The 230686-nt window shown below is 33.6% G+C and carries 210 protein-coding genes, 4 tRNA genes and 3 rRNA genes (2 of these 217 only partly in view); 83 read left to right on the plus strand and 134 right to left on the minus strand.

Features of this window, described 5'->3' with window-relative positions:
* The 17 genes from PQ462_RS21365 to PQ462_RS21445 all read right to left on the minus strand — a co-directional run.
* Positions 1 to 401, minus strand: the 5' portion of a protein-coding gene (locus PQ462_RS21365; protein WP_012022567.1) for a Crp/Fnr family transcriptional regulator. The gene continues 169 nt to the left of window position 1, outside the view; only the first 401 of its 570 coding nucleotides appear in the window; its start codon is at positions 399 to 401; its stop codon lies beyond the left edge, outside the window.
* Between the two features lie 69 nt (positions 402 to 470).
* A complete protein-coding gene (locus tag PQ462_RS21370) occupies positions 471 to 794 on the minus strand; it encodes a MazG-like protein (protein WP_274251500.1) in 324 nt (107 codons plus the stop codon).
* 3 nt (positions 795 to 797) lie between these two features.
* A complete protein-coding gene (locus PQ462_RS21375; RefSeq protein ID WP_012022569.1) occupies positions 798 to 1712 on the minus strand; it encodes a helix-turn-helix domain-containing protein in 915 nt (304 codons plus the stop codon).
* A 1-nt stretch (position 1713) separates the two neighbouring features.
* Positions 1714 to 2019: a hypothetical protein gene (locus PQ462_RS21380; RefSeq protein WP_274251501.1), complete on the minus strand. Its 306-nt coding sequence runs from the start codon at positions 2017 to 2019 to the stop codon at positions 1714 to 1716.
* A gap of 11 nt (positions 2020 to 2030) precedes the next feature.
* A complete protein-coding gene (locus tag PQ462_RS21385) occupies positions 2031 to 2837 on the minus strand; it encodes an SDR family oxidoreductase (protein ID WP_274251502.1) in 807 nt (268 codons plus the stop codon).
* 104 nt (positions 2838 to 2941) lie between these two features.
* Complete coding sequence (locus tag PQ462_RS21390; protein ID WP_274251503.1) at positions 2942 to 3442, minus strand: endonuclease V; 501 nt, start codon at positions 3440 to 3442, stop codon at positions 2942 to 2944.
* Positions 3443 to 3456: 14 nt separating this feature from the next.
* Positions 3457 to 4020 carry a DUF4256 domain-containing protein gene (locus PQ462_RS21395; protein WP_012022573.1) on the minus strand — a complete coding sequence of 188 codons (564 nt, stop codon included), beginning with the start codon at positions 4018 to 4020 and terminating at the stop codon, positions 3457 to 3459.
* Positions 4021 to 4075: 55 nt separating this feature from the next.
* Complete coding sequence (locus PQ462_RS21400; protein ID WP_274251504.1) at positions 4076 to 4669, minus strand: YdeI/OmpD-associated family protein; 594 nt, start codon at positions 4667 to 4669, stop codon at positions 4076 to 4078.
* A 134-nt stretch (positions 4670 to 4803) separates the two neighbouring features.
* A complete protein-coding gene (gene lpxA, locus PQ462_RS21405; RefSeq protein WP_274251505.1) occupies positions 4804 to 5586 on the minus strand; it encodes an acyl-ACP--UDP-N-acetylglucosamine O-acyltransferase in 783 nt (260 codons plus the stop codon).
* Between the two features lie 133 nt (positions 5587 to 5719).
* Positions 5720 to 6214, minus strand: coding sequence for a Crp/Fnr family transcriptional regulator (locus PQ462_RS21410; protein ID WP_274251506.1), 495 nt, complete (start codon positions 6212 to 6214; stop codon positions 5720 to 5722).
* Between the two features lie 301 nt (positions 6215 to 6515).
* Positions 6516 to 6625 (minus strand): 5S ribosomal RNA (rrf, locus tag PQ462_RS21415).
* Between the two features lie 175 nt (positions 6626 to 6800).
* Positions 6801 to 9684: ribosomal RNA gene (locus PQ462_RS21420) — 23S ribosomal RNA — on the minus strand.
* 152 nt (positions 9685 to 9836) lie between these two features.
* Positions 9837 to 9910: transfer RNA gene (locus PQ462_RS21425), tRNA-Ala, on the minus strand.
* A 140-nt stretch (positions 9911 to 10050) separates the two neighbouring features.
* Positions 10051 to 10124: transfer RNA gene (locus PQ462_RS21430), tRNA-Ile, on the minus strand.
* Positions 10125 to 10249: 125 nt separating this feature from the next.
* Positions 10250 to 11763: ribosomal RNA gene (locus tag PQ462_RS21435) — 16S ribosomal RNA — on the minus strand.
* The 16S, 23S and 5S rRNA genes sit together here with 2 tRNA genes alongside, the layout of an rRNA operon.
* 940 nt (positions 11764 to 12703) lie before the next feature.
* A complete protein-coding gene (locus PQ462_RS21440) occupies positions 12704 to 13939 on the minus strand; it encodes an ABC transporter permease (RefSeq protein ID WP_274251507.1) in 1236 nt (411 codons plus the stop codon).
* A gap of 108 nt (positions 13940 to 14047) precedes the next feature.
* Positions 14048 to 14542: a YkgJ family cysteine cluster protein gene (locus PQ462_RS21445; protein WP_012022575.1), complete on the minus strand. Its 495-nt coding sequence runs from the start codon at positions 14540 to 14542 to the stop codon at positions 14048 to 14050.
* A gap of 74 nt (positions 14543 to 14616) precedes the next feature.
* On the opposite strand from PQ462_RS21445, the gene PQ462_RS21450 reads away from it, so the two are divergent.
* Positions 14617 to 15324 (plus strand): class I SAM-dependent methyltransferase, encoded by a 708-nt coding sequence (locus tag PQ462_RS21450; protein WP_274251509.1) that lies wholly within the window; start codon positions 14617 to 14619, stop codon positions 15322 to 15324.
* A gap of 14 nt (positions 15325 to 15338) precedes the next feature.
* Positions 15339 to 15884, plus strand: a complete 546-nt coding sequence (locus PQ462_RS21455; RefSeq protein ID WP_274251510.1) for a YfiT family bacillithiol transferase — start codon at positions 15339 to 15341, stop codon at positions 15882 to 15884.
* Positions 15885 to 15965: 81 nt separating this feature from the next.
* Here the strand turns inward: PQ462_RS21455 and PQ462_RS21460 are convergent, their stop codons facing one another.
* From PQ462_RS21460 to PQ462_RS21495, 8 genes are all read right to left on the minus strand, one after another.
* Positions 15966 to 16598 carry a 7-carboxy-7-deazaguanine synthase QueE gene (locus PQ462_RS21460; protein WP_073410564.1) on the minus strand — a complete coding sequence of 211 codons (633 nt, stop codon included), beginning with the start codon at positions 16596 to 16598 and terminating at the stop codon, positions 15966 to 15968.
* Between the two features lie 102 nt (positions 16599 to 16700).
* Positions 16701 to 18371: a tetratricopeptide repeat protein gene (locus PQ462_RS21465; RefSeq protein WP_274251511.1), complete on the minus strand. Its 1671-nt coding sequence runs from the start codon at positions 18369 to 18371 to the stop codon at positions 16701 to 16703.
* A 16-nt stretch (positions 18372 to 18387) separates the two neighbouring features.
* The gene (locus PQ462_RS21470) at positions 18388 to 19311 is read right to left on the minus strand and encodes a PstS family phosphate ABC transporter substrate-binding protein (RefSeq protein ID WP_274251512.1); all 924 of its coding nucleotides are present in this window, start codon (positions 19309 to 19311) and stop codon (positions 18388 to 18390) included.
* 2 nt (positions 19312 to 19313) lie between these two features.
* A complete protein-coding gene (locus PQ462_RS21475; protein WP_044047430.1) occupies positions 19314 to 19541 on the minus strand; it encodes a hypothetical protein in 228 nt (75 codons plus the stop codon).
* Positions 19541 to 20344, minus strand: coding sequence for an energy transducer TonB (locus PQ462_RS21480; protein WP_073410566.1), 804 nt, complete (start codon positions 20342 to 20344; stop codon positions 19541 to 19543). The genes PQ462_RS21475 and PQ462_RS21480 overlap by 1 nt, the downstream gene beginning before the upstream one ends.
* Positions 20345 to 20381: 37 nt before the next feature.
* Positions 20382 to 20939 carry an ExbD/TolR family protein gene (locus PQ462_RS21485; RefSeq protein ID WP_073410567.1) on the minus strand — a complete coding sequence of 186 codons (558 nt, stop codon included), beginning with the start codon at positions 20937 to 20939 and terminating at the stop codon, positions 20382 to 20384.
* A gap of 19 nt (positions 20940 to 20958) precedes the next feature.
* Positions 20959 to 21585 carry an ExbD/TolR family protein gene (locus PQ462_RS21490; protein ID WP_073410568.1) on the minus strand — a complete coding sequence of 209 codons (627 nt, stop codon included), beginning with the start codon at positions 21583 to 21585 and terminating at the stop codon, positions 20959 to 20961.
* A 55-nt stretch (positions 21586 to 21640) separates the two neighbouring features.
* On the minus strand, positions 21641 to 22465 hold the full coding sequence (locus tag PQ462_RS21495; RefSeq protein ID WP_012022584.1) for a MotA/TolQ/ExbB proton channel family protein: 825 nt from the start codon (positions 22463 to 22465) through the stop codon (positions 21641 to 21643).
* Positions 22466 to 22844: 379 nt separating this feature from the next.
* Here PQ462_RS21495 and PQ462_RS21500 point away from each other — a divergent pair, with 379 nt between their 5' ends.
* On the plus strand, positions 22845 to 24362 hold the full coding sequence (locus tag PQ462_RS21500) for a helicase HerA-like domain-containing protein (RefSeq protein WP_012022585.1): 1518 nt from the start codon (positions 22845 to 22847) through the stop codon (positions 24360 to 24362).
* Positions 24363 to 24433: 71 nt separating this feature from the next.
* Here PQ462_RS21500 and PQ462_RS21505 read toward each other — a convergent pair whose 3' ends face one another.
* Positions 24434 to 25774: an FAD-dependent oxidoreductase gene (locus PQ462_RS21505; RefSeq protein ID WP_012022586.1), complete on the minus strand. Its 1341-nt coding sequence runs from the start codon at positions 25772 to 25774 to the stop codon at positions 24434 to 24436.
* Positions 25775 to 25998: 224 nt separating this feature from the next.
* Between PQ462_RS21505 and PQ462_RS21510 the strand changes: the two genes are divergently transcribed.
* From PQ462_RS21510 to PQ462_RS21535, 6 genes are all read left to right on the plus strand, one after another.
* Positions 25999 to 26583 (plus strand): GNAT family N-acetyltransferase, encoded by a 585-nt coding sequence (locus tag PQ462_RS21510; RefSeq protein WP_274251514.1) that lies wholly within the window; start codon positions 25999 to 26001, stop codon positions 26581 to 26583.
* 84 nt (positions 26584 to 26667) lie between these two features.
* Positions 26668 to 27459 (plus strand): helix-turn-helix transcriptional regulator, encoded by a 792-nt coding sequence (locus tag PQ462_RS21515; protein WP_274251515.1) that lies wholly within the window; start codon positions 26668 to 26670, stop codon positions 27457 to 27459.
* A 76-nt stretch (positions 27460 to 27535) separates the two neighbouring features.
* Positions 27536 to 29044, plus strand: coding sequence for a class A beta-lactamase-related serine hydrolase (locus PQ462_RS21520; RefSeq protein ID WP_274251517.1), 1509 nt, complete (start codon positions 27536 to 27538; stop codon positions 29042 to 29044).
* Between the two features lie 28 nt (positions 29045 to 29072).
* The gene (locus tag PQ462_RS21525; protein WP_274251518.1) at positions 29073 to 29549 is read left to right on the plus strand and encodes a nuclear transport factor 2 family protein; all 477 of its coding nucleotides are present in this window, start codon (positions 29073 to 29075) and stop codon (positions 29547 to 29549) included.
* A 226-nt stretch (positions 29550 to 29775) separates the two neighbouring features.
* Complete coding sequence (locus tag PQ462_RS21530; RefSeq protein WP_274251519.1) at positions 29776 to 31239, plus strand: serine hydrolase; 1464 nt, start codon at positions 29776 to 29778, stop codon at positions 31237 to 31239.
* Positions 31240 to 31387: 148 nt separating this feature from the next.
* On the plus strand, positions 31388 to 31837 hold the full coding sequence (locus tag PQ462_RS21535) for a hypothetical protein (RefSeq protein WP_274251520.1): 450 nt from the start codon (positions 31388 to 31390) through the stop codon (positions 31835 to 31837).
* Between the two features lie 153 nt (positions 31838 to 31990).
* On the opposite strand, the gene PQ462_RS21540 is transcribed toward PQ462_RS21535, so the two are convergent.
* A complete protein-coding gene (locus PQ462_RS21540) occupies positions 31991 to 34378 on the minus strand; it encodes a penicillin acylase family protein (protein WP_274251521.1) in 2388 nt (795 codons plus the stop codon).
* A gap of 115 nt (positions 34379 to 34493) precedes the next feature.
* Between PQ462_RS21540 and PQ462_RS21545 the strand changes: the two genes are divergently transcribed.
* On the plus strand, positions 34494 to 36050 hold the full coding sequence (locus PQ462_RS21545) for a hypothetical protein (RefSeq protein WP_274251522.1): 1557 nt from the start codon (positions 34494 to 34496) through the stop codon (positions 36048 to 36050).
* A gap of 149 nt (positions 36051 to 36199) precedes the next feature.
* Positions 36200 to 38008, plus strand: a complete 1809-nt coding sequence (locus tag PQ462_RS21550; RefSeq protein ID WP_274251523.1) for a hypothetical protein — start codon at positions 36200 to 36202, stop codon at positions 38006 to 38008.
* 59 nt (positions 38009 to 38067) lie between these two features.
* Here the strand turns inward: PQ462_RS21550 and PQ462_RS21555 are convergent, their stop codons facing one another.
* From PQ462_RS21555 to PQ462_RS21655, 21 genes are all read right to left on the minus strand, one after another.
* Positions 38068 to 38511 carry a YMGG-like glycine zipper-containing protein gene (locus PQ462_RS21555; protein ID WP_012022596.1) on the minus strand — a complete coding sequence of 148 codons (444 nt, stop codon included), beginning with the start codon at positions 38509 to 38511 and terminating at the stop codon, positions 38068 to 38070.
* Positions 38512 to 38730: 219 nt separating this feature from the next.
* Positions 38731 to 40008, minus strand: coding sequence for a kynureninase (kynU, locus tag PQ462_RS21560; protein WP_274251524.1), 1278 nt, complete (start codon positions 40006 to 40008; stop codon positions 38731 to 38733).
* A gap of 317 nt (positions 40009 to 40325) precedes the next feature.
* Entirely contained in the window at positions 40326 to 41375 is a 1050-nt protein-coding gene (queA, locus tag PQ462_RS21565) for a tRNA preQ1(34) S-adenosylmethionine ribosyltransferase-isomerase QueA (RefSeq protein ID WP_012022598.1), read from the minus strand.
* Between the two features lie 359 nt (positions 41376 to 41734).
* Positions 41735 to 42964: a 3-phosphoshikimate 1-carboxyvinyltransferase gene (gene aroA, locus PQ462_RS21570; RefSeq protein ID WP_274251525.1), complete on the minus strand. Its 1230-nt coding sequence runs from the start codon at positions 42962 to 42964 to the stop codon at positions 41735 to 41737.
* A 134-nt stretch (positions 42965 to 43098) separates the two neighbouring features.
* Complete coding sequence (locus PQ462_RS21575) at positions 43099 to 43425, minus strand: nucleotide pyrophosphohydrolase (RefSeq protein WP_012022600.1); 327 nt, start codon at positions 43423 to 43425, stop codon at positions 43099 to 43101.
* Positions 43426 to 43465: 40 nt separating this feature from the next.
* The gene (locus PQ462_RS21580) at positions 43466 to 45487 is read right to left on the minus strand and encodes a DUF3857 domain-containing protein (protein WP_274251526.1); all 2022 of its coding nucleotides are present in this window, start codon (positions 45485 to 45487) and stop codon (positions 43466 to 43468) included.
* A 21-nt stretch (positions 45488 to 45508) separates the two neighbouring features.
* A complete protein-coding gene (locus PQ462_RS21585) occupies positions 45509 to 47416 on the minus strand; it encodes a DUF3857 domain-containing protein (RefSeq protein WP_274251527.1) in 1908 nt (635 codons plus the stop codon).
* Positions 47417 to 47470: 54 nt separating this feature from the next.
* Positions 47471 to 47923, minus strand: a complete 453-nt coding sequence (dtd, locus tag PQ462_RS21590; RefSeq protein WP_149206157.1) for a D-aminoacyl-tRNA deacylase — start codon at positions 47921 to 47923, stop codon at positions 47471 to 47473.
* A 93-nt stretch (positions 47924 to 48016) separates the two neighbouring features.
* Positions 48017 to 48994: a ribosome small subunit-dependent GTPase A gene (gene rsgA / locus PQ462_RS21595; protein WP_149206156.1), complete on the minus strand. Its 978-nt coding sequence runs from the start codon at positions 48992 to 48994 to the stop codon at positions 48017 to 48019.
* Positions 48995 to 49254: 260 nt separating this feature from the next.
* Positions 49255 to 50337 (minus strand): bifunctional 3-deoxy-7-phosphoheptulonate synthase/chorismate mutase type II, encoded by a 1083-nt coding sequence (locus PQ462_RS21600; RefSeq protein ID WP_073410583.1) that lies wholly within the window; start codon positions 50335 to 50337, stop codon positions 49255 to 49257.
* 13 nt (positions 50338 to 50350) lie between these two features.
* The gene (locus tag PQ462_RS21605) at positions 50351 to 51205 is read right to left on the minus strand and encodes a prephenate dehydrogenase (RefSeq protein ID WP_274251528.1); all 855 of its coding nucleotides are present in this window, start codon (positions 51203 to 51205) and stop codon (positions 50351 to 50353) included.
* 112 nt (positions 51206 to 51317) lie between these two features.
* Positions 51318 to 52463, minus strand: a complete 1146-nt coding sequence (locus PQ462_RS21610) for a pyridoxal phosphate-dependent aminotransferase (RefSeq protein ID WP_274251529.1) — start codon at positions 52461 to 52463, stop codon at positions 51318 to 51320.
* Between the two features lie 186 nt (positions 52464 to 52649).
* Positions 52650 to 53477, minus strand: coding sequence for a prephenate dehydratase (locus tag PQ462_RS21615; protein ID WP_012022608.1), 828 nt, complete (start codon positions 53475 to 53477; stop codon positions 52650 to 52652).
* 350 nt (positions 53478 to 53827) lie between these two features.
* Positions 53828 to 54130, minus strand: a complete 303-nt coding sequence (locus PQ462_RS21620; protein WP_274251530.1) for a hypothetical protein — start codon at positions 54128 to 54130, stop codon at positions 53828 to 53830.
* 1 nt (position 54131) lies between these two features.
* Complete coding sequence (locus PQ462_RS21625) at positions 54132 to 54338, minus strand: addiction module protein (protein ID WP_274251531.1); 207 nt, start codon at positions 54336 to 54338, stop codon at positions 54132 to 54134.
* Positions 54339 to 54396: 58 nt separating this feature from the next.
* Complete coding sequence (locus PQ462_RS21630) at positions 54397 to 55560, minus strand: DUF1501 domain-containing protein (RefSeq protein ID WP_274251532.1); 1164 nt, start codon at positions 55558 to 55560, stop codon at positions 54397 to 54399.
* A 13-nt stretch (positions 55561 to 55573) separates the two neighbouring features.
* Positions 55574 to 56971: a DUF1800 domain-containing protein gene (locus PQ462_RS21635; protein WP_274251534.1), complete on the minus strand. Its 1398-nt coding sequence runs from the start codon at positions 56969 to 56971 to the stop codon at positions 55574 to 55576.
* Between the two features lie 268 nt (positions 56972 to 57239).
* Positions 57240 to 57716, minus strand: a complete 477-nt coding sequence (locus PQ462_RS21640; protein WP_274251536.1) for a hypothetical protein — start codon at positions 57714 to 57716, stop codon at positions 57240 to 57242.
* A 109-nt stretch (positions 57717 to 57825) separates the two neighbouring features.
* Complete coding sequence (locus tag PQ462_RS21645; RefSeq protein WP_274251537.1) at positions 57826 to 60219, minus strand: ribonucleoside-diphosphate reductase subunit alpha; 2394 nt, start codon at positions 60217 to 60219, stop codon at positions 57826 to 57828.
* Positions 60220 to 60483: 264 nt separating this feature from the next.
* Positions 60484 to 61461, minus strand: a complete 978-nt coding sequence (locus tag PQ462_RS21650; RefSeq protein WP_012022613.1) for a ribonucleotide-diphosphate reductase subunit beta — start codon at positions 61459 to 61461, stop codon at positions 60484 to 60486.
* Between the two features lie 339 nt (positions 61462 to 61800).
* Positions 61801 to 62370, minus strand: coding sequence for a DUF3109 family protein (locus tag PQ462_RS21655; protein WP_149206151.1), 570 nt, complete (start codon positions 62368 to 62370; stop codon positions 61801 to 61803).
* A gap of 320 nt (positions 62371 to 62690) precedes the next feature.
* Between PQ462_RS21655 and PQ462_RS21660 the strand changes: the two genes are divergently transcribed.
* The 3 genes from PQ462_RS21660 to PQ462_RS21670 all read left to right on the plus strand — a co-directional run bounded on the left by PQ462_RS21660 (position 62691) and on the right by PQ462_RS21670 (position 64186).
* Complete coding sequence (locus PQ462_RS21660; protein ID WP_012022615.1) at positions 62691 to 63269, plus strand: MarC family protein; 579 nt, start codon at positions 62691 to 62693, stop codon at positions 63267 to 63269.
* Between the two features lie 106 nt (positions 63270 to 63375).
* Positions 63376 to 63576 (plus strand): hypothetical protein, encoded by a 201-nt coding sequence (locus PQ462_RS21665; protein WP_012022616.1) that lies wholly within the window; start codon positions 63376 to 63378, stop codon positions 63574 to 63576.
* 4 nt (positions 63577 to 63580) lie between these two features.
* Positions 63581 to 64186, plus strand: a complete 606-nt coding sequence (locus PQ462_RS21670; RefSeq protein ID WP_274253736.1) for an FAD-dependent oxidoreductase — start codon at positions 63581 to 63583, stop codon at positions 64184 to 64186.
* 96 nt (positions 64187 to 64282) lie between these two features.
* Here PQ462_RS21670 and PQ462_RS21675 read toward each other — a convergent pair whose 3' ends face one another.
* From PQ462_RS21675 to PQ462_RS21695, 5 genes are all read right to left on the minus strand, one after another.
* Complete coding sequence (locus PQ462_RS21675; RefSeq protein WP_274251542.1) at positions 64283 to 64600, minus strand: hypothetical protein; 318 nt, start codon at positions 64598 to 64600, stop codon at positions 64283 to 64285.
* Positions 64601 to 64691: 91 nt separating this feature from the next.
* Positions 64692 to 65057: a nuclear transport factor 2 family protein gene (locus PQ462_RS21680; protein WP_274251543.1), complete on the minus strand. Its 366-nt coding sequence runs from the start codon at positions 65055 to 65057 to the stop codon at positions 64692 to 64694.
* Between the two features lie 18 nt (positions 65058 to 65075).
* Entirely contained in the window at positions 65076 to 66653 is a 1578-nt protein-coding gene (locus PQ462_RS21685; protein WP_274251544.1) for a S41 family peptidase, read from the minus strand.
* On the minus strand, positions 66653 to 67084 hold the full coding sequence (locus PQ462_RS21690) for a deoxycytidylate deaminase (protein ID WP_073410592.1): 432 nt from the start codon (positions 67082 to 67084) through the stop codon (positions 66653 to 66655). Before PQ462_RS21690 ends, PQ462_RS21685 begins: the two co-directional genes overlap by 1 nt.
* A gap of 5 nt (positions 67085 to 67089) precedes the next feature.
* Positions 67090 to 67683 (minus strand): HupE/UreJ family protein, encoded by a 594-nt coding sequence (locus PQ462_RS21695; protein WP_012022622.1) that lies wholly within the window; start codon positions 67681 to 67683, stop codon positions 67090 to 67092.
* 169 nt (positions 67684 to 67852) lie between these two features.
* On the opposite strand from PQ462_RS21695, the gene PQ462_RS21700 reads away from it, so the two are divergent.
* Positions 67853 to 68284 carry a tellurite resistance TerB family protein gene (locus PQ462_RS21700; protein WP_012022623.1) on the plus strand — a complete coding sequence of 144 codons (432 nt, stop codon included), beginning with the start codon at positions 67853 to 67855 and terminating at the stop codon, positions 68282 to 68284.
* Between the two features lie 170 nt (positions 68285 to 68454).
* Here the strand turns inward: PQ462_RS21700 and fbp are convergent, their stop codons facing one another.
* A complete protein-coding gene (gene fbp, locus PQ462_RS21705) occupies positions 68455 to 69459 on the minus strand; it encodes a class 1 fructose-bisphosphatase (protein WP_274251545.1) in 1005 nt (334 codons plus the stop codon).
* A 171-nt stretch (positions 69460 to 69630) separates the two neighbouring features.
* Between fbp and PQ462_RS21710 the strand changes: the two genes are divergently transcribed.
* The gene (locus PQ462_RS21710) at positions 69631 to 70125 is read left to right on the plus strand and encodes a GNAT family N-acetyltransferase (protein WP_012022625.1); all 495 of its coding nucleotides are present in this window, start codon (positions 69631 to 69633) and stop codon (positions 70123 to 70125) included.
* A 167-nt stretch (positions 70126 to 70292) separates the two neighbouring features.
* A complete protein-coding gene (locus PQ462_RS21715; protein ID WP_012022626.1) occupies positions 70293 to 71552 on the plus strand; it encodes an aspartate kinase in 1260 nt (419 codons plus the stop codon).
* A gap of 74 nt (positions 71553 to 71626) precedes the next feature.
* On the opposite strand, the gene PQ462_RS21720 is transcribed toward PQ462_RS21715, so the two are convergent.
* Positions 71627 to 71968: a helix-turn-helix domain-containing protein gene (locus PQ462_RS21720; RefSeq protein WP_274251546.1), complete on the minus strand. Its 342-nt coding sequence runs from the start codon at positions 71966 to 71968 to the stop codon at positions 71627 to 71629.
* Positions 71969 to 72134: 166 nt separating this feature from the next.
* Here PQ462_RS21720 and PQ462_RS21725 point away from each other — a divergent pair, with 166 nt between their 5' ends.
* Entirely contained in the window at positions 72135 to 72350 is a 216-nt protein-coding gene (locus PQ462_RS21725; protein ID WP_274251547.1) for a hypothetical protein, read from the plus strand.
* 361 nt (positions 72351 to 72711) lie between these two features.
* Here the strand turns inward: PQ462_RS21725 and PQ462_RS21730 are convergent, their stop codons facing one another.
* From PQ462_RS21730 to PQ462_RS21740, 3 genes are all read right to left on the minus strand, one after another.
* Complete coding sequence (locus PQ462_RS21730; RefSeq protein WP_274251548.1) at positions 72712 to 74958, minus strand: TonB-dependent receptor domain-containing protein; 2247 nt, start codon at positions 74956 to 74958, stop codon at positions 72712 to 72714.
* 115 nt (positions 74959 to 75073) lie between these two features.
* Positions 75074 to 76123: a helix-turn-helix domain-containing protein gene (locus PQ462_RS21735; RefSeq protein ID WP_274251549.1), complete on the minus strand. Its 1050-nt coding sequence runs from the start codon at positions 76121 to 76123 to the stop codon at positions 75074 to 75076.
* 2 nt (positions 76124 to 76125) lie between these two features.
* Positions 76126 to 77187, minus strand: coding sequence for a helix-turn-helix domain-containing protein (locus tag PQ462_RS21740; protein WP_274251550.1), 1062 nt, complete (start codon positions 77185 to 77187; stop codon positions 76126 to 76128).
* A gap of 173 nt (positions 77188 to 77360) precedes the next feature.
* On the opposite strand from PQ462_RS21740, the gene PQ462_RS21745 reads away from it, so the two are divergent.
* The 3 genes from PQ462_RS21745 to PQ462_RS21755 all read left to right on the plus strand — a co-directional run bounded on the left by PQ462_RS21745 (position 77361) and on the right by PQ462_RS21755 (position 82964).
* Positions 77361 to 80792 (plus strand): hypothetical protein, encoded by a 3432-nt coding sequence (locus PQ462_RS21745; protein ID WP_274251551.1) that lies wholly within the window; start codon positions 77361 to 77363, stop codon positions 80790 to 80792.
* A gap of 64 nt (positions 80793 to 80856) precedes the next feature.
* A complete protein-coding gene (locus PQ462_RS21750; RefSeq protein WP_274251552.1) occupies positions 80857 to 81390 on the plus strand; it encodes a hypothetical protein in 534 nt (177 codons plus the stop codon).
* A 503-nt stretch (positions 81391 to 81893) separates the two neighbouring features.
* A complete protein-coding gene (locus tag PQ462_RS21755; RefSeq protein ID WP_121359992.1) occupies positions 81894 to 82964 on the plus strand; it encodes a glycosyltransferase in 1071 nt (356 codons plus the stop codon).
* Positions 82965 to 82966: 2 nt separating this feature from the next.
* Here the strand turns inward: PQ462_RS21755 and PQ462_RS21760 are convergent, their stop codons facing one another.
* The 3 genes from PQ462_RS21760 to PQ462_RS21770 all read right to left on the minus strand — a co-directional run bounded on the left by PQ462_RS21760 (position 82967) and on the right by PQ462_RS21770 (position 86399).
* Positions 82967 to 84262, minus strand: coding sequence for a porin (locus tag PQ462_RS21760; protein WP_274251553.1), 1296 nt, complete (start codon positions 84260 to 84262; stop codon positions 82967 to 82969).
* Between the two features lie 163 nt (positions 84263 to 84425).
* The gene (locus tag PQ462_RS21765; protein ID WP_274251554.1) at positions 84426 to 85511 is read right to left on the minus strand and encodes a sensor histidine kinase; all 1086 of its coding nucleotides are present in this window, start codon (positions 85509 to 85511) and stop codon (positions 84426 to 84428) included.
* A 204-nt stretch (positions 85512 to 85715) separates the two neighbouring features.
* Positions 85716 to 86399 carry a response regulator transcription factor gene (locus PQ462_RS21770; protein ID WP_012022635.1) on the minus strand — a complete coding sequence of 228 codons (684 nt, stop codon included), beginning with the start codon at positions 86397 to 86399 and terminating at the stop codon, positions 85716 to 85718.
* Between the two features lie 233 nt (positions 86400 to 86632).
* Between PQ462_RS21770 and PQ462_RS21775 the strand changes: the two genes are divergently transcribed.
* From PQ462_RS21775 to PQ462_RS21795, 5 genes are all read left to right on the plus strand, one after another.
* Complete coding sequence (locus PQ462_RS21775; protein WP_274251555.1) at positions 86633 to 89410, plus strand: TonB-dependent receptor; 2778 nt, start codon at positions 86633 to 86635, stop codon at positions 89408 to 89410.
* A gap of 206 nt (positions 89411 to 89616) precedes the next feature.
* Positions 89617 to 90753 carry a hypothetical protein gene (locus tag PQ462_RS21780; RefSeq protein WP_274251556.1) on the plus strand — a complete coding sequence of 379 codons (1137 nt, stop codon included), beginning with the start codon at positions 89617 to 89619 and terminating at the stop codon, positions 90751 to 90753.
* 162 nt (positions 90754 to 90915) lie between these two features.
* Positions 90916 to 91254 carry a T9SS type A sorting domain-containing protein gene (locus tag PQ462_RS21785; RefSeq protein WP_274251557.1) on the plus strand — a complete coding sequence of 113 codons (339 nt, stop codon included), beginning with the start codon at positions 90916 to 90918 and terminating at the stop codon, positions 91252 to 91254.
* Between the two features lie 138 nt (positions 91255 to 91392).
* Positions 91393 to 92373 carry a LuxE/PaaK family acyltransferase gene (locus PQ462_RS21790; RefSeq protein ID WP_274251558.1) on the plus strand — a complete coding sequence of 327 codons (981 nt, stop codon included), beginning with the start codon at positions 91393 to 91395 and terminating at the stop codon, positions 92371 to 92373.
* Between the two features lie 143 nt (positions 92374 to 92516).
* Complete coding sequence (locus PQ462_RS21795; RefSeq protein WP_274251559.1) at positions 92517 to 94148, plus strand: T9SS type A sorting domain-containing protein; 1632 nt, start codon at positions 92517 to 92519, stop codon at positions 94146 to 94148.
* Positions 94149 to 94217: 69 nt separating this feature from the next.
* Here the strand turns inward: PQ462_RS21795 and tyrS are convergent, their stop codons facing one another.
* On the minus strand, positions 94218 to 95513 hold the full coding sequence (tyrS, locus tag PQ462_RS21800; RefSeq protein ID WP_274251560.1) for a tyrosine--tRNA ligase: 1296 nt from the start codon (positions 95511 to 95513) through the stop codon (positions 94218 to 94220).
* 197 nt (positions 95514 to 95710) lie between these two features.
* Between tyrS and PQ462_RS21805 the strand changes: the two genes are divergently transcribed.
* A complete protein-coding gene (locus tag PQ462_RS21805) occupies positions 95711 to 96712 on the plus strand; it encodes an NAD-dependent epimerase/dehydratase family protein (protein WP_274251561.1) in 1002 nt (333 codons plus the stop codon).
* On the opposite strand, the gene PQ462_RS21810 is transcribed toward PQ462_RS21805, so the two are convergent.
* Genes PQ462_RS21810 through PQ462_RS21820 form a run of 3 tightly spaced genes read right to left on the minus strand, consistent with a single transcriptional unit; the run spans position 96713 to position 99277 of the window.
* Entirely contained in the window at positions 96713 to 97192 is a 480-nt protein-coding gene (locus tag PQ462_RS21810) for a DUF4296 domain-containing protein (protein WP_274251562.1), read from the minus strand. It abuts the gene before it with no gap.
* Between the two features lie 9 nt (positions 97193 to 97201).
* The gene (locus PQ462_RS21815; protein WP_274251563.1) at positions 97202 to 98542 is read right to left on the minus strand and encodes a dihydroorotase; all 1341 of its coding nucleotides are present in this window, start codon (positions 98540 to 98542) and stop codon (positions 97202 to 97204) included.
* 9 nt (positions 98543 to 98551) lie between these two features.
* Positions 98552 to 99277, minus strand: a complete 726-nt coding sequence (locus tag PQ462_RS21820) for a polyprenol monophosphomannose synthase (protein ID WP_012022645.1) — start codon at positions 99275 to 99277, stop codon at positions 98552 to 98554.
* Positions 99278 to 99384: 107 nt separating this feature from the next.
* Here PQ462_RS21820 and PQ462_RS21825 point away from each other — a divergent pair, with 107 nt between their 5' ends.
* From PQ462_RS21825 to PQ462_RS21835, 3 genes are all read left to right on the plus strand, one after another.
* Positions 99385 to 100053 carry a DUF4271 domain-containing protein gene (locus PQ462_RS21825; protein WP_073410614.1) on the plus strand — a complete coding sequence of 223 codons (669 nt, stop codon included), beginning with the start codon at positions 99385 to 99387 and terminating at the stop codon, positions 100051 to 100053.
* 14 nt (positions 100054 to 100067) lie between these two features.
* On the plus strand, positions 100068 to 100817 hold the full coding sequence (locus tag PQ462_RS21830) for a uroporphyrinogen-III synthase (protein WP_012022647.1): 750 nt from the start codon (positions 100068 to 100070) through the stop codon (positions 100815 to 100817).
* A 144-nt stretch (positions 100818 to 100961) separates the two neighbouring features.
* Positions 100962 to 101432: an Lrp/AsnC family transcriptional regulator gene (locus tag PQ462_RS21835; RefSeq protein WP_012022648.1), complete on the plus strand. Its 471-nt coding sequence runs from the start codon at positions 100962 to 100964 to the stop codon at positions 101430 to 101432.
* 166 nt (positions 101433 to 101598) lie between these two features.
* Here the strand turns inward: PQ462_RS21835 and PQ462_RS21840 are convergent, their stop codons facing one another.
* The 3 genes from PQ462_RS21840 to PQ462_RS21850 form a co-directional block, all read right to left on the minus strand.
* Entirely contained in the window at positions 101599 to 102282 is a 684-nt protein-coding gene (locus PQ462_RS21840) for a zinc metallopeptidase (protein WP_012022649.1), read from the minus strand.
* Between the two features lie 98 nt (positions 102283 to 102380).
* A complete protein-coding gene (locus PQ462_RS21845) occupies positions 102381 to 103016 on the minus strand; it encodes a response regulator transcription factor (protein ID WP_121359980.1) in 636 nt (211 codons plus the stop codon).
* Positions 103009 to 105021, minus strand: coding sequence for a tetratricopeptide repeat-containing sensor histidine kinase (locus PQ462_RS21850; protein ID WP_274251564.1), 2013 nt, complete (start codon positions 105019 to 105021; stop codon positions 103009 to 103011). The genes PQ462_RS21845 and PQ462_RS21850 overlap by 8 nt, the downstream gene beginning before the upstream one ends.
* Before the next feature lie 166 nt (positions 105022 to 105187).
* On the opposite strand from PQ462_RS21850, the gene PQ462_RS21855 reads away from it, so the two are divergent.
* Complete coding sequence (locus PQ462_RS21855; RefSeq protein WP_274251565.1) at positions 105188 to 105595, plus strand: hypothetical protein; 408 nt, start codon at positions 105188 to 105190, stop codon at positions 105593 to 105595.
* Positions 105596 to 105670: 75 nt separating this feature from the next.
* On the opposite strand, the gene PQ462_RS21860 is transcribed toward PQ462_RS21855, so the two are convergent.
* From PQ462_RS21860 to leuS, 4 genes are all read right to left on the minus strand, one after another.
* Positions 105671 to 106267, minus strand: coding sequence for a hypothetical protein (locus PQ462_RS21860; RefSeq protein WP_274251566.1), 597 nt, complete (start codon positions 106265 to 106267; stop codon positions 105671 to 105673).
* Positions 106254 to 106727, minus strand: a complete 474-nt coding sequence (locus tag PQ462_RS21865; RefSeq protein WP_274251567.1) for an RNA polymerase sigma factor — start codon at positions 106725 to 106727, stop codon at positions 106254 to 106256. The genes PQ462_RS21860 and PQ462_RS21865 overlap by 14 nt, the downstream gene beginning before the upstream one ends.
* Before the next feature lie 5 nt (positions 106728 to 106732).
* Positions 106733 to 107578, minus strand: a complete 846-nt coding sequence (locus PQ462_RS21870) for an alpha/beta fold hydrolase (protein ID WP_274251568.1) — start codon at positions 107576 to 107578, stop codon at positions 106733 to 106735.
* Between the two features lie 636 nt (positions 107579 to 108214).
* On the minus strand, positions 108215 to 111079 hold the full coding sequence (gene leuS / locus PQ462_RS21875) for a leucine--tRNA ligase (RefSeq protein ID WP_274251569.1): 2865 nt from the start codon (positions 111077 to 111079) through the stop codon (positions 108215 to 108217).
* Positions 111080 to 111268: 189 nt separating this feature from the next.
* Here leuS and PQ462_RS21880 point away from each other — a divergent pair, with 189 nt between their 5' ends.
* From PQ462_RS21880 to truB, 5 genes are all read left to right on the plus strand, one after another.
* Positions 111269 to 111865 carry a molybdopterin-dependent oxidoreductase gene (locus tag PQ462_RS21880; protein ID WP_274251570.1) on the plus strand — a complete coding sequence of 199 codons (597 nt, stop codon included), beginning with the start codon at positions 111269 to 111271 and terminating at the stop codon, positions 111863 to 111865.
* A 241-nt stretch (positions 111866 to 112106) separates the two neighbouring features.
* On the plus strand, positions 112107 to 112982 hold the full coding sequence (locus PQ462_RS21885) for a cell division protein FtsX (protein WP_274251571.1): 876 nt from the start codon (positions 112107 to 112109) through the stop codon (positions 112980 to 112982).
* 84 nt (positions 112983 to 113066) lie between these two features.
* Complete coding sequence (locus PQ462_RS21890) at positions 113067 to 113324, plus strand: DUF3098 domain-containing protein (protein WP_073410674.1); 258 nt, start codon at positions 113067 to 113069, stop codon at positions 113322 to 113324.
* Positions 113325 to 113424: 100 nt separating this feature from the next.
* Complete coding sequence (locus PQ462_RS21895; RefSeq protein ID WP_274251572.1) at positions 113425 to 114222, plus strand: undecaprenyl-diphosphate phosphatase; 798 nt, start codon at positions 113425 to 113427, stop codon at positions 114220 to 114222.
* Positions 114222 to 114911, plus strand: coding sequence for a tRNA pseudouridine(55) synthase TruB (gene truB / locus PQ462_RS21900; RefSeq protein ID WP_274251573.1), 690 nt, complete (start codon positions 114222 to 114224; stop codon positions 114909 to 114911). The genes PQ462_RS21895 and truB overlap by 1 nt, the downstream gene beginning before the upstream one ends.
* A gap of 416 nt (positions 114912 to 115327) precedes the next feature.
* On the opposite strand, the gene PQ462_RS21905 is transcribed toward truB, so the two are convergent.
* The gene (locus PQ462_RS21905) at positions 115328 to 115945 is read right to left on the minus strand and encodes a thioredoxin family protein (RefSeq protein ID WP_073410624.1); all 618 of its coding nucleotides are present in this window, start codon (positions 115943 to 115945) and stop codon (positions 115328 to 115330) included.
* A 350-nt stretch (positions 115946 to 116295) separates the two neighbouring features.
* Positions 116296 to 116610 carry a hypothetical protein gene (locus tag PQ462_RS21910; RefSeq protein ID WP_274251574.1) on the minus strand — a complete coding sequence of 105 codons (315 nt, stop codon included), beginning with the start codon at positions 116608 to 116610 and terminating at the stop codon, positions 116296 to 116298.
* 179 nt (positions 116611 to 116789) lie between these two features.
* Between PQ462_RS21910 and pyrH the strand changes: the two genes are divergently transcribed.
* From pyrH to PQ462_RS21925, 3 genes are all read left to right on the plus strand, one after another.
* Positions 116790 to 117497 (plus strand): UMP kinase, encoded by a 708-nt coding sequence (gene pyrH / locus PQ462_RS21915; protein WP_012022665.1) that lies wholly within the window; start codon positions 116790 to 116792, stop codon positions 117495 to 117497.
* Positions 117498 to 117639: 142 nt separating this feature from the next.
* A complete protein-coding gene (gene frr, locus PQ462_RS21920; protein ID WP_274251575.1) occupies positions 117640 to 118203 on the plus strand; it encodes a ribosome recycling factor in 564 nt (187 codons plus the stop codon).
* Positions 118204 to 118321: 118 nt separating this feature from the next.
* The gene (locus PQ462_RS21925; RefSeq protein ID WP_274251576.1) at positions 118322 to 120817 is read left to right on the plus strand and encodes a DUF5686 family protein; all 2496 of its coding nucleotides are present in this window, start codon (positions 118322 to 118324) and stop codon (positions 120815 to 120817) included.
* Between the two features lie 196 nt (positions 120818 to 121013).
* Here PQ462_RS21925 and PQ462_RS21930 read toward each other — a convergent pair whose 3' ends face one another.
* From PQ462_RS21930 to PQ462_RS21940, 3 genes are all read right to left on the minus strand, one after another.
* On the minus strand, positions 121014 to 123284 hold the full coding sequence (locus PQ462_RS21930; protein ID WP_274251577.1) for a cation:proton antiporter: 2271 nt from the start codon (positions 123282 to 123284) through the stop codon (positions 121014 to 121016).
* A 113-nt stretch (positions 123285 to 123397) separates the two neighbouring features.
* Positions 123398 to 124117 carry a LytR/AlgR family response regulator transcription factor gene (locus tag PQ462_RS21935; RefSeq protein WP_274251578.1) on the minus strand — a complete coding sequence of 240 codons (720 nt, stop codon included), beginning with the start codon at positions 124115 to 124117 and terminating at the stop codon, positions 123398 to 123400.
* Positions 124080 to 124841: a sensor histidine kinase gene (locus PQ462_RS21940; protein ID WP_012022671.1), complete on the minus strand. Its 762-nt coding sequence runs from the start codon at positions 124839 to 124841 to the stop codon at positions 124080 to 124082. Before PQ462_RS21940 ends, PQ462_RS21935 begins: the two co-directional genes overlap by 38 nt.
* A gap of 220 nt (positions 124842 to 125061) precedes the next feature.
* Between PQ462_RS21940 and PQ462_RS21945 the strand changes: the two genes are divergently transcribed.
* From PQ462_RS21945 to rpoN, 4 genes are all read left to right on the plus strand, one after another.
* Positions 125062 to 127428, plus strand: a complete 2367-nt coding sequence (locus tag PQ462_RS21945) for an efflux RND transporter permease subunit (protein WP_274251579.1) — start codon at positions 125062 to 125064, stop codon at positions 127426 to 127428.
* A gap of 292 nt (positions 127429 to 127720) precedes the next feature.
* Positions 127721 to 129166, plus strand: coding sequence for an asparagine--tRNA ligase (gene asnS / locus PQ462_RS21950; protein WP_012022674.1), 1446 nt, complete (start codon positions 127721 to 127723; stop codon positions 129164 to 129166).
* Positions 129167 to 129354: 188 nt separating this feature from the next.
* Positions 129355 to 129750 (plus strand): GxxExxY protein, encoded by a 396-nt coding sequence (locus PQ462_RS21955; RefSeq protein ID WP_274251580.1) that lies wholly within the window; start codon positions 129355 to 129357, stop codon positions 129748 to 129750.
* Positions 129751 to 129880: 130 nt separating this feature from the next.
* Positions 129881 to 131341 (plus strand): RNA polymerase factor sigma-54, encoded by a 1461-nt coding sequence (gene rpoN, locus PQ462_RS21960; RefSeq protein WP_274251581.1) that lies wholly within the window; start codon positions 129881 to 129883, stop codon positions 131339 to 131341.
* Positions 131342 to 131710: 369 nt separating this feature from the next.
* Here rpoN and PQ462_RS21965 read toward each other — a convergent pair whose 3' ends face one another.
* Both PQ462_RS21965 and PQ462_RS21970 read right to left on the minus strand, forming a co-directional pair.
* Positions 131711 to 132148 carry a hypothetical protein gene (locus tag PQ462_RS21965; protein WP_274251582.1) on the minus strand — a complete coding sequence of 146 codons (438 nt, stop codon included), beginning with the start codon at positions 132146 to 132148 and terminating at the stop codon, positions 131711 to 131713.
* 37 nt (positions 132149 to 132185) lie between these two features.
* Positions 132186 to 132770 (minus strand): thymidine kinase, encoded by a 585-nt coding sequence (locus tag PQ462_RS21970; protein ID WP_012022677.1) that lies wholly within the window; start codon positions 132768 to 132770, stop codon positions 132186 to 132188.
* Between the two features lie 245 nt (positions 132771 to 133015).
* Here PQ462_RS21970 and PQ462_RS21975 point away from each other — a divergent pair, with 245 nt between their 5' ends.
* The 8 genes from PQ462_RS21975 to PQ462_RS22010 all read left to right on the plus strand — a co-directional run bounded on the left by PQ462_RS21975 (position 133016) and on the right by PQ462_RS22010 (position 141098).
* Positions 133016 to 134035 (plus strand): hypothetical protein, encoded by a 1020-nt coding sequence (locus PQ462_RS21975; RefSeq protein ID WP_274251583.1) that lies wholly within the window; start codon positions 133016 to 133018, stop codon positions 134033 to 134035.
* A gap of 36 nt (positions 134036 to 134071) precedes the next feature.
* Positions 134072 to 134791, plus strand: a complete 720-nt coding sequence (gene rsmI, locus PQ462_RS21980) for a 16S rRNA (cytidine(1402)-2'-O)-methyltransferase (protein WP_111365779.1) — start codon at positions 134072 to 134074, stop codon at positions 134789 to 134791.
* 99 nt (positions 134792 to 134890) lie between these two features.
* The gene (locus PQ462_RS21985) at positions 134891 to 135235 is read left to right on the plus strand and encodes a HopJ type III effector protein (RefSeq protein ID WP_274251584.1); all 345 of its coding nucleotides are present in this window, start codon (positions 134891 to 134893) and stop codon (positions 135233 to 135235) included.
* A gap of 240 nt (positions 135236 to 135475) precedes the next feature.
* A complete protein-coding gene (gene recJ / locus PQ462_RS21990; protein ID WP_274251585.1) occupies positions 135476 to 137182 on the plus strand; it encodes a single-stranded-DNA-specific exonuclease RecJ in 1707 nt (568 codons plus the stop codon).
* Complete coding sequence (locus PQ462_RS21995; RefSeq protein ID WP_012022681.1) at positions 137169 to 138452, plus strand: MFS transporter; 1284 nt, start codon at positions 137169 to 137171, stop codon at positions 138450 to 138452. Before recJ ends, PQ462_RS21995 begins: the two co-directional genes overlap by 14 nt.
* Positions 138453 to 139367 carry an alpha/beta fold hydrolase gene (locus tag PQ462_RS22000; RefSeq protein WP_274251586.1) on the plus strand — a complete coding sequence of 305 codons (915 nt, stop codon included), beginning with the start codon at positions 138453 to 138455 and terminating at the stop codon, positions 139365 to 139367.
* Positions 139368 to 139446: 79 nt separating this feature from the next.
* Complete coding sequence (locus PQ462_RS22005; RefSeq protein ID WP_012022683.1) at positions 139447 to 139803, plus strand: hypothetical protein; 357 nt, start codon at positions 139447 to 139449, stop codon at positions 139801 to 139803.
* Between the two features lie 83 nt (positions 139804 to 139886).
* Positions 139887 to 141098 carry a cytochrome c3 family protein gene (locus PQ462_RS22010; RefSeq protein ID WP_274251587.1) on the plus strand — a complete coding sequence of 404 codons (1212 nt, stop codon included), beginning with the start codon at positions 139887 to 139889 and terminating at the stop codon, positions 141096 to 141098.
* On the opposite strand, the gene PQ462_RS22015 is transcribed toward PQ462_RS22010, so the two are convergent.
* From PQ462_RS22015 to PQ462_RS22030, 4 genes are all read right to left on the minus strand, one after another.
* Positions 141099 to 141842 carry a UDP-2,3-diacylglucosamine diphosphatase gene (locus PQ462_RS22015; protein ID WP_274251588.1) on the minus strand — a complete coding sequence of 248 codons (744 nt, stop codon included), beginning with the start codon at positions 141840 to 141842 and terminating at the stop codon, positions 141099 to 141101.
* A 71-nt stretch (positions 141843 to 141913) separates the two neighbouring features.
* Complete coding sequence (locus PQ462_RS22020) at positions 141914 to 142366, minus strand: 6-pyruvoyl trahydropterin synthase family protein (protein ID WP_149206125.1); 453 nt, start codon at positions 142364 to 142366, stop codon at positions 141914 to 141916.
* A gap of 32 nt (positions 142367 to 142398) precedes the next feature.
* The gene (locus tag PQ462_RS22025) at positions 142399 to 142575 is read right to left on the minus strand and encodes a hypothetical protein (RefSeq protein WP_012022687.1); all 177 of its coding nucleotides are present in this window, start codon (positions 142573 to 142575) and stop codon (positions 142399 to 142401) included.
* Positions 142576 to 142665: 90 nt separating this feature from the next.
* Positions 142666 to 143430 carry an enoyl-CoA hydratase/isomerase family protein gene (locus PQ462_RS22030; RefSeq protein ID WP_274251589.1) on the minus strand — a complete coding sequence of 255 codons (765 nt, stop codon included), beginning with the start codon at positions 143428 to 143430 and terminating at the stop codon, positions 142666 to 142668.
* Positions 143431 to 143533: 103 nt separating this feature from the next.
* On the opposite strand from PQ462_RS22030, the gene PQ462_RS22035 reads away from it, so the two are divergent.
* Positions 143534 to 143607: transfer RNA gene (locus PQ462_RS22035), tRNA-Ala, on the plus strand.
* A gap of 210 nt (positions 143608 to 143817) precedes the next feature.
* Complete coding sequence (locus tag PQ462_RS22040; protein ID WP_274251590.1) at positions 143818 to 144513, plus strand: tetratricopeptide repeat protein; 696 nt, start codon at positions 143818 to 143820, stop codon at positions 144511 to 144513.
* Between the two features lie 21 nt (positions 144514 to 144534).
* Here PQ462_RS22040 and PQ462_RS22045 read toward each other — a convergent pair whose 3' ends face one another.
* Positions 144535 to 144711: a hypothetical protein gene (locus PQ462_RS22045; protein ID WP_274251592.1), complete on the minus strand. Its 177-nt coding sequence runs from the start codon at positions 144709 to 144711 to the stop codon at positions 144535 to 144537.
* 164 nt (positions 144712 to 144875) lie between these two features.
* Between PQ462_RS22045 and PQ462_RS22050 the strand changes: the two genes are divergently transcribed.
* The 8 genes from PQ462_RS22050 (at position 144876) to PQ462_RS22085 (ending at position 151350) form a co-directional block, all read left to right on the plus strand.
* Positions 144876 to 145328: a hypothetical protein gene (locus tag PQ462_RS22050; RefSeq protein WP_274251593.1), complete on the plus strand. Its 453-nt coding sequence runs from the start codon at positions 144876 to 144878 to the stop codon at positions 145326 to 145328.
* Positions 145315 to 146244 carry a hypothetical protein gene (locus PQ462_RS22055; protein WP_274251594.1) on the plus strand — a complete coding sequence of 310 codons (930 nt, stop codon included), beginning with the start codon at positions 145315 to 145317 and terminating at the stop codon, positions 146242 to 146244. Before PQ462_RS22050 ends, PQ462_RS22055 begins: the two co-directional genes overlap by 14 nt.
* Positions 146245 to 146306: 62 nt before the next feature.
* Positions 146307 to 147338 (plus strand): oxidoreductase, encoded by a 1032-nt coding sequence (locus PQ462_RS22060; protein WP_274251595.1) that lies wholly within the window; start codon positions 146307 to 146309, stop codon positions 147336 to 147338.
* Positions 147339 to 147389: 51 nt separating this feature from the next.
* On the plus strand, positions 147390 to 147974 hold the full coding sequence (locus PQ462_RS22065) for an SMI1/KNR4 family protein (RefSeq protein ID WP_274251596.1): 585 nt from the start codon (positions 147390 to 147392) through the stop codon (positions 147972 to 147974).
* A 49-nt stretch (positions 147975 to 148023) separates the two neighbouring features.
* Complete coding sequence (locus tag PQ462_RS22070) at positions 148024 to 148593, plus strand: hypothetical protein (protein ID WP_274251597.1); 570 nt, start codon at positions 148024 to 148026, stop codon at positions 148591 to 148593.
* A 19-nt stretch (positions 148594 to 148612) separates the two neighbouring features.
* Positions 148613 to 149347 carry a hypothetical protein gene (locus PQ462_RS22075; RefSeq protein WP_274251598.1) on the plus strand — a complete coding sequence of 245 codons (735 nt, stop codon included), beginning with the start codon at positions 148613 to 148615 and terminating at the stop codon, positions 149345 to 149347.
* A 612-nt stretch (positions 149348 to 149959) separates the two neighbouring features.
* The gene (locus PQ462_RS22080) at positions 149960 to 150655 is read left to right on the plus strand and encodes a hypothetical protein (protein WP_274251599.1); all 696 of its coding nucleotides are present in this window, start codon (positions 149960 to 149962) and stop codon (positions 150653 to 150655) included.
* Positions 150656 to 150954: 299 nt separating this feature from the next.
* Positions 150955 to 151350 (plus strand): helix-turn-helix domain-containing protein, encoded by a 396-nt coding sequence (locus tag PQ462_RS22085; protein WP_274251600.1) that lies wholly within the window; start codon positions 150955 to 150957, stop codon positions 151348 to 151350.
* A 625-nt stretch (positions 151351 to 151975) separates the two neighbouring features.
* Here the strand turns inward: PQ462_RS22085 and PQ462_RS22090 are convergent.
* From PQ462_RS22090 to PQ462_RS22100, 3 genes are read right to left on the minus strand one after another with little or no spacing between them, the layout of a single operon-like run.
* Positions 151976 to 152935 carry a lipid A deacylase LpxR family protein gene (locus PQ462_RS22090; RefSeq protein ID WP_274251601.1) on the minus strand — a complete coding sequence of 320 codons (960 nt, stop codon included), beginning with the start codon at positions 152933 to 152935 and terminating at the stop codon, positions 151976 to 151978.
* Entirely contained in the window at positions 152922 to 153707 is a 786-nt protein-coding gene (gene mtgA / locus PQ462_RS22095; RefSeq protein WP_012022724.1) for a monofunctional biosynthetic peptidoglycan transglycosylase, read from the minus strand. The genes PQ462_RS22090 and mtgA overlap by 14 nt, the downstream gene beginning before the upstream one ends.
* Positions 153707 to 154819, minus strand: coding sequence for an NAD(P)/FAD-dependent oxidoreductase (locus tag PQ462_RS22100; RefSeq protein ID WP_274251602.1), 1113 nt, complete (start codon positions 154817 to 154819; stop codon positions 153707 to 153709). Before PQ462_RS22100 ends, mtgA begins: the two co-directional genes overlap by 1 nt.
* 240 nt (positions 154820 to 155059) lie before the next feature.
* On the opposite strand from PQ462_RS22100, the gene PQ462_RS22105 reads away from it, so the two are divergent.
* The gene (locus tag PQ462_RS22105; protein WP_274251603.1) at positions 155060 to 156961 is read left to right on the plus strand and encodes a S9 family peptidase; all 1902 of its coding nucleotides are present in this window, start codon (positions 155060 to 155062) and stop codon (positions 156959 to 156961) included.
* Between the two features lie 179 nt (positions 156962 to 157140).
* The gene (locus PQ462_RS22110) at positions 157141 to 159582 is read left to right on the plus strand and encodes an ATP-binding response regulator (protein WP_274251604.1); all 2442 of its coding nucleotides are present in this window, start codon (positions 157141 to 157143) and stop codon (positions 159580 to 159582) included.
* On the opposite strand, the gene PQ462_RS22115 is transcribed toward PQ462_RS22110, so the two are convergent.
* From PQ462_RS22115 to pdxA, 12 genes are all read right to left on the minus strand, one after another.
* Positions 159579 to 160940: a sigma-54-dependent transcriptional regulator gene (locus PQ462_RS22115; RefSeq protein ID WP_274251606.1), complete on the minus strand. Its 1362-nt coding sequence runs from the start codon at positions 160938 to 160940 to the stop codon at positions 159579 to 159581. The two genes, PQ462_RS22110 and PQ462_RS22115, sit on opposite strands and share 4 nt — an antisense overlap.
* A 130-nt stretch (positions 160941 to 161070) precedes the next feature.
* On the minus strand, positions 161071 to 161367 hold the full coding sequence (locus PQ462_RS22120) for a hypothetical protein (protein WP_274251608.1): 297 nt from the start codon (positions 161365 to 161367) through the stop codon (positions 161071 to 161073).
* Positions 161368 to 161383: 16 nt separating this feature from the next.
* On the minus strand, positions 161384 to 161680 hold the full coding sequence (locus PQ462_RS22125; RefSeq protein ID WP_274251609.1) for a PepSY-like domain-containing protein: 297 nt from the start codon (positions 161678 to 161680) through the stop codon (positions 161384 to 161386).
* 18 nt (positions 161681 to 161698) lie between these two features.
* A complete protein-coding gene (locus PQ462_RS22130) occupies positions 161699 to 161989 on the minus strand; it encodes a hypothetical protein (RefSeq protein ID WP_274251610.1) in 291 nt (96 codons plus the stop codon).
* A 26-nt stretch (positions 161990 to 162015) separates the two neighbouring features.
* Positions 162016 to 162312: a hypothetical protein gene (locus PQ462_RS22135; protein ID WP_274251611.1), complete on the minus strand. Its 297-nt coding sequence runs from the start codon at positions 162310 to 162312 to the stop codon at positions 162016 to 162018.
* A 110-nt stretch (positions 162313 to 162422) separates the two neighbouring features.
* Positions 162423 to 162719 carry a hypothetical protein gene (locus tag PQ462_RS22140; protein ID WP_012022733.1) on the minus strand — a complete coding sequence of 99 codons (297 nt, stop codon included), beginning with the start codon at positions 162717 to 162719 and terminating at the stop codon, positions 162423 to 162425.
* Positions 162720 to 163025: 306 nt separating this feature from the next.
* On the minus strand, positions 163026 to 164372 hold the full coding sequence (gene accC, locus PQ462_RS22145) for an acetyl-CoA carboxylase biotin carboxylase subunit (RefSeq protein ID WP_012022734.1): 1347 nt from the start codon (positions 164370 to 164372) through the stop codon (positions 163026 to 163028).
* 110 nt (positions 164373 to 164482) lie between these two features.
* The gene (accB, locus tag PQ462_RS22150) at positions 164483 to 164971 is read right to left on the minus strand and encodes an acetyl-CoA carboxylase biotin carboxyl carrier protein (protein WP_012022735.1); all 489 of its coding nucleotides are present in this window, start codon (positions 164969 to 164971) and stop codon (positions 164483 to 164485) included.
* Positions 164972 to 164994: 23 nt separating this feature from the next.
* Positions 164995 to 165993, minus strand: a complete 999-nt coding sequence (locus PQ462_RS22155) for a beta-ketoacyl-ACP synthase III (protein ID WP_012022736.1) — start codon at positions 165991 to 165993, stop codon at positions 164995 to 164997.
* A 172-nt stretch (positions 165994 to 166165) separates the two neighbouring features.
* Complete coding sequence (gene rpmF / locus PQ462_RS22160) at positions 166166 to 166360, minus strand: 50S ribosomal protein L32 (protein WP_008465217.1); 195 nt, start codon at positions 166358 to 166360, stop codon at positions 166166 to 166168.
* Positions 166361 to 166369: 9 nt separating this feature from the next.
* Entirely contained in the window at positions 166370 to 166912 is a 543-nt protein-coding gene (locus PQ462_RS22165; protein ID WP_012022737.1) for a YceD family protein, read from the minus strand.
* A 105-nt stretch (positions 166913 to 167017) separates the two neighbouring features.
* Positions 167018 to 168067 (minus strand): 4-hydroxythreonine-4-phosphate dehydrogenase PdxA, encoded by a 1050-nt coding sequence (pdxA, locus tag PQ462_RS22170; protein ID WP_012022738.1) that lies wholly within the window; start codon positions 168065 to 168067, stop codon positions 167018 to 167020.
* Between the two features lie 57 nt (positions 168068 to 168124).
* Between pdxA and PQ462_RS22175 the strand changes: the two genes are divergently transcribed.
* Positions 168125 to 168715 (plus strand): riboflavin synthase, encoded by a 591-nt coding sequence (locus PQ462_RS22175; protein WP_012022739.1) that lies wholly within the window; start codon positions 168125 to 168127, stop codon positions 168713 to 168715.
* A 34-nt stretch (positions 168716 to 168749) separates the two neighbouring features.
* On the opposite strand, the gene PQ462_RS22180 is transcribed toward PQ462_RS22175, so the two are convergent.
* Positions 168750 to 168962, minus strand: a complete 213-nt coding sequence (locus PQ462_RS22180) for a hypothetical protein (RefSeq protein WP_274251613.1) — start codon at positions 168960 to 168962, stop codon at positions 168750 to 168752.
* A gap of 524 nt (positions 168963 to 169486) precedes the next feature.
* On the opposite strand from PQ462_RS22180, the gene dcm reads away from it, so the two are divergent.
* Positions 169487 to 170476, plus strand: coding sequence for a DNA (cytosine-5-)-methyltransferase (dcm, locus tag PQ462_RS22185; protein WP_012022741.1), 990 nt, complete (start codon positions 169487 to 169489; stop codon positions 170474 to 170476).
* On the opposite strand, the gene PQ462_RS22190 is transcribed toward dcm, so the two are convergent.
* The 8 genes from PQ462_RS22190 to PQ462_RS22225 all read right to left on the minus strand — a co-directional run bounded on the left by PQ462_RS22190 (position 170460) and on the right by PQ462_RS22225 (position 177557).
* Positions 170460 to 171683, minus strand: a complete 1224-nt coding sequence (locus tag PQ462_RS22190) for a restriction endonuclease (RefSeq protein WP_274251614.1) — start codon at positions 171681 to 171683, stop codon at positions 170460 to 170462. The genes dcm and PQ462_RS22190 overlap by 17 nt on opposite strands.
* Before the next feature lie 3 nt (positions 171684 to 171686).
* Positions 171687 to 172103, minus strand: a complete 417-nt coding sequence (locus tag PQ462_RS22195; protein ID WP_044047453.1) for a very short patch repair endonuclease — start codon at positions 172101 to 172103, stop codon at positions 171687 to 171689.
* A gap of 42 nt (positions 172104 to 172145) precedes the next feature.
* Positions 172146 to 172877: a hypothetical protein gene (locus PQ462_RS22200; RefSeq protein ID WP_274251615.1), complete on the minus strand. Its 732-nt coding sequence runs from the start codon at positions 172875 to 172877 to the stop codon at positions 172146 to 172148.
* A gap of 125 nt (positions 172878 to 173002) precedes the next feature.
* On the minus strand, positions 173003 to 173407 hold the full coding sequence (locus PQ462_RS22205) for a helix-turn-helix domain-containing protein (protein WP_274251616.1): 405 nt from the start codon (positions 173405 to 173407) through the stop codon (positions 173003 to 173005).
* 215 nt (positions 173408 to 173622) lie between these two features.
* Positions 173623 to 173696, minus strand: a tRNA-Ile gene (locus PQ462_RS22210).
* A 146-nt stretch (positions 173697 to 173842) separates the two neighbouring features.
* Positions 173843 to 174247 (minus strand): methylmalonyl-CoA epimerase, encoded by a 405-nt coding sequence (gene mce, locus PQ462_RS22215; RefSeq protein WP_274251617.1) that lies wholly within the window; start codon positions 174245 to 174247, stop codon positions 173843 to 173845.
* A 9-nt stretch (positions 174248 to 174256) separates the two neighbouring features.
* The gene (locus PQ462_RS22220; protein ID WP_274251619.1) at positions 174257 to 176617 is read right to left on the minus strand and encodes a hypothetical protein; all 2361 of its coding nucleotides are present in this window, start codon (positions 176615 to 176617) and stop codon (positions 174257 to 174259) included.
* Positions 176577 to 177557 carry a hypothetical protein gene (locus tag PQ462_RS22225; protein WP_274251620.1) on the minus strand — a complete coding sequence of 327 codons (981 nt, stop codon included), beginning with the start codon at positions 177555 to 177557 and terminating at the stop codon, positions 176577 to 176579. Before PQ462_RS22225 ends, PQ462_RS22220 begins: the two co-directional genes overlap by 41 nt.
* A 194-nt stretch (positions 177558 to 177751) precedes the next feature.
* Between PQ462_RS22225 and PQ462_RS22230 the strand changes: the two genes are divergently transcribed.
* A complete protein-coding gene (locus tag PQ462_RS22230) occupies positions 177752 to 179440 on the plus strand; it encodes an Ig-like domain-containing protein (protein WP_274251621.1) in 1689 nt (562 codons plus the stop codon).
* Here PQ462_RS22230 and PQ462_RS22235 read toward each other — a convergent pair.
* Positions 179437 to 180204: a nitrilase family protein gene (locus PQ462_RS22235; protein ID WP_274251622.1), complete on the minus strand. Its 768-nt coding sequence runs from the start codon at positions 180202 to 180204 to the stop codon at positions 179437 to 179439. The genes PQ462_RS22230 and PQ462_RS22235 overlap by 4 nt on opposite strands.
* 235 nt (positions 180205 to 180439) lie before the next feature.
* On the opposite strand from PQ462_RS22235, the gene PQ462_RS22240 reads away from it, so the two are divergent.
* The 8 genes from PQ462_RS22240 to PQ462_RS22275 all read left to right on the plus strand — a co-directional run bounded on the left by PQ462_RS22240 (position 180440) and on the right by PQ462_RS22275 (position 191419).
* The gene (locus PQ462_RS22240) at positions 180440 to 183595 is read left to right on the plus strand and encodes a SusC/RagA family TonB-linked outer membrane protein (protein WP_274251623.1); all 3156 of its coding nucleotides are present in this window, start codon (positions 180440 to 180442) and stop codon (positions 183593 to 183595) included.
* 34 nt (positions 183596 to 183629) lie between these two features.
* Positions 183630 to 185159, plus strand: coding sequence for a SusD/RagB family nutrient-binding outer membrane lipoprotein (locus PQ462_RS22245; protein WP_274251624.1), 1530 nt, complete (start codon positions 183630 to 183632; stop codon positions 185157 to 185159).
* Positions 185160 to 185365: 206 nt separating this feature from the next.
* Positions 185366 to 186685, plus strand: coding sequence for a GntP family permease (locus PQ462_RS22250; RefSeq protein ID WP_274251625.1), 1320 nt, complete (start codon positions 185366 to 185368; stop codon positions 186683 to 186685).
* 4 nt (positions 186686 to 186689) lie between these two features.
* Positions 186690 to 187157: a RidA family protein gene (locus PQ462_RS22255; RefSeq protein WP_012022757.1), complete on the plus strand. Its 468-nt coding sequence runs from the start codon at positions 186690 to 186692 to the stop codon at positions 187155 to 187157.
* Between the two features lie 366 nt (positions 187158 to 187523).
* Entirely contained in the window at positions 187524 to 188555 is a 1032-nt protein-coding gene (locus PQ462_RS22260; RefSeq protein WP_274251626.1) for a sugar kinase, read from the plus strand.
* Between the two features lie 9 nt (positions 188556 to 188564).
* Positions 188565 to 189212, plus strand: a complete 648-nt coding sequence (locus PQ462_RS22265) for an aldolase (RefSeq protein ID WP_274251627.1) — start codon at positions 188565 to 188567, stop codon at positions 189210 to 189212.
* A 3-nt stretch (positions 189213 to 189215) separates the two neighbouring features.
* On the plus strand, positions 189216 to 190331 hold the full coding sequence (locus PQ462_RS22270; protein WP_274251628.1) for a D-TA family PLP-dependent enzyme: 1116 nt from the start codon (positions 189216 to 189218) through the stop codon (positions 190329 to 190331).
* 17 nt (positions 190332 to 190348) lie between these two features.
* Entirely contained in the window at positions 190349 to 191419 is a 1071-nt protein-coding gene (locus PQ462_RS22275) for a dipeptidase (RefSeq protein WP_274251629.1), read from the plus strand.
* Here PQ462_RS22275 and PQ462_RS22280 read toward each other — a convergent pair.
* Positions 191416 to 192192, minus strand: a complete 777-nt coding sequence (locus PQ462_RS22280) for a DeoR/GlpR family DNA-binding transcription regulator (protein ID WP_274251630.1) — start codon at positions 192190 to 192192, stop codon at positions 191416 to 191418. The genes PQ462_RS22275 and PQ462_RS22280 overlap by 4 nt on opposite strands.
* A 186-nt stretch (positions 192193 to 192378) precedes the next feature.
* Here PQ462_RS22280 and PQ462_RS22285 point away from each other — a divergent pair, with 186 nt between their 5' ends.
* Positions 192379 to 194679: a family 20 glycosylhydrolase gene (locus tag PQ462_RS22285; protein WP_274251631.1), complete on the plus strand. Its 2301-nt coding sequence runs from the start codon at positions 192379 to 192381 to the stop codon at positions 194677 to 194679.
* A 328-nt stretch (positions 194680 to 195007) separates the two neighbouring features.
* On the opposite strand, the gene PQ462_RS22290 is transcribed toward PQ462_RS22285, so the two are convergent.
* The 3 genes from PQ462_RS22290 to PQ462_RS22300 form a co-directional block, all read right to left on the minus strand.
* Entirely contained in the window at positions 195008 to 195754 is a 747-nt protein-coding gene (locus PQ462_RS22290) for a succinate dehydrogenase/fumarate reductase iron-sulfur subunit (RefSeq protein ID WP_012022764.1), read from the minus strand.
* 95 nt (positions 195755 to 195849) lie between these two features.
* Positions 195850 to 197850, minus strand: a complete 2001-nt coding sequence (locus PQ462_RS22295; RefSeq protein WP_274251632.1) for a fumarate reductase/succinate dehydrogenase flavoprotein subunit — start codon at positions 197848 to 197850, stop codon at positions 195850 to 195852.
* Between the two features lie 15 nt (positions 197851 to 197865).
* A complete protein-coding gene (locus PQ462_RS22300; RefSeq protein WP_073410388.1) occupies positions 197866 to 198531 on the minus strand; it encodes a succinate dehydrogenase cytochrome b subunit in 666 nt (221 codons plus the stop codon).
* Positions 198532 to 198887: 356 nt separating this feature from the next.
* Between PQ462_RS22300 and PQ462_RS22305 the strand changes: the two genes are divergently transcribed.
* The gene (locus PQ462_RS22305; RefSeq protein ID WP_274251633.1) at positions 198888 to 200249 is read left to right on the plus strand and encodes a hydroxymethylglutaryl-CoA synthase family protein; all 1362 of its coding nucleotides are present in this window, start codon (positions 198888 to 198890) and stop codon (positions 200247 to 200249) included.
* Between the two features lie 523 nt (positions 200250 to 200772).
* On the opposite strand, the gene PQ462_RS22315 is transcribed toward PQ462_RS22305, so the two are convergent.
* The 6 genes from PQ462_RS22315 to PQ462_RS22340 are packed head-to-tail and all read right to left on the minus strand — an operon-like array spanning position 200773 to position 204644.
* Positions 200773 to 201144 carry a hypothetical protein gene (locus PQ462_RS22315; protein WP_274251635.1) on the minus strand — a complete coding sequence of 124 codons (372 nt, stop codon included), beginning with the start codon at positions 201142 to 201144 and terminating at the stop codon, positions 200773 to 200775.
* 38 nt (positions 201145 to 201182) lie between these two features.
* A complete protein-coding gene (locus tag PQ462_RS22320) occupies positions 201183 to 201743 on the minus strand; it encodes a hypothetical protein (RefSeq protein ID WP_274251636.1) in 561 nt (186 codons plus the stop codon).
* Between the two features lie 21 nt (positions 201744 to 201764).
* The gene (locus PQ462_RS22325) at positions 201765 to 202202 is read right to left on the minus strand and encodes a GNAT family N-acetyltransferase (RefSeq protein ID WP_274251638.1); all 438 of its coding nucleotides are present in this window, start codon (positions 202200 to 202202) and stop codon (positions 201765 to 201767) included.
* A gap of 30 nt (positions 202203 to 202232) precedes the next feature.
* A complete protein-coding gene (locus PQ462_RS22330; RefSeq protein ID WP_274251639.1) occupies positions 202233 to 202637 on the minus strand; it encodes a hypothetical protein in 405 nt (134 codons plus the stop codon).
* Between the two features lie 9 nt (positions 202638 to 202646).
* On the minus strand, positions 202647 to 203255 hold the full coding sequence (locus tag PQ462_RS22335) for a hypothetical protein (RefSeq protein ID WP_274251640.1): 609 nt from the start codon (positions 203253 to 203255) through the stop codon (positions 202647 to 202649).
* Between the two features lie 6 nt (positions 203256 to 203261).
* Complete coding sequence (locus PQ462_RS22340) at positions 203262 to 204644, minus strand: polymer-forming cytoskeletal protein (RefSeq protein WP_274251641.1); 1383 nt, start codon at positions 204642 to 204644, stop codon at positions 203262 to 203264.
* A gap of 144 nt (positions 204645 to 204788) precedes the next feature.
* Here PQ462_RS22340 and PQ462_RS22345 point away from each other — a divergent pair, with 144 nt between their 5' ends.
* On the plus strand, positions 204789 to 205205 hold the full coding sequence (locus PQ462_RS22345; protein WP_274251642.1) for a helix-turn-helix domain-containing protein: 417 nt from the start codon (positions 204789 to 204791) through the stop codon (positions 205203 to 205205).
* Positions 205206 to 205283: 78 nt separating this feature from the next.
* Here PQ462_RS22345 and PQ462_RS22350 read toward each other — a convergent pair whose 3' ends face one another.
* Positions 205284 to 206585, minus strand: coding sequence for a hypothetical protein (locus PQ462_RS22350; RefSeq protein WP_274251643.1), 1302 nt, complete (start codon positions 206583 to 206585; stop codon positions 205284 to 205286).
* A 63-nt stretch (positions 206586 to 206648) separates the two neighbouring features.
* Positions 206649 to 207449 carry a TIGR02391 family protein gene (locus tag PQ462_RS22355; RefSeq protein ID WP_274251644.1) on the minus strand — a complete coding sequence of 267 codons (801 nt, stop codon included), beginning with the start codon at positions 207447 to 207449 and terminating at the stop codon, positions 206649 to 206651.
* Positions 207450 to 208106: 657 nt separating this feature from the next.
* On the opposite strand from PQ462_RS22355, the gene PQ462_RS22360 reads away from it, so the two are divergent.
* On the plus strand, positions 208107 to 209399 hold the full coding sequence (locus PQ462_RS22360) for an aminopeptidase P family protein (RefSeq protein WP_274251645.1): 1293 nt from the start codon (positions 208107 to 208109) through the stop codon (positions 209397 to 209399).
* Between the two features lie 345 nt (positions 209400 to 209744).
* On the opposite strand, the gene PQ462_RS22365 is transcribed toward PQ462_RS22360, so the two are convergent.
* Both PQ462_RS22365 and PQ462_RS22370 read right to left on the minus strand, forming a co-directional pair.
* Complete coding sequence (locus PQ462_RS22365; protein WP_177211794.1) at positions 209745 to 210263, minus strand: ferritin; 519 nt, start codon at positions 210261 to 210263, stop codon at positions 209745 to 209747.
* An 89-nt stretch (positions 210264 to 210352) separates the two neighbouring features.
* The gene (locus PQ462_RS22370; RefSeq protein ID WP_274251647.1) at positions 210353 to 210709 is read right to left on the minus strand and encodes a hypothetical protein; all 357 of its coding nucleotides are present in this window, start codon (positions 210707 to 210709) and stop codon (positions 210353 to 210355) included.
* A gap of 177 nt (positions 210710 to 210886) precedes the next feature.
* On the opposite strand from PQ462_RS22370, the gene PQ462_RS22375 reads away from it, so the two are divergent.
* Together PQ462_RS22375 and PQ462_RS22380 are read left to right on the plus strand one after the other, a co-directional pair.
* Positions 210887 to 211690: a TIGR00266 family protein gene (locus tag PQ462_RS22375; protein ID WP_274251648.1), complete on the plus strand. Its 804-nt coding sequence runs from the start codon at positions 210887 to 210889 to the stop codon at positions 211688 to 211690.
* Positions 211691 to 211855: 165 nt separating this feature from the next.
* The gene (locus PQ462_RS22380; protein ID WP_274251649.1) at positions 211856 to 212632 is read left to right on the plus strand and encodes an alpha/beta fold hydrolase; all 777 of its coding nucleotides are present in this window, start codon (positions 211856 to 211858) and stop codon (positions 212630 to 212632) included.
* 80 nt (positions 212633 to 212712) lie between these two features.
* On the opposite strand, the gene PQ462_RS22385 is transcribed toward PQ462_RS22380, so the two are convergent.
* Positions 212713 to 213087: a hypothetical protein gene (locus PQ462_RS22385; protein ID WP_012022783.1), complete on the minus strand. Its 375-nt coding sequence runs from the start codon at positions 213085 to 213087 to the stop codon at positions 212713 to 212715.
* 26 nt (positions 213088 to 213113) lie between these two features.
* Positions 213114 to 213434 carry a hypothetical protein gene (locus tag PQ462_RS22390; RefSeq protein WP_012022784.1) on the minus strand — a complete coding sequence of 107 codons (321 nt, stop codon included), beginning with the start codon at positions 213432 to 213434 and terminating at the stop codon, positions 213114 to 213116.
* A gap of 282 nt (positions 213435 to 213716) precedes the next feature.
* Here PQ462_RS22390 and PQ462_RS22395 point away from each other — a divergent pair, with 282 nt between their 5' ends.
* A complete protein-coding gene (locus PQ462_RS22395) occupies positions 213717 to 213860 on the plus strand; it encodes a hypothetical protein (protein ID WP_159436622.1) in 144 nt (47 codons plus the stop codon).
* Between the two features lie 429 nt (positions 213861 to 214289).
* Here PQ462_RS22395 and PQ462_RS22400 read toward each other — a convergent pair whose 3' ends face one another.
* From PQ462_RS22400 to PQ462_RS22425, 6 genes are all read right to left on the minus strand, one after another.
* Entirely contained in the window at positions 214290 to 217049 is a 2760-nt protein-coding gene (locus PQ462_RS22400) for a PD-(D/E)XK nuclease family protein (RefSeq protein ID WP_274251650.1), read from the minus strand.
* Between the two features lie 63 nt (positions 217050 to 217112).
* On the minus strand, positions 217113 to 218576 hold the full coding sequence (locus PQ462_RS22405; protein ID WP_274251651.1) for an OmpA family protein: 1464 nt from the start codon (positions 218574 to 218576) through the stop codon (positions 217113 to 217115).
* Positions 218577 to 218689: 113 nt separating this feature from the next.
* Positions 218690 to 219883, minus strand: a complete 1194-nt coding sequence (gene kbl, locus PQ462_RS22410) for a glycine C-acetyltransferase (RefSeq protein WP_274251652.1) — start codon at positions 219881 to 219883, stop codon at positions 218690 to 218692.
* Between the two features lie 84 nt (positions 219884 to 219967).
* Positions 219968 to 223126: a UvrD-helicase domain-containing protein gene (locus PQ462_RS22415; protein ID WP_274251653.1), complete on the minus strand. Its 3159-nt coding sequence runs from the start codon at positions 223124 to 223126 to the stop codon at positions 219968 to 219970.
* Between the two features lie 142 nt (positions 223127 to 223268).
* Entirely contained in the window at positions 223269 to 223868 is a 600-nt protein-coding gene (locus PQ462_RS22420) for a lipoprotein signal peptidase (protein ID WP_274251654.1), read from the minus strand.
* 121 nt (positions 223869 to 223989) lie between these two features.
* Entirely contained in the window at positions 223990 to 224196 is a 207-nt protein-coding gene (locus PQ462_RS22425) for a hypothetical protein (protein ID WP_073410368.1), read from the minus strand.
* Between the two features lie 179 nt (positions 224197 to 224375).
* On the opposite strand from PQ462_RS22425, the gene PQ462_RS22430 reads away from it, so the two are divergent.
* Both PQ462_RS22430 and PQ462_RS22435 read left to right on the plus strand, forming a co-directional pair.
* A complete protein-coding gene (locus tag PQ462_RS22430) occupies positions 224376 to 224732 on the plus strand; it encodes a roadblock/LC7 domain-containing protein (protein WP_012022790.1) in 357 nt (118 codons plus the stop codon).
* Positions 224733 to 224767: 35 nt separating this feature from the next.
* Positions 224768 to 225148: a hypothetical protein gene (locus PQ462_RS22435; protein WP_274251655.1), complete on the plus strand. Its 381-nt coding sequence runs from the start codon at positions 224768 to 224770 to the stop codon at positions 225146 to 225148.
* 246 nt (positions 225149 to 225394) lie between these two features.
* Here PQ462_RS22435 and PQ462_RS22440 read toward each other — a convergent pair whose 3' ends face one another.
* The 3 genes from PQ462_RS22440 to PQ462_RS22450 all read right to left on the minus strand — a co-directional run.
* Positions 225395 to 225775 (minus strand): TraR/DksA family transcriptional regulator, encoded by a 381-nt coding sequence (locus PQ462_RS22440; protein ID WP_012022792.1) that lies wholly within the window; start codon positions 225773 to 225775, stop codon positions 225395 to 225397.
* 7 nt (positions 225776 to 225782) lie between these two features.
* Complete coding sequence (gene ileS / locus PQ462_RS22445) at positions 225783 to 229184, minus strand: isoleucine--tRNA ligase (RefSeq protein WP_274251656.1); 3402 nt, start codon at positions 229182 to 229184, stop codon at positions 225783 to 225785.
* 224 nt (positions 229185 to 229408) lie between these two features.
* On the minus strand, positions 229409 to 230686 hold the 3' portion of the coding sequence (locus PQ462_RS22450) for a hypothetical protein (protein ID WP_274251657.1). 315 nt of this gene lie beyond the right edge of the window; only the last 1278 of its 1593 coding nucleotides appear in the window; the start codon falls outside the window, past its right edge — the gene reads right to left on this strand; the stop codon is at positions 229409 to 229411.

Below are 230686 nucleotides of genomic sequence, written 5' to 3' on the forward strand. Positions count from 1 at the left end.
TGTCTCAATGCTTTCGAAATAATTCTGTGTACAATGGCATCCCAGCCAATTATTGTTTCTAAAAGTTCCTTCCAGTCTTTTTTAGAAAAAACCAGCAATTTACAATCTGTTATTGCCTGCACATAAGCATTGGAACAAATATCATTATCGAAACTTTCCATATCAACAACCAGATTATTTTCGTCGATAAAATATTTGGTAATTTCCTCGCCTTTGTTATTATAGTAACAAACACGGGTAATTCCTTCTAAAACAAAACCAACCTGCTGGGCAATTTTTCCGGCTTCTGAAAAATATTCATCTTTCTGAAGTTCCAATACAGTTGTTTTACTTGCAATTAAATCCAGCTGATGCTGATTTAAAGTCCCAAATTGCAATATATAATCTATAAATTCTTTCATAGAGGCAAGTTAATCAAAGTTATTTGTTCGGAATTTGCCATTTGGCAAAAACGATTCAAAACATAAAAGTTATTTTCCCAGTAAATTTTCGGTACTGGTTAAAAAATCTTCTGTGGCTTTTTCAATATCAATATTCATTCTTTCGGCCAAAACCGCAAGCCACCAAATGGATTCTCCTAATTTATGTTTGAGTTCCTGTTCTGTGTTTCCTTTTGGCCATCTTCCCTGCTGCGACATTACGTTACGGCCGACTAAGCCGGCATCTGTCAAAAATGCCAATGCATCTTCTTCTATTGTCCATTCGCTTCCGTGATGCGATAATTCTAATTCGTGATAACGCTTTCTTATTTCTAAAGAACGTTCTTTGAGCTGTTCAAAATTTATTGATGCCATAATTTAATTTTTATTGAATTGTTCCTGAAATGCGATTGGACTTAAATTTGTTTTTTTCTTGAATAATTTATTGAAGGACTGCGGATGCTCAAAACCTAATTTATAGGCAATCTCAGACATTGAAAAAGTTCCTTTCATGATATAATCTTTTGCTTTTTCTATCAGTTTATCATGAATAAACTGCTGTGTATTTTGTCCCGAAAGATTCCGAAGCAGATCGCTTAAATATCTGGCAGATAAACCTAATTCATCAGCCACAAACTGAACGGTTGGCAAACCATTTTCAAGCGTTTTTTCGTTATTAAAATAATCTTCCAGTAAAATTTCCAGTTTTGAAAGCACATCATTGTTAACTGCTTTTCGGGTAATAAACTGCCTATTATAAAACCGATTGCTGTAGTTAAGTAAAAGTTCGATCTGCGAGATAAGAACGTCCTGGCTAAAAGTATCAATTCGTTCTTTCAGTTCATTTTGAATATTAGCAAAAACTCCTAAAATAGTTTCTTTTTCATTTTCTGATAAATACAAAGCCTCCGATGCTGTATACGAAAAGAATCCGTACTTTTTAATATTAGCATTTAAAGTATAAGGCCGAATAAAATCAGGATGAATATTTAATGACATGCCGCTGTAATCTGCTTCTTCCTCCTGCATTTTTAAAATCTGCCCCGGCGAAACAAATGACATGCCGCCTTCTTCAAAATCATAAAAACCATGTCCATATCGAAGCTTTCCCGAAAAATGAGTTTTAAAAGAGATTTTATAAAAATCTAAAATAATTCCGTTTTCAAAATCTTTTGGGTCAAAAACCGCTTCGCCATAATTCAAGATACTAATAAGCGGATGCATAGGTTTTGGCTGTCCCATCGCTTTATGAAGTTCTGATATCGAATGAAATATTTTAGGTTGATTTTTCATCTCACAAATTTATAAAATGTTCGACTGGCGCAATGTTCCAGCTCACAGTACTTTGATCAATCATGTCATGTACAACAGAATCGCTGAGTTCTGTCATTAATTTATGCATCGCATCTGTGCCTTCTGCAGCACTGTCCCAAACCAGCATATCGTAAACTATTCCTTTTTTCAATTCAAAAATGGTTCTGGAACGAAATCCTTTTTGACGTTTTAAAAATTCGTCGATTTCCTTATTAGCTTCAATAAATTGCTGTGTTGTAAAACCGTTTAATTTAAAAGTCGTTAATTCTATTGCTTGATTTTTCATCTTATTTTAAATTAAAAAGTAAACATTGCTTTAATATTCTGAACTTGGGTTTCAGCACCATTTTTCAATCTTTCATCGTATAAAGCATTAGCATCATTTCCGGCAATATATCGCAATTGATTTTTATTATCTGTTGCTGCTTCATATATAATTTGAGCAACATCTTCTGCTTTTGTATAATTCTCTAATTGTTCGACGCTGTAACCTTTACTAACTTCTGCGGTAAGTTTTTCATACGCTTCGTGCTGTCCAACTTCCATAGAACGAATTGCAAAATCGGTTTTCATGCCGCCGGGAGCGACAACTTTAACCTGAATTCCAAATTGAGTTAATTCTGATGCCAGACTTTCTGAAAAACCATCAACACCAAATTTAGTTGCGCTGTAAATAGAACAAGTTGGAAATCCAATTAAACCAAAAGTAGAAGTAACATTTATAAAAGTACCGCTTTTTTTCTCACGAAAATGCGGTGTAAAAGCTTTTGAAATCCTAATAACACCAAATAAATTGGTAACAATCTGGCGTTCGATTTGAATTTCGCTTAAAGATTCTAAAGCACCTATTAACCCGTAACCGGCATTGTTTAATACAACATCTACAGAATATTTTTCTGTAATACTTTTTATTGTTTCTGTAATTTGTTCTGAATTTGTAACGTCAAGCGGTAATACAATTACGTTTTCTAATGAAGTTAATTCTGTTTCCTTTTGAGGATTTCGCATTGTGGCAATTACCTGCCAGCCTTTGCTTTGAAATAATTTTGCTGCTGATTTTCCTAAACCAGTCGAAGCTCCTGTAATAAAAATTGTCTTTTGCATTTTTAATTGTTTTAAAATTATAATGCAAAGATCTGCCGAAGCCTGAAGCTGTTTTTAGCCAATTTGGACAATTGATTAGTCAAAAAGACGATTAAGAAAATAATTTATTCTTTTGTGAGTCGGTCTAACTCTTTCAATAAAGTCGGCATTCTGAATTCACCCGCCATACTTTCAACTTTTTGAAAAGCTTCTTCCAAATCAATTCCTATAGAAGTTATGAATAATGGTTTTGCACTGTCGCCTCTCAGCAAAGCTTTTTTATCTTTTTCGATACTCGCAAAATTAGTTTTGGCTACACCAATAATAGGAATCTCATTATTTAGTTTTTCATATAAATGGCCGCCTAAACCGTATTTTTTATCATCATCTAAATACACAAATCCATCAACGATAATCGTTTCGATATTTTTTAAATCGATTTGATTTAACAAACTAAGAATACAAGGAAGTTCTCTTTTATAGAATTCTCCCGGAATATATTCTGAAACATTATCTATTATCTCGGCATGAACTTTAAAATTTTTATCTTCATTCCAATTCTCAAATTCAAGGCAGACTGTTTTTGCTTTATTATCAAAATAATACGTATCGAAGGCTAATATCATCTTTTTATTTAATCTTAAACTTTTAATGAACCGCGGAAACCTCTCGCAGCATAATACGAATCAGCACCATTATGATACACAAAAACTGTATCATAACGAAAATCTGAAAAAATTGCACCGCCAAGTTTTCTAATATTTACAGGAGTTAAAATCCAGCTTGAAGTTTTGGTATCAAATTTCCCAAGTTTTTGAAGATTTCGATATTCTTCTTCATTCAAAATTTGAATTCCCATTTCTTGTGCCATATTTATGGCGCTGTCTTTTGGCTTATTTTCTTTTCTTTTTTCTAATGCTTCATGATCGTAACAAATACTTCTGCGTCCTTTTGGGCTTTCTGCAGCACAATCATAAAAGATATATTCATTTGTTTTTTCATCAAAACCTACAACATCCGGCTCTCCTTCAGTTCTTTCCATTTCGTCAAGAGACCAAAGTTTTTCAGGATTAGCTTTTAGTTTTAACAGAACTTTTTCCCACTCTATATTTTGATGGCGATGTTTATTATTTTCAAAACGTTTTTCTAAAACATTCAATAATGATTCCTGTTGTTCTGATGACAATTTATTTGTTTGACTCATCTTTCTTTATTTTATGTTATCACAAATAATTTTAAAAACACGACTGTATCTTTTACTAATTATTAAGTCCTTTGCCGTCTAATATATTTGGAATATTCTTTTCTACTCTTGATTCCCTGGTTTTAGACTGTTTTGGCTGAGAAAAATGAAGTAAATAGGCTCTTTGTCTTCCGGGAGTTAAAGCATAAAAAGCTTTTTGGAGATTTGGCATTTCATTCAGTTTCTTTTGGAATTCCTCAGCAACTTCAAATTCTGATGTTTTTTTCAACTCCACTTTCAAACCTGCTTTTTCAACTTCTACAGCCTGATAAATGTAAGTTTTCAAAACCGCTTTCAAATCAATTATTTCCTGAAGATTTGTAAATCGTATTTGACGTGCTGCCTGGACATTTTCAGATTGTTGAATCAAAATACTGTCGGTATCTTTTAATAAAGATCCTTTAAAAAACAAAAAAGCACAATATTCTTTAAAAGAATGAATTAAAACAATATTAGCATTTTGAAAAGTATAACATGGAACTCCCCATTTTAATTCTTCGGTTAACTGGCATTCAAGAGAAATTGTTCTCATTAAATTTAACTCTTGCTGCCATTTATCAGCCTTATCAAAAAAGAAATCAACTTTTGGGTTTTCTACACTTTTTGACATTTCATTCACTTTAAATTAATATCCAGACAGTTTTTATAATAAATACTTGATAGAATTTATATCCTACTTCAAATGTAGCAAATCTTAAAAAAGTGAAGATTATATTTTGAGGCTTTTTAAATTTTTCAATCAAATTAATGAGATTCTAATCTGCAGACTTTTATTATACCTCTTTTTGAATGGCGTATAAACTGCAGGATTTTATCACGCTCAAATGTTGGATCAAATTCTTTTTCAATTAATTCTAAAGCTGTTTTTGTATTTTTATTTTGCTGAAACAGTATTCGATATATCATTTTCAATTCCTCAATTTTATCAGATTGAAACCCCCTTCTCTTCAATCCAATTGAGTTTATTCCAGCATAGCTTAATGGTTCACGCCCGGCAGTGATATAAGGAGGAATATCTTTAACCACCCGACTTAATCCGCTGATCATAAAATGATCTCCAATTAAAGAAAATTGATGAATAGCTGTTAAACCGCTGATATTAACCCAGTCTCCTATCACAACCTCACCAGCAATCCCAACACTAAAACCAATAATAGAATTATTTCCAATAATGACGTCGTGCCCAATATGAGCATTTGACATAATTAGATTATTATTTCCAATTACAGTTTTTTGTTTTGAGTTAGTTCCTTTGTTTATAGTAACAAATTCTCGAATAATATTATCATTTCCAATTTCGAGGATTGTGTATTCATTGTTGTATTTTAAATCCTGAGGAATCCCGCCTAAAACTGAATTGGAATGGATTTTACAATTTTGTCCAATTCTCGTTCCGTTTAAAATAGTTACATTGTTCCCAATCCAGGAATTGTCTCCAATTATAACATCATTTTCAATTGTAGAAAAATTTCCAATATGAACATTTTTGCCAATAATTGCTTCCTTTTTAATACTATAATTTTTCAATTTTTAATCTTTTAAATTAGACCGCAAAAGTTGAAAAATAATAATTGGTTTTTCTTGATGTAATGTCAAGAAATTGAAGCTCGTATATGGCTTAAAGTTTCCTGACTTACATTGATTAAAGAAGCAATATGTTTTAATTTGCTTTAATAATAATTTGGGGGAAAGAATTAAGAAGAAAAAAATATTTCTGCTGGGCATTCATTGCGCTAAATAAATGATGAAACTCATTAATTTTAGAAAGATAAAGGCGAAGCTGTTTAATATGAAACTTAGAAAAAAGAGGATACTCTAATAAAATTTGTTCATCTGAATAAGATAAGGAATAAAGTACAGTGTCTTCACAAGCCTGAAAATTTTCAAACGAAGGTTTCTGCTCAAAAAAACTACTTAAAGAAGTTATAAACTGATTATCGGTATAAATCCATTTTGTAACTTCTGTTTCATTTTCAAAACAGAATCTTCGAACAGTTCCAGTTTTTATAAAATAAACTTTTTTACAGATTTTACCTTCCTGAATAATAAACTCATCTTTTTTAAATTTTTCAATAACGAAATATTTCATTATAGCTTGTTCTGTTTCATCGTCTAATTTCTGAAAACTATTAATAGCATCAATAAGCTGTTTCATATCATGAATGATTATGAAACAAATTTATCAATAATTAAAATGATTTTAAATGAACTTGAAATAATCAAACTATCGCAAAACGCAAAAACAACAAATAATGGCTTTTCAGATGCTAAATTAAAAAAGGTGATGTTCTTGTTCTAAATTCAAAAACAATAAAACTAAAGGAGAAAAACAATGTAAAACACAAAGAGAGTAATTGATCTTAGGAGAATATTTTCACAACTGCGATCGGCAACAAATCCAAAACATTAATAAAAACAAAAAATCCCCATCAAATAAATGATGAGGATTCTTAAAAGAAAGGCGACGACATACTCTCCCACAAAACTGCAGTACCATCTGCGCAGGCGGGCTTAACTTCTCTGTTCGGGATGGGAAGAGGTGAGCCCCGCCGCAATAACCACCTTAAGGTTTTTAGTAATTAGTTCTTAGTGCATAGTAATTAGTGCTTAGACTCTTTACTATTTACTTTGAACTAGTTACTGCTCTTACGTCGAGCAAATATTTTAACATACTGAGATAAAGAAAAGTAAGTTTTGTTTTAGAAAGTTTCCTCCCGAGCCTTTCGGCCCGGGAAAAGGGTGTACATAAGCTTACGGATTATTAGTACTACTCGACTATGACATTACTGCCTTTACATCTATAGCCTATCAACGTGGTCATCTTCCACGATCCTTAAAAGAAATCTCATCTTGTGGTGGGTTTCGCGCTTATATGCTTTCAGCGCTTATCCCTTCCCAACGTAGCTACTCTGCGGTGCCCCTGGCGGGACAACAGATACACTAGAGGTTAGTCCAATTCGGTCCTCTCGTACTAGAATCAGATCCACTCAAATTTCTAACGCCCGCAGTAGATAGAGACCGAACTGTCTCACGACGTTCTGAACCCAGCTCGCGTGCCACTTTAATGGGCGAACAGCCCAACCCTTGGGACCTTCTCCAGCCCCAGGATGTGACGAGCCGACATCGAGGTGCCAAACCCCCCCGTCGATATGAGCTCTTGGGGGAGATCAGCCTGTTATCCCCGGCGTACCTTTTATCCTTTGAGCGATGGCCCTTCCATGCGGAACCACCGGATCACTATGCTCTACTTTCGTACCTGATCGACCTGTATGTCTCTCAGTCAAGCTCCCTTATGCCATTGCACTCTACGCACGGTTACCAAGCGTACTGAGGGAACCTTTAGAAGCCTCCGTTACTCTTTTGGAGGCGACCACCCCAGTCAAACTACCCACCAAGCACTGTCCCCCGCAGCACGGGGTTAGGCCTCAGATAAACAAAGGGTTGTATTTCAACAATGACTCCACAACGCCTGGCGACGCCGCTTCATAGTCTCCAACCTATCCTACACATCATTTATCCAAGGTCAATACTAAGCTATAGTAAAGGTGCACAGGGTCTTTTCGTCCCACTGCGGGTAAACGGCATCTTCACCGTTACTACAATTTCACCGAGCTCATGGCTGAGACAGTGTCCAGATCGTTACACCATTCGTGCAGGTCGGAACTTACCCGACAAGGAATTTCGCTACCTTAGGACCGTTATAGTTACGGCCGCCGTTTACTGGGGCTTCAATTCAATGCTTCTCCGAAGATAACATCTCCTCTTAACCTTCCAGCACCGGGCAGGTGTCAGGCCCTATACTTCATCTTACGATTTTGCAGAGCCCTGTGTTTTTGATAAACAGTCGCCTGGACCTCTTCACTGCGGCCCTGATTGCTCAGGGCGACCTTTCTCCCGAAGTTACAGGTCTATTTTGCCTAATTCCTTAGCCATGAATCTCTCGAGCACCTTAGGATTCTCTCCTCAACTACCTGTGTCGGTTTACGGTACTGGTACTAATTACCTGAAGTTTAGAGGTTTTTCTTGGAAGCCCTTAGGCGCACTATCTCTTTGTCCGAAGACTCCGAGTACTATCGTATTTCACCAGTTCCTGCGCATTTTACTACAGGACCTATAGCTAGGTACTTCAACGAACTATTCCGTCAGTTCGCGGCGCTTTCATCACTCCGTCACCCCATCACAGTAATTAGTAGTACGGGAATATTAACCCGTTGGCCATCGACTGTCCCTTTCGGGTTCGCCTTAGGACCAGACTAACCCACAGCTGATTAGCATAGCTGTGGAAACCTTAGTTTTTCGGTGTGCGGGTTTCTCGCCCGCATTATCGTTACTTATGCCTACATTTTCTTTTCTAACCAGTCCAGCCCTCCTTACGAAAAACCTTCAACCCTGTTAGAATGCTCCCCTACCACTTGCAATTACTTGCAAATCCATAGCTTCGGTAATATGCTTATGCCCGATTATTATCCATGCTCGTCCGCTCGACTAGTGAGCTGTTACGCACTCTTTAAATGAATGGCTGCTTCCAAGCCAACATCCTAGCTGTCTGGGCAGACAAACCTCGTTCTTTCAACTTAGCATATATTTGGGGACCTTAGCTGATGGTCTGGGTTCTTTCCCTCTCGGACTTGGACCTTAGCACCCAAGCCCTCACTGTTAGTGAACATTATACAGCATTCGGAGTTTGTCAGGAATTGGTAGGCGGTGAAGCCCCCGCATCCAATCAGTAGCTCTACCTCTGTATAACTTTATAACCAACGCTGCACCTAAATGCATTTCGGGGAGTACGAGCTATTTCCGAGTTTGATTGGCCTTTCACCCCTACCCACAGGTCATCCGAAGACTTTTCAACGTCAACCGGTTCGGTCCTCCACTGTGTGTTACCACAGCTTCAACCTGCCCATGGGTAGATCACACGGTTTCGCGTCTAACACTACTGACTAAAGCGCCCTATTCAGACTCGCTTTCGCTGCGGATCCATACCTGAAGTACTTATCCTTGCCAGCAGCGTTAACTCGTAGGCTCATTATGCAAAAGGCACGCCGTCACCCCACGAAAGGGCTCCGACCGCTTGTAAGCGTATGGTTTCAGGATCTATTTCACTCCGTTATTCACGGTTCTTTTCACCTTTCCCTCACGGTACTGGTTCACTATCGGTCTCTCAGGAGTATTTAGCCTTAGCGGATGGTCCCGCCGAATTCAGACAGGGTTTCACGTGCCCCGCCCTACTCAGGATACCACTATCTATTACATTTATTACCCATACGGGGCTATCACCCTCTATGGCGTCACTTTCCAGTAACTTCCGGTTCTGCATGCATAAAATGTCGTGGTCCTACAACCCCAGCACTGCCGTAACAGCACTGGTTTGGGCTAATCCGCGTTCGCTCGCCACTACTTACGGAATCACTTTTGTTTTCTTCTCCTCCGCCTACTTAGATGTTTCAGTTCAGCGGGTTTGCCCACCTATCGGTGTGCTATATCTTCAATATAGCGGGTTGCCCCATTCGGATACCTGCGGATCAATCTGTGTGTGCCAGTCCCCGCAGCTTTTCGCAGCTTATCACGTCCTTCATCGCCTCTGAGAGCCTAGGCATTCCCCATACGCCCTTATTTTGCTTATTGTACCAATCTTGTTACTTAAAACAAGACCGTTTTTTTTTGTTTTTGTTAGTTATAACAAAAACGCTTTCTACTTTCTTATTATTTTCTTATCTCAATATGTCAATGAACTTTAACAATTAATAATTATCAATTGATAATTGCCAATTATTTTGTGGAGAATAACGGAGTCGAACCGTTGACCTCCTGCGTGCAAGGCAGGCGCTCTAGCCAGCTGAGCTAATCCCCCAATCTAATTATGAATTGTGAATTATGAATTAGGAATTATTTGTAATCCGTAATCTTTCAACTCTAGAATTTCCTTCTTTTTAAGCTTTTCAGTCTTTTTAATTAGCAATTAACAATTATTAATTGTCAATTCTTAAAAAGTAGTCCCGGGCAGACTCGAACTGCCGACCCCTACATTATCAGTGTAGTACTCTAACCAGCTGAGCTACGAGACTCTGTTTTACTTAATTTTTATCATTTTTTTTAAATTAACAGCAAGAGTAATACAATCTAAAATTCAAAACCTTTAAATTTCATCTTTTTTCCCAAGCGTGCATTACTGCTAACACCCAGGCTCTAGAAAGGAGGTGTTCCAGCCGCACCTTCCGGTACGGCTACCTTGTTACGACTTAGCCCTAGTTACCAGTTTTACCCTAGGCAGCTCCTTGCGGTCACCGACTTCAGGCACCCCCAGCTTCCATGGCTTGACGGGCGGTGTGTACAAGGCCCGGGAACGTATTCACCGGATCATGGCTGATATCCGATTACTAGCGATTCCAGCTTCACGGAGTCGAGTTGCAGACTCCGATCCGAACTGTGACCGGCTTTATAGATTCGCTCCTGGTCACCCAGTGGCTGCTCTCTGTACCGGCCATTGTAGCACGTGTGTAGCCCAAGGCGTAAGGGCCGTGATGATTTGACGTCATCCCCACCTTCCTCACAGTTTGCACTGGCAGTCTTGTTAGAGTTCCCGACACTACTCGCTGGCAACTAACAACAGGGGTTGCGCTCGTTATAGGACTTAACCTGACACCTCACGGCACGAGCTGACGACAACCATGCAGCACCTTGTAAACTGTCTTGCGAAAGATCTGTTTCCAAATCGGTCAGTCTGCATTTAAGCCTTGGTAAGGTTCCTCGCGTATCATCGAATTAAACCACATGCTCCACCGCTTGTGCGGGCCCCCGTCAATTCCTTTGAGTTTCAAACTTGCGTTCGTACTCCCCAGGTGGGATACTTATCACTTTCGCTTAGCCACTGAACTTGCGCCCAACAGCTAGTATCCATCGTTTACGGCGTGGACTACCAGGGTATCTAATCCTGTTCGCTCCCCACGCTTTCGTCCATCAGCGTCAATAAACTGGTAGTAACCTGCCTTCGCAATTGGTATTCCATGTAATATCTAAGCATTTCACCGCTACACTACATATTCTAGTTACTTCCCAGTAATTCAAGTTCAGCAGTATCAATGGCCGTTCCACCGTTGAGCGATGGGCTTTCACCACTGACTTACTAAACCGCCTACGGACCCTTTAAACCCAATGATTCCGGATAACGCTTGGATCCTCCGTATTACCGCGGCTGCTGGCACGGAGTTAGCCGATCCTTATTCTTACGATACCGTCAAGTCCCGACACGTCGGGATGTTTCTTCTCGTACAAAAGCAGTTTACAATCCATAGGACCGTCATCCTGCACGCGGCATGGCTGGTTCAGACTTGCGTCCATTGACCAATATTCCTCACTGCTGCCTCCCGTAGGAGTCTGGTCCGTGTCTCAGTACCAGTGTGGGGGATCTCCCTCTCAGGACCCCTACCCATCGTAGCCTTGGTAAGCCGTTACCTTACCAACCAGCTAATGGGACGCATGCTCATCTTTCACCGTTGTGACTTTAATTATAAAGTGATGCCACTCCATAATACTATGAGGTATTAATCCAAATTTCTCTGGGCTATCCCTCTGTGAAAGGCAGATTGCATACGCGTTACGCACCCGTGCGCCGGTCTCTAGCACCGAAGTGCTATACCCCTCGACTTGCATGTGTTAAGCCTGCCGCTAGCGTTCATCCTGAGCCAGGATCAAACTCTTCATCGTATATTTTAATATTATATCTCGACGAATATCTATCGGTTCATTTCGAATCTTTCGATTCTATTACTCTTATTTCTTTTGTTCTAACATCTCTGTTAAAACGGCTGTCAATTCAATATGTCTACGAACGTAATTTCTTTGTCTTACCGCTTGTTTCTCAAAGCGGGTGCAAAACTAAAACTTCTTTTTGTTTCTCGCAAGAAAAATTTAAAAAAATTTGAAACTTTTTTTTTCGTCTCTGTTTTTCATCTTTTCCTGCCAGTCTCTCAATGAACTTTCCGTGTTTTGCGGGGTGCAAATGTAAAAAGCATTTTCAAATCCCACAAGCTTTTTCGAATCTTTTTTTTGAAAATTTCTTCTCTTTTAATTCGTATTGCCTGTCAGTATTTCTGTGAACGTTTTTCGCTGTTGCGGGTGCAAAAGTACCACCTTTATTTACATTTACAAGCCTTTTCCTTATATAATTTCAATCTTTTTTAAAACTTTTTCTTAACTAACTCATAACAGCTGATTTACAATCTCAACTTTTTTGAATAACTGTGAGGTTTTTCTTGATTTGCATGTGGATTTCGTACTTTATGCAGGTTTGGGTTTGCCGATTTTACAGAGTTTTCAGCCTTTAGGCCGTCTTTTTGTTGTTATTTTAATTCTCAAATCAAGCAAGAGCATCAGCTTTTTCTTCTCCAATTATCTTGTTGACCCTAAAATTTCCTTTTTCAAAAGATTTTCGCAGCCCCGATAGAAGTGGAAATCCTTTTGTGCCGGGGTTCGGCACAAAAGATTGGAACGGATAGCGGGAAACTGCTCCTTATTGTATATATATAAAAGGGCTTCGACTTCGCTCAGCATGACAATCTAAGTTTTCTACTTAATATATGTACAAAAAGAAACCCGACAGGTTTTAAAAAACTGTCGGGTTGAAAATATTCATATCATTTTAAAATCAATCGAAGCGAATTGCTTTTACAGGAGAGATTTTTGTTATTAAATAAGAAGGAATTAATAATACGAGGAAACATACAGCTATAGTCAGCAAGTTTAACAATACTATATATGTCCAGTTTAAATATACCGGTGCCTGGTTCACATAGTAGTTTTCGGGATTAAGATGAACGATTCCAAATTGCTGCTGGATTAAGAGCAATGAAATTCCAATTAAATTACCCCAAAACAAACCTCGAACAATTAGATAGAATGCATTGTATAAAAAAACTTTTCGAACCGTCCAGTTATCAGCTCCCAGAGCTTTTAAAATTCCTATCATTTGTGTCCGTTCTAAAATAAGAACTAACAAAGCGACAACCATATTAATTGTAGCTACTAAAATCATTATTCCAAGAATAACGACTATATTAAAATCAAAGAGCTGAAGCCAGTCAAAAATATAATTGTACTTTTCTGTTATTGTTTTTGTGTCAAGATTTGAAGGAATTTGTTCGTAAATTTGATTTCCGGTTTCTTTAATTCGAGTAAAGTCTTTTACAAAAACTTCAAAAGCCCCAATTTGATCTGCATTCCACTTATTAATTCTCTGAATGTGTCGAATATCTCCTATTATATAAGATGCATCAAAATCCTGAAATCCTGAACTAAAAATTCCCGTAATTTTAAATCTGCGGATATTCGGCAGTTTCCCTTGTTCTTCTTTTACAAAAAAGGTATTAAAACTGTCTCCTAATTTTAAATTAAGCCGATCTGCAAGAAATCTTGATATAATAACTTCTTCGTTTAGTGATTTAGAAAAATCCGGCAGTCTGCCTTCTACTAAATACTCTTTTATATTGTTCCAATTGTAATCTGCTCCTACACCTTTAAAAACAATTCCTTCAAAAGCATTTTCAGTTCTAATTATTCCTGCTTTGCTAGCGATTGCCTGAATATGGGTTACCTCTGGAACAGATTTAAATTTGGGATAAAAGTCTTGTTTTTTTGAAATGGGAATTAAAGTTATTTCAGAATTGTTATTATCGTAATTCGAAATAATAATCTGACCGTTGAACGCTGAAACTTTTTCGCGTATTTTTTGCTGCAACCCAATTCCGGTTGCTACAGAAACAATCATCATAATTATACCAATTGCAATTGCCGAAATAGCAATTTTAATAATTGGTGCCGATATACTGCTTTTGTAATCTTTGGCAGTAATGAGTCTTTTTGCTATAAAGTATTCTAAATTCAATTTAAGATTCTTATTATGATTTATATTTTCTGTGGTATTTCAGCTTATTCAAAAGTACATTAAAAATGTAATATATATAATTCCAGAACAACATTACACTTTAAACGATTAAAGCGGCAGTTTCTTTTTCATTTCTTCTACTATATTATATGCCGCAGGACAAATGGCAACATTCTTTAAAGTCAAATCAGAAATTTGATGAAATTTTTTGCGGTCTGTGTGCGGAAACTCGCGGCAGGCTTTTGGTCTTACATCATAAATCATACAATAATTCTCGCTGTCTAAAAAAGTACACGGAACACTTTTTAGAACATAGTCTTTATCTTCATCAATACGCAGATATTGTTCAATAAACTGCTGCGGTTTTTGCCTGAAAGATTTTGAAATTCTTTCAATATCTGCCAAAGTAAATAACGGCCCAGTTGTTTTACAGCAATTGGCGCATTGTAAACAATCCGTTTTTTTAAATTCTGCATCATGCAGGTCCTGCATAACATAATCTAAATTCTTTGGCTGTTTCTTTTTCAGCTTATCAAAATACTTTTTGTTTTCGATATGCTTATCTTTGGCTAACTTATTTAAGTTATTTAAAATTTGTTTCAAGTTTACTATTTAAAGTTGAGCTGCAAAATTAAACAACTTTAAACTTGAAACCTTAAACTTTGAACTAAATTACGATGAAAGATCTTTTTGGGAAAGCAATGTATGATTTCCAAACCAATAATTCTCCAGAGGATATTATTACCGAAACTTCAATTTCTGAAGAAGATGAAATGAGTGTCGAATATTTATTCCGCTCATATGATGAAATGCCAAAAATCGAACAAAAAGCTTTACAATTAGCCGCAGGGAAAATTTTAGACGTTGGCTGCGGCGCCGGAAGCCATAGTTTATCATTGCAAAATGACCGTAATTTAGATGTTGTTTCAATTGATATTTCTGAAAAAGCAATTGAAACCTGCAGACTTCGTGGTTTAAAAAATGCTCAGGTTCAAAATGTATTAGATTTTGAAGGCGAAAAATTTGACACGATTCTTTTATTAATGAACGGAACCGGAATTTTTGGAAAATTAGAAAACTGTAACAAGTATTTATCAAAATTGAAATCGCTTCTAAATCCAGGCGGACAGATTTTAATTGACAGCTCTGATATTATCTATATGTTTGATGAAGATGAAGACGGCGGAAAATGGATCCCATCAGAAACAGAATATTATGGAGAACTTACTTTTACCATATCCTATAAAGGTGAAAAAGAAGAAACTTTTGACTGGTTATACCTCGATTATAATACACTTCAAAATGCGGCCATAGCAAATGGATTGAAATGTGAGCTGATTATGGAAGGTGAACATTATGATTATCTGGCTAAACTTTCAATTTAAAACAAATTAAAATCATGGAAAATCTAGATTTAGAAAAATTAAAATATCCAATAGGAAAGTTTAATGCTCCTGATGAATATTCGTCTGAATATATTTCAGATAAAATTAAAGAAATTGCAGTTCTTCCTGAAAAATTAAGAAATGAGACAATTTATCTAAACGACGAACAATTAGATACTCCATATCGTCCTGATGGCTGGACGGTTCGTCAAGTAATTCATCACTGCGCCGAAAGTCATATGAATTGTTACATTAGATTAAAATGGGCTTTAACCGAAAACAATCCGATTATAAAACCTTATGATGAAAAATTGTGGTCTGAAATGCCTGATAGTTTATCGATGCCAATTGCTCCAACATTGAGTTTACTGGAAGGATTACATTTTAGATTATCATATATAATGAAAAATCTATCAGAAAATGATCTTGAAAAATCATTTATTCATCCAGAGAATAATTCTGAATACCGAATCAAACAAATTATCGGTATGTATGCCTGGCACGGAAATCATCATTTAGCACACATCATCAATTTAAAAAAATACAAAAACTGGAAATAACCTAAAATGTTTCTTTTTTACACAATGTATATTTTTTACATAAAAAAACTCTCCATGTCTCGGAGAGTTTTTTGTTATGAATTAAGGAATGTTCAGGTATTTATGAGTTTGAAGAGAAACTCTCCATTTCGGATTATTCATAACATAATCTACAATCAGCGGCGTCATTTCTTCTTTTTTACTCCATTCCGGCTGAAGGAATAAAATAGCATTATCATTTACCAGCTCAGCTTGTTCTTCGGCAAAAATAAAATCATGCTTATTATAGATAATGACTTTTAATTCATGCGCATTAGCATAGACATCAGGTGTAGGAAGTTTATTTTTCTTTGGTGAAAGACAAATCCAGTCCCAGGTTCCAGATAATGGATAAGCCCCGGAGGTTTCAATATGAACTTTTAAGTTTTTATCTTTTAACTGCTGTGTTAACAAAGTCATATCCCATGTAAGCGGTTCTCCGCCGGTAACTACAACTGTATTAGCATAACTTGAAGCATTATTTACAATTACATCGATATTAGTCGGCGGGTGCAGTTCTGCATTCCAGCTTTCTTTCACATCACACCAATGGCATCCCACATCACAACCTCCAATTCTAATGAAGTAAGCAGCAGTTCCGGTATGAAAACCTTCACCCTGAATGGTATAAAATTCCTCCATCAAAGGCAGCATTGCTCCTTTATTCACTTCTAATTGTATTTCTTTTGGTAACATTATTTTAATTTAATGTGCAAAGATAGTCAATTAAATACGTAACAAAAAAACCGATAGTTCAAAGAGAACTATCGGTTTCATATAAATTAGTTTAAAACTATATTATTTTAAAGCTTTCACAGATTGAGAAGCGTAAGCATTTGTTGGATCTAAAACTAAAGTTTTATTAAAATATTCAATTGCTTTTGCTTTATCAGTATTTGCATAACTAGCACCAATACTATTGTATGCTTCAACTATTTTCTTAACTGTAGCTGGTTTTGCTAATTCTTCAGCACCTTTAGCTGTAATGTTAGCAACGTACGTTTCGTAGTTTTTAACAATCTGGTCTTCTTTTTCTAATAAGTTACCTATTCTTCCTTTATAAAGGTAAGCTTCATCATAAGATGGAGAAGCTACTAAAACTCTGTCGAAAGCAGCATCTGCTTTAGCTAAATCAGCAGCTACTTCTGGCGAAGTCGCTTTTTTATCTAGATTAGCATAATAAAGAGAGATACCGTAATAAACATTATCAGTCAAATAATTTTTTGACTCAGAATTAGCTGAACTTAATTCATAAATAGCAGCCGCTTGTGCCCATTGCTTTTTACCGAATAATTCTTTACCATAATCTCCAAGTTCTTCAACTACTAATGGCTCTAATTCAACAGCTTTTTTAATATTAGCAATACCTGCATCAAATGAAGCCTGATCTACAGCTCCCTCAGCATTAGTTCCTTTTTTGATTTTAGCAAGTCCTAAATACATATAATCGCTTCCAATCACTTTGTTAGAAGGATTTTTGATATAATCTTCAAGAGACTTAATAGCTACATCAACATTTCCATTTTCGTAAGCAGCATATCCTAAATATCTGAAAATTCTAGGATTTACTTTATCTTCAGCAATCATTTTGTTTGCTACAGTTTCTAAGCTTTTGTAATCTTTAACCAAGATTAAGAAATCTGCGTGACGCATTTTAGAATCTAAAGAATAATCTGTTAAGCTCAAGTATTTCTCGTAGTTAGTAATTGCATTTTGCAAGTTAACTTTAGCTGTAGAAGGTTTGTTTCTACCCCATTTGTAATATGTTTCAGCTAATTCTCTGTAAACAGGACCGTAATTTGGGTTTATAGCAATTACTTCGTTGAAAGCTTTAATAGCTTCATCATACGATTTTGCTCCTTTTAATAAAACTCCCAATTGCATTTTTGCTCTTAAAAGTGTAGGATCTGCTGTAAAAGCATCACGGTAAGACTTGTAAGCTTCGTTTTGATTGTTAGCTCCGTAATATGCATCTCCAATAGCCAAAAGCGCCGTTGCATTTTGAGGATCAATAGCTAATGCTTTCTTTAAACTTGCGATTGCATTGTTATAATCAGGATGCACTGAGTTCATGTAAGCTTTTCCAATGTAAATGAATTCATCTACATCTTTACGCTTTATGTCTTTTGTTGCCAAAGCAAAGTTAGCCTGAGCTGCAGCAACATTTTTATTATCAAGATCTAACTGACCTAAACCAATATAGTTTAAGTTTTTCTTGTCAGATGCTTCTATTCCATTTAAAAAATAAATCTTAGCAGAATCAACAACGCTTTGATTTAAATATACGTTTCCTAAAACAAAATTAGCTTCTCCATCAGATGGTTTTGCTTTGATGATTGATTTAAGCAACGACTTTGCTTTTTGAAATTGCTCAGCATCAATTGCCTTTTTAGCTTCTTTGATATCCTGCGCTTTTGCAACAGAGGCTGTAGCAACTAAGGCAAGACTAAAAATTTTAAATTTATTCATCTTTATTGTAATTAATTTATTCGTTATCTTTTAAAAGTTTGTTTCTAATTTGAAGTTTTCTTCCAGGCGTTCTTACTGGCAGCAACCCCGATTTCAAAACTATTCTCTGTCCAATGTCTCCGGCAATGAATGAACCAAATCCCATTCCTAAGCCATTATACCCTTGGCAATTTATAATAAACAAATCACGTGCCAAAGGATATTTTACTTCGGCAAGGTCATTTTGTGTAGGACTATAGTATTTATTATCATTTAGTCCTTTAACACTTAAAACATTAATTTTCTTCACAACATCAACCATATTAGGAGACGGCTGTGACAACCAATTAACTCCAACAACACCAATCATTCCGTTATTTTCTGAAACAAATTTAATTACTTCATCATTTGTCTTGAAAGAGAAAACATTTTCTGTTGGAAGATCTTTTATTTTCGCCAGTTCTTTCATATATCGAACTGTACTAGAGTTTGGATTATCAAACACAAGACCTTTAATTCCTGTATCTTTTTTACCCTGTATGAAATCAATTACCGTTTTCAACGCAATTAATGTATCATTATTGCTTTTGTTTGAAATAAAAGCAATCGCATCTTTTGCAAAAGGAGTAACGCGGGGTTTTATTTTACTTTTTTCAAATCTTGCGATTTCTTCAGTAGTCAGATCCCTTGCTGTAACAACCACTTTAGCTTTCTGATTCAATAAATCATTTATTAACTCCGCTTCAGATTTTGGTATAACTGTAATTTTTGCACTATAATAAGTTCCTTCAAAAACAGCAACCTGATCATCAACGATTGGCTTAACAGTTTCGTCAACTGTAACATCTAATGCCCCTTTTAAAATGGTTTCTTTATTAGATTCACTCTTACTTTTTTGGTTGCACATGGCAAACAAAAAAACAAAAATAACCAAACCTAAAAACTTACTATATTTTAGCATAATTATTCTTTTGCATTAATTAATCTTAAAAAACGTATTGCCGAATAAACGATTAGCAATCCGCCAAAGGCATATCTGTATTTAGGTTCCATATCTAAGGGAAGTTTTTCCCAAAACATAATCATTAAACCCAGCACAAGATATATTAAAAAAAACAGTATTCCTAAAACAAGAAGAAATCGCTCTTTGAGCGATTTCTTCTGAATATTATTAAGCATATCTTTTAACATTATTCTGCAGATTGAATAGTAATAGGTAAAGAGTAAAGTACTCTCACTTTTTTACCATTTTGCTCGCCGGGAGTCCATTTTGGACATTTTTTAAGAACACGAATTGCTTCTGCTCCTGTACCGTAACCGATATCCCTTAAAACTTTAATGTCGGTTAATGAACCGTCTTTTTCAACTACAAAAGTAACGTAAACTTTACCTTTAAGACCTTCTTCTTCTGGAGTTTTATAGTTGTTTCCTACGAATTTGTAGAATTTATCCATACCTCCAGGGAAATCAGGTTTTACTTCGATACCAGCTGTGTTATATACACTGTTATCTTCTTCTACTACCTGAGAAACCGGTCCTTTACCTACTGGCTCATCTACAGTTAAAACTGCATCTGGATCTCCTTTGATAGTTTCAGAACCTACTTTCTTATCTTTAAGTTCCTCAATTTTTGGAGGATCTTCGGTAACTTCGTTTGCTTTAGCAACAACCGGTTTTACGAACTTCACCTGATCCACTTTTGGTGGCGGCGGCGGTGGTGGCGGTTGATTAGGTTTAATTTCCTCTTTTGGTTTAGGAGGTAATTTTACCGTTGCAATCTTAATATCTGTATTTGCATCTTCTTCACTAGAATCTGGCAAATAGCTCGCAATAAGAGGCGCAGCAATAGCAAAACTAAAAAAGATAGAACCTAAGACAAGTGCCTTTACTGTGGTTTTACCGTTTGATTTTCTAAGCTCATATGCCCCGTATATCTTATTACGTCCTTCGAATACGATATCAAGCCACTGATTTTTTATAATATCTAATTTCATTTTTCTTGATTATTAGGATGTTAAAACAAGACAGTCATTACTCTTGACCTGCCAATTTTGCCTCCTCAGGACTAAACTCAGGAACAATTGCGTAAGTATCTACCCCAGCAATCGCCATTTCATCCAACATATCAACTAAATTGCGGTAAGTTGATTTTTTTGTTGGTTTAATAATAACAATGATTCCGTTTTTAGGTTTCCCTAAAGATGCAGAGTATTCTAAAACAGATTTTTTTCTTTTCAGAACTTCTCTACGGATACCATCTTTACCATATGCAATATCTTTAGGTCCCGCAATTGGAGACGATAATAATCCCATATAATAAGTTAGTTTATTATTTTCTCCCAATATTACTGTCATAGTACGGTTCTCATCTACCTTGATATCTTTATTCTTAGTAGGATCATCGTCTTTATCTGGCAATGACAAATCCATCGATTGAGGTTTTGACAACGATGTGGTTAACATAAAGAATGTGATCAATAAGAATGCCAAATCCACCATTGCCGTTAAATCGACTTTAGAACTTTGCTTTTTGCTTCTTACTTTGCCACCTTTTCCGCCACCACCGTCGCCGGTATTTAATTCAGCCATTTAGTGTATCTTTTTTTAATTAAAAGTCTTTTCCTCTCATTCCTGTAACTAGGTTAAAGGAATTGATTTTTTGATCTTGCAAAATATCCATAATCTTTTTGATTTGTGGATACTCTTCTTTAGCATCACCTTTTATTGCAATCTGCAATTCTTTATCATCAAGATCGATTGTAGCTCTTCTTGAAACCAAAAGCCACTCTTTCAACTGATTGTCTATAGAATCAAATGGAATTCCAGGTTGTTCTGCTTTAGTTCTATCAGCCGCTTTCATATCGATGATTTGCTTTAAACTTGTAACCGGTACACCGAAATCATCCATTAAAGCAAATTTTTCTTTATCCTCTTCTGAGAAATTCACACCGAATTTTGCCCCCATTCCTTCAAGAGTTTTTTTACGAATCTCTCTTCCTTTGATATCAAAAAAGACTTTAGTTTTTCCATCTTTTCCTTTACCTATTGTAATAATTGCCAAATCAGAATCTGGTAATTTACTTTGAACAGTAGAAGAAGGCATATCTACAGGAAGTGCCTCAGGCACCTTAGCAGTAGCGGTCAAGATAAAGAACGTAAGCAAAAGGAACGCAACATCACACATCGCAGTCATATCTGTCGACGTTGACTTCTTTTTCATTTTTATTTTAGCCATTATCTTTTATTTTTTATTTTGATATAATTATTTCTAATTATTTATCAAAAATTAATTATTGTCTTAAACTTCCTCTGAATCTTCTGTAAGTATTCACGATTGTAGTACCAGCCTCATCGATAGAGTAAGTTAAATCGTCAATTTTAGCAGTAAAGAAGTTGTAAGAGATGATCGCTAATACAGATGTAGAGATACCTGTTGCAGTGTTGATAAGTGCCTCAGAGATACCTGTTGCAAGAGCAGCCTGATCTGGAGTACCAGCAGAAGCTAATGCACCAAACGCTTTAATCATACCAGATACAGTTCCTAATAATCCTCCTAATGTACCTAAAGATACTAAAGTAGAGATGATAGTCATGTTTTTCTCTAACATTGGCATTTCTAATGAAGTTGCCTCTTCAATTTCTTTGTGGATTACTTCTGAAGCTTCTTCGCTGTTGAATCCTTCTTTTTTAACGTCTTGGTATTTAATTAAAGCAGATTTAATTGCGTTTGCAACTGAACCTTGTTGTTTGTCACATGCAGCGATAGCAGCTTCGATGTTTCCTTCTTTAATACTTCCTTGAACGCTTGTCATAAATTTGTCTAGGTTAGCTTTTCCAGCAGCTTTGCTGATAACTGTAAATCTCTCAATAGAAAAAACAACAACCATTAAAAACATACCTAATAATGCAGGTACAATGAATCCTCCTTTGTATACCATTCCTAAAGTGTTGATTGGGTGACCAGTTTCTGGATTTCCTCCCTCGAAGTTAGCAGGAGAACCCATAACGAATTTCCAAATTACAATCCCAACTAAGATACACGCTACAATAATGATCCCTGTAATCATTCCTCCCCCATTTGAAGTGCTCTCTTTTTTAACTTTAACGTTTGCCATTTTTTTAAATTTTAATAGTTTTAAATAATTTTTATTTTTTAGTTATATTTAACTTGTAGGGTAGCAAATTTATACGTTTAGTTTAAATAAAAAAACTTTTTTTAATTTTATTGAAGGAAATTTAACGTCAATTTAAAAAATATCTCATTAATTTGCCGTCATCATTTTTGTGATAAAACAAAAATCAAGGCTAATAATAAAAAATTTACAACGTTTTAGTAAATATTCAAACAATCCTTTGAAATGTTCTTAAAAAGCTGCGAAATTATTTTTTATGTATTTTTCAATCAAAAAAAGCATTTTCCTACTAAAAAAAACACGTCAAATTTGTTAAAAATACAAGCAAAACTCTTATAATCATCTAAATTACAAATAAAACATGAATAAAAAGGACAATTTCATTCAAGACATTAATAATGGATATTCTGCCAAAGGCGACTCTATAACGCTTGGCGGTGCAATTTTAGATGGAGAAGCTGTAGCTGAAGCACATGTAAAAATACCTCTAAAAACATTAAATCGTCATGGTCTTATAGCAGGTGCAACCGGAACTGGAAAAACCAAAACAATTCAGGTTTTTTCTGAACAGTTGTCGAATGCCGGAATTCCTGTTTTAATGATGGATATAAAAGGAGATTTCAGCGGTATTGCAAAAGAAGGAAAAGAAGAAGGTTTTATTACAGAACGCCACGCCAAAATAAACCTACCTTATAGTGTATCTGCATTTCCGGTTGAATTAATGTCATTATCAAAACAAAACGGAGTTCGTTTGAGAGCGACAGTTTCTGAGTTTGGTCCGGTTTTATTTTCAAGAATTTTAGATTTAAACGATACGCAGGCTGGAGTTGTTGCTGTTATTTTTAAATATTGTGATGATAAGCAGATGCCTTTATTAGATTTAAAAGACATCAAAAAAGTCATTAATTATATTACTGAAGAAGGAAAAGAAGAAATTGCGGCAAGTTATGGGAAAATATCAACTGCAACTACGGGAACAATTCTAAGAAAGATTATTGAATTAGAACAACAAGGCGGTGATTTGTTTTTTGGAGAATTGTCTTTTGAAACCGATGATTTAATGAGAATCGATGAGAATGGTAAAGGTTATGTAAATATCATCCGCTTGACGGATATTCAGGACAAACCAAAATTGTTCTCAACTTTTATGCTAAGCCTTTTAGCAGAGATTTATCAAAAAATGCCTGAAAAGGGTGATGCTGAACAGCCGGAATTGGTAATCTTTATAGATGAAGCCCATTTAATATTTAATGAAGCCAGCAAAGTACTATTGGAACAAATTGAAACCATTGTAAAATTAATTCGTTCGAAAGGTGTTGGTATTTATTTTGTAACTCAAAATCCAATGGATGTACCAAGCGGGGTTTTGGCTCAATTAGGATTAAAGATTCAGCATGCGCTTAGAGCTTTTACTGCAAATGACAGACAAGCGATTAAAAAAACAGCTGACAATTACCCAACTTCTCAATATTATAAAACAGATGAACTGCTTACCAGTTTAGGAATTGGAGAAGCATTGGTTACAGCATTAAACGAAAAAGGAATTCCTACCCCGCTTGTTGCTACGATGATGCGTGCACCGCAAAGTCGAATGGATATTTTAACTCCTTCTGAAATCGATGAAATAAACAACAAATCGAAACTCGTAAAAAAATATGTTGAAGAAATTGACCGAGAAAGTGCTTTTGAAATCCTAAATAAAAAAATAGCTGATGCTAATGAAGCAGCCGCGCAAAGAGAAGAACAAGCGCCGGCAAAATCTTCAAAAGCAGGGCCAAGTACTACAGAAGTTGTTACTAAATCTGTTTTAAAAGTCGTAACAAGCGCTACCTTTATAAGAGGCGTTTTTGGGGTTTTAACGAAAATCTTTAAAAAATAAAAACATCAAGAATCAATTACAATATCGATCTCAATTTAAAATTGATTCTTGATATTGTAATTGACATTGATTTATTTTTGAAGTAACTCCAGAATTTTATTTTCAACTTCTGGTGTGTTCCAGATGTTTTCTATGTTATCCAGTTTTAAAACTTCTTCCATAATTCCGTTTTGGAAATCCCCAATCGCCAAAGCTTCGGCATATGGGCGGTCGCTAAAGGTAACACGACTGTAAAGCGGAATCCATTTATCGGGATGTTTATCTGAGAATACTTTTTCTATTTTCTTTTGCAGCAAGAATTTTTCATCTGCCGTTTTGGTACTCATTTCCATGAAATTTCTATATGAAAGTTCGGCAATGGCATCAGCGTTTGGTTTGCGTGAAATTTGATATTCTGTGAAGATTTTTTTCCAGTCGTCTCCAAATTTCTCAATCATTTCGTTTAAAACCGTAATATCTTCAAAACCTGCATTCATTCCCTGGCCGTAAAACGGAACAATAGCATGACAGGCATCTCCAATCAAGGCAATTTTATCTTCATAAGTCCACGGAAAACATTTCATGGTTACCAAAGTACTCGTTGGATTTTTAAAGAAATCATTTGCCAGTTCTGGAATTACTTCAATCGAATCCGGGAAGTTTTTCTCAAAGAAATCCTCTACCATTTTACGATCGGTAAGTGATTCAAAAGAATTTTCACCCTCAAAAGGCATAAATAAAGTACAAGTAAAACTTCCGTCAAGATTAGGAAGTGCAATTAACATGTACTCGCCTCTCGGCCAAATATGAAAAGAGTTTTTATCTAATTTATGTGTTCTATCTGCATTTGCCGGAATATTCAATTCTTTATATCCCATATTTAAAAATTCCTGAGAATAATTAAACATACTTTGGCGCTGCATTCTGTGGCGGATTCTCGAAAAAGCTCCATCGGCTCCAAAAACCATATCGTATTTTCGTTCTTCCCACTCGCCTCTTTCGCTTTCGCCAATGTGCAGAGTTGCATCACTAAGGGTTACATCCCATATTTTTTGCTCAAAATAAAATTCGGCTCCGGCATTTTCGGCTAAATCAATCATTTTGCGATTTAATGTTCCTCTGGAAATAGAATAAATAGACTCGCCTTCCTGTCCGTAATTTTGAAAATTAAGTTTATCGACCAAATGAATGGCGCGTTTATCCATAGGGATTGCAATTTCCCGAACTGCATCTCCAACACCAACGCCATCGAGAGCCTTCCAGCCTCGGTTTGACATTGCCAGATTAATGGAACGGCCTGAAAAATTTATTTTTCGAATATCGGGACTGCGATCATAAACATGAACGGTGTGACCTGCTTTTTTAAGATAAATTGCCAGCAGCGATCCTACAAGGCCAGAACCAACGACAGCAATTTTTAGTGAAGTTTGCATCAAGGAAAATCTAATATATAAGATCGTAAAAATAAGTAATAATTATAGATAAGCTTTAAAATAAGTAAATTATTTACTCCTAGCTGTTCACAACCGTTTTCAAATTTGTTAGGATTCATAGTTATTTTAAAAATACAACAAAATGTTATTTTATTTGATTTATTTAAAATTTTTAAACAATTAATTTCGCTTTCGGTTTTTACCTTAATATATACATCAAAATTATGAACAGCGAAATATTACAATCAGAAATCATTTTAGAAAACGAAAGAGCATTATTAATCCCTTTTGAAAATGAAAGAAACATTGAACTTAAGAATATTATTTTTGATGATGAAATCTGGAAATATATGGGAATGTATGTTCGAAATGATCAGGACTTCAATACTTATATTCAAAATACGCTGCAACAAAAAGCAAACGGAATTTGTTATCCATTCCTTATTATTGATAAAGCTGCAAACCGAGTTGCTGGAAGCACACGTTATGGTTATTTAAATCATGCGAGCCAAAAATGTGAAATTGGCTGGACTTGGTACGGAAAAGATTTTCAGGGAACTGGTTTAAACAAAGCTTGTAAATATGAGTTGTTAAATTTTGGTTTTGAAAACATTCAATTTAAAAGAATACAATTCAGTGCTGATCTTGAAAACTTAAAATCACAACGTGCCATTGAGAACTTGGGCGCTTTAAAAGAAGGTCTATTTAGAAACAATTATGTTGATTCTGAAGGAAACAGCAAAGACGATGTTTATTATAGTATTATTTTGGAAGAATGGCAGAATACAAAACGAGATTATTTTGGGTAATTTATTTAAATATATGGTAATAGAAAAAATCTTATTTTAGTCTAGATTTAAGATTTTAAAATACCATATAGACAAACCATAAAAATGAACCTATACTCAGAACATTACGTAACTCAAAAAACTGAAAGGTTCATTAATAAAATATGGTGCCTGGATAACAGCATCGGCGAAAACCTGATCGAAAATAAACTCGTTTTACCAAACGGCTGTTTTAATCTTGCTATTGTAACTGGAAATGCTATCGAAGTTCATACGAGTAAAAAGAAATACGAAATGAACGTAGGTATTTATTTTTGTTCGCAAATGACCAATAAAGTTTTGGTTAATATTGAACCAAAAACCAAAGTCACTATAATTCAGCTTCATACCTGGACGCTCTCGATGTTTACAAAATACGATTTAAGCAATTTTACAGATTCGATTATCAAAATTAATCCTGAAGAACTGCCTTTTAATCTTCAAATTGATTCAGACATTGAACATTTATTACAAACAATAAATGTTTATTTTGAAGAATTATCAGATTTACATTCAGAGAAAAATACAATCGAAAAAATCTGTGAGATCATTAAAAATCAAGAAGAAATTTCGGTTTCAGACATCAGCAAAAATTTAAAATTATCCCAAAGACTGCTTCAAATTAAATTTAAAACAGCAACCGGATTAACAATTAAAAAATACATTCAGATTTTAAAATTCAGGAAATCGGTCGATCAAATGGTGAATTCTGATTTAGAAAAGCTAAAATTAACCGATGTTGCGCTTTACAATAAATACTTTGATCAGTCGCATTTTATAAAAAAATACAAAGATGTAATGAAAACTACACCGAAAACATTCGATCCTGATTCGTATTTTCTTTCACTTAAAAGATAAGATTTCGCATTTGTACAATTTTGTGAATTTTGATTAGGTTACTTTTGCAGGATCATCAATCATCAATCATTTACAAATGAAAATCAATCCATCTTTTTTTCAATTAAAAGTTTTTTTAGTTGGAATTTTATTTTTTCAAATCCAATCCGGATTTTCTCAGGAAGCCAAAAACTCGTCTTTGTACAAAATCATTATGTCAAAAGACAGTCTTCTTTTTGATATTGGCTTCAATACCTGCGATATAAAGCAATTTGAAAATCTTTACACTGACGATTTCGAATTTTATCACGACAAAGACAGCGTCTCTGACAAAGCAAGATTTCTAAAAACATTGAAAAACGGAATCTGCTCTCCAACAAGAAAGTACAATTATCGCAGAGAATTAATTGACGGAAGCACCGAAATTTATCCGTTGTATAAAAATGGTATTTTATACGGCACGATTCAAACGGGAACACATCGTTTTTATGAAAGTACTGCTGATAAAACGGAACAGCCCGGAAGTTTTGCCAAATTCACACATCTTTGGCTGTTAAAAAATAAAGACTGGAAACTCGCTCGGTCATTAAGCTACAACCACGAAATGACAAGTTCTACGGCAGGAAAATCAAATCTTTTTGATAACGATCAGGAAACTGAGAAATGGCTTAAAGAAAACAATGTTCCGGCTTTAGGAATTGGAATTATTGCAGATGGAAAACTAAAACAGGTAAAAGTTTTTGGTGAACTTCAAAAAGGCGTTTCTGCTCCATACAATACAATTTGGAATGTTGCTTCGCTGACAAAACCTGTAACTGCTATAACGGTTTTAAAACTGGTAAGTGCCGGAAAATGGGATTTAGACGAACCGCTTTATAAATACTGGATCGATCCGGATATTGCAAAAGATCCGTATTTAAAATTACTGACTACGAGAATTGTTTTGAGCCATCAAACGGGTTTCCCAAATTGGAGATCTTTTAACGATTCTAAAAAATTAGATTTCAAATTTAAACCGGGAACGCAATACCAATATTCTGGTGAAGGTTTTGAATATCTGCGAAAAGCATTAGAGAAAAAATTCCATAAAACGTTAGATCAGTTGGCTTCAGAATTAATTTTTGAACCTTTAAAAATGAACGATTCTCAATTGATATGGAATGATAAAATCGATCTTTCGAGATATGCAGATGGTTTCGACAATAAAGGAAATCCTTATGAGCCGACAAAAAACAAAACGGTAAACGCTGCCGATGATTTATTAACGACTATTGAAGATTACAGCAAATTTTTGTGCAGTGTTTTAAACGGTGACAACTTAAGTAAAAAAGTTTTTGACGACATGAAATCTCATCAGGTCTCAACTAAAAAAAATAAATACTTTGGTTTAGGCTTTGAAATTTATGATTTAGGAAATGAGAATTATGCTTTATCGCACGGCGGTGCAGATAAAGGCGTACAGACTATTTTTATTTTACTACCAAAAACCAAACATGGTCTTGTAATATTTACCAATGTGGATGACGGTTATAAAGTTTACGAAAATATCGTTGTGCATTATCTGGGAGAAAATGGACAAAAGATAGTTGATATTGAAACGAAGTAACAAGCAGCAAACCTTAAAAAATAGAGCTATGTCAAATATGCTTAATATACTCGTTCTTTTTATGTTGTTCTTAAAAAGAGAAACAATAGCGCAGACTAATAGTGAAGTGCTAAAACTGAAACTTTTAAAATCTGAAATCATCAAAATGGACAGCCTCCTTTTTGATGTGGCCTTTAATCAATGTGATGCAGGTGCTTTTAAGAAAATAATAGCCGATGATGTTGAGTTTTATGATGATCGTTCGGGATTAAATATTTCGAAGGCAAATGAAATAAAATCACTAGAAGCAAAATGTGCAAGACCAGAAAAACTAACCCGAAAATTAAACTCCTGCGTAATTGATAAGTTAGGTGATTTTGGCGCAGTACAAGTGGGTGAACATACTTTTTATAGTAATGGCATACCAGAAGGAACTGGAAAATTTATTCATATCGGGGAAAGAAAAGAAAATGAATGGAAATTAAAACGAATTGTTAGTTACGAGCATAGACCTTATAAAAAGTAGCTTTGGTTTATGCTCAAATTCGTCTTGATTGAAAATAAAACGAAAAAAAATGAATATTGGTGAAACCAAAAGCCAAAACAATCGTCTAACTTTTTAACGGTATAGATTTAATTCAGAATAAAAAATCGTAATTTCGATTCAACTTACTGAATATATATCAATTACAAAGTTTCAATCATCAATCAAGAAAACGAATCATTCATTAATTTAACCATAATCATTCATCATGAAACAATCAATCAAACCAATTGCACTCTGCTTAATACTTTTTCTTTTTACTGCAGGTATTTTTGCCCAGAACAAAGCGCAGCAAATTGAACAGCTTTTAGCCAAATATAACGAATACGGACAATTTAATGGTTCTGCCTTGGTAGCAGAAAATGGAAAAGTAATCTTAAAAAAGGGTTTTGGCCTGGCAAATATGGAATGGAATATTCCCAACCAGCCCGATACAAAATTTAGATTAGGTTCTATCAGTAAACAATTTACTGCACTTTTAATTGTAAAACTTGCCGAAGAAGGAAAGCTTAAACTTGATGTTCCTATTACAACTTATTTACCGGATTATCCAAAAGAAAACGGCGATAAAATAACGATTCATAATCTGCTGACCCATACTTCAGGAATTCCGAATTATACAAGTGCTCCAAACTTTTTAAGAGACAAAGCAAAAAATCCGTATACGCCTGCTGACTTTGTAAAAACGTTTGACAAACTGCCTCTTGAATTTAAACCTGGCGAAAAATTTAATTACAGCAATTCAGGTTACTTTTTACTTGGGTATATTATCGAAAAAATAACGGGTAAAACGTACGAACAATATCTACAGGAAACTATTCTTACTCCTTTAAAAATGGTTAATTCAGGCTATGATCACAGCGATGTAATTTTAAAAAACAGAGCTGCGGGTTATGAAAAAGAAGGGAAAAATTTTAGTAATGCATCTTACATCGATATGAGTATTCCTTATGCGGCAGGTTCTTTATACTCTACTGTAGAAGATTTATATCTTTGGGATCAGGCGCTTTATACCAATAAACTTCTTTCAGAAAAATCAATGGAATCTTTATTTAAGCCTTATATAAAATCATGGGGAGAAGAATCTTATGGCTATGGATGGTCTGTTAAAGAAATTAATATTGGAGATAAAAGCAAAATTAAAGTTATCGAACATGGCGGCGGTATCAACGGATTTAACACGATCATTTCGCGTATTCCTTCTGATAAAATTTTAGTGGTTTTATTAAACAATACCGGTGGAACAGTTTTAGGCGAGATGAACAACGCAATCCGCAATATTCTATACAGTCAGCCTTTTAATCAGCCTAAAAAATCGTTAGCACTTGATTTATTAGACGTTTTTGATACAAAAGGAACTGCAGCGGGCTTGGATACTTATAAAAAATTGAAAAACGATCCAACGTATGCTATTAAAGAAGGCGATATGAACCGAGTTGGATATCAGTTACTGCAAACAGGAAAAAAGAAAGAAGCTATCGAAGTTTTTAAAATCAACGTAGAAGCTTTTCCAAAATCCGGAAATGTATACGATAGTTTGGGCGAAGCTTATTTAGCCGACGGAGATAAAAAACTAGCTATTGCAAACTACTCAAAATCTGTTGAATTGGATCCTACAAACGAAGGCGGTAAAAAAGTATTAGAAGAACTTTCAAAAAGCAAAACAAAATAAACTAAATAAACTTTATAAAAATGAACTCGGCAGAAACAGTCTTAAAGCTGTTTCTGCCGAGTTTTTTGTTACAATTTCTAACATTCAAATTCGATAATTTATTTTTAAAAATACTATTTTAGCCGTACTCAAAAAAACAATTTAACCTATGAAAAATTCTAAAAAGTACAGTTTCCTGGCTGTATTATTCTGCTTGTTCATTTCTTCTAAAAGCGTATCGCAAACTAATTATACTGATGTTGCAATGCCTTCTCAGCAAAACAAAATTATTATAGACAAAATTGTTGAAGCTGTACATTATAAAACTTATGTAATTGATTTCTGTTTATCTAAAATAAATGAAGTGTCTGCTAAAGAAGGTTGGAATGAACAAAAATCTATGGAAATTACCCAAAGTGTTAATTATAAAAATTTTAAAGATGCTATTTACAATAGCTTTGTGGTATTTGATGAAGTAGAACTAGAAACTTTATTAAGCGCCTACGAAAAAGACCCTGCCTACCAAACCATCAATGTAATGACTAACAACAAAGTACTTATCAATAATCTGAAGATTTTTGCAAGTGATATTGTTAAAGGGAAATATGTTTCTAAATAAAGGTTCTAAGGGGCTAAGCTGCTAAGGTTCTGAGTTAGGTTCAAAGTTACAAAGAGACAAAGGTTTTATTTTTAGTCTCTAATAATCTTTGTCAAAGTTTAAAACTTTGACAAAGATGGGATAAGTAAAGTACTTGAAATTTTAAACCTTAAACTACTTTTTCGGTTTCAAAACAAGTTTAGTTGATGTTTTTATAATTTCTTCTTTATTCAATTTCATTTTTCTGAATTTCCCGGCGTTGTACATTTCTGCCTGATCGCTGTAATGTTTGCTGAACGGATTTCCGGATTGTCCGGTTGGCAGAATACTCCAGCTGTTTTCAATATCAGAGAAATCGACAATTCTTCTGGTTGATGGTCCGCCTTTTACGTAATACTTTCCTTCATTGGTAAAACCAAAAAATAAATTATTGATTACTTCATTTGAACCCGGCGAAGCAAAAGGTCCAACGTTAAACAGGCCGCGAAGTGCAGCGACTTTTCCTAACGGATGTTCGTGTTCTACGGTATGAACTTCTCCCCATTTCCAATCGGCAATTGTGTTTCCTAATTGTTTTTGAAGATCTGAAACTGCTTCATGAAATGATTTTGAAACTATATCTTTTCTGGTTTCTTTTACATTTTTTGTTTTGATATTATCCCACCAAACCGAATTTTCATTTTTAATCTGGTTAGCGACAACTTGTTTTCCAACAGAAACTCCTAAAAACATATTAAAATTATCCTCTCCCATTTCATCTTCAAAAGTATTTTTTAAATACAAATAAACCCATTTATTGTAAATCGTTGGCGCGACATCTTCAAGATTATTTGTTCCTTTCCATGATTTTAAAACATTCACCGCTTCTTTTTCTGATGCAGAAAGAGCATTAAAATCAATGTTTGAAATTAAGTTTTGAACCGTTTCAACTGAAACATCAGATGTATTATCATAAATCATTTTGCTGAATGCTTCTTTATCCCAATCAGATTTTGCATCCATCAAACCAGAAATTCTTTTCGCTCGGTCTTCCGGCAGATAATATCCCGGATATAAAAAACCATCAATTGCCTCTGGCTGATTATTTGCAGAATATACATATCCCCATTCTGGATTTTCAGCCGATGGATTTTTAGAAAAATCCAAATATTCCTTAATATCATCCTTACCGCTCGAACCGTCTAAAATTAAATGAGTATTTACGCCTTTATCGTGTTTGTACAATTTTCCGCTTGCCCACCAGCCTACATTTCCTTTGGCATCACCATACATAACATTCAATCCCGGCGCGGCAATCAAACTAACCGATTTCTTAAACTCATCTCTATTTTTAGCATGCGAAAGACCATAAGCAGCATCCAGAATTTCAATTGGCTGATTTGTGTACGTCCATAACATTGCAATTGGATTTTTACGATCTAATCTATCTAATAAATCATTCATAATTGGTCCATGTCGGCTTGATTTAACCGTTAGAACAACATCAGAAGTATCTTTTATTTTAATCGTTTTTTTTCTGATTTCATATTTTGCAAAACCTTCCGGCGTTTGATATTGATTTGAATCTCCGCTTTTATTTTTTTCCTGATAAAAATCGATATCATCATTTTCAAACATCGTTAACCCATAAGCATAATCACGATTGTGTGCCAATAACGGAAACGGAGTTCCTGCCAGATAACAACCGTATAATTCATGTTTTGGCGTTACAATATGGGCTTCATACCAAGTGGCAGGCTGAGAAAACCCAATGTGAGGATCGTTGGCAAAAATTACTTTTCCACTTTTTGTTTTGTGCGGTCCCGCAACCCAGCTGTTGCTTCCTATAAATGGCGGAATTGGCGATTTGTCTAACAAAGCTGTAATCGATTTTGAAACAGCTGTATAATCTTCAATATTTTCTTTTGAACTTTTAATTTGAGTTGTGTTAAATTCTCCTTCAATCCCCAAATCTTTCAAATATTCAACACCGTATTTATTTTTGATATCGGTTAATAAAGGATCAGTTTTTTGAGCCATTGCAAAACTAAAAGACATATAACCAAAGATATTGTAAACGTCTTTTATAGTGAATTTTTCTTTTTTTACACCAACTAAAGTGAACTCAATTGGCGTTGTTCCTTCTTGTAAATATTGATTAATTCCATCCAGATACGCTTGTGTCAATTTATAACTTTCGCTGTTTTTATCTAATTTGGCAATGGCTTTCGCCGAAGCTTCTTCGATGCCAATTCCCGCAAAAAACTTATCGTTTTTAAGAGCTACAGAACCAAAGATTTCAGACAATTTTCCCGGAGCAATCCTGCGAAGCAGTTCCATCTGCCATAATCTTTCCTGCGCATGAACATATCCAAGCGCAGTCATGGCATCTTTTTCAGAGTCGGCATAAATATGAGGAACTCCATATTCGTCAAAATAAACTGTGGTTTCTTTTTCGAGATTTTTCAGTTGCAATTCGCCTTCATATTTGGGTTTCAAATGAAAAATGCAAGCAAATAAAGCAATTGCAAGAACAACTATAAGTACTAATAAAACCAGCAGAAATTTTTTAAATCTTCTCATATTTTGCAAAATAAAAACAATAAGGTTTATAAAATGATGTAACCAAAAAGAAGAATAATGTAAAAATCATTCTTTTTAAAAAGCTAAATTTATGTATTTAAAATTAATACTATAAATGTCAATATATAAAAAAATAGCAATTGGAATAATTTCTCTTTTTCTCCTTGTAATTTTTGCCAATTTCGGGCTGAATTACTGGATAAAAAAACAACTTCCAATTATTGTTCATGAGAAAAACAAAACAGCTTATAACATCAACTACGAAAAAATTGAAGTTTCGCTTTTCTCCCGCAACATCTACGCGCAGACATTATTAGTAAGTCCGAAGAATCAGCCGAAAGACAGCAAAAACGGGCTCTTTTCTAAAATTCAATCCATAACAATCAAACATTTTAATATTTGGGATTTGGCTTTTCGCGATATTATCCAAGCCGAAAGCATTATCATCAACAAGCCGCGAGTAATTTTATACAAAAAAGGCGAGAAATTAATTAACAACAGCAAAAGCATTAAAGATAAAATCTTCGAGCCATTTCGCAAAATTGTTGCTGTTTCTAATATTTATTTAAACGACGGAACGGTTGATGTTGTTTCTTTAGATACCCAAAAACCCATTTTCAGCATCAAAAAAATCATTCTAAAATTAGAAGGAATTCTACTGACTGATGCTACTTTAAAAGAAAAAATTCCGCTGCAATACAAAAGTTATGCATTGGTAATTGACAGTTTGTTTTACAGACCAAGTGCTTTTTATCATATCAATATTGGTAAAATCAGCACCGAAAAGAACTTTCTAAAAATTAATAATTTCTCTAATCTTCCGCAATTTACCCGTCGAGATTTTGTTAAGCGTTTAGAAAAGGAAAAAGACATTTATACCCTTAAATTCGATTCGGCTCAAATTGCAAAAATGGATTGGGGCTTTAAAAACGATCGTTTTTTCTTTAAAGCAAATTCTCTTGTAATCAATCATTTTGATGCAAATATTTACCGAAGTAAAGTGCCAAAAGACGATTTGAGCAAAAAATATCTTTATAACCATTTGCTGCGAAATATTAAATTCCCGCTTCAAATTGACACTTTGCAGGTTCTGAAATCTAAATTGGTCTATGAAGAAGAAATTGATTTCTCAAAAGGCTCTGGAGTTTTAACTTTTGACAAATTCAATTTACAGGCAACCAATCTGCGAAGCGGTTTTGGTTTGAAAAAAACCAATGATGTAAAAATCAAAGTAAAAACCATTTTCATGAAAACTTCTCCGCTTGATGTCGACTGGAGTTTTAATGTTCTGGACAAAAGCGACGGATTTCACATTCAGGGCGTAATTTCGAATTTTGATGTCAGAGCAATGGGGCAATTCAGCAAACCTTACATGAATGCCTCATTTACAGGCGTTTTTCATAAATACCGTTTTAATTTCTACGGAAATGACAATGTTTCAAAAGGAAATGCTTCATTGGATTATGACGATTTAAAAGTAAAATTATACAAAAAGAAAAACCCTGAAAAAGAAGCCAAACTCAAATCAGCAATTGCTAATTTATTGGTCAAAAACGACTCAAAAGACAAAGCTAAAACCGCAGATGTCGAAATCGAGAGAATTCAGGAAAAATCATTCTACAACTTTTTATGGCGAAGCATTGCCGAGTCTTTGAAGAAGATTTTGATATAGTTTTCTGCATCCAATTCACGGATTTTTATTTAAAATAATTCGTGAATTGGCGGCATAAAAACTTTCCCAACAATTTACAAACCTGACAATTATCAGGTTTTAAAAAAATCCTTTTTTCAATATTTGCCTTTATTTTAATCTGAAAACAAATGGCAAAAATACCTTTACACACTTTTCACATTCCTGTAATGGGTCTTGCATATACAATAGACAGCCCTATTCGTGTGGCACAATACGGGATTTCGTCTGTTATTGCTCTCGCTGATGATGATTTAATTGAGAAGATGCGTAATTTTTACAGCACAAAATTCAATATACCGTATGAAGAAATCACACAGAAATTTCACGATTACCGCGCCGAAAGAATTACTTCTTACTTAAATTTAGTCGACAAAATCGTAAAAGAAAAATTCGAGAATTTCAAAACTGAATTAGCAGAAAGTAAAACGGCATTAGAGAATTTCATGTCAATGCTGCCAAATACTTCTGACATTAAAAAAGGCTTCCAGAATTTATTAGATGACGGAATTGCTTTTAAAGAAAATATTCAGAATTATATTGAAACACATCTTTTTCCAGGCGAAATAGATGTTAACATTATGACGAAGTTGGATAAAGATAATTTCTTAAAAAACGAACAGCTGCCAATTGAGTTTAACGATGCTCATGCCGCATTAAGAGGTTTTGCCAATAGTAATCTTGCATCTTCTGTTGTACTTTCTGCAGGAATGAATCCGAGGCTGTTTGGTTACTTCGAAAACTTCAAAGATTTTTTTCCAAATGAAAATAATGAACTGAAAAAGAAAATCATTCTAAAAGTAAGCGATTTTAGATCAGCTATGATTCAGGGAAATTTCTTAGCCAAAAAAGGACTTTGGGTTTCAGAATACCGAATTGAATCAGGATTAAACTGCGGCGGTCACGCCTTTGCTACTGATGGACTCTTATTGGGTACTATTTTAGAAGAATTCAAGCAGAAAAAAGATCAATTGATACAATCTGCCCACGACTTAATGATTAAAGCTTTACAGGCAAAAAATCAACATTTTCCAGAAAACCCTTTAGAATTAAAAATTACCGTTCAAGGCGGTGTGGGAACAGCAGAGGAACATGAATTTTTATTAGATGAATATCAAGTAGATTCTGTTGGCTGGGGATCACCTTTTTTATTAGTTCCAGAAGCCACTTCTGTGGACAAGGAAACGAGAAACCTGTTGATGAATGCCAAAGAAGATGATTTTTATTTAAGTAATATTTCGCCTTTGGGAGTTCCGTTTAATACTTTAAAAGGTACAACCAATGAGTTTTTTAAACAAAAAAGAATTCATGAGAATAAAGCCGGAAGTTCTTGTCCGAAAAAATTCTTGGCTTTAAGCAAAGAATATGATCCGCATGGGATTTGTACAGCATCCAAAAAATATCAGGATATTAAATTGGAAGAATTAGAAGCCAAAAAAGATACTTTATCTGCCGAAGAATTCGAAAAAAGCAAAATTAAAATTACTGAGAAATCTTGTTTGTGTGTTGGTCTTGCCAATGCTTCTTATCTGGAAAATGATATTAAAATAAAAGGCCAGGCTCAGGGTGTCGTGATTTGCCCTGGACCAAATCTGGCATATTTTGATCAGGAAGTTTCTTTAAAAGAAATGATACAGCACATTTATCAGGGAAAATCGATTTTGAGAACAGATCGTCCAAATTTATTTGTGAAGGAATTAAAAATGTATGTTGATTATTTCAGAAACGAAATTGAAACCATTTCAGGAGAAGTAACTGCTATTCAGATTAAAAAATGGAATTCTTTTAAAACGAATATTTTAGAAGGAATTGAATTTTATCAAAAACTTTTTTCATCTACTTTTTATTTTAAAGCAGACGAAACGAAAATTAAAAACCAATTTGATTTTTATAAAACAGAATTAAATGCCATTCAAATTCCAACACTGGAATTAGTATAAGCCAAACGGCCGATTTAGAAATCTAAATCGGCCGTTTTATTTTCTATAGAATTTTGATTCTATTCTTTTTTCTTATTTTTGCTGTCAATAACAGCACCAGTTCCGGTTCCTAAAGCTGCTCCGGCTAATCCGCCAATTATGGCACCTTCGCCTTTTTTCTTGCTAACGATTGCCCCGGTTGCGGCACCAACACCAGCACCAATTACAGCACCTTTAGCAGTGGCACTCCAGCCTTTCTTTTTGGTAGTTGTAGTTGTTGTGGCAGTATTTCCGTTTGCAGCCTGCTGATGCACAACAACAACTTTTTCTTTTTGAGATTCGACTCTTTGTTCCTCTTTTATCTTCGCCATTTCAGTCTTCATCGAATCGATAACACGCTGTTTGTTAATCTCAACTTTCATTGAATCAATACTGGCTTGTTTGGCTTTATTTAAATCTTCTTTGCTTTGATTTTGACAAGAAGTTATAAGTATTACCGCGAATAAAATATATAAGCCTTTCATGATTGTAGTTTTTAGAATTATACACTACAAAATACGGAATATCTGCTATATTAATTATTACAGAATTTTTCAGAAAGTTTATAAAATTTGAAGATTCTGTGTTGTTTCTTGCAAAAATGCTTTTGATTCATATGAATGATTTAATCTCGCAAAGACGCGAAGACACAAAGTTTATTCTCATTTTGTGTTATTTCGAGTAATTATTCTTTAAATAAAATCTTATTTCCCTAAAATTCCTTTTTTCAAGATCTGCCCAAAATCATACATATCTTCATACGAACAATATAAAGGAACTGGTGCCAGACGAATTACGTTTGGTTCGCGCCAGTCTGTAATGACTCCGTTTTTCATCAAATAATCAAATAAGCTTCTTCCTTCGCCATGCAAAAACACAGATAATTGAGAAGCTCTTTCCTCTGGGTTTGAAGGCGTAATAATTTCGAAAGTGCTTTCTACTTCTTTATCAATTTCATGAAGAATAAATTCTAAGTAAGAAGTAATATGATCACGCTTTGCAATTAAAGCATCCATTCCTACCTCAGCAAACATTTCTACAGATGCTAAATATGGTGCCAGTGAAAGAACCGGAAGATTACTAATCTGCCACCCGCCTGCTCCATGAACGGGATCAAAATTTGGCTCCATTTTAAAACGGCGTTCTTTATTGTGTCCCCACCAGCCTGCAAAACGAGGTAAATCTGGGTTATTATGGTGTTTTTCGTGTACGAAACATCCTGAAGCATTTCCTGGTCCTGAATTCATATATTTATAACTGCACCAAGCTGCAAAATCTACATTCCAATCGTGAAGTTCAAGTTTGATATTTCCGGCAGCGTGTGCTAAATCCCAGCCTACTTTGGCTCCGGCTTTTTGTCCGGCTGCGGTTATCGTTTTAATATCAAAAACCTGTCCTGTATAATAGTTTACGCCGCCAATTAAAACCAAAGCCAATTCGTCGCCAACTTCTTCAATTTTAGCTAAAACATCTTCCAGACGAATATTATGTTCGCCTTCGCGGCGTTTGATTTCTACGATTGCATCTTCTGGTTTGTATCCATGAAAATGAACCTGACTTTGAAACATATATTGATCTGATGGGAATGCTTTTTCCTCGCAGATAATTTTATAGCGTTTTCCTTTTGGCTCATAAAAAGAAACCATCAATAAATGAAGGTTCACCGTCAAAGTATTCATAACCGTAACTTCTGACGGAAGCGTACCTACAATTTTACTCAACGGTTCAGAAAATCTTTCCTGATAATCCCACCAAGGTTTTTGGGCATAAAAATGACCTTCAACAGCCAGTTCTGCCCAGTCATTCATTACTTCATCTATATAAGCTTTGGTGCGTTTTGGCTGTAATCCTAATGAATTTCCTGTAAAGTAAATTACTCGTTTATCGTTAACCTTTGGAAATATAAATTGTTCTTGATAATGATTCAATGCGTCTTGTGCATCAAGTTGTTTCGCAAATTCGCGTGTATTTTGAAAAGTCATTGTGTTTTTGTTTTGTCTGCTAAAATAACAAATTTTGTTTGTTTTGTTTCAGGTTTAAGGTTTCAAGTTGAAATGCTTTGTGTTTTTTAACCGCAAAGTCCGCAAGGATTTTTATAATGGTTAACGTTTACAAACGCTAAGTTTGCAAAGCTTTACGTTCTTTTATATTTAAAAAACACAAACTGAATAAAAAATCCTTGCCGGTGAAACTTAAAACCTGAAACTTGAAACCTGAAACTTGAAACAAAACTATTAAAAACAAAAAACCCGACAGGTTCTAAAACTTGTCGGGTCTTTTTTATAATATAAAACTCTAATTAAAGAATTAACATCGCGTCTCCGTAAGAATAGAATTTGTATCCTTCTTTGATCGCTTCTTCGTATGCTTTTTTCATTAAATCGTGACCACAGAAAGCAGAAATCATCATTAATAATGTTGATTTTGGTGTGTGAAAATTTGTAATCATACAGTTTGCAATACTGAAATCGTGAGGAGGGAAAATAAATTTATTTGTCCAACCTTCGTAAGGATTTAATGTATTGGCAGAAGAAACAGAACTTTCAATTGCACGCATAGAAGTTGTTCCTACTGCACAAATACGTTTTTTCTTTGCTTTTCCTTCGTTTACAATATCACAAGCTTCCTGAGTAATGATTAATTCCTCAGAATCCATTTTGTGTTTAGATAAATCTTCAACCTCAACTGGGTTAAAAGTTCCTAAACCTACGTGTAAAGTTACTTCAGCAAAATTAACTCCTTTGATTTCTAATTTTTTCAAAAGGTGTTTTGAGAAGTGTAAACCAGCAGTTGGCGCAGCTACAGCTCCTTCTTCTTTTGCATAGATAGTCTGGTATCTTTCAGCATCTTCCGGAGTTACATCTCTGTTGATGTATTTAGGAATTGGAGTTTCTCCAAGTTCTGTTAATTTGTTTCTGAATTCTTCATAAGATCCATCGTATAAGAAACGTAAAGTTCTTCCACGAGAAGTTGTATTGTCGATTACCTCAGCAACTAATGAATCGTCGTCACCAAAATAAAGTTTATTACCAATACGGATTTTTCTAGCAGGATCTACTAAAACGTCCCATAAACGCTGCTCAGAATTTAATTCTCTTAATAAGAAAACTTCAATTCTCGCTCCTGTTTTTTCTTTGTTTCCGTACAAACGCGCAGGGAAAACTTTTGTATTGTTAAGAATTAAAACGTCTCCGTCATCAAAATAGTTGATAACGTCTTTAAACATTTTATGTTCGATAGTGTTTTTTTGACGGTCAATTACCATTAAACGAGATTCATCTCTATTTTCTGCCGGAAATTCAGCTAAAAGTTCTTTCGGTAAATTGAAATTGAAGTGTGATAATTTCATATTTGGATTGTTGATTTTAGAATGTAGATTTTAGATTTATTTACCTAAAATTTTAAATCGGTTGCAAATATACGATTGTGAGATAGGCGTTGTCAAGTGTTTTGGCTTTTATTTTCAAAAGTCCTTGATTTTGTGAGGTTTCAGATTGACTTAAAAATGTATTCTTTAAGTCAATTTTAACTTTTTTCAAACCACATAAGTGATATAAGTACATTTTAATAGGATTCGTAAATACGCTCTTAAACCTGTCGGATTTGCTTTTAGATACTCATAAAAAAACCTCTGGTAAAAACCAGAGGCTATGTTTTATTGCGCTTTTATTTTAAAAATGAACTTATATCACTTATATGGTTCAAAAACTACAATTCTGAGATTTGGAAATTTAAAGCTTTCAAATCGTTCCAGAAATCTGGATATGATTTTGAAACTACTCCCGCATCTTCAATAATAATAGGCACTTTAATTGCTAATGGAGCAAATGCCATTGCCATACGGTGATCGTTATACGTCCCGATTTTTACATCGTGATTAATAGTATCTGATTTTACTAAAGTCAAGCTGTCATTCGTTACAGAAATATTTGCTCCTAATTTCGTAAGCTCCGTTTTTAAAGCTTCCAGCCTGTCTGTTTCTTTAATTTTTAAAGTATGAAGACCTGTTAAGCGGCATCCAATTCCTAAACCTAGACAAGTTACTACAATTGTCTGCGCAATATCCGGAGTATTGTTTAATTCAAAATTTACATCCTGATAATTAAATCCAGCCACTTTTTCCAATGTCATTTTATTGCCTTGAAAAGTGGTTTTTACACCCATTTTTTCATACAGAGAAATTAATTCTGAATCTCCCTGAAGACTGTTTTCTTTATAACTGCTCAATGTGATTTTTGCAGCATCGGCTAAAGCCGTTAAACTAAAGAAATAAGAAGCCGAACTCCAGTCAGATTCTACAACCATTTCTTTTGATTCAACAGATTCTTTTGGAAAAACTTTAATTACATTTCCTTCAAAACTTGTTTTTATATCTAAATCTTTTAGCAGAGCCAAAGTCATTTTGATATACGGAATAGATGTAATTTCACCTTCTAAAGTCAGTTCTAAACCATTTTCTAATTTTGAAGCCACTAATAAAAGTGCCGAAATATACTGACTGCTTACATTTGCTGCCAAAGTTACTTTTGAAGCCGTTACTTTTTTCCCTTTGATTCTGATTGGCGGATAACCTTCTTCTTTTTCGTATGAGATTTCAACTCCCAATTGTCTTAAAGTATCAACCAAAATTTTGATTGGACGCTCCTGCATTCTGCTTGATCCTGTCATTACTACTTCTCTGCCTTCGTTTACAGCAAAGTAAGCGGTTAAGAATCGCATTGCAGTTCCGGCGTGGTGAATGTCTACAATTTCATCATTACCAATAAGTGCTTTCTGCATTACTTCGCTGTCATCTGAGTTTGAAGTATTAGCTAAAGTAATATTTGGAAACAAAGCTTTTAAAAGTAATAAACGGTTGGTTTCACTTTTAGAACCCGTAATATTTAGCTGCGAATCATCAATGGTGAATGGTGAGTTCGTCGTTAATTTTAAATTCATTTTTTTTATTGTAAGTTGTGAATTATGAATTATGAATGATTAGAAACCTAATTCAGCTCCGCAATTTACCACTCCCCATTCATAATTCAAAATTCAAAACTCATAATTCAAAACTTATGAGTGATATTTCACAATTATTTCAATTTATCATTGTTTTTGTGACGATCTTTATCTCTAACCGATTTTAGGTCCATTTTTTTATCAAAAGCAGCCTGCAAATCGATTCCCGTTTGATTTGCCAAACAAAGAACTACAAAAACAACATCGGCTAGTTCTTCGCCTAAATCTTTGTTTTTATCACTTTCTTTTTCAGATTGTTCACCGTAACGACGTGCAATAATTCTGGCAACTTCACCTACTTCTTCCGTAAGCTGCGCCATATTTGTTAACTCGTTAAAGTAACGAACTCCGTGTTCTTTTATCCAGGTATCAACGTCTAGTTGTGCATTTTTCAAATCCATAATTCTATTTTTGAACAAAAATAAGGCAAACTTAATCTTGCTATATTTTTTTTAATACAATTTTTTCAGTTTCCTTCGCAATCATGGCTTTGTAATACTCTTTCAGCATATCATATTTCTCTGCCGATACAATTGCCTGATTTATTTGATGCAAAATTGCTAACTGCAGGGTATTGCCATTAGAGGCAATATTGAATTTAAATGTTCCTAAATTATCTTCCATAGTAACGGCTGCAGGAGCTGGCAATGTTTCTACTGTAAAACCATCTGGTATTTGAATTGTAATATTGTATTTATCAGCAAATGGGTAGCTAAAATCTACCGGATATTCTCTAACCTCTTGTGTAAATGGGTTTTTATTTTCTGTAAAAAACAGCATTGGGCTTATATAAATTTTTTCGCCTATTAATTCACATAAGTTATTTCCTGAAAATGAATACGTTTCTATAATTGGCTGTAGAAAATCTTTTTCATTAGCCTTAGAATATTCATTAATTTCTATTTTATTATATTGATTTTCTAACTTTTCCAGATATTCTTCTTCTTTAAAACCTGAAATATTACCTCGGGTTACTAACGCATTATAATCTGTGTACTGTCTTCTGGTTTTTCCTGTCACTTTTCCATCTGCAGCAATAGTATAATTCATAAAAATATTATCTGCAGAAACTTTTTGAGGCATTAAATCGACTTCTTCAGAACTTCCATCTTTACGTATCAATCTTCCGTTCCAATTTAATGTTCGTAACGGTAAAATATTAGGGGTTGAAAATCGATCTGTTCCATCAAGCAAAACATTTCCAGTTGAAGTTTCTACAGCAGCTACAACATAATTAAAAGCTGTTCTGTTAGGAAACAAGGGAATTCCGTTTGAACGTGTACTTAATAAAACAGGATTTGCTGTAAGCCCGGCATAGCGCAGCATGGCAGTCAGCATTAAATTAATTTCTGCTACATTTCCTGTTCCTTCCTGATATGCTTTTCGAACTCCTTTATCACAGCTGTAACCGTAATATTCGTCCCATTTTACTTTTGATTTCACATAACTTAAAATAGCTGGTATTTTTTCTTCGGCAGTGTTTAACCCCGCTAATACGGTTTTTAAATCATTTTCAAAATAACCGGTTTTATTTAATTCAGGGCCAAAATCATCATAATCGTAAATCGTTTTAACTACAGAATTCCAATCTGCAGAATACATCTTTAAAGGCTGATTAAATGGTTTAACTATTGATAATTCGTGTTCTACACTAGCCGTATAGTTATCTATATTGTTAACATACAATTCATCTTTAAGTGCTGGAATATTTTCAGCAAGATAGCTCGTTTGTGTTTCCATGTAATCGACTTTATCTGTAGAAAATGTAGTTTTAGATACATGTCCAGGTCCTAAAGTCCTTTCTCTGTTTTGTGAAGTTATTGATTTAGAATTTTTAACCGTTGCCACTTTCGGAAAAACATATCCTTTCTGCATAGAATTAAAAGTATAATATTCAGGGATATAAGTTGTATATTCTGAATAGTCAACAGGAATACTAGATTGAAATTTCCAATCTCGCATCATTGATATATTAAGCGTTCTTACTGTATATCTAAATTCCAAAACAGAACCTTCTTTTACATTAGGCATTGAGATTTTTTTTCTTGACCTGTACTTATTTACCTCTTCATTAAATTCACCGTCACTTTTTAATTTAGTTTTTTCAATCTTTCCGTTTACTAAATTATAAGTCACAACATCTGAAATGCTAACTGTTTCCCTTGACTCATTTTTTACGCTGTAATAAGTAACACTTTGATTCGCCCAATCATATCCTTCCTTTTTATATATTTTTATACGTGTTTCAACTTCCGTAAGTAAAAAGAATCCGTCGCTGTCATTGTATTCAATTCTCGATTTTCCTCTTTTATACAAAATTGCCGCTGCTGCGGATGAGTCTTTTGGGTGTACTTTTTGTTCCAATTCTGCAATTGAAACTTTTCCTAATTTAAATTCCTGAGCTTCTATTTTTGAAGCTGAAAATAACAGGAATAAAAAAATGAATAATCTGGTAATTTTCATGTTTTTGGATTTTGGTTATGGTTAGTTTTTGGTCAATATGATTTTTGAATTGTCATTTTTTGAAATCTGTTCTATAAAAAGTCGGTATTCATCATATTCTTTATTCGAATATTTCCCTTTGCTTAAAAACATGGAGCGTTTATAAGTAAGTTTGTTATTATCCTTTTTCATAATTTCTGTTTTGTATTCTCCGAATTTGCCTTTCAATTCAACATTTTGCGGCAGAAATTCAATAGAAAAACCCGCAGGAAGATTGATTTCAATTTCGTCTGTATCAAAATAACCGCGCTGAATTTGAAACGGGTTTTTACGGTTACGGATTCGTTTTACATTTTCGGAGTTTTGATTGAAAGCATCTACAGTAAAAATCATTTTGTTTCCTGAAATTAAACCGTAGTTAAGGGCCGTAAGCTGAACATCTTCTTGAAATTTGACATTTTCTTTATCATTCACAAAACTTATTTTTCCCAGTTTAATATTGTTTATATTACTCCAGTAGCTTTTATAATGTGCTTCTTTTTCTGTAGGAAGTATATTTTCAAGATTGGCTTTTGAACTGTATTGCGATCCTTGCGAAGCTATTGAAATTGTTCCAGCAAAATTTCCATTTTCATCAATAGTATAATTTCCTTTACCATTTTGGGTATTTCCTTTATCCTCATAAATTTTGGTTCGCACTATTTCTCCTCCTTCTGGTTTCACTACCAAAACATCTCTGTCATCAGTAAAAGTTCCCTGGTAACCAAACGGATCATCCTGGCTAGTGCATTCCAGCCAGATATAATTATCTCCATTTGGAACTGCAAGAATCATGTGATTACCCTGCATTGAAACAAAATCAGATTGAATATTAGATTTATAACGACCACCGTATAAAATAGTATTATATGAAGGAACATCAACAACTTGCAAAAGTGCTTTTGTATAATTTGTCAATGCTTTACAGTCTCCATAACCTAAACGATCTACATCTGACGCAAGCATTGGTTTCCAGCCTCCAATTCCTATTGCAATATTTACGTATCTGGATTTTTTTTGTACATAGTCGTAAATAATTCTAGCTTTTTTTATTGGGTCTTTTTCATCTCCAACCAGCGTTTTTATTCTTTCTTTGGTTTCTTCGGGCAAAATCGTTGTTCCGCTTAAAATTTTATCCCCGTACCATTTACCAAATGCTTCCCAGGTTGTTGCTGTACCATCCACACCTTCCAGATGAAACTTCTCTAATCCCATCATTACTTTTGGGAAAAGATCTCCGGCTGAAGGACTATAATCTTCTGATTTTCTGGCCTGGATATTACTGGCTGTGTAACTTAATTTTGTATTTGTATCGATAGTTTTTTTTATGTTGAAATCAGAAAACTGAAATTCTTTCTTTTTAAAACCTAAGTTGTTTGGAAAAGATATATTGAGAATACTTTTTTGTATGCTGACATTGTAATCTCCTAAAAAATACCATCGTGGTATAAAAGCTGTATTTGAACTTTCAATTTCACTATTATAAACAATTGTAAAAGGATAAGAAACAGGCGTATAATCGAAGTATAGTATACGGTTATCTGAAAAAAGCGTGCTGCCGCTTACCGCGCTTTCGTCTTTAAAATCTTTTCGTTTTATTTTTTTGATTTCATTGCCAAGCAAATCATAAACAACAGCATCTATATTTTTTAATGTAGTCGATTTATCATAATGCTGATAAGCTTCGATGTGTTCAAGTCCATTTTGATTAAAAACTGTTACAACTCGGTGCGTTTTAATATTCATGCTTCGCTGCGAAGAAATCGAAATATCCATTTGATCTAAACGCACAACAGCATTGGCGTTTTCTTTTAAACTATCAGATATAGAAAGTGCAGAATATTCGCCTTTTTGAGCATTTGAAACATAAGTAATTAAAGAGAAAAATAACGCAAAAAAAGGGCTTTTCATTAGTAAGTAATTTCGTCAAATATATATTATTTTTAGAAATCCTTAACATTTTTTTTATTCCCTATTCTTGCTGTCCATAACAATTGTTACAGGACCGTCGTTAAGAAGATTTACTTTCATATCAGCACCAAAAATTCCCGTTTGTATTTTCTTTCCAAACTCTTTTTCCAGAGATTTTACAAAGTTCTCATACATTGGAATTGCAAAGTCTGGTTTGGCCGCTTTTATATAAGAAGGACGATTCCCTTTTTTTGTAGAAGCATGAAGTGTAAATTGGCTGACTACAATAATATCGCCACCGACATCTTGAACTGAGCAGTTCATAACATCATTTTCGTCTCCAAAGATTCGCATTTTTATGACTTTACCAGTAAGCCAGTCTATATCTTCCTGAGTATCGGCATCTTCAATTCCGACTAAAACTAATAATCCTTTTTGAATATCTGCTGTTTTTTGCCCCTCAACTGTTACTGATGCTTGGGAAACTCTTTGAATAATTACTCTCATTTATTTAAGTCTGAAAGTCGAAAGTCAAAAGTCAAAGGTCTGGCATGTTTCTAAAAAACTTTAAGACTTTCGACTTTTGACTTTTGACGAAATTTATTTTCTTGTTTCATCACTAGCTGCACGATCTTCTCCATAAATATCGGTACGGTAATGTTCTTCATCGCCTTCTAATATTTTAAGATAACTGTTGTAACGTGACCAAGCGATTTCATCTTTTTCTAAAGCTGCTTTTATGGCACAATGAGGTTCTTCTTTATGAAGACAATTATTAAACTTACATTGATCTTTCAATTTGAAGAATTCCGGAAAATAACCGCTGATTTCAGTTGGCTCCATATCTACAATTCCAAAACCTTTAATTCCCGGTGTATCGATAATTCGGGCATCAAAAGACAAATCATACATTTCGGCAAAAGTCGTTGTATGCTGCCCTTGTTTGCTTTGCTCTGAAATGACTGAGGTTTTTAAATGAAGACTTGGTTCCATTGCATTTACCAAAGTTGATTTTCCAACTCCCGAATGTCCAGAGAACATACTTACCTTTCCAATCATCATTTCTTTCAGTTTATCAACTCCTTTATTTTCTGTTGATGAAATTCGGAGACATTTATATCCAATTTCAGTATAAATATGCTGTAAGTAAAGCTGATCGTCTAATGTTTGATCGTTTAAAGTATCGATTTTATTAAAAATAAGAACAGCTTCAATTCCGTAAGCTTCGGCTGTAACCAAAAAACGATCGATAAAACTGGTAGTTGTCGGCGGATTATCAATTGTAACCAGTAAAAAAACCTGATCGATGTTTGAAGCAATAATATGAATCTGTTTAGACAAGTTTACCGATTTACGAACGATATAGTTTTTTCGTTCATGAATAGTATGAATCGTACCAGTAATAGCATCTGACGTTTCATCTAATTCATAATCGACAATATCGCCTACAGCAATAGGATTGGTACTTTTGATACCTTTAATTCTAAATTTCCCTTTCATACGGCATTCCACAAAATCTCCTTTTTCAGATTTTACGGTGTACCAGCTTCCTGTAGATTTGTATACGGTTCCTGTCATTCTTTAATTTTAGATTGCTGATTTCAGATTTTAAATTCAAAACCTAAATCTTCGCAAAGATAAATGAATAATTTTAAACATAGCCCACGATTGAAACCACGGGCTATATTATAAAAAACAAAAATCCCCGCTGCTTCTTTCAAAACAACAGGGATTTTAAAAAAACAATCTATTTTTAAAATCGTGATATAAGAAAACTCAAGGTCAAAATTTAGAATAAACACAAATTAACTTATATCACTTATATAATTTAAAGAAAATTATGCGTTGAAAATTTTCTCTTGGTGACCAATACTTTCCTGGTGAATTGCTTTGAACATTCTTAAAACGAACTCTTCTGTAAGACCTTTTTTCTCACCTTCTAAAATCATTTTTCCTAAGATTTCGTTCCAACGGTTGTTTTGAAGAATCGCAACGTTTGCATCTTTTTTCACTTGTCCAATTTCGTCAGCTACTTTCATACGTTTTCCTAACAATTCTAATAAGTTAGCATCAAGTACGTCGATGTTAGCTCTTAGTTTAGTCATTTTTTGGCTGTACTCATCTGTAGTATCATCCGTTTTTCTGATAGTCAAATCTTTAATGATTTGTTTCAAAGCATCAGGAGTTACTTGCTGTGCAGCATCAGACCAAGCGTTGTCTGGATCGATGTGCGTTTCGATAATCATACCATCGTAATTCAAATCTAAAGCCTCTTGAGTTACTTCGAAAATCATTTTACGATCTCCAGTAATGTGAGATGGATCGATGATTAATGGTAAATCAGGGAATTTATTTTGTAATTCGATAGCAATCTGCCATTCTGGAATGTTTCTGTATTTTGTTTTTTCGTAAGTAGAGAAACCTCTGTGAATAACTCCTAACTTCTCGATACCAGCCATATGTAAACGCTCAACACCACCTAACCATAAAGCTAAATCTGGGTTTACTGGGTTTTTAACCAAAACGATTTTATCAGTTCCTTTTAAAGTATCAGCAATTTCCTGAACTGCGAAAGGGTTTGCAGTTGTACGAGCACCAACCCATAATACGTCGATATCGTGTTCTAAAGCTAGTTTACAGTGTGCTGCAGTTGCAACTTCAGTTCCCATTAATAAACCAGTTTCAGCTTTTGCTTTTTGTAACCATTTTAATCCAATTTCTCCAACACCTTCAAATCCTCCTGGACGAGTTCTTGGTTTCCAGATTCCAGCTCTGAATACACTAACTTTTGAATCTTTTAATTCATGAGCGATTTTTAAAACCTGATCCTCTGTTTCTGCACTACAAGGTCCAGCAATCACAAGTGGGTGATTTAAATTGAAATCTTCTAACCACTTTCTCATTTCTTTCTTATTTTCCATTTTATTATAGTTTTTACTTTTTAATTAATCCGTTTAATATTTCTTTTATTTTATTTGTGCTTTCCATTTCTTCAAAAATGGCGTTATAATCTTCTTCTTTCAACAAATCCCTAAACCGACTGAGATTTGAAATATAAGCTTCTAAAGTTTCTAAAACGTGTTCTTTATTCTGCTTAAAAATCGGCGTCCACATGGCTGGTGAACTTTTTGCTAAACGAACGGTGCTCTCAAATCCACTTCCTGCCATATCAAAAATATCCTGTTCGTCTTTTTCTTTATTCATTACCGTTTTCCCAAGCATAAACGAACTAATGTGCGATAGATGCGAAACGTAAGCAATGTGTTTGTCGTGCGAAACCGGGTCCATATATCGAATCCTCATTCCTATTTCGCTGAAAAGCTTTAATGCCTTTTCCTGCAATTTAAAAGTGGTTTTTTCCACTTCGCAGATAATGTTTGTTTTTCCTTTAAACAAACCTCTTATTGCCGCCGAAGGTCCTGAAAACTCCGTTCCGGCTATCGGGTGTGTGGCGATAAAATTTCTTCTTTTCGGATGGCTTGCTACTGCTTCACAAATTGGTTTTTTAGTCGACCCAACTTCAAAAACAATTGTTTTATCTCCAACCGAATCCAGAACTTTTGGCAAAACCGTTAAGGCAACATCCACAGGAACCGAAACAATTACAAAATCGGCTTCAGCCAAATCTTCAAAATTTCCCGCTTCGTCGATAACTCCTAAATCAATGGCTTCCTGCAAATGTTTTTCGTTGCTGTCGATTCCAAAAATGGTCGAATCAGGATGTTGGTCTTTAATGTCCAGTACCATCGAACCGCCTATTAATCCTATTCCTATTACGTATACTTTCATACTATTTTTTTAATTACCAATTTTAAAATTCCAACCTTATTTAACCGCAAAGTTCGCAAAGAATTTACGCAAGGTTCGCAAAGTCTGAAATCTAAAATCTACATTCTAAAATCTAAAATCGGTCTATCGCTTCTTGTACTTTTTCTTCTTTCACACACAATGAGAATCTGATATAACCTTCACCGTTGCTTCCAAAAATGGTTCCAGGTGTAATGAAAATATGTTTCTCATATAATATTTCGTCAATGAACTTCTCTGCTGATTCGATTCCTTCTGGCAATTTTGCCCAAACGAAAAGCCCGACTCCTTCTTTATATACTTTGCAGTTTAACTTTTCTGCTAGTTTCTCAGTCAATTCTCTGCGGCGTCTGTAAATTTTGTTTTGATCTTTAAACCATGATTTATCACATTTTAAAGCAGCAATTGCACCTTTTTGAATTCCGTAGAACATGCCGCTGTCCATGTTGCTTTTTACTTTTAGAACCGCATCAATAATTTCAGGATTTCCTAAAACCATTCCGACTCTCCAGCCTGCCATGTTGAATGTTTTACTTAATGAATTCAATTCTAAAGCCACCTCTTTTGCTCCTTCAACCTGCAATAAACTCATCGGATTATCATTTAAAACAAAACTATACGGATTATCATTAATCAATAATATGTTGTGTTTTTTAGCAAAAGCAATCAATTTTTCAAATAACGCTAAACTTCCTCTAGCTCCTGTCGGCATGTGCGGATATCCCAGCCACATAATTTTCACTTTCGAAAGATCCAGTTTTTCAAGAGCTTCAAAATCAGGTTCCCAAGCATTTTCTTCTTTTAAATCATAATAAACCGGAACTGCCTGAACCAAATTGGTTACCGAAGTATAAGTTGGATAACCTGGATTTGGAATTAAAACGTGATCGCCTTCATTTAAAAATGCTAACGAAATATGCATAATTCCTTCTTTTGAACCCATCAATGGTAAAATCTCATTATTCGGATTCACTTCAACACCAAACTGATCTTTATAAAAATCTGCCATCGCCTGTCTCATTTCTGGTAATCCCTGATAGCTTTGATAACCATGCCCGTTTTCATCTTGAATTGCTGCAGCGACTGCTTCAATTACTGCTTTTGACGGACTCAAATCAGGGCTTCCAATTCCCATATTGATGATCGATTTTCCTTCAGACATCAGCTGCCTCACTTCTCTCAGTTTTGATGAGAAGTAGTATTCTTCAACTGTGTCTAATCGTTTTGCTGTTGTAATCATTGTTTTTATTGCTTTATATTTTGCTTTAGGCTTTAGGCCGTAAGCTTTATGCTTTTTCTATTTTTGACTTGTCACCCTGAGCGAAGTCGAAGGGCTTTCGAGTTGGAACGTGAGCTTCGACTTCGCTCAGCCTGACAATCTAAAATCTTAATTCGTTAATCTTCAATCTAGAATCAACTTTAAGACTTAAGGTCTGGTATTTTTATATTCTCCCAATACTTTAAAATATTCTGCCATGATGTTTAATAATGCTTTGGCTTTTGCAAAATCTTCATATTTCTCAAATGTTACATCTACGAAGAATGAATATTTCCAAGGTGTTTCAATTTTTGGAAGCGACTGGATTTTTGTCAAATTCAGTTTGCAGTCGCTCATTACATTTAAAACCGCTGCTAAGCTTCCTCTTTTATGATCCAATTCAAATTTGATTGACGCTCTGTTAATTTCGCTTTCCGGCAAAAATGAATTTTGCTTTTTGATAATCACGAAACGTGTCATATTGTTTTTAATCGTTTGAATTGATGACGCAATAATATCAAGATCGTACATTTCAGAAGCTGTTACACTTGCAATTGCTGCAATTCCTGTCAACTGCTTTTCCTGAATTCTTCTTGCCGTTTCGGCTGTATCTTTATCCTCAATCAATTTGATATTTGGATATTGTTTCAGGAAATCCATGCACTGCAAAAGTGCCATTGGGTGCGAATGAACTTCTTTTATATCTTCAATTTTCTGACCTTTTAAAGCCATTAAATTCTGCTGAATGTTTAAATAATGCTCTCCAATTATGTGCAGATTGTTTTTGTCAATCAAAGCATAATTCGGGATAATCGGCCCTGCGATTGAATTTTCGATCGCCATAACGGCCTGATCAGATTTTCCGGCAATAAGGCTGTCGATCAATTCTTCAAAAGACAAACACTCATCAATATCCACATTTTCAGAGAAATACTCTTTCACAACCTGATGATGAAATGATCCTTTAATACCTTGTATTGCAATTTTCGTTGTCATATAGTCAAAAAAAAATCCTGATTTGCATCAGGATTGTATATTAGTTTTATTTGTCTTAAAATTTTTCTCAAATAACCATAGCACAATCCTGACTTCTACTAAAGAAGAAATAAAAATTGTTGCTAAAATAAAAACGGTTAGTTGCCATTTTGTTTGTGTTATTTTTTAAATTCTCTGCGAATGTATAAATTATTTTTAGTGCACCAAAAAAAAGATTGCATTTTATGAAACAAAAAAGGATTTCTTAACAAATTTAGCAGGTTTTGTATGATAATATAAAAATATGGGCTTAAAATGAGATATTTATAATGACGTTCTAAGTTGCCTGAGATGCTAATGTTCTAAGTTCTCTATTTTATACTTAATCTTTTACTCCAATTTTTAGGAGAGCGAGAAGTATAAAAACACCTATTAACAATTATTTCCTCTTTTTCAAATCGATAATGAATTCCGTAAGGAAATCTTGAAATGAATAGAATTTTGACATTTTTATATTTCTTTTGAAAAGCATTTGGATTTCTTGAGACTGTATCTATTCCTGCTTCTAAACAAAGTTCGAAATCATATGAAAGACCAGTTCGTTGTTCTTCATACCACAGAACAATATCTTCAATATCGAATAATGCTTCCTTTACAAAACGAAGTTTATACACTTTATCTTAGAGATTTTAAATGAGCTTTAACTTCTTCCCACGAATATAATTCAGTTTTTCCTTCTTCTAAATTCTGTATGCGAATATCTAATTCTCTTTTTACTTCATCAGAAATTTCCAAATCATTTTTAGAAATACTGTCCCATAGCTGCTCTGCTAAAACAATTTTTTCAGCATTGCTGTATTTAGATAAATTTTTGATTTGCATATTTTTATTATTAATGATGAATACAAATTTAAGCAAATTTAGTCACTAATTATTTAATTCAAAACAATCCCGAAACCGGTGCATTTCTAATCCCTATTTTAGAATAATCGAAATTCATTTTTTCTTTTAATAAAGAGGCATAAACACTTCTAAAATCAATTTCATATTTTAAATCACCATTATCTAAGTCTGCTAAATCTGGATTTTTTCCTAAAATTGCTCCTTTATTATTTCCTCCAATAATAAACATTGGAGCTGCAGTTCCGTGATCTGTTCCGCTGCCGTTGTCTTTTACACGTCTTCCGAATTCGGAAAAAACAACAACTGTTACATTCTGTAATAATTGCGACTGTTTTAAATCAGAATAAAAACTAAATAAAGAATCGTTTAAATCTGACAATTTTCTTTCGTGAATGGAAAGCTGATTATCGTGTGTATCAAATCCGTTGAGTGATGTGTAATACACTTTTGAATTCAGGTTTCCTTTTATCAATCGGGCAATCCATTCCAGGTTTTTGGATAATTCAGTTTTCGGATAACTGATTTCCGTTTTAGATTTTGCTAAAGCTTTCTGAATTTCATCTGAACCTTCGGTAACCGAATTGGCTATTTTTCGAACAAAATCCAAATGCGGATTTTGAGACAAAGTCACATTTTCTTCTTTTGATTTTACTTTAAAGCGATCCGGATCTTTTACGGTTATAAAATTGGGCTCTACTCCTTTTAAAGCTAAATTATCAATCGAATCTAAATTGATTCCTGCCGTCGCCTGGTGTCCATTGCATTGCAAATCCAAAAATCTTCCAAGCCAGCCTTCATTTATATATTTATTAGAATCCGTCGCCGTCTGCCAAATTTCCTGACTTCTAAAATGTGAACGAATTGGTTCTGGATAACCTACATTTTGAATCACGGTTAAATCTCCGTTTTGCTGCATTTGGGCAAAATCTTTTAATGAAGGGTGAAATGCCATTCCTTTATTCTTTCCAATAACCAAATCTTTATTTAAAGCAATTTTAGTTCTCAAATCATAGTACAACGGATCATCGTACGGAATAAAAGTATTTAAACCATCGTTTCCGCCATTCAACTGTACAAAAACGACACATTGTTCTCCCACAACCAAATTATTTTGAGCACCAAAAGCGTGCAAAAAATCAGGAAGCACAAGTAATCCGCCTGTAAAAGTTCCTGTCAGTCTTAGAAAATTTCTTCTGTTCATGATTACTTCTTTTTTAGATTAATTGATATTCTGGAAGTTTAGTGATGTAATTAAAAAGTCTGACTACAGCAAAATCGGCGTGTGGATCTTTGGGATCAAAATCGTATTTCAAAAGATTTTCCATGTCTTTCTGAGCCGAATCACTGACGGCAAATAATAACCGGTCTGATAATTCAGAAATAATCGTTTTGTTATTTCCTTCTGAATCAAAATTGACTTTTACCGCAGTTTTTTCATATTCTGACTTTTCTTTTTCAACTCCGTTCATCATCGTTTTCAGAACTTTTCTATTCAGACTTTTTCCACTGCATAATAAGTCGGAAGTATTATTTCTTTGGAGATAAATCTGCGAAGTGAGCCAAGAATTTCCACCGTCCCAGCCTTTTACATTTACCTGATTGTACAAATCCATTCCTTGCTGTTTTATAAACGCCATAATTGCGGCATCATTCACATTTTCCATTTGCAATTCATCACATAGCTGTAAAATATAAACCAGCGGATTTTTGATTTTATTTCCTGGATTTTCTTTTTTAAATTCTTCGGTAAAGATTTTAGTCAATAAAGGTTCGATTTCAAACTTTTGCTTTCGAAAATAATCTCCGTAATAAGTAATCAAATCTTCTGGCGGATTATCATACACAAACCATTTCAAAATTTTTCGGGTAATGAGATACGGAATGTTTTTTTGTTCGAAAATAATATCGACTAAATCATCAGCTTTCCAGTTTCCGGTTTTCCCGAAATAGATTTTATCGCTGTTGTCTTCAATATTTTTTTTATAAACGGCACCTTCATCACCAACATTTAAACCAGCCAAAGCTTTTGCGCCGTTTTTTATATCATCTTCTGTATAATTTCCAATTCCGATTGTGAATAATTCGAGCAATTCACGACTTAGGTTTTCATTTACTTTCCCTTTTTTATTATCGCCATTATCGAGATAACGAACCATGGCGTTTGATTTTAGAATCTGTTTGGTTAATTCTTTAAAATTTCCAAAGGCATTTTCGCGCAAAATCATATTATGCTGATAAATCCAGTAATTGATTTTTACTTTTTGTGAAGTCGAAACAAAATGATTGTGCCAAAAACAAACCATGTTTTCGCGAAGCGGAAATTCATCCGTGCGCATTTTTGCAATCCACCATTTTTTGAATTCGGCAGTTGCTTGATTTTCTTTTTTCTGAATTTCCTTTTTGGTTTCGGGATCTGAAGTTTTAATTATTTCCCGAATTTGTTTCAACTCTAAAGTGGTTTTAGGCTGATCTTGCAGAAAGTCTGGAAGTGTTCTATCAAATTTCGAATTATAAGATTGCTTTAGAAATTTTTCTAAGCTGAGTTTTTCAATTTTTGAAGTTTGTTTTCCTGAAAAACCTAATCGTAAGGACCAAAGACTGCTTTTTTTCATCGTTCAGAAATTATTACAATAAGACTTGAGTTTCTTTTAAAGGTTTAATTTTAAAAGATTCTGAGATACTTAGTTACTAAGTGATGAGTTTTGAAAAGTCTTTGGTAATAATTAGAACGCAGGTTTTTTGGGGATATTGCTTTTAAAATATTAAACATTCACAATCAAATATAGCCCGTGGTTTCAACCACGGGAAACGGATTGGGGAAATGCATTGTGTTCCCGTGGTTGAAACCACGGGCTATATTAAATCAAATTGGTTTGACAATTACCTTTTAATAAAATCCAATGTTTGTTGACTCATCTGCTTTCTTTTCACCATAAATTTAAACCAGTTTTCTAGCTTCTGTTTGTCCTGTTTTTCCATTTTACTGATATCAATTTGAGGGAAATTAGCATGATCTATTCCATGCTTCTCCAACATAGCAACATAATAATCATAATAAGCTCTTTCATAATTAAAATTCTCCGCCATAATTTTCGCGTACACCATTACACTATCTGTACTTTCACGAAAACAACAATCTTTAAAACTATAAAAAAGTTCATCATAAGCATCAACATCACCATGCTTTTTAACGCTATTAATTAATGTATCATAATTTGTTGTCCTAGAACTTATAGTTCTAACCTCATCTTGATTAATTTCCTCTATATTATTTTCTTTTTGAGTTTGCACCTGCTCCACCTTTTCTTTACATGAAATAAGGCACAATAAAAAAACTAAGCTTAAAATTTTATTCATAAATTGTTTAGTTGTTATTAGCAAAAAAAAGCAGCTATCATTACAATAACTGCTTTTCCATATTTTAAAAATCTAAAATCTTAGATCTAAATTCTAAAATCTTAAATCATTAAGACCCACACATTTCACAATCTTCAGGATCTGCCGCTTGTGCTTTTAAAAGCATCGCTTTGTAATCCTCAACGCTGATTGCTTCAGTTTCCTGAACTAAAGATGGTGCTGTTTCTTCTTTTTTATCGTTGTTTAATGTGAATTTAATCGCATCTACAGCTGCTTTTGTTCTTAGGTAATACATTCCTGTTTTTAAACCTGACTGCCAAGCATAGAAGTGCATTGATGTTAGTTTAGAATAGTTAGCATCCTGCATAAACAAATTCAACGATTGAGACTGGTCAATGAAATATCCTCTTTGACGAGACATATCGATAATATCTTTCATCGACATTTCCCAAACTGTTTTATAAAGATCTTTTAAGTCTTGTGGAATCTTATCAATGTTTTGAACAGATCCGTTGTGACGCATAATTTCTTGTTTCAAATCTTCGTTCCATAAACCAAGTTTTACTAAGTCTTCTAGTAAGTGTTTGTTTACTACGATGAATTCTCCAGACAATACACGACGTGTGTAAATGTTTGATGTATATGGTTCAAAAGCTTCGTTGTTTCCAAGAATCTGAGAAGTCGATGCAGTTGGCATTGGCGCTACTAACAATGAGTTACGAACTCCGTGTTCAACTACTTCTTTTCTTAATGAAGCCCAGTCCCAACGGCCTGATAATTCTTCATCTTTCATTCCCCACATATTGTATTGGAATTCTCCTTTAGACATTGGCGAACCTTCAAAAGTTGAATATGGTCCTTCTTCTTTTGCCATTTCCATAGAAGCGGTTACAGCAGCGAAGTATAAAGTTTCAAAAATCTCCTGGTTTAATTTTTTTGCTTCATCGCTTGTAAACGGCATACGTAACATAATAAAAGCATCAGCCAAACCTTGCACACCTAAACCAACTGGACGGTGACGTAAGTTAGAATTTTCAGCTTCTTTTACTGGATAGTAATTTCTGTCGATTACTTTGTTTAAGTTACGCGTTACACGTTTTGTAACATTGTAAAGTGCTTCGTGATCGAATTTTCCGTTTTCAATAAACATTGGTAACGAAATAGAAGCTAAGTTACAAACTGCAATTTCATCTTTAGAAGTAAACTCCATAATCTCTGTACACAAGTTAGAAGAACGGATTGTTCCTAAATTCTTGTGGTTCGATTTACGGTTTGCCGCATCTTTGTACAACATATATGGCGTTCCAGTCTCGATTTGCGATTCTAAGATTTTCTCCCATAATTCACGAGCACGGATTGTTTTTCTTCCTTTTCCTCTAAATTCATAATCCGTATACAATGCCTCGAATTCATCTCCGTAAACATCATATAATCCTGGACATTCGTTTGGACACATTAAAGTCCACGTTGAATCTTCCTGAACACGTTTCATGAATAAATCTGAAGTCCACATTGCGAAAAATAAATCTCTCGCACGCATTTCTTCTTTTCCTGTATTTTTCTTTAAATCCAAGAAATCAAAGATATCAGCATGCCAGGTTTCGATATAAATCGCAAAACTTCCTTTACGTTTTCCACCACCTTGATCTACATAACGAGCCGTATCGTTGAAAACTCTCAACATCGGAACAATTCCGTTTGAAGTTCCGTTTGTACCGCGAATGTAAGATCCTGTTGCACGAACGTTATGAATAGAAAGTCCAATTCCTCCCGCTGACTGCGAGATTTTTGCTGTTTGTTTTAATGTATCGTAAATCCCATCAATACTATCATCCTGCATTGCCAAAAGGAAACAAGAAGACATCTGCGGTTTTGGAGTTCCTGCATTGAACAACGTTGGCGTTGCATGCGTAAAGAACTTTTTAGACATTAAATCGTACGTTTCAATAACCGATTTTAAATCGTCTAAGTGAATACCAACAGAAACACGCATTAACATGTGCTGCGGACGTTCTACGATTTTTCCATTTATTTTAAGAAGATAAGAACGCTCTAAAGTTTTGAAACCAAAGTAATCGTAATTAAAATCTCTTGTATAAATAATGTGAGAATCTAAAAAGGCAGCATTTTCCTGAATCACTTTGTAAACATCATCAGCAATTAACGGTGCGTCTTGACCGTTTCTTGGGTTTACGTAGTGATACATATCTTTCATGGTTTCTGAGAAAGATTTTTTTGTATTTGAGTGTAAATTTGAAATTGCCACACGCGCCGCTAATTGTGCATAATCCGGATGGGCAATTGTCATAGATGCTGCAGTTTCTGCCGCAAGATTATCCAATTCAGAAGTCGAAACTCCGTCATACAATCCTTCGATAACTCTCATCGCTACCTTTACCGGATCTACAAGCTCATTTAAGCCGTAGCACAATTTTTTGATTCTTTCTGTAATCTTATCAAACATTACGGGCTCTCTGTGGCCATCTCTTTTTACTACATACATAAGCTTACCTTTTATAGTTATTGAAAAAATGAAAGTAACTAGAAAACGAATCCTAGCACCTAAACATTGCGTGTTTTTAAATTAATTTTAGAGAATTACCAAATTCTCAATAGTTACCTGTTTCAAATTCGAAAATCGAATTTAAATACGTCAAAAATTGCTATTGAACCTGCGACTTGGGGAAAGAGATTCAACCTTAAAAAAATAATCTGTAATCTTTTTTAGTATCTCTAGAAGATAGACACTAAAAGTATTTTTTGTTGTCTAAAAATCTGCATCAAATGAAATTTTCTGAGCATCGCTGTCTGTGTTCATCACACCAGATTTTTGATACTCTGCAACACGTTTTTCAAAGAAATTAGTTTTTCCCTGAAGAGAAATCATGTCCATGAAATCAAAGGGATTCGCTGATCCGTAAACACGCTCGCAGCCTAATTCAACCAAAAGTCTATCGGCAACAAACTCTAAATACTGTGTCATTAAACCAGCATTCATACCAATTAAACTTACCGGAAGAGATTCAGTTACAAACTGTCTTTCGATATCCAATGCATCAACAATAATTTCTTTAATTCTTTCTTTTGGTACTTTGTTTACCAAATGGTGATTGTGCAGGTGAACTGCAAAATCACAATGTACGCCTTCATCACGAGAAATCAATTCATTAGAGAATGTTAAACCTGGCATTAGACCGCGTTTTTTCAACCAATAAATTGAACAGAAGGCACCAGAGAAGAAAATACCTTCAACTGCTGCAAAAGCAATAAGTCTTTCAGCAAATGAATCAGACTCGATCCATTTTAAAGCCCATTCTCCTTTTTTAGCAATCGCAGGAAAAACTTCCAAAGCATTAAACAATTCCGTTTTCTCAGCTTCGTCTTTCACATAAGTATCAATCAATAAAGAATAAGTTTCACTGTGAATGTTTTCCATCATAATTTGGAAACCATAGAAAAACTTCGCTTCAGCATATTGAACTTCGTTTACAAAGTTCTCAGCAAGATTTTCATTTACGATTCCGTCAGAAGCTGCAAAGAATGCTAAAATATGTTTAATGAAATATCTTTCGTCATCATTAAGTTTGTTGTTCCAATCTGTTAAATCCTGGTGCAAATCGATTTCTTCAGCTGTCCAGAAACTAGCTTCCATTTTTTTATACCATTCCCAAATATCATGATGTTTGATAGGAAAAATAACGAAACGATTTTTGTTTTCTTGTAAGATTGGTTCTACTTGAGACATGACAATTTTTGTTTAATTTTTATACCGAATTTTTTGCTAATTCAATAGACTACAAAGATTGTTATTTAACGCCAAAAATAAAAGCCAAACTTATTCACAATCTGACGTAGTTTTTAACAACGTTAAATTTTTGAGTCATTTTTCATACAATAATTAATTTACTGTAAATGAAACGCTTAAAACCAACAATCACACCTTTAAGCCCTGTAAAATATAGACTTTTTAATATAAAAAGCAAGAAATTTTAAATACTTTTAAAAAGTTTTTTTTTGAGTCAAAACTTTATTTTTTTGAGTCAAAAAAAGCACAAAAAAAAGCCTAATAATAAGGCTTCTTTTTTTATGAATTTTTAAGTTCTTGAGCTACTTTTTCGAGCTCCAAATACCAGTCTTCTCCAAAACGGCGAATCAGTGCTTCTTTTACAAATTTATAAACCGGAACTTCTAATTCTTTTCCTAAAGAACAGGCATCGTCACAAATATCCCATCGGTCATAATTAACGGCAGCAAATTCTGTGAAGTCTTTTACCCGAATTGGATATAAATGACATGAAACTGGTTTTTTCCAATCTACGATTCCTTCATTATAAGCTTGTTCGATACCACAAAGTGCAGTTTTGCCGTCAAAAATCACATAAGCACAATCCTTATTATCAATAAGCGGCGTTTCAAGATCGCCGTCGGTTCCTGTTACCCAGGTCCCCTGCGCTTCGATTGCTTCGATCCCCTCTTTTCGCAAAAAGGGTTTTACCTTCGGATAGATTTCTTCTAAGATTTTAGTTTCAGCCTCATTTAAAGGCGCACCCGCATCTCCATCAACACAACAAGCTCCTTTACAAGCAGACAAGTTGCACACAAATTCTTTTTCCAGAATGTCTTCTGAAATAATAGTTTTACCTAACTGAAACATGATATAAAATACTCTAATTTATAAAGTGCAAAGATAGTCAAAGAAAAGAGATAAAACACTGTAAATGTTTAACCGCAAAGTACGCAGGGGAATTACGTAATACCAATAGCTATCGGAAGCAAAGCATTATTAATTTTCAGCCTTGCGAACTTTACGTAATTTCTTTGCGAATCTTTGCGGTTAAATTATATATTGTTACAAATATCACTTTTTTAACCAATTAAACATGTTTTTATAACAAAAATACAACCTGTCGAAAAATCACCTAACTTTATTAACTACTTTTGCAGCAGTTTTTAAACCCTTAAAATCAAAGCGATATGTTAGAAATCGATTTTAAAGAAATCATCACAGTGAGTATGGTGCTTTTTGCAGTAATTGATATTGTTGGTTCAATTCCAATTATTGTAAACTTAAGAGCAAAAGTCGGACACATCGAATCTGAAAAAGCTTCTATTGTTGCCGGAGCTATTATGATTGTTTTTCTTTTTGTTGGAGAAGGCTTATTGAACCTGATTGGTATCGACGTGCATTCGTTTGCTGTTGCAGGTTCATTTGTATTGTTCTTTCTGGCATTAGAAATGATTTTAGGAATTAGAATTTATCGCGACGAAGAACCGGGCTCTGCTTCTATTGTACCGCTGGCCTTTCCTTTAATTGCCGGAGCGGGAACTATGACAACTTTACTTTCGCTTCGTTCACAATTTCATACCATTAATATTATTACAGCTATTGTATTGAATATTATATTGGTTTATATCGTTTTGAAGTCTTCTAAAAAAATCGAAAATTTGTTAGGAGAAAACGGACTTGGTGTGGTTCGTAAGACATTTGGCGTTATACTTTTGGCTATTGCTGTTAAATTATTCGCCGCTAATGTTAAAGGTTTGTTTGTCTAACAATTATTTTTATACTTTTACCCCCAATAAATTTATAAAATACAACTTTAAGACATTTTTTCATTAAAGTTTTACTTAATATTTTTAGACAAAATAAACAACCAATATGAAAATCTTCACTTCAATCTTAGTGCTTTTAGCATTAGCTTTAATTGTTTTTAATATTACGTTATTAGACTTTTCAAATCCTTTTCAGGGTGATAGCATGGTAGCTTTTATTGGAATTGCAGCTTCTTTTTGCGCCGTATTGATTCTTTTGATTTTTAGAATTTCTAAAAGAATTGAAGAAAAAACAAACGGCAGATAATATAATGTTTGACGTTTTAATTATCGGCGGAGGCGTATCTGGAATGTCTTGTGCCCTGGTCTTAGGATCTGCAAATAAAAAAGCTTTTGTTACCGACAAGAAAATCGGAATTTTTACACATCAGAAAAACTCTTCTTTACAAGAGGCAATTTTCTACAATGCTTATGGAATAACACCAGGGAAACTGGGTTCTGAACTACTTACAGAAAGTGTGCAGGATTTAGCATCGTCTTATCCGCATATTAAACAAATCGCAAACGAGAAAGTAATTAAAATTGAAGGTTCTTATCCTTCGTTTACTGTGGTTACCAACAAAAACTCGTACCAAACAAAAAATATAGTAGTCGGAATTGGTTCTGCTAACACTTTTGATATTGAAGGTCTAACGCAGTATGTTGAACCTCATAAAAAAGCACTTCCGGAAAAACAGCGTATTCAGCTTAAAAACGAAGATCATAAAGTCGCTGACGGCATTTATGTTATTGGAACTTTAGCCGGCTGGAGAAGTCAATTGGCCATTGCTGCAGGAAGTGGTGCCGCTGTCGCTACAGACATTCTAACTTTATGGAATAACGGTGTACAGACTCATTCACACGACAGCATTCGATAAAATTCAAACATATAAAAACCATTAAGAGATTAGTTTATTAAGCTATACAGCTTTTATTCTTAATCTCTTAATGGTTTAAAATATTTTAAGTTCCTCTTATTTTACCGAAACTATCTGTGTTACCTTAATATGTTTTTCATCATCGGTTTTCCAGATTTCTCCTTTTAAAGAAACTACATCTCCAATTTTTAATTGTTTGTAATTCTGTGGTCCGCCAACATTTACGATACTGATGGTTGCAAAATACACTTCTTTTGTATCTGTATTAATTTTTGCAGTATAACCGTCTTTTCCTGATTCGATTGATTCTACTTTTCCTGAAACTGCACTATTTTCATTATTTTTCATAGTGGTGCAAGAAATTACAAAAGCCATTACAAGTACAAGGAAACTTATTTTTTTTATGTTTTTCATATTTTGAATTTTAACCGCAAAGTTCGTAAAGGCTTACGCTGGGTTCGCTAAGTTTTATTTTAAGTTTATATTATTTATTCTTTCCCAATATTTATGCCAGCTGCACACAGCTTCCGGCAATAACTTTTAAATTGCCATCAAATTGTTTCCAGACTCTGATATATTTAAAAACACCATTTATAGAATTGTTATCGTACGTTCCTTTTAATGAAACCGTAACAGCAACAACAGCCGAATCATCGATTACATTAATGATTTGATCTGATGCTTCGAGTGAATCTACTTTCATTTTTTCTGAACGATATGCATTTAAATCAAACTCTTTTGTAATGGTTTGACCATCTGGCATATTAAAAAGCAAATCATCGTGAAGAAGTTTTTCCAAAACAGCAATATCAGAATTTTTAATTGCTGTTAAAAGTTCTATTTCTGCAGTTACAATTGAGTTTTTTTCCATCAAATGAAAAATTAAAGTTTATTTCTTTGGATTTAGGATCGCTTTTATCATGGCGTCGTCTTTTAAAACAACATCATAATAATATATTTCCCCATATAATTGACGAGCAAATTCTGCTGTAATGTATCGGCTTACTAATGCTTTGGTTTTGTCTAGTTTTAGATCTAAACCGGTCATATAAATGTAGTTTTTAAACTTTTTAAAATAGACATCAGATGATTTTATCTTTTCTAAGAACTCATTAAACTTAAGTCCGGCAAAAGCATCACGATCTTTATCCAATTCTTCAAAAACAAAATGTCCTACGATGCCGGTTTGAAGCAGATAGGCCACATTTTCGTTTCCATGTTCAGCTTCCATCGGAACAAAAACATCCGGAACGATTCCGCCGCCACCGTAAACGATTTTCCCTTTTGGAGTTTTAAATTTTAAAGAATCTGCTACTTTTATACTGTCTTTTGCGTATAATTCGCCTGTTGCGATTCGCGATTCAGATTCTTTAAAATATTCATCGTTTCCTTTTTTATACGGTTTCTGGATTGATCTTCCCGTTGGCGTATAATATCTCGCAACCGTTAAACGAACTGCTGATCCATCGTTGAAATCCATTTCGCGCTGTACCAAACCTTTTCCAAAAGAACGACGGCCTACAATTGTACCACGGTCATTATCCTGAATAGCTCCGGCAAGAATTTCACTGGCAGAAGCACTATTTTCGTTGATTAAAACATATACTTTTCCGGTTTCAAAACTTCCGGCTTTTGTCGCGTATGTTTTTTCGGTTGTTCCGTTTTTATTTTTGGTAAAAACAATAAGCTGTTTGTCTTTTAAGAATTCATCAGCAATAGCAATCGCTTCTTCCATATAACCGCCCCCATTATCGCGAAGGTCAATTACGAGCGACTGAATTCCTTTTTGTTTTAATCGTGCTAAACCTGTTTTGAATTCATTAAAAGTAGTTTCGGCAAAACGATTGATTTTGATATAACCTGTATTATTTCCAATTAATATAGAAGCATCAACGCTTTTTATTGGAATAACATCTCTTTTAATTTTAAACTTCAGTTTCTTTTGTTCTGATTTTCTAAAAACAGTCAGCTCGATTTCAGAACCTTTAATTCCTTTTAATTTTGAGAACAAACTATCCGAAGGCAGTCTTCTTCCATACAATTTTGTTTTTCCTGCATATAAAATTCGGTCTCCGGATTTTAATCCTGCTTTTGCAGAAGGTCCGTTTTCGACTGGTTTTATAATCGCAACAGAATCTTTGTACATATAGAAGTTAATTCCGATTCCCACGAAATCACCTTTCATGCTTTCGGCAACCTCAGCTTGTTCGCTTGGCGGAATGTAAACAGAATGCGGATCTAATTTGGAGAGAATATTATCGACTGTAAGATTTACAATAGAATCGGTATTGACACTGTCAACATACTCAGTATTAATAAAATCAATTAGTTTATTCAGCTTTGTTTTGGAGTAATTTTTAGCCAAAAGCTGATCATCTGCAGGACCGTTTGTTAAACTTCCTATCACAGTTCCCAGAGCAAATGTTGCTCCAATAACAATTGGCAGATATTTGGGATTAAATTTCATTATTCTTCTAAAACAGGAATATGTTCGACTTCGACACCCGCTTTTATTAAAAATTGAATTCCGGCATCATCACGATATCCGTCTTTATACACCACTCTTTTTATTCCTGACTGATGTATTAATTTACTGCATTCTTTGCAAGGCGAAAGCGTGATATAAAGGGTTGCTCCTTCACACGATTGTGTCGATCTGGCAACTTTTAAAATTGCATTTGCCTCGGCGTGCAAAACATCCCAGCGTGTTAAGCCGTCTTCGTCTTCGCAGCAATTTTCAAATCCGGAAGGCGTTCCGTTGTATCCGTCAGAAATAATCATTCTGTCTTTTACGATAATCGCGCCAACCTGCTTACGCTTACAATACGATAAAAGGCTCCATTCTTTAGCAATTCGCAGATAAGCTTTATCGTATTTATTTAATTTTTTTACTTCCATTTATTTTATCTGTTCCAAATCGGACTTTCTATAATCATCGGAATCACAACTCCAATAATAAAAGCCGACATTACAAGTGCCCAGTCGCGTTTTGAAAAACGAAAAACGGTCTGCACTATATATGATATTACCAAGACAACAAAAACTACTACTAACTGAGCTGCTTCGATCCCTAAGGCAAACTCTCCCAAAGGTAATAATTTTGAAGTCGCACTGCCTCCTAATATTGTTTTGAAATAATTAGAGAAACCTAAACCATGTATAATACCAAAGAATAAAGTTATGAAAAATACCAGATTTATACCATCATTTTTTGAAGTCTTTCCTGCTGTAAATAAATGATAAAGAGCGGTTACCAAAATAGTAATTGGAATTAAAAATTCTACAATATTTACTTTTATCGCAATTATCCCGTAAACAGAAAGAATTAAAGCCAGAGTATGACCAATTGTAAATAAAGAAACAAGCAGAAAAATTCTTTTCCAGTCTTTAAATAAATACGGAACAGTTAAGGCAATTAAAAAAAGAACATGATCGTAGGCATTGATATCTAAAACATGCTTTAATCCTATTTGAAAATAAATCCAAAATTGTGACATAGGTAATCTATAATTTAAATAATTAGGGGTTGTAAACTTACGATTAATTTTCAAACTTAAGGATTTACCTATTTAAATCCTGCAATAAAAATAAGTTAAATTTTATGAGAAATTTAAAATCAATAATTTAAAAATAGGTCTATATTTGTTCAATAAAAACTTATTAATTATGCCATTTTCAGAATTATTTGATAACGAATTCAAACAAAGAAACAGAGGTCATTTCTCTGCAATTGTGCGCGTAGCATTTGCTGACGGTAAAATAAGCCCGGAAGAACAGGAATTTTTAGACAAAATTGCTTCGACATTACAAATTTCAGAAGACGAATATAAAGAGATCCTTAAAGATCCATGGAAACATCCAATAAACCCGCCTTATTTATACACACAGCGTTTAGAACGTTTATATGATTTAGCAAGAATGGTTCACGTAGACCACCACTTAGGAGATCAGCAGGAAGTTATGTTAAACCGTATGGGATTAGCTCTAGGATTTACTCCAGGAAACGTAAATTATATTGTTTCAAAAGCATTGTCTCTAATCGATAAAAAAGTAGATTTAGATACTTTCCTTTTTGAAATGGAGAATATGAATAAATAATTTTTAGTTTTCAGTATTCAGTCACGGTTTACAGTACTGTAACGAAGTTGAAACTTTATTGAAATTAAAAAATAAAAATAAACCCGACAGATTTTAAAAACCTGTCGGGTTTGCTATTTACAGTCTAGACTGAAAACTGTGACTAAAGACTGTGACTGAATACTGAAAACTTATTCAGCAGCCATAAACTCCTCAGCTTTTTCTACCATACTTTTGCTTCCGCAGAAAAAAGGAACTCTTTGGTGCAGTTCTGTCGGCTGGATTTCCATAATACGGCCAAAACCGTCTGTTGCTTTTCCTCCGGCTTGTTCTGCTATAAATGCCATTGGATTACATTCGTATAACAAACGTAATTTACCTTTTGGTGCTTTTGAACTTGTTGGATAAATATAAATACCGCCTTTTATCATATTTCGGTGAAAATCGGCTACCAGACTTCCTATGTATCTGGAAGTGTAAGGTCTGTCTTCTTCTTCACGCTGGCAATACTTAATGTAATTTTTTACTCCCTGCGGAAAATGAACATAATTTCCTTCGTTTACTGAATAGATGTTTCCGCTTTCAGGAAACTTCATGTTTGGATGCGAAAGGTAAAATGTACCAATCGCCGGATTTAATGTAAAACCATTTACTCCAAAACCGGTTGTATATACTAACATGGTCGAAGTTCCATAAATTACATAGCCTGCTGCAACTTGATTGATTCCCGGTTGTAAAAAATCCTCGCTGGTTACCGGAGTTCCTATTGGGGTAATTCTTCTAAAAACAGAAAAAATAGTTCCCACAGAAACATTAACATCAATGTTTGAAGATCCGTCAAGCGGATCCATTAAGATCACGTACTTATTATTATGACAGTTGTCGCTCCCCTGAACTGTAATAAAATCGTCGTTTTCTTCAGAAGCAATACCACAGACAATCTCACGGTTTATTAACGTCTGGATAAATACTTCGTTTGCATAGACATCTAATTTTTGCTGGTCTTCTCCCTGAATATTCTGTTCGCCTGCGGCGCCAATAATATCCACTAAACCTGCTTTGTTCACTTTATAGTTTACGACCTTTGCCGCCAAACGTATAGAGTTGATAATTCGGGAAAGTTCTCCCGACGAATACTGAAATGCTTTTTGGTTCTCAATAATAAACTCTCCCAGTGTTTTATTGCGTTCTTCCATTGCTATAACGTTATAGTTTTAATTTTAAGTCACAAATATCGCTTATTTTGTGAGAATGATTTAAAAATTATTTTGTTAGTTTGCTACTATTGTATATTTGCTAATTAATAGCAAAAAGTACCTTAGAAATAAATGCTTTTTTAGCTAATAAACACTTAATTATACGAATAAATGAATATTAGAAAAGGAAATCCCGAAGACATGAAATCGGTTTTGGGATTAATTCAGGAGCTGGCAATATTCGAAAAAGAACCTGATGCTGTAGTTATTACAGAGGAAGATTTAGTTCGTGACGGATTTGGAGAAAAACCTCTTTTTCAGGTTTTTGTAGCAGAGATTGATTCAGATGAAAATGAAGGCGGAAAAGAAATAGTGGGTATTGCTTTATACTACTACCGCTACTCTACCTGGAAAGGAAAAACCATACACCTTGAAGATTTAATTGTAAAAGAAAAAATGCGCGGTACAGGTTTAGGTTCTGCTCTTTATGCTGAAATTATGAAACAGGGAAAAAGAGACAATGTGCGAAGAGTAGAATGGAATGTTCTTGACTGGAATACTCCTGCAGTAAAATTCTACGAGAATTCCGGAGCAAAAATTCTTGACGAATGGAGAGTTGTTCAAATGGATGAAACAGGAATTAATTCGTTCTTAGAAAAATTATAATTTTTGCCGCAAATTAGCACAAATTAATTAGTGAAAATTTGTGCGATTCGCGGCAAACCGACACAGATTATAAAATCATTTTAATCCTAATAATCTGTGGCAGAAAAAACAAAATACTAGATTTCGATTTGAATCTGAAATCTGAAATTAAAAATCTAAAATTAAAAATGAGAGTATTTAAATTTGGTGGTGCATCAGTAAAAGATGCTGAAGGAATTAAAAACGTATACGACGTTTTACAAAAAGTGGGTTATGAAGATGTGATTTTGGTTGTTTCGGCAATGGGGAAAACCACAAATGCTCTTGAGGTTGTAATCAAGAATTATTTTGAAAAATCAGAAGAACTGAATTCATCTGTACAGGAAATAAAAAATTATCACTTTCAAATCGTATTAGATTTATTTAAAGATGAGAAACATGAGGTTTTTGCAGCTGTAAATGCTCAATTTGCAGAATTAGAATACTTCCTGGCTCATAACAAATCTCCAAACTACAACTTCGTTTACGATCAGGTAGTAAGTTTTGGAGAATTAATTTCTACAAATATCTTAAGCCATTTCATGAATTTCATGGGAATTCAGACGCAATGGCTTGACGTTCGTAATTTCATTAAAACCAATGCAAATTACAGAGATGCCGAAGTAGACTGGGAAACTACAGAACAAAACATCAGCAAAAATGTTCCAAGAAAACAATTAAATATTACTCAAGGTTTCCTTGGTGCCGATGAAAACAACTTTACGACAACTCTTGGCCGTGAAGGTTCTGATTATACTGCCGGAATTTTTGCTTACTGCTTAAATGCCGAAAGTGTAACAATCTGGAAAGACGTTCCGGGAGTTATGAATGCTGACCCGCGTTATTTTGAAAATGCAAGTTTATTGAACCAGATTTCATATCGTGAGGCTATCGAATTGGCGTTTTACGGAGCAACGGTTATTCACCCAAAAACATTACAGCCGTTACAGAAAAAAGAAATCCCTTTATACGTAAAATCATTTATCAACCCGCTATTAAAAGGAACTTGTGTTTCTAAAGGTGTTGATTTAGAACCGCAATATCCATGTTTTATCGTAAAAAGAGAGCAGCTTTTAATTTCGCTTTCTTCAATTGATTTCTCTTTCATTATGGAAGAAAACATCAGTGAGATTTTTGGATTATTCCACGAATTCAAAATCAAAGTAAACCTGATTCAAAACTCTGCAATTAGTTTTTCTGTATGCGTTGAAGATAAATTTGGAAACTTTAATGATTTGAATGCGATTCTTTCGAAAAAATTCAAAGTAGAATACAGCGAAAATGTAACTCTTTACACTATTCGCCACTTTACAGAACAAGCTGCAGAAATGGTTGAAAAAAACAAAGAAGTTTTATTGAAACAAGTAAGCCGTGAAACCATGCAGATTGTTACTAAAGAACTAAATTAATCTTGCTTATAAGAGGTAATTATTTCAATTCAAGCATATTTCAAAAAGGCTTCACTAATTAAGTGAAGCCTTTTTTATTCTTTTCTTTTTAAATCTTTAATCGTTTTCTTCAATTCTTTTATGCGTGCTTCATATTGTTCAATTATTTTTTCTGATAATTGATTTACAATTTCTACAGAATCTGATTCTCTCTCGTAGTTTTTTAATTCCTCTTCATTTTTACTTACTAGAATCTCTGGCTTAATTTCAAAAAGAGCGCAGATTTTATTAAAATGAGTTGCCCAAGAAGTACTCTCTCCTCTTTCCATTCTAGCATATGCAGACTGCGAAATATTTAGATAATCTGCTATTTCTTCTTGTGACATATTTTTTGCTTTCCGAAGTTTTTTAAGTTTATTTCCTACAATTACATTCATATTTAACATTTTTACAAATATAAATATAAGAATTATTTTACAATAAATCTAATTTAGATTTTAAAAAACCGATTTTCGACTAAGACTTATTTCTTGCTTATTATAAATTTGAATTTTATTAATCAGTAAAACTTTAATTATCATGAAGAAATTAGAATTAAAAAGAATGGAAAACTTAGTAGGTGGAGCAAATGTTCAATTAAAAGATGCTAATGACTATGATGCAGGCGGTGGGTGTACCGGAGCAAATGTTATAGGTTGTTTTACAGATGTCTATTCAAATCATGGATGGGGGTCTGTAGCTGCAAGCATAACAACTGCATTTATTCCACAAACGGCTGTTGCATTTACTTTAGCTTGTGCAGCAAAAAACCGTTGTTAATCTCTTGTTACAAAACATTAACATAAAAAAAATGAAAAACTTATCAATATATTACTTTCAAATTCTAATCCCAATTCCTTTATTATATTTTGCTGCAAAAGAAAAGGATTCTGTGTTATTCTGTACATTAATGGCCTTTTATTATATCTATCGAATTTTTACGGATTATTATAGGTTATCAAAAAAAGATGTGCTTAAAAAAAATGATTATATATTATTTATAATTCCCCTATGGAATATAAAATATTTCAAGGAATTATATTTTGAAAAATAAAACTATTACTCAATCTGGCAGTCATGATCAATTAATACAAACCGAAAATGTCTATAGTGAATACTGGGCAGAAATTATTTAAATAACCTACCTTGCCCTATTATTCTCCGTCTGCTCAATTTCAGATTTCTTGTAAGTTGTTTTTTTTGAGTTTCCAAAACTGTACGCTGCGATCAGTTTAAAATAATTTGTGGTGTATGTTCTATGATAATAAATTTGAGTTTGTCCCACTTCATAATTACCTGAAACCATAAAATCATGAAAAATATCGTTGGCAGTAAAATTGAGTTTTAAGGCATCTTTAAAAAAGTTTCTTTCAATTCCTAATGTTATTGTCGAACGGCTGTTATCGCTTCCGAGTCCATAACTTCTGTCGCCTAAATACCAAGCCAAAAGCTGAATTTTAAAAAGCTTCGGAATTGTAAAGGTATTATTTGAGTACAAATAAATTTGAGGTTTTACAGGACTCATCTCAAACGAATAAAAATCATCTACTGATTTAGTTAAATTCATACTTATTGTATTCGTAGAATTCCACCATTTGACATTAAATGATCTTGAAAGCGAACTGAAAAAAGTATGCCCTTTTTGAAGATTTAAAGATCTCAAAATATAACTGTTTGGAGTATCTCCCTGCAGCGCCGCTCCAGAAATTGGATCGATTTTATAGGTATAACCAATTTTAAAATCAAACTTTTTATACATCGTTCCTATTTCAAAAGCATGTACCTTTTCTGGAAGTAAATTTGGATTTCCTTCAATTGTGGTAAACGGATCCTGATACACCACAAACGGATTTAATGCCTGATATCTTGGTCTTGTTATTCTTGAAACATATGAAAAATGGGCTTTCCAGTCTTCTGAAAAATTAAAATTTAAAAGCAGGTTTGGAAAAAAATTTGCATAGCTTTTACCAAATTCCTGAACTCCGTTTGCATTCGTATACAAATCATAATTTGTTCTTTCTGTCCTTGCTCCTGCAGAAAAATCGACTTTTTCTCCCAGACTGCCTGCATAATTAAAATAAGCTGCCATAATTTTTTCATTGTATGTAAAATCACTCGAAAGATTATCATCTAACTCAAAATCGACCGCATCAGCATTGGCAATAAAAAAGTCGGTTCCTGATTTTATAGATGCATAACTAAACTTTGCACCTAATTCTAATTTGGTATTGTCGCTTATTTTCTTTGAATAATCAGCTTGTACTGCCGTTATATTAATCGTATTTCCAACATCATTTTTCAGATATCTTCTGCCGTCTGCTTCTTCTACTACACTATTTTCTTCGATAAAATCTCTTACCGTTCCGTTATAATTCGAATACTGAGTTCCAATGAATAACGACGATCCTTTTGAGTCTGTAATCAGATTATAATTCAGATTTATAAACTGATTCAGCAGAACATCATTTTTAGCAATATCCGTGGCATAAAAACTATTTCCGGAATTATTGGTTATGGAGTTCCGGCTTTTTACTGCTCCGCCTAAATCTTCAATATTGCCGCTATAGGCAAGCGAGATGTAACTTTTTTCAGAAAAAGTATATTGAAGTCCAAATCCAAAATTAGAGTAATTATTAAACTGTCGAAGCCAGTCCGTTGTCAAAACAGACTGCATGTAGACATCAGGATTGGGGCGTGTTCTGGTGGTGTACAATAATTCACGGCCTTTTCCTAGTTGAAGTCCGTAATTGGTTATAAACGAAAATTTCCCTTTGGTATAATTAAAATCGACTAGTGTATTTGTACTTGTTCCGGCAAATTTTGAGACGGTAACATGCTGGCTTGCCGATCCCATCATACCGCTTTCTATATTTTGCCTGGTAATGATATTAACCACTGCTTTTCCTTCGGCATCGTATTTTGACGATGGGTTTGAAATGACTTCTATTCTTGCAATTTGTGAAACCGGAATTGCAGCAAACCGTTCGTAATTAATCAAAATTCCGTTTAAGTAAATAATTGCTTCTCCTTTTCCCAAAACGCTTATCTGCCCTTCGGCAACTACAACATTTGGAACCCTTCCTAACAATTCGTTTACAGAACTGCTCGTCGCAAGAACTGTTCCTGTTACGTTAACATTGATTGTTCCGTTTGCGCCATACTTTACTAATGAAGGATTGCTTTTTACCACAACTTCATTTAACTGATTATGATCTTGATCCTTAACTATAGAATCCGGAGCAGGCGATGAGAATACTGTTTTTTCTATTAGTTTATCCTCATCAACATAAGATTTATCCCGATTATTTTTTACAGCTTGTGCTTTTACTTCGATTGATGAAAAAATGAGGCAATAAATAGAAATAACAACAACAATAATTAATTTCATAAACTTTAACGATTAGCGGTTTGACTTTATTTGAAACAAAAGTCATCTGAAAATCTGTCAATAAAGTTTTAGAAAGAGAAATCAGGAGTACGGATTTATAAATCGACACTCTGTTTTAAGGCTGTAAAGCCTGAATTTGGTAATTTAAAGGTGTTGTTCCGGTATGCTTTTTAAACGCAGCAAAAAAGGTAGATTTTGAATTAAACCCAACATCATAACCAACAGATTCTAATGTCAGTTTATCATTTGAAGTAATAATTTCGCAGGCATTATGGATTCTGAATTCATTTACGAAACTTGTAAAGTTCTTGCCGAGATTGTTATTTAAAAACTGAGACAACTGATGGCTCGATATATTAATTTCTGCTGATACATCTTTTAAACTCAAATTCGGATTTTTATACAAGGCTTTTTCGATCATAATTTTTTCCAGCTTTTGAGATAAAATTAAAGCTTCTTCATTATTCAGCTTTTTATCTTTTTCAACGTTGAGCAGAAACAAATCATCTGTTCTTTTTCTGTATAAAAGCACCAGAATTATGAGGTATAAAATAAAAGTAAAAGCGAGTGCTCCGGTAATGCAGGAAACAAAAGGCACTCTGGCAAATCCTAAAAAGTACGAGATAAATATTGAGGCATTTCCCAGGAAAATGATTCCAAACCATTTTTCTGCCGGATTAGAACTGCTGTAATTCCCAATTGTTTTTTGAAGCAATTCCCGGTTTTCAAAACCAGAAAGAAAAAGATAACAAAACCATTGCAAGAAAATTAAAGCCACAAAATAATCATTCCATAAAACGGGATAATTTTGGTAGGGAAACACAAAACCAATTGTCAAAATTATGGCAATCCAAATAGCTAAATGCCATTTCCATTGTGCAGAAATACGATTGCTGATTCCTGATTTTAGAATATAATACAAAAAAGGCCCGATTAACAAACAAGCCGAAAGTCCAATTTGGAGATAGATTTTAGGTAAATCTATATTAAAATAAACAAAAACCGTAACTGCAATTCTGGTACTCAAAACAAACAAAAGTGCCCCTAGGAAAAGATTAGAAAGGTATTTTTTTCTTGTAAAAAACAAAAAATACAGACTCAGAATAAATCCGTTAAAGGCGCCCAAGGCTCCAAAAAAGAATAATATTTCTTTACCGATACTCATTTTTATGTTTGTAAAGCCTGAAGCTGATAATTTAAAGGTGTTGTTCCGGTATGCTTTTTAAAGGCAGCAAAAAATGTCGATTTTGAATTAAACCCCACATCATAACCAACAGATTCTAAAGTAAGTTTATCATTTGAAGTGATAATCCTGCAGGCTTCGTTTATTCTAAATTCGTTTACAAAACTGGTAAAATTCTTTCCCAGATTATTATTTAAAAACTGCGATAATTGATGGCTCGAAATATTAATTTCCCTCGACAAATCCTGTAAATTCAGGTTTGGGTTTTTATACAGGCTTTTTTCATTCATTATATTTTCTAGTTTTTCAGAAATAATCACAGCTTCGGCTGCATCGATTTTTTTGCCTGAAACCTTCTGACTGTTCAGCAGAAACAAATCATCGGTTTTCTTTCGGTATAAAAGAATAGAAATAATCAGATATAAAATAAAAGAGAAAACAACGGCACCGCTTATATAAGTTGCCGCCGAAGCACCCATAATGGCCAAAAAGTAAAAAAGGAATAATAAAAAAGTGCCTAGAAAAAGGGTTCCAAACCAAATTTCTGACGGACTTGCTTTTTCTTTAGTATTGAAGATTTTCTTTAAAACGCCGCGAATTGTAAATCCTGAAAAAAGGATATATACAAACCATTGAAAGTAAATAATTCGAATAAAATAAAAGCTCCAAAGTGTTGGATACGTTTCGTACGGATATAGGAATCCGACACTCACAATCAGGATTCCCCAAAACAGCAGCATCATTTTCCACGATTTTGGCATTACATTGATTTCTTCAACTGCCGATCTTAAAAAATAATACAAACAAGGACCAATAAAAAAACAAGCAGTAAGTCCTAACTGCAAATACATTTTTGGCAGTTCAGGATGAAAATAAATAAAAACAGATTTCCCAATTCGGATGCTTAAAGCGAACAACAGTGCGCCCAGGAAATAATTTGTGAGGAATTTTTTCTTTGTAAAAAAGAAAAAATAAACTCCCAGAATAATTCCGTTGAAAGATCCCAAAGCACTAAAAAAGAATAGAAGTTCTTTGCCGGTATCCATAGTTTAAGTTCGTTATATCCTGAACAAAGCTAAAAAAAAGATTCATTTATGATGAGAATTATATTTAATAATGCCATTTAAAATTTTAAAATCAGTCAATTCACCAACAAATAAAAGCCTCGCAATTTCTTGATTATAAATACTACTTTTGAATTTTTAGAGTTAAAGTGTTTATGTTGAAAAAATTACTGTTTTGTATGATACTGTTTTGGTATTCCGGGCTTATTGCGCAGGAAACAGAAACGCTGTACAAAACCAAAAAAGTAATTGCGACAAAAGACACCATTCATCTTGAAAAAGTGAGTATCAATTCCGGTTTTTTTGAAATTCTAAACACTAAAAATCAGCCAATTGATTCTACTTTTTATAAAATTGATTTTAAAAAAGGAACGCTGCTTTTCAACGAAAAATTCACTTCGGTTTCTGATACTTTAATTGTCAATTATCTCAATTATCCTGATTTCCTGACCAAAGAATATGGACTTTATAAAGACAGTCAGGTTGTAAGCAGTGATGTTGCTTCTGAAAAATTATATAAAATTGATAACGGGAATACTAAAAAAGCAGCTCCTTTTGACGGTTTAAGCACTTCCGGAAGTATTACGCGCGGGGTTACGATTGGGAATAATCAAAGTACGGTTTTGAATTCTAATCTAGATTTGCAGATTACAGGAAAAATATCCGATAAAGTCAGTCTGCGGGCTTCGCTCCAGGATAATAATATTCCGCTTCAGGATGGCGGTTATTCTCAAAAACTAGATCAGTTTGATAATATTTTCATGGAACTTTTTACAGATGACTGGAATATTCGGGCGGGTGATGTTTTTCTGGAAAACAGAAAAACCCAATTTCTGAGTTTTAATAAAAAGGTTCAGGGACTTGCAGCTAGTTTTGATTTTGATACTGAGAAAAGTAAAACTAATGTTTTTGCTTCGGTTTCATTTGTAAAAGGACAATATGCCAAAAGTACTTTTACAGGACAGGAAGGAAACCAGGGTCCTTATAAACTAAAAGGGCAAAACGGCGAATTGTATGTTTTGGTAATTTCAGGTTCTGAGCGTGTGTATGTAAATGGTGTTTTGCTGAAACGCGGCGAAAACAACGATTATGTGATTGATTATAATGCGGGAGAAATTGTTTTTACATCGCTTTTTACGATTACTTCTGAAATGAGAATTAACGTTGAATATCAATATTCTGAAAGAAACTACAATCGTTTGGTTACTTACGCAGGTGCCACAACCGAAAATAAAAGCTGGAGTTTTGGCGGCTATATCTATTCTGAAAATGACATGAAAAACCAGCCTTTACAGCAAAATCTTTCTACAGAACAAGTTCAGATTTTAGCTCAGGCGGGCGATGATATTAATTTGATGAAAGCACCGTCGGCATTTGAAGACACCTATTCTGAGAATAAAATTTTATATAAAAAGATCCTTGTAAACTCGGTTGAAGCCTATGAATATTCTAACAACTCTGCAGATGTTTTATACAATGTAAAGTTTAGTCTTGTTGGAAATAATCTCGGAAATTATATCATTCAGAACACAAATTCAGTAGAAAGAATTTATCAATATGTTTCGCCTATTGGCGGTATTCCGCAGGGAAATTATGAGCCTATTGTACAATTAGTTGCCCCAATGAAAATTCAGGTCGCTACTTTTTTAGGAAAATACAATCCCGACGAAAAAACGCTGGTCGATTTTGAAATCGCAATGAGCAATAATGACAAAAACTTATTTTCGAGCATTGATGATTCTGACAACGAAGGAATTGCTTTTAAAACCAATATTAAAAAACGTCTTTTTACGCGAAACTGGACTTTAGACGGTTTTGCGAATTATCAATTTGTGCAGAAAGATTTCAGATCGGTGGAGCGTTTGTATAATATTGAATTTAACCGCGACTGGAATTTAAATTCTACACTTTTAGGAAATCAGAGTTTATTGGTTACGGGTATTAATTTTGATTTGTTTGCCAAAAAAGAAACGTCAAATATTGGCTTGTTTACCTATCAGTTTGAGAAATTAGATTTTAGTGAAAGCTATTCCGGAGCGCGCCATACCACAACAGCTTTGTTCAAATTAAAAAAATGGACGATTGAAAATCAGGGAAGTTTTTTAAATTCTGATGCCACAGTTTCAACTTCAAAATTCATTAGAAATCAAACGCGAACCAAATATCATTTTGGTAAAAACTGGGTTGGCGGGAGTTTACAAATCGAGGATAATCAGGAAAAAGATAAAGCAACAAATCAGTTTTCGGCTTTAAGCCAAAGATTTTCTGAATACGGTGTTTTTGTTGGACGCGGCGACAGTACAAAAGTTTTTGTTGAATTGGGTTATTTACAGCGCCGAAATGACAGTTTGCAAAACGGACTTTTACAACACGTAAACAATTCGCAGACATACTTTTTAAAATCAAAATTAATTCAGAATAAAACAACTGATTTAGCCGTTTATGCCAGTTACCGAAATCTGGATTTTACAGATTCGAGCAGAAAAAATGAACCTTCGTTAAATTCAAGAGTTTTGTACAATGACCGATTTTTTAATCAGTTCATGCAGATAGGAACGGCTTATGAAACGAGTTCAGGAACCATAGCGCAACAGGAATTTACGTATGTGGAAGTTCCAACCGGACAAGGCGTTTATACCTGGAATGATTATAACGGAAACGGCATTCAGGAACTGGAAGAATTTGAAATTGCAGCATTTCCGGATCAGGCAAAATACATCCGCATCTTTTTACCCAATCAGGTTTATATAAAAACAAATCAGAATAAATTTTCGCAGTCGGTTATTTTAAATCCGTTACAATGGCAGAACGAAAAGGGTTTGAAAAAACTGATTTCGTATTTCTACAATCAGACTTCGTTTATCATGGATCGAAAAGTACGCAGCAACGGCGATCGTTTAGAACTCAATCCGTTTTATTCATCAGATGAAAATGTTCTGGGTTTAAATTCAAGTTTCAGGAACAGTTTGTTTTACAATCGCGGTAAACAAAAACATTCCGTTACTTATACTTACCTTATTAATAATGGTAAAAATTTACTTTCGGTTGGTTCACAAAGCGTCAAAAACAGTTCACATCAATTACAATATACACACTTGTATCAAAAAAGCTGGCTGTTTAATTTCTTTACCAAAACGATAAAGACCGATTTAATTTCGAAGGATTTTGTCGAAAAAAATTATGATTTAAAAGGTTATCAACTGGCACCCAAAATCAGTTATTTATTTTCTAAAAACACCAGTTTGGATTTCTTTTATGAGTTTCAGAATAAGGAAAACCAAATTGGAAATTTTGAGACTTTAGTGCAAAACAGACTTGGAACTGCCTTTTCTTTTGCCGGCGAAAAGAAAGTTACCATCAATGGAGAGTTTTCTTTTTATGAAAATAAATTCAACGGAAATGAATTTTCTTCGGTTGGTTTTCAAATGCTCGAAGGATTGCAGCAAGGTCAAAATTTGGTTTGGAAATTGCTTTTGCAGAAAAATATCACACAGTTTTTAGATGTTAATTTAAACTACCAAGGCCGTAAAAGTGAGACTGGAAATACGATTCATACCGGCAATGTGCAGCTTCGCGCATATTTTTAATGTTTAACAAAAACATAAGAATTAATTGCTTAATTTTATGTGAAAATTATAAACTATAGCCACCATGAAAAAATTAGTATTACTTTGTTTTTTAGTAGTTTTATCTACTAATTTCTATGCGCAGGAAACTACTGCAAAAGCCGCTAAGAGCAAAACCGAAGCATCTGCAAAAAAAGCAAAATCTGACGCTGACAAAGCAAAAGCCGATGCTAAAAAAGAGTCTGCAAAAGCTAAAAAAGAAGCAGCGAAAGCAACAGAAGCATCAGCGGATGCGAAAAAAGAATCTGCAGCCGCAGCTAAAAAATCAGCAGACAAAGAAGCTGCAAAAGCTAAAAAGGAAGCAGCGGGAGCAAAAAGTGATGCTGCAAAAGCAAAAAAAGCTGCCGATAAAGCTGAAAGTGCAAAAACAGATGCCAAGAAAGAAGCTGCAACTGCCAAAAAATCAGCAACAAAAACTTTAAAAGAAACCAATGAAAAAGCTCCAAAAACACCAGACAAGGTAACTGGAGAATACAACGGTAAAAAAGTATATACAGGTCCAAAAGGCGGTAAATACTATATTAACAAAAATGGTAACAAAACGTACATTCAGGATTAATTTCAAAGGCGCTAAGGTTTTGAAGAACTAAGATACTGAGACATATACTTTGAATCTCAATTTAAAAGGGGCTGTTTAAAAGACAGCTCCTTTTTTTTATCCGTTTCGGAGAGGCGAAATATTTACAGCAAGGATAAATATTTACAATATAAAGCTTGAGAGGAGTGACATATATAAAATTTGAAATTCTATAATATTTTACATCATTGAGGTTTTACCTGCACAAAACAGCTTTATATTTTGACATAAAAGGGGTTGTACTTTTCAGGCAGCTCATTTATATTATAACTAAACTTACAAATTTCCTTATTAAGGTCGTTAAAAAAATCCAGAATTACTTAACATAGGGATAATCTTATTTGGCAAAACAAAATTATTTTTGAAACACTCCTAGAAATTTCTAGTGTTTTTAAGAATATAGAGTTAATAATTTAGTAATAAACCCGAAATAGCATCCAAAACATATTTCTTTATCTTCGTTTTTTAAAAAGCGTTAAAAAATTATGAGCATTGACTATTCTGCTAACAAAACTATTTTAGTTGCTCCTTTAAACTGGGGACTAGGGCATGCCACAAGATGTATTCCGATCATTAAAGCGCTTCAAGAAAATAATTATATTCCAATTATTGCTTCTGACGGTGTTGCTCTTGCTTTATTGCGCAAGGAATTTCCCTATGTTCAAACTCTTGAACTGCCTTCGTATCATATTGAATATGCTAAAAATGGCAAGAATTTTAAATGGAAGCTGATCAAGAATCTGCCTAAAATGATTACGGCCATTTTAGACGAGAAAAAAATGGTAAACAGCTGGATCAAAAAACATGGTATTGACGGTATTATTTCGGATAACCGACTGGGTGTTTTCAGCAAAAAAGTGCCTTCTGTTTTCATGACGCATCAATTAAATGTGATGACCGGAAATACGACTTGGTTCACAAGTAAATGCCATCAGCATATTATAAAAAAATATACTGAATGCTGGGTTCCGGATTCTAATGAAAAAGTAAATCTTACAGGTGATTTGGGACATCTTAAAAACGATCATCTTAATTTAAGATATATTGGGCCTTTGAGCAGAATGAAGAAAAAGGAAACGCCAATTGTATATGATTTGATGATTATTTTATCTGGCCCTGAACCACAGCGTACATATCTGGATGAAAAACTTCAAAAAGAAGCTGCCAAGTTTAAAGGTAAAGTGGTTTTTGTACAAGGAATTGTAGAGAAAACGCAAGAGAAATGGCAGGCTGGAAATGTAACTTATTATAATTTCATGAACTCCAAACAATTGGAACAGACTTTTAACGAAAGTGAATTTGTTCTTTGTCGTTCTGGTTACACCACCGTTATGGATTTGGCTAAACTAGGAAAAAAAGCCTTTTTTATTCCAACTCCGGGACAGTACGAACAGGAATATCTGGCGATAAAACTTCAGGAAGAAAATCTTGTGCCTTATGCAATGCAAGACGACTTTACCATTGAAGATTTATCAAAAGTAAAGTCGTTTAAAGGTTTGTCTCAATTTAAAAATGATATAGACTGGGACTCGTTATTTAATGTTTTTGAAGACTGATTTTAGAAATTAAACTGCGCTTGCAATCGCAATACATTTCCTTGTTGTCTGTTTATTGGAAGCGCACTGTCCTCAAAAGTTCTGTCGGCAATTACATATTCTGCTGTTAATTCAAAAGCTTTAATTGGCTGCCACTCGATACCAAATTCGTAATCTCTTACGATATAACTTCTGGCATCTTTTTCATATTTCTTTCCTCCGTCATAATATTGAAATTTAGCGAAAGGATAAATGTGCTGTTTTTTAATATCCCATTTGTAGTTCAATAAAACATATCCTCCATTTAAATCTGTTTCATCTACCGTATTAGTTAAGGTATTATAGCGAGGTCCTGTTCCGATATTGTATTCTGTCTGGATTCCAAAAGGTCTTGGATACAAAACAAATGTTGCTCCTACTCTTTGGTCTTTTACATACTGCGGATCATTTACGGTTACTCCATTAGAAATTTCTCCGGTAAAAGCCCATTTTCCTGTATAAGCCTGGATTCCCGGTTCGATAATCTGGCTTCCAATTACAAATGGATAAGTTACTCTGGCTACAACATTTAAATCTCTGTTTCCGTCTAATTTATTAGCAATCTGACCATTGTAAACTCCAAAAGCAAATACTCCAAAATCGCCAGAACCTTTGTATCCGTCTTTTACCAGCATGCTGAAACGTTCTCTAATTTCGGCTGGAGCCCAGTAGAAAAACATTCCTAAATCACGCTCATTTAATATAGAACTATTGATTGCATCGGCACGATCCATCGTTAAACGCTGTGAACTTGACTGCATGTTTTCGAAGCCATACGGAATTTTACTCTGCCCGATACGAACACGGTATTCCCTTTTCTTATCAAAAGAAAGATCAAAATAAAGATCTCGAATCTGAACAAAATTCTGAATTCCGGTACTAGGTGAACTGGCAAAATCCGGCTGGAAATAGAAAAATACATTTGGGTGAACCTGCCCTGAAAACACTAAACGAGCACGGCGGATAAAAAGCCCGTTGTTTGCTTTTGCATCTGGAGCTGTTGAAGTTGTTCCCCAGGATTTATCGCATTGCTCGCAGGAAACTTTATCGTTTGTAGAAAAAAGTCCGTTGTATCTAATTTGAGCGTAACCTCTTAAAGAGATTCTGTCGTACCAGTGTTCTTCAACTCCTCCTCCAGATTTAGTATCCGGCAATTTTGCTTTGTTGATAGAATCCAGAATACGAAGCACTTCGTTTTTTACTTCTTGTTTGTTTATGTCTTGTGCATTTACAAAACAGCTCATCAACATTAAAACGGCTAATATTTTTCTTTTTATCATTAGTTCTCTAATTCCCTTAATTTCAGGATGCAAAGATGACTCACCTATGTTAAGAAATCATTAACAAGATGTTACTATAATAAAAATTTAATGTTACGGACTAAATCCGTGTGTTGATTTATTGTTAAACACCTTTGTTTTAGGCTGTTTAGCAAAAACTCGATTACAATTTTTTAACGTCAGGTTTTTGGCTTTTGAATGTTTTTTCGAGTGTAAAAGAGAATTCTGAACCAATTCCGAACTCACTTTCTACATAAACTTTCTCTTTATGCGCTTCGATAATATGTTTTACAATTGCCAAACCTAAACCAGAACCTCCTTCAGAACGCGTTCCGCTTTTATCGACACGGTAAAAACGTTCAAAAAGTCTTGGAATATTTTGTTTTTCAACTCCTTCTCCATTATCGCTGATACGAATTAAGACTTTTTTCTTAGTTAAGTTTACAACGCCAACTTCTGTCAACCCGCCTTCTTTTCCATATTTAATTGAGTTTACAATCAGATTTTCTAAAACCTGCTGAATTCTATCCTGATCTCCACGAATAATAACCGATTGTACATTTTTACTTTCAAAGGCCAATTTGATTTTCTTTTTATCGGCTTTCATTTCCAATAAATCAAAAACATTCTGGATTAATTCAACAATATCAAAATCAGTCATATTTAAATCTAAATCTCCTGATTCTAATTTGGTAATCATATCCAAATCTTCAACAATATATATAAGACGCTCTACACCTTTTTCGGCACGTTTTAAATATTTTTTTCGAATGTGTTTATCATCCATTGCACCATCAAGCAAAGTCGAAACATAACCCTGAACGGTAAACAATGGTGTTTTTAATTCGTGGGAAACGTTTCCAAGAAACTCTCTACGGTATTGTTCACGAATTTCGAGCATTTCGATTTCGAGTTTTTTATCGGTTGCAAACTTTTTCACTTCTCGTGAAAGTGTTTCCATATCTGTCGTAATAGGCTGATTGATAAGATTTGTTGATTCTAATAACGAAACCTCATCATAAATTTTCTTTACTCTTCTGTAAATAAAACGTTCTACACGATATTGTAAAACCAAAAATGAGAATATGTAAATGACAATAATGAAAATTATTCCAAATGCTATTTGATGTTTTAACTGATTTTTATAAAATAAAGACATTAAGATCAGCACAAATCCTGTCGAAAAAAGACTGATATACAATGCCGATTTTATAGCAAATTTGTACGTTTTTTTAAAATTGATTTTCATTTATGTTTTTAATCATTAAGTGATTAAGAGAAATTAAGTGTAACTCAAAAACCATATAAAGAACTAAAGTCCAAGTAAACTTCAGTTCCTTATATGGTTTAAATGTATTGAATATTTTTAAAAGAATTTGATTGCTTTTAAATCTTTAGTAAAATTCCAAATATCTAAATAACTTAGAATCTTAGAACCTCAGCATCTTAAAATCTAAACTTCAAATTTATAACCAACACCTTTTATGGTTTTAAAAAGGTCTTCGCCTATTTTTTCACGCAGTTTTCTAATGTGAACATCAATTGTTCTTCCTCCAACTACTACTTCATTTCCCCATACTTTATCAAGGATTTCATCTCTCTTGAATACTTTTCCTGGTTTTGAAGCTAATAAATAAAACAGTTCGAATTCTTTTCTTGGCAGAGCAATTTCTACATTGCCTTTTATGATTTTATATTCTTCACGGTTTATTTCAATTCCGCCAACATTTATGGTATCTGTAACCACTTCTTGTTCTTTTAACCTTCTTAACAGAGCCTTTACTTTAGAGACTAATAATTTTGGTTTAATTGGCTTTGTAATATAGTCATCAGCACCTGCATCAAAACCAGCTACTTGCGAATAATCTTCACTTCTTGCCGTAAGGAATGTTATGATAACATTATTTAACTCAGGAATTTTTCTAATATGTTCGCAAGCTTCCATTCCGTCCATTTCTGCCATCATCACGTCCATGATAATTAATTCCGGCAATTCTTTCTGAGCCTTTGCTATAGCATCTTTTCCATTAGAAGCTGTAACAATCTGGTAGCCTTCCTGAGCAAGGTTATAGCCAACGATTTCTAAGATATCCGGTTCGTCGTCAACTAATAAAATCTTAGTTTGTGTTTTTTTCATAAATAGCAAAAATTGAGATTTTTACATCAAATATTCTTAATTATTTATCCGATGTTTTTTATTTCACGGGGTAAATATACTAACAAATGAACCTTTAAAAATTGGTGTTAACGGTAATTTAATCTGGTAACAATTTGATAATCTTAACAACACAAAAACATAACAAGTCCGTAACATGGACTTTACAGCGCGGTTCTTTCTTTGCACAAAAATAAATTAAACACAACACACTAATGAAATTCAATTTAAGATTTCTATTTATTGCACTATTTATTTGTACGATTTCGATCGCGCAAAACAAAGGTACGATTTCTGGCGTTCTGACTGACAAAGAAATGAACAATGATCCGTTGCCTTTTGCAAATGTTTTAGTTAAAGGTACGAACATTAGCGTAAATACCGACGTAGACGGAAAATATTCGTTGAGCGTAAATCCAGGAAACTATACTTTAATTTTTAGTTTTTTAGGATATGAATCTAAAGAAGCTCCAGTTAACGTAAAGACAAACGAAACTGTAGTTATAAATCAGGCACTTTCTTCTGGAAGTTTTACTTTAAAAGATGTAGTGGTGAAATCTACGGCTGGAAACAAACAAAAAGAATCAGCATTATTATTAGATCAAAAAAATGCGGTTTCATTTAAAGCTGCGATTGGTGCTGAAGAAATTTCCAGAAAAGGAGTTAACGACGTTGCTAATGCCGTGGCAAAAGTGAGCGGGGTATCTAAACAAGACGATTCTGGAAATGTTTTCGTAAGAGGTTTGGGTGACCGTTACAATGTAACTACTTTAAATGGTCTTCCGTTACCATCAAATAATCCTGCAAATAAAAATATACTTTTAGATATTTTCACAACAAATATCGTAGACAACATTGGGATTAGCAAAACATTTGAAGCGCAAAATTATGCTGATTTTGGAGGTGCAAATATCGACATCAGCGCAAAAAAATTCAGCGGTAAACCTTTTATCAGCTTTTCAATTGGTACAGGAGCAAATACAAATGTACTTAGTCAAGATCACTTTTACTTACAAGATGGTCCATCATATACTGGATTTAAAAAAGTAGGGGTTCCAGATTCTCCTTTAAAACCATATAATTATGCTACAAGCTGGGACAGACAAGAAAACAAAAATGTTTTAAACGCTTTCTACACATTATCTGCAGGAAAAAGATTTAACATAAACGACGAAAGTTCAATTGGTACTTTTGTTACAGGATCTTTCAGCGCAAGAAATAGATTTACTGAAGGTTACAATAGAGGATCTATCAACTCAAATGGAAACATAAACAGTAATTTATACAGAACAGCTTACAAACATAACACCACAACAACAGTTATGGCTACGGCTGATTATAAAATCAACAACAATCATTCTGTAATGTTAACTTCATTATTCCTGAACTCAAGTGATCAGGATTATAGTGAATACCAAGGAACAAATCAAGATTTTGATGGAGGCGGTGATACTGAACTTCAACAAACAAGCGGTTTTATCAAACGTGGAACTTTTGAAAGAACTCAATTAATTGTAAATCAATTAACAGGTAAAAATAAATTTAACGATCAATGGAATTTAAATTGGGCTGCAGGATACAGCACTTCAAACAGTGCAATTCCAGATCGTATGCAAAATACATTTGTTCATGCTCCTAATGGAACTGATTATACTTTCTTTATCAACTCTAACATTAATAATCACAGATTCTTTCAGGATTTAAAAGAAAATGAGCTTTCTGCAAATATTGCGCTTTCTTATAATTTCAACAAAAAAGAAGATGACGGTTATAAAGGAAAAGTAACTTTTGGTTATTCTGGAAAAATGAAAAAACTAGACTACACCATGCAGCAATATTCGTTTTTTCCAGACAGAACGAAGATATCATTTCCATTCGAAGATGTTCATCATGTTGACACTTACTTAAACGAAGCTAACTTTGGTTCATCTTCGTCTAACAGAATATTTCAATCTTACAATGGAGATCTAAATATGAATGGTGCATTTGCTACTATCCAATACTCACTTACTGAAAGATTAAGTGTAATTTTAGGAGCAAGATTTGAGCAGTTAACTCAAAATGTATCATACATTACAACTACACTTCCTGACGGTGATGACTCAGATTATTCGAAGTTTAACATTTTACCAAGTTTAATTTCAAAATATACGCTGACAGACAAACAAAATTTAAAATTCTCTGCCAGTAAAACTTACACACTCCCTCAGTTTAAAGAAAAAGTGCCTATTATTTATGAAGATGTAGCACAAGCTTACAGAGGAAATCCAGACTTGTATCCATCAACAAACTATAATGCTGATTTAGGATGGGAATATTTTCCAAAAGCAGGAGAGTTAGTTTCGGTAACAGCATTTGGTAAAATTATTCAAAATCCAATTAATGAAATGTTCGAAAACTCTTCATCAAATGATATTACTTATGCTAATACAGGTGAAAAAGCAACTGTAGCGGGAGTTGAATTAGAAATTAGAAAAGACATTTTTGAAATTGAAAATGCTAATAGCCTAAAAACGAAACTTTCGTTTGACGTAAACGGATCTTATCTTTATACAAATCAGGATTTGGATGGCGAAAAAGTAAATAACGAAAATGGCTTTGGTGCTCTTTTTACTTTTAAAGAAAGTAAATTAACAGGTGCTTCAAATTTCCTAGCTAATGCCAATCTTTCTTTGATGAAGCAATTTACAGAAAACAATGATATAACAGCAACAGTATCTTACTCTTATTTTTCAGATAAATTAGCAGTAATTGGAACTTCACAGATAGGAAACCAAGTTGATAAAGCTGTAAATAAATTAGATTTTATTTTAAACTCAAGTTTAACTAAAAACTTAAAGTTAGGTCTTATTTACAACAACATTCTAAACCCAACTTTTAAACGTGTACAAGAGCAAGGAGAAGTACCAGGAAAAGAAGCTGTTGGTGATATCACAGTAACATCATACAAAGCAGGTTCTGATCTTAGACTTACTTTAAACTATACATTCTAAGAAATAAATATAGAATTTACGAAAAGGTGATTAGAACTGCTAATCACCTTTTTTGCTTTCATACAAACCGAATGTAAATTTTATATTAAGCAAATCCATTTACAACAGAACATACTTAATATATTATTAATACGGACTTAACTCAGCAAAAACATATGTTCATTTACTTTGCCTTGAATAAATTAAAACAATAAAACACAACAACAATGAAAAAATCATTTTTTGCAATGGCTGCAATATTAGGACTTGCTTTAACAAGCTGTAGTTCTGACGACAACAACAAAAGCGATGAGAACAAAAGTACTTTCGTTTTAAAAGTTGACGATTTAAAAGGTAACATCAATGACGGTACTGTAACATTAGACCCTACTCAAACTTACACTTTAACTGGAGGTTTAGTAGTTAAAGGAGGAGCAACTTTAATTATTCCTGCTGGAACAACTATCAAAGCTTCTGCAACAGCAGATCCAACATCTTTATTTATTGCTGTAGAAAGAAATGCTAAAATAAACGTAAATGGTACAGCTGCAAAACCTGTAATCATGACATCTGCAAAAGCAGTTCCAACTGAAGGAAGCTGGGGTGGATTAATTATCGCTGGTAATGCTAAAGTAAATACTGGAGATAACGGTACATCTGAAGTTGGTTCTTTAAGCTACGGTGGTACAAATAACACTGATTCTTCTGGAAACATCAACTTCTTAAAAATTTCTTACACTGGTTCTAAATTCTCTACAACTAAAGAATACAATGGTGTATCTTTCTTTGGAGTAGGTTCTGGAACTGTAGTATCTGATATCTACACTTACGAAAGTGGTGATGACGGAATTGAATTTTTTGGAGGAACAGTAAACGCTACTAACTTAGTAATCGTTAACTCTTATGATGATTCATTCGATTTTGCTGATGGATGGCAAGGTTCTGCAACTAATGTTTACATCAAAGGTGTATCAAAAGCTGCTATTGAAGGATCAAACAACGAAAAAAGCCCAGGTGAAGCTACTCCTGTAACTACTGGAAAATTAGTTAACTTTTCTATCATCAAAGGTGGTGCTACTTTCTTAGCTGACGAAAAAACTATCAACTTTAAAGATGGTGGTGGAAAACAAGCTTACACAAATTTCTATGTTGATAATGATATGCCATCTGCACTTATCAAAATATCATCTACTGATGCTGCTGCTGCTAAAAACATTGCTGACGGTTTCTTTACAATCGAAAACTACAGTTTTGGTGCTGCAATGACAAATACAACTGGTCCTAAATTATCTGGAACTGTTGGTGCTGCAACTGGTGCTGGTGCTGGTGCTGAATTACCATCTTGGGCTAACTGGACTAAGTAATAAAATGAGTTTTTAGTTTCCACATAAGACTTCTATTTGGTCAGTTGGTTTCTAATAACTTCGAATACAAAATGTTAAAAACATCCTAAATATTTAGGATGTTTTTTTTTGGTGTGATTTTTGTAATTTTTTTTGTATATTTACAATATCCAAATAAACGCGATGGCAAAAAACTACTTTTATATTACATTCTTATTGGCTTTTTTCTTTACTGTAAGTGTTTCGGCACAAGACAGTAAGCAATTACCAAAAACTCAGGATCCGGCAGGTATTGAGGGTCTCAGCTTGTACCCTAACCCTGTGGTAAACGGAAAAGTATATATATCATCAAAAAATGATTTGGAAAAAGAAATCATCGTATTTGATATCTTAGGAAAGAAAGTACTGCAAGCACATTTAACCACAAAAGAATTAAACGTCTCTGATTTAGTCCCTGGCGTTTACATCATAAGAATAAGTGAGCAGAATTCCACAGCAACGCGAAAACTCATTATTCGATAAATTTTAAAAAAGCTCCTTTCGGAGCTTTTTTAGTTTACAGTCTCAGTCACAGTTTATAGTTTTTATGAGACTCCTGAAAACTGCGACTGAAAACTGCGACTGAAAACCGAAAAACAATATCTTTGCACAAAAAAAGTTTTGATTACAGCCAGCGATATATTTACGATTTCAAGCCATAAACAATTTGAAAAAACAGCATTAAAAGTGTTTCGCTTTCAGTATGCGAATAATACAGTATATCGTGATTTCTGTGATTACTTAAAAACAGATGTTCAGCAGGTTAAATCATTACAGCAGATTCCTTTTTTACCTATTCAATTTTTCAAAAGCCACAATGTCGTTTCGAATGAAAATCCTGCCGAAGTAACTTTTACCAGCAGCGGTACAACCGGAATGATAACGAGCAGACACTTAGTGACCGATATCTCCCTATATGAGGAAAGTTACCGCAAAGGTTTTTCACAATTCTATGGCAACATAGAAGATTACGTTGTTTTAGCCCTTTTGCCGTCATATTTAGAACGTGAAGGGTCTTCGCTTATTTATATGGTCGAAGACTTAATAAAACTATCCAATCAGCCTGACAGTGGGTTTTATCTGCACAATCACGACGACTTAATTAAAAAACTGACCGAATTAGATGAATCAGGTCAAAACGTGATTTTAATTGGCGTTACTTATGCTTTATTAGATCTAATCGAAAAACATCAATTCAATCTTCAAAACACGATTATTATGGAAACTGGAGGAATGAAAGGAAAACGCAAAGAAATGATTCGCGAAGAATTACATGAAATTCTGTGCAAAGGTTTTGGTGTTTCATCTATTCATTCTGAATATGGGATGACCGAACTTTTAGCGCAGGCTTATTCTTTAGGTGAAGGTGTTTTTGAATGCCCGTCATGGATGCACATTCTCGTTCGCGATCCCGAAGATGCTTTAACCTATATTCAGGACGGAAAAACCGGCGGTATTAATGTAATAGATTTAGCCAATATTAACTCTTGCTCTTTTATTGCAACGCAGGATTTAGGCAAAAAAAATCCCAACAACTCTTTTGAGGTATTGGGACGCTTTGATAATTCTGATATTCGTGGCTGCAACCTGATGGTGCTTTAAGCTTGATAATCATTCAAAGTTCTTTTTCGGCTTTAACTTATTCGTAGGAATATACATAATTTCTTAATGCACAGTTAATGTAAAAAAAATACTATATTTATCTTTTAAATATACTTTTAAAGTAATCTTTAAACATATAAATTATGAAAAAAATTACTTTATTAGTGCTTGTTTTTATAAGCAGTGTTACAACTTGGTCACAGACTTACAAATTTCATACACTTCAGGATTTAGGTCCAAATATTGAAATAGCGATTTCGGCCGGATGTGCTCAAACCGTTGTTGTAGGACCAAATAGAGATGTAAATCTAAATCAAAGTTTTAAGTTAGAAGTTGGTAAAGTTTACAAATCTGATCTTATTTTAGGTTCAACATCGGGATCTAGATATTACAAAGTTCTTTATGCTGTTGATTATTATTTAGACAAAGGTTCTGATATTGATGAACCAGCACCTTTTGAACTAATCCCAGATTTATGCAATTCTTTGTCATGGAAATACATAAGACCAATTTTATTAGGCGCAACCTTAGAAGAAGCTCAAGCTAACTATTGTTCAAATTTGACTGCTAATACTATTCGAGAAAAAGTAAATGTCAAAACACAAAAACCTTTAAGCATAGGTGATGTTTATTTTATGAATTTCGGGAAAGGTGCTAATTATTACTTGATCACAGGATCAAGCATCGAAGCTGGAGACAGTGAATACCAATTAGACCCTACAAATGGTAGTTCTACTTTTTCTCGCACTACATTAAATTGTCCAAAACCAGATTTACAAGCTATAGCAACAGACTTTGGAGGCACAACAAAAACTACCGGAGCTAATGCTAGTGTAATATATTCTATAAAAAATATAGGAGGCAGAGCTTTTGCACCCTCTCATTGCTTAATTTACTTTTCTAAAGGCAATTCTGTTCTAAGCTCTGATGATATATTAATCAAAGATGTTACCATAGACCCACTAAACCCTAATGAAAGCAAATATGGTGTTCCATCGATAATTATTCCTGCAAATATTAGCAGCGGCACTTATTATGTAATTATCCAATTAACAAATAGCGAAGACATAAACAACAGTAATAATATAATTTCGTCTTTATCGTCATTTACTATCAACCAGACAACAACGCCAACTGGAAAACCAGACTTAGTTATTGATCCAGCTAATACGATTATTTTTAGTAACTGTTTTGATTGCAGCGCAGCATTAAGTGATTTAGGAAATAAAAGACACACAATAAATAATCAATCTGGAATTATTAACTTACAGGCAATAACTATTAAAAATATAGGAAGCACAGCATCAACTCCTGCAACGCTTCAGTTTTATTTATCAACTGATGGTATTCTTGATGCAGCAGATATAAAATCTACAGCGAGCAGTGTTTCAATAGCCGCAATAAACCCGGGAAGTTCAATTACTGTATCTAAATCAATTTTCTCTTCAGATTTTGGAGGCTTAACAGTTACTGGAAATCGAAACATTCTTATGTCGGTTGATGATTCTAAAACAAATACAGAATCAAACGAAAATAACAACATAACAGTTATACCAGTTACTTTTGTTAACCCTTTCGCAAAAACTGTTCAGTCTAATGTAGATGTTCAAGACAGCATACAGCCTTATTCAATAAACGTTTACAATTTTGAAGGACAAAAAGTTTTAACAAAAGAAGTTAAATCTATAGAAGAAGAAAACCAATCATTAGATTCATTAAAAAGCGGCATCTACATTATTAAATCTAAAAATGAGACCCGAAAAGTTCTTAAATAAGAACAACTATTAAATAGAAAAGCATCCTGAATAGGATGCTTTTATTATTTTATAAAATCATGAAACGAATTAAACCACTCGAATCACAAAATAATTCTTTTTACCACTTTGTAATAACACAAACTGATTATTAATTAAATCATTTGCACTTAAAACAAAATCTTCTTTTATTTTTTCTCTGTTTACAGAAATAGAATTTGCAGTTAAGGCGCGTCTTGCTTCTCCGTTAGATTTAAAGAAACCTGTTTTTTCGTTTAAAACAGTAACAATATCCAATCCGTTTTCTAGATCTGCTTTTGCGATTTCAGCCTGCGGAACGCCGTCAAAAACTTCTAAAAAAGTCTTTTCATCTAGTTTTTTCAAATCATCAGCAGTTGAATTTCCAAATAAAATATTTGAAGCCTGAATTGCTTTTTCTAATTCTTCCTTACTGTGAACAAAAATCGTGATTTCTTCGGCTAATTTCTTTTGCAGAATTCTTAAATGAGGAGCCGTTTGGTGCTCAGCAATTAAAGCATCAATTGTTTCTTTATCTAAGAAAGTAAATATCTTGATATATTTTTCAGCATCAGCATCTGTAGCATTTACCCAAAACTGGTAAAATTTGTAAACTGAAGTTTTATCAGCATCCAGCCAAACATTTCCTCCTTCCGATTTTCCAAATTTAGATCCGTCAGCTTTTGTAATTAAAGGCGTTGTTAAAGCAAAAGCTTTTGCACTTTCTCCTCCCATTCTGCGTACTAATTCTGTTCCCGTGGTAATATTCCCCCATTGGTCAGAACCTCCCATTTGCAAAAGGCAGTTATTATTTTTATATAAATGATAAAAATCGTAACCCTGAATTAATTGATAAGTAAACTCTGTAAAAGACATTCCCTCACCTTCTCCGTTGATTCTCTTTTTAACAGAATCTTTCGCCATCATATAATTTACCGTAATACGTTTTCCAACCTCACGAGCAAAATCAATAAACGAGAATTCTTTCATCCAATCATAGTTATTTACCATAATTGGGGCATTTTTTTCTTTTGAATTAAAGTCTAAGAAACGAGACAAAACACTTTTAATGCCGGCAACATTTTTAGCCAGGGTTTCTTCGTTAAGCAGATTTCTTTCGTCAGATTTCCCAGATGGGTCACCAATCATTCCGGTCGCACCGCCCACAAGAGCAATTGGCTGATGACCAAAATTCTTTAAATGAACCAATAAAATAATCTGAACCATACTGCCTATATGCAGTGAATCTGCCGTTGGATCAAAACCAATATAGGCCGATGTTACCTCTTTTAGCAATTGTTCTTCCGTTCCTGGCATGCTATCATGGTACAAACCGCGCCATTTTAATTCTTCAACTAGATTCTTCATTTTTTAAAATATTTTGCGCAAATATAATCAATGGCATCGGCAATATCAAAAAGCAAATACAATATCAATGACAATTGCAATTCTAATAAAAAACTTTTAACCTCTGCACCTTTAAATCTTTACATCTCAAGAAAAACCTTTGCAACTTTGAGCCTTTGTCGCTTTGTCTCTTTAAGGCAAAAACTTATCTTTACAAAATGGTATTAGTAACAGGAGGAACAGGTTTAGTTGGTTCGCATTTATTACTTCATTTAATTGAAAATGGAGAAAATGTAAGGGCAATTTATCGCAGTCAAAATAATATTGAAAAAACAAAATCGGTTTTTGAATTATACAAAAAAACAGAATTGTTTGAAAAAATAGAATGGCTTGAAGCCGATATTCTGGACATACCTTCTCTCGAAATTGCTTTTAACAGCATTGAGTATGTTTACCATTGTGCTGCTTTAATTTCTTTTGATCCTAAAGATGAAGAAGCACTTCGAAAAACCAATATCGAAGGAACAGCCAATATCGTCAACTTTTCTATTGCCAGAGAAATTAAAAAATTCTGTTTTGTGAGTTCCATTGCTGCGCTGGGAGATTTAGCAGCTCATGAAACTTATATTACCGAAGAAACAGATTGGAATCCTGAAAAACCACATAGTGATTATGCTATTTCAAAATATGGTGCCGAAATGGAAGTATGGCGTGGACATCAGGAAGGTTTAGATGTTATTATTATTAATCCGGGTGTTATTTTAGGTCCAATTCCGAAAGAGCAAAGCAAACAACAAGGAAGTTCTGAATTGTATGCAAAAGTTGCAAACGGACTTTCCTTTTACACACTTGGAAATACTGGTTTTATTTCTGTGGATGATGTTGTAAAAACTGCCCTTCAGCTAATGAAAAGCGATATTAAAAACGAACGATTTACTTTAATTGCCGATAATATTGTTTTTAAAGATATTCTAAACACCATTGCAGATGCATTAAACGTTAAAAGACCGCATCGTCATGCAAAACCCGCTTTAATGAATTTCCTTTGGATTGCCGACGGAATATTTTCGACTTTATTTTTTCAAAAAAGAAGACTGACTAAAGCAACTGCAAAAGCTTCTTATTCTAAAAATCTGTATTCTAATGAAAAAATAAAAACCGCTCTGGGAACGGTTTTTCTAGATGTACATGAATATGTAAAAAATATTTCGAAGCTGTAATTACTTTCTTAATTGTTTTCTTTTTGCTTTTTTCAGCGAATCGATGCTTTTTATTATAGGTTCTGCTTTTTTGATCGAATCTTTTAGAACTTCTTTCTTTTTCTTTTTTGCTTCTTTAGCCGCTTTTTTATCTTCGATTTTGACTATCGAATCAGTGGCTCTTTGAACTTTGGCCAATCGCTTTCCTACCTCATCAAACATATCTTTATAGTTCTCATAATCTGCAGCATAATACATATTGTTTTGTGCAAATTGTAAACTATCAACTTTATATTTTTTCAATATAAATTTTGTTGGGTTTGTTTCAGTAGAATCTATTAATTCCTGATGCTGATATTTCATTGCTTCTAAAAGAGACAAATCATACATAATATCAATCATTTTTTCTTTCTCGATAAGTTTTGCAGGCTGTTTTACAACCTCTTTTTTACAACTTACAGAAAGAAACAAAACTAATAGTATTATTAAACAATTCTTCATTTCAGCTTTTTATCTATCAAACAATAAACGTTTTCCGGCGCGGATATCTTTTACTTTAAAATTATTGTAAACCATTTCACCGTTTACAAAAGTATGCGTAATTCTCGATTTAAAAGTTGTTCCTTCAAAAGGAGACCAGCCGCATTTGTATAAAATATTATCTGTATTTACGCTCCAAGGCTTACTTGGGTTTACAATTACCAAATCGGCAAAATAACCTTCTCTGATAAATCCTCTTTTTTCAATTTTGAAAATTTTAGCCGGATTGTGGCACATTTTTTCTACAATTTTCTCTACACTGATTTTTCCTTGGTGATGCGCTTCAAACATTGCCACAACAGCATGCTGTACAAGCGGACCTCCAGATGGAGCTTTTAAATACGATTGTGCTTTTTCTTCTTTAGTATGAGGCGCGTGATCTGTTGCAATAACATCAATTCGGCCGTCATTTAAAGCTTCCCAAAGAACTTTTCTGTCACTTTCGGTTTTTACAGCCGGATTCCATTTAATGAAATTTCCTTTTGTTTTGTAATCTTCATCAGTAAACCAAAGATGATGTACACAAACTTCGGCTGTGATTTTTTTATCTTCTAATGGAATTTTATTTGTAAACAATTCCATTTCTTTTGCAGTCGAAAGATGAAAAATATGAAGTCTCGCTCCTGTCTTTTTTGCCAGAGCCACTGCTTTTGAAGAAGAAAGATAACAAGCCTCAGCACTTCTAATTAAGTTGTGAGCCGTTACAGGAATATCATCTCCGTATTTTTCTTTAAACTCTGCCAGATTATTTTGAATCGTAGTTTCATCTTCACAATGAACTGCAATTAACATTGGTGTGCTTGAGAAAATTTTTTCTAAAGTTTCTTCTCTGTCAACTAACATGTTTCCTGTTGAAGAACCTAAGAAAATCTTGATTCCGGCTACATTTTTTGGATTTGTTTTTAAAACTTCTTCCAAATTATCATTGGTTGCCCCCATCATAAACGAATAATTCGCAAATGATTTTTGAGCTGCAATTTGATATTTATCTTCTAATATTTCCTGAGTAACGGCATTAGGCACTGTATTTGGCTGCTCTATAAAAGAAGTGATTCCACCAGCAACAGCTGCACGAGATTCAGATTCAATATCTCCTTTATGCGTTAAGCCCGGTTCTCTAAAATGCACCTGATCATCAATTGCTCCCGGCATTAAATAACTTCCTTCGGCATCAATAACAATACAATCTGATGTTTTTAGACTGATGCTGTCTGCAACTTCAACAATAAGATCATTTTCGATCAAAACATCTCCGTCAAAAATAGATCCTTCGTTTACAATTTTGGCATTTTTTATTAAAATCCTGTTCATGTCCTATCTTTATAATGTATTGACTAATTTTTTTAATCGAAGAGAAATCACCCCAAGAATTGCTTCTTTAATAATGGCATTGCTCATTTTCGAAACACCTTTTGTTCTGTCTGTAAAAATAATTGGGACTTCTTTTATTTCAAATTTAGCACAATAAGTTCTGTACTTCATTTCGATTTGAAACGCATATCCAACAAATTTTATTTTGTTCAGATTAATTTTCTCTAAAACTTCTCTTTTATAACAAACAAAACCTGCGGTTGCATCGTGAATTTTCATTCCGGTAATAAACTTTACATAAACCGATGCAAAATATGACATTAACACACGGCTTAAAGGCCAGTTTACCACATTAACACCTTTTACATAACGTGATCCTATTGCTAAATCAGCACCTCCAAAATGGCAGGCATCATACAATTTTTCAAGATCATTTGGGTTATGCGAAAAATCGGCATCCATCTCAAAAATAAAATCATAATTATGTGCTAAAGCCCATTTAAAACCATGAACATAAGCAGTTCCTAGTCCTGCTTTTTTGGCTCTTTTTTCAAGAAATAATCTTTCTGGATATTCTTCCTGTAAAGCAATAACTTTATCAGCCGTATGATCTGGAGAATTATCATCAATAATTAAAAGATGAAAAGATTTATGCTGCGAAAGAACGGCTCTTATTATACTTTCTACGTTCTCTATTTCGTTATAAGTGGGAATTATGACAATACTATCATTCATTTTTTTCACGGTAATTTCACCGCAAAAGTAAACTTTTTATAGCATTTGGTTCATAATAAATACATAATAAAAGTATTGATACAAAAAATTACTAATTTTGTGACGCTATGATTGAACATCTTCATCCTCGAATAATTGAAAACAAAGACTGGGCAACGGCTTTATTTGTCCTGACCTTTGCTGTTGTTGCAATGACAAAATCTGCATACGAAACTCGTTTTACAGAATTCAGCAAACTTATTTTTTCTGATAAATATGCCAAAATTTATCGGGATAACAGCCACATGAAAAGCAGCTTTACAGTTGGTTTATTTTTCGTTCAGGTTATTTCGTTTGCATTTTTTATTCAGCTTACCATGAATATTTTTGGACAGGCATCTAAAACCGACTGGATTTTGTTTATTCAAATAGCCACTTTCTTACTTTATTTTATTCTGGCGAAGTATTTAATTGAGAAAATTGTCGCAGCTTCATTCAACATCGACGATTTTGTAGAGCTTTTTAATTTGCAAAAAGTTACTTACAGAACTTATATAGGCGTTTTAATCCTTCCAATCAATGCAATTTTGTTTTATTATGACAATATTCCAACGATTGTACCGCTTGCAATCATAGGTATTTCACTCTGTATCAGCCTTTATTCGTATTTTATTTCAATTAAAACGTATCAAAACGTAATTATCGGCAAGTTATTTTATTTTATTTTATATCTTTGCGCTCTTGAAATAGCGCCTTATTATTTTCTCTATTATTGGATAACAAAAGGGAGTGCTTAGAAAATGTTTATAATATGAAAGTGAAAACAATTTTGGTGTCACAGCCTGAACCTAAAGTGGAGAATTCTCCTTACTTTGAGCTCCAACAAAAACACAAAATAAAAATTGATTTCAGACCATTTATTCATGTGGAAGGGGTTAGCGCAAAAGAGATTCGATTACAAAAAATCGATCTTAATCATTACACTGCGATCATTTTAACAAGTCGAAATGCTGTAGATCATTTTTTTAGAGTGGCTGATGAAATGCGTTACAAAGTTCCAGAAGGATTGAAATATTTTTGTCAATCTGAAGCAGTAGCATTTTATCTTCAAAAGTACGTTGTGTACAGAAAACGTAAAATTTACGTTGGAGCAAAAGATTTTGCAGATTTATCTCCTTTAATCAAAAAATACAAAGACGAGAAATTCCTGCTTCCTGCATCTGACCAATTAAATGCAGATGCTCCTATTACATTAAACAGCCTTAAAGTAGATTGGGCACAAGCTATTTTTTACAGAACTGTAATGAGCGACCTATCTGATCTTGCTGACGTTTATTATGATGTTTTAGCGTTTTTCAGCCCAACTGGAATTAAATCTTTGTTTAAAAACTTCCCTGATTTCAAACAAAACGATACCAGAATTGCCGTGTTTGGAAGTACAACTCAAAAAGAAGCTTTAGATCATGGTTTAAGAATTGATATTCTTGCTCCAACTCCTGAAACTCCTTCTATGACAATGGCTTTAGAAAAATACGTTGCCGAGGCAAACAAAGGAAAATAATCCTTTTTTAAAATATAGAATTTTTAAAATTCCAAATTCCAATTTTATGTTGGGATTTGGAATTTTTGTTTTCACCCACCTTTTAACTACATTTGATTTCTATTCTAAACCCAAATCACAATAAATAGTTTCAAATTATAAGTTATGAAAATCAACTCCCTCTTAATTGAAATTGACGGTATCGACAAAGAAATCCTTCGATATCTTATGGACGATGCCCGAAAGCCTATTTTACAAATTGCTAATAAAATTGGTATTTCGGGAGCTGCAATTCATCAGCGATTAAAAAAACTGGAACAATCCGGCGTAATTTCCGGATCTAAATTTACAGTTAACCCAAAAGTTTTAGGCTATAACACAATGGCTTTTATTGGTGTTTATCTTGATAAAGCTTCCCGAAACTCTGAAGCCGTAAAAGAATTAAGAAAAATTCCAGAAGTTCTGGAATGCCATTATACAACCGGAAACTGGTCGGTTTTGATAAAAATTATTTGTCGTGACAACGAGCATTTAATGCAGCTTTTAAACACTAAAATCCAGGCTATTGAAGGTGTTTCAAGAACAGAGACTTTTATTTCGCTCGATCAGCAGATTGACAGACAGATTCAATTGTAAATTAGATAATAATTCGATAAATACTTAAATCATTCCCTTGAAAGGTTTCGACTTCGCTCAATATGGCAGCAAAACACCAAAGTGATAAAAAAAACAAAACCCGGCAGGTTTTAAACTGTCGGGTTTTATGATAAATTATCTAATTACTAATTATCTAATTCTCAAATTAATTCCTTCTGTTCGAATAAATCGAAATATAGTACAACAACGTTGCTATCGATCCTAAAGCAGCAACTACATACGTTCTTGCAGCCCATTTTAAGGCATCTTTTGCTCCAGCCTGCTCCTCTTGTGTCAACATGTGCTTATTTTCAAGCCAGGCTAAGGCTCTGTTACTTGCATCGTATTCTACAGGTAATGTTATAATAGAAAACAATGTTGTTACCGCAAAAATTATAATTCCTACTAACAATAACTGCGGAAAAGTTCTAATCATTAAAATTCCTGCTAACAAAATCCACTGCATAAAGTTTGAAGCCACGCTGACAACAGGAACCAGCTTAGATCGCATCGTTAACCATTCGTAACCAATTGCGTGCTGCACTGCATGTCCGCATTCGTGTGCTGCAACCGCTGCTGCCGCGGCATTACGATGACTGTAAACAGCTTCACTCAAATTCACGGTTTTATCTGAAGGATTATAATGATCTGTTAACTGACCCGGAGTCGAAATAACACGAACATCTGTAATTCCATTATCAGCAAGCATTTTTTCGGCGATTTCTGCACCGCTCATTCCGTTTCGTAATTGCAGTTTAGAATATAATTCGAATTTACTTTTAAGTTTTGCACTCACCATCCAGCTAAATAGCATTATAGCTCCGGCGAGAATTAAATATCCACTTCCCATATTTTTACTTTTTTTGATTGATTTTAAATTTACAAAACAAACAGCAAATTGTAAACCATTTTAACAAAATGTCATTTTGGCATTTTTTCGGACATTTTTTAGTCTAAAAGATTGTTTTTTAAAAGCAGGGTAATTAATTCTGCGACATTTTTGGTTTTGTATTTTTGAAGAATATTACGTCTGTGTGTCTGTACAGTTAAAAAACTCAGAAAAAGTTCATCAGCAATTTCCTGGGTCTGTTTTCCTTTTGAAAGCAAAAGCGCAATATCTTTTTCTCTTCTGCTTAGACTCGGAATATTATCTAAATCTTCAGATAATGGCTGGCTTACAATCGTTTTTACCTCATCACTGAAAACAATTTCTCCTTCAATTGCTTTGTTAATACAGTTTTTAAACTCTTCAAAAGAAGCGCTTTTTAAAATATAACCATTCCCGCCATTTTGAATAAACTGCATCACAAGGCTTCTTTCGGACTGACTGCTCATTCCAATAACGATAACCTGAGAATATTTCTGTTTAATAGCTTTACACAAATCTATTCCGGTTACAACCGGCAGAAAAATATCTATTAAAACCAGATCGACTTCGTTGTTTTCGATATAATCGAGAAGCAAAGCTCCGGATTGCATTTTCTCTACAATTTCAATATTATCTAAATCAGACAGCAAACCTGAAATTCCAGAAATTACAATTGGATGATCGTCAACCACAACCATTTTATATCTTTTACTCATTTTTTTGATTTTCGTTTATGACATTCAGTTCTATATAAACGGAAGTTCCCTGATTTATTTTACTGTCGATTTCTAATTTTCCGCTTAAAAACTCTACACGGTTGTGAATATTCTTCAATCCCATTCCGTTTTTACTCTTTGCTTCCGAGAGATTAAAGCCAACTCCGTCGTCTTCAACCGTAATAAAAAACACATCTTTATTTTGAGAACACGAAACCAAAACCTGAGATGCTTTTGCATATTTCAAAGCATTATTCAATAGTTCCTGAATAATTCTGTAAATCATGATTTCGTAGTTTTTCGGCAGTTTTGATTTCTTAATCAAATATTGAAACTCAATTTTAGTAACAGCATTTGAATTTGCTGCGCATAAATCTCTTAAAGCGTGTTCTAAACTAAGTTCAAGCAGACTTTCGGGCATTAAATTCTGCGATATATTTCGAAGTTCTTTTATTGAATTATCCAGCAGCGTATCAACATTATTAACCGCTTCTCCGTTATCTTTTTTAGCCAGGTTTAAATGAATTTTCACTCCCGAAAGCATACTCCCAAGTCCATCATGCAGATCTCTGGCAATTCTTTTTCTTTCCATTTCTTCACCTTGAATCAAAGCTTTGGAAACAGAAAGTTTATGCCGGTCTTCAAAAGATGATAATTCCTGTTTAAGGTTGATTTCCTTTTGAATGCTTAATTTCTTTTGATTTTTATTGAAAATCCACAAAAACAAAACAATTAAAAACAAAAGAAAAGACAGACCTGCAAAAAGCACAGAATTAAGACGGTTATTATTTACCTGCAAAGCCGCCTTATCATTTTGCGACTGCAGTAAAGTTATTTTTTTCTCGCTTTCGGCTTTTTTATACTTTGCTTCTAGTTCTACAATCTCGCTTTGAAATTTGGTATTATTTAAACTATCATTTAAAGCATTGTATTTATGAGAATAAAAATAGGCTTTATCATAATCTTTTGTAGCATTGTAAACTTTTGCCAATTCATTATAATAATTCTTTTTATCTACAACAAAAGGAGTATTTTCTAAAAGGTAATCTAAGTTGCTCTTTGCCTTATCATAATTTTTCAATTTAAAAAGCACCTCATATTCTGCAAATTTCAATCGGTTTAAGGCAATCTCATTTTGATGCTTTTCGGCAGATTTTATTCCCTTTCCGTAACTTTCTAATGCATTTGAGTTTTTATTCTGCTTTGCATAATACAATCCTTCAGAATAATAATAAGAATCGTTTAAATTAGATTCCGGAAAATCTTTTAATGTTGAAAATGCTTTATCGAGTATTTTTTTAGCATCATAAAAATGCTGTAATTCGATTAAATTTTCGGCATTAATTATATAAGTTTCCATTTTCGACTCGGCGGCAGTTGGCGATTTTTTAATAGCTCTTTCAATATATTTTTGAGCTTCACTTAAATATTCACTCGCTTTTCCTCGTTCGTTATTATTCATAAAAATAATAGCAACCGCTTTATACAATCCGCTTATAAGTTCATAATCACGACTTTTTTTGGCTGCAGGAATGGCTTCATTAATAAGCAGTTTCATATAAACTTTTTCGTTGTTTTTACGTTGCTGCATAATTCCATAATTCTGCAGAATAATAGCGCGGATTCGAAATGCTTCGGTATTAAAATATTTCTTTAATTTTTCGTTACCGTCAAGCAGTGTTTTTTCAAATCCCTCAACATCTCCTTTCTCTAAAAAGGTAGATGAATTATAAAAAATTCCGGCATCTCTCAAAAACGGATATTTGTTTTTAAGACTGTTTGCCTGTGCTAAATATTCTTTTGATTTTTTGGCGTCCTGAATCATCAAATACAATTTTGATAATTTAAAACTGTAAAGACATTTTATACTGTCGGATTTTGTGTTTTTAGTGATGTTGGCAATACTGTCAATATACACAGAATCATCATCTAGAGAAAGAATAACCTGTGAATTCGAAACGGCAGATAAAAATAAAAAAAGTGCAAGTAAGTAGATTTTCTTCATAAAGCAGGATTTATTCAAATTTATCAAATTAAAAAACGTTTCAAAAAGAAATCTCTCACTTTTACCTGATATCAGGTAGTTAAAAATGCATTTTATCAGGTATTGCTCCCTCTGATATTAGATTCTAATTTTGTTAAAAGAATTTAATTAATTAAAAAAAACAACCATGAAATCAATTTTGAAAACAGCGGCGCTTGTATTGACTATTGCTTTTACAGCAGTTTCTTGCAGCAGTGATAATGACAACGACAGTGGTAACTCAGGAACAGGATCAAGAGATGTAAAATATGAAATAACAGGAAACTACACAGGGAAAATGGATGTTACTTATATGGAAAAAAGTGGCGCTCCACTTATTGAAGATGTAACTACACTGCCTTGGACTAAAGAGTTTACTGCTGATGCAGATTCTGATGGAGCACTAGTGCACACAGGCGGTTATGGTGGAGTTGCAGGACAAACTTTGACAGCTAAAGTTTATATAGGAGGAAAGGTAGTATCTGAGTTAACAGGAAAAGCAGACAGTGATGGAATCATTGTTGTGCATCCTAAAACCTACATCTTTCCTAGATAGTATTTAAGATTAGAATTTAATATTTTTTTTGTTTTTGGAAAAAAGAAAGCTTCGCAATTTGCGAAGCTTCTTTTTTTATATCCCTAACTGATTGTTTATTTCCTCAAACTTCTCAATCAGACTATTTATTTTTTCCTGTTGTTTTTTGATCTGTTTCGGACGAAGATAAAACCAATTGAACAACATCCAGAATAAAGTAATTCCATACGTTAAACCTGCTCCTAACGCTGTCATTCTGCTTGCGTATTCATACATATACAAACAAATTCCAATTGTAAGAGCTATAAAGTAAAAACTCATCATTTTAGTTTGAAGAAACTGCTGTTTCTTTTTTATTTCAATTAATTTCTGCAAATAATTGTGATTGGTTTGATTTGCTTCAATGTTTTTATAATTCCCTAATAATTTATTGTAGGTCATTAAATAAATCAACATTGCCAAAATCACCATAACAATTCCAATTTTAGTCGAAATAAACTGCGGTTGATAATAAAACCAAACAAAGGCAATAAAGATGCTGGTTGCAAGAAGCAAAATATTTGTAATCCACAAACAACGCAGTCCGGTTTTTTTAAATTTATTTACTCTTGCCAGCAAATCGGTCATATCTGGCTGACTTATGGCTTGTTTTTTCCATAAATCTTTAAAATCTATATTGTTATCGTTGTCCATTTTCTTTAAATTTTTGAGTCAGTTTTTCTTTTATTCTATGAATTTTCACTCTGACATTGGCTTCAGAAAGTCCGACGATTTTAGCAATTTCATTTTGTTTGATATCTTCTAATTCTAACGAAATAATGATACGATCGGTTTCTGGAAGTTCAGCAATGCATTTGTACAAGAATTGAATCTGAGGTTCTAATGAAGTTTGTTTTTCTTCTGAAAGATGAATCGGCAGTTCTGATTTTGGAAAACGCTTTTGTTTTTCTATCTGCCTCAGACAATTATTAGAAGCTATTCTAAAAATCCAGGTTCCAATAGAAGACTCATTTCTAAAAGTTCCTAATTTCTGCCAGACAATTATAAAAGTTTCCTGAGCTAAATCCTGAGCGGCATCATAATCGTTTACAAAACCCATACAAAGCCTGAAAATTCTATCCCAATATATCTTGTAGATTTGTTCGAATTCCATTTTTATTATTTTAAAAAAGTGCTCAACTGCTCTAAATACCAAGCTGTATCATCGTACATAATAAAATGCAGTCCATTTGTGGCGTATTGAAAATTAGCAGTTTTTAAATTTTTATACTGATCTTCAATAGCCGGTTTTAAATTTATAAAATAAGATTCTAATAAAATTAAAGCCGGACATTTAATCTGAGAGATTCTATCCCTTAAATCAACATTAAAAAAGTCACAATACATTTGCCCAAAAGTTGTTCTGTCTGATTTTACACTCCAGTCTACAACCATATCCATTTTAGAAGTATTCGCTAAAAGCCGCGGCATAGTTTTTTTCTGCATATCATAAAACTGATCATTGGTCAACCCTGTCATTTGATTTACAGTTGAAGAGCAGTCGTTATTTATTTTTGATTTAAAAGCAGGATCATTTAAAGCAGCTAAACAAGGAAGCGCATCTACAACCACAATTTTGCTGATCAAATCCGGATAATCAGACGCTATTGCAAGAGCGAGCCCTCCGCCCATACTATGACCAATTAGAATTGGTTTTTCAATAGTATTATCTTTGATATAATTTACAATTCCGTTTTTCCAATTTTCAAACGAAGCATTAGATTGTGGTTTTATCCCGGCAAAACCTGCCATTGTAAGTGTATAACAAGTAAAATCATTTTCGAATGCGGCTTTGGTTTCATTCCAAACGTCGCCTGAAGACGCAAAGCCGGGAATAAATATTATGGATTGGTCTCCGTTTCCGGTTTTTAAAATTTCAAATGGGAATTGTCTTGTCTGTCCGAAAACATTTAAACATAAAGCTGAGAATAAGAATGCAATAATTAAGATGATATACTTTTTCATTTTTAATAGTTTTAAGTTGTTAATTAATCGGATCCGTTCTTTGGATACGACAACTATTAAAATGTTACAACTCAGATTATTTTTTTTATGAAAAAATTACTAATTCTAAAGTTTGCGGGGTTTTTAACCGCAAAGGGCGCAAAGGTTTACGCGAAGAACGCAAGGTTTTTTTTGCGCGCAAAGACGCTAAGTCGCAAAGTTTTTTCTACAACAGACTTTACGCATTGTCAGTCTGAGCGAAGTCGAAGACCACGCAAGAAGCTTCGTAAAGAAAATCGCCAATCTTTGTAGAGTTACTTATGTGGTCTTCGACTTCGCTCAGACTGACAAACTGTACGCATGTGCGGGTTTTTAAACGCAAGGGCGCAAAGGTTTACGCGAAGAACGCAAGGTTTTTTTTTGCTCGCAAAGACACTAAGTCGCAAAGTTTTTTTTACAACAGACTTTACGCATTGTCAGTCTGAGCGAAGTCGAAGACCACGCAAGAAGTTTCGTAAAGAAAATCGCCAATCTTTGTAGAGTTACTTATGTGGTCTTCGACTTCGCTCAGACTGACAAAACAAGACGCATAAAAAAAATCCCAAACCCCAATCGTAAAATTGGAATTTGGAATTTTTATATTGGGAAATTATAAAATTAACCTACAAGGTTGATGATTTTTCCTGGAACGATAATCACTTTGTTTGGCGTTCTTCCGTCTAAGTGTTTTTGAGTTCTTTCGTCTTTCATTACGATTTCCTCGATTTGTGCTGCGGTTAAATCCAAAGGCAATTCGATTGTGAAACGCATTTTCCCGTTGAAAGAAACTGGATATTCTTTATTAGTCTCCACTAAATGTTTTGCATCAAAAGCTGGGAAAACCACTTCTGAAATTGAAGTTGTATGTCCTAACTGTGCCCATAATTCTTCTGCAATGTGAGGCGCATAAGGCGAAACCAAAATCGCTAATGGTTCTAAAATCGCTCTTGAATGACAGTTTTGAGAAGACAATTCGTTTACACAAATCATAAACTGAGAAACTGAGGTATTGAAAGAGAAATTCTCAATATCTTCTGCTACTTTTTTGATTGTTTTATGCAATGATTTTAAGTTGTCTTTTGTTGGTTCGTCGTTATTTACGATTAAACCGTTATCATCAAAATACAATCTCCATAATTTTTTCAAGAAACCAAATACACCTGAAATTCCGGCAGTATTCCAAGGTTTTGCCTGCTCTAATGGACCTAAAAACATTTCGTATAAACGTAATGTATCAGCGCCGTATTCTGCACAAATATCATCTGGAGTTACCACATTATAGTATGACTTAGACATTTTTTCTACTTCACGGCCTACAATGTATTTTCCGTTTTCATCAAAAATAAATTCTGCTGTATTGAAATCTTCTCTCCAAGCTTTGAACTTTTCAATATTTAATTCATCTGAAGAATTTACAAAATGAACATCAACGCGAATTGGCTGTACATTTTGACCTTCAATTTTATTTTTAGATACAAAAGTATTTGTTCCTTCCAATCTATAAACATAAGCTGTCGTACCCAAAATCATTCCCTGATTGATCAGTTTTTTGAATGGCTCTTCAGTTGGAGCGAAACCTTTGTCTTTTAAAAATTTGTTCCAGAAACGAGAATACAATAAGTGTCCTGTTGCGTGTTCGCTTCCACCAATGTATAAATCTACATTTTCCCAGTAAGCTAATGCTTCTTTACTTGCAAATTCATTTTCGTTGTGCGCATCCATATAACGCATCCAGTACCATGAACTTCCCGCCCATCCTGGCATAGTGTTCAATTCTAAAGGAAAAATTGAAACATTATCAACTAAATCAGTTGCAACAACTTTATTTTTTTTTGTATCCCAAGCCCAAACTGCCGCGTTTCCTAAAGGAGGCAATCCATCTTCTGTTGGTAAATATTTTTCTACTTCTGGTAAAATAATCGGCAAATGCTTTGTGTCAATCATTTTTGGTAATCCATTCACATAATAAACCGGGAACGGTTCACCCCAATAGCGCTGACGAGAGAAAACAGCATCACGCAAACGGTAATTTGTTTTTCCTTTTCCTTGTCCGATTTCTTCTAACTTATAAATCGCTTTTGCTGTCGCGTCTTTGTAGTTTAATCCATTTAAGAAATCAGAAGCTGTGATTTCAACGTTGTCTTTTGATCCGTAAGCAGCTTCAGAAATATCAACATTAGCGAAGATATTTTTGATTTCCTGCATTCCGTTCTGACCTTTAAAGAAATTAGCGAAAGCATAATCTCTTTCGTCTCCGCAAGGAACCGCCATTACAGCACCAGTTCCGTAACCAGCCAAAACATAATCACCAATCCAAACCGGAATAGCTTCTTTTGTAAATGGATGTTCTGCATAAGCTCCTGTAAATACTCCTGAAATCGTTTTTACATCGGCCATACGCTCACGCTCCGAACGTTTTGCAGTTTTTTCGATATACGCTTCAACAGCTTCTTTTTGTTCAGGAGTTGTAATTTTAGCAACCAAATCATGTTCTGGTGCTAAAGTCATAAAAGTAACTCCGAAAATAGTATCAGGTCTTGTTGTAAATACTTCGATTACTTCATCGTGATTTTTTACATTAAAAGTTACCAAAGCCCCAACCGATTTCCCGATCCAGTTTCTTTGAGATTCTTTTATAGATTCACTCCAATCAATATCATTTAAACCTTGAAGTAAGCGTTCGGCATAAGCAGAAATTCGCATACTCCATTGTGTCATTTTTTTTCTTATAACAGGAAAACCTCCACGTTCTGAAACTCCGTTTACAATTTCGTCATTTGCCAAAACAGTTCCTAAGCCTGGACACCAGTTTACTTCAGTTTCTGCCAAATACGTCATTCTGTATTGCAACAAAATTTTCTCTTTTTGGTCATCAGAATAAGATTTCCATTCATCAGCCGTAAAAATCGTAACATTATCGTCGCAAACTGCTTCAACCAATGCATTTCCGCTTTCTTCAAAAACAGTTACAAGCTCTGAAATATCAAAAGCCTGTCCTTGTTTTCTGCAATACCAAGAGTTGAACAATTGGATAAAAATCCATTGTGTATGTTTGTAATAATCAGAATTTGATGTACGCACTTCACGCGCCCAGTCAAATGAAAATCCGATCTTATCTAATTGTTTTCTATAACCCGCAATTTGTTTTCCTTCTTTGTCTACTCCACCGTCAATATTGACACGCGTTGTATCTTCTGGACGCTGTCCTGTCTGAATCGCATATTGTTCTGCCGGCAATCCGAAACTATCGTATCCCATTGGGTGCAAAACATTGAAACCTTGATGTCTTTTGAAACGAGAATATACATCTGAAGCTATATAACCAAGCGGGTGCCCAACGTGCAGTCCTGCTCCAGACGGATAAGGGAACATATCGAGAACGTAATGTTTCGGTTTTTCAGAGTTATTTTTTGCTGCAAAAGTTTGATTTTCTGCCCAATATTTTTGCCATTTGGCTTCAATTTCGTTTGGATTGTACTTCATTTCTAAGTGACTAAGATTCTAAGTTACTAAGGTTCTAAGCTTTTCACTAAATTAATTAAGCCGCAAATTTACATTTATTGCGGATTGTAGCAAAGCTATTTCATTGACAAACAAATAAAATATCGGATTACTTATTAAAATTAAGTAAAAATACTTAATATTGAAATAAATATAAACTGCTAAGTAACTATGAAAACCATAAATTATTTTCTAATTATTCTAATTGCATTTTCATGTACGATGTGTAACTCATCTAAAAAAGATCAAGAAGAAATTGTTTCTACTGAATCTGTTTCAAAAAAAGAGAAACACGAACATAAAACTCTTACTGCCGAAGACAGTTTAAAATTAGCCAATCATCAAATTGAAGTAAAAGGTGAAATCGAATTTCCACTTCAACTAACGATTGACTCCTTAAAGAAAATGAAAGTGATTACCATTGAGAATCTAAAAATAACAGGGAAAGGCGGCGCAATTAAAAGAGAAGTCAAAGCCTGCAAAGGTGTTCTTTTGAAAGATATTTTAGACAAAGCTAAAATCAAACAAGAAAATCATAAAGATCGCAATTTTTATATTGTAGCCAGAGCTTCAGACGATTATAAAGCGACTTTTTCATGGGCTGAAATTTTTAATAACCCAACAGGCGAAAATACTTATGTATTGTTTGAAGAAAACGGAAAACCAGTTAAAAACGGTGAAATGATTTTGATTTGTAAAAACGACATCAAAACTGGACCAAGACATGTTTACTGGCTTAAGAGCATTGAAGTTTACAAAGTGAAATAGTTTTTTGAGAGTTTAACCGCAAAGTACGCAAGGTTTACGCAGAGTTCGCAAAGCTTTATCAACACAAAGCTTTGCGAACTTTGCGCTTATATAAGGTTAGAGAATTAAAAAACCTTGCGCACTTTGCGGTTAAATCAACATTTTATTCAATATCAAATCGTATATTTATAATACAAAAGTTTGTTATTAACTTTAAATAAAGAAATTCTTTATTATTTTTACCCCATAATTTAAGCATACTATGAGTTCTAACTTTGATAAATTTCAAAAACGCAGGTTAATTTCCTCTTATTTTTCGGTAGTATTAAGTGTATTCTTGGTTTTATTCCTTTTGGGAGTACTAGGATTATTTATCATTAATTCTAAAAAACTGGCTGACGATTTTAAAGAAAAAATAGCTATGACAGTTTTCTTTAAAAATGAGGCAAATGACAGTATTATCAAAGCTTTCGACTCTGAATTAAAAAGAGCTCCTTTTGCTCTTTCGTATGTTTATGTAACAAAAGAAAAAGCTGCTAAAGAACATACTGATATTATTGGAGAAGATTTCCTGACCTTTTTAGGAGAAAATCCTTTATTGAACTCATACGACATTCATTTAAAAGCAGATTACGTTGAACGTGACAGCATTCTAAAAATAGAAAGTGCTTTGCGTAAAAATACTATGATCGAAGATATTGTGTATGACAAACAATTGGTAAATCTGGTAAATGACAATATCAAAAAAGTTAGTATGTGGATTTTAATCATAAGCGGTTTTCTTACTGTAATAGCCGTTTTATTAATTAACAGTTCACTTCGTTTGTCTATACATTCTAATCGTTTTATTATTAAAACCATGCAGATGGTAGGCGCAACAAAATCGTTTATTCGCAAGCCTTTTGTAATGCGAAGCGTAAAACTGGGAATGCTTGGTGCTTTATTGGCAATCATAGCCTTAATTGGACTTTTATTTTATGTAGAAACGAATTTCCCTGGTTTAGGAATTTTAGAAGACAAAGCTTTAATTGGATTGGTATTATTGGCCGTTTTTGGATTAGGCGTTTTAATTACATGGGTAAGTACGCATTTTGCAACACAGCGATTCCTGAATTTAAGAACTGACGATCTTTATTAATTTTAGATTGCAGATTTTAGATTGCAGATTTTAGATTTAAAAAAAAATGCCTTCGACTTCGCTAAGGCTGACAAACACATAAAAATGAAAAACAACAATAATAAAGAAGAACAACAAGTTCAAAAACAGGAATTCCTTTTTGACGGTATCAATTATAAAATTTTATTAATTGGTATTGCTGTAATTGCATTAGGATTTATTTTAATGTCTGGCGGAGGAAGTGATAATCCAAATGTTTTTAATGAGGATGTTTTTAGTTTTAGACGTATTCGTTTAGCTCCAACCACTGTTTTAATTGGTTTTGGAATCACGATTTATTCTATTTTCAAAAAATCTAAATAGACTTTCTTAGACAACTTGGATCTTTAGATTATTAGAGAAATTAATTTCTTTAAAAAAATCTGACATTCTAAGAAGTCTAAAATCTAAAAATCTAAATTAAATGAATACATTACAAGCTATCGTTCTTGCCATTATTGAAGGAATTACAGAATTTTTACCTGTTTCTTCAACCGGGCACATGATTATTGCCTCTTCTTTTTTTGGAATCGCGCATGAAGATTTCACTAAACTTTTTACGATTGTTATTCAGCTTGGCGCTATACTTTCGGTTGTCGTTTTATACTTCAAACGTTTTTTTCAAACTCTTGATTTTTACTTTAAACTTTTAGTCGCTTTTATTCCGGCTGTAGTTTTAGGATTATTATTGAGTGACTTTATCGACGGATTATTAGAAAACCCGGTTACAGTTGCGGTTTCACTTTTAATAGGCGGATTGATTTTATTAAAAGTTGATGAATGGTTTAACAATCCAAACGCGGCCGAAACTTCACAGGAAATCACCTATTTGCAAGCTCTTAAAATTGGATTATTTCAATGTATCGCGATGATTCCTGGAGTTTCACGAAGCGGTGCCAGTATTGTTGGCGGAATGTCTCAAAAATTATCCCGAACAACTGCTGCTGAATTTTCATTTTTCCTAGCCGTTCCAACTATGTTAGGAGCAACAGTAAAAAAATGCTACGATTATTATAAAGCAGGATTTGAATTATCTCACGATCAGGTAAATATTTTAATCATTGGAAATATTGCGGCATTTATTGTAGCACTTCTTGCTATTAAAACTTTTATTAGCTTTTTGACTAAAAACGGTTTTAAAGTATTTGGCTATTACAGAATAATTGCCGGAATCATTTTATTACTGATTCACTTTTTCATTCACCCGCTTACCATTATATAATGACACCTGAAGAATATTTAGACGGACAAGTTTTACTGATAGACAAACCTTTAAAATGGAGTTCGTTTCAGGCAGTTAACAAATTAAAATACCTTTTAATTAATAAAGTAGGACTTCCAAAAAAGTTCAAAATTGGTCATGCCGGAACTTTAGATCCTTTGGCAACCGGATTATTATTAATCTGCACTGGAAAATTCACAAAAAGAATTTCTGAACTTCAAGGACAGGCAAAAGAATATACAGGAACATTTTATATTGGAGCCACTACTCCATCGTATGATTTAGAAACCGAAATCGATCAGACTTTCCCAACAGAACATATTGACGAAGCTCTAATTCACGAAACGGTAAAACAATTTTTAGGTGAAATCGATCAAAAACCGCCTATTTTTTCAGCTATTAAAAAAGACGGTGTTCGATTATATGAACATGCACGCGCCGGCGAATCAATCGAAATTCAAAGCAGAAAAACAACAATTCACGAATTTGAAATCACTCGCATTGCATTGCCTGAAATTGACTTTAGAGTAGTTTGCAGTAAAGGAACTTATATTCGTTCGCTTGCTTACGATTTTGGAAAAGCAATGAATTCAGGTTCGCATTTAACCGTTTTACGCCGAACCAAAATTGGCGATTATGATGTAAAAAATGCAATTGACATTACTTTATTCGAAGAAAGTCTTCAATAGAAACAACAGATTTTGTTTATCCGTTTCATGGATACACTTACTGGTTTTTTAAAACTTTAAATAAATAAAAAAGCACATTACTAAATGAAAGTAATGTGCCAGGCTTTAAAAAATAAGTAATACTATTTCATACTTATTTTAAATTTAATAGTGAGGCACATTTTTTCCTCCAAATAAAAATGTAGAGAAGAAATCATAAAACCTTTCGAATAACTTTTTCATAATAGTGTATTTTAATTGTTAGACATTAAACAAACACCAATAAAAAGAGTAAATCAGAAAGTTATAATAGAAGTGGGATGGTTTTACTAAATTACAAATTTTCTTAATAAGAAAAAAATTTAAACCCATTTTTTAACTTCTTATTTCTTTTATTATCAACGCCTTACTAACAAAAACACACTTTTAAATAGTTATTACAGCCTATTATATTTAATATTTTCCATAATTTCGACCAATTCACTTTGAACAGATATTCCTTTATCTGCCAAATACCATAACTGCAGATCTGTTTTGATTTTTTCATCAATTGGACCGACTTCTCTTTTATGGGTTTCCATTAATTCTGTGGCGCCTTTTGGTCTTGGTCCCCAATCGGCACGTACAATTCCGGCTTCTTTACAAATTACAATAACTTTAGGAATTGCTCTGCCGTTATTTGTCAAGTATTGATTCATTAATTCATCATTTTCATCACGAAGAACAATTCGAAGATCAATTTTTTTATCAGATTCGTGAGCCATTTTATTCAAAATTGGAAGAATCTGCGCTGCATCGCCGCACCAGCCTTCAGAAATTACAAGCCAGATGTAGTGATTATCTAAATGCCTTAATTTTGAAATGACATCTTCAGAAATTGTAATTGTTTTTTCTAAACGATTCATTCTGGCTTCGTTTAGTTTTGAATAATTCGTGAGACTTTCAGACTGCTGGCTTCCGGTTGATTTTCCTTCAGATAATAAATCAGTAACTAATTTTCGATATTCAGCATACGAATAGCTGTTGAATAATGCTTTTGCTACAGTACTTTTCATAGAGGTTTATTTTGCTTACTATAAAATTACGGATTTTAAGAAGATGAAAGAATGACTTTTGTCATTTTGAAGGAAGATTATATCTTATATTTCAGAATTTAAAATTTCATCATATATATTTCCTGTTTTAATAGAATTCAATCTTATCCATACTGTTCAGAAATATCAATTAATGCTAAAAGTGACAAAAGGAGTAAAAGCAGAAACACAGATATTACTCTTTTTTGCTATCAAAAAAGAATTTCGTATTCTGCATCATTCATTTGTAATGAAATTTCAAACCCTTTATTTTTAATTACATATAATGCGATATTTATATGTATTCATTGCCTCTGTTATTTTCATAACTTTTAAAAATTAAGCTTAACCATTCTTTCGTAAACTTTCTTTGAAACAATACTATCAACTGCAACTAAGATCTCATCAATAGTAATTTCTTTTATTATCACAGCATTCTCTAAATAAAAAAAATCATAACAATCTATTTCATCTTCCATTTCTTGTTTAAATCTTGTCGGATCATAAAAATTAATTTCAATTTTTATTTCGTTTTTTATAGTCAAGATAGCACCTAAAACACAACCTTTAGACTTAATTTCCATTAGAAACAAATCATCCATATTACAATTAAATGTTATTACAAAACTATTTCCTTGAATTTCCATACCTGATTTATTCTTATTAAAGACCGTAATAAAATTGAAACATTCCAACAAGACAAAAATAAAGTAAATTCATACAAAATAAAAATTTTAGTAACAAAAGAGAACTTGAAAATTATTTTAAAACATTATTTTTAAAAATCAGAATATGTCTATATTTGCACAAATTAACGCAACACAACATGAAATATAAAAGAATTCTTCTTAAACTTAGCGGCGAGGCCTTAATGGGTGATTTACAATACGGAATTGACCCTAAAAGATTAGGGGAATATGCAGACGAAATTAAGCAGATTCACGACAAAGGAGTAGAAATTGCTATCGTTATTGGAGGAGGAAATATTTTTAGAGGCGTTGCCGGTGCAAGCGCAGGAATGGACAGAGTGCAAGGTGACTATATGGGAATGCTTGCTACTGTTATTAACGGAATGGCTTTGCAGGGCGCACTTGAAGATAAAGGAATGAAAACGCGTTTGCAGACTGCTTTAAAAATGGAATCTATCGCAGAACCATACATTAAAAGAAGAGCTGACCGCCACCTTGAGAAAGGAAGAATTGTAATTTTTGGTGCCGGAACCGGAAACCCATATTTTACAACTGATACTGCAGCTGTTTTAAGAGGAATCGAAATTAATGCTGATGTAATCTTAAAAGGAACCCGCGTTGACGGTGTTTACGATTCTGATCCTGAAAAAAATGCTTCGGCTGTAAAATTTGATTTCATCTCGTTTGATGATGTCCTTAAAAAAGGATTAAACGTAATGGATACAACCGCATTTACTTTAAGCCAGGAAAACAAACTGCCAATTGTTGTTTTTGACATGAACAAAATTGGAAACCTGTTAAAAATCTGCGAAGGCGAAAACATCGGAACTGTAGTAAATATTTAGGCTGCTTAGATTATTAGAAGATTAATAATCTTTATAATTTTCAAAAGCAGTTTCAATAAATAAAACAACATCGTTAGCAAATTAGAAGAATCCATTTTTGAGTCTAAAAATCTAATCTTCTAAAAATTAAAAATTAAAAAAAATGACTGAAGAAATCGATTTTATATTAGAAAGTACTGAAGAATCTATGAACGGTTCTATTGCACACTTAGAAAAAGAATTTCTAAACATTCGTGCGGGAAAAGCTTCTCCAGCAATGCTGGGAGGTGTTTTTGTTGATTATTACGGATCAGCAACACCACTTTCTCAAGTGTCAAAAATCAGTGTTCCGGATGCAAGAACTATTACTTTGCAGCCTTTCGAAAAAAACATGCTGCAAACCATTGAAAAAGCAATTTTGATTGCCAATATTGGTTTTAACCCAATGAACAACGGAGACGTTATCATTATCAGCGTACCGCCTTTAACAGAAGAGCGTCGTCGTGATTTAGCAAAACAAGCAAAATCTGAAGCTGAAGATGCAAAAATTGGTATACGTAACGTTCGTAAAGACGCTAACACTGATATCAAAAAATTAGAAAAAGAAGGAACTTCAGAAGACATCTGTAAATCTGCAGAAGAAGAAGTTCAAAACTTAACAAATACTTACATTAAAAAAATTGATGAGTTATTGGCTGCAAAAGAAGCCGAAATCATGAAAGTTTAAGTATTTGATACTGAATTTTTAGAAATCCGTCTGGTAAAATTATCAGACGGATTTTTTTATTCTTATTTTTGCATACCAAAATCAAATCCTTTTCGTTTTTGAATCTATATAATTCTCTATGAGGCTATTTTGTTTACTGACATTATTTTTTACGCTTAGTATTCAGGCGCAATTTCAAATAAACGGAATTGTAACTGATTCAAACAACAAACCTCTTCCATTTGCTACAATTACAACTTCGGATAACAGCAATACGATAACAGATGTTGATGGAAAATTTATTTTTAAAACGCTTACTAAATCCGGAAACTTTACGGTTTCCTATATTGGTTTTCAATCTAAAATTGTGGCTTTGGCCGAAAACAAAAAATTTTACTCTATTTCATTAGTTCAAAAAACAGATGATTTAAAAGAAGTTATTGTTTCTAATGAAAATCCGGCGTTAACCATTATCAAAAAAGTTATTGCAAATAAAAACAATAACAATCCGCAGAAAAGGCTGAAAAGTTTTGATTACAAAACCTATAATAAACTTATCGTAACGGCTAATCCGGATTCAATTGATGGAAGAATAGATTCTTCGGCAGTGTATAAGGATTTAAATAAAAAGAAAATCAACATAGATTCTTCTGATTATAAATTCAAAGAAATCATAACCAAACAGCATTTGTTTCAAACCGAAAAAGTATCCCAATACCAATTCGGGAATAATAAATTAAAAGAAACTGTTCTCGGGACAAAAATAGCGGGTTTTAAAAATCCTATTTACGAGGTTATCGCTTTCAATTTACAGTCAATTTCTATTTATGACAATAAATACGAGTTGTTTGAAACGAAATATGAAAACCCAATTTCGAATACTGCACCAGCATCTTATAATTACAAATTATTAGATACTGTAAACATAAAAGGACGCGGAACTTTTATGATTTACTTTAAAAACAAGCACAAAAGAAGAACTTCTGGTTTAGAAGGAGTATTATATATTGACTCACAAAATTTTGCCATTGCAAAAGCAGTTATGCGGATAAAGGGAGTTTTGGATATCAGCGGTATTCATGAGTTTAATTATGTACCAAATGAAAAAATATGGTTCCAGAGCAATACTACTTTCAAAATCGTAAAAGGAAAAAATGACGACGATATTAAAATTTTAGGCGGAACAATTCAGTTTGATGGAGACGTTGCCGAAGATTTTGAACCAAGAAAAAAAGCCGCTTCTGATTTTACCTATTTGCTTTCTGAGAGTAATAATTTCGACATTCATTATAATCTCGAAACTCCTATAAAAAATCCGTCTCTTTATATCGAAATTAAAGACGATGCAGGTAAAAAACCCGAAGAATTCTGGAACCAGTACAGAAAAGAAGCTTTAGACCAAAAAAGCCAGAAAACCTATCAATTATTAGACAGTTTATCTGTAAGCCGAAGAATTGAAAAACGTTTGGGATTTGGGCGAAAAATCATCAACGGTTACATTCCTATTGGTCCGGTTGATTTAGATTTAAAGAAAATTATTAGTTACAACAATTATGAAGGTTTTCGTTTAGGTTTAGGCGGTATTACAAATGACAAGTTTTCTAAAAATTTTAGAATTGAAGGCTATACAGCTTATGGCACAAAAGACGGTGTTGTTAAATACAATTTAGGCGCCGGCGTTTTATTAGATAAAAACACCAACACCTGGCTTAATGGATCTTACACAGATGATGTTCGTGAGATTGCGAGTACCCTTTTTGCAGTTGACAAACGTGTTTTTAAAATTTACGATCCACGCCCGATTAACATTAGCACATTTTATCATTATACAAGCTGGAAAGCCAATGTACAAACCAAAATTATCCCAAAAACAGAAGCTGTTCTTGAATTAGCCAGAACAGAGATTGAACCAAAGTTCGATTATCTTTTTAATTACAATGGTCAATTGTATTCTAGTTATATTATGACAACTGCCATGCTTTCGATAGTTTGGGCGCCTTTTAGTGATTTTATGCAAACGCCGACAGGAAGAACGGAATCTGACAAGAGATTTCCGAGATTTACTTTACAGTACACGCAATCACTGCCAAATGTTTTAGACAACGATTTTAATTTTGGAAAAATAGATTTCAAAACTGAATATGAAAAGAAATATCTAAACGGACAAAAAACAAGTTTGCTTTTACAAGGCGGTTATGCCTTAGGTGATGTGCCGCTTACGCACTTATACAATACAATGCCCAACAACCTTACAAAAGAAACCGTTATCCAGCGTATTACTTTTGCCGGAAGAAACAGCTTTGAAACCATGTTTTTTAATGAGTTTTTCTCAAGTCAGTACATCTTTTTCCAGGTCAAACATGGCTTTAACCGAATCAGAATTCTGAAAAAAGTTCGCCCAACAGTAGTTTTGGTCAGCAGAATGGCATGGGGAAATATGGAAAAACCAGAACAGCATGTTGGTCCTGAATATAAAACGCTTGACAAAGGTTTTTTTGAATCGGGTATTGAATTAAATAAAATCTACAAAGGTTTCGGTCTTGGCGGATTCTATCGTTACGGACCAAACCAGTTAATGAAGTTTGAGGACAATATTGCAGTTAAAATTTCTTATGTCCTTGATCTTGGGCTTTAAAAAGTAAATTTCAATTAGGAGCGAGTTTAACCGAAAACCTTGCAAAAGCTTACCTAATCTTTGTCGAGTTTATTGTGAAGATTTCTCTTTACGTCGAAATGACAAAAATGCGAACGAATTTCACATAAAAAAAAATCCCAAACCCCAATCATAAAAATTGGAATTTGGGATTTAGATATTGAAATTTTCTAAAATCTTATGGCTTCAAAATCAAAACGGAAGGCGTATTATTCAGCCATGTGCTTTGAGATTCGATAAGTTTTTTCCAGCTGTCTAAACTTATAATCATCAAATTCTGGCCGTCTAAGAATTCTTTTTTAATTGTTCTGTCATGCATAATCATAATATGATTTGGAGCAATCTGTTCAATAGATCTTATTGTTTCCTGAATTTCGCGGGTATTTTTTACATCGCCGCTGGCATCAAGAACCGTAATCTGTGAACCGTTATTATTGATTAATTTTTTAGCGTAATCAATTAAAAAAGCATCTTCTTTATTAAAAATTGGCATAAAAACCTGATTTACTTCTTCTAAATCTTTATCGATAAGAATACCAACCGGCATTTTAGTTTTGGTAATAATATGACGTGTTCTTTCGTCAAAAGGATTATTTTCAAACAAACCTTCTTTTCCGGTAAACTTATCAATTAAACGATCAGGGTTTACAATTCTGGTTGTGAATCCAAGAATTTTTCCAAGCAGAGTCCCGTCAAAAATAGATTGTCCTAAACCAACCAGCAATAAATCATATTCTCCCTGATTTGCCGCATCAATAATATCAGTATCAATATCATTAGACACTTTAAACATGCTCACCATATTTTGATTTAAGCGGTGCGATTCTTCAACTACAGGAACCAGCATTTTACGTTCATGGTCTTTTATGTCAAACGAATGCACCTCTGTACTCAATGACAAATGCATTGCTGTTACGATCGAGTTATCACCTTGTTTTTTAACTAAACTGTTCGCAATTTTAAGAAGCTTTTTTCCTCTTTCAGGAGTCGCAAACGAAAGCAGAATTTTGTATTTGCTTTTATTTCCAATTTCCTGAGGAATAGCCGTTATTTTATCTTTAAAAATAAACCCGATAAGATCTAAAGCAGGACCTGTCATGAAAGTTGTCACTAACGCCATAATTACCATCATGGTAAAAATTTCTGTTGATAAAACTCCAAGGTCATAACCAATATTTAAAACCACAAGTTCCATTAAACCTCTTGTGTTCATTAAAGCACCAATAGCTAAACTGTCTTTCCAGTTCTGTCCCACAAATTTTGCTGCCAAAGCACTTCCAAAGAATTTACCTGCAACGGCAACCGCGATAATTAATCCTGTTACTTTCCATAATTCAGGATCATTCAATAATCCAATTTGTGTACGTAAACCTGTAAATACGAAAAACAAAGGCAGTAAAACGATAATCGCAACATCTTCTACTTTTTCGATAAATATGTTTCTGAATTTATTGTTTTCAGGCATAATTGCTCCCGCTAAAAATGCTCCGAATAAGGCGTGAATTCCAATTAATTCCGCAGCATAAGCAGAAATCAAAAGTGTGATAAAGAAAATCGCAACAACCGGTTTATTTAAACTTTCGCGGGTTGAATTTAAATCTCCGACACGTTTCAGGAACGGACGAACGATTTTTAACATAATAATTACATACAAAATCGCTAGACCAATTACGTATAGTGAACTTGTAAACGAACCTGCTTTTACAATAGCAATTACAACAGCAAGAATACACCATGCTGTAATATCATCGGCAGCGGCACAAGTAATGGCAATAGTTCCCAGTTTTGTTTTCTGCATTCCTCTTTCCTGCACAATTCTGGCCAAAACCGGAAAAGCAGTTATACTCATAGCAATTCCCATAAATAATCCGAAAGAAGAAAACTCAACACCAATTGGGGCAAAAGTGTGGTATATAAAATACGCAAGAGTTAATCCTAACGCAAACGGAATTACAATACTGGCATGGCTGATAACTACAGCATCATGTGCTTTATTTTTCAGCACTTTTAAGTCCAGCTCCATCCCGATTACGAACATGAAAAGAATTAAACCAATCTGACTTAAAAACTGTAAGTTTCCTAATGATTCTTTTGGAAATAAAGCTGCTGAAAATTCAGGAAAATACATCCCGACCAAAGACGGCCCAAGAACAATACCCGCAATCATTTCTCCAATTACAGAAGGCTGGCCAATTTTTCTAAAAAACCATCCAAATAAACGCGCTACTAAAATAATAGTCACGATCTGCGCCAATAATATAGCTAAAGGGTGCTGTAAATTGTGAACCATAGAATCTAGAAAATCATTCCAATGGTTGCTCTCGATTTGTTTCTTTACAATATGACGCCCGGCTTCAATTGCTGCGCCTTTTGAAATTATCCAATAAATGAGGGCGGTAAATCCTCCAATGATGGTTATGTAGAATAAAGAGTTTTTAATGTTATTCATAACTCGTTCTTTTAATTTATTGCCGCAAATATCAGAACTGAGTTTTAAGTGAAAAAGCAAATTACAAGCTAATTTTCAATGTATGTAACAAGTCGGAAAAACTTTGTAATAAGTTATAATTTTACCTTTTTCAAAAAATCAGAACGATACGTTTCGCTCAGAATTAGAGAAGTATTTTTATTATTTTCTTCTAAATGATGAAGTACAATTTCGTTATGGTTAAAGAATTTTATCGCCTTTACCGCAACAATTTCTTTTTTATTGATTCTGCAGAAATCAGCATCCGGTAATTCTTGCAAAAGTGTATCAAATTTTACGTTTTTCAAATTCAGTAAACTTCCATCTGCAAGCAAAACCGTTTTATCCCGACTGTCACTTGATGCTGTTGTGATATATTGGATTTTATTAAAATACAGCAGCGTTTTTCCTTTGTCTGTATTGAGCTGAATAAACTTTTTTGAATTATCAGCTTTATCAAAACGCTCAAAAGCTTTGGAAACTGCTTTTTGAAGACGTTCTAATTTTACAGGTTTTGTGATATAATCTACAGCATCAATATTAAAAGCATCGGCGGCATAATCTTTATAAGCCGTACAAAAAATCACTAATTTATTCTCGAGTATTTCGGCTAGATGCAGGCCGTCCATTCCCGGCATTTCGATATCAGAAATTAAGAGATCAAAATCCAGATCTGGAATATCAGATAAAAGTTTCTCAGGATTATTAAATGTTTTTACAATTTCCAGTTCAGGAATTTGTTCGCAAAGCATTTTTAAATAAGTCAATCCCGGAAGTTCATCGTCCAGAAGCAAGCATTTCAGTTTTGTATTCAAGTAAATCTATTTTAAGATGAGCAATATAAACGTCGTTTTCAATAAACTTATCGAGTTTAAAATTATTCTTGTAAATAATTCGCAGACGATGTTCTAAAGTAGCATGGCCAAAACCACTTCTCTCTTTTTTGAGAACTTTTTTATCGGATATTTTATTAGAAACCGTCATAAAAAAAGCATTGTCTTTAAACTCAAAAACCACCGAAATAAAAGCATCGGCACTTTGAAGATCTGCGTGTTTAAAAGCATTTTCAATTAAATCAATAGAAATGAGAGGTGCTAACAAAGGCTGATCGTATAATTTATCATCTTCATTAATATTTGTTTTAATCTTCAATTCAAAAAGCGGACTAATTTTAATTTTATTGATTTCGATTAAATTGAGTGCAAAATTAATTTCTTCTTTTGCAGTCACGAATTTCTTTTTGCTTTCGTATAAAATATAATCCAAAACATTTGCGAGTTTGTCTAAAGCAAAATAAGTCTGGTACGCATGTGACTGAATCGAATTTAAAATATTCTTAAACAAATGCGGATTGAGTTTTGATTCTAAATTTTCCAGCTGAAGATCGTTAACTTTTACCTCAAGCGCATAAAAACTCTTTTCAGCATCTTCTTTTGCTTTTTTGGACTGCATTAATTGATACATCATAAAACAAATGATGACGATTAACAGTAAAAGAATTGCTAAAAAAATAAAAGTCGTAGTGTTGTTTTCCTGCATGTTTTTCTATTTTTCTACAGATTAAATTTGAATTCTTTTTGCCGTTCAAAACCAAAATTCACTACAAATATGAGAAAAGCTAGCGGTTCTATAACAAAAACCAAGAAAATTATCATTAATAACAAACTTTGATTTTAGTGTTAACATAAAGTAAAATACAATTGATTATAGATGATTTCGAGCACTTTTCACTACATTTGCATCCATTTTTAAAGATTTTATGAAAAACGCTGTCCAAGTTGGATTTTGGGAAAAATTAGCCCGAATCATACTTAAAAACCGAATTACGATTCTGGTTATACTTTCTGCTTTAACTATTTTCTTTGGTTATCAGTGGAAGAATCTTTCTATGACTTATACTGAAGCCAACCTGCTTCCGAAAGATCATGTTGCAAATAAAGATTATCAAAAATTCTTAGACAAATTTGGCGAAGAAGGAAACTTAATTGTTATTGGTTTTAAAGATCCTAAATTCTTTACACCAAAAAATTATGCGGCCTGGACCGAATTGATGAATGGTTTGAAAAAAGCCAAAGAAGTTGATTTGGTAATTTCTTTGAATGATTTAAAGAAACTTGAAAAAGATACAGTAAACCAAAAGTTTGTTCTAGCACCTTTTATTGATGAAAGCAAAGTACTTGACGCCAATTATTTAAAAAGCGTCCAATACGATTTGTTTCACAATCTGCCTTTTTACGAAGGATTGCTGTTTAACAAAGAAAGCGGAAGCGTTCGATCTGCAATTTACATGAACAAAGCGCTGGTAAATACGGCTGAAAGAAAGACTTTTATCTTAAATGATTTGGTTCCTAAAATCGATAAATTCGAAAAAACAACCGGAATCGATCTTAAAGTTTCTGGAATGCCATACATCAGAACGATTAACGCAGACAACATGAAAGGCGAAATCGGATTATTTATTGGAGCGTCTTTATTGACCGTTTCTTTGATTTTCTTTTTCTTCTTCCGTTCGTTCAGAGCAACGTTTATTTCAATCTGTATTTTAATTGTCGGAGTAACCTGGTCGTTTGGAACACTTGGTTTATTTGGTTATAAAATCACGATTTTAACAGCAATTATTCCGCCGCTAATTATCGTAATCGGAATTACAAACTGTATTTTCCTGATCAACAAATATCAGCAGGAAATCAAAATACACAACAATCAGGCAAAAGCTTTACAGCGTGTTATTTCAAAAATTGGGCATTCAACTTTTATGACCAATTTAACGGCTGCAATTGGTTTTGCAACTTTGATGATTACAGGAAACGAACTGCTTTTTGAGTTTGGATTGGTAACTTCTATCAACGTGATTTCTGTTTATACTTTGACACTTTTTATCGTGCCAATTATTTACAGTTTTATGCCATTGCCAAAAGAGAAACATTTATATCACTTAGACAAAACTTACATTTCGACACTTTTAAATACAGTTACAACTATCGTTAAAGGCAAAAAGACAATTGTTTATTGCATTTACGCTGTTCTGTTTCTTGTGAGTTTAAATGGAGTTAGACAAATGAAAGTTTCAGGAAGTTTGATTGGCGAAATGCCGAAAAGCGCTTCTTTCTTTAAGGATATTTTATTTTACGAAAAAGAGTTCAACGGTGTAATGCCACTTGAAATCATGATTGACACTAAAAATAAAAAAGGTGTTATGAAGCCATCGACAATTCGTAAAATGGACGAATTGCAAAATACCATTTCTGAAATTCCAGAATTGGCAAAACCTGTTTCGGTTGTAAACTTGGTTAAATATGCAAAACAGGCTTTCTACAACGGAAACCCTGAATATTACCAATTGCCAACTTCTCAGGAACAGACTTTTATTTTGGGTTATGCTAAAAATGCAACCAAAAACAGTAAAGAAAACTTAATGAAAGCGTATGTTGATTCGACTGGACAATATGCCAGAATCACTACTTTTATGAAAGATATTGGAACAGATGAAATGGCAAAAGTAGAAGGAAAACTTCGCAAGAAAATTGACGAAATTTTCCCGAAAGACCGTTATGAAGTTACGATTACAGGAAAAGCATTAGTTTTCCAGAAAGGAACAACTTATTTGGCACATAACTTAATTGAATCATTATTGTTTGCGATTCTAACTATTGCAATCTTAATGCTGTACTTATTCCGTTCGTTCAAAATGGTAGCAGCTTCTTTGATTACAAATATTCTACCGCTTTGCATCACTTCGGGATTAATGGGTTATTTCGGAATTCCGTTAAAACCTTCGACGATTTTAGTATTCAGTATCGCTTTCGGAATCTCGGTTGATAATGCAATTCAGTTTATGGCTAAATACAAAGATGAATTGACTCAAAATAAAGGAAAAGTAAAAAAATCTGTTTTCAGCGCTTTAAGAGAAACTGGAGTAAGCACATTCTACACTTCAATCGTGTTGATCTTAGGTTTTGCCACTTTTACTTTATCAAGCTTCAGCGGAACAATTGCTTTAGGAGGATTAATTTCTTGTACTTTGGTTTTTGCGATGTTTGCTAACTTGGTCGTTTTACCATCTTTGGTTTTGACTTTTGAGAAGAAGAAAACGAAGAAAGAAGAATTGGAGAGTTTGGAGAAATAATTTTTTACTGCAAATTCACAAGTTAAAATAAAAAGCTTTGCCAAAGTTCAAAACTTTGACAAAGCTCAACACAAAGTCTGTCATTTCGACGAAGGAGAAATCTCCGCAAGCAGCTCCGCATAGTAATTCCTAACTTTGTCGAGTTTCTTACGGAGATTTCTCCTTCGTCGAAATGACAAAAAATGGAAATATTACAAAGTCTATAAAAAATTCAGCTTCTCAAATTAATTATTATCGATTATATTTGCAGTTGTTCAAAACGAATATTATTTAATATCAATTATATATAAAAATGAAACACACAAAAGTTAGAGACTTATTAAACAGTACGACGACGTTACAGGAAGTGAATGCAAAAGGATGGGTGAGAACTTTTAGAAATAATCAGTTCATCGCTTTAAATGACGGTTCTACAATTAATAATATACAATGTGTTGTTGACTTTGAAAATACTCCAGAAGAAACTTTAAAAAGAATCACGACTGGAGCTGCAGTTTCTGTAATTGGAACTTTGGTTGAAAGTAAAGGTGCAGGTCAGAAATATGAAATTCAAGTAAACAAACTTGAAATTCTTGGAGATTCTGATGCAGAGAAATTCCCAATGCAGCCTAAAAAACACTCTTTAGAATTTTTACGTGAAAACGCTCACTTGCGTGTACGTACAAATGCTTTTGGTGCGATTATGCGTGTACGTTCGGTATTGTCTTATGCGGTTCACAGCTATTTTCAGCAAAAAGGTTTCGTTTATGTAAACACGCCAATCATTACTGGAGCAGATGCAGAAGGTGCTGGAGAAATGTTCCAAGTAACTTCTTTGCCATTGGATAATCTTCCAAAAAATGAAGAAGGAAACATTGATTTCAAAAAAGATTTCTTTGGAAAACATACCAACTTAACGGTTTCTGGACAATTAGAAGGTGAAACTTTTGCAATGGCTTTGGGGCAGATTTATACTTTTGGACCAACGTTTAGAGCAGAAAATTCAAATACTTCTCGCCACTTGGCAGAATTCTGGATGATCGAGCCGGAAGTTGCTTTCAACGATCTTGACGACAACATGGATTTGGCTGAAGATTTTATTCAGTATGTAATTAAATATGCTTTAGACAACTGTAAAGACGATTTGAAATTCTTAGAAGGAAGACTTCTTGAAGAAGAAAAATCAAAACCACAGGCTGAAAGAAGCGAAATGGCATTGTTAGAGAAATTGAACTTCGTATTGGAAAACAACTTCAAACGTGTTTCTTATACTGAAGCAATTGACATTTTAAGAGATTCAACTCCAAATAAAAAGAAGAAATTCCAATACTTAATTAACGAATGGGGAGCAGATTTACAGTCAGAACACGAGCGTTTCTTGGTTGAAAAACACTTTAAATGTCCAGTAATTTTATACGATTACCCAGCAAACATTAAAGCGTTTTACATGCGTTTGAACGACAACACAGAACCAGGAAGAGAAACAGTACGTGCAATGGATATCCTTTTCCCTGGAATTGGAGAAATCGTTGGTGGTTCTGAAAGAGAAGAGCGTTACGACGTTCTGGTTGAGAAAATGGAAAAACTAGGAATTGATAAAGAAGAATTATACTGGTACTTAGACACTAGAAGATTTGGATCGGCAACTCACGCAGGTTTCGGTTTAGGATTTGAGCGTTTAGTATTGTTTGTGACTGGAATGACAAACATTAGAGACGTAATTCCTTTCCCAAGAACTCCTGGAAGTGCTGAGTTCTAAGAAATAAAGTTTTTGCCACAAAGGCGCTAAGACGCTAAGTTTATTTTTAAACTAACTGAATTAAAGACTCAAAAAAATTAAAATAATACCACGAAGACACAAATTCACAAGTATTATTTTATTTTTTTAGTAAAGATTTAAAAACTTAAAAAAACTTTGTGCCTTCGTGGCAAAACCCTTAAAAAAATATGCTCTCTGAAAGAACGGAAGAAATTGGAAAAATAATTGTAAACGCAGCATTTAAAGTTCACAAACAACTTGGACCTGGATTATTAGAAAGAGTTTATGAAGTTTGTCTTGCTCACGAAATTAGCAAAGCAGGTCTTGATGTAAAACGCCAAGTTGATATTCCAATCGTGTATGATGGAATTGAATTTAGCGAAGGCTTAAGATTAGATTTACTGGTTGAAGATTCTATAATTATAGAAATAAAAGCAGTTGAACAAATAAATCCCGTTTGGGAAGCACAAATCATAAGTCAATTAAAACTACTGAATAAAGATTTAGGCTTTTTAATTAATTTCAATGTTCCGTTAATAAAGAGCGGAATCAGAAGATTTATAAATACAAAAAGAGTATTTTAAATTTTCGTAAAAATAGAAGAAAGCAAACAAAATACTTTGTGTCTTAGTCCTGTTTACGGCAAGAAACAAAAAACAAATAAAAAAAACTTTGTGCCTTCGCGCCTTAGTGGCAAAAAATAGCGCCTTAACTATGCTCAAGCAATTTTTAAATTTAAAATTATCCCAAAAATTATCTCCACAGCAAATTCAGCTGATGAAGTTAATTCAATTGCCTACGCAAGCTTTTGAACAGCGTTTATTAGAAGAAATGAACGAAAATCCAGCTTTGGAAGCTGGTAAAGAAGACGATTACGAAGCTGATGAATACGCTAATGAAGACTATGACGATTATGATGATGCAGAATCAGACAGAATCGAAGCAGACGACATTAACATTGACGAATATCTAAGCGACGACGATACGCCTGATTACAAAACTCAGGTAAACAACTACAGCGACGACGAAGAGCGCGAAACACCTTTTGCGGCTCCAATCAGTTTTCATCAGGATTTAATCAATCAGCTGAATACTTTTATTTTAAACGATGAAGAACGCGAAATTGCTGAATTCCTTGTGGGAAGTATTGATGATATGGGTTATATCCGAAGAAGCATTCCGGACATCGTAGACGATATGGCTTTCACTCAGGGAATTTACACTGATGAAGCAATGGTTGAAAAAATGTTGACGGTAATTCATGAATTGGAACCTTCGGGAGTCGGCGCACGTGATTTACAAGAATGTTTACTGCTTCAACTAAAACATAAAACACCAACTGAATATGTTGATTTAGCCATTGACATTATCGAAAATCAGTTTGATGCTTTTACAAAGAAACATTACGATAAGCTTTTACAGAAATACAGCGTTTCTAACGAACAGCTTAAAAAAGCAATTCATGAAATTGAAAGATTAAACCCAAAACCGGGTGGTTCTTTTGCAGGAAACAATAAAGTTACAGAAAACATTGTTCCCGATTTTGCCATCAGAATTGTTGACGGTGAACTGGAACTAACTTTAAACGGAAGAAATGCTCCTTCCCTGCACGTCTCTAAAGATTATCAGGAAATGATGCAGACGTATAAAGAATCGAAAGATAAATCGACTGCACAGAAAGATGCAGTTCAGTTTATCAAACAAAAACTAGATTCTGCAAAATGGTTTATCGACGCGATCAGACAGCGTCAGGAAACTCTTTTTGTAACGATGAATGCAATTATGCATTATCAGGAAGAATATTTCTTAGACGGTGACGAAACCAAACTAAAACCAATGATCTTAAAAGATATTGCTGATATGGTTGGTTTGGATATTTCGACAATTTCGCGTGTAGCGAACAGCAAATATGTTGAAACGCCATACGGAACTAAACTTATTAAAGAGTTTTTCTCTGAGGCTATGAAAAACGATCAGGGTGAAGATGTTTCAACTCTTGAAATTAAAAAGATTCTTCAAAACACAATTGAGGAAGAAGACAAGAGAAAACCGCTTCCAGATGATCAATTGGCCGAAATCTTAAAAGAAAAAGGGTATCCAATTGCGAGAAGAACAATCGCTAAATACCGAGAACAATTAGATATTCCGGTTGCGAGAATGAGAAAGAAGATTTAAGATTTTTATAGACTATATAGAAATATAAGCTCATTTAAATAACAACCCCGACATGTTTTAAAACATGTCGGGGTTTATTTTTATCAATTAGTTAAAATTAAATAATATTCAATATTCCGTAGGAATATCTCGTGTGTAGAAAAAAATATAAGCGGTATTTCGGTTGTGTCCTATAGGGACACTTGTTCTAACCATTGAATATGCTAAACCATAATCAAACGTTTCTACGGAACGTATATCAGGTGAATCAAATTAAAAATATCTATCAACCAGACATTCCTACGGAATGAATAAATATATTTTTAAAACAAAAAACCCGACAGGTTTTTGAAACCTGTCGGGTTTAACAGCGTCTTTTAAAACGCTAAATTATTTATATTGATCTGGTAAAATTGTTATATCAAATAAAAAAGCTTTCTTTTTATCGCTGTAACTATAAACCAAAGTATAGTCATTATCTCTAAAAACCTGTAATCCCGGATTTGCTTTAGCAGTACTTAACAAACTTTTTTCAATTTCTTCTTGTATCACATTAGTTTCGGCTGTCGCTTTTTCTACATTTGTCAATGTCAAATTATACTGAACAACTCTTTCTTTTGTAAGCGTAACATTTTCTAAACGAATACCTTCCTGAATTTTAAGCGGACAGCTTTTATTGTATTTTTCAACCAGTTCTGTCACTTCGGTTTTCACTTCATCTGATTTTTCAGAAAGAAAGAACTGAAAAAAAACTGCCAGTGCAAGTGCAACTCCAATTACAACTAATAATAAAACATTCTGTTTTCTTTTATTCTGTTTTTCCTCCATTGGTTATTGAAATTTTAAATAAATATAAAAACGGCTTTTACTGATTTTTTTTCATTGCATTAAAATACGCTGCACGGCTAAGCGGCTCATATTCCTCGGTTTCACCAAGCATTACAAGTTTGTCATTATCTGTTTTTCTAAAACTATAATTAGCCAGATTTCCTGTTCTGGTACAAACAGCATGAACTTTCGTAACATATTCTGCTGTTGCCATAAGTGCCGGCATTGGTCCAAACGGATTTCCTTTAAAATCCATATCAAGTCCAGCCACGATTACACGAACACCGCGATTTGCGAGATCATTACAAACTGTTACAATTTCATCATCAAAAAACTGAGCCTCATCAATACCGACAACATCGCATCCCTGCGCCAAAATAGAAATATTGGCTGCAGCCGGAACTGGGGTGGAACGAATTTCATTAGCATCATGAGACACTACCATTTCGTCATGATAACGGGTATCGATAGCGGGTTTGAAGATTTCAACTCTTTGTTTGGCAAACTGTGCGCGCTTTAATCTGCGGATTAATTCCTCGGTTTTACCCGAAAACATTGATCCACAAATAACTTCAATCCAACCAAATTGTTCTTTGTGATTTACTGTATTTTCGAGAAACATTTTGTATTTTTCTGCCTTTAAAAATGAATAGTTTTTATTACTTTGTACTGGTAATAAATCGACGTAAAAATGTACTGTTTTACATTTTTTCAAAAGTAGAAAATTTTTATCAAACGGGAGATTGGCAAACGCTTATTAACAGAAATAAAAAATATCTTTAAAATATCTTTAAGATTTATTCAAGAATAAAGACATTCAAGCATTAAATACACTAAAATACCTTATTCACTATAATTTCAACAGTCATGAAAAAAAAATTGGAAGCCGATTTAATCAGCATTGCACATCGAATTTTAAAGCTTAAGAACAAATCCGATATCAATCAATTATATCTTGAAACTCAGAAATTATATGAGAAATTAGCGATTTTAAAATTTGTAGATGAAAATTTCGACGAGGTAAAACCAACAATCAGCCACAGCGAAATCAGCGCTGAAATTGAAACCATCTTTGAAAACAAAACCATTTCTGAAGAAATTCTTCCGGCTGAAACTGCGATCGAGAATCCAATTCAGGCTGAAGAAGCTGAAATTGAAAAAACTCCGGAACCTGTTGTAATTGAAGAAACACCTGCTGTTGAAGAACCTGCTGCTGAAGAACCTGTTGCTGCTGTTCCTGAAGAAATAACTCCTGAACCTGCCGAAGAAATTACGGAAGAACCAAAAGCACCCGAAATTGAAGAACCGGAAGTTGATGAAGAAGTTGAAAAAACAGAAGAACCGAAAAGCAACATTGGAGAACTTTCGTTTACAACAGTCAGTGATTTAAAACCAATTCCGGATTTTAAACCTGCTTTTGAATTAGATCTTGAAGAAATTAAAGAGGAAGTTAAAGAAGAGCCTAAAATTGAATCAAAATCAACTCCAATTCCAATTGCCTTTGAAGATTTTGGAATCAATTATGCTGATGCACAATTTGTAAAAGTAGACAGCTTTGAGCCTGTTTCTTCAAACAATGATTTAAAAGAACAAAAAAGCGCTCCGGTTTTAGAAACTTCAAGAGAACCAAAATCAGTTTCTTTAAACGACAAGCTGGCAAAAGGTTTTCATATTGATTTGAACGACCGAATTGCTTTCACTAAAAACCTTTTCGGAAACAGTACTGAAGATTACAGCCGTGTTTTAAACCAGTTATTAACTTTTGATTCTTATGCCGAAGCAAAAGATTTTATTGAAAACATGGTAAAACCAGATTATAACAATTGGGAAGGAAAAGACGATTACGCTGAGCGTTTTCTTGGAATTATCGAGAAAAAATTCGCATAACTTTTCACTCACATTTTACATTTCACATAAAAAAATATGTCAAAATTATATATCGTTCCAACGCCAATTGGCAATCTTGAAGACATGACTTTTAGAGCCATTCGGGTTTTAAAAGAAGTCGATTTGATTTTGGCTGAAGACACGCGAACAAGCGGTAAACTCTTAAAGCATTTTGAAATTGGCACGCACATGCACAGCCATCACATGCACAACGAGCATAAAACTACCGAAAATTTAATTGCAAGATTAAAAGCCGGTGAGACCATCGCTTTAATTTCAGATGCAGGAACTCCGGCAATTTCAGATCCTGGATTTTTGCTGACACGTGCTTGTGTCGAAAATAAAATTGAAGTAGAATGTCTTCCGGGCGCAACGGCTTTTGTTCCCGCTCTTGTAAACAGCGGACTTCCAAATGATAAATTTGTTTTTGAAGGTTTTCTGCCTGATAAAAAAGGACGTCAGACTCGTTTTTTGGCTTTAGCCGAAGAAACCAGAACGATGATTTTATACGTTTCTCCGCATAAACTCGTTAAAACTTTAGCCGAATTTGTACAGTATTTTGGAGAGGACAGACAAGTCTGCGTTTCGAGAGAATTATCAAAATTACACGAAGAAAATGTGCGCGGAACAGCAAAAGAAGTTCTGGCGCATTTTGAAAAAACAGCACCACGCGGCGAAATCGTAGTTGTTGTTGCCGGAAAAACAATAACAAAAGAGCCTAAGAAAAGTAAGTTTTCTAAGGATGAAGAAGAATAAATAATTATTTCAGCCACAGATGAAAATGATTCTCACAGATTATTTTAAAAATCCTTTTTAATCCTTTTTATCTGTGACAAAAAAAATCAAATTATAATCATGAGCATACAAGCCTTTTTAGAAAAAGTAAAACAAACTCCAACACAAATTACATTTCCGGAAACCATTGCAGTAATAGAGGAAAACTACAACTTTACTCCAACTGCTTTTCAGAACGGAACACAACATAATGCAGCAGGAGAAAATTCAGGTTCTTGTAAATTATTTTCTTTCGCAAAACTGCAAAACTTAAGTAAAGAAGAAACTTTGGCTTGTTTTGGAGCATTTTATTTTGATGAAGTTTTAGGCGACCCAAACGGAACGAATCACCAAAACATTAGAAATTTCATCAACTTAGGCTGGGACGGAATTAAGTTTGAAGGAAACGCATTAGAAGAAAAATAACATTTGTCCGGCTGAGCGAAGTCGAAGCCCTTTTTATACAAAATATTTTTGCCACAGATTAAAAAGATTAACATAGATTAATATAAAAGTTGACACAAATTAAATTAGTGGAAATTATTGTAATTCATAAAAAAATCTTTTAAATCCTTTTAATCTGTGGCAAAAAAAATTACCAATCAGATTAAACGATTTCAGAAATCTACAATCTAAAATCAATAATCTAAAATCTAAAATCAACCCATGCGTTGGACTTTAAAACCAAAACCTTCTGAAGATAAAATCAAACATTTGGCACAGGCCTTAAATGTAGAAGATTTTGTAGCAACGCTTTTGATTCAGCGTGGTATTGAAACTTTTGAAGATGCCAAGAATTTCTTTCGTCCGTCTTTAGAACATCTTCACGATCCATATTTGATGAAAGATATGGATAAAGCCGTTGCAAGAATTGAACGCGCCATTGAAAATCAGGAAAATATTATGGTTTTTGGCGATTATGATGTCGACGGAACAACAGCAGTTTCTTTGGTTTCATCATATTTAAAATCGCATTATCCTCACATTGCAACTTACATTCCAGATCGTTACGACGAAGGTTACGGAATCTCCTACAAAGGGATTGACTATGCAGACGATAACGGAATTTCCCTAATTATCGCTCTTGACTGTGGTATCAAATCGATCGATCATATCGCTTATGCAAAAGCCAAAAATATTGATTTCATTGTCTGCGATCACCACAGGCCCGGCGAAATTCTACCAGATGCTGTTGCGGTTTTAGACCCAAAAAGAGAAGACTGCTCCTACCCTTATGATGAGTTGTGTGGCTGCGGAGTTGGTTTTAAACTGATTCAGGCTTTAGGTCAAAACCGAAATGAAACGATTGAGGATTTAGTTCCGTATTTGGATTTAGTTGCTACTGCAATTGCAGCCGATATTGTTCCGATTACAGGAGAAAACCGTGTTCTGGCTTATTTTGGGTTGAAAGTGATTAACAGCGAACCAAGACCAGGCATTAAAGCTTTGGTACATCAGGTAAAAAAGAAAGTTTTAGATATTACTGATGTCGTTTTTATTATTTCGCCACGAATTAATGCTGCGGGAAGAATCAAACACGGCAATCACGCTGTCGAATTACTAACCGAATTTGATTTAGAACAAGCCCAGCAATTCGCTTCAGAAATTGAACAATACAATGCTGATCGAAAAGATTTAGACAAAAAAATCACGAAAGAAGCTTTTCAGCAGATTTTACAAAATAACGAAGAAGAACGTTTTTCTACTGTTGTTTTTCAGGAAGACTGGCACAAAGGCGTTATTGGAATTGTAGCTTCAAGATTAATAGAAACCTATTATCGACCGACTTTGGTTTTTACTAAAAGCGGCGACAAATATGCTGCTTCTGCACGATCTGTAAAAGGATTTGATGTTTATAATGCACTTGATGCATGTTCAGAACATTTGGAACAATTTGGAGGCCACATGTACGCAGCGGGAATGACTTTAAAAGCCGAAAATTATCAGCTTTTTAAAGATGCTTTTGAGAAATGCGTGCAGGAAACCATTCAACCCGAAATGCGAACTCCAGAAATCGAAATTGATGCCGAAATTGATTTTTCAGATATTACCCCAAAACTAATTCGGATTTTAAAACAATTTGAACCTTTTGGACCGCAGAATATGACTCCGGTTTTTATGACCAAAGATGTTAAAGACACTGGTTATGCTAAAACTCTGGGCGCAGATGAAGAGCATTTAAGACTTTTCGTCAAACAATCTCTAGGAACCGACGGAATCGCTGCAATTGGCTTTGGACTCGGAAAAAAATTAAATATAGCACAAAATCAAAATCCGTTTCAGCTGGCTTATACAATTGCCGAAAATGAATGGAACGGTAACATTTCAACTCAGCTTATGCTGAAAGACATTAGAACAGATGGAAGAGATTAAATCGAACAAACCTGATCCGTATCAGGCATTGCGTTACAGAGAATTCAACGTATTTTTATTATTGCGTTTTGCGATGGTTTTTGCCTGGTCGATGCAGTTTATTGTAATCGAATGGGAAGTTTACAGTTTAACTAAAAATCCGCTTTCGCTTGGAATTATTGGTTTAATGGAAGTTATTCCGGCTGTTGGAATGGCGTTGTTTGCAGGACATATTGTAGATCAGAAAGAAAAGAAAGGATTATTGGTAAAATGTATTTTAGGTTTTTCAATAATCAGTTTTGGTTTATTTTTACTGACTTGGCCAAAAGTTGTTGGCGGCTGGTCTTCAAATATAATTCTATATTCAATTTATGCATTAGTATTTTTTGGAGGCTTGGTTCGTGCTTTTATGGGACCAACTATCTTTTCTCTTTTATCTTTAATTATCCCTAAAAAAGTATATCCAAATGCGGCAACCTGGAGCAGTTCGGTTTGGCAGATTGGAGCCGTAATGGGACCAGCATTGGCAGGATTCTCAATTAACTGGATTGGCGTTCACTGGTCAATGTGTTTGGTTTTCGGATTCTCAATTCTTTCCTTAATCGCCTTATCGCAAATTAGTGCAAAACCAATCATCAATCCGAAGATTGGAGAATCAATTAAAGACAGCCTTACAGAAGGTTTAACTTTCGTATTTAAAAACAAAATTGTTTTGGGTGCATTATCACTTGATATGATTGCAGTACTTTTTGGAGGAGCCGTTGCATTACTGCCCGTTTTTGCTCAGGATATTTTAAAAGTAGGTTCAGAAGGCTTTGGAATTTTAAGAGCTGCTCCTGCTGTGGGTGCTTTTATTACAATGATTGTTTCGGCTTATGTGCCTCTATATAAAAATGCAGGAAAGAAACTTTTAATTGCCATATTTGTTTTTGGATTATCAATCATTCTATTTGGTCTTTCCACCTATTTCTGGCTTTCTGTTTTTGCTTTATTCTTAAGTGGATTAGCTGACGGAATTTCAGTAGTAATCCGCCAAACGATTTTACAGCTTAAAACTCCGGATCATATGCGCGGACGTGTTGGTGCTGTAAATTCAATTTTTGTTGGATCTTCTAATGAATTAGGTGCTTTTGAAAGCGGCGCAACAGCTAAATTAATGGGCGCTGTAACATCGGTTGTTTTTGGAGGAAGTGTTACGCTTTTAACTGTTGTTTTCACTGCATTAAAATCGCCGACTTTTAGAAATTTAGATTTAAAAAGAGATATGGATGAACATCATAAATTGGAATAGATGAAGTCATTTCTTGTTTCTTTTTTTCTCCTGTTTTGCTTTTTCGCTAACGCTCAAAATCTGTATATCAAAACGTACGGAAATGAAAAGAACAAACCCGTAATTTTTATTCATGGAGGCCCAAGCGGCAATGCAACTTTGTTTGAAGGAACGACAGCTCAAAAACTGGCCGATCAGGGATTTTATGTTATTGTTTATGACAGAAGAGGCGAAGGAAGATCGGCAGATCCTGACGCAAAATTTACTTATGAAGAAGCTTTTCAGGATCTGAATTCAATTTATGCAAAATATCATTTAAAGAAAGCTGTTTTACTCAGCCATAGTTTTGGCGGTTTGGTTGCGACACTCTATGCAAATAAATATTCGCAAAATGTGAGCGCTTTGGTTTTAGCCGGAGCTTTGTTTTCACAGCAGGAAACGTACGATCATATTTTAAATACGCTGAAGAAAAAATATAGCAGTGATTCTGAACAATTAAAAAGAATACACGTTGTAGAGAATCTCGATAAAAATTCGGCCGAATATCGAAAAAAGTGTTTTGAACTCGCAGGAGAAAACGGCTTTTTTAAAATGCCAAATCCAACCGCAGAATCTAAAAAGCTATATACTGATTATGAAGCGGGCGAATTCTATAAAACCAATATTCGAAACAAAAACGCGCCTTTACTTTTTTATCAAAACGAAAAGCAAAATAATATTGACAGCAGACCATTTTTAAAGAAAATAAAAGCTGCTGGAGTTCCTATTCATGCTGTTTACGGAAAAGAAGACGGCATTTTTTCATCGGCACAAATTAAATCCATTAAAGATCTGGCTGGCGAAAAACACTTCGCTTTTCTAGATAATTGTTCTCATTATTTATTTGTAGACCAGCAAAAAGAATTTCTTGACAACATAAAAAAATGGCTTAAATAATCTTTTTCATTTTTTATGAATTTTTTATTTAGAATTAATATAAATAATATTTATATTTGTTGGAATAAAAGGATCAACGATGAGAGAAATAGAACAGATATATCATAACAATTTTGGAATTGCCTTTTACTGGAAACAAAACAGCCAAACCATTCTTGACAAAGTTCAATTGGTTTTTAAAGAAACAGGCTTTTATTTTACAATTTCCGAATTGAATCAGTTTTGTGATTTAATTGAAGACAGCCTTCTTGAAAACACCTGCTGCGAAGCTTGCGAAATGAAATATTCCTGCCATAAATTTTTATTGAAAACGCCATGCAATTCAATAGATCTTGCCGTTTCTATGACCGAATTAAAATCGATTAAAGATTTAGTTGAAGGTTCTTTGTTTAAAATTGAACTTGATGAATATGTTTACGGAGTTGGGCTAAACTAAGAATTATTCTAAATAAATTAACACTATTTTTTCATTATTGAAATATATTTTGTTTGTATTCAAAATAAAGTATATTTACTACAATGAAAAATACCTGCATTTTTATTGCTTTTATGGTTTTGTCGGTTTTCTTAACAAACTGCACAAACAAATCTGATGAATATATTGATCCGCGTGGTACTAACTATGCCGGTTCAGAAAGCTGTATTCAATGTCATAAAGCAGAATCAGAATCTGCTTTTCACAGTTCACATTTTAAAGCAACTTCTCCCGCTCTTAAAGAAAACGTCTTGGGTCATTTTTCGAAAGGAAAAAACACTTTTGTATACGACAAAAACACCAAACTGGTGATGGAAGAGCGAAACGATACTTTATATCAGGTTTTGTATAAAAACAATAAAGAAGTTGAAGCTTATCCTTTTGAGGTTTTGTTTGGTGTTAAACATGCTCAGACCAGTGCATATTGGAAGAATCATTACACATACGAATTGCCTGTTTCTTATTATAAATCTTTAAACAGCTGGGCAACAAGTCCGGGATATTCGGCAACTGTACCAAATTTTGAAAGAAAAATTGAAAAAGAATGTTACGGCTGTCACAGTTCAAACATAGCAAGCAGATATATTACAACGAGTTCAGACAGCATTACGTTCACGAACATGGAAGTAGAAGACTTTATGAACTCAAAAACGTTAATCTATGGCATAGACTGCGAGCGATGCCACGGCCCGGCAAAAAAACATGTGCAGACTCATTTAAAGTTTCCTGATTTAAAACTGGCACAGGATATTGTTTCTTTTAAAAAATTAACACGACAACAAAAAATAGATGCCTGTGCAATTTGTCATTCAGGAAATGATAAACTAAAAATAAAATCTCGTTTTGAGTTTAGACCCGGCGATAATCTTCTGGATTATTTTAGAGGCGTTCCGGGATCAAATGATAATAAAGTTTACGATGTTCACGGCAATCAGCTTGGATTATTATCACAAAGTAAATGTTTCAAGAAAAACGAAACTATGACTTGTATGAACTGTCACAATCCGCATGAGAATACTTCTAAAAGCATGGTTTCGTATTCTAAAATCTGTATGAGCTGTCATCAGGATTCAAAACACACTCCAGAAACCCTAAAAACTGTATCAAAAACAGCAATGACAGAAAATTGCATAGAATGCCATATGCCAAAACAGGATTCAAATGCTATTCGTTTTCAGCAGTCAAATACTGCTGCAATGTCTAGTTATTCGTTACGAACACACAAAATTGGGATTTATACGGCTAATAAGAAGTAATTATTTCTTGTATTCCTTAAGTTCGAAAGTTTCTCCGTCGAAAACGCCATAAGTAAAGTAGCCAATCCAGTCGCCCAGATTAACATACTCGGAATTTTCGCCAACTGAACGAATCATTGGTAAATGACGATGCCCAAAAATGAAATAATTATAATGTTTGGTTTCTAGTTTTCGCTTAGCGTACAAGATAAGCCATTCTTTTTCTTCACCTAAAAACTTAATATCTTCATCTCCAGAAATCAATTTATTTTTAACTGATAGATATTGCGCCAAGCTAACGCCAACATCTGGATGAAGCCAGCGGAAAAGCCATTTTGAAAACGGATTTGTAAATACCTTTTTCATTCTTTTATAGCCTTTATCGCCAGGACCTTTTCCGTCTCCGTGACCAATTAAAAAGGTCTTTCCGTTAAAAGTAAATTCTTTGTTATCGTGATACACCGGAATATTCAATTCGGTTTCAAAATAATCATTCATCCAAAGATCATGATTACCAACAAAAAAATAAATGGGAATACCGCTGTCGCGAATTTCAGCCAGTTTACCTAAAATTCGAACAAATCCTTTTGGTACAACGGTTTTATATTCGAACCAAAAATCAAATAAATCTCCTAATAAAAAAATCGCTTCTGCATCTTCTTTAACCTCATCAAGCCATGCTACGAATTTCTTTTCGCGCGGTAAACTCAATTCTGGAGTCGGCGCACCAAAATGCTGATCTGAAGCAAAATATATTTTTTTCATTTAGATTGTTAGATTGTTAGGCTTCTTAGATTTTTAAACAACTAAGATAAAATCTTTTGACTTTGGACTTTTTACAAATTATCAGATGCGTACCACTCTGCAAACGAAGATTCTGTTTCCTGAAGTTTTAATGAGAAAAGAGAAATTCCAGCAGGCAGACGGTTTTTAATTCTTTCTGCAAAATCTACAACCATGTTTTCACTCGTTGGCTGATAATCAACTAAAATAACATGATGGCCGCGATTTTTTAATTCATTTGCCAATTCTATATGCGGTGTCGTTTGGTTAAAAACAGTCGCATGATCAAACTGATCGACGATTTCTTCTTTTACAATTTTCTTTAGGTCAGAAAAGTCAATTACCATTCCGAACTTTACATTCGATCGGTCAGTAATTGGCGAACCAATAACCGTTACCGATAATTTATAACTGTGTCCGTGAACGTTCTTGCATTTTCCGTCGTAACCGTACAATGCATGCCCGGTTTCGAAACTAAATTGTTTTGTAATTCTGATATTACTCATCGATTTTTAATTTAAGGTTGCAAATTTACAAATTAATAACCGTTTTTATCTCTTTTTTTAGCACGGTTATACATCCACAAGGCAATTCCTCCTAAAACCAGAAACGGAATGAAAGATCCAATAACAACTCCTATTTGGTAACTGCTGTCTGGCGCGTGTTTTATTTTTTCTGCAACATCGACATTTTGAAATAGTGAAATGATAGTCATGTTCAATAATTTATATAGTGAAAAATTGTTTTTAAAATGTTTTTCAAAACTATGTTACTATTTCTCTAAAATCAATGACTAATATCATACCTATTTTTTAAACTGTAACAAAGCATTTCTGCTGAAATCAGATAAAATGAGTTTACCTGTAATAGCTGCGCGTTCAAACAAAAGAGATTCCCATTGTTCTGTACCTTCCCAGATAATCTTTTTCATTTCTTTTAAAGCTTCGGGATTGTATGAGCTTAATTTTTGCGCAAAACTCTCAACTTCGGCATCAAGGTTTTCAGCATTGCTTAAAACAGAATATAATCCTTTTTGAAAAGCCCAATCTGCCGATTTCCATGCGTGCGCTCCCAAAGTCATTTCGGCCATTGCAGTTCTACCTATTTTTCGTGAAACAGCCGGTTCGATAACAAAAGGACCAATACCAATGGCAAGTTCTGATAATTTTACATCACTTTCTGGAGTCGCAAAAACATAATCGCAGGCAGAAATAATTCCTACGCCGCCTCCAACAGCTTTTCCCTGAACACGGCCAATAATCAGCTTATTACAATTGCGCATTGCATTTATTAAATGTGCAAAACCAGAGAAAAATTCAGTTCCCTGTTCTTCATTTTCTACCTGCAAAAGTTCATCAAACGAAGCGCCTGAGCAAAATGCTTTTGTGCCTTCACTTTTTAATATAATTACCGAAACATTTTCATTTCGGCTTAATTCATTAATTTCAGATGTAAGTCGGTCTAATAATTCACGCGGGAAAGAATTACTTGCCGGATGCCCAAACTGCACCGTGGCAATTGTATTTTGAAAAGAGGATTCTAAAGAACCCTTTATAATTTCTGAACTCATAAAAACAGTTTTAATGTAAAGTTACGCTTTTGAAAAATATTTTGCCTGTTAGGTTCCTAAATTTGTTTTTTGAAAATTAAATGACTTTATTTGCTATGACTTTGGGGGATTAGCTCATTTGGCTAGAGTACTTGCCTGGCAGGCAAGGGGTGACCGGTTCGAATCCGGTATTCTCCACAAAAACAAAACCCTTGTAAATTTAGTTTTACAAGGGTTTTATTTTTCACAATACTATTCCTTTTCTATTTTCCTGAGTCTTTCAAAATATTGTGGCTTATTCTAACATATTTTTATCTTTTTAGGAACTTCTCTCATTGAAATAAATTTTAATTTAGATTTAATTCAAGTTTAGAATCTAATTTTTAAACAAGAAAAATAATACTCATTATGACACGAAAAGAATTTATAAAAGAATGGGGAAAAGCAAAAAAGTTTCATTATAATGGCAGCTTTCAGGAATCTATAGAAGTCTATAACATACTAGTCCCAATAATTGAAAACATTGAAAGTGTAATGCCAAAAGACAAAGACACTTCAAGTGAGTACTATAAACAACAAATTCTATTTGAAAAAGCAATGTTTTGGGGAGATTTTTCTGCACCACTAGGGGATGATGGCCATTTTGAATTGGCTTTAGAAGCTTCTAAAAAAGCATTATTTTATAAAGAAAAAGGCAATTTCAACACTCTACTTTACATATACTTCAATACAGCCAACATATATTTGTTTAGCAAAAATTATGAAGATGCGCTTATTTGGTATGATAAAGCTTTATTCGAAAACAACACTAATAGCATTTGGCTTAATGAAAAAGATAAAGCTGACTATTACCTTAACAAAGCAGAAGCACTTTATTTTTTAAAACGTTACGAAGAAGCCGAAAAATGGTTTACAGAATCAATTGATGCAGTACAAAATAATCAAGATTTTGAACCTTTTTATTTTCTATCTCTCTTGAATAAACTTAAAGGTGATGAAAAGCAAAGTCAAAAATTTCACAAGATGTTTTTAACTCGAAAAAACAAATTGAGTGAAAAAGCTTTTTTGCAAAGAATTAGATTTTATGATCAAACCGTATTTTAATATTTACTCTTATTCAGAGTATCATTTCTCATTAGCAGAGTCCTCAGCATCTACATCGTCTTTTTCAGTCTTATTAAAATCATTATTCAGTAAGTCTGTTAGTTTCTTTTTTTCTTTTTGATTTTTTCTAATTGTCAGTACAACCAAAACAACAACCAATAGTACGACAGCTCCTATTACAATCCAGTTAATTTCCATAGTTTTAATTTTGAATAAAAGTAAAAATTAAAACTATTCACCATATTATCAAAAGGTTAAGCATTTTATCTTTGAGTAAAAACTTAACTTGATACAAATATCACATTTGAAAGATATTTCTTTAAATAGGTTTCATATTTTTGTTCAGTAATCAGAATTAAAAAATGAATCAAACTGTAAAACCCAAAATAGTATCATTCTTCAAAAAACTCATTATAATTGCGTTTTTACTTTTCATTTTTACTTTCGCAGAAATATATTGGGCAATGGGAAGTTTTTCTGATAGAATTTCCAGCGGAAATCCAGACAGTCATTTTTTTGACGATGCTTATTTAATATCCGTTTTTACGACCGTATTTCTAACAATTGTGTTTCTGCTATTTACTTTCATAAAAAACAAATATTTAAAAATTACAATTGAATTAATATGCTTAATTTCAGTTTGGTTTTTCTGGAATTACAGCATTTTTGTCGATCGTGAATCTTCGTGGAGCACTTATCTTTTTAAAGAAGAATTGTTTTATACGCTTTCATTGTCGTTTCTGCCTATTGGGGTTTTGTCCATTGTTACTGTATTTACTTTACATTATATCTTAAAAAATTATGAGTCAGAGTAAAAAAATAATATTGCGAACCTATTTTATTATCTGCGGACTTTTTGTGCTGGACTGTCTGTTGTATTATTTTAAAGAAATTAGTCTTCGCGGCTATTACAGCGATGTGGTTTTATCATGGTTCTGGCTGATAAGCAGTTTTTTAATTATTATCGTTTTTTGGAAAAAGCTCTTAGCAAAACTCTTTTTGGCAGCATTACTTGTAACATTTGCAATGAGCATTATTGCTATGATGCTTCCTTTTTATACTTTATTACTTTCGAGCACGTCTTTAGGTTTATACCAAAATAAAGATCTTAACAAAAATTACAGAGCACAAATTGTAGGCTACGGTGTTATGGTTAATCCGTGGCTTGAAATAATTGAGAAAAAAGGTTTATTTGAAAAAAGAATTATCAAATGCACCGATTCTCAGCTTATGGATGACAATCTGGATATCAAAATCAGAACAGCAAAAGATATCATTTTTAAAAGTGAAACTGACAGTACCATTACGCTGACTTTGTTTTACGGCGGACCAAACAAAACCATTACTTTCGATAAAAAAACAGGAAATATTGTATCGCAAATGCTCAATATAAAAGGACTGACTCAAAAATATGGCGGAACATGGTACGATGAAACCCAAAAATTGTATCTCACTTTTTATTTCGAAGAAGGATATGATTATGCAACCGTAAACACCTGGACTGGCAGCATAGATAAAAAAGAGAATATTGACGCTTATAAAGCTTTTATAAAAGATAATAAATTAATCTTTCCTGCAGAAAACAGCGATCATCACGCACCTTATTGTGAAATAGATATTCAATATAATTTACTGGTTTACAAATGCAATGAGGGATTTAATTTTTCTGATAATTTCCTAAACACAAAAAAACCAATTTCTGTAACAAAATATAAACGCATAACAGATTAATTCTTCTTACAAATTGTAAATTTTCTATCTTGTACAACCTTTATTAAACCCCAATTTAATTTATGAAAATAAAACTATACGCCCTTTCAACAGTTCTTACGCTGTTCCTTTTTTCCTGCAACAAAAAAGAAAATACAACAGGTACACTTCCAGAAGTAACTGAACACACAGAAACTGAAACCGACACTTTACAAGAAGCAGAAGAAACCCAGCGAAAAGAAAGTATTTATCTATTTACCCTTACGCCAAAAGACAGCAGCGATATTGCTTTTGTTTCTCTTTCTGATATTTACCCGGCTGGCGAAGAAAAAGACACGCTTGCTTTACCCAACATAGAAAAAATGGGAAAAGAAAATGCGTCCTATTTTACGTTTGACAAAAACTACAGAAAAAGATTTTTCTCTAAAACCAATATTTCTGAAACCGATTCATTGTTTGTTTACGATTATGCCAAAAACAAACTGGTTTCTTTTGCTGTAAAAAACCTGAAAACTGCCGCAATGTTAAATGGATATTCTTCAGAAGAAGACTGGCCGTATCACAATTATGATTTTATGATTGGTTTTGAAATCAATAAAAAATATTTAAACGGATTCAGTGAATATTACAGAGATGCATTGGTATATGTAGGTAAAGAAAATCCGTTTTCAAAAGAACGTTTGAAACCTATTACATGGAAAAAAATTGCAAAAAAGGATTATCCGCCTAAAGCTTTAAAAAATAACGATCGTAATTTGCTAAAGAACACAATAACAGGCAATACCTATTTTTATAAAACTGACAGTCATGAGTATTTTTTACAAGACTATCTGGACAGCAATAAAATAATTTATGGCAGACGCCTTTTAGTTGTCGATTCTAAAACCAAAGATGTTATAATCGAAAAACTTTTCAGCCAAAGCGAAGGCACATCTCCTACTCCATTAAATTATGAAAATGGAGAAGATTCTATTGATCAATGGACGGGGAAACTTTTTAAAAATAAACCTGCCGTTGTTTTTGGTTTCGAATATCTTTCTTTTGGCTGTCCGAGTATTTCTGTAATCGACAAATCAAATGAAGAAATTAATATCCAATGCGATAATCGTCATTAAGAATTAAAAATTCAAATTCTAAATTCCAACTACAAAAATTAAATTTATACAATGGAAGAAATTAAAAACCGTATCGCTGCATGCGAACTTGAATATGATGAAATCCAGGAGTCCTCTTTGGCTTCAGATGAAGAAATACAAGAATTGACTTCTTATTTTTCTCTGCCTCTGCCACAAGAATTAATCACTTTTTACAAGACTGTCGGCGGTATAGAATCTGATGAAACTTTCCGTATTTCTTCAGCTGAAAACCTAATCAGATACATGAAACAAAGAACATCTTTTTCTCATAATTCTGCAGGTATTATTGATATGATTATTGCTTTTTGGGCAAATGACAGACCAGAACTTCAAGAATATAAGCTTCTTACCGAAGAACAAACTCAAAAAATAAACGAGGCCTTTCCGTGTATTGGCTGGATGATGTCTGAAGAAGATATTAATGAAAGCGGCGAATATGTTATTTTCGACAAAAACGGAAACTTCGCAAATATTTATTGCCATCAGGATAATATAAAAGCTGCCACAAATGAATTACTGAAACATCTGGAAACTGGTCTTCCGGAAAGATCTCTTGAAAATGTTTTGGAAGAATTATTTGAACGTGCCGAAGGAAATTTAAGCCGATGGGACTAAAACATCCATCTTCAAAATTTAAAACTACTATAAATCTAAAACTCATACTATGTCTGAATTAAGCTCTTTATATTGCAAAGTAAAAATTACAAAACCACAGCTGGAGAAGTTTTTAAACAGCCCGCTCGAAGAACCAGAATTAAATAAAAACTGGCTTGACTATTGGGAAAGTCGAAAAATGTATTCAAAATCGGTTTTGACTCAGGAACTGCTTCGCACATACAACGACGATATTAATAAGGAAGTTATCGAAGGCTGGATTGATTATCCCGAAGCAATGGCGTTTTCAGATTATGATGAAACAACCGAAGAATGGAATTGGGGAATGATGTTTTTTAGTGAAAACTTTGTAGAAATGATTCCAATGTTTGCTTTTATCATAAGCATGGAAAAATATGTAACTGAAAGTACTGAAAACAAAGCAATTGTTTTTCCCTTCTTTTGGGGAGATAATGCTGTTCATGCTTATATTGAGTTTAAAGATGGAAAAGCGGTATTGAGCCCAAAAGCGCAAACCTCAAAAGATATAGATCCAGAGTTTTTAGAAAAAACAAAAGATTTCCTCAACAAAAAATGGGATCAGCTTTCTAAAGAAATGGATTTAGACAATTTAGATTAATCTTTAAAAGTCATTATTAATGATCAATCAAGAAAACTTAAAATTATATACATTCAAGGATCTCAAAAGAATTCTCCCTTCGGGCACTCCATTTGAGAAATTATACGAAAAAGCAAAAGACAAAGAAAAATTTGACCAGCAGTTTATATGCGTTTACGAAGGGAATGTTGAAACTGAAGCTTTTAATCCGCATGACGAAGTACATTGGGGCGTTTATTATAAATTTATAGAAGAAAAAGAGAATATTCCGCTTTTCTCTGTTCCTGTTATTTTAGGAAATGTTACTTGCAAAACAGCTTCTCTGCGTGAAGTTTTAATAACTGGAAATCTTCACACTAAAAATCTCGATGTTAATTATACCTCGAGACCCAATACTTTTTCGCAGATAATGGGCAATGTAACTGTAGACGAAGTTTTGTTTACAACCGGAAAAGGTTTAGGCGGTAAAACATTTAACTTTCAGGTAAATGGCCATGTAAATATCCATACCTGGATTAATCTTGAACAGGCAGCTATTAAGGCAAAATCTTTAACGGTTAAAAAAGAATTTTCTTTTCCGCAGGTTTATGCTGCCGAAGACAGAAGTAAACACGCCCAAAAGAAAACAGATTGGAGCCGCCATAGTCTTGAAGAACTTACAAATCACTTCAACAAAGAACATCTTAATCTGGAAGAATATGAAAACTATGTCGATTTCTTTTTTCGTGTTCCTACTAAACTTTCAAAAGCAGATTATGACTATTTGATAAAATAATAAACTCAGTCTGCTTTCTCATAAAGGATAGAAATTTAATTATTTTCTATCCTTTTTTTTACTTAAAAAAATGGCTTATTTTAATATAAATATAGCTTTTACAGCAGTAACATACGGTCTCAAACATATTAATTTTGTAAGGTTTTTACATTATTAAATACTGGTCTATTTTTATGTTACAGCATAACATTCCTCTACATCTAAAAAAGGTTGAGAAAAATATAATTCTTTGCCCTTTTCTATTCCTTTCTTTTTCAGGGGAACTTTGGTTTCTATCTGACTCTCTTTTTACCTCAGACAATTATAACCTCGCATTGGTTCTCATAGTATTGCTGTCACTTATTACATTTTTAAACGAAGCATTCGTTTTTTATGGAAACTATTTTGACCAAATGAATTTGGTAAAATGGAAGATATAGAAAACTGCACTTATTCCATAAACAGTACTTAATATGTATAGAAGTTCAGAATACCAGAGTTTAAAACAAAAAACAAAAAGAAAAATTCTCCATATTTTCTTGTCAGCAAAAAAGTTTTTTCAAATAGAAGCAAATAAAAAAATCAATAATGGTTTATTATTATCAAATTAAAAATAAGTCCTTAACACAAAAGATGTTGTTAGGTGAAACCTGTCCGGTTTGTAATAAAAAAGACACTTTACAACTTACCCTAAACATGAAATATGTATCGAGCATTGTTCCTGTTTTTGGAATGGGCCGTACTACTAGTATCTATTGCACAGCATGCAATCATATTGTGTCAGAAACAGATTCTGCGTATGCAAAGAATTATTCGGAAAATATTAAAAACGAGATAAAAAAACTTCCCAAGACATATAAACCTGCAATTTGGCAGTTATTGTATCCTTGGACAGGCATTTTGTTATTCGTTGGACTTATTATTACTGGTTTTGCGGCGACACACATAAAAGAATACAAAAACTCTAAAATACAAGAAATGCTAGACAAACCACAATCTGGAGATATCTACAAAAGTGACTGGTATGAAAATGGCATGAGATTCTCAAATGGAACTTTGGTAAAAGTTTTACGCATAAAAGGCGATACCCTTACTATTGTGCGTTCCTTGCATATAATTGAAGGAGCAGCCATATACAAGAAGGAAAATTGGGAAAAAATACCAACGGATAGAGCATCTTTTTCATCAAAAGAGCATAAAATAAAATTATCACGATTTTTAAAAGATCTGGAATTTGAAGAATTCAGCACCTATACAACACATTTTTTAGGCAGAGTGATGGGCAACGGCGATTCTAATTATGAATTTGATGTAGTAGAACGAAAATAATTTTGAATTTTATGCATCATATCTGTTTTATTAAAATATAATTTAAAACTCCATTAGGAGTTACATATTGGTAGAAAAAACATTACACACAGACTATTTGTCCCGTAGGGACTTTATAAATCAGAAGAGCAAAGATTTATTCCGCGTAATACTTCTTATAACCCAAAATACTAAAACAATAAAATCGTATGAAAAGTTGTATTTTTACTTCTTTTAAACGCTAAATCGTATTTTACCAAAACAAGTCTGTTTTTTACTGAAAATCGATTTGTAAAAGTTTTTTTAAATACCTTTGAATTATGAGCACAGCAACAAAACCAAATCATATAGGGCGAAAAATAAGCCGTATTCGTGAACTTCGCGATATGAAGCAAGAAGCTTTGGCACAAGCTTTAGGAACAAACCAGCAAGCTATTTCTGCCATAGAAAATAGTGAAACTATAGACGAGGCAAAACTTATTGAAATAGCAAAAGCACTTGGTGTAACTCCAGAAGCTATAAAAAGTTTTTCGGAAGAAAATGTGTTTAATTATTTTAACACATTCACAGATAGCCACGGAAATTTTGGAAATTTTGCCAGTGGAGCAATTTGCAATTTCAATCCTCTTGACAAAGTAGTTGAACTTTATGAGCGTTTGGTTCAGGCTGAAAAAGATAAAGTTGAGTATTTAGAAAAATTAATGAAGGAGAAATAAGTCCTTTCTATTTATCATATAAAAAAGCCATTTCTAAAAACAGAATTGGCTTTTTGTTTTATAACTAAAGAATTACTTTGTTTTCGGATAATCCCTACGGGATATTTTTTTGGTGGGTTTTTCAATCTACCGATATGTAACTCCTAACGGAGTATTTCCGGGAAATTAATTAGGAGTAAACAAATATTGATAGAATTTTAGATTAGATATCTATTTCAATATTTAAACTAAAAAAAACTCCGTAAGGAGTTACATATCGGTAGAATAAAATTACAGCTACAAACATTTGTCCCGTAGGGACTTTATAGATTTAGATTGATTTTAGAACTCGATAACACAAATTTACAATCCGTGTCTGCAAAGTATATCCTGAAATAATTCAGCTTATTAAATCATTACTTGTTTTTGTGCCTGTCAATAAGAAAAAAAACTATTGCCCAAAACAAACTGAATAAAAGAATAAGTATTCTAATTGCAACAAGTTTTACATCTGTATAACCTCTAAAACACCTAATTTCAAAAGCATTGGTACTAATAAACTGTACCATACAATAAATAAAAAAAAGAGCAAAAATTAAAGACAATACTTTATATATAAATCGTCTCATTTCTTACAATGCAAATATTACTTCAACAAAAATCCTAATCGAATCGAACCATAAAAATATCCAGTATTTGTATCGTTAACATCGCCTTTAAGTTCTCTTCCACGGTAAATAAAAGAATATGAAATATTGAAATTGTTACGACGGTATTTTAAACCAGCTTCTCCATTGAAACGAAGCGGCACCAAATCGAAAGTAATTGGGCTTGAATCGTTAAACATACTGCCTTCGATCGTGGCATCATAAAACTGATAATTCACGCTTGGCATTGCATAGAAATAAAATTCTCTAATATTTGGCTGAGCATTTGCATTTACCGAAGCATCATGAAGGTTAGAATCGTAAATTGGAATCAATTTTTTAAACCCAAATCTCGCCATAAATCCTGTTGAAACTCCTGTAAAAATAGTTCCCAAATTAGCTTCTGATTGAAAATGAAGATCAACAAAATCATTATGTGCAGAAGGAAACATTTTTTTAGAATACATAACATGCGCCTGAAGTCCTAAAGCATTATGAATCTGGTTTTCCCAGCCATATACTTTTTTATAACCAATCATGTTATGAAAACCTTTCTGTAAATTTTCTCCAAGAGAATTTGGTCCTATAAATCCAATTTGAAAATCTGTTTTTAAAACTGATTCGCTTTCATAAAAAAAGCTTCTTCTGGCTTCGGCAAAAAGATATCCTGCAAAAGGGCGGTCGTTTATCGTAACCGCTTCTTTGTTTATAAATCTTGGATTATAAAGATATTGCCCAATTCTAAATTCGGTGATTTTTTTGTTGATTTTCTGATTATCATTTTTAGATAAAAATCGATAAAAAAGTTCCAAACCATTGGTATAATACATATCGTATTTAGACGATGTATATAAATCATTGTCGGTTATAAAACCTATTTCTGTAGTTTTTCCTTGTCCAAAAGTTAACGCTGTGGTCAAAATCAGAAAAGCAAAAAATGCTTTTTTACTTTTTCCCATCTCCTTTATAATTGATTTTTCCAACATAACGCATCTCGCGAACAATTCTTTCTTTTCTTCTGTTAATATAACTTGATGATCCTGTAGCTTTAAATTTTCTTGGGTTTGGCAAAATTGCTGCAATTCCAGCCGCCTGCATTGGCGTTAAACTCGAAGCATCTCTGCGGTACCAATGTTCTGTTGCGGCATAAGCACCGTAAACACCATCGCCCATTTCGATACTGTTTAAATACACTTCCATGATTCGTTCTTTACCCCAGATAATTTCAATTAAAACGGTAAAATAAGCTTCAAGACCTTTACGCAGGTAACTTTTTCCCTGCCATAAAAAAACGTTTTTGGCTGTTTGCTGCGAAATGGTGCTTCCGCCTCGAATTCGGCGTCCGCGTTCGTTGCTTTTATATGCTTTTTGAAGCGCTTTAAAATCGAAACCATTGTGAGTTAAAAAAGTGGCATCTTCACTGGCAATAACTGCTTTTTGCAAATTCATTGAAATTTTTTCAATTGGTTCCCAGTCGTGGTCAAAATAAACCTCTTTTCCGTCCATTTTATTTTCGATGGCACGAATAATCATCAAAGGTGTAAAAGGTACTGGTACATATTTAAAAAACACAACCGATGCGATCGAAACTCCAAAGAACCACAAAGCAGCTTTAATAAAAAACCATTTTACTTTTTCTCCAAAAGAGCGATTTGATTTTTTTGAAGATGCGGTTTTAGGTTTTGGTTTGCTTGTAGTCGTTTTTGGTACTGGTTTCTTGGTTGCTGCCATTATATTAAATCTGCTAATTCTGTTCCTATTAAACTTCCTATCGCCACTCCCATTCCGCCCAAACGCACTCCGCAGAACACATTTTCAGACAGCTGGGTTACGACAGGATTCTTACTATTTCCTATTCCCATGATACCGCTCCATCGGTGCGCAATCTGAAAATCCTGATTTGGTAAAATTACATTTTTCAGTAAATCTTCCAATCTATTTTGAATAATTTTCGTCTCTCCAAATTCAGTTGTTGTTTCACCTTCAAAATCAAGGTTTCGACCGCCTCCTAACAAAATACGATCGTTAATATTTCTAAAATAATAATAACCGCGGTCTAAATGAAACGTTCCTTTAATATCTAAATCACGAATAGGCTCTGTAATAAGCACTTGCGCTCTTGCAGGTTTTACAGCTCCTTTGGTTAATTCACCCGCAAAACCATTGGTTGCAAAAAGCAGTTTATGAGTTTTAAAGCTAAAATCGTTCACTACAACTTCGACATGGTTTCCGGCATCGGCATACGATTTTACCGTTTGCTGATTTAAAATTAAAATATCTGAAGAAACTGCCTGTTTCAACAATTCCTGCATCATATTTCCAGTATCAATTTGTCCTTCAAACGGATTAAAAATTAAATACTCGTGAATATTTTCAAATCCAAATCGATCTACTTCTTTTGAAAAAACATCGGCTTTAAAAAGCGGTTTCAAAACTTCATTGATAAACGGAATTTTAGAAATGCATTCGCTAAACCCAAATTCATCTTCTTTTAGAAACAATTCATATCCGCCGTGGGGTTTAAAATCGATTGCCTGATCTCCTAATTTTTTTCGAAGTAATTGTAAACCTTTCCAGCGTTTTTCGATAAGTGCCACAACATCATCTTCTGAATGTGTTTTTAGATCATCCATAATTTCAGACAAACTCCCAAAACAGGCAAAACCAGCATTCTTGGTACTCGCCCCTTGTGGCAGCATTCCTCTTTCGAGGACCAGAATTTTGGCAGCAGGAAATCTTTCGCGCAAGCGTAATGCTGTATGCAGACCCACGATTCCGCTCCCTGCAATTGTATAATCAACATTCGTGAACCAGTTTTTTAGTTCCCAGTAGCTTAGTTCCATTTTTTAGAGTTTTTATAAAAATAATGATTTTTTTGAACCATATAAAAAATGTAAGTTCATTTAAATACTTTGTCTGGCTGAGCGAAGTCGAAGCCTCTTACTTTGCACCCTTCGACTTCGCTCAGGGTGACAATTGTACAATATTATTCAAAACTTTAACAATAATTGGGATTTGGAATTTAACAACTTGGGGCTTAAAAGTTGTATTTTTAGCGCACAAAAAAATAGAATAATTTGATTATGAAAAAAGTATTATTAACAACCTTAATAATGATGAGTTTAAACGCTATCGGGCAGAATGTTATGTCTCCGGAATTGTTATGGAAATTAGGAAGAGTTACACCTCTTGGAATTTCTAAAGATGCAAAAAATGTAGTTTTTAAGGTTTCTACACCTTCTGTAGAAGAAAACAAATCGCATTCTAAATTTTACACTATTCCTGTAAACGGCGGAAATGCAACCGAAATTAAAGATACAAAAGACATTCTTGCTGATAAAAACATTTCTCCAGACGGAAAATATGTTGTGTACAACGAAGAAGTAAAAATTGATAAAGTTTTAGGTAAAGATTTTTATCCAAAATTAGACAAATCTGATGCTCAAATTTATGATGGATTAGATTACCGTCATTGGGATACCTGGAACGAAGGAAAATTTAATCACGTTTTTTATAAAGAAAACAAAGACGGCGCAAAAGGAATTGACATCCTGAAAGGTGAAAATTTTGATTCTCCGCAAAAACCTTTTGGCGGTGACGAAGATTATATCTGGTCGCCAGACAGCAAAAGCATTTTTTATGTGTGCAAGAAAAAAGCAGGAACTGCTTATGCAATTTCTACCAACACAGATATTTATGAGTACAATTTAGAAACTCAAAAAACAACCAATAAAACCGATGGCAATTTAGGTTACGATACAGCACCGCAGTTTTCTCCAACAGGAAATTTATCTTGGTTACAAATGAAACGCGACGGTTATGAGTCTGACAAAAACGATATCATTGTTGAGTTTAAAGGAATCAAAACAAATTTAACGGCAAACTGGGACGGAACTGTAGATAATTTTATCTGGAGTAAAGACGGAAAAACGGTGTTTTTTGTTGCGCCAATTGACGGAACAAAACAACTTTTCTCTGTTAACTTTCCGGGGTTGACTAAAATCGCGATTCAAGTTCGTCAGTTAACAAACGGTGATTTTGATGTAAATGATTTAGTAGGTTTTTCTGGAGACGATATTATCGTTACCAGAACAGACATGAATCATGCTGGTGAGATTTTTTCTTTTAATTTGAAGAAAAATACCTGGAAACAATTATCAAACGTAAATACTGATACTTATAAAACTTTAGCATTAAGCAAAACCGAAAAACGTTACGTTACAACAACTGACGGTAAAAAGATGCTGGTTTGGGTAATCCTTCCTCCAAACTTTGATGCTTCTAAAAAATATCCAACTTTATTATTCTGCCAAGGCGGACCACAAAGTGCTTTAACACAATCGTATTCTTTCCGTTGGAATTTCTCTTTAATGGCAGCAAAAGGGTATGTTGTTGTTGCTCCAAACCGCCGCGGAATGCCGGGTCATGGTGTTGAATGGAATGAACAAATTAGTAAAGACTGGGGCGGACAAGTTATGGACGATTACCTTTCTGCAATTGACGACGTTAGCAAAGAAAGTTATGTTGACAAAAGCCGTTTAGGATGTGTTGGTGCCAGCTACGGAGGATATTCTGTATTTTATTTAGCAGGAATTCACAACAATCGTTTTAAAACTTTTATCGCTCATGATGGTGTTTTCAATACGGTTTCAATGTTAGGAACAACTGAAGAAGTTTTCTTTAACAACTGGGATTTTGGCGGACCTTATTGGGAAAAAGACAATGCTGTGGCTCAAAAAGCTTACACAACTTTTAACCCGGCAACTTTGGTTCAAAACTGGAACAGACCAATTTTGATTTTCCAGGGAGGAAAAGATTTCCGTGTACCAATCGGACAGGGACAAGAAGCTTTTCAGGCTGCGCAGTTAAGAGGCATCAAAAGCCGTTTTGTATATTTTCCAGATGAAAACCACTGGGTTCTGCATCCGCAAAATGCTCAGGTTTGGCAGGGAGAATTCTTTAAATGGCTGAACGAGACATTGTAAAATCAAGAATTAAAATAAACTTAACCGCAGCATTATTTATATAATCTGCGGTTATTTTATTTTTAGAACATTGGAATTATATAAATATTTGATTTATATTTCCTTTTGTTAAATTGAAATTTTAGATAAATTGCATGGAATTCAAATATTAAAAAACTTCCCCAACCCCAATAGATATTATGGAGAGCAAAAAAAGTTACACAGCACTCAAAGTTTTATTCAGCTATGTTGCATTACTTGCTTTGGTAGTAACTGTGGGATGGTTTTTATACTCTGAAAATGTAGTTTACAATAAACTGGAAGATAAAATTGCTCAGGAAAAAACCAAAATTCTGCGTGTAAGTAAATTATTTTCGAATGTTTACAAAACAGAAAGTTTAGCCAGACAAACCATTCAGACTAATTCTGAAAAAGATTTTAAAAGCTACCTTATCGAAACCGATTCTTTAAAGGCCAGAATTGACACTCTAAAACAAATCGTTACCACACAATATCAAAAAACACTTTTGGATAGTGTAACGTTTTTATTGTCTGAAAAAACAGAAAACATCAGACAGTTAAAAACTATAAAAAACAAAGCCGAAGATGAAGTCTCTGTCAATAATGCTATTGATGAGATTACAAAAATGGAGTTTAACCTTCGAAAACTGGAGCTTCAGGATTTTACCAAAAATCCAAATGAGTTAGGAAGTTATCAGCGAAACGTACTGCAGAAATATGTGGATTATTTAAATCAAAATATTCCCGACGACAGCACCAACACATTAAGTAAAAAAGCATCAGATTCTATTTTGGCCAATTCTAAAAAACTGCTCAGCAACGTAAAAATGAAAGCAGAAAAGAAAAAGGAAACGCTGAATTTTGAAGAAAATAAATTGCTGAAAAATGAAATTGCAATTTCAGATCAGCTTCGAAAAGTGCTTCGTATTATAGAACGAGAAATTATTATCAACTCAATAAAAAACAATTCTTTAAAAGAAAAATCACTTAAAAAAGTCAACGAAATTGTGACGGCTTCGGCTATTGCAGGTTTAATTTTGACTCTGTTTTTTTCTGTTTTAATTGTAAGTGATTATTCAAAATCGCAAGTATATAAAAAACAGCTTGAGATTGCGAATTTCAAAACCAAAAATCTATTAAAAAGCCGTGAACAATTAATCTCGACGGTAAGTCATGATTTAAAAACACCTTTGAGTACTATTGTGGGCTATTCTGAACTTTTGGGTAATTCTGATATTAATACGAAACAGTCGTATTTTATTAAAAACATCAAAAATTCATCTGAATATATTACACAGCTGGTTCAGGATTTATTAGACTTTTCGCGAATCGAAGCCGGAAAAATCACTATTGAGAAAGTTCCGTTTTTTCTTCCTGAAATTATTGAAGATACTGCCCGAAATATCCAGACAGTTTACAAACAAAAAAACATTGATTTGATTATTAATGTAGATGAAAAACTGAACACGAGAGTTGTAGGCGATCCTTTTCGACTGAAACAGATTTTGAGTAATATCATTGGAAATGCTTATAAATTTACCGAAGAAGGTCATATCAAAATCAGTTCGTATGTTAGTGAAAACGAAAACTTTTTTGTTATTACAATTGAAGATACCGGAATTGGAATTGAGAAAGGCAATCTAAAACTCGTTTTTGAAGAGTTTGCCCAGGCGAATGAAAATATCGAAAAGAAATATGGCGGAACTGGTTTAGGCCTTTCTATCTGCCAAAAGATAATTTCATTTATGGGCGGAAGAATTAGTCTGGAAAGTACTTTTGGCAAAGGCAGTACATTTGAAATTAAAGTTCCTTTGGTATTTGATCACAACGAAATTACGGTTGAAGAAATTAAGCGAAACATTAATCGAAATACAAAAAAACAAACTTTCATTGTTATTGATGATGATATTAATCTGCTCAATTTAACAAGCGGTGTTTTAAGACAGGAAAACCACGAAGTATTCTCTTTTACCAGCGCCGGAAAAGCTTTGGAAGCAATTCAGAATACTAATTTTGATTTTGTGATTACCGATATTCAAATGCCGGAAATCGATGGTTTTATGTTTTTGGAAAAACTTCGTAATTCTGAAAAAGGCATTTATAAAAATCAGCCCGTAATTGCTTTAACCGGAAGAACTGATCTCGATTCTGGTATTTACACCAGAGCTGGTTTTACAACGGTAATTAAAAAACCTTATTCTCCAAGAATATTATTGGAAACCATTCAGAATATTTTAGATAATGAAACGCTTCCTGAAATTGAAATAAATGATCCCGCAGAAATTGCTTCGCCTCAATTGTATTCTTTAGAAACTCTAAAAGATTTTTTAGGGAATGACAATGATGCTTTGAATGACGTTTTAAAAGCTTTTATAATAAGCAGTAACGAAAATTTAGATTTACTTGAAAAAGCGGTTAATGAAGAAAATATTCCCGAAATAAATTCTATAGCACACCGAATTGCACCAATGTTCAAACAGATAGAAGCCCGTGATATTGGGACAATATTAAAAACATTAGAGCAGAATAATCTGGAAATTTCAGATTTAAGGGATATCTATACCGCCTTAAAAGCAAAAACAACTAAACTATTTACTGCTTTAGAACAGGAAATAGTTTAATCGATATTGTATTGCTTTAATTTATTGTAAAGTGTTTTTCGGGTAATTTTTAAAAGTTTTGCAGCTTCAGATTTATTATTCTGAGTTCTGTTAAGTGCTTGAATAATAGCTTCTTTTTCATTGTCTGACAACGAGAAACTAGGACTGCTAAAACCTGGCTTTTGTTTTTCTGCCTGAAAAAATTCGATTGGCAGAACATCGCTTTCAATAAAATCGCCCTGAGTTAAAAGTGTAGATCGTTTAACACAGTTTTGAAGTTCACGTAAATTTCCCGGCCAGCTGTAGTTTTGAAAAATAGAAACTACTTCCGGTGAAAAACCTATAACATCTTTATTTAACTGCTGATTGGCTTTTTCAAGGAAATAATCTGCAAAAACCATTAAATCTTCGTCGCGATCTTTTAATGATGGAGACTGAATAGAGAATTCGTTGATTCTATGGTATAAATCTTCTCTAAAATCGCCGTTTTTTACTGCTTCGCGCAAATCTTCGTTTGTTGCAGTAATAATGCGTATATCGACGTTTATTTCTTTATTGCTCCCAACAGGTTTTATTTTTCTTTCCTGAAGCGCACGCAATAACTGAATTTGGTTTTCATAAGAAAGGTTTCCTATTTCATCGAGAAAAAGAGTTCCTCCGTTTGCTGCTTCAAAATATCCCATTTTATCGCTGATAGCACCCGTGAAAGAACCTTTTAAATGTCCAAAAAATTCACTCGCTGCCAATTCTTTCGGAATCGCACCGCAGTCTACCGCAATAAAATTATTGTTTTTTCTCTGGCTTTGCTGATGAATGCTTTTAGCTATAATTTCTTTTCCGGTACCGCTTTCGCCGATAATTAAAACGGACATATCGGTTGGACTTACCAGCTGAATATGATCTAAAAGTTTTTTAGAAGCTACCGAGATTCCTTTTACAAATTCATTTTCAGTTGAAACTGTCTTTTTTACAGCTTTTTTTTGTTTTACAGGAGTTTCAATTTCTTCTTCCTCTTCCTTTGAAGTCTGGAGAGCATTTGTAATTACCAGTAAAACTTCATCGGGATTAAATGGTTTTGAAATATAATCTGCTGCACCGTTTTTTATTGCTTTTACAGCCGTATTTACATCTGAATATCCAGTCATCAATATAACCGGAACTTCAGGGTATTCATTTTTGAATTCAGACATAAGTCCAATACCGTCAGAATCAGGCAGACGCAAGTCTGTCAAAATCAAATCAAATGATTCATTTTTGATTATTGCTCTGGCTTCTGAAGCGGAAAAAGCGACAGATACCTCATATTTGTTTTTTATTAGAAATTTCTCTAATAGTTTACAAAATGAAATATCATCTTCTATTACTAATATCTTTGGCATTTGCTTTTAGGGACTTTTTTGCTAAAATAATACTATTAAAGTTATAATTTCTTAAAATTATGCGAAAAAAAAAGAGATTGCACGATGCAATCTCTTTTTCACCAAAAACATAAATCTAATTTCACCTAATTTATATCTTCAACCAGTTGCCATTGACATCTGAGTACACAGTAGCCTTTTGGTCACCAACTGATATTTCTAATTTGTATTCTTTTTTATCATTAACATACGCTTTTACCAATTTTGCATTTGGATAAGCGGTTTGCAGAGCAGTTTTTACAGCCGCCGGTACAGCATCTGTAGTAACTTCTGTATATTCTGTTTGAACAGAAATCGACGTATTTACTTTATTTGGAGTTATTTCTGCTAATGCAGGAATTGATAAACTTCCTAAAATAATAACTGCTGAGATGGCTAACTTTTTCATATTGCTCTGTGTTTAATTATTTTTTAATGATATTTCCTGAAGCATCTGTAAATACAGTATACTTTTTGTCTCCGCTTGAAATTTCAAGTTTGTACTCATTCTTGTCGTTTTTGTACGCTTTTTCAAGTTTTGTACCTGGAAATGATTTTTCAATTGTTGACTTTACAGCTGCTGGTACAGCATCTGCAGTAACTTCAGTATACCCGTCCTGGATATTAACTGATGCAATTATTGAATTTACTTGTGATGGAACAGCTGCCTGTACAGACAGACCTCCCAAAATAATTGCTGCTGATAAGATTAATTTATTCATAATGCTTAATTTTTATAATTATTTTTTAAGGATATTCCCTGTTGCATCAGTGTAAACAATCGATTTTTCCCCTCTTACTGTGATTTCAATTTTATATTCTTTATTTGAATTCACAAATGCTTTTTCAAGTTTTACACCCGGATAAGCATCATCCAGAGATTTTTTAATCGCTGCCGGAACGGCGTCGATTTCTTTATAATCATCTTGATAGTTTACTGAATTTACTGTCGTGGTGGTTAAAACAGTATTTTCTGCCTGCATTGACAGCCCTCCTAAAAGGATTGCTGCCGATAATATTAGCTTTTTCATAATAATAGTTTTTTAGGGTTAGTTTTTTATTTTTTTACCCAAGTTCCATCTGCATTAGCATAAAGAGAACCTACTTTGTCTCCAACTTTTACTTCTAATTTGTATTGAGAAGCACTGTTTTTGTATGCTTTATTAAGAACTGCATCTGGATATGCTTTTTTAAGTGCATCTGTTACCGCTGCCGGTACTTCTGTTAATGCTACTTCTGTATAATCATCTTGAAATGATACTTCTTTTACGATTGTATTTGAAATTGGAGAAGTTGAAGCAAATGATGTTAAACCTCCCAAAACGATTGCGGCTGATAAAAATAAATTTTTCATGATAGTGATATTTTAATATTGTTAATTTAATTTTAGTATTCTTAATCTGGATTTCCATAAGAACCTAAGTTAGATTGTTTGAATAGTTTTTACTCTTAGAGTTTTTTAGATTATTTTTTAATCCAGGTTCCGTCAGCATTAGCGAATAGATTACCTACTTTGTCTCCTACTGTTACGTCTAATTTATACTCTGATTTCTCGTTTTTGTATGCTTTAGTAATTACAGCATCTGGATATGCTTTTTTCAAAGCCTCAACAATTGGTGCTGGTAATTCTTCTAATTTAATTTCAGTATAATCGTCTGCAACTGAAATAACTTTTATAATAGAGTTTGTAATTGGAGTTGTAGAAGCAAATGATGTCAAACCTCCTAAAACGATCGCGGCTGATAAAAATAAATTTTTCATAATGTGTATATTTTAATAGTTAATAGTTTGTTTTACGCTTTAGATAAAGAAACTATTGTGCCGAAAACCAAACATTACTACTAAAACCTACATAAAGCCTTGCTAATAAAGGGATTTACAGCTTTATGCCAAAAAATGAAAAATATAGAAAAGTGTGTAAACTGGTAAAACAGTGTGTAAAAAGTATACACAATTAGTGTTTACTTCAATTAAAAAACAATATAACTTATCAAAATCAAAACAAGCTTATTGACAGAAAAATTTATTTTAGAACAAAAAAGGCCGTCAATATTGACGGCCTTTAAATTATTCTGGACTATTCATTTTGAAAGTATCCATAAATGCAGTTGTATAATCTCCTGCAATATATTTTGGATCATCCATTAATTGTCTGTGGAAAGGTATTGTAGTTTTCACACCTTCGATTACAAACTCATCAAGAGCTCTTCGCATTTTGCTGATAGCTTCTTCACGAGACTGCGCAGTTGTAATTAACTTAGCAATCATAGAATCGTAATTTGGCGGAATACTGTAACCTGAGTAAACGTGAGTATCTAAACGAACTCCGTGACCTCCCGGCATATGAAGCGTAGTAATTTTTCCTGGTGAAGGACGGAAATCATTATAAGGATCTTCGGCATTAATACGACATTCAATAGCGTGTAATTCTGGAAGGTAGTTTTTTCCAGAAATTGGAATTCCGGCAGCAACCATAATCTGCTCACGAATTAAATCGTAATCAATTACTTGTTCAGTAATAGGGTGCTCAACCTGAATACGTGTATTCATTTCCATGAAATAGAAGTTTCTGTGTTTATCAACAAGAAACTCTACAGTTCCAGCTCCTTCGTATTTAATGAATTCAGCAGCTTTTACAGCAGCTTCTCCCATTCTTGTACGTAAGTCATCTGTCATGAAAGGTGAAGGCGTTTCTTCAGTAAGTTTTTGGTGACGACGTTGTACTGAGCAGTCTCTTTCAGAAAGGTGACATGCTTTTCCATAAGAATCTCCAACAACCTGAATTTCGATATGACGCGGTTCTTCAATAAGTTTCTCCATGTACATTCCGTCATTTCCAAATGCTGCAGCAGCTTCCTGACGTGCGCTTTCCCAAGCTTTTAAAAGCTCATCTTCTTTCCAGATAGCACGCATTCCTTTTCCACCACCACCAGCAGTAGCTTTCATCATTACCGGGTAACCAATTTCTGCTGCTGTTTTTTGTGCATGTTCGTAAGATTCTAATAATCCGTCTGAACCTGGCACACATGGAACTCCTGCTGCTTTCATTGTAGCTTTTGCAGAAGCTTTATCTCCCATTCTGTCGATCATTTCAGGAGCGGCACCAATAAATTTGATTCCGTGCTCTTGACAAATTTTCGAGAATTTAGCATTCTCAGAAAGGAAACCGTATCCTGGGTGTATTGCATCTGCATTTGTAATTTCTGCAGCAGCAATAATGTTTGACATTTTTAAATACGATAAGTTACTTGGAGGAGGACCAATACAAACCGCTTCATCTGCAAATTTAACGTGCAGACTTTCTGCATCTGCTGTAGAATAAACTGCAACAGTTTTGATTCCCATTTCCTTGCACGTACGAATTACACGAAGTGCAATTTCTCCTCTATTCGCAATTAATATTTTTTTAAACATCTTATTTTAATTAGATAATTAGACAATTTGATAATTAGATAATTTTAGATGCCTGATGTATTAATTCTGTCAGATCGATCTAAAATCTAAAATCTAAAATCTAAATTTATTTATGATGGATCTACTAAGAATAAAGGTTGGTCAAATTCAACTGGAGACATATCGTCAACAAGAATTTTCACAATTTTACCTGAAACTTCTGATTCAATTTCGTTGAATAATTTCATTGCTTCAATTACGCAAAGAACATCTCCTTTAGCAACTGTGCTTCCAACTTCAGTGAAAACTGGTTTGTCTGGAGATGGTTTTCTATAGAATGTTCCAATGATTGGAGATTTTATAGTAACATATTTAGAATTATCAGCAGCAGGAGCTTGAGTTTCAGCCGGCACGTTTACAACTACTGGAGCAGTAACTTGCGGTGTTGCTTGAGGCAATGCAGCCTGAGCAGGTAATTGCTGAACATAAGTAGCTTCAGTTACATTTGTTTCTAAAGTTGTTCTAATAGTGATTTTCACATCATCCATTTCTAACTTCACTTCTGCAACGCCCGAATTTGCTACAAATTTGATTAGGTTTTGAATTTCTTTTAAATCCATAATGATTCGATTTTAGTTTTAATTTATTTCTTATCGTAAGCCCATTTTAGGTAAATAGATCCCCAAGTGAATCCACCTCCAAATGCTGCTAAAATAATATTATCTCCTTTTTTGAATTGATTTTCAAAATCGCTTAATACCAAAGGTAATGTTCCTGAAGTTGTATTACCATATCTTTCGATATTAACTAGCACTTTAGACTCTTCTAACTCTAGTCTTCCTGCAGTTGCATCGATGATGCGTTTGTTTGCCTGGTGAGGCACTAACCAATCAACATCCTGATTCGTTAAATTGTTTCTTTGCAAGATTAGTTCGCTGGCATCAGCCATATTGGTTACAGCATATTTAAAAACTGTTTTACCATCCTGCATAATATTGTGTTGTCTGTTTTTTACAGTATCTTCTGAAGCTGGTATCAAAGATCCTCCAGCTGGTATTTTAAGAAAATCGCGTCCTACACCATCACTTCTTAAATATTCGTCTTGCAGACCAAGACCTTCGTAATTTGGCTCAAACAAAACTGCTCCTGCTCCATCACCAAAAATAATACAAGTTGCTCTGTCTGTGTAATCTACAATTGATGACATTTTATCGGCACCAATTAAAAGAACTTTTTTATATCTTCCAGATTGTACATAAGCCGCAGCAGTAGACATTCCGTATAAGAAACTTGAACAAGCTGCCTGCAAATCGTATGCAAATGCATTAACAGCTCCAATTTCTGTTGCAACATAAACTCCTGTTGAAGCTACCATCATATCTGGTGTTGCAGTTGCCATAATAACCATATCAATTTCAAGAGGATCGATATTAGCTTTTGCTATTAAATCCTGTGCTGCTTGTATGGCAAGGTAAGATGTACCTTTATCAGCATCTTTAAGAATTCTTCTTTCTTTAATTCCTGTACGAGTGGTAATCCATTCGTCATTGGTATCTACCATTGTTTCCAACACTTTGTTTGAAAGCACAAAGTCTGGAACGTAGCCTCCAACAGCGGTAATTGCGGCTGTGATTGTATTCATTATATTCTATTATTTCCTTTCAAATATTAGTATTTGAAAAATTTTTAAAAGACTCGAAAATTACAAAAAAAATTAAAACGAATTTGCCTGTATTTTCTTAAAAAACAAAAATTATAACCAACAAAAAAAACTCTCACTATGTGAGAGTTCTAGTATAATTTACAAAAACGTATTAAGCAACCGCTTCAGATTTATCGATAACAACTTGCCCTCTGTAGTACATTTTACCTTCATGCCAGTAAGCTCTGTGGTATAAATGTGCTTCACCTGTAATAGGACATGTAGCGATTTGAGCTACAGTAGCTTTATAGTGTGTTCTTCTCTTATCTCTTCTTGTTTTCGAGGTTTTTCTCTTAGGATGTGCCATTTTACTATATTATTTATCCGTTAATAGTTTCTTTAATTTTTCCCAACGCGGGTCAATATCTTCTTCTTGTTTACTCTCTTCCTTTTGTTCTTTTACGCTTAATTCATTTAGTTTGTTTAAAGCTTCGGTTTGTAATGTACCGTCTTTAACTCCCGGATGAATTCTTTTTTGGGGCACTGAAAGTGCAATCATTTCATAAATGTATTGTGACACATCTAATTCATGTTCTCCATGCGGCAAAATCAACAATTCTTCATTATCATCGTTAAATTCATCTCCAAAGCGTACAATTAATTTCATTTTCCCTTTTAAAGGAAGATCAAAATCTTCGCTTGTTAGATCACAAGGTACATTTACGGTTCCTTTGTGTTTGAATTCTAACTCTAACATATTGCTTTTCTTATCGAAAATCAAATCGACTTTAATATCTGCACTTTGAAACTCATCGTATTCAAAGTCCTTAAAGAACGTGTTATCTATTTGATATTCAAAATGGTGTTTTCCCAGCTTTAATCCTACGAAAGGAATTAAAAATTCTTTTGATTTGCTCATTTCAACATCAATTTGTACAATCCAAATACAAAACTACATATCTGAATTGGGGTGCAAAGATATAAAATTATTATAAATCTAATAATCTTATTGACCTTTTTTTGTTTATAACTGTTTTTCTTTTATTTTTAGAGGTTTTTCGCTAATCTCCTCATACTGATTACGCGAGCGAAAAATATCCAATGCCAGATAAACGGCTTCTTTAAACGAGTTGAAATCTGCCATGTCTTTTCCGGCAATATCATAACCTGTACCATGATCCGGCGAAGTTCTCACTCTATTTAATCCCGCTGTATAGTTGACTCCTTTACCAAACGACAATGTTTTAAAAGGTATTAATCCCTGATCGTGATAAGTCGCCACAACAGCATCATATTTCTCATATTGTCCGCTTCCAAAAAATCCATCTGCAGAAAAAGGTCCAAAAACCAAAGTACCGCTGTCAAATATTTTTTTCAAAACAGGTTTTAAAACTAAATCGTCTTCTTTTCCAATTACACCACCGTCTCCACAATGCGGATTTAATCCTAAAACTGCAATTTTTGGTTTTACGATACTAAAATCCTGAATCAAAGATTTTTTAATAGTTTCGATTTTTCTAACTATTAATTCTTCTGTTAAATGAGAAGAAACTTGATTTAACGGCACATGATCTGTCAACAATCCAACTCTTAGATTATCCTGAACCATCATCATCAGTGCATTTCCTTCTAACTCCTGATCTAAATAATCTGTATGTCCGGGAAATTTAAAATCTTCTGACTGAATATTGTATTTATTAATTGGCGCCGTAACCAAAACATCAATCAGATCTTCTTTTAAAGCCTTTGTAGCCGCAACAAACGATTTTATTGCATATTCTCCAATTTTCTCATCATTAGTTCCAAAATTAATATCTACTCCTTCTTTCCAAAGGTTATAAACATTTACTTTTCCCGGAATAATTTGATCTAATTTATCTACACCATGAAATTGAACCGTAGATGTAAAACTTTTTTTAACAAAAGAAAGTATTTTAGCATTTGCGAAAATAACCGGTGTACACAATTCTAACATTCTTGAATCTTCGAATGTTTTTAGTATAACTTCGCTTCCAATACCGTTTAAATCTCCTACTGAAATTCCAACAATTATATTTTCTGCTTTTTTATTCATGAGCTCAGCTTATTTATTACTAATTTTGATGTGCAAATTTAGTAAAATAAAACCACAATGTTTACAGGAATTATTGAAACCCTTGGAAGGATTCACGAAATACAAAAAGATAAAAACAACTTACACGTTACAGTTGACTCATCAATTACAAACGAATTAAAAATTGACCAAAGTGTATCGCATAATGGAATATGCCTTACAGTAGTTGCTATAAAAGATTCTTTTTATACTGTTACTGCAATCGAAGAAACAATCTTAAAGACCAATATTGGCGACTGGAAAGTAAACGATATTGTAAATCTGGAAAGAGGAATGAAACTTGGCGACCGTCTCGACGGACATATTGTACAGGGACATGTGGACCAAACTGGCGTATGTACAAAGATAGAAGAAGCTAACGGCAGCTGGAATTATACTTTTGAATACGATAAAAACCTCAACAACATAACTATCGAAAAAGGATCTATTACTGTTAACGGAGTAAGTTTAACAGTTGTAAATTCTCAAACAAACGAATTCAGTGTTTCGATAATACCTTACACTTTTGAAAACACTAACTTTAAAGATTTTAAAGTTGGAACAAAAATAAATTTAGAATTTGATGTCGTTGGAAAGTACATTTCGAGACTTTACTCGATAAACAAATAAGAAAGAAAATTTACTTCATAAAAAAAGCTTCAATTTAAATTGAAGCTTTTTTTATTTTATTTCGATATATAACTGCTGTACCCAATAGTAATCCGGCAGCAATTAAATAAGGTAAATCTTCATCAATAGGACCTTCTAAAGGATTTTCTGGGTCTGGCCCACAACTTGGACAAGGTGGCTGTGACAAAACACTTGACACATTCAATACTAGAAAAAATACTAAAAAAATAATTCTTATTATCTTCATAAACTTGGGGCGCTGAAAATCAATACTATAACAATAATGGCAAATATTTTTCATTCAAATTCCTCATAAAAAAGACGCTTTCATGGAAATTCTTTGGCAAAAATATATGATTTTTAGAAAAAAACAACTTTATAACTAAAAAGACCTCACAACCTTAACATACGTATTATAATGTAATTCGGATTTTTTATTATTCATCTTATTCAGTATAGCAACAAATAAAATCTTCTTTTTTCTTTGTAATACCTTATTAAACGGGGCTTTACTATTATTTATTACCTAAAATTCATACTTGTATAAAAATACACTTTGTTTTTATAATTTTAAAAAAATATCAAATTTTTTTTTTCGGAAAAAATATCAAAATTTAAATAAGTCAGAAAGAACTGTAAATAATTCCATTTAAAACAGACTCATTTTTCTTTTTAAATTATCACATTGATCAAGTGTCCGCGAATTAATATATTTGCATAATTATAAGAGAACCTAAAAAGGTCTTTTCATTAAATCAGGACAAATAATAAATGAAGAAAACAGTTGGAAGTTTGTATGCTGGTGTAGGCGGTATATGTTTGGGTTTTAAAAAAGCGGGGTTTGAACTAGAATGGGCAAATGAATTTGACAAAAATGCCTGTATAACCTACAAAAATAATTTTGAACATAATCTTATTGAAGGTGATGTAATGGCTCTGGACGTTACTTCGCTTAAAAAAATAAACATTTTAACTGCAGGATTTCCCTGTCAGCCATTTTCGGTTGCGGGCTATCGAAAAGGTTTTGAGGACAGCAGAGGAAATCATTTCTTTAAAATTTTGGATTTTGTAGACGAAATGCGCCCTAATGTTATTTTTCTTGAAAATGTAAAAAACCTAAAAGGGCACGACAAAGGAAACACTATCAAAGTTATCGAAAACGAAATCAGAAAACGCGGTTATACTTTTGACAGCGCAGTTTTGAACACCAAAGATTTTGGAAACATTCCTCATAACAGAGAAAGAATTTTCATTGTTGCTTTTGACAAAGATTATATCAAAGATGATAAATTCGAGTTTCATTTCCCTGAAAAAGAAGACTTAACCAAATCGATCAAGGATTTAATTACCAAAGAAAAAGTCGACGAGAAATTTTATTATCACGAAGACAAATACATGTACGATATGCTGAGAGAATCTATCACAAACAAGGATAGAATTTATCAGTTTAGACGACAATATGTTCGTGAAAACAAATCAAGCGTTTGCCCTACCCTTACTGCCAATATGGGAACCGGCGGCCACAATGTACCGCTTATTACAACCGATTTTGGTTTTAGAAAACTAACCCCAAGAGAATGTTTTAGATTTCAGGGTTTTCCTGATGATTTTAAACTTCCTGCTATTTCAAATTCGCATTTGTATAAACAGGCTGGAAACTCTGTAAGTATGCCTGTAATTGAAAGACTGGCATCTGAAATTTATAAAGTACTTGAAAAAGTAGAATCGAAGAAAACGAAAAAATCTAAAGAGAAAGCTTAAACTGTCCGTCCTGAGTTTCTGATATTTTTTCTATAAAAGATTCGTATTCGTCTAATTTTGTAAAATCTATAAAATAGTCTTGCTCTGTTGATTTCGTAATTTTTACGCTGTCGTAACCAATTTTTCTGAGTTTGTCATAAGTCAGAACTTCATTTTCGTTGAGCATTAAAACGTCGCGAAGCATCCAGTCGGCCATGGCTTTGTTTGGATTTGTCATCAAAGCTTTGCTTCCGTCCTGGCAGACTTTTGCTGAAAGAACTTTACCATTGGGAATTTTAAGATTAAAAATAACGTCTTTTTCTGGAAAAAAATCCGGAGCGTTATTTCTTATTTTTGAAGGTATCGAAATATAAACCTCTCCCGGATCTCTTTTTCTTCCGCCTGCGTTCCATTGATTCAACTGGCTTTTTATAGGCACAATTGGCTCTTTTAATTTCTTTTTGGCTTCGGGAGAATATAAAGGCAGGATAACATAATCTACAAACGGAATCAGTTCTTCTTCTGTCAACAAACCAATAGCATTTTGAAGCTTTACTTTTACAGCATCAGTTTGTTTGTTTAAACTTGGCTGTGCCAGATTTAAAAGTACGTTAATTGGTTCTTCTAAAATCTCAACATTAATTTCTATACATTCCAGAGGAATTATGAAGCGCTTCATTAAAACGCTTTTGGAAAAATTAAAATTATATTCGTTTAAAGCGTCTTTAAACTTAAGCGAACTTTTTGTCTCTTCCAGAATTTCAATTGAATTCTTATCGATTAAATCATAAGAAGTTTCAAAAACCTTAATCAATAATTTATCACGGCCAATAATGTGATACACTCTGTTTTGAGTATTATAAAGTCGGTCTGCAAATTCGATTCTTTCATTTCTAAAATCGGCTAGTTTATTTGCCAGATCCAAACCTTTTAGCATTCTAAGCTCAGAACTTCTTGAATTAAACTCTGCAACCTTCTCAATTTTTGAACTTCCGGATAATACAAATGTTTTAATACCAACCCCGCAGCCATTTATTATAGCATCGTATGCAACATCTGCACGTGCGAGATTATCAGCACCAAAAGCTTTACAAAAAGCATTTTCAGCAACTCGGTATTGAATAAAAGGTTTGTCTGAAGAACTAAACAAATTCGAAAATGCACCAATTGCCTTTAAAGCACTTGTATAATTTTCGATATTTTGATTTGTTTGCGTTTGTAGAAACATTATTTATTTTGAAAGTTCAATTTCTTCTCTAATTTTTTCGATGCAAGATTCTAATTCTTTTTGAATTTCTTTGCTCCAAAACCGTAAAACTTTCCAATTTTTTGAAAGCAAATGTTCATTGACTTCAATATCACGTTTCATATTTCGTTCGATTTTCGGAATCCAATAGTCGCGATTCGATTTAATTCGAAGCTGCTGTGTTTCCCAATCTTTTCCGTGAAAAAATTCGCTGTCAATAAAAATGGCAATTTTATAATTGGCAAAAGTCAAATCTGGTTTACCGAATATTTTTTTATTGTTTTTGCGATAACGATACCCTAATTTCCACAAAGCTTTAGCCAAACGAACCTCATCTTTTGTAGCCGTGCTTTTTATCGCCTGCATATTTTTTCTCCGTTGTTCAGGAGTTAGATTATCCATCGTTTTTTTAAGATTAAATTGTCTTTGAATGATAAATTTAATCTATTTTTCTATTAAACCCGAATACAAATCTTTTAAATCATGTAAATCTACAGATTGAATATAATAATTTTCAGCATCCATCTTGGTTCTTCCGTTCAGCAAAGCATTTTTAGGAATAACATATTGATTTTTAATTATGTGCCGAATTGTTTTTACAGAACAACAACCCGGAATGTCATAAAACCAAACTGCTTTTTCAATTTCCTGCCATAAATTTTCTTTATTTTCAGCAGCATCTTTTAAAATAAATTTTATATCAGGTTTAATTCTAGCCAAAACAAAATAATCATAGACAGCCGTTTTCGAAAGATCATGATTCGGAATATACATTCCTTCTGAATTCCAATCTTTTGTTTCCAAAAGCAAAAGATTAGAAAAAAAAGCGGCCGACTTTACACAAATAAATTTTCCGTTTGCTTTTAAATCGGTTTCATCCCAGACTCCTTTTCCATGTATACTAAAATCAGGAACTTCAACTTCAATATTCTGGAGTTTTAAAATTACATGCAATATGATTTCTGCCAATTTTCCCTGAAAAGTATTTTGAAAAATCTCCAACGGCGTGCGATTCAACTGCCCGCCCGATCTTTTAATTCTATGAAATCCATCACCATAAACCATTTCATATGCAAAATCAAAAGCTTGTTTTACAAAAGCGGCATCAACAGGTTTTCCTTCAAATGTTTTTTTTGAAGTTATGAAATAACCGTTATCTCTTTGATCTAATTTCATGATTTGCTTTATTAATCAATCTTTAAAAGAAAAACATAAAAGTAGACATTTTAAAGAATAATACTACATAAAAAAGAATGATCAAAAAAAAGCCCAGCTTATTAGCTGAGCCTTAATTTGATGAATTATTTATTTATTAGTTTTTCAAGTCTTTGTATCATTTCATCTTTCTCTTTCAGCATTCGCTCGAACAAAACGATTTTTTCTTCGTGAAGTTTTTTTATTTCCTCAATTGGATTGTTATTAAAAACTTCTATTCTGTTATTGAACATAGCATTATCCGAGAAATTACATGAAATTAAATTCACCGCCTGCTCTTCATCAAAATTCTGAAAAGCTTCAACAGGAATCTTTAAAACTGCAGAGATTTGTTTAAGCAGATTATCTTCGATTACATCTTTCTGCTCCAGCATAGAAATTTTCTTTTGATTCCAATCTTCTCCTAAATCATAAGCCAATGCCTCTTGCTTTATTTTAAGCATTTCTCTAAAACGTTTTACGTTTCTTCCATGATGTATTTTCTGTTCCATAATAGTATTAAATTCCCTAAAAGCTCAAAGATAAAGCTGTTTTGGATCTGCTTTTCAAAGATAGAAAAATATCCTGCAAAACATTCTTTTGTAAGATATTATTCATATCCCAAACAGACTATTCTTCTAAAGAAATTAGATTTACACAATCTTTTTAATAACCAAACATAAAAAAAGCCTCTACATTTCTGTAAAGGCTTTCTATTCTAAAGAAGTGGTCCCACCTGGGCTCGAACCAGGGACCACCTGATTATGAGTCAGGTGCTCTAACCAGCTGAGCTATAGGACCGGTTTAGAGGATGCAATATTACTACTATTTTTGCTTCACTCCAAATATTTTAAGACATGATTTTCATTTAATTTAAATTAAACCTATTTGTTTTAAAAACAAGATTGATTTTCAATAGATTATTTAAAATAAAAAATCATCTTTTTTTATTTAATTTCCTGGCAAAGCTCGACCAAAACGCCATTTGTGTTCTTCGGATGCAGAAAAACCACTAGTTTATTGTCGGCTCCTTTCTTCGGAACTTTGTTTATCAGCACAAATCCTTCATTTTTTAAGCGCGAAATTTCAGCATTGATGTCTTCAACATCAAAAGCGATATGATGAATTCCTTCGCCTTTCTTTTCTAAAAATTTTGCAATTGGGCTTTCAGGGTTTGTTGCCATCAAAAGCTCAATTTTGTTTGTTCCGGTTTGAAAGAAAGAAGTCAAAACGCCTTCACTTTCTACCGTTTCTTCTTTGTATGACGGAACGCCCAATAATTTCTCGAACAATACATTTGCATCATCCATATTTTTTACGGCAATTCCAATATGTTCTATTTTGTTTACCATTTGATTTTATTATAATTGGTTAACATAAGTATTAAAATAACCGCATTCTGCAATTACATCCTGATAATATTTGGTGTCTGAATAGTCTTTCTGAAGCGTTTTAAATCCGTTCCAGGCTATAAAGTTAACTTTATCATCATTTGCATCCCACCAATATCTTACGCTGTTGTATTTATTATTATAATATTCGTTTCGTTCACATTTCGAAATTAAGTACACACATTTTGCTTTCTGCTCTTTTGTTGTCGCAGCCTGCAAAGCTTTTTGATAATACATTTTTGAAACACTGCAGTCTGTAATCATCTTTTTCATAGAATCTCTAAACGAGTATGGACTTGAACCATAACCTACTATAGTAATCTCGTAAAAAGTTCTTCCGTTTCCAAAATGAGAAATATTATAAAATGCGTTTCCTAACAACAAACTATTTGTATAAACGTCTTCGTTTTTAGCCAGTTTGTCCTGCATTTCTTTAATTGTAGTTAAGAAATCCATCTGGGTATATTTTCTTTTTTGATACGCTGCATGATCGCAGTCGTGACAATCTTTAATACTTCCGTTAAATGGATTTCCTAAAAATTTATAATACTGAACTGAATCTGTCTGTTTCATAAATTCAATCGCTTCAGGGATTTTATTTTTAAAAGCCGCCTGAACTGCCTGAAAGTTATTAATGTCTTTTAACTTCAAACTATAAATTCCTGCTCCAATATTTTCAATTTCGGTTTTATTTGATTTCGCTAAAAATGTTTTTATGCTTTGCAGATTTTTTTCATCATCATAAAAAACATTTCCATCATTCCAATAACTGTAACGTGATTCGCCAAAAATCTCGGCCATAACTAAATTTCCTTTTTCGCGATAAAGTGTCGACAAATAGCTTTTGCTCCATGCAGAAGCATTTTGATAACGAAACTCTCCTCCTTTATATGTTTTAGGAAGTTCATTGTATAACCAATTCAAATCTGCCAGAATTGTTTTTTCGTTTTTATCTGTTAGTTTATCAATTTTGCTCAAGTTGTTTACAAAACGTAATAAACGAAGCTGCATTCCTGCCAATTCAGTTTTAGGAAGTGTTTTTACCGCCTTATCAAAATTCTTGTCGGCATTAGCATAATCTCCTTTTAGCGTCTGTAAATATCCCAGAGACAAATCCCATAAATATGGTCGGTCTGTATTTCCTGCTGCCGAAATTTTTGCGATTAAATCCAGTGCTTTTTTATCAACTTTAACCTGATTTTGTGTTTTATTTTCGGCTATTGTAAGTTGTTTTTTCGGCTGATTTTCTCCGCCATCCTGCTGAAACGAATTATTGATAGTTTCTTCCAGCCTGTTTACCAATCTCGTTCCTAGATAATTTAAGTGCTCACTTTTTGGATCTAATTCATAGATCTTTTCAATCGCTTGTTTTTCATCTTTATAATATCCGTGAATTGCCCACAGCGCTGCTTTTTCTTTATTATTCTTTGCCATTGTCAGCGCTTTATTCCAATCGGCTTCGTTTTTTGGACTAAAACTATAAGCAGTTACCACTCTTAATTCAGGACAATTATCAAAAACCTGTGCATACAAATAATTTGATGCGGCATATTTCTTTTGTTTATAATTGATTCCTGCAACATACCCAAGCGCGCGGTAATACAAAACATTTTTAGGCACAGAACTTTCTGTTTTATTAAAAAAGTCGATTGCTTTTTGTTTATCGTTACTGTAAAAACGGGCTTTCATGGTAAGAAACCAATATCTGTTTCTTAAAAAAGGGTCTGAAATAGTATTGTAAACATTCTCGATTGACTGAATCATTTTGGCATCATTGAAAGTTTCTGCCACAACTGGCTCATAACTCCAATAATCTTTACCAATTGAAACGGTTTCAATTTTTTGTGCCAGATACAAGAATTCAACAAAGCTTTTTACTTTTTCATCTTTCAACGGAATCTTTTTTCCCCATTTTAAAGATGATGCATTTTCTTTTTTGTTTCTATAGTACACATGAAGATCTGTGATTTCTTCTTTGTTTTTGATCGTATTTTTATCATCGGAATAATATCTTGGTTTTTCGTCTCCAATTAAAAAATAATTAACTGTCGTCGTATCTACTTTTCCTTTAAGATAATCTGCCCAATCTGATTTTATGTTTTTATTAAAACGGGAATTATGCTGGGTATCAAAACCAATTCCGTAGAAAATACCGCCCGACAAAAACAAAGGCGAATAGGATTTGTCTGCAAAAGTTTCAGGGGTAAAATTAGAACTGTACGCGCCAAAATAATCCCAGTCGCCATCAGCGCAGGCATAAATTATTCCGTACACAAAAAGGAAAGCTGCACTAAAACCAAGAAACAACCTGCTTAAAAATATTCTTTTCATAATTATTTAAATTGAATTCGTCTAAATCGTAAAATATAATTTCTTTTGGAGACTGAGCTTTATTATCATCTAAATCCTCAGCCATTTCTTTTAAATCGTCTGGAGAAATAGTCTCTGTTTTCAAGAGATCATTTTCTTCGTAATAAACACCATTTTTGTAATTAGATTGTCTGACTTTAAAAAATATCGGACTTATCTGCTCGAAGTTTTTATCTTTTTTAAGTTCGCTGAAATTCAGTTTCGAACGAAGCCCTAAAACTTTTTGATTTCTAATATGAATCGCCCACGAATAAATAGGCAGTGCATAATCGAGATGAAGCGGATATTTCTTTAAACTTTTAAGATAACGTTCAGAAATTTTTCGGCTGTAAATAGAATTCAGCGAATCTGGCGCTATACTTCCCATGTTATAAAACATCAAAACACCGTTATCTACATTTGGAATTTTAGTTTTCTTAAAATATTTCACCTGATGAAGTCTAATGGTGGCCGAAAGTTTTTTCTTCGAAAGCTTTTTAATCTGTTCAATAAATTTAAGATAATTATCTTTACTGTTCAAAGACCAGTCGCAGTCAATTTGAATTTCGGCACAATTAATTTTATTCTTGTTATTGATTTCAGTAACTAAATGAAGTGTTTTTTCGGCCAGATCTTCAATATCAAGATTCTTATCCAGCATCACTTTATTTTGAATAAAAACAACGGGAACAACTTCAAACTCCTTCATGTCTTCATAAAAATGAACCGGGCTTATCGGAAATGGCTTTTGTGTTTGAGGATGAAGTCCAATATCAAAATAACGGATATACAGTTTATGCACATCATTATCTTTTAAAGCAGTCTTTTCTGTTTCAGAAAATTTTAAGTTGGTTTTCCAATAGTAAAAAGAAATTATCGGCTGTTCTTTTTTACTGCATGCTGTCAGAAAAAGAAATAACAAAACCCAAAAAAAACTTTTAACCAAAACGAAGTGATATTAATTTAATTCAAAAGTAAGAAATTATATCACATAAGAGATTTTGAATTCTAAAAAATGCAAAAATATATGAGTTGCTAAATCCTAATAAATGGATAAAAAATTTCAATTAAAGCAAATATAATTGTTATTTTGTGCAATCAAATTCAAAAACCGCTATGTTTAAAAGCAAATTCAAATATATTTCATTTTTATTGGTATTATTAATGATGAGCTGCGCAAAAAGAGGCAGCATTACCGGCGGATTAAAAGATACACTGGCACCGGTTTTGGTTTCGAGTGCACCAAAAAACTTTACTACTGATTTTAAAGGAAATGAAATTAATTTGGTATTTGATGAATACATCAAATTAAAAAATCTTAACAAGCAGCTGATTATTTCTCCTCCAATGAAATATGAGCCGCTGATTACACCAACCGGAGTAAGTAAATTTATAAACATAAAAATAAAAGATACTTTACTGCCTAATACAACTTACAGCTTTAATTTTGGTGAAAGTATTGCCGATAATAATGAAGGTAATGCATTAAACCAGTTTAAATATATTTTCTCAACTGGGCCTTACATCGATTCTCTTACTCTTGGCGGAAAAATTAAAGATGCTTATGCAAAAAATGTAGATAATTTTGTTTCGGTAATGCTTTATGAAGCCAATGACAAATACAAAGATTCTGTTATTTACAAAGAATTTCCGCGCTACATTACCAATACTTTAGATAGTATGAGAACTTTTAAATTCGAAAATTTAAAAGAAGGAAAATATCTTTTGGTAGCTTTAAAAGACAAATCAAACAATAATAAATACAACCCAAAAGATGATAAAATAGGTTTTATCAAACACTTTATCACGGTTCCAAATGATACTTTGTTTGAATTAAGCTTATTTAAGGAAACACTTCCATTAAAGGCTTTTAAGCCAATACAAGCTTCTGGCAACAGGCTGCTTCTTCCGTATGAAGGCAAACAGAATTTTAAACTTAACAAACCCACTATTGTACTTAAAAACAATGGTGAAACTTTAGAAACAATTGTAACGCAGTTTCCTAAAAAAGATTCGCTTCAAATATGGTACAAACCACTAAAAGCAGATTCATTATCGTTAGAAGTTACAAAAGATACTTATAACAAAAAATTCTCTTTTAAGATTAAAGACCAGAAAAAGGACACTTTGAACATTAAAGCGGTTCAAAACGGAGTTATTAATTTTAGAGACCGATTTACTTTAGATACTGAAACTCCATTGGTTAAATTTGACAAATCAAAAATTAAATTAATCAACAAGGATTCTGCTGCTGTCGATTTTACTACAGAATATGATGAACTTGACCAAAAACTGTATATTGATTTCAAGAGGGAACCTCTTCAGAAATATAATTTTACATTTTTTCCCGGAGCACTGACTGATTTTTATGATAAAACAAATGACACTTTATCATACAAGTTAAGCACAAAAGAATATGAGGATTATGGAAATTTAGTATTGACTTTAAAAAATGTAAAACGTTTCCCGATAATTGTTGAGATAACCAATAAAAAAGGCGATCAAGTGCTGGCAAGCGCCTACTCAGAAGGAGAAACCAAACTAGAATTTAACCATATAGAACCAAATTCTTTTACAGTTAGAGTAATATATGATGACAATAAGAATAAAATATATGATACTGGAAATTTTTTAGAAAAAAAATATGCCGAAGAAGTCACTTATCTGCAAGAAAGTTTTGATGTTAGGACTAATTGGGACTGGCAGCAAACTTTTGATGTAAGCATTCCATACAACCCTGATGTAGAGAAAAAAGAAGATCTGAAAAAGAGAAAAGATGAAGAAAAGAAACGAAAAGCTTTCTAAATCTTAATTTCAAAAACATCTTTATCACTTAGAAAATCGAGTTTTTTTCTTGTTTCCAACATTTCATTTTTATCTAAATCAACCACAAAAACATCTTCGGTTTCTTGTGGTTCAAGAATGTAATTGCCTAAAAAGTCTATAACCTGCGAGTGACCGGTATGCTCATAATTATGATGATCTAAACCAACACGATTTACACCAACAACATAACTCAAATTTTCGATTGCGCGTGCTTTTAGCAGAGCATCCCAGGCATTAGTACGCACTTTTGGCCAATTGGCAACGTATAAAAGTAAATCGTAATTTTCTACATTTCGAACAAAAACAGGAAATCTTAAATCGTAACAAACCTGCAGACAAATTTTCCAGTCGAGATAATTTACATTTACTTTTTCTGTTCCTGCAGTGTAGAATTTATCTTCTCCAGCCAGTGAAAACAAATGGCGTTTATCATAATGCTGGATTTCTCCAGACGGAAACACAAAAAACATTCGGTTATAATAGTTCCCGTTTTCAGTAATTACCAGACTTCCTGTCAGGGCACTATTTTTTTTCTTCGCCATTTCTTTCATCCACAAAATAGTTTCACCCTGCATTGTTTCGGCAACAGCAGAAGGATTCATTGTAAAACCTGTCGAAAACATTTCGGGAAGTACGATCAAATTTACCTGCGAATCGATTTGATTTATTTTCGATTCGAAGTTTTTTCTGTTTGCCGGAATGTCTTCCCAATAAAGATCGGATTGAATAAGTGCAATTTTCATTTTCCAAAAATACGAATTTTCAACTAAAAATTATTTTTTACCTAAAAAACACATTCTGCAAAATTTTCTCAAAACACCCTTTAAAACCTTAGCTTTTTTGGATTATAAAAATACTTGAATAAAATTTATTGCAAAAAAAATGCATTTATTGCAAAAAAAATGCAACTGTGAAAAATAAATCTATATATTTGATTCGCCAATAAAAAACCAAAAAAAACATGAAAACCAAACTATTATGAAAACAAAGCTTATTTCATTGGCATTAATTGGGGGGATGATCTTCTCAGCAAATGCAAAAGAAGCTGCAATTAAAATGCATGTCTTTCAACAAAACAGCAATCAGATTGAGATAACCGGCCAGGTAATAGGTCAGGATGATGGAATGCCTATTGCCGGCGCAACAATTTATGCCAAAAGCAGTACTAAAATAGCGACGATAACAGATGAAACAGGAAAATTTAGACTCAATGTTCCTGAAAATGAAAAACAAATCGTGATTTCGTATATGGGTTACGGAACTTTAGAATTTAACCTGAACCAGAAAACCAATTTAGTTATTAGTTTAAAACCTGCGGAAAATGTACTAGATCAGGTTTTGGTAACCGCTCTGGGAGTTAAAAAAAGCACAAAAGCAGTTGCCTATGCAGTAACAGAACTTAAAGGAACTGAATTTACAAAAGCCAAAGAAACTAATATTGCCAATGCCTTAGTTGGAAAAATTGCAGGTGTTAACGTGAGCAGCACAGCAACAGGACCAAACGGATCAAGCCGTGTTGTAATAAGAGGAAATGGTTCGCTAAACGGAAACAACCAGCCGATGTATGTAGTGAACGATTTACCAATCGACAACACACAACTTAATTTACCGGGAATTGGAAATGGTCCCGGATCTACAAGAATCAATGTGGACCGTGGAGACGGAACTTCTGTAATAAACCCTGACGATATTAAAACCATAACCGTTTTAAAAGGCGGAACCGCTGCAGCATTATACGGTGCAAATGCGGCAAATGGAGTTATTTTGATTCAGACCAAAATAGGTGCTGCTCAAAAAGGAATTGGAGTTGATTACAATACGTCATTTACTTTTGAAACGCCGTCTATTTTTCCAGACTGGCAGTACGAATACGGATCAGGATCAAACGGTAAAAAACCAATTAATCAGTCTGAAGCTATAGCAGCCGGGCGCTGGTCGTGGGGCGCTAAAATGGACGGAAGCGATGTTGTGCAGTTTGATGGCGTAGCAAGACCGTATTCTCCGCAAAAAAATAATATTAAAAATTTCTACGAAACCGGAACAACATTTATTAATTCTATTGCTTTATCTGGCGGAAATGAAAAAGCAGCGGGACGTTTATCTTTTTCAAACACAGACAACCAATCTGTTGTTCCTAACTCAGATTTTAACAGAAAAAGTGTAAATATTGCCGGAAATGTAAACATGACAGAATGGTTAAAGTTTGATGTTGTTGCACAGTATAACAACGAAAAATCAAACAACAGGGTTACTGTTTCAGATGCTGAAGCAAATCCAAACTGGGGAACGTACATGATTGCTAATACAGTTGACATTAGAAATCTTGCTCCCGGATATGATGAAAATGGTGTTGAAGAAGCATGGAATCCGGTTGCTGTAGCGACAAACCCTTATTTTGTGGTAAATAAAATTAAAAACAAAGACACCAAAAACCGTTTCATAGGAATGTTGAATGTAAAGTTAAACTTTACTCCTGAATTATTTTTACAGGGAAGAATCGGACAGGATTATACTGATTATGATTTCTTTGGATACATCCCAAAAACAACTCTTAACAATCCGGTTGGATATGCACAAGGTCAAAAAGCGAAATTATCAAATTTAAATACAGAAGCCATTCTTAATTATACTAAGAAAAACATTTACGGCAATTTCTCTTTAAATGCTTTGGCTGGTGTAAACTCACGTACCACTCTGCGAGATGAAACAAGATTTGAAGGATCTAATTTTGTATTGGATAATTTTTATGCTTTAAGCAATTTATCTACGCTTACTTATACATATCCGTACGGAAAAACAAAAACAAATTCTGTTTACGGCGCAGTAGATTTAGATTATAAAAATGTTGTTTTCCTAAACTTTACAGGTCGTCAGGATTGGTTCTCGACACTTTCTAAAGACAACAATACGGTATTTTACCCATCTGTTGGAACAAGTATTATCGTATCGGATATTGTAAAAATGCCTGAATTTGTTTCATTTGCCAAACTAAGAACTTCTTGGGCACAGGTTGGAGGAGCAACTCCGGATCCCTATGCATTGAATCAGTCGTATTCAATGATTCAGGGTGGACATAACGGACAACAGTTACAAGGACCAACAAGTTCGAGAGTTCCTAATTCAACTTTAAGTCCGTTGACTTCAACCACTTTTGAAGTTGGAACTGATTTAGGATTTTTCAATAATCGTTTAAATCTTGATTTTGCCTGGTACAATCGCGCTACAACAAATGATATTGTAGAAACTACAATCTCTAATGCTTCGGGAGCTAATACCGCATTATTAAATCTTGGAAAAATGAGAAACAAAGGAGTTGAGTTTTTACTTAGCGGTAAAATTATCAATTCAGAAAACTTTTCCTGGGATGCCAGTTTAAATGGTTCTTATAACGAAAATACAGTTGAAGCTCTTACAGATCAGTTAAGTTCTATTACAATGGCAACTTCCGTAAACGGATATGTTACAATTACAAGTGATGTAGGTCGTCCGTACAGTATAATCAAAGGATACAGACCTCGTAAAGATGCTAATGGAAACACGGTTTACAATGTAAGCGGCGGTTCGGCAACAATTGCTCAGGGTCCTCTTGAAGAATTAGGACAGGGAGTTCATCCTTGGGGAGCGGGAATCAGTAATGAGTTTAAATACAAAAACATTTCATTCAGCTTTTTAATCGATGGTAAATTTGGAGGAAGTTTATACTCTGGAACTGATTTATACGGAACTCGTATGGGTTTAACGAAACTAACTCTTGAAGGTCGTGAAAGCGGTTTACCAATTAAAGGTGTAGATACAAACGGAAATCCGGTTGATATGGTTATCGCGCCAGAAAACTTAAGAACGTATTATGACGGTTTAAGAAACATATCTTCAACTTTTGTTTATGATGCCAGCTTCATTAAACTGAGACAAATCATTCTGGGTTATCAATTACCGATTGAAAAAATAAAAGGATTATCAAAACTTCAGGGAGCTTCAATTTCATTTGTGGCCAGAAACTTATTCATTCTTTATAAGAAAACACCAAACGTAGATCCAGAATCTGTATTCAGCGCAGGAAATGCGCAGGGTGTAGAACAATTTGGAGTGCCAAAAACCAGAAGTTTCGGTTTAAGTTTAAATGTCAAATTTTAAACTCGTTTTATCTCTAATTTTTAAATTAAAAGACATGAAAAAGTTAACCATATTATATATTACAGGAATACTTTTAGGAAGTATGGCATCCTGTACCAAAGATTTTGAAGAAATTAATACGAACCCAAATTCAGTAGACAAACCAAATCCGAATTTTGTTTTCAGTAAAGCACAGCTTGACGGATTAAACAATAATTACTTCTTTACCAATATTTTGGAATGCGGCGGTTTATTGCAGCATTATGCTACATATAAAGAAGCTTCTGGGGTTGGAGATAAATATTTAAACAATGAAGTATATTTTTCGGCTTATTTCAATCAGGCGTATCCAACTGGTATAAATGAAACACAAATCGTAATCGATGCTTTAAAAAACAGTCCAAACGACAGTAACCGACTTAATATTGCCAGAATCTGGAAAGCATATTTGTATCATAAACTAACTGATTTATATGGAGACATCCCGTATTCTGAAGCAGCGAAAGCCAACAGCACACAGGTTTTCCTTCCAAAATACGATAGCCAGGAGTTTATCTACAAAGATTTATTAAAAGAATTAGATGAAGCTGCTGCAGGATTAGATCCGGCAAAATCAAGTTTCGGAAAATCTGATTTTATTTATGACGGAGATGTATCTAAGTGGAAAAAATTCTCGTACTCTTTAATGCTTCGTCTAGGTTTAAGATTATCTAAAGTCGATCCTGCCCTATCTCAATCATGGGTTACTAAAGCGATTGCCGGCGGTGTAATTTTAAACGGAACAGATAATGCAATCATGAAATATACTGACGGGCCAAATGATTTTAATCGAAATCCGGTTGGTTTTGATGCCAGAAGACAAGATTTTACAGCGGGGTCTTTTGGACAAAAAAATGTTGAAGGCGGTAAACTGGCTAAAACATTTATCGATTTATTGCAATCAACTGCCGATCCTCGAATCAGTGTTTATGCAGGAGTTTGGCAGGGAGGTTCACAAAACACAAGCCTTGCCGTTCAAAAAGGTTTTCCTAACGGAACCAAAACAGCTCCAAGTGCCGCAGAACAAGGAACGTATTCTGAACCTAACCAAAGTACCGTTTTTAAATATGACGCACCGCTTGTACTTATCAGCAATGCTGAAACCAATTTATATTTAGCCGAAGCTGCGGCAAGAGGATGGTACACCAATGAAACGGATAAAGATTTATATGAAAAAGGTGTAAAAGCTTCTTTCTTAAACATGGGGATTTATGGTTCCGCTTATACTATTCCGGATGCAACGGTTTATTTAACCGCGAATCCGTATAATGCAGCCGGAAGTTTTGAAGCCAAAATGAACCAGATTCATACGCAGATTTACATAGCATTATTTGTAGATGAACAAGAAATTTATGCCAATTGGAGAAGAACCGGATACCCAGTTTTAACTCCTGTAAATTTCCCTGGAAACGTTACAAATGGCACAATACCAAGACGTTTAAAATATCCAACCAGCGAATATTCAGTGAATTCAGCTAACTTAGCAGAAGCAGTTAAGCGTCAGGGCGAAGATGCTTTTACAACAAGAATCTGGTGGGATAAATAAAAATAATAACCGTTGGCGTAATTAAACACATAGAGACATAGTTTTTGAAAGTGTTGAAAGGCGTTTCACTTGCATTAACATACATAGCATCTATGTGTTAAAAGCTGGCTTTTTTAAACTCCTGCTTCAAGTAAAGAAATCTATGTTACTATGTGTTTAATAAAATTTTCACGAATTACTCTCAACGGGTTAATAATAAAAGATAAATGAGCATTTTAATTCTTACGGCATGCATTGCGTTTTTAATCATTCAAATAGCTTGGCTTAAAATCAATCCGTTTATTGCCTTTATCATAACAGCTTTATTAGCAGGTCTGTTTTTAGGCCTGCCAATAAACACTTTGTCACAAACTGTTCAAAAAGGTTTAGGCGAAATGTTAGGATCTATTACGCTGATTATTGTTTTCGGAACCTGCATTGGTAAACTTACCGTTTCATCAGGCGCCGCCAATGTCATTGCCAAAACAGTTATGGGATGGACGGGCAGAAAATACGTTCGACTCGGCTTAATGATTACCGGATTTATTGTTGGGATACCTCTATTTTATAGTGTTGGATTTGTTTTGTTAGTACCACTAATCTTCTCAGTAGCCCATCAGTTCAAACTTTCAAAAGTATATCTGGGAATTCCAATGCTGGCGTCGCTTTCAGTAGCACACGGTTTTTTGCCCCCACATCCGTCACCAATGGCATTGAGCAGTATTTTAAATGCTGATATTGGGCTTGTTCTGGTTTACGGAATTATAATTGCAGTCCCAACCATTTTTATTGCCGGTTTGTTGTTTTCAAATCTGCTTAAAAACATCAAAACCGAATCAGATCATGAAATTTTAAATGTTGAAGAAGTGGTAAACCACAGTAAACTTCCGAGTTTTTCACTTAGTTTATTCTCTGCTTTATTTCCCGTTTTTGGATTAACGCTCACTTCAATATTACCCATTTTCATAAAAAATGAAACAGTAGAAAATATTTGCAAAACGGCAGGAGAACCAAGCATGATTATGCTGATTTCTTTACTTATCTGCACCTACACTTTAGGACTCAGAATGAACCGAAGCATTACCTCTGTTATGGATGATTATGCAGCTGCTATAAAAGATGTTGCTTTAATTGTATTAATTGTGGGCGGAGCCGGAGGTTTAAAAGAAGTTATGATTGTAAGCGGTGTAAACGAAACTATAGTTGGAGCCTTAACACAAATAAACATTCATCCTTATTTATTGGCATGGATAATGGCAGCGATTATTCGCGTTTGTGTGGGCTCTGCTACAGCCGCCGGATTAATGACCGCCAGCGTTCTGCTTCCTTTACTGCAAACCACAGGACTAGATCCTAACTTATTGGTTTTATCCGTTGGTGCCGGAAGTTTAATGTGCTCACACGTAAACGACCCAAGCTTCTGGATGTTCAAAGAATATTTTAATATCAGCCTAAAAGACACTTTTAAATCCTGGACCGTCATGGAATCTTTAGTATCTGTTTTAGGCATCATTTTCGTTTTTATTTTAAACTCTATAATACATTAATATCATGAATTTATTACCTCAAGAAAAATTTGAAACTCTTGGTTTGTCTTTACCGCCGGCGCCTCAGCCTTTAGGCATATACAAACCCTATTTAGTTGATGGTAAATATTTATACCTTTCTGGTCACGGGCCGGTTAGAGATGACAAATCTTTAATCATTGGCCGAATTGGCGATGATATGGATATCGAAGAAGGAAAATTAGCCGCAAGACAAGTGGGTTTAACCATGCTTTCTACAATTGTAACCAATTTTGGAAGCCTGAATAAAGTAAAAAGAGTCATAAAAGTTTTAGGAATGGTCAATTGCAGCGGCGATTTTTTAAGACATCCGTATGTAATAAACGGCTGCAGTGAATTATTTGCTGAAGTCTGGGGACAAGAAAACGGAATTGGAGTAAGAAGCGCCGTAGGAATGGGTTCATTGCCAGACAATATTCCTGTTGAAGTTGAAGCTGTTTTCGAATTATTCTAAAAAATTAGACCACAGACGATAACGATTAAAGAGTAATCTGTATTGGTTAAGGAAATACTTTGATTCTAAGTCTGTGGTTACGTTAAAAATGTAGGCCGCAGATTATACAGATTAAAAAGGATTATTTTTTAGATGCTGCTTAATTTTAATCTGTATAATCTGTGGCAAAAAAAATTAAACACATAGAAACATAGATTTTTTACTTGATAAAGAATAACAAAAAAAGCCAGCTTTTAAAACATAGTGATTATGTGAATTAATGCAAGTGAAACGCCTTTTTCAACACTTTCAAAAACTATGTTTCTATGTGTTAAAAATTAAGCGCCGCGTTCATCAATAAAAATCTGTGGCAAAAAAAAGACAACAATGAATAAAATTACCTCACAAACAAGAATAGCCGCATTTGGAGAATTATTACTTCGGATGAATGTTGCCAATGGAAACCGGTTTACGCAGGCAGATGAAATAAAGGTTCATGTTGGCGGTGCCGAAGCCAATGTTTGTGTTTTACTTTCGCAGCTCGGAATCCAAACCGATTATATCAGCCGATTGCCCCAAAACGATCTGGCACAACTGGGTTTAAACGAACTTCAAAAATACAAAGTCAATACTTCAAAATGTGTTTATGGCGGGGAACGTTTGGGCTTATATTTTGTCGAATCCGGAAATCAAATCAGACAATCGCAGGTTATTTACGACAGAAGCAATTCGTCTTTTGCAACGATTCAAAAAGATCAAATTAACTGGAATGAAGTTTTAGAAGATGTTACGCATTTTCACTGGTCAGGAATAAGTCCGGGAGTTTCAAACGAAGCAGGTCTGGCTTGTAAAGAAGCAATTTTGACAGCGCATAAAAAAGGTTTACCTATTTCTTCTGATTTTAATTACAGATCAAAATTATGGCAGTACGGAAAACATCCGTCTGAAATTATGCCCGATTTATTACAATACAGCACTATAACCGTTGCCGACTTAGACGCAATTGAAATTTACTTCGGAATCAAAACCGATAAAAATGAATCTGATGCAGCACGTTTTCAAAAAACCTTCGAATTATTAAAAGCAAAAATGCCTTTTCTAAAAACACTTGCCATGAGTTTTAGAAAATCAGACGGGCCGGCACATTTATACAAAGGCTTATTGATGCATGAAGGCAATTTTTACCAAACGCCGGAACATAAAATACACATTGTAACAGACCAAATTGGTTCCGGAGATGCTTTTAATGCCGGATTACTATACGGATTATCCAATAAATTATCCACTCAGGAATGTATCGAATGGGCCACAGCCTGCGGTGTAATCAAACAAAGTATACACGGAGATTTTGCCATAAGCACTCTGGACGAAATACGTCATTTTATTAAAAATGGTTCAAGCAATAGAATTAACAGATAAAAAAATAATATGTACAGCATTTTAAAAACGCAAGGTGTACTTCCGTTAGTAACCCAAATCAATATCCAAACAGCCCAAATCGTATTGCAATCAGCGGCTGATGCTGGCATAAAAATTATCGAGTTCGCAGCTCGTGCAGATAATGCAAAAGAAGTTTTTGCACAAATGACAGCTTTTAAAAAAGAAAACAATTTAGATGTAAAAATAGCGGTGGGATCTATTTTAAGTGTAGCCGATGCCGAAACTTATCATCAATTGGGCGCAGATTGTATTATCTGTCCGCACACTGATCTGGAAATTGGCAATTATTGTTTTAAAAACAATATTTACTGGATTCCCGGTGCCGCAACCTTAAATGAAATTCTTCATGCCAACAAACTGGGAGCCGAAGTAGTAAAACTTTTTCCGGCTGATAAAATTGGCGGACCGGGATATGTAAAAGCAATAAGAGCGCCTTTCCCAAATTTAAAAATAATGCCCACAGGAGGCGTAACTCTTGAAGAAAGCAATTTAAAATCATGGTTTAAATCTGGAGTGGTATGCGTTGGAATTGGTTCAAATTTATTTTCAAAAGAAATGCTTTTGAATTTAAATTATGAAGAAGCGCTGCAGGCTTTTCAAAATTTAATTGAAGTAGTAGAAAAAACAAGAAACTAAGTTATGGAAGAAAATTGGTGGAAAATTAAATCTGATATCTTAATTGATACGCCGTTTTTAGCTGTTTACGAAGATCGTATCCGGTTTAATCTGGAGCGTCTTATTGGCTCAGTAAGCGGTGACACACAAAAACTAAGACCTCATATTAAAACACATAAGATTGGCGAAATTCTGGAATTGTTTAAAATCTATAATATCAAAAAGATAAAATGTGCCACAATTGCCGAAGCTGAACTTGCAGCAATTCACGAAATTCCAGATGTTCTTCTCGCTTATCAGCCTGTTGGAATTAAAAAGGAAAGATGGATTTCGCTGCTTCAAAAATATCCGGATACTTATTTTTCGACTATTGTCGACAATTTGGAATCGGCGAAAGCCTTAAATGAAACTGCTAAAGAAAACAGCCTGAAACTGAATGTTTATCTGGATTTAAATACCGGAATGAACAGAACCGGATTCTCCATTTTACAAGATTGGACAGCTTTAATTGATAAAATTGTTAAGTTAAAAAATCTTCATTTTGAAGGCATTCATATTTACGACGGTCATTTAAAAGGAACCGTTGAAGAACGAACCAATACAGCTTCAAACTCATTTTCTGAAATAAAAGAAAAAGCAGAAGCGATTGGGCAAAAACTGGGTTACGAATTAAAAATTGTTGCCGGAGGTTCTAATACATTTCCTTTTTATGCAGCTCAGGAAAACGTAGAATGCAGTCCTGGAACTTTTGTTTTTTGGGATTTTAATTATCAATCTAATTTACCGGAACAAAATTTTAAACCTGCTTTGGTAATCGTTGGAACCATCATTTCAAAACCAACAAATTCTACGCTTTGTATTGATATTGGCTACAAAGCCGTTTCTTCAGAAAATCCAATCGATAAACGATTGGTGATTTTAAATGATGAAAATCTGATTCCTACAGCACATTCTGAAGAACATTTGATTTTGGAAAACCGAGGAAAAAACGAGTATAAAATTGGTGACACTATTTATGCGCTTCCTTATCATGTCTGCCCTACCTGCGCACTTTATGATGCTGTTCAGGTTGTAAATAAAGGACATCAAATTTGTGATCAGTGGAAAGTTGCGGCCCGAAGCAGAGAAATTAGTATATAAATTTAAGTCAAAAATATATGTTTATAATAGATGCCCATTTAGACCTGAGCATGAATGCAATGGAATGGAATCGTGATTTAAGAAATGATGTTCCCTCGCTGCGCGGTTTAGAAAAAGGAATGACCGACAAACCAGACCGCGAACGCGCAACGGTTTCATTTCCTGATTTACGCAAAGGCAATATAGGAATTGTAGTAGCTACGCAAATTGCAAGATTTGTAAAACCAGACAGTTTAATTCCGGGCTGGAATTCTACTGAGCAAGCCTGGGCACAAACACAAGGACAGCTGGCGTGGTACAAAGCCATGGAAGAAGCCGGAGAAATAACCCAAATTACAGATAAAAAATCACTCCAGAAACAAATTGATTTATGGAACGACGGAACGCCAAATGATAAAAAATCAATTGGCTATATTTTGAGTTTAGAAGGCGCTGATTCTATAATCGATATTTCGTATTTAGAAAAAGCCTACAATTACGGATTACGTGCGATTGGCCCTGCACATTACGGCCCCGGACGTTATGCAAACGGAACGGACGCAACCGGAAAAATGAATCAAAACGGAATTGATTTATTAAAAGAAATGGAACGCCTGAATATTATTCTGGATGCAACGCATTTATGTGATGATGCTTTTTGGCAGGCTTTAGATCATTATAACGGCCCCGTTTGGGCAAGTCATAATAATTGCAGGAGCCTGGTTGATCATAATCGCCAATACAGCGACGAAATGATTAAAGCTTTAATTTCTAGAGGAGCCGTTATTGGCGGTGCTTTAGATGCGTGGATGCTGGTTCCAAATTGGGAAAGAGGTGTTTCGATGCCGTTAGAAATGAATTGCAATCTTGAAACTGTTTTCAAACACATGGATCACATTTGTCAATTGGCCGGAAATGCGAATCACATTGGCGTAGGTTCAGATTTGGATGGTGCTTTTGGTACAGAACAATCTCCGTATGATTTAAATACGATTGCTGATTTACAAAAATTGGTTCTGATTTTTAAAAACCACGGCTATTCTGATGAAGATTTAAATAAAATCTTTCACCAAAACTGGATCAATTTTTTAATGAAGAATTGGGATTAAATAAAAACTAAACTTGGAACTGCCTTCTTATACGCTTGTAATTTTTCGTCGCTGGGATCAACTTCCGTAACCACGTAATCTACCTCAGATAAGCTGGCAATTTTCATTTTTAGAACCGTATCCAGTTTTTCAGAAATCGTAAGAATCGCTGTTTTTTCTGAAGCCTGAATCATTGCTTTTTTAACCTGAACCGTTTCCCAGTCAGAATCTGAGAAACCGCCTTCAATATCTAAAGCATTGGTTCCTAATATTAATAAATCGACTTTAATATTAGCAAGTTGATTGTAAACGTCGCCGCTCACACACATTTGGCTGTACGAAGAAATGCTGCCGCCAATCATGATAATTTTAACGTTGGGTTTGTCTAAAAGTTCAACCGCAGACAAAACGGTAACCGTAAAAATAGTCAGATTTAAATCATTAGGAATTAAACGAATGAATTCTCTAATTGTCGTTCCGCCGCCAATTAGTAAAACCATTCCGTCACGAAGAAGGCCTAATGTTTTTTGCGCAATAATTTGTTTAGATTCGCCCGCATAAGTCTGATTTGATGAAGAATGGTGATACGCTTTTGTCATCGCGCCGCCTTTTACTTTAATCAATAAAGATTCTGACTCAAGTTCATTTATATCACGTCTTACAGTATCTTCAGAAACAAATAATTTAGCCGAAAGGGTTTCAAAACTTACACGAGTATGCAAGTTAATCTCTTTTAAAATAAGATTTTTACGTTCTTCTTTAGTGTAATTAACCACTTCATTATCATTATTCATGCGAATTCTTTTTTTGAACAAATGTAAACAATAAATGCAATATTCTTGCGAAACAAATTATAACACAAAGTAATTAAAAAGTTAATCACACTATTTTAAAGACATTTACACACAAATACCTTTTGCAAAAAAAATGCAAACTAACTAACAAACCTTAAATTTGTTTAACAAAACAAAAAAGTAACCATGCAAAAAAGTATATTTCATCTTTTGATTTTCTGTTTCTGTTTCGGAAATGCGCAAAGTACTCCTGATAACACTTTGATAATTCCGGCTCCCAATTTTTATAAAACAAACGGAGACAGTATCCGCATAAACGGAAAAATCAAAATTGCATTCGACAAAAATAAATACAGCGCAAAAGAATTAAAAACTGCACAAATTTTTGAGTCGGCTGTAAATGCAAATACACCAAATAAAAAGAGCAATATTGAAGTTTTGTTTATTGCCGAAAAACCATCGCCGGCTTCAAAAAAAGAAGGCTATAAAATCAATATTTCTTCCAAAAAAATAACCGTTACCGGAAGTGAAGAGGGATTATTTTATGCGGTTCAGAGTTTATTGCAGCTTTTGCCGAACCAGCCCAAAAATCAGGAAATAAAATTACCATTTGTAACCATCGAAGACGAGCCCAGATACGACTACCGCGGACTTCACCTTGATGTGTGCCGTCATTTTTTTCCTGTCAATGTTATAAAAGATTTTATCGCACAAATGTCGTATTATAAATTAAATAATTTTCATTGGCATTTAACCGATGATCAGGGCTGGAGAATTGAAATAAAAAAATACCCAAAACTTACCGAAGTCGGGTCTAAAAGAGCACAGACTTTAGTAGGCAATAAATTTGAACGATTCCCTTATTTTTTTGATGGAAATCCATACGGCGGATTTTATACTCAGGAAGAAATTAAAGACGTTGTAAAATTTGCCGAAGACCATTATGTAAATATTATTCCCGAAATCGAAATGCCGGGTCATGCCACTGCGGCTGTAACGGCTTATCCAAATCTATCTTGTTTTCCGGATCGAAATTATAAAGTTGTAGAATCATGGGGCGTTTTTGAAGATATTTTTTGTGCCGGAAAAGAAGAAACTTTTACTTTTTTAGAAGATGTTTTAACCGAAGTTATGGCTTTATTTCCGAGTAAATACATTCATATTGGCGGAGACGAATGCCCAAAAGCAAGATGGAAAGAATGTCCGAACTGCCAAAAGAGAATTGCAGCTTTAGGTTTAAAAGACGAACATGAACTTCAAAGCTATTTAACAACACGAATTGAAAAATTCCTAAACGCAAACGGAAGACAAATCCTGGGCTGGGACGAAATGCTGGAAGGCGGACTTGCGCCAAATACAGCCGTGATGTCATGGCGAGGCGAATCTGGCGGAATAAGTGCCGCAAAACAAAAGCATTTTGTAATTATGAATCCGGAACAAGTGCTGTATCTGGATTATAACCAAGGTTATTCTCCTCAGGAACCGTTAACAATTGGGAGATTAACAACGGTTGAAAAAATATACAATTACAATCCAACTCCTGTAGACAGCTTAACGGTTGAGGAGCAAAAATACATTATGGGTGTACAGTCTAATCTTTGGTCTGAATATTTGACAACTCCTGCGAAATTAAATTATATGATTTATCCGAGAGTTTTTGCTTTAGCCGAAATTGCGTGGACTGAACCCAAAAACAAAAATTACAACCGTTTTATTCTAAATCAAATTCCGCATCATTTAGAGAAACTGGAAGCGCAAAAAAGAATGTACAAAGTTCCAATTCCTTTTGGGTCTGAAGAAACCGCTTTAATTGCATCAAACTATATTTTAGACTTAAAACCCACAATTAAAAACGGGCAGATTTTCTACACAGTTGATGGTTACAATCCCGATGAAACGGCAGAACTTTATACTAAACCTGTAACGATACATATTCCAAAAGGAGAATTCCGAATTATAAAAACAGTCCAAATCAGTCCGAGCGGCAAAAAAAGTTCGATCAGTAAAATATTAGTTCGAAATCCGGATTTGAAACCGGCCTTAGCAGTAAAACCAACAAAAAGAGGTTTGAAATTCGATTATTATACCGGAACTTTTCAGCAGGTTCAGGATTTGGAATTGGCAAAATCTGTTAATTCGGGCATTTTTGGAGGCAAAATAAGTGCTGAAAAATGGAAAACGAAATTAGAGCGTTATATCGGCTTAAAATTTGACGGCTATATCTTTATCCCAGAAACAGCAAATTATACAATTTCAACGCTTTCTGATGACGGATCGAAGCTTTTTATAGACAATGAATTAGTTGTAAACAACGACGGCATACATTGGCTTAATGAAGCTTACGGAGTTGTTAAACTAGAAAAAGGATTTCATAAAATCAACATCAGCTATTTTGATCAGATTGGAGGCACTACTTTAACTTGTTTTATCCAGCAGGAAGGAAAAGAAAAACAGGAAATCAGTGAATCGCAGTTGTATTATGAATAAAACAAAAGATTGCATGAAAGAATAACTCTTTTGATTCGACGTAATAACCTATAACATTTTATCCCCAAACCCCAGCGGGGTTAAATATTTATAGATTTTAAATAAGACAACCAAAAAAGCTCCAGAGGAGCGGCATGTTTTTTATAATCTAAATATATGTCACTCCTCTGGAGCTTTACATTACAAACATTTATTCTTTGCTATAAATATTTTGCTTCTCCGAAGCTTAAAAAAGCACCGGGGTAAAAATTTATAGAATGTCATAAACAAACAAAAAACGCTTCCGTCGTAACGGAAGCGTTTTTTTAAATATACTAAATTGTACGTATTATCCTTTCAAGCTTGCTGCTAAATACTCACGGTTCATGCGTGCGATATTTTCAAGCGAAATTCCTTTTGGACATTCGATTTCACAAGCTCCTGTATTTGTACAGTTACCAAAACCTTCTAAATCCATTTGGTGAACCATGTTTAATACACGGTCAGTTGCTTCAACTTTACCTTGTGGCAATAATGCATATTGAGAAACTTTTGCAGAAACGAATAACATTGCCGAAGAGTTTTTACAAGTTGCAACACAAGCTCCACATCCAATACAAGCTGCAGCGTCAAATGATTTATCTGCGTCGTCTTTTGGAATTGGAATAGTATTCGCGTCGATTGTATTTCCTGAAGTATTTACAGAGATAAATCCTCCTGCATGTTGAATTCTGTCAAAAGAACTTCTATCAACAACTAAATCTTTAATTACCGGGAAAGCTTTTGCTCTAAATGGTTCGATAAAAATTGTATCGCCATCTTTAAACATACGCATGTGTAACTGACAAGTTGTAACACCTCTGTCTGGTCCGTGCGCTTCACCGTTAATGAATAAAGAGCACATTCCGCAGATTCCTTCACGACAATCGTGGTCAAATGCTACAGGCTCTTCTCCTTTGTTAATTAAACCTTCGTTAAGAACGTCTAACATTTCAAGGAAAGACATATCCGGCTCGATTCCATCAATAGGATATTCTACAATCCCTCCTTTATCTTGAGCGTTTTTTTGACGCCATATTTTTAATGTAAGTTTCATACTGTTTGAGTTTGAAAGTCATCAAGTCGAAAGTCGAAAGTCGCTTGGCACATTCTGCCTTTTGACTTTAAAACTTTGGGCTTTCGACCAAATTCTTATTTATAGCTACGCTGTACTAATTTAATGTTTTCGTAATTAAGTGGTTCTTTGTGTAATACCGCATCACTTGGTTTTCCTTTGTATTCCCAAGCAGCAACGTATGCAAAGTTTTCATCGTCACGAAGTGCTTCTCCTTCTTCTGTCTGGTATTCCTCACGGAAGTGACCTCCACAAGATTCGTTACGGTGTAAAGCATCTTTAGCGAACAATTCTCCTAATTCTAAGAAATCGGCAACACGAGTTGCTTTTTCTAATTCCTGATTAAATTCGTAAGCGCTTCCAGGAACTTTTACATCTCTATAAAACTCTTCACGTAAAGCGGCAATTTCTTCGATAGCTTCAGTTAAACCTTTAGCGTTACGAGCCATACCTACTTTATCCCACATGATTTTTCCAAGTTTTTTGTGGAAATAATCTACAGAATGTTTACCATTGTTATTGATGAATTTATTGATTTGATCTACAACTGCTTTTTCAGCTTCAACGAATTCAGGTAAGTCTGTAGAAATTTCTCCCATTTTAATATCCGGAGCTAAATAATCTCCAATAGTATAAGGAAGTACAAAATATCCATCTGCTAAACCTTGCATTAAAGCAGAAGCTCCAAGTCTGTTTGCTCCGTGATCAGAGAAGTTAGATTCTCCAATTGAGAAACATCCAGGAATCGTAGTCATTAAGTTATAATCAACCCAAGTTCCACCCATTGTGTAGTGAACCGCTGGATAAATCATCATTGGCGTTACATAAGGATCTTCGTCAACGATTTTCAAGTACATTTGGAATAAGTTTCCGTATTTACTTTTTACGATTGCTGTTCCTAATTTAGTAACTAAAGCACTGTCATTAGCATCTAAACCTTTTACGTAAGCTTCTTCAGTTCCGTAACGTTTAATTGCTGCTGCGAAATCTAAGTAAACTGCTTCACCTGTTTTGTTAACTCCAAAACCAGCGTCACATCTTTCTTTAGCCGCACGAGACGCAACGTCACGAGGAACCAAGTTACCAAACGCAGGATATCTTCTTTCTAAGAAATAATCTCTTTCTTCTTCAGATAAATCTGTTGCTTTTTTCTTTCCTTCACGGATAGCTTTTGCATCTTCCAAGTTTTTAGGTACCCAAATACGACCGTCATTACGTAAAGATTCAGACATCAAAGTCAGTTTTGACTGGTGATCTCCTGAAACCGGAATACATGTTGGGTGAATTTGTGTGTAACAAGGATTTGCGAAAAACGCTCCTTTTTTATGAATTTTCCAAGCTGCTGTTGCGTTACTTCCCATAGCATTTGTTGAAAGGAAAAATACGTTTCCGTATCCTCCAGAACCAATTACTACAGCATGAGCAGAATGTCTTTCTATTTTTCCTGTAATTAAGTCACGAGCGATAATACCTCTCGCTTTTCCGTTCACGATTACAATGTCAAGCATTTCGTGACGGTTGTACATTTTAATTTTTCCACGACCAATTTGACGGTTCATTGCAGAATAAGCTCCTAACAATAATTGCTGTCCAGTTTGTCCTTGTGCGTAAAATGTACGAGAAACCAAAGTTCCTCCAAAAGAACGGTTATCTAAAAGTCCGCCGTATTCACGAGCCAATGGCACACCTTGAGCCACACATTGGTCAATAATATTTGCAGAAACTTCAGCCAAACGGTGAACGTTGGCCTCACGTGCACGGTAGTCACCTCCTTTTACAGTATCGTAGAACAATCTGTAAACTGAGTCACCATCACCTTTATAATTTTTTGCTGCGTTGATACCTCCTTGTGCAGCAATAGAGTGCGCACGACGTGGAGAATCTTGGAAGCAGAATGCTTTTACGTTATATCCTAGCTCAGCCAAAGTAGCCGCAGCCGAACCTCCAGCTAAACCTGTACCAACTACAATAATATCTAAATTACGTTTGTTAGCAGGGTTTACTAAATTAATATGATCTTTATAATTTGTCCATTTGTCCGCTATAGGACCATTTGGAATTTTTGAATCTAATGCCATTATAATTGATATTAATTATTGTTTGAAATGATGAAATAAAGCGATAATTACGAAAGCTGCAGGAACTACCACTGCAAACCAGTAACCTACTTTCGCTAAAAATCTAGAGTATTTGTTGTGCATCCCTACAGATTGAAGAGAAGATGCAAACCCGTGCCATAAGTGAAATCCTAAAAGAATGAAAGACACACAGTATAATGCTGTACGAACCGGGCTTTGAAATTTATGAACTAACTCTCCATAATACCTTGTAGCATCTGGTGCTGTACCAGCTATATATTTATAGCTGACTTCAGGAAACCAGAAATCATAGAAATGCAATCCTAAGAAAGCCAAAATAACCAATCCAGAAATAATCATATTTCTAGAACTCCAAGAAGCGTTTGCAGCTCCGTTGTATTTAGCATATGCAATTGGTCTTGCCGCGCTGTTTTGAGCAGTAAGTACAAATCCCATTACGAAATGGAAAATTACTCCAAATGCCAAAACTGGCTGCATTACATATTGTATCAGCGGATTGTATCCCATAAAGTGAGAAGCCTCGTTAAAAACGTCTTCACTCAAAATAGAAATAAAGTTTAAGGAAACATGCAGCGCTAAAAACGTGATTAAGAATATTCCCGAAAGAGCCATAGCTACTTTCTTTAAGATGGAAGCATTCAATAGTGCAGATTGTGCCATAAGTGTTTAAGTAGTTTGTTTTAAAAAATTAGACAAAAATAACTCAATTACAAAAGAACTACAACCATTTCGCTGTTATTTATAATGATTTTAAAATAGATTAAAAATACGTACTTTTACGTACAATAATTAAGCTGCTTAAAAATAATTTACTATAGAAGCCCCAAAGCAATGCTTTTCAAGCCTTAAAAGAAAAAACCTATTCTAAGTAGATTACTAAAAATTTATCATATTGTTATTTTATTCAAAGTTTTGATTTGTTTTCTTCAAAAGTGTTCTATGTCTTAAATTTTATCAAAGTAAAAAATTGTCATTCCGCAACATAGTTTTACCTTTAGCGGCTCAAAAATTTAAGAATGAAAACAGGAATTGATGCTATATCGTTTGATGTAGCAAACATACATTTACCCATAAAAACTTTGGCAATAGCCCGAAATATTGAACCAGAAAAATTAGAAAAAGGTCTTGGATTGCTAAAAATGACTTTCCCGGACGTTCATCAGGACGCGGTTGTTTTTGGAGCAAATGCTTTAACCAAGCTTATCATTGATAATAAAATTGATTTAAAAGAAATAAGCCGAATCTATGTTGGTACCGAAAGCGGTATTGACAGCTCTAAACCCATTGCTTCTTATTTAATTAGTTTAATGGAGCAGAAATTTGGCGAAGATTCATTAGCAGAATGTGATGTTGTAGATTTCACTTTTGCTTGTATTGGTGGAGTTGATGCGATGCAAAACTGTCTAGATTTTGTAAAACTGAATCCAACTAAAAAAGCAATTGTAGTTACTTCTGATTTTGCAAAATACGATTTAAATTCAGGAGGAGAATACACTCAAGGAGCTGGAGCGGTTGCCATGTTAATTGCTTCAAACCCAAAAATTATTGCTTTTGATGACAATTGGGCGACGAGCACAAAAGGCGTTTTTGATTTCTTTAAACCATATAGGACTATCTCAAAAGAGGAAATTACTAAAAACACCAACAACGATTCTTGGTTTGACAATTTAGAAGCCGAAATCGAAATCCATAAAGACCAGCCGGTTTTTGACGGACAATATTCTAACCAATGCTACATGGATCGTACGCGAAATGCTTACTTTTCATTCAAAAAATTAAAAAACACTACCGAAACATTATACAATACTTGGCACAGTATTGTAATGCACCTGCCATATTCTTTCCAGGGAAGAAGAATGTTATCTGAAATCTATGCTTTAGACAATGCCGAAAAAATCATCGCCGATGATATTGCACCAGCCGATTATCAGATAAAAATTAAAGAGGTAGCAAAATCTGATGACTACAGAAATTTTGTAACCGAGAAATTACAACCTGCAGAATTGGCTTCTTCATTAATTGGAAACCTTTATACAGGTTCTATTTTTATGGGATTGTTATCGACTCTGGCTCATTTTTATGACACCAACAAAGAAGTTGCAGGAACTAAATTTGGCTTCCTTGCCTACGGAAGCGGCTCTAAATCGAAAGTTTTTGAAGGAACAATTCAGCCAGACTGGAAATTGGCTTTAGAAAACGTAAAACTTTTTGAAAATTTAGCCGAAAGCACAGAAATTGATTTCAACACTTACGAAAGCCTTCATAAAAAAGAACAAAAACAAAGCGTAAGAACTCCGAAAAACGAATGGGTTCTTGACCGAATTGAAAAAGAGATTCCTGTTTTAATTGGGGCGAGATATTATAAATGGATTGATTAAGAAATTTGAAATTCTAATAAAAAAGCCGAAGCAATTGCTTCGGTTTTTTGTTTTTATACCATACCGTTTGTCATCCTGAGCGAAGTCGAAGGACACGTTAGTAGCTCTACAAAGATTGGCGATTTTGCATGTCGAATTACTAGCGTGTCCTTCGACTTCGCTCAGGATGACATTCTTTGCGCCTAGAAAACCTTTGTCAAAGTTTAAAACTTTGACAAAGGTTGCAACAAATAGAAAACATTCTATAATTATCTCATTGACTAATTTTCTAATTAGAAAAATCAATCCTTCTTATGCTGTTCAGTATAATTTTGATTTCCTTTAATTCTAGCATCTTCCGTATGCATTCCGTTTGCCATTCCTAGCATAAAGGCTGTAATTACGATTATAAGTTTTCTTTTTATCCAATGAAGAAGTGGTCGCTTAGATTGCTCCAAACGAGAATTTTTATTTTGTTTATACATTTTAAGAATGATAAATGATTAGACATTATTGAATCATCTATGCTCAGAAATAAATTTTCTTAAGCGCTGTATAAACTTTTAGCGAAGTGTTTTGAAGTGATTATTTCATTTATAAAAACAGATTGATTTATAAATGATGTTAGTTCTTGATGAAGCAGATTTTGAATCTTCAGCAGTTTCTTAATTTGAAAAGTAAAAACAGTTTCGGTTTTGAGAAAATTCAAAACAATTGAAAATCTTATTTCATTCCAAAAAACAGCTTGTCCGAATTTATATAAACGAGAACTTTTAAGCTCTATTTCTTTTCTTAAAACTACAAACGAAGAGTGATAGTATTCTGCCGATTTAGATTGAGAATATAAAGTACCATCTCCCGCAATCACGACAAAAGTCAGAAAGAGTGCGATTAAGTATTTTATATGTTTTTTCAACCTTTTAAGTTTTATATTATAAAACGAAAATACGAATTTTATTCGTTCAGCACTTTTTCGGCTTCGTTTTTATAAAGAAGCAATCCCAGTCCTAACACAAAAACCGCACAACTCAAAACCATCAAAATTCCATTTTTTAAAGCAAAAAAGGAAACTCCCACAGCAGCCGAACCAACAATTACCATCAAAGACTTTACCGTTTCTGTTTTTATAAAAGTAAATGCATGCAAAGCCAAACCAAGAAAAAGTAAAGACGGACCAACAGCCACAAACGGATAAAAAATCAATGGTGAATTGCTGATATGCTGCCCTAATGCTTCTTTTGCAGTTTCATTATTTCCGTAACTTGACATTATAAAATCGATTGTACAAAGTCCGATATGCGCAATAACGCCTAAAGCTGTCAAAACAGAAGCGACTTTATTTGTCTTTGTTTTAGGAAATGCGTCATTAAAAGACAACAAAAAACAAGCCCCAATTAAATTAAACCAATGTGCAAAATCTATCGATTCGCTTAAACTTGGTAAAAGTTTAGAAAAGAATAAGTAACTGATTAGAAAAAATAGTAATCCAATTAAGCAGCGATGTTTTGTATTCATGGTTTGTTTTCTCAACTTTTATTATTTATAAATCGTAAACTTATTATGACTCAAAGTAAAACCCAAATTCTCATAAATCGCTACATTCTCAACTCGCTTTTTATTTGTCGTTACTTCTATACTTTTCAATTCATTTTGTTCTGCAAAATCTAAAATTTCATTTATCAATACTCTTCCAACGCCTTGACCACGATATTTTTGATGAATAAAAAACTCCTGAATTTCGCCAACCAATCCGCAATGATGAAGGAGGTTTTGGGTGTGAAAACTAATAAATCCGACACCTTCATTTTCGTTTTCGGCAATCAGATAGACATTTCTAGGATTTGAAATGTTTTCATTGAATATCGTTTCGAAAACTTCAAAATCTAAAATTTCATTTTCGAGTTCGCATATTGCTTTGTAGACGAAGTCTAGGTCTTGATTTTCTACTTTTCTGATTTTATGGTTTGATTTCATGATTCTTAGTCTAGTGAATATCTATTAATTTTAAAGTTGAATTATATCATTGTTCTTTAACTCTATCACTATTTCTTCTTCTGTAAGTTCTTCATCAAAAATCATACTTACAACAGTTCCTTGCGGTTTACCATAACGTTTCTCCAAAGCTTCAGAATTTCTAGCAATAATAGAATCATCTATCAAATTATCTAAAATTTCACGTATTAGATTCCTTGCCATTGAATCATCGATATCTTTCCAATTTTCAATGGATTCAATTATTAGTCCTTTACAAAAGCTTTCTAAATCCTGATAAGTCCAATAATTATCTAAATCATTTTGAGACACATCTTTTCCTGTCAAGCTTTTAATTATTGCTGTCACATCAGAAAATTCTGCTTCTTTATTTTCATATTTCTGAATAATTACTTTTATTTCTTCTAAATTTGTCATAACATTAATTTACAAATTCCCATAAACCACAATATAATCCGCATAAAACAATTTATCATTTAGCCAACTAATAATATCTTTCAAAAACATTTTGACTTTTTCATCATCAGTCTCAATCTGGTTTATTTTTTTGACGATTTCTTTACAGGTTTTGTTGTCAAAAAAATTATGACCTAAAACATCAAATTCATTTTCAATTAAATTATTTCGGCGATTTTTTAGCGGATAAACTGATTCAAATGCTTCTATAACAATATTAAAATCCTCAGTTTGAATAAAAACATCATTCCTTTTTTCAGTTTTATAAAATTCTCCTTCTGAATTTAACGGCCACAAAATAAAACCGATTTTAGAAACAGGATTATTTCCTGTAGTTATAACAACTAGTTTTTGATTAATTCTTTCAATCGTTTTTGCTACATCATAATTGCAAATTTGATATTCTTTTCGTGCAGTTTCTTCATCACATTCAGTTTTTTCACAAATTTCCTTAATGTTTTCATTATGAAAATCTTGTTCAGAAAGTATAACATCACCATTATTCTTCTTTAAAAGCCGAATTGCTTCGTTTAAAGGAATCGAGATTTTAGTTCTTAATATTTTTACACTTTCATTCATACTTCGTTACAAATATTCATTCAACCCAAGTCGTTCAAATTTCTGTTTGTATTTTTGAACATACTTCTTCCAATCTTCTTGATTTTTATAAACAGAAAAAGCATATTCAACGGTTTCTTTACTAAAATGATTTCCAAAAATATTATCTAAATATTCTATTCCAGAATCGATTACTTGCTTTAAAACCTGCAACTTATCAATTCCAGTTGCTTTGCAGGCTTTATCGAGCCATAATCCTTTTCCAATTTTCACATATTCTACAAGAAGGTTTTCTGTTATAAATTGAGAAGGAACATCGTTAATATCCGGTTGATGTCTTCCGTTTTTAAAAACTAACAAAATCAATTCTTCCGAATAATAATCTTCTGGAATTAATCGTAAAGTTGTACCGTTTTCGGCTGCTTTAAAACAAAGTGCTTCCGTTATAAATTCATCAGGAATTACCTGAATCGCAAAACCATCTTTGCTTACTAATTTTTCGCAGAGTTCAGAAGTTATTAAATCCTGATCGACAAACGGCAAAGCATGAAATGTAATATTCAATGCCAGATTACAAAGTTCTTCGGTTTTAAATTCTTTTTGAACCAGTTTAAGATCTCTGTAATTTGCCAAAACACGATCATGCCAATATTTATAAGTTTTAGCGGGTGGATTATTTTGTTTCAAAACCAATTCGCCTCTTGCCAAATCTCTTTCTAATTCTTCAAAAGTTTCAATTAACGGATTATCGAGTAATTTTCGAAGTTCGTTTGAGATAATTTCTTCGTCGGTTTCATCATCATATTCGCATTCGTTTTTTGGATCAATTTCATCTCTGTCATTATAATAAAACAAATCATTTTTTCTTTCTGCAAATGCTGTATTATGATCTGTAACGATAAAAACCGGAGAATTTATCAAACCCGAACAATTGAAACTTCCATGATTATAATACGTCATTACGACTTCTTTTGCTGTAACATTTCCTTTTACTTCAACATTCGCTCCGCCAAGCAAAAGACTTTGACAATTTACGCTTCCGCTAATGAAAACATACAGACCATAATCGCCTTCGCAATTAATAATTGAACCATTTACAGAGAAATTTCCATTTATAAAAATGCCTTCAATTCTTATTTCTTCGATTTTTTTAGCCGGAAGATTTAGCAATTTAGCCAGCCATTTTTTCTCCTTATCCTCATAAAGGTCTAAATAAAAACTTCCTTCAAAATTGACATCTTCTTCTGCCGTTAGAAAAAAATCTTCGTCTTCCCATTCGTCAAAATAATCAAACTTTTCATCTTCAGTTAAAAAAGGATATTTGTTCTTGATCTCGGCTATAGTAATTAATTTGAAATTGGAAGTCTGCATTTTATTGGTATTAATCGAAGTTGATTTTTTGAATATCAAGATTACACAATTCTAAATTCAAAACCAATTCGATAGTCAGAAAAATTGTATTTTTACTTTTTGAAATGTTTTTAGAAATATACTACAGAACCTTGTTTTGTACCGAAACTAAAAACCTAAAAGAATTTTAAATATCTTTGAATCATGAGCACAGCAACAAAACCAAGACACATCGGTCGAAACATTAGCCGAATTAGAGAACTGAGAGATATGAAGCAGGAAGCGCTTGCTATTGCACTTGGCGTTAGTCAGCAATCTATTTCTAATCTTGAAGGAAGTGAAAACGTTGATGATGAAAAATTAACCAGAATTGCAGAAGCTTTGGGAGTTACATCGGAAGCAATAAAAAACTTTTCTGAAGATGCTGTTTTTAATATTATTGGGAATACTTTCGAAATAGAAAACAATACTGGCTCTTCAGTAATAAGTCATGGATGTACTTTTAATCCGATTGATAAGCTTATTGAATCGTATGAAGAGAATAAAAAACTTTACCAACAGTTAATTCAAGCTGAAAAAGAAAAAGTGGCGCTTTTGGAGAAGTTGCTTGATAAGAAATAGAAATTTATTTTTATAAAAGAAAAAGCCGAAATTTTCAAATTGAAAGTTTCGGCTTTTTTATGTTTTGCTAAATTTAGATTAGTAAATAATATCTTGAAATATTGAATCCACGTATTTTTCCCAATATTTCATTCTATTCACTTGTTTAGTTGTTACATTGTCCTTAGGAATCTCCTTTTCAAGAAGTTTTTCAAAATTTGGATATTCTAAAATTAATTGAGCAATCATTTTTCTTCCTTTTTCAAGAATCGTTGGTTCAGATGATTCATAATCATAATTAATAGTAACCGATTCCCCACTATGAACAAAATTATTTCTTTTGTAATATAATTCGGCAAAACACATTGCTACCTCTTTTTGTTTATTTCTTGGCACTTTCATCAAACGAGGAATAATAGCAGACATTCTTAATCTTTTTTCATTTTTATCTCTGGTTAAAATACTTTCTGCAATTGTCATTGTTATTATAGTAGAAATCGAATTATTCTGTTTTATAGATTCATTGAATAAAACCATTGAGTTCAGAAAACAAATATTAAAATCGTCAAAATATCCTTTAAAATATATTTTATCGAGAAATTTTCTAAATTTCCTTACCTCTACTTTATCTTCCAACCAGTTTAAATCAAATGGAATACTCACATCAAAATTTAAGGGCTTATGATTTTGTCTCCAACTTTCCTTAGAATAAATAGCTAAATGACTTGCTTCTTTAAGTTGTGTCTCTCTTATCGAAACCAAAATTGATGTTTTATCTTTTGATGTTTTACTTATATTGCCATAATAAAAACATCTAATTGCATAAATAATCATTTTTGCAATATTTAAAGAATTATAATGAACTGTACTTGTCTGATGCGTTTGTTTAATACATAAAAGAGGATAATTCAAAAAATCAGGAGACCTAGAATTCTCTGTGTGCGCAACTATCCATTCAGTTTCTGCTAAAGTTTTCTTTGCCTTTCTCGCAATGATTTTTAATTTATCTTCTCTTGAAAGATCCCTAGGAATAAATGTTAGATTTTCAATTTTTATAAGATTTTTAAATTGGGCAAATTGTATTGGCACTATAATTATATGATCAGCCAAATTATTTTTAAGTACTTTTACAACATCATTTATTATTTCTTCAACATCATCTTCAGTAATTTTAACTGGCAGTTGCTTAAATCGTTTTAAAATTTCCTTTTCTATCCCATAAGCCAAAATATCCCCATCAAAAATTTCTTTAATTTCAGGGATCAAATACAATACATTAAATAGATTTTCAAATTCCTTACTTTCATAATCAATTTCTATTTCTTCATCTTTTAGGCTTTTGTTTCCAAATGCATTCAATAAACCAGCTAATTTTCTCTTTTCTGATAATTTCAACCCCATTAAATTTATTGTATTAAGTCAATATTCTTATTAAATCATTTGCAAAAATATTTTAAAAACTTTTTAAAATTCTAATTCTAACTTCCTATGAATTAAAGAAATTGTTGACATTATATCCAAGGCATCTTCTTCAGTAATTTCCCAAATTATTCTTGGAGCATGTGCAGTGGTATTCCTAAACATTCCGAAAACTCCTTTTATCAAATTAGCAAATCCTTTATGTTCGCTTTGTTTTGTTTCTGTAGAAAGATCATTAATTCTTATTAACGGATTTCTTATTGAAAAGGCCTGATCTATTAGTTCGCTCCCATCTTGTGTAAGCCCAGTTGTTTGACGTATTTTTTCAGCAATGCTTTTGGTTGCTTCAAAAACGCTATGAAAATAATTTTCTGCCAACAATTCTGCCCTACAAAACTCATAAATATTATCATGCACATTTCTTTGCTGAAGCTTACTTTTAAATTTATTTGCTTTCTGTTCTGCTTCAGATATAGTTGTTGAAATTACCGTCAATGAAAATTTCCCTCTTTCTGAAAATTGCAAACCTATAAAAGATAATATTTTATTTAATTCAAATCTTAAATCTTCGAATTGTTCACTTCTGCCAACAAATCTTGCTGGATTCATCGATTTAGTTATAAATGCTAAAATATTATTTGAATGTTGTTTTTCATTCTGATAATTAGCAAAGGCATTATACAATCTTTTCCATTTAGTAATACCTGAATCAATATCTCGAATACCAACTTCTTGAAGAAATTTAGCAATTTCAGGTCCTGTCAATCCTTTATTTGTTTCTCCTAAAATTTTACTTAATCCTTCAAGTACACTCCCATTAATAGGAGGATGCAATTTTATAGCCATTTAATAATTTATTATTATTCTGACAACAATATACAAAATACTATCATTGAATGACAATTTAAAAATTTACTAGGAAACTTTATGATGAAACCGTAAGCGTGAGGGATAGAGGCGGTATCCTTTTGTGTAGCGGAGCGGAATAAAAGATATAGCCGAAAGCCCGACCCGGAGGGACACGCCCAAATTAAGATTCTGAGATTTTTTCCAATCTTTGCCGAGTTCTAGTGTGATTCTTCGTTCCTCAGAATGACAAACTTTGTGTTTATTAATCTTTGTCGAGTTACTTGCGAAGATTTCTCGTTCCTCGAAATGACAAGATTGGGTAAAAACTTTGCGCTTTAGCGACTTTGCGAGATTATTTCAGCACAATTTAAAGAAATACTTTGCGAAGATCCTTCGACTTCGCTCAGGAAGACAAAACAGAACTTAAACTTTGTGTTCTTTGCAACAAAAAAACTTTGTGACTTCGCGTCTTTGCGAGCAAAAATCTCCTGCGCACTTTGCGTAAACCTTAGCGTTCTTTGCGGTTAAAAAAACTTCGCGCCTTAGCGCCTTCGTGGCAAAAACAATAAATAAGAAAACTTTAATAAATCTATTATACGCCACTTCTTCAAAAATCATTAATTTTGAAATTCGAAGTTCAAAAACGAAATAATTATGAAATATCATCAAATAAACAGCGCTCTTTTTGTAAAAAACCGCAGAAAGTTCATGGCTGAAATGAAACCTAATTCTGTTGCAGTATTCAACTCAAACGACATTTACCCAGTTAGTGCCGATAGTACTTTACCGTTTGCGCAACATAGAGATATTTTTTATCTGAGCGGTGTAGATCAAGAAGAAAGCGTTTTGCTTTTGTTTCCAGATGCGCCTTATGAGCATCAGAGAGAAATTCTTTTCTTGAGAGAAACAAACGATCATATCGCAGTTTGGGAAGGTGAAAAACTGACTAAAGAACGTGCTTTTCAGGTTTCTGGAATTAGAACAGTTTATTGGTTACAGGATTTTCATAAAGTTTTGAACGAAATGATGACGTATGCCGATACGATGTACATCAATACAAACGAACATTACCGTGCGACTGTTGAAACAGAAACTCGTGAAGCTCGTTTCGTAAAATGGTGGAAAGAGCGTTATCCAGCACACAATGTTGCAAAAAGCAACCCAATTTTACAAAGACTTCGTTCTGTAAAGGAAAGCGAAGAAATCGATTTGATTCAGCATGCTTGTGATATTACAGAAAAGGGTTTCCGTAGATTATTAGGATTCGTAAAACCAAATGTTACAGAATACGAAATCGAAGCAGAATTAGCGCACGAATTCATCCGCAACCGTTCTAAAGGTTTTGCTTATACGCCAATTATCGCTTCTGGAAACAACGCAAATGTTTTACATTATATCGAAAACAATCAGCAATGTAAAGAAGGAGATTTGATTTTGTTAGATGTTGCGGCTGAATATGCAAATTATTCAAGCGACATGACGAGAACAATTCCAGTTTCTGGACGTTTTACAGATCGTCAGAAAGCGGTTTATAATGCTGTTTTGAGAGTTAAAAACGAAGCGACAAAAATGCTTACGCCTGGAACACTTTGGAAACAATACCATGTTGAAGTAGGTAAAATCATGACTTCTGAATTACTTGGTTTAGGCTTAATCGACAAAGCCGATGTTCAGAATGAAAATCCAGAATGGCCTGCTTACAAAAAATATTTCATGCACGGAACGTCTCACCACTTAGGTCTTGATACGCACGATTACGGATTGCTTCACGAACCAATGAAAGCAAATATGGTTTTCACGGTTGAGCCAGGAATTTACATTCCAGCAGAAAAATTCGGAATCCGTTTAGAAGACAACGTTGTGGTTCAGGAAAAAGGAGAACCTTTCAACTTAATGCGTAACATTCCTGTTGAAGCAGATGAGATTGAGACTTTGATGAATTCATAAATAAAAAAAGAGGCTGTCCAATATTTTCGGACAGCCTTTGTTTTATAAGTGTTTCTTTTTTAAGCCCCAGTGAGTGGGGCGAAATATTTATAGCCATTCAATCATATTGATGTAAAAGAGCTCCAGCGGAGCGACACATAATATTGTAAGAAAAACATATGTCGCTCCGCCGGAGCTTTTGTTTTGGCAATACATGAATTTCTATAAATATTTCGCCTCTCCGAAGCTGATCTTCCAAAACAAAAGAAACTAAAAATTCTCTAATCTTTGGGAAGTGACATCTAAAACCAATAAAAAAGCCCTTAATAAAATATTAAGGGCTTTTTAAATTATATCAATCGGTAATTATCCGATTTTTGAGATTTGTACATCCAATTGGAATTTACCGTCGGCTTCATTTCCATTGATTAGATCAAAAAGCTCTAGCGCTCTTCTTGCATTTTTCTCTTCTTCTCTTTGTTCCGCTACATACCACATCATGAAATCCTCTGTAGCGTAGTCATTTTCAGCTCTACATTTTGCGATTACTTTATTGATCGCCTGAGTAACTGCAATTTCGTTTTGCAAAGCAATTTCAAATACTTCTCTAAAAGAAGCAAATTCTTGCTGCACCTCTGGAACAGATGGCGTAATTGCAATCCCTCCCATATCTGTAATGAATTTGAAAATTTTCAGAAAATGCTCTCTTTCTTCTTCGGCTTGCTTGTACAAATAAGATGCTGTATTAGCATATCCGTTTCTATCTAGCCATGCTGCCATAGCTAAATATTTGTTAGAAGCATCACTTTCTAATTTTGCCTGTAAATTCAATATATTTTCTACACCTTCAGTTAATGAAGTACGTGTTCTTAGTAAATCTTTCATAACCTTTAATTTTTATACGTGTAAAATTACAAAAATTAAAGGAGGCATCTGTAACTGCTTGAAAATTTGGATTTAATCTAAGTAAGAATCTAAATAAGCTCAACATTCGCTACACTGCAAAGCATAGAATGCAATGTAAGAGTAAATTTTGTTCCATTTAATAAATCTCTTAACTGCACTATTTCGCAGATAGTAAGATTTCTAGAGAAATTTCTTTTGGTAGTTTCAATCAGCTGTGCATCTGATTGGTCAGATAAGTCGTAAAGCATGTCTAAAATGTCAACGCTATTAACCTTTCTTTGAAAAATCAAAAAATCATGAATTTTATAACTTGACACAGTATCAATAAAATTGATAATTATACTATTGGTCAAATCACATTGGTAACTGTATCCTTTTTCGGTCTCAAATAATACTTTGGTGGTCAAATCGCTAACTAATGACATTCTGATAAAATTATAACGATGCAAAAATATATAATTTAAGGCAAATAAACACGTAATTAAGACTAATTTAAAATAACAAAATCATTTAAAGTTCTTAAAAACAGCCAAAGTGCGTTAAATACTGTAACATTCGACAGTATTTTTTGTCTAATTTTAAAAACAAATACCTAAGAAATTATGCAAGCACACGAAATAGATTATCAGATTTTTGGAGAAGAAATGCAGTATGTGGAAATAGAATTGGATCCGCAAGAAATTGTAATTGCCGAAGCAGGCAGTTTTATGATGATGGAAAACAATATCCAGATGGAAACTATATTTGGAGACGGTTCACAACAACAGGGTTCGGGTTTATTTGGCAAACTTTTAAATGCAGGAAAAAGAGTTCTTACTGGCGAAAGTTTATTTATGACGGCTTTTTTAAACCAAGGCAATACTAAAAGCAAAGTTTCATTTGCATCGCCCTATCCTGGAAAAATCCTTCCGATTGATTTAACAGAATTTCAAGGTAAATTTATCTGTCAAAAAAGTTCTTTTTTATGCGCTGCCAAAGGCGTTTCTGTGGGAATAGAATTCTCTCAGAAATTAGGACGCGGCTTATTTGGCGGTGAAGGTTTTATCATGCAGAAAATCGAAGGAGACGGAATGGCATTTGTACATTCTGGCGGGACAATGGCAAAAAAAGTTTTGGGTCATGGCGAAGTCCTAAAAGTAGATACAGGTTGTATTATTGGTTTTACCAAAGATGTCGATTATGATATTGAATTTATTGGCGGCATCAAGAATTCTATTTTTGGTGGAGAAGGATTATTTTATGCCACATTAAAAGGTCCAGGAACGGTTTACGTACAATCGTTGCCTTTCTCTAGATTAGCCGATCGCATTATCGCATCGGCACCAAGATCAGGCGGAAACAGCCGTGAAGAAGGAAGCCTTCTTGGCGGATTAGGAAATCTTTTGGATGGTGATAATAGATTTTAATTTAAAATGGCTTTCGTTTCTGAAAGCCATTTTTTATTATTTCAGAGCCAAAATGTTATAAATAAATTTATAACTATTTTAAAGATTACCCAATTAAATCAGGACATCACGATATTTTAATTCAGCTTTCTTAACTTTGCACTTCAAAACAAAAAATCTTTCATTTTGAAAACGCTTTTATATAAAAACACCAAGATTTCATACTCAGATTCAGGAACTGGAAACGCAATTGTTTTACTTCACGGCTTTTTGGAAAACAAAAAAATGTGGAAAGACTATGTTGCTTTTTTTTCAGAAAAATATCGTGTCATAACAATCGATTTATTAGGTCATGGCGAATCTGATTCTTTAGGCTATGTTCATGAAATGGAAGACAATGCCAATGTTATAAATGAAGTTTTGGAAAATCTGAAGATTGAAAAAGCTATTATACTTGGGCATTCAATGGGCGGTTATGTCGGTTTGGCTTTCGCCGAATTGTATCCGCAGAAAACACAGAAATTGGTTTTATTAAATTCAACTTCAAAAGAAGACAGCGCCGAGAAGAAACTTAACCGAACACGAGCTATAAAAGCTGTAAAACAGAATTATATAAGTTTTGTGAGTCTGGCAATTGCCAATTTATTCAGCGAAAACAACAGAACCAGATTAGAAGAAGAAATTGAAAAAGTAAAAACTGAAGCTTTAAAAACTCCTTTGCAGGGAATTGTTGCTTCTTTGGAAGGAATGAAAATACGAAAAGACAGAGAGTGGCTGCTAAAACAAAACAGTTTTCCAGTTTTATTAATTTTAGGAAAGAAAGATCCTGTTTTAAGCTACGAAGAAAGTCTTTCGCAAGCAGAGAATACATCTGTACAATTAGTTTCTTTTGAAGATGGACATATGAGCCAAATTGAAAACAAAGAAGAATTGAAGCCTGTTTTATTAGAGTTCTTCAACTAAAATTAAAGAAAATATTAAAAGCAGAAAAGGCCATTTCGAAATATACCGAAACAGCCTTTTCTTCATTTTGGGGGCAAAAATTATAATTTTGTAATAATGTCTTTTTTGAATTTTGCCAAAGTAGCTCTTGTTAATCCAAGATTTGCTTTTTTAGCATCAACAGCTAAGTAAATAAAATACTGGCCGTCTTCAGAAACATCTATAATATGTATTTGATCCGTCAATGTAATTAAAATATCGTTTATTTTTTGATCTAATCCTAGAGCTTTAATGGCGTTTAATTTTGCTTTTACAACTTCTAAATTATAAGCAGATGCTAATTCCGGATCAAAATCTGATTTTACAGAAAGCGAGCAGTACGACATTCCTGTTTCTACCTCAGTTACAGAAACTGCGATAAATCCGTGAACATTCTCTTTTAAATCATTTTGAAAATTTTGTAAAAAATCTGACATGTGTATATATAAATAATTGGTTTAAATTAATTGCTGAAAACAGTATCCATTTTACGAAGCAAAAGCCCCATTTTACTAATGTCTTTAGATAATAATGCTACACAATTGTCATCCTCGCTTTTGTTAGCAACAACAATACCATCATTATTTTTAATCATTACCTGTTTTAAATCGCCATTATTAACATCTTCAGACATTTCCAAACACATTTTCAAAATCATTCCAATCATCGCAGCAACATTTCCATCATATTCTAAATTCACAGATTCTAACAAAACTCCGTCAATATTAAAAGTAATTCCAGACTCAGCTCCAGTTTCTTCTACAAGTGTATTTAAATCAACCATATAACATTAATTTTTTAAGAAGTTCAAAGTTATTTTTAATAAAAAGAATTGTCGGCTAAACACTTGTTAAAAAAATGACTTCACACAACTATCTGAATCACTTTTGTTTATACTATAATTAAACGTGATTTTTAAAAGAAAATCATTAAAAAAATTTAACAGAAAAAAGAGAATTATCCAAAATTCAAACATTTTAATTCATAAAATTCAAAACACATTATAGATACGTACAGATAATCAGTTTAATAGAAGTTTTTTCTAAATTTGCAAAAAAAATTTCCAATGAAAACTGTAGATGAATTACGTTTTGACTTAAATGTAAAATTGATGAAGTTCAGAAGATTTCGTTTTGAAAATGGACCTATAAATGCTTCAATTTCAGAAGAACCTGCAAAAAAAGGTTTTTTCAAAAAAATATTTAGTTAAAAACTACTTACAAAAAGCTGCAATGATTATTTAATATTATCGCAGCTTTTTCCTTTATGATCTGAATCTTAACATTCAGTTAAAGTCAAAAAACTAAAAAAAACAGGACTACATTTTTTTAGTAAAACTTAAATCTATACAAATTATTCGTTTTTATACTCTCTTTATCATAACGTATTTGACTTATTGAATTCCTGATAAAAATTCAACTCCAAGAAAATAAAAACAGAAAACTGATCAAATGAGCATTTTTTATTTTAGTAGAGATTTTTTTGTAGATAAAGCCAAAATACCGCGCCATTAAAGCTAGTGAGAGAAAACATACAAATTTAAAAAAATCAAGCATTTTGTTTAGCGGGTCAATTTTTGAATCGCTTTTCTAAATGACAAAACATTGATTTTGATTTTATATAAAAATTAAAAATGCATTTAAATCTTCTCTTCAAAAGGAATACTAAGATCAAATATTTCCTTTAAAAGCAGTACAATTTCTTCAACATAAGAATTTAAAATTGCTTTAGAAACGGTAATTTCCAAATCTTTATCTTCTTTAAATCCGAAAGATAAAAACCCTGATTTTAAATTTTTAAATGAAATAATACCAACTTCTATTGGAGTTTCTCCCGCCAATTGTTCATACATAAAAGCATAAGCCAATACCTGGATAATTTTATCGTTTTTAAGCCCTTGTGTTAAACCATTCCACGATTTAAGTATAACATTTGTTTTTTCAACTTTTCCTGTCTTATAATCAACGATTCTTATTTTTCCGTTACGAAGTTCAATTCTATCTACATTCCCTTTAATTAAAACCGGAAATGGCAGTTCTGGATGAACTAATTCACGTTCAAAAGTTTTCTCTAAAGCAATAATTTTAATTGCATCTCCATTTTTGATTGACTCTAATTCAATTTTTAAAAAATTAGAAACATTTCGTTTTGCGACTTCAAACGCCAACAGGTTTCTTCCTTTTTTAATTTCACCTTCTTTATATACAAGCTTAAATTGTTTCAAAACTTCGTCATCCAACAATTTAAAACAATTTAAAATATCAGACTCAGAAATAAATTTCTCAACAAAAGGATCATATAAAGCTTTTAATGTTTCGTGAATAATGGTTCCGAGTGTATTTAAGGCAATATTTTCTTCTACTTCTTCGACTTCACGAATACGCAGGATTTTTTGAAAATAGAATTCAATAGGATTACGAATATAACTTGTTAACGCCGAAGGAGAAAAGCCTGTCGAAGCTATTTCCTTTAATCGCTCCATAACTGCATCGGATTTTGGAATCACCATTGGCTGATAAGCAGTAGTTGGCAATACAGGATTATAAATATCAAAAGTCAAATTATGCTTCGATTTTTTTTCAACTTCTAGCTGTGTGATAAAACGGCTTCTTTCACCGGCATCTAATCCCTCATTTTCGGTATTATAAATTAGATAGATGTTTTTTGCACGCTGCAATAAATGATAAAAGTGATAGGTATAAATAGCATCTTTTTCTTTAAAAGTGGGCAGACCTAATTCTTTTTTTACATCATAAGGAATAAATGAGTTCTGGGATTTTCCTGCCGGAAATTTTCCCTCATTCATTGAAGTTATAATTACAGTATCAAAATCAAGTACACGGCTTTCAAGAACTCCCATAATTTGAAGCCCGCGCAAAGGTTCTCCTTCAAAAGAAACTTCTGCAACATCTATTATCTGTTTATAAATAGCATGAAGCGTATCGATATTGTCAATATGCTTGTGCTGCGAATAATAATTAATAAGCTTATTTATTACTTTAAAAACAGCATAAACAAACGTTTTTGCTATTTTTTCTTCTTCATTATCATTGCTAAAGCTTTGCTTTATAAGCAACAAAACTGCCGAAATATTTTCTAGAACTGCAACAGATCCATTTTCCCATTTCTGAAACAATAAAGAAAATAACTTTGAAGCATTTGGATTCAGATCCAAAATTTTATTAAGGGTAATAAAAGTATAATTGTTTTCTTTTATAATCCTGACTAAATGATTCACATTTGCATAGGGTTCTACTAAAGGATGTGTCAAAACATCGAGCACATCTTTATAATAAAAAACATAATTTCCCGCACGGGAAAGCGCATTTGTATGCATTTTGAAAAATTTTGCCACAAGTATCTGCGATGGATTATTTTTTCCTGAATATCCCATTGTAATATTCAAAGCACCAACAGAAGAAGGGAGCGAATACAAAACCGGAATTAGCAAATTTTCTTCTCCTAAAACTACCGCAACTTTATCTAAAGAAGCCGAAGGGTTCTTATTAATTAAATCCTCAATAATACTTCCAGCAATTTTAGCCTGTCCAATAGTTTTTGGGGTTCCAATTACTTCTATATTTTTAGTTTGTGAAAAATCATCCACAATCCACTCGAACGGATGTGATTTATAGTGTTTCCAGCTTTCTTTAAAACGACGCACAAAAAGTCCTGCATCGTGATATGGATCATTTAAAAAAGTCTGATCTACATCCCAATAAATTTTGGCTTGATCTAATGCTAAAAGATGCTGTACTATTTTTTCTTCTGCAGCGTTTAAGGCATTGAATCCGGCAAATATAAAATTACGGTTTGAAATGGTATTCGAAAAATGATTCAGGTTATTTACCGCTTCTCTATAAATCAACCCTTGGTAACCAATAGATTTATTTAATAAGTGGTTATATAACGAATCATAATACATAGGGAGAAGCTTCCAGAAATCAATGTAATTTTCTAAAAGTTTTGTTTTGTTTTCTACTTCAATTCCCCATTTTTTAATATCCTCAATATCTTTCAAATAAGATAAGACATGATATGGATCTAAAAGATAACGATCAATCTCATTGAAATCCTGTAAAAGTGTTTTTGCCCAATTAGCAAACAGCTCAAATGACTGCTGATTTTGCTTATCTGTTACTGACAAATAAACCTCATAAAACTCAAACAACAGCTCAATAGAATCAACTGATCTAATAGATGCTACATCTTGCACAAAATCTTCAATGCTGATAATTTCCGGAGAGAGAATAGTTTTTGATGTTTCTTTTTTAAGAGCTTCAATAAGAAAAACTTTAGCTCTTTTATTCGGAAGTACAATTGTAGTTTCAGAAAGTTTATCTGAATAATTTTGTATTACAACACCAGCGATTTTCTCTAAAAAAGACGTATTTATCATTTTATAAAAATAAAAAAAGCCATTCAATTAAGAATGGCTTTTCGGTATTATTTACAAAGTAAATTATAGTTTACCTTGGTATTTAGAACCAATATGTTTGATTTCAGTTCTTCTGTTTTGTGCTTTACCTGCAGCAGTTTTGTTACTTGCAACTGGTTGAGAAGATCCAAATCCTTTAGCTTCTAAATTTTCTGGATTAACACCTCTTTCAACTAAAGCGTTTAATACAGCGTTAGCTCTGTCTTGAGATAGTTTATCGTTGATTTTAGCAGAACCTGTGTTATCCGTGTGTCCTTCAATAGAGAATTTCGCGTTTGGATAGTTTTTAAGGATTTCTTTAATAGCGTCTAATCTAGCTGGAGTTTCTTTGTCACCAGTTTTGAAAGTAGCTTTACCAGAGTTAAAGTAGATAGCTCTTGCTTGAACTTTAAGATCTTCTAAAGCTTGAGAAGATACTTCTGGACATCCTCTGTTACTAGCTGGACCAGGAACTGTAGGACAATCGTCATCTTTATCTAAAACTCCATCTTTATCAGCGTCTAAGAAAGGACAACCACCATTTTCTTTAGGACCAGCAACTGTAGGACATTTATCATCTTTATCAGCGATACCGTCACCGTCAGTGTCAGGACAACCTTTTAAAGCAGCTAAACCAGCAACATCTGGACAAGCGTCATCTTTATCAGCAACACCGTCTCCGTCTCTATCAGGACAACCGTTTAATGCAGCTAAACCAAATTCATTTGGACAAGCATCAGAAGCATCAACAATTCCGTCACCGTCAGTATCAGGACATCCGTTGAATTGTTTTAAACCAGCAACATCTGGACAAGCATCATCTTTGTCGTAGATTCCGTCTCCGTCAGTATCTTTACCTCCGAATTTGAAAACTAAACCTGCAGTGTGTTGGAAGTGAGATGGAGCATCTGGAACACCAGCTGCATCTTGTCTATCACCACTAACAGCCCATTTGTATCTTGTAGCTAATTCAAGACCAATAGCATCAGTAAACCAGAAAGTAATACCAGCACCTGGGTTCACAGTTCCGTAGCTGCTATCTCCGAAGAAAGTATAACCTCCACCTACAGATAACGAAGGATCAACCACTTTAGATTTGATTAATTCTTGGAAGCTGTATTTGATAGTAGCATCAATTCCGTAGTACATCAAGTCACCAGGATTAGTTACAACGTTTCCTCTTCCGTCATGCCCAGGAGCAGAAGGATTGAAAGTTACATATTTATCAATTTTGTTTACAGATCCTTGTAAACCAACTGAGAAACCACTACCTACATATCTAGACACACCAATGTAAGATAAAGAAGGAAGAATATTCCAGTTGTCTTTTACTGAGAATGGTTGAGAGAAGTGCTGATCAAAAAATCCACTTCCTGAACCCGAACTAGTCCTAGTATCCACAGCATTAACTCCGAAAGAGATAGCCCATGGATTGTTACTGTCTTGCGCGTGTGAGCTTAAACCCATCGCCATCAATACAGCAACTAAAAGTTTGTTAAGATGTTTCATACTTAATTTTTTTAATTACAATTTAGTTAATTACAAGCAAAAGTAACACCAAATTTTTTAAATACAAAATCAAATGTTAAAAAAAACCTACAAAAAAACACCAAATGTGGCAATTATATAACTTTTAACATTTTACCTGTTAATTTAAATGCTTCTATAGCCTTGTCTATGTGTTCTTTGGTATGTGCAGCCGAAAGCTGCACTCTTATTCTCGCCTTATCTTTTGGAACTACAGGAAAGAAGAATCCAATTACATAAATGCCAAGTTTTAAAAGTTCGTCTGCCATTTTTTGAGATAATTTTGCATCGTAAAGCATAACCGGTACAATTGCAGAATCTCCATCAATTATATCAAAACCGGCTTTCTTCATTCCTTCTTTAAAATAATTAGTATTCCACTCCAGCTTATCTCTAAGGGTCGTGTCTTTTTCTAATAATTCAAAGACTTTTATGGAAGCTCCAACAATTGAAGGTGCAAGTGAGTTTGAGAACAAATAAGGTCTTGAGCGCTGACGCAGAATTTCAATTATTTCTTTCTTAGCCGTTGTATAACCTCCCATTGCTCCTCCAAGTGCCTTACCTAGAGTTCCAGTAATAATATCAACACGCCCCATTACACCTTTTGCTTCAAGTGTACCTTTTCCTGTTGCTCCAATAAATCCTGCAGCATGGCATTCATCAACCATAACCATAGCATCATACTTATCAGCAAGATCACAGATTTTATCTAAAGGCGCAACTAAACCGTCCATAGAAAAAACACCATCAGTAACAATTAATTTAAAGCGGGCTCCCGCTTCATTTGCTTTGATTAACTGCTGTTCCAGATCTTCCATATTGTTATTTTCATAACGATAACGAGCCGCTTTACACAAACGAACTCCATCTATAATAGAAGCATGATTTAAACTATCTGAAATAATCGCATCGTTTTCTCCTAATAAAGGCTCAAAGACACCACCGTTTGCATCAAATGCAGCGGCATATAATATGGTATCTTCGGTACCATAAAAATCAGCTATGTTTTTCTCTAATGTTTTATGAATATCCTGAGTTCCGCAAATAAATCGAACAGACGACATCCCGAAACCATGAGTATCCATTGCGTCTTTTGCTGCCTGAACCACTTCTGGATGCGACGAAAGTCCTAAATAATTATTGGCACAAAAATTTAAAACTGTTTCTCCGGTCGAAATCGTAATTTCGGCACCTTGAGGCGATGTTATAACTCTCTCCTTTTTGAAAATACCATTTTCTTCGATTGTCTGCAGCTCACTTTGCAGATGTTCTTTAATTTTACCGTACATTTTTTAAATTTATTTAAAACGTTAAAAATTAACAACTTAAGACTAAAAAAGCCACATTATTTCTTTAACATCTGATTAATTTTTTCACAAATTTACCACTTCAATTTCCGACCCTATATATATCAAAGCCCTTTTTAACACTTTGTATCCTAAATCTTCAATTGCATCCTGATATTCTTGAATTTGCTGTTGATATTTTGAATTAATTGCTCCAGTTTTATAATCTAAAAGATAAGCCTCTTTGTTACTTGTCAGCACTACCCTGTCTGGTTTTAGAATCTTACCCGCTTTTTGCACAATAGTCTGCTCATTTAAAACTTTATGATTCCCATCAAAACAAATACTTAATTCAGGATGGTTTACAATTTCTTTGAGCGTTTTTAAAACCATTTCAGATTGATCTATTGTTATCAAACCATTTTCTAATGCTTTTACAACCGCAAGATCGACATCTGATTTATCTTTAACAAAAGCCAGGATTTCATGCACAATATTCCCATACGAAATCGCTTCTTGCTGATGTGTTCCCCACATTAATGCTTCTCGCTGTGCAATTTTTATATTTTTAGGATTTAAAACTTCTTTTACAATTGGAATCGTTTTTACCAAATCAACTGTTTTTTCAGATTTTGAAAGTCTTATTTTGTTTCCAAATTCATATTCTAACTTTTCAGAATCATAAATCCCTTTATGCATCAAATATTTAATAAAATAAGAGGCCATATTATTTGGCAATTCACCATCTTTTCTTTCTTTCAAAGACTGCGAAATAATATATAATTGTTCTTCGGCACGTGTCAATGCAACATACAAAACATTAATATTATCCAGTAACTCTTCCTGTTTTTTCAAATTAAAAACTATCGAAGCACTTTCTCCAAATCCTTCAACAGCACTGCTGTTATCGATTAAAGCTTTTGGAACTCCCAAATCTGTTTCTTCGGTATCAAGCCACAATTTATCTTTTGGCTTTCGATTGTAATCCTCTTCTGCAAAAGGCATAATTACAACAGGGAACTCCAAACCTTTGGACTTATGAATTGTCATAATTCGAACCGCATTATTTCCTTCTGGAGAAGGAATACTGAATTTCTCAGAATTCTTATCCCAAAAACTCAAAAAATCTGCTACTCCAGCCTGATTTCGAATATCTCTTTCGAGAACGATATCCAAGAAAAACTGAACATAAGCATTTCCTTCAGATGGAAGGACAAACTTAGAAATGATTATTTCTACGGCTTCATAAAGTGATTTTTTTCGAACATTTTCAAAACAAAGAGAAACATCAAAAGTTAAAAGCCATTTTTCAAAATCTTCTTCAAATTTTTGAGCCATTCCCTGCGCAATGAAATCATGGACAGGCAATTCAATTTCTTTATTTTCGGCTAAAAAATGAAGAAAATTGGCTTTCGATTCTAAATCTGCATTGTTGTTTAAATATCTCAGAAGATTAACAATCAAACGAACTTCGGTTGCATTTTTAATCATTAATGTTTCCGAAGATAAAAGCGGAATATTCTGTTCTGTTAAATAATTTGCAATTGCAATTCCCTGATCTCTTTTGCGGGTTAAAATCACAATATCTTTATATTCAAAACCTTCTCGAATTACTTTTTGAATTGTATTTAAGGTCGCTAAAACATATAAATCTGATTTTTCAATTACTTCTTCTTCATCTGCAGAATCAGATTTTTCGATTATCGGAAGAAACGAAATATTTACATAACCGCCTTTCTTTGAATTTGTATTTTGAAAACTATGATTTTCATACAAATCTTTATAATCTTCATTTGAAAACTCTGAAGAAATCAATTTAAAGAAAGCATTGTTAAACTCAATTACCTCGCTGTAACTTCTATAATTTGTATTTAAATGTTTAATTGCCTTATCAGGATTATTGAACGGGTTTACGTCTTTACTTAACTCAATAAACTGCTCCGCTTTTCCGCCTCTCCAGCGATAAATAGATTGTTTGGGATCTCCAACAATCATTAAAGTTCCTTTATTCCCTAAATCATCCAGACCTGAGAGTGAATTATCAATAAGCGGAATTAGATTCTGCCATTGCATTTCAGAAGTATCCTGAAATTCATCAATAAAAAAATGACGGTATCTTTCACCTAAACGCTCATAAATAAAAGGCGCAGGCTGATTCTGAATTTCGCGGTGAATAATCGCATTGAATTCTGAAATAGACAAAACATTTTGTTCTGATTGAATCTTCGCCAATTCATTGCTGACTGTATTCAGCAACGAAAGCGGCGTTATGTTTTTTAGGAAGGCTTTGTAAAAATCTCTTTTTTCAAAATTTTTATAAATTTTACTCAGTATTTGAAGTAAATCTGGAATTATATTTTCGATTAAAGATTTGTCCTTAGCCGTTTTATTAATCGCAATATCATCAAATTCATGAAAGGTTTTATTTCGTGGATTAAATTTTCCATCACGAATATTTTCAAGGTGATTTGGAAAGGTTCCTCTTGAAAAAGATTTTAGATCGATTCCGTTTTTCTCAATTAAAGAAAGTGCCTCAATTGCAAATTGTTCGTTTTCAGATTCGAGTTCTTTACACAAAGCCATCATTTTCTTTTTAATTTCGACAAACTCCTCGATTGTCTTATCATTAAAATGAAGAATTTCATTTCGATTATTTTCATTCAAAACCAAACGTCCAGTTTCGAGAATTTCTCTCGAAATGTCCCAGCTTTTATCGTCATCGGTTTTTTCCATCGTAAAATCGATCAGCAATTTAGTCAGCGTTTCATCCTGACCCGCTTGGGCGATAATAGCATCGACAGCTTCAACCAATAAATTTTCGGTATCCAAAGTAACCTCGAAAGTCATTGGCAAATTCAGGTCATGCGCAAAAGCCCGAATTACTTTGTGAGTAAATTTATCGATAGTAGAAATATCAAAAGCAGCATAATTGTGAATTAAATGCTTAATGATACTTTGAGATTTTATTTTTAATTGAATAATTGAAAGCCCGGTATCACGAGATAAATCTTCCATTAAATCAATTGCTTTTGCAGAAGGTTCTTCTTTGGCAAATTCAGACAGACTCCCAACAATACGGCTTTTCATTTCATGAACTGCTTTGTTGGTAAAAGTTATGGCCAGAATATTACGGTAAGCATCGTTTTTGGGAGAAGAAAGAATAATTTTCAGATATTCTTTAACCAAAGTATAGGTCTTTCCTGATCCTGCAGAAGCATCATAAATAGAAAAAGACGGACTTTGCATAATTCTGGTTTTTTGTATTGTAAAAATAGCACAATAAATATTTAAATCCCAATAATGAAAAATTCCAAATTCCAATATCTGTGTGCAATGAACACTTTCAAATATTGGAATTTGGAATTTATTTTTTGAATTTTAAAATAATTTATGCGTGTTTTGGAAATGCTCTTTTATTAAAAACCAGCAATATTCCAACTCCTGTTGAAATCGCCATATCGGCCACATTAAAAATAGCATTAAAGAACATAAAATGCTTACCTCCAAAAATTGGAAGCCACGCTGGAAGATCACCTTCCCAGATAGGAAAATAGAACATATCTACGACCAAACCATGAAACCATGTTCCGTATGGCTGCGGCGAAAATATTGTAGCTAAATTATGCGTGCTGTCATCAAAGATTACTCCGTAAAAAACAGAATCAATGATATTACCTGCTGCACCGGCAAAAATTAAAGCAATAGAAACTATTAAATAAGTTGAATGACGTTTCTTAACAGAATCGGCTAACCAATAACCAATTCCAAATACGGCAAAGATTCTAAAAACAGTCAAAATTAGTTTACCGTATTCTCCTGGTATTTTTGTTCCCCAGGCCATTCCTTCATTTTCGATAAAATGAATTCTGAACCAATCAAAAATCACCACTTCATCACCTAAAACAAAGTTTGTTTTTACATAGATTTTAGAAAGCTGATCAACAATTAAAACTAAAAATATAAGGAAATACGCTTTTCGTAATGACATTTTATGAATTTTTGATGCGCAAAAGTAACAATTAAATCAAAAAAAACGTTCCATTAGGAACGTTAATTGTTTTCTAATAAAACTAAATACAAACATTTCATTTTGCATTTAACTTTAAAATCTATTTTTTAGCCGCTGTATTTGCCGGACTGTCTGTAAAGAAATCCGATATAGATTTAAAAATGCCTTTACTTGGTTTTCCGGCTGCAGCCCTCTTCGCTTCTGCCTTTTTTACCTCTGTTTTAAATTTAACTCGTAACTTTTCGAACTCCTTCAATCTGTGCTCGACGTCAGAATTCACATCTTTGAATTTCAATACTTTAGCCATAGTGTAAGTTTTTTAAGTAAAAAAATAAAATATTTAACGATTTGGTTTTACAATAATACATAATTTAATTTATATTTGTTAATAAAAATTAACACTTGTTTAGGACAAATCACAACTACAACCTATAATTATTTACCAAAAACGAACTAATTTAACATTTCCCCAAACCTTACAAAAGTATGAATGAAATAACTACTATTCTAAACAATTTTTTGGTCGACACTAAAGCAAGCGCAGCTTTAATTTTAAACGGAAAAGGAAAACTAATCACTTCTCTAAATCTCGACTACAGCGACAGCATTGCAGCAATGAGCGCGGCAATTTTATCTATGAGCGAAAAATTTTTAATTGACCTAGAAAAAGGCGCTTTAAAACAACTTTACTTAAAAAGTTCCGATGGGGTTGTCGTCGGAAATAAAATAAGCGGTTCAAACTTCGTAATTGTTTTTTCAAAAGAAGGAAGCAATCTTGGCTTATTAATGCATTCTACAGACGAATTATCTGCAGAGTTAAGCAAAAATTCTCTATTAAAATAACATAATCTATTAACCACACCTAAACCCCAAAAACTATGAGTAACGACTTTTTAAACGTGTTTTTAAATGAAATGAAAACTAACGTAAACGGCTTTATAGCTGTAGCTGTAACAGAAATTGAGTCAGGATTAAGCTTTGGCAACATAACAATCGATCCATCTTTTGATCCTGAATTAGCAGCCGCTTACAACCTGGAAGTAGTAAAAGCAAAACTGAACGCTGTAAAAGCATTAGGTCTAAATCAGGATATTGAGGATATCTTGATTACACTTTCAAACCAAATTCACATTATTGACATTTCTCCGAACAAAAAATTCATGATTTACCTTGCCGCAGATGCAACTAAGGCAAATCTTGGAATGACTAGAGCTGTTCTAAGAAAACACAAATCTGATTTAGAAAAAAATCTTGCCTAAACCTGATTTTCAGTTTTAATTAGAACTGTTTTGAAAAGAGGCAGTTCTAATTAAAATATTTTTTCATATTTATTTCGACGACTTTTACTTTCTTACAAAAAGCACCCTTGCTTATTGTATATCCTTTTTATTGTTTGCAATTAATTTCTTTCAAAAGAGCAAGAACACTGATCACTCTTAAACTCAACAAACATTAAACAAAAAAAAACGCCCCAAAAAGGAGCGTTTATTTTAACTGAATTTTTATTATCTCTGCAAATTTTTAGCTTCGATACTCATTGTTGCATGAGGAACGATTTTAAGCCTTTCTTTGCTGATTAATTTACCTGTTACTTTGCAGATACCGTAAGTTTTATTTTCTACACGGAAAAGCGCGTTTTTTAAATCACGGATAAACTTCTCTTGTCTAATAGCTAACTGAGAGTTTGCTTCTTTAGACATTGTTTCACTTCCTTCTTCAAAAGCTTTAAAAGTTGGAGATGTATCGTCTGTTCCGTTATTTAAATCATTCATATAAGCACTCTTGATTAAATCAAGATCTTCTTGCGCTTTTTTAATTTTTGCCTGGATTATTTCTTTGAACTCTGCTAAATCTGCGTCAGAGTATCTTGTAATTTCATCTATCATTTTATAACTATTTTGAAATTAATATCATTGTTTTAATATCATCAAACTCAATTTCTGTGCCGTTTTCTAAAGCGTCTGCAAAAACCAAATCATCTGTTAATGTTTCAGACTTAATATAGTCTTCATTTTTTAGAACGGCCTCTTCTAAATTACCGTCTCTTTTTATTTTAACTTTAATCTTATCAGTAACTTCAAATCCTGAATCTTTACGGATATTCTGAATTCTGTTTACTAATTCTCTCGCGATACCTTCATTTTTCAATTCCTCAGATATTGTGATGTCAAGCGCAACTGTAATTCCGTTTGAATTTGCAACCAGCCATCCTTCGATATCCTGTGATGTTATTTCGACGTCTTCTAATGATAAAGTTACATTATTTCCAGAAATAACAATATCTAACGTTCCCTGCTTGTCTAATTGATTAATCTGATCTGCAGAAAAACCTTGTATCTCCTTAGAAATCAAGCCCATGTCTTTTCCAAAACGTGGCCCAAGAGCTTTAAAATTAGGCTTAATCTGTTTCACTAAAATACCTGAAGCATCGTCTAAAAGTTCGATTTCTTTCACGTTCACTTCGGCTTTTACAAGGTCAGAAATTGCTTCAATTTCAGCACGCTGATTGTCGTCAAGTACCGGAATCATTACCTTTTGCAGAGGCTGGCGAACTTTAATCATCTCTTTTTTACGCAGTGATAAAACCAAAGATGAGATCGTCTGCGCCTTCTGCATTTTGCTTTCCAACGTTTTATTAACAAAGTTTTCGACAAATTTTGGAAATTCAGCCAAGTGAACACTAGCAAAATCCTCGGTTCCTGTAGAAACTGTCAAATCTCTGTACAATTTATCCATGAAAAAAGGAGCTATCGGAGCGCTTAATTTACTGATCGTAAGCAAACAAGTATAAAGCGTTTGGTAAGCTGCAATTTTATCTTTTGCATATTCGCCTTTCCAGAAACGACGACGGCATAAACGAACATACCAGTTACTTAAGTTTTCCTGAACGAAGTCAGAAATGGCTCTTGTAGCTTTTGTTGGCTCGTAATCTTCGTAGCATTCGTCAACAAATTTGATTAACGAATGTAATTCAGAAATAATCCATTGGTCGATTTCTGGTCTTTCGTTTAACGGAATTTCAGCTTCTTCATATTTAAATCCGTCGATGTTTGCATATAACGAAAAGAATGAATAGGTGTTGTATAAAGTTCCAAAGAATTTACGTTTAACCTCAGCAATTCCTTCAAGATCAAACTTCAAGTTATCCCACGGATTTGCATTCATAATCATATACCAGCGTGTAGCATCAGGACCGTTTTCTGCAATGGTTTTAAATGGGTCTATAGTATTTCCTTTACTCTTAGACATTTTGATTCCATTTTTATCCAAAACCAAACCGTTTGAAACAACGTTTTTATAGGCTACTTTATCAAAAACTAAAGTCCCTATAGCATGTAAGGTATAAAACCATCCACGAGTTTGATCTACTCCTTCAGCAATGAAATTCGCTGGAAAATCTTTGTTTCCATCAATTTTATCTTTGTTCTCAAAAGGATAATGCCATTGTGCATACGGCATTGCTCCAGAATCGAACCAAACGTCGATTAGATCACTTTCGCGCTTCATTGGTTTCCCAGAAGCTGAAACTAAAGTAATAGCATCCACGACATTTTTGTGCAAGTCAATTAAATCATAATTTGATTCAGACATGTTTCCGATTTCAAAATCTTTAAACGGATTTTCTTTTTGAAAACCTGCTTCGATTGATTTTTCGATTGCATTGTACAATTCTTCAACAGAACCGATAATAACTTCTTCTGTTTTATCTTCTGTTCTCCAGATTGGCAAAGGAATACCCCAATATCTAGAACGAGATAAGTTCCAGTCGTTGGCATTTTTAAGCCAGTTCCCAAAACGTCCTTCACCAGTAGATTTAGGTTTCCAATTGATAGTTTCGTTCAGGTCGAACATTCTATCTTTTACATCGGTTACTTTTATGAACCATGAATCTAGTGGATAATATAATAACGGCTCATCTGTTCTCCAACTGTGTGGATAACTGTGCACGTATTTTTCAACTTTAAAAGCTTTGTTTTCTTCTTTAAGACGAATAGCGATTTCAACATCTACAGATTTCTCTGGAGCTTGTCCTGCATCGTAATATTCGTTTTTAACATATTTACCCGCTAAATCACCTAAATGAGAAGTGAATTTTCCTTGTAAATCAACTAAAGGAACTGCTGTTCCGTTTTCATCAAGAACCAACATTGGCGGCACTTCTGGTTTTGCTTCTTTTGCCACTTTAGCATCATCTGCACCAAAAGTTGGAGCTGTATGCACGATTCCTGTTCCATCTTCTGTTGTAACGAAATCTCCTGAAATTACTCTAAATGCATTTTCAGCATTTTGATATGGCAACACGTAAGGCAATAATTGCTCATAACGAATTTCTACTAAATCTGCTCCTTTTGCTTCTGTTAAGATTTTATAAGGCAATTTTTTGTCGCCGTTTTTCACATTGTCAAAATCAGTGTCGTCTTCACTTACGAAATATCCTTTCCCAAATTGTTTTCCAACTAAGTTTTTAGCCAAAATAACATTTATTGGCTCAAAAGTATATTGATTAAATGTTTTTACTAAAACATAATCGATTTTTGGCCCAACTGTTAAAGCTGTATTCGACGGCAATGTCCAAGGAGTTGTTGTCCAAGCCAAAATGTGAATATCTCCAAAACCTTGTAAAAAGCTTGGGAGCGTTTCTGGCAAAGTTTTGAATTGTGCTACAATCGTAGTATCGGTAACATCACGATAAGCTCCAGGCTGATTTACTTCGTGAGAAGATAATCCTGTTCCTGCTTTTGGAGAATAAGGCTGAATTGTGTATCCTTTGTACAACAAACCTTTATCATAGATTTGTTTCAAAAGCCACCAAACCGATTCCATATATTTTGGTTTATAAGTCACATATGGATCTTCCATATCTACCCAATACCCCATTTTTTCGGTCAAATCATTCCACACGTCAGTATAACGCATAACGGTTTTTTTACACGCTTCGTTATATTCTTCAATAGAAATTGTTTTACCAATATCTTCTTTTGTAATTCCTAATTCTTTTTCGGTACCCAATTCTACAGGCAAACCGTGAGTATCCCATCCGGCTTTTCTTTTAACCTGAAAACCTTTTTGAGTTTTATATCTGCAAAAAATATCTTTAATCGCACGCGCCATCACGTGGTGAATTCCCGGTAATCCGTTTGCTGAAGGCGGACCTTCAAAAAATACGAAAGGCTCAGCACCTTCGCGAGTTGTTACACTCTTTTCAAATATATTTTCTTTCTTCCAAAAATCAAGAACTTCAGACGCTACCGCTGGTAAGTCAAGTCCTTTGTATTCAGTAAATTTTGTACTCATTTTATCCTTTTCTTAAACGAGGTGCGAAAGTAAGGAATTTTGAGGAAAATAGATAAAAGATGAAGGAAAAAAGACCATTTTGAACCAATTTATAACATATTTTTTAACAAATGCTAACGTTTTAAATGGTTTTAAAATAAAACTGAATAAAAATGGTTAAGATTTGAAACAAAAAAACTACAGCTGAAAACTGTAGTCCTTTTTTATTTCATTTAAATTAAGTCTTATTTACATGCATCTAATGCTTCTACAAATTTCATCAACGAATTAAGATCGTTTTGAAATTCTGTTCCATTTGCCCTTGCTGCTAATTTTGGACAAGGTCTGGCAAGTTCTGCAAATTTAGATTTGGTATTCATCTGCCAGCCGACAGAACTTGTAGATGCACCAAAAGCTTCATTTTGTTTTTTTATAATTATCTCACTATTTTGATATCCATATAACGAAATTGTTTTACCATTTAAAATCTCACGAACAAATCTAAAGACCGGTTTTGAACCCGCCCTTAAAGCTTCTTTGAAAGATACGGTTGAATAAAAATCATTTTCACGGATAATTAATCTAGTAACCTGATCTGCAAAATAAGTTTTGAAAATATGGTTATGATTTCCGTTTTCATCCGGAATACTTACTGAAATTTTTCGGTCTAGATTTTCTAACGCTCTTATTTTTGCATATCCGGAAACAGTATCATTTGCAGCCAGAATAAGAGAAACCAATTGGTATTTTGGATCATTTTTCAGGAAATAATTAGGATCAAAATTAGCAACATCTACTTCTTCTTCTTTAACACCATTTGTTCGGGCTTCGACATCCATATGTCTGCTTGTAACCTGATTTACAGCAAAAATTTCTCTTAAACTTTCATTTTTAAGCTTTATGCTTTTTCCGTCAGAAGCATCGTATTTATTCTCGATTAACTTATCGCACCAAATATCTGATTCATCCGGCATGTCTAAATAATGATAGATAACAGCCAGATTAAAATAGGCTTCATATCGCAGTTTTCTATGTTTTCTTTCATCTTCAGCATAAGTTTTATCGATTCCTTTAAAGTACTCAATTACGGGCTCTAATTCTTTTTTTAAAGGAGCTACATCTTCATTATACTCCATTTTATTAAAAATTGCCTTTATACTTGAAAGCGCTTTAACACTGCTGTCATATTCAGGATGCTTTTTAGAATCTAAAATCCAGACATAATCTGATGTTTGCTCCACACTATAACCATAGTCACGATTCAATCTTACATCCATACTTGAAGCAACGCGTGATAAATAGTTACTTCTTACCGCATACATTTCAACATCAATAAATTTTCGGGCATCATCAGGATTTGAAAATGAATTTTCTATTGTAAATGAATTTTCTAAACTATACTTTCTATTAAAAGATGCGTCAGATGCACATTTAACAGAGAAACTTCCTAATTCTCGCACTTTAACTCCAGACACAAAAGAAATTTCAATTCTTTCTTTTCCATTTGAATCTTTTACTTTATT

Source organism: Flavobacterium sp. KACC 22758, assembly GCF_028736135.1.
Taxonomy (GTDB): domain Bacteria; phylum Bacteroidota; class Bacteroidia; order Flavobacteriales; family Flavobacteriaceae; genus Flavobacterium; species Flavobacterium johnsoniae.

Coding starts and splice junctions, on each gene's coding strand:
- PQ462_RS21370 (WP_274251500.1), bottom strand. CDS start 794: ATGGCATCAATAAATTTTGAACAGCTCAAAGAACGTTCTTTAGAAATA.
- PQ462_RS21375 (WP_012022569.1), bottom strand. CDS start 1,712: ATGAAAAATCAACCTAAAATATTTCATTCGATATCAGAACTTCATAAA.
- PQ462_RS21380 (WP_274251501.1), bottom strand. CDS start 2,019: ATGAAAAATCAAGCAATAGAATTAACGACTTTTAAATTAAACGGTTTT.
- PQ462_RS21385 (WP_274251502.1), bottom strand. CDS start 2,837: ATGCAAAAGACAATTTTTATTACAGGAGCTTCGACTGGTTTAGGAAAA.
- PQ462_RS21390 (WP_274251503.1), bottom strand. CDS start 3,442: ATGATATTAGCCTTCGATACGTATTATTTTGATAATAAAGCAAAAACA.
- PQ462_RS21395 (WP_012022573.1), bottom strand. CDS start 4,020: ATGAGTCAAACAAATAAATTGTCATCAGAACAACAGGAATCATTATTG.
- PQ462_RS21400 (WP_274251504.1), bottom strand. CDS start 4,669: ATGTCAAAAAGTGTAGAAAACCCAAAAGTTGATTTCTTTTTTGATAAG.
- PQ462_RS21410 (WP_274251506.1), bottom strand. CDS start 6,214: ATGAAACAGCTTATTGATGCTATTAATAGTTTTCAGAAATTAGACGAT.
- PQ462_RS21450 (WP_274251509.1), top strand. CDS start 14,617: ATGAAAGATCTTTTTGGGAAAGCAATGTATGATTTCCAAACCAATAAT.
- PQ462_RS21455 (WP_274251510.1), top strand. CDS start 15,339: ATGGAAAATCTAGATTTAGAAAAATTAAAATATCCAATAGGAAAGTTT.
- PQ462_RS21460 (WP_073410564.1), bottom strand. CDS start 16,598: ATGTTACCAAAAGAAATACAATTAGAAGTGAATAAAGGAGCAATGCTG.
- PQ462_RS21465 (WP_274251511.1), bottom strand. CDS start 18,371: ATGAATAAATTTAAAATTTTTAGTCTTGCCTTAGTTGCTACAGCCTCT.
- PQ462_RS21470 (WP_274251512.1), bottom strand. CDS start 19,311: ATGCTAAAATATAGTAAGTTTTTAGGTTTGGTTATTTTTGTTTTTTTG.
- PQ462_RS21475 (WP_044047430.1), bottom strand. CDS start 19,541: ATGTTAAAAGATATGCTTAATAATATTCAGAAGAAATCGCTCAAAGAG.
- PQ462_RS21480 (WP_073410566.1), bottom strand. CDS start 20,344: ATGAAATTAGATATTATAAAAAATCAGTGGCTTGATATCGTATTCGAA.
- PQ462_RS21485 (WP_073410567.1), bottom strand. CDS start 20,939: ATGGCTGAATTAAATACCGGCGACGGTGGTGGCGGAAAAGGTGGCAAA.
- PQ462_RS21490 (WP_073410568.1), bottom strand. CDS start 21,585: ATGGCTAAAATAAAAATGAAAAAGAAGTCAACGTCGACAGATATGACT.
- PQ462_RS21495 (WP_012022584.1), bottom strand. CDS start 22,465: ATGGCAAACGTTAAAGTTAAAAAAGAGAGCACTTCAAATGGGGGAGGA.
- PQ462_RS21500 (WP_012022585.1), top strand. CDS start 22,845: ATGAATAAAAAGGACAATTTCATTCAAGACATTAATAATGGATATTCT.
- PQ462_RS21505 (WP_012022586.1), bottom strand. CDS start 25,774: ATGCAAACTTCACTAAAAATTGCTGTCGTTGGTTCTGGCCTTGTAGGA.
- PQ462_RS21510 (WP_274251514.1), top strand. CDS start 25,999: ATGAACAGCGAAATATTACAATCAGAAATCATTTTAGAAAACGAAAGA.
- PQ462_RS21515 (WP_274251515.1), top strand. CDS start 26,668: ATGAACCTATACTCAGAACATTACGTAACTCAAAAAACTGAAAGGTTC.
- PQ462_RS21520 (WP_274251517.1), top strand. CDS start 27,536: ATGAAAATCAATCCATCTTTTTTTCAATTAAAAGTTTTTTTAGTTGGA.
- PQ462_RS21525 (WP_274251518.1), top strand. CDS start 29,073: ATGTCAAATATGCTTAATATACTCGTTCTTTTTATGTTGTTCTTAAAA.
- PQ462_RS21530 (WP_274251519.1), top strand. CDS start 29,776: ATGAAACAATCAATCAAACCAATTGCACTCTGCTTAATACTTTTTCTT.
- PQ462_RS21535 (WP_274251520.1), top strand. CDS start 31,388: ATGAAAAATTCTAAAAAGTACAGTTTCCTGGCTGTATTATTCTGCTTG.
- PQ462_RS21540 (WP_274251521.1), bottom strand. CDS start 34,378: ATGAGAAGATTTAAAAAATTTCTGCTGGTTTTATTAGTACTTATAGTT.
- PQ462_RS21545 (WP_274251522.1), top strand. CDS start 34,494: ATGTCAATATATAAAAAAATAGCAATTGGAATAATTTCTCTTTTTCTC.
- PQ462_RS21550 (WP_274251523.1), top strand. CDS start 36,200: ATGGCAAAAATACCTTTACACACTTTTCACATTCCTGTAATGGGTCTT.
- PQ462_RS21555 (WP_012022596.1), bottom strand. CDS start 38,511: ATGAAAGGCTTATATATTTTATTCGCGGTAATACTTATAACTTCTTGT.
- kynU (WP_274251524.1), bottom strand. CDS start 40,008: ATGACTTTTCAAAATACACGCGAATTTGCGAAACAACTTGATGCACAA.
- queA (WP_012022598.1), bottom strand. CDS start 41,375: ATGAAATTATCACACTTCAATTTCAATTTACCGAAAGAACTTTTAGCT.
- aroA (WP_274251525.1), bottom strand. CDS start 42,964: ATGAATTTAAAATTAACGACGAACTCACCATTCACCATTGATGATTCG.
- PQ462_RS21575 (WP_012022600.1), bottom strand. CDS start 43,425: ATGGATTTGAAAAATGCACAACTAGACGTTGATACCTGGATAAAAGAA.
- PQ462_RS21580 (WP_274251526.1), bottom strand. CDS start 45,487: ATGAAAATTACCAGATTATTCATTTTTTTATTCCTGTTATTTTCAGCT.
- PQ462_RS21585 (WP_274251527.1), bottom strand. CDS start 47,416: ATGAAAAGCCCTTTTTTTGCGTTATTTTTCTCTTTAATTACTTATGTT.
- dtd (WP_149206157.1), bottom strand. CDS start 47,923: ATGAGAGTAATTATTCAAAGAGTTTCCCAAGCATCAGTAACAGTTGAG.
- rsgA (WP_149206156.1), bottom strand. CDS start 48,994: ATGACAGGAACCGTATACAAATCTACAGGAAGCTGGTACACCGTAAAA.
- PQ462_RS21600 (WP_073410583.1), bottom strand. CDS start 50,337: ATGGAAAATAAGAAAGAAATGAGAAAGTGGTTAGAAGATTTCAATTTA.
- PQ462_RS21605 (WP_274251528.1), bottom strand. CDS start 51,205: ATGAAAGTATACGTAATAGGAATAGGATTAATAGGCGGTTCGATGGTA.
- PQ462_RS21610 (WP_274251529.1), bottom strand. CDS start 52,463: ATGATTACAACAGCAAAACGATTAGACACAGTTGAAGAATACTACTTC.
- PQ462_RS21615 (WP_012022608.1), bottom strand. CDS start 53,477: ATGACAACGAAAATTGCAATACAAGGTATTAAAGGATCATTTCATCAT.
- PQ462_RS21625 (WP_274251531.1), bottom strand. CDS start 54,338: ATGCAAATCAAAAATTTATCTAAATACAGCAATGCTGAAAAAATTGTT.
- PQ462_RS21630 (WP_274251532.1), bottom strand. CDS start 55,560: ATGAACAGAAGAAATTTTCTAAGACTGACAGGAACTTTTACAGGCGGA.
- PQ462_RS21635 (WP_274251534.1), bottom strand. CDS start 56,971: ATGAAAAAAAGCAGTCTTTGGTCCTTACGATTAGGTTTTTCAGGAAAA.
- PQ462_RS21640 (WP_274251536.1), bottom strand. CDS start 57,716: ATGAATAAAATTTTAAGCTTAGTTTTTTTATTGTGCCTTATTTCATGT.
- PQ462_RS21645 (WP_274251537.1), bottom strand. CDS start 60,219: ATGTATGTAGTAAAAAGAGATGGCCACAGAGAGCCCGTAATGTTTGAT.
- PQ462_RS21650 (WP_012022613.1), bottom strand. CDS start 61,461: ATGTCTCAAGTAGAACCAATCTTACAAGAAAACAAAAATCGTTTCGTT.
- PQ462_RS21655 (WP_149206151.1), bottom strand. CDS start 62,370: ATGTTTCAGTTAGGTAAAACTATTATTTCAGAAGACATTCTGGAAAAA.
- PQ462_RS21660 (WP_012022615.1), top strand. CDS start 62,691: ATGTTAGAAATCGATTTTAAAGAAATCATCACAGTGAGTATGGTGCTT.
- PQ462_RS21665 (WP_012022616.1), top strand. CDS start 63,376: ATGAAAATCTTCACTTCAATCTTAGTGCTTTTAGCATTAGCTTTAATT.
- PQ462_RS21670 (WP_274253736.1), top strand. CDS start 63,581: ATGTTTGACGTTTTAATTATCGGCGGAGGCGTATCTGGAATGTCTTGT.
- PQ462_RS21675 (WP_274251542.1), bottom strand. CDS start 64,600: ATGAAAAACATAAAAAAAATAAGTTTCCTTGTACTTGTAATGGCTTTT.
- PQ462_RS21680 (WP_274251543.1), bottom strand. CDS start 65,057: ATGGAAAAAAACTCAATTGTAACTGCAGAAATAGAACTTTTAACAGCA.
- PQ462_RS21685 (WP_274251544.1), bottom strand. CDS start 66,653: ATGAAATTTAATCCCAAATATCTGCCAATTGTTATTGGAGCAACATTT.
- PQ462_RS21690 (WP_073410592.1), bottom strand. CDS start 67,084: ATGGAAGTAAAAAAATTAAATAAATACGATAAAGCTTATCTGCGAATT.
- PQ462_RS21695 (WP_012022622.1), bottom strand. CDS start 67,683: ATGTCACAATTTTGGATTTATTTTCAAATAGGATTAAAGCATGTTTTA.
- PQ462_RS21700 (WP_012022623.1), top strand. CDS start 67,853: ATGCCATTTTCAGAATTATTTGATAACGAATTCAAACAAAGAAACAGA.
- fbp (WP_274251545.1), bottom strand. CDS start 69,459: ATGGAAGAACGCAATAAAACACTGGGAGAGTTTATTATTGAGAACCAA.
- PQ462_RS21710 (WP_012022625.1), top strand. CDS start 69,631: ATGAATATTAGAAAAGGAAATCCCGAAGACATGAAATCGGTTTTGGGA.
- PQ462_RS21715 (WP_012022626.1), top strand. CDS start 70,293: ATGAGAGTATTTAAATTTGGTGGTGCATCAGTAAAAGATGCTGAAGGA.
- PQ462_RS21720 (WP_274251546.1), bottom strand. CDS start 71,968: ATGAATGTAATTGTAGGAAATAAACTTAAAAAACTTCGGAAAGCAAAA.
- PQ462_RS21725 (WP_274251547.1), top strand. CDS start 72,135: ATGGAAAACTTAGTAGGTGGAGCAAATGTTCAATTAAAAGATGCTAAT.
- PQ462_RS21730 (WP_274251548.1), bottom strand. CDS start 74,958: ATGAAATTAATTATTGTTGTTGTTATTTCTATTTATTGCCTCATTTTT.
- PQ462_RS21735 (WP_274251549.1), bottom strand. CDS start 76,123: ATGAGTATCGGTAAAGAAATATTATTCTTTTTTGGAGCCTTGGGCGCC.
- PQ462_RS21740 (WP_274251550.1), bottom strand. CDS start 77,187: ATGGATACCGGCAAAGAACTTCTATTCTTTTTTAGTGCTTTGGGATCT.
- PQ462_RS21745 (WP_274251551.1), top strand. CDS start 77,361: ATGTTGAAAAAATTACTGTTTTGTATGATACTGTTTTGGTATTCCGGG.
- PQ462_RS21750 (WP_274251552.1), top strand. CDS start 80,857: ATGAAAAAATTAGTATTACTTTGTTTTTTAGTAGTTTTATCTACTAAT.
- PQ462_RS21755 (WP_121359992.1), top strand. CDS start 81,894: ATGAGCATTGACTATTCTGCTAACAAAACTATTTTAGTTGCTCCTTTA.
- PQ462_RS21760 (WP_274251553.1), bottom strand. CDS start 84,262: ATGATAAAAAGAAAAATATTAGCCGTTTTAATGTTGATGAGCTGTTTT.
- PQ462_RS21765 (WP_274251554.1), bottom strand. CDS start 85,511: ATGAAAATCAATTTTAAAAAAACGTACAAATTTGCTATAAAATCGGCA.
- PQ462_RS21770 (WP_012022635.1), bottom strand. CDS start 86,399: ATGAAAAAAACACAAACTAAGATTTTATTAGTTGACGACGAACCGGAT.
- PQ462_RS21775 (WP_274251555.1), top strand. CDS start 86,633: ATGAAATTCAATTTAAGATTTCTATTTATTGCACTATTTATTTGTACG.
- PQ462_RS21780 (WP_274251556.1), top strand. CDS start 89,617: ATGAAAAAATCATTTTTTGCAATGGCTGCAATATTAGGACTTGCTTTA.
- PQ462_RS21785 (WP_274251557.1), top strand. CDS start 90,916: ATGGCAAAAAACTACTTTTATATTACATTCTTATTGGCTTTTTTCTTT.
- PQ462_RS21795 (WP_274251559.1), top strand. CDS start 92,517: ATGAAAAAAATTACTTTATTAGTGCTTGTTTTTATAAGCAGTGTTACA.
- tyrS (WP_274251560.1), bottom strand. CDS start 95,513: ATGAAGAATCTAGTTGAAGAATTAAAATGGCGCGGTTTGTACCATGAT.
- PQ462_RS21805 (WP_274251561.1), top strand. CDS start 95,711: ATGGTATTAGTAACAGGAGGAACAGGTTTAGTTGGTTCGCATTTATTA.
- PQ462_RS21810 (WP_274251562.1), bottom strand. CDS start 97,192: ATGAAGAATTGTTTAATAATACTATTAGTTTTGTTTCTTTCTGTAAGT.
- PQ462_RS21815 (WP_274251563.1), bottom strand. CDS start 98,542: ATGAACAGGATTTTAATAAAAAATGCCAAAATTGTAAACGAAGGATCT.
- PQ462_RS21820 (WP_012022645.1), bottom strand. CDS start 99,277: ATGAATGATAGTATTGTCATAATTCCCACTTATAACGAAATAGAGAAC.
- PQ462_RS21825 (WP_073410614.1), top strand. CDS start 99,385: ATGATTGAACATCTTCATCCTCGAATAATTGAAAACAAAGACTGGGCA.
- PQ462_RS21830 (WP_012022647.1), top strand. CDS start 100,068: ATGAAAGTGAAAACAATTTTGGTGTCACAGCCTGAACCTAAAGTGGAG.
- PQ462_RS21835 (WP_012022648.1), top strand. CDS start 100,962: ATGAAAATCAACTCCCTCTTAATTGAAATTGACGGTATCGACAAAGAA.
- PQ462_RS21840 (WP_012022649.1), bottom strand. CDS start 102,282: ATGGGAAGTGGATATTTAATTCTCGCCGGAGCTATAATGCTATTTAGC.
- PQ462_RS21845 (WP_121359980.1), bottom strand. CDS start 103,016: ATGAGTAAAAGATATAAAATGGTTGTGGTTGACGATCATCCAATTGTA.
- PQ462_RS21850 (WP_274251564.1), bottom strand. CDS start 105,021: ATGAAGAAAATCTACTTACTTGCACTTTTTTTATTTTTATCTGCCGTT.
- PQ462_RS21855 (WP_274251565.1), top strand. CDS start 105,188: ATGAAATCAATTTTGAAAACAGCGGCGCTTGTATTGACTATTGCTTTT.
- PQ462_RS21860 (WP_274251566.1), bottom strand. CDS start 106,267: ATGGACAACGATAACAATATAGATTTTAAAGATTTATGGAAAAAACAA.
- PQ462_RS21865 (WP_274251567.1), bottom strand. CDS start 106,727: ATGGAATTCGAACAAATCTACAAGATATATTGGGATAGAATTTTCAGG.
- PQ462_RS21870 (WP_274251568.1), bottom strand. CDS start 107,578: ATGAAAAAGTATATCATCTTAATTATTGCATTCTTATTCTCAGCTTTA.
- leuS (WP_274251569.1), bottom strand. CDS start 111,079: ATGAAGTACAATCCAAACGAAATTGAAGCCAAATGGCAAAAATATTGG.
- PQ462_RS21880 (WP_274251570.1), top strand. CDS start 111,269: ATGAAAACCATAAATTATTTTCTAATTATTCTAATTGCATTTTCATGT.
- PQ462_RS21885 (WP_274251571.1), top strand. CDS start 112,107: ATGAGTTCTAACTTTGATAAATTTCAAAAACGCAGGTTAATTTCCTCT.
- PQ462_RS21890 (WP_073410674.1), top strand. CDS start 113,067: ATGAAAAACAACAATAATAAAGAAGAACAACAAGTTCAAAAACAGGAA.
- PQ462_RS21895 (WP_274251572.1), top strand. CDS start 113,425: ATGAATACATTACAAGCTATCGTTCTTGCCATTATTGAAGGAATTACA.
- truB (WP_274251573.1), top strand. CDS start 114,222: ATGACACCTGAAGAATATTTAGACGGACAAGTTTTACTGATAGACAAA.
- PQ462_RS21905 (WP_073410624.1), bottom strand. CDS start 115,945: ATGAAAAGTACTGTAGCAAAAGCATTATTCAACAGCTATTCGTATGCT.
- PQ462_RS21910 (WP_274251574.1), bottom strand. CDS start 116,610: ATGGAAATTCAAGGAAATAGTTTTGTAATAACATTTAATTGTAATATG.
- pyrH (WP_012022665.1), top strand. CDS start 116,790: ATGAAATATAAAAGAATTCTTCTTAAACTTAGCGGCGAGGCCTTAATG.
- frr (WP_274251575.1), top strand. CDS start 117,640: ATGACTGAAGAAATCGATTTTATATTAGAAAGTACTGAAGAATCTATG.
- PQ462_RS21925 (WP_274251576.1), top strand. CDS start 118,322: ATGAGGCTATTTTGTTTACTGACATTATTTTTTACGCTTAGTATTCAG.
- PQ462_RS21930 (WP_274251577.1), bottom strand. CDS start 123,284: ATGAATAACATTAAAAACTCTTTATTCTACATAACCATCATTGGAGGA.
- PQ462_RS21940 (WP_012022671.1), bottom strand. CDS start 124,841: ATGCAGGAAAACAACACTACGACTTTTATTTTTTTAGCAATTCTTTTA.
- PQ462_RS21945 (WP_274251579.1), top strand. CDS start 125,062: ATGAAAAACGCTGTCCAAGTTGGATTTTGGGAAAAATTAGCCCGAATC.
- asnS (WP_012022674.1), top strand. CDS start 127,721: ATGAAACACACAAAAGTTAGAGACTTATTAAACAGTACGACGACGTTA.
- PQ462_RS21955 (WP_274251580.1), top strand. CDS start 129,355: ATGCTCTCTGAAAGAACGGAAGAAATTGGAAAAATAATTGTAAACGCA.
- rpoN (WP_274251581.1), top strand. CDS start 129,881: ATGCTCAAGCAATTTTTAAATTTAAAATTATCCCAAAAATTATCTCCA.
- PQ462_RS21965 (WP_274251582.1), bottom strand. CDS start 132,148: ATGGAGGAAAAACAGAATAAAAGAAAACAGAATGTTTTATTATTAGTT.
- PQ462_RS21970 (WP_012022677.1), bottom strand. CDS start 132,770: ATGTTTCTCGAAAATACAGTAAATCACAAAGAACAATTTGGTTGGATT.
- PQ462_RS21975 (WP_274251583.1), top strand. CDS start 133,016: ATGAAAAAAAAATTGGAAGCCGATTTAATCAGCATTGCACATCGAATT.
- rsmI (WP_111365779.1), top strand. CDS start 134,072: ATGTCAAAATTATATATCGTTCCAACGCCAATTGGCAATCTTGAAGAC.
- PQ462_RS21985 (WP_274251584.1), top strand. CDS start 134,891: ATGAGCATACAAGCCTTTTTAGAAAAAGTAAAACAAACTCCAACACAA.
- recJ (WP_274251585.1), top strand. CDS start 135,476: ATGCGTTGGACTTTAAAACCAAAACCTTCTGAAGATAAAATCAAACAT.
- PQ462_RS21995 (WP_012022681.1), top strand. CDS start 137,169: ATGGAAGAGATTAAATCGAACAAACCTGATCCGTATCAGGCATTGCGT.
- PQ462_RS22000 (WP_274251586.1), top strand. CDS start 138,453: ATGAAGTCATTTCTTGTTTCTTTTTTTCTCCTGTTTTGCTTTTTCGCT.
- PQ462_RS22005 (WP_012022683.1), top strand. CDS start 139,447: ATGAGAGAAATAGAACAGATATATCATAACAATTTTGGAATTGCCTTT.
- PQ462_RS22010 (WP_274251587.1), top strand. CDS start 139,887: ATGAAAAATACCTGCATTTTTATTGCTTTTATGGTTTTGTCGGTTTTC.
- PQ462_RS22015 (WP_274251588.1), bottom strand. CDS start 141,842: ATGAAAAAAATATATTTTGCTTCAGATCAGCATTTTGGTGCGCCGACT.
- PQ462_RS22020 (WP_149206125.1), bottom strand. CDS start 142,366: ATGAGTAATATCAGAATTACAAAACAATTTAGTTTCGAAACCGGGCAT.
- PQ462_RS22025 (WP_012022687.1), bottom strand. CDS start 142,575: ATGACTATCATTTCACTATTTCAAAATGTCGATGTTGCAGAAAAAATA.
- PQ462_RS22030 (WP_274251589.1), bottom strand. CDS start 143,430: ATGAGTTCAGAAATTATAAAGGGTTCTTTAGAATCCTCTTTTCAAAAT.
- PQ462_RS22040 (WP_274251590.1), top strand. CDS start 143,818: ATGACACGAAAAGAATTTATAAAAGAATGGGGAAAAGCAAAAAAGTTT.
- PQ462_RS22045 (WP_274251592.1), bottom strand. CDS start 144,711: ATGGAAATTAACTGGATTGTAATAGGAGCTGTCGTACTATTGGTTGTT.
- PQ462_RS22050 (WP_274251593.1), top strand. CDS start 144,876: ATGAATCAAACTGTAAAACCCAAAATAGTATCATTCTTCAAAAAACTC.
- PQ462_RS22055 (WP_274251594.1), top strand. CDS start 145,315: ATGAGTCAGAGTAAAAAAATAATATTGCGAACCTATTTTATTATCTGC.
- PQ462_RS22060 (WP_274251595.1), top strand. CDS start 146,307: ATGAAAATAAAACTATACGCCCTTTCAACAGTTCTTACGCTGTTCCTT.
- PQ462_RS22065 (WP_274251596.1), top strand. CDS start 147,390: ATGGAAGAAATTAAAAACCGTATCGCTGCATGCGAACTTGAATATGAT.
- PQ462_RS22070 (WP_274251597.1), top strand. CDS start 148,024: ATGTCTGAATTAAGCTCTTTATATTGCAAAGTAAAAATTACAAAACCA.
- PQ462_RS22075 (WP_274251598.1), top strand. CDS start 148,613: ATGATCAATCAAGAAAACTTAAAATTATATACATTCAAGGATCTCAAA.
- PQ462_RS22080 (WP_274251599.1), top strand. CDS start 149,960: ATGTTGTTAGGTGAAACCTGTCCGGTTTGTAATAAAAAAGACACTTTA.
- PQ462_RS22085 (WP_274251600.1), top strand. CDS start 150,955: ATGAGCACAGCAACAAAACCAAATCATATAGGGCGAAAAATAAGCCGT.
- PQ462_RS22090 (WP_274251601.1), bottom strand. CDS start 152,935: ATGGGAAAAAGTAAAAAAGCATTTTTTGCTTTTCTGATTTTGACCACA.
- mtgA (WP_012022724.1), bottom strand. CDS start 153,707: ATGGCAGCAACCAAGAAACCAGTACCAAAAACGACTACAAGCAAACCA.
- PQ462_RS22100 (WP_274251602.1), bottom strand. CDS start 154,819: ATGGAACTAAGCTACTGGGAACTAAAAAACTGGTTCACGAATGTTGAT.
- PQ462_RS22105 (WP_274251603.1), top strand. CDS start 155,060: ATGAAAAAAGTATTATTAACAACCTTAATAATGATGAGTTTAAACGCT.
- PQ462_RS22110 (WP_274251604.1), top strand. CDS start 157,141: ATGGAGAGCAAAAAAAGTTACACAGCACTCAAAGTTTTATTCAGCTAT.
- PQ462_RS22115 (WP_274251606.1), bottom strand. CDS start 160,940: ATGCCAAAGATATTAGTAATAGAAGATGATATTTCATTTTGTAAACTA.
- PQ462_RS22120 (WP_274251608.1), bottom strand. CDS start 161,367: ATGAAAAAGTTAGCCATCTCAGCAGTTATTATTTTAGGAAGTTTATCA.
- PQ462_RS22125 (WP_274251609.1), bottom strand. CDS start 161,680: ATGAATAAATTAATCTTATCAGCAGCAATTATTTTGGGAGGTCTGTCT.
- PQ462_RS22130 (WP_274251610.1), bottom strand. CDS start 161,989: ATGAAAAAGCTAATATTATCGGCAGCAATCCTTTTAGGAGGGCTGTCA.
- PQ462_RS22135 (WP_274251611.1), bottom strand. CDS start 162,312: ATGAAAAATTTATTTTTATCAGCCGCAATCGTTTTGGGAGGTTTAACA.
- PQ462_RS22140 (WP_012022733.1), bottom strand. CDS start 162,719: ATGAAAAATTTATTTTTATCAGCCGCGATCGTTTTAGGAGGTTTGACA.
- accC (WP_012022734.1), bottom strand. CDS start 164,372: ATGTTTAAAAAAATATTAATTGCGAATAGAGGAGAAATTGCACTTCGT.
- accB (WP_012022735.1), bottom strand. CDS start 164,971: ATGGATTTAAAAGAAATTCAAAACCTAATCAAATTTGTAGCAAATTCG.
- PQ462_RS22155 (WP_012022736.1), bottom strand. CDS start 165,993: ATGAATACAATCACAGCCGCAATTACCGCTGTTGGAGGCTACGTTCCA.
- rpmF (WP_008465217.1), bottom strand. CDS start 166,360: ATGGCACATCCTAAGAGAAAAACCTCGAAAACAAGAAGAGATAAGAGA.
- PQ462_RS22165 (WP_012022737.1), bottom strand. CDS start 166,912: ATGAGCAAATCAAAAGAATTTTTAATTCCTTTCGTAGGATTAAAGCTG.
- pdxA (WP_012022738.1), bottom strand. CDS start 168,067: ATGAATAAAAAAGCAGAAAATATAATTGTTGGAATTTCAGTAGGAGAT.
- PQ462_RS22175 (WP_012022739.1), top strand. CDS start 168,125: ATGTTTACAGGAATTATTGAAACCCTTGGAAGGATTCACGAAATACAA.
- PQ462_RS22180 (WP_274251613.1), bottom strand. CDS start 168,962: ATGAAGATAATAAGAATTATTTTTTTAGTATTTTTTCTAGTATTGAAT.
- dcm (WP_012022741.1), top strand. CDS start 169,487: ATGAAGAAAACAGTTGGAAGTTTGTATGCTGGTGTAGGCGGTATATGT.
- PQ462_RS22190 (WP_274251614.1), bottom strand. CDS start 171,683: ATGTTTCTACAAACGCAAACAAATCAAAATATCGAAAATTATACAAGT.
- PQ462_RS22195 (WP_044047453.1), bottom strand. CDS start 172,103: ATGGATAATCTAACTCCTGAACAACGGAGAAAAAATATGCAGGCGATA.
- PQ462_RS22200 (WP_274251615.1), bottom strand. CDS start 172,877: ATGAAATTAGATCAAAGAGATAACGGTTATTTCATAACTTCAAAAAAA.
- PQ462_RS22205 (WP_274251616.1), bottom strand. CDS start 173,407: ATGGAACAGAAAATACATCATGGAAGAAACGTAAAACGTTTTAGAGAA.
- mce (WP_274251617.1), bottom strand. CDS start 174,247: ATGGTAAACAAAATAGAACATATTGGAATTGCCGTAAAAAATATGGAT.
- PQ462_RS22220 (WP_274251619.1), bottom strand. CDS start 176,617: ATGAAAAGAATATTTTTAAGCAGGTTGTTTCTTGGTTTTAGTGCAGCT.
- PQ462_RS22230 (WP_274251621.1), top strand. CDS start 177,752: ATGTTTAAAAGCAAATTCAAATATATTTCATTTTTATTGGTATTATTA.
- PQ462_RS22235 (WP_274251622.1), bottom strand. CDS start 180,204: ATGAAAATTGCACTTATTCAATCCGATCTTTATTGGGAAGACATTCCG.
- PQ462_RS22240 (WP_274251623.1), top strand. CDS start 180,440: ATGAAAACAAAGCTTATTTCATTGGCATTAATTGGGGGGATGATCTTC.
- PQ462_RS22245 (WP_274251624.1), top strand. CDS start 183,630: ATGAAAAAGTTAACCATATTATATATTACAGGAATACTTTTAGGAAGT.
- PQ462_RS22250 (WP_274251625.1), top strand. CDS start 185,366: ATGAGCATTTTAATTCTTACGGCATGCATTGCGTTTTTAATCATTCAA.
- PQ462_RS22255 (WP_012022757.1), top strand. CDS start 186,690: ATGAATTTATTACCTCAAGAAAAATTTGAAACTCTTGGTTTGTCTTTA.
- PQ462_RS22260 (WP_274251626.1), top strand. CDS start 187,524: ATGAATAAAATTACCTCACAAACAAGAATAGCCGCATTTGGAGAATTA.
- PQ462_RS22265 (WP_274251627.1), top strand. CDS start 188,565: ATGTACAGCATTTTAAAAACGCAAGGTGTACTTCCGTTAGTAACCCAA.
- PQ462_RS22270 (WP_274251628.1), top strand. CDS start 189,216: ATGGAAGAAAATTGGTGGAAAATTAAATCTGATATCTTAATTGATACG.
- PQ462_RS22275 (WP_274251629.1), top strand. CDS start 190,349: ATGTTTATAATAGATGCCCATTTAGACCTGAGCATGAATGCAATGGAA.
- PQ462_RS22280 (WP_274251630.1), bottom strand. CDS start 192,192: ATGAATAATGATAATGAAGTGGTTAATTACACTAAAGAAGAACGTAAA.
- PQ462_RS22285 (WP_274251631.1), top strand. CDS start 192,379: ATGCAAAAAAGTATATTTCATCTTTTGATTTTCTGTTTCTGTTTCGGA.
- PQ462_RS22290 (WP_012022764.1), bottom strand. CDS start 195,754: ATGAAACTTACATTAAAAATATGGCGTCAAAAAAACGCTCAAGATAAA.
- PQ462_RS22295 (WP_274251632.1), bottom strand. CDS start 197,850: ATGGCATTAGATTCAAAAATTCCAAATGGTCCTATAGCGGACAAATGG.
- PQ462_RS22300 (WP_073410388.1), bottom strand. CDS start 198,531: ATGGCACAATCTGCACTATTGAATGCTTCCATCTTAAAGAAAGTAGCT.
- PQ462_RS22305 (WP_274251633.1), top strand. CDS start 198,888: ATGAAAACAGGAATTGATGCTATATCGTTTGATGTAGCAAACATACAT.
- PQ462_RS22320 (WP_274251636.1), bottom strand. CDS start 201,743: ATGAATACAAAACATCGCTGCTTAATTGGATTACTATTTTTTCTAATC.
- PQ462_RS22325 (WP_274251638.1), bottom strand. CDS start 202,202: ATGAAATCAAACCATAAAATCAGAAAAGTAGAAAATCAAGACCTAGAC.
- PQ462_RS22330 (WP_274251639.1), bottom strand. CDS start 202,637: ATGACAAATTTAGAAGAAATAAAAGTAATTATTCAGAAATATGAAAAT.
- PQ462_RS22335 (WP_274251640.1), bottom strand. CDS start 203,255: ATGAATGAAAGTGTAAAAATATTAAGAACTAAAATCTCGATTCCTTTA.
- PQ462_RS22345 (WP_274251642.1), top strand. CDS start 204,789: ATGAGCACAGCAACAAAACCAAGACACATCGGTCGAAACATTAGCCGA.
- PQ462_RS22350 (WP_274251643.1), bottom strand. CDS start 206,585: ATGGGGTTGAAATTATCAGAAAAGAGAAAATTAGCTGGTTTATTGAAT.
- PQ462_RS22355 (WP_274251644.1), bottom strand. CDS start 207,449: ATGGCTATAAAATTGCATCCTCCTATTAATGGGAGTGTACTTGAAGGA.
- PQ462_RS22360 (WP_274251645.1), top strand. CDS start 208,107: ATGAAATATCATCAAATAAACAGCGCTCTTTTTGTAAAAAACCGCAGA.
- PQ462_RS22365 (WP_177211794.1), bottom strand. CDS start 210,263: ATGAAAGATTTACTAAGAACACGTACTTCATTAACTGAAGGTGTAGAA.
- PQ462_RS22370 (WP_274251647.1), bottom strand. CDS start 210,709: ATGTCATTAGTTAGCGATTTGACCACCAAAGTATTATTTGAGACCGAA.
- PQ462_RS22375 (WP_274251648.1), top strand. CDS start 210,887: ATGCAAGCACACGAAATAGATTATCAGATTTTTGGAGAAGAAATGCAG.
- PQ462_RS22385 (WP_012022783.1), bottom strand. CDS start 213,087: ATGTCAGATTTTTTACAAAATTTTCAAAATGATTTAAAAGAGAATGTT.
- PQ462_RS22390 (WP_012022784.1), bottom strand. CDS start 213,434: ATGGTTGATTTAAATACACTTGTAGAAGAAACTGGAGCTGAGTCTGGA.
- PQ462_RS22395 (WP_159436622.1), top strand. CDS start 213,717: ATGAAAACTGTAGATGAATTACGTTTTGACTTAAATGTAAAATTGATG.
- PQ462_RS22400 (WP_274251650.1), bottom strand. CDS start 217,049: ATGATAAATACGTCTTTTTTAGAGAAAATCGCTGGTGTTGTAATACAA.
- PQ462_RS22405 (WP_274251651.1), bottom strand. CDS start 218,576: ATGAAACATCTTAACAAACTTTTAGTTGCTGTATTGATGGCGATGGGT.
- kbl (WP_274251652.1), bottom strand. CDS start 219,883: ATGTACGGTAAAATTAAAGAACATCTGCAAAGTGAGCTGCAGACAATC.
- PQ462_RS22415 (WP_274251653.1), bottom strand. CDS start 223,126: ATGCAAAGTCCGTCTTTTTCTATTTATGATGCTTCTGCAGGATCAGGA.
- PQ462_RS22420 (WP_274251654.1), bottom strand. CDS start 223,868: ATGTCATTACGAAAAGCGTATTTCCTTATATTTTTAGTTTTAATTGTT.
- PQ462_RS22425 (WP_073410368.1), bottom strand. CDS start 224,196: ATGGCTAAAGTATTGAAATTCAAAGATGTGAATTCTGACGTCGAGCAC.
- PQ462_RS22430 (WP_012022790.1), top strand. CDS start 224,376: ATGAATGAAATAACTACTATTCTAAACAATTTTTTGGTCGACACTAAA.
- PQ462_RS22435 (WP_274251655.1), top strand. CDS start 224,768: ATGAGTAACGACTTTTTAAACGTGTTTTTAAATGAAATGAAAACTAAC.
- PQ462_RS22440 (WP_012022792.1), bottom strand. CDS start 225,775: ATGATAGATGAAATTACAAGATACTCTGACGCAGATTTAGCAGAGTTC.
- ileS (WP_274251656.1), bottom strand. CDS start 229,184: ATGAGTACAAAATTTACTGAATACAAAGGACTTGACTTACCAGCGGTA.